A 230,686-nucleotide genomic window follows, 5' to 3' on the forward strand; every position below is an offset into this window, starting at 1 on the left:
ATACAACACTTTAAAGAAATTTATAAAGAGGGCGACATCAAAACAGGGAAAAACCTGATTATATTCGAAATTGCCAAACGGTATATCTCTAATTTTTTAGACCTAGAAATAAAAGATTTAGAAGCAGGAAATAGGATTAAAATCTTGGCTATAGAAGCTAAAAACGAGATTTATTTGGACATACCCGAACTTGATTTTCCTGTGAAAATTACTGGAATGGTCGATAGAGTAGACGACTACAATGGCATAACCCGAATTATTGATTACAAAACCGGTAAAGTAGAACAGAGTGATGTTGAAGTTGTAAATTGGGAGGATATTTCTACAGACTATAAAAAATACAGCAAAAGTTTCCAAGTGCTTTGTTACGCTTTAATGATGAGCCAATCCAATACCCTTAAAATGCCTGTAGAAGCTGGAATTATCTCGTTCAAAAACCTTAGTAAAGGGTTTTTGAAGTTTGCAAAGAAAGAAAAAGCAGGTGCTTGGGGTAAAAAAGACAGTATTATCACTGAAGAGACAATCGGTAATTTTAGTACCGAGTTAAAAACATTGATTTTAGAAATTTGTAATCCCAACATACCTTTTACCGAGAAAGAAATATGAGTACACAAAAAGACATTTTCACCATTGAAGGCAAACATGGCAAACCCATTTTAATTGATGTAACAACAAGTAAAATTAGTACAAATACGCCCATTATTATTTTTTGCCATGGGTATAAAGGTTTTAAGGATTGGGGAGCATGGAACCTTATGGCAGATGCACTTGCACTTGCCGGGTTTTGCTTTATAAAATTTAACTTCTCCCACAATGGCGGTACTTTAGAGCAGCCCATAGACTTTCCAGATTTAGAGGCTTTTGGACAAAATAATTACACTAAAGAGTTAGCCGATTTAAAAGCTGTAATGGATTGGTGTTTTGAAAACGAGACCATCAAAACGCTAGGCAACATAAATAACCTAACGCTAATAGGACATAGCCGAGGGGGCGGAATTGTTTCCATCACCGCTAGTGAAGACCCAAGAGTTAAACAAGTGATTAGTTTGGCAGGAGTATCAGATTTCTTAAAACGGTCTGTTATAACTTCTGAAACCGAAACCTGGAAAAATACAGGTGTGAAATACGTTACCAATGGCCGCACCAAACAACAAATGCCCCATTACTATCAGTTTTACCTAGACACTATAAAAAACCGAGACCGCTTAAGCATACAAAATGCTGTTTCTAATTTAAACATCCCCCACCTTATAGTTCATGGCGATGTTGATACGAGTGTTTTTATTAAAGAGGCCGAAAACCTTCATCGCTGGAACCCAAAAAGTAAATTGTTGATTATTAACAATGCCGACCATGTGTTTCAAGCATGCCACCCCTGGCATAAAGAAACGCTTCCTCTACCTTTAAAAGAAACTGTAAACCAAGTGATTGATTTTATAAATGAATTTAAAACATAAAAAAGGCTTCCTGAATTAGAAAGCCTTAATGTTTTGTGGAGAAGAGCGGACTCGAACCGCCGACCTCTTGACTGCCAGTCAAGCGCTCTAGCCAGCTGAGCTACATCCCCGTAGCTGTAATTATAGTACTTACAAGCCTTTTGATACTTTTAAGCAAAAGCGCATTTGCCTGTAAAACTTGGCAAATATATACATTTAAGGGCAAAAACCCACCACGAAAACTCAGCATCGTTTTAATTTTTACTTCAAAGTCACTTCAAAATAATTATGACAATAGAATTGTAGGACTTATCTTTAAAACTTGCAAATGAATGCGCCTTAATAAATACAGTGGATATAAACACAATTGTTCTTATACAACTGTTATGTTCTAGCTGCAATACCCTAAATTCACGAATGACAATAATATACATACTACTTTTCGGAATAATTAACCTATTGATATTTTCTCAACTGACTAAGAAAATTGAGATTCCAACGAAATATAAAATCGTATTAATTTCCATTGCTATCATGCTAGGATTAATTCATATTTTTGAACCTTTTACCAATACACTTCCGAATGATATATTTCTCATTCTACTTGGATCTAGTTTAGCAAATATTGCAGTATATTTTGCTAGTAGAATTGAGATTTGGTTTGCTATCCAGACAACAAACAAAAAAAGAGATGAACAAATTTTTAAAATGTTTGACTTTTTGACTCTTTATCTAGTCTATATTATGAGTTTTGTCGTTCAAATTGGGACAATCATAAATAATTAAAAATGCCAATATACAACGACGGTTATAATTCATTACTGCTGAATTCCTAATCGGAATTCATTGCAATTTCCTATCTTTCGGTTAGGGAGGGAAATCAACTATGTTTTTCTACAACAAACCATATACCAACCGTTCTAACACATTAGGCAAATGAAATATAAATTAGTTTATAAAATTTTAGTTCTGTTACTAATTTGCTTAACATCTTGTGACCGTCCCAATTGTAAAAATAAAAATCCAATATTAGAAACTAATGCGCCGAATTCAAAAAAATATAAAGATGAATTAGTTAATCAACTTAACAAAGTTGACCAATCTAAACTTACTTATTGGCTTCAAAAGTATGATGTATAAAATGGAAAAGAAACCTTATACTTTAATATACAAGGAGATGGATTGTGCGCAATTCTACATTTAACAATTCAAGATTGGAACAAACTAGAAGACGTTAGAAAAAGAAAAGGTATTGGCCGCAGAGGTGCAGAATTTACAAACTTAAAATTTCAGATTCATCAAGACACTTTATCTACAGAATTTATATATGTAACATACGATAGATTAATAGATTAAAAACTTAATATACATAACCGCAATTTACTCACTATTTACTATTTTCAACTTTAGTGTTCGTCAGTCACTTCGCTCTGGTCGGCGGATTTGACTAGCCCTCTACAGCACTAAGGATAAACTGAATCCGCTCGGGATAACTAAGGTTTGTAAGAGAGGATATAAAACTAATAAAATGAAAAAGAGAACTTTAGGAAACAACGGATTTGAAACCAGTGAAATTGGACTAGGCTGTTGGCAATTGGGCGCAGATTGGGGCGATAAAATCAATGAAGAAAAAGCCATTGAAATACTTGACAAAGCCGTTAGTAACGGCATTAATTTATTTGATACTGCCGATGTCTATGGCGACGGACGAAGTGAAACACTAATTGGGAAATTTATTGAAGAGACTAGGACAGATATAAAAGTGGCGACAAAATTTGGTCGTAATGCCAATGTTTTTCCGAATAACTACAGAGAGCAAGCGCTTAGAAAATCTATAGATCATTCCAGAAAACGTCTTAACAAAGACTGTATAGATTTATTACAGTTGCACTGCATACCAACAGAGGAATTAAAAAAAGGTGTCATTTTCGATTGGCTAAGAACCTTAAAAAACGAAGGTAAAATAGCTCACTTTGGTGCAAGTGTTGAGAGTGTTGAACAGGGTTTAATTTGCTTGGAGCAAGAAGAGCTTCAATCGCTTCAGGTTATTTACAATATTTTTAGACAAAAACTGACAGACGAATTACTACCAAAAGCTCATAAAAAAGGGGTAGGCATTATTGTTCGATTACCGCTAGCAAGTGGTTTGCTATCTGGTAAATTTACAACCCAAACCAAGTTTCCTGAAAACGACCACAGAAACTTTAACCGTAATGGAGAAGCCTTTAATGTTGGAGAAACCTTTGCTGGTATTCCATTTGAAACCGGTGTAAAACTAGCGGATGAACTAAAAACACTTTGTCCAGAAAATTTATCTATTGTAGAAATGGCTTTACGCTGGATATTGGACCATAAAGAGGTAACAACCATCATTCCTGGAGCAAGCTCAACAAAACAAGTTATAGAGAATGCTAGAGTAAGTGATTTACAGTCGCTTTCTGAACAACTAATACGTGAATTGAAAGTCTTTTATAATAACAAGATTCATAGTCACATAAGAGGGGTTTACTAATGGTTTAAATAACCTATATTTTACACTTAATCGCTAATCCATAAAAATATATTATGCTCACAATCTCTGCTAAGGAAATGAAAGATGTGCTTTACGAACTATTTAAAAAGTATGAGTTTACAGAAAGTAAGGCTAATCTCTTGGCCGAGGTTTTTACACAGAATACACTTTACGGGGTAAATTCTCATGGTATTAATCGTGTACCCTATTTCATTGAAACCGTAAAAAAAGGAATTGTAAAAGTAAATGAAGAGGCAAAAAAGATAGAAGCCTTCGGAAATATAGAAAGATGGGACGGCAATCAAGGCCCCGGAATTATTAATGCCGTAACGTGTACTAACAGGGCTATAGCACTTGCAAAAAAAGATGGTATGGGACTCGTAGCGCTTCGTAATACCAATCACTGGATGAGAGGCGGTTATTACGGCTGGCAGGCGGCCAAAGAGAACTGCATTGCCATTCTTTTTACTAACACACAACCTAATATGCCTGCTTGGGGCGGAAAGGAAAGCCGTATTGGAAACAATCCTTTTGTAGTATCAATACCCAGAAAAGAAGGGCATATTGTGCTGGATATGGCGCTTTCCCAATTTTCTTTCGGTAAAATAAATAACTATAAATTAAAGGGAGAACAACTACCTTACCATGGCGGTTGGGATGAGGACCACAAGCTATCAAAAAATCCCGAGAATATTCTTAAAACCGAACAAGGTCTTCCCATTGGTTATTGGAAAGGGTCTGCTTTTTCTATAGTGCTAGATATGTTAGCAACGCTATTGTCTGCAGGAAACTCCACTTACAAAATCGGTCTTAAAGAACATGAAACAGCGATTTCTCAAGTCTATCTTTGTATCTATCCTGAAATATTTCATGATCAAGACTTGCAGCATACGCTCATAAATGAAATAATCAATTATACACACGATGTTACGCCTAGCGAAAAAGGAGAGAGAACCTACTATCCTGGAGAACGAGCAGCCAATGCAGAAAAACACAATAGCAAAAATGGTATGAAAGTCAATAAAGAAATTTGGCAAAAGGTACTGTCTTTATTATAAGTTCGGTATCTACAAAACCATAAAATAAAATGTTTGGAATGCCCACGCTATATACTGTAATATCTTATGGCACTTTAACAAGCGTTTTGATGAACTTAATAATTGTGTGAGCAAAAATTTATAGCTTAAAATACAATAAATTTGCATTGACCATGACTTTTAAACCGTGGTATTGATTTGGGAAAATCCATTAGCTTAAAACAGATAAATAAACTTGCCGTTCCTGCTTTAATTTCGGGTATTTCAGAACCGATATTATCTATAACAGATACGGCAATTATAGGCAATATTCCAATAAATGCCATTGAGTCTCTAGCAGCGGTAGGTATTGTTGGTACGTTTATGTCTATGCTTATATGGGTGTTAGGGCAAACGCGTAGTGCCATTTCGGCTATCGTATCGCAATATGTGGGTGCCAAGAACCTAATTGCTGTAAAGAATCTTCCGGCTCAAGCCATATTTATTGTAACATCGATAAGTATACTAATAATCGTAACTACGTTTCCCTTTGCCAAAGCAATATTCAAACTTTACAACGCTTCAGATTTAATTTTAGATTATAGCGTTACCTATTATCAAATTAGAGTGTTCGGTTTTCCGTTCACCTTATTTACAATGGCTGTATTTGGGACTTTTCGCGGACTTCAAAACACGTTTTATCCCATGATTATTGCCATGATCGGTGCACTATCCAATATTATTCTAGATTATATTTTGGTTTATGGAATTAACGGTATTGTAAAACCCATGCATATAGAGGGTGCCGCTTATGCTAGTGTTATAGCACAAGTACTAATGGCCATTTTCTCTGCATATTATTTACTTAAAAAGACATCCATTCCTTTAGTATTCTCCCTCCCTTTTAATAAAGAAATGAAACGGTTTGCCGCAATGGTAATAAACTTATTTGTTAGAACGCTTGCCTTAAATATTACACTTTATTTTGCCACTAGATTCGCCACAGGCTATGGAAGTGCTTACATAGCGGCATATACTATTGCTATTAACCTATGGTTCTTAAGCGCCTTTATAATTGATGGTTATTCAAGTGCAGGCAATATTCTATCTGGAAAACTCTTTGGAGCCAAAGACTATAAAACCCTCGTTTCTCTTAATAAAAAACTAATTAAAATAGGCATACTCGTAGGTATTACACTAGGCTTAGTTGGTACGCTCATTTATAAACCAGTAGGATTATTGTTCACTAAGGAACCTGAAGTTTTAAATGAGTTTTACGCCGTATTTTGGATTGTACTTTTAATGCAGCCCATTTGTGCTATTGCCTTTATTTTTGATGGTGTTTTTAAAGGTTTAGGTAAAATGGAACTTCTAAGAAATGTATTACTGCTGTCTACGTTTATCATTTTTCTGCCAATACTTTATGGTCTGGACTACTTTAATTTTAAGTTAAACGGTATTTTTATTGCGCTAACGTTTTGGATGATTGCCAGAGCGCTTCCGTTATTAATTAAATTTAAAAAACAATTTATTCCTCTTAGCAAAAACTATTAACTTTGCACCGCATAATACTAAATGATGATATTTTCATTAGTTACCCTATACCAACAGGTAAACATTGAAGAAAAAATAAAAAACGCATCAGACAAAGGTTACGAAATTGGCGTGTTTATTGGTGGTATGTTGCCTATGGTTATTTTGGTTTTAATAGCGTATGCTATTTACCGCTATAACAAAAAAAGAATGGATAGAGAATAACAAAAAAATGGATGTATTAAATTTTTTAACAGGCAACGGTCTTTTCTTAATACTGGCCATAGTTTTAATAGTAGTTTACATAATTAATAGAAATCGAGGAAGACGCAGATAATGGGAAATATTATTAGAATCACTAAGCAATTCTCTTTTGAAACTGGTCATGCCCTTTACGGTTATGATGGAAAGTGTAAAAATTTACACGGACACAGTTATCAATTACATGTTACCGTAATAGGCAAACCAATTATGGATAGCAACCATAATAAAAATGGTATGGTGATCGACTTTGGTGACCTTAAAAAAATTGTAAATAAACATATCGTAGATATTTTTGATCATGCGATGGTTTTCAACAGAAACTCACCGCATAAAGAACTAGCCGAAGTATTAGAAGCTCAAGGTCACAATATTATTCTTGTAGACTATCAGCCAACCAGCGAAATGATGGTTATTGATTTTGCTGAAACTATCAAGGCTAATATCCCAGAGCATTTAAAGCTGCATTCTTTAAGGTTATATGAAACTGCAACCAGTTACGCCGAGTGGTTTGCCAGCGATCAGGAGTAGTATTTTGGGCGCTTGCCTACTAGCGGTATCGCAGCAGGTTACCTCAAAGGCTTTCACGAAAAGTTTATCCTGAGCGAAACCAAAGGGGTATCTGAGAGCGCCTCAAACATCCCTTTAAATTCTTAACACATTACAATTATCAGTTGCAGTTTTCAATTCTCAATTAGATACTTCTAGCTTCAGTCTTCTGTCTTCAGGCTAAAAAACCTATATTTACACATGCAAATTCCAAAAGGAAAGAAAATATACTTTGCTTCAGACAATCACCTAGGAGCACCAACAAAAGAAGCCTCTTTTCCTCGAGAGAAAAAGTTTGTAGCTTGGTTAGATGACATTAAAGAAGATGCGGCGGCTATTTTCCTGTTGGGTGATCTTTTCGATTTTTGGATAGACTACAAAAAAGTAGTTCCGAGAGGCTTTACAAGAACTTTAGGCAAATTGGCCGAAATAAGTGATTCTGGAATTCCTATCCACTATTTTGTAGGTAATCACGACCTTTGGATGAATGGCTATTTTGAAGAAGAACTTAATATTCCGGTTTACCACAAACCCAAAGAATTTACCTTTAACAATAAAACTTTTTTTTTAGGTCATGGCGACGGATTAGGCCCTGGTGATAAAGGTTTTAAACGCATGAAAAAAGTGTTTACTAACGGGCTTTGCAAATGGCTATTTCGTTGGTTACATCCAGATATTGGTGTTTCAATAGCCCAATATTTATCGGTGAAAAATAAAATTATTTCGGGTGATGATGATGCCAAATTTTTGGGAGAAGACAACGAATGGCTTTTACTGTATTGCAAACGTAAGTTAGAACAGAAACATCGTGACTTTTTTATATTCGGTCACCGCCACTTACCTCTAAATATTGATATTGATAATACGTCTAAGTATGTTAATCTTGGTGATTGGATTAGGTATTATACTTATGCTGTTTTTGATGGAGAAACTCTAGAACTAAAAGAGTATTAATCCTCTTTTTCATGCATCTCAATATCTTTTCGTAAATCCAAATTTCTCAAAGATGGATTTTTAAAACCAATCGTTAATACCGTAATTAAGGTCGCGCAACCTCCTAAAATAACAGCAAGTGGCGCTCCAAAAATCTTAGCAGCTATACCACTTTCTAGAGCGCCTAGCTCATTAGATGAACCCACAAACATTGAGTTTACAGCACCAACCCTACCACGCATTTCGTCTGGTGTTTTAAGCTGAAGAATAGTTTGTCTTGTAACCATGGAAATCCCATCGAATACACCTGCAACAAAAAGGGCTATTATACTAAGCCAAAATAATTTTGATGCCCCAAAAACAATCATGGCCAGTCCAAAACCAAAGACTGCAATTAGTAATTTTTTACCCGTATTTTTTGTTATGGGAAGATATGTTGTTGCCAACATGGTAAGAATGCTACCAAGTGATAGCGATGCATTTAAAACACCAAAACCTTCAGAACCAACGTCTAATATATCTTTAGCAAACACAGCAAAAATAGCTACTGCGCCTCCAAATAAAACAGCAATCATATCTAAGGTTAAAGCTCCTAAAATTACTTTATCATTAAAAACAAACTCAAGTCCTACCTTTAAACTTTCTTTTACAGATTCGTTTGTTTTGGTATTTAAAATAGGTTTCTTCTTAATTAAAAACACAAGGATTAAAGCCACAACCACCAAAGAGAAGATAATTCCTAGCGTTAAATGAACCCCAATCCAAGCGATTAAAAAACCTCCTACCAAAGCACCAGTAACCGAAGCGCCTTTCCATGTGCTACTGCTCCAAGTAGCAGCATTAGGATAAATACTCTTTGGCACTAATAAGGCAATTAAAGAAAATATAGTAGGGCCAAAAAACGCCCTTAAGATACCACCAAAAAAGACAAGACCGTATATTGCCAACACGATATTATTGGTAGTCCACGAGGCTTCAATATGTTCTGAAGTCAACCAAAATAATCCGAAACTAATGAGAGAGAATAATGCAATAATCAATGCAAATAGATTTCGTTTTTCTTTTCTATCTACGATGTGTCCGGCAAACGGCGCCATGAAAAAAGCTGGGATAAATTCACAGGCGCCAATAATCCCGAGGCTCAACTCATCTTTGGTTAGAGAATATACTTGCCATTCTATGACTACAAATTGCATAGACCACCCAAAAACCAGAGCAAACCGAAGCAATAAAAAAATATTGAATTCTTTTATTCGGAGCGCGGCATATGGGTCGTTTTTAGTCATACTTTATGCCTTAATATCCCTTAATTTGAGTTGCAGTGACACATTACCTTGCCATTCATTTTCATCAATGGAATAAACGGCACTAAAAGGTTTTCCATTAGAAATGATTTCATATTTATCGCCCATACCAAAACCAATACAAACTATGTTGTTGGCATTGGGTTGGGTTGCTGTTAGTCTTAAATGTGTTTTATCGGCCCCCACACATTTACCATAGCCGGTATCGGTTAGCCCTTCGGTCATAAATGTTGGTGTCATATTGTTAGGCCCATAAGGCGCAAATTGTTTTAATATTCTGTAAAACTTGGGGGTGATATCACCCAAGTTAATGTTGGCATCTATTTTAATTTCAGGAATAAGCAGATTTTTTTGAATGGTTTTAGCAACCTGATGTTCAAAAGCCTCTTTAAAGGCTTCGTAGTTTTCCTCCTTAAGGGTCAATCCAGCCGCGTATTTGTGCCCACCAAATTGTTCTATATGTTCACTACAGGCCTCGAGTGCATTGTAAACATCAAAATCGCGAACCGAACGGGCAGATGCAGCCAATACATTTCCGCTTTTAGTAAACACCAATGTAGGTCTGTAATAGGTTTCTGTTAATCTAGAAGCCACAATACCAATAACACCTTTATGCCAAGTTTCATGGTAAACAACAGTAGTAAAACGTTGCTGTTCGTTTTGTTCTTCAATTTGTTTAAGAGCTTCTTCCGTTACTTGCTTATCGGTTTCTCTTCTATCATAATTATAAGTTTCTATATCTATGGCGTGCTTTTCAGCCATTTCATATTCCTCCTCAGCTAATAAGGCAACGGCAAAATTACCATGTTTCATACGCCCAGCGGCATTTATTCTTGGCGCAACGGTAAATACGACATCGGTAATAGTAAGTTCGGTTTTATCAACCTGAGCCAATAAGGCCTTTATGCCTGGTCTTGGATTTGTGTTTATAACCATTAAGCCAAAATAAGCCAACACTCTATTTTCACCATCAATTGGAACAATATCGGCTCCAATAGCTGTAGCTACCAAATCTAAATAAGGCATTAAATCATCAACAGTCTCGCCATCTTTTTCAGCAAGTGCCTGAATTAATTTAAAACCAACACCGCAACCACACAACTCTTTGTACGGATAGTTACAATCTTCGCGTTTAGGGTCTAAAACTGCTGCTGCATCGGGGATTTCTCCAGCTGGCCTGTGATGGTCACAGATTACGAAATCAATTCCTAATGTTTTAGCGTATGCCACTTTTTCTACTGCTTTTACACCACAGTCTAAAGCAATAATTAGGTTAAAGTCATTCTCTAAGGCAAAATTGATGCCTTTGTAAGACACACCATAACCTTCATCGTATCTGTTGGGTACATAAGTGTATACTAAACCATGTTTCGTCTTAAGATAGGTAGACATTAAAGCTACAGAAGTGGTACCGTCTACATCATAATCGCCATAAACCAAAATGTTTTCATTATTGGCAATGGCTTTTTCTATACGCGCCACAGCCTTATCCATACCCTTCATCAAATACGGATCATGCAAATGATCTAAACTAGGTCTGAAAAAATCTTTAGCCTCCTCGAAAGTCTCAATGCCGCGTTGAACCAAAAGCGTAGCAATTGTTTCACTTACCTGTAAGGCCTCTTGTAAGTGTGCTACTTTAGATGGTTCTGGTTTGGGCTTAAGCGTCCAACGCATTTAATAAGTTTTAAGTTAGAAGTACTTAAAGTGCGCTAAAGTAAAACTTTAAATACTCTAGGCACTTATAACTTTAGGCACTCTTGTTATGAAAATAGGTTTCAACAGATACCTCTGCAAACTGACGGAACATTTCCATCACGCCACAGTATTTTTCCACCGAAAGATCAACAGCTCGTTGCAGTTTCTTTTCGTTTAGATTATCTCCATAGAAATGAAAAGCCATAGTGACCTTATCGTAGAATTTAGGATGTTCTTCGGTTAAATTAGCATCAATTTTTATGCTAAAATCGGCAACATCCAATTTCATCTTTTTAATTAATCCGGCAACATCGATACCAGAACACCCAGCTAAACCTGAAAGCATTAACGCTTTGGGCCTGTAGCCTTCTCCTTTACCTCCGTTTTCTTCTCCGGCATCAATAAATAAATTATGTCCAGAAGGATTTGTACTCTCAAATCGTATATCACCCAACCATTTTGTAGAAACCTTTACCCCCATATTTTTTATTTTTTTTGTTTCTTTAAGTTGTCAAAAATACCACATAAATTTAAAACATGCCTTTAGTTACTCCTTTATCTTCAGACCACGACTTAGAAACCAAAGCATTAGCAGAATTCTTTAATGAAACCTTGGGGTTTTGCCCCAATTCTGTGCTCACTATGCAACGCAGACCTGCCATTAGCAAAGCTTTTATTAACTTAAATAAAGCCGTAATGGCCAACGAAGGCCGAGTGACCTCAGCGCTAAAACGTATGATTGCCTGGGTAAGCAGTAATGCAACAGGCTGTAGATATTGCCAAGCGCATGCCATAAGGGCTGCCGAACGTTACGGTGCAGAACAAGAACAACTTGACAATATTTGGGAATACAGAACACATCCGGCTTTTAGTGAAGCCGAACGAGCTGCTTTAGATTTTAGTTTAGCCGCCTCGCAGATTCCGAATGCCGTTGATGATAACATAAAAAAACGTCTCTACGAGCATTGGGACGAAGGCGAAATAGTAGAAATGCTAGGAGTTATTTCTTTGTTTGGCTACTTAAACCGTTGGAACGACTCCATGGGAACCAGTATTGAAAATGGCGCTGTAGAAAGTGGTGAGCAATACTTAGGAAAACATGGTTGGAATAAAGGAAAGCACCTATAATTTTAATGAAAACTAAAACCAATGATAAAAACTTTTAAATCCTTAGGCAAACTATTTGTTTTGAGTTGTATTCTATGCTTCTCAAGCTGCAAAAACACTAATGAAAATAAAGACATGAGCTTTACCTTAAAGGGAAGAAACTCATATTTTGTAGATAGCCATAATGGCATTTCTGTTTACAGGGATAACGATACCCGCAAACCCCTAAATGGATACTATGTTATAGCAAATGAATCTACAAAGTGGGAGGAATTCGACGTAGACAATGGTGTTCTTAATGGGGATTACATCATCTACCATAATAATGGTAATAAATTTTCTGAAGCCAAATATGTTAAAGGGAAATTACATGTTGAAGAAAAAACGTATTCTTTAACGGGAGCTTTATCTAAAGTTAGTAATTACAGTCATGGTGTGCTTTATGGGAGACCATAAGTTATTACGATAATGGAAATATTCAATCTAAATCTAAAATAGAAGATGAAAAAACCATAGAATCTGTTTCATTTGATTTGATAGGAAACATCCAATCGCAAATGTTTATCAAGGATGGAAGAACTATTACCCAAACCATAAGGGGAGGTAAAGTGCTTATGGAACAAATATCCTCTAACTACGATAGTTTTGAAGCTATGAAATTATACAATGAGGATGGCTCGTTAAAAGTCTACCCAAGAATGATTGAAGACGAGGAAGATGGTAGCTATTTGATTGAGCTCGATGAAAATGAAAACGAAATAAAGCGAATAGATGTTAAAGCAAACCCTCAGGAAGCCATGAAATATTTTCAATACCTTCAAGCATTTCAGTAAAAAAAGACACCACAGCATCTTAAGACCTCTCCAGAAATGGGGAGGTTTTTTTATTTCACACTACTATTTTATCACTTTACTAACTAAAAACACAATTTCCCTCATTGGTCATTTTATGTTTAGCTATAGTACCATAAGTTTGAATGTATTAAAACCAGCATTATGAAACTTCAACTAACCAAAACCTTCTGTAATCTTTTTTTCATATGCTTTGTTTCTATTGTATGCGCTCAAGAAGGTGTTGTTTCGGGAGTGTTAACAGGTAATGACGGCGTACCAATTCCGGGAGTAAGTATTTTGGTAAAAGGAACTACACATGGTGTAACCTCTAATTTTGATGGCGAATACAAAATAACATGTAAAATTGGAGATATTCTAGTCTTTTCATTTATAGGTATGCTTCCAAAAGAGGTAGAAGTTACCTCTAATATGTTTGGAGAGTCTTCAACCACCATAGTAACGAAACAAAAACCCGTTGAGCAGATAAAAAATGACGCTTTCCAAAAGGCGGTTTCGCAATTTAAAAAAGCATCGGTTATGTTCCCTAGCTTAGAGCATACCTCGAGAACTTATAACAAAACAGGCTATTTTCAATATAACCGTATTAAGGATATTGAAATCGAAGACGACCAAGTAAAACTCACCTATTTTAAACCTAATTTTTATTTCGAAGTTAGATACAATACCATAAAAGGTATTCAATATGTAAAAAATAGCAACCTGCCCCAAACTCAAAACATCTTTAGTCAAGGCCTTTTCCAAAATGGTGAGCTTCGTTTTAGCGGACCCGAAACTAATAATATATTTTCCTATGGTCCTAGATTAAATACATTGGAATTCGATGGTTCTAATTACGCTTACGATATAAACGGAAGACTTGTACCAATCAATAATGGCAACGGCACCCCCGCAAGTACTTATGATAATTCTATTTTCGAGCCAAGTATAAAATCTGTTGACAATGTCTCCTTTAATGTATCTTCGGATTATTCCCTTTTCGGATTTGAATTTACTTCCAAAAACCAAAAAGACCTCTATAACAGAGAGACTAATAAAACAAACAACTTATTAATACAATTTAAAAATTACATCAGGCGTCAAAAAAAATTAGCTTGGGATGCATTTGTTAAATACGATACCCAGACCAATAATCAACCTAATATTAACGGGTTTCAAAACAACCTACTGCTTAATAGTTTGGCAACCCCTGTTAGTTTTGACAATAAACAGGGCATCACATTACCAGATAATTCGCAAAGAAGTTTTGGTAGTAATACATTCAATAATCCCGAATGGTTATTAAACTTTAACCAAAACGCAGAAAAAAACACCCTCTATATTGCCAGCTTAAAAAATGAATTAAAGATTAATGACGACCTCTCTGTAAATACTAAAATTAATTACAGTGATAACACCAACGAACAACGTTTTGGACTCTTTAAAAATACTGTAGGGTTTGAAAACGGTTACTCGAGCAATAGAACTGTAGATAGAAAAAATATAAACACAGCACTTCATTTAAAATATAACACACACTTTTACAACGCAACACTTAAAGCCTCTAGTGAAGCCGATTTTCTATACGAAGACCTTAATTATAGCTTATCACAGGGCATAGGCTTCAGTGATTTTAATTTAATAAATCCTAATGATTTCACACAAAAACAAAGATCGCTTCATAGGGGCATACTGCGTCTTTCACAAAAGGTAGCTTATGTTCACGACCATACTTTATTTCTTACGCTTAGTAACAACTCTTATTTCTCTTCCATTCAAAATAACAAAGGGTTTTTACCAACCGTTCAATTCAAAGTAGATTTAGATAACCTGTTAGAAATGTATACGTTTCACCCGCTATCGCTCTCTGCTAGCTACTCATCAGATGTTAATGATGCTGCACTTCTTTATGGAAACCAAAGCCACAATAGCCTTTTAATTCGCCCCGAAGAAAGCCAAAGCTACTTGGCTATTAATGATTTATTCATAGATGAATCTTTAAGGCTAGAAGAAAAAAAGAGTTATGATTTTAATTTGAAAGTAGGTTTCGATAACTTCAACTTGAGACTAACGCATTTTATTTCTGAAACCAAGAATGCTGTATTTCCTGTGCTGGAAAACAATCAGTTTCAATTACAAAATATTGCACATTCAAAAAATAAAGGTTTTGAAATAGCGTTTGATGGTTTTATTAGGTTTTCTTACGAAGCTAACTATAGTCCCAGCTTAACCTTTTCAACTTATAGACCTGAAATCACTGCCTTAACAAACAATGCTTCTCGAGTACCTGTTGCGGGATTTTCATCGGTATCTAAGAATTTAATCGTGGGCGCTCCAGCTGGTGTCATTGTAGGATCTGCCTACGCCAGAGACATCAACAACAATATTATAATAGACGATAACGGGTTTCCATTGGTTGATAACATTCCCAGGATTATTGGCAACCCAATCCCAAAGTTTAATCTAGGGTTTAGCAATCATTTGGAATGGAAACAGTTCACTCTAGATTTTGTTTTAGATTTCCAAAAAGGCGGAGATATATGGAATGGGACTCAAAATGTATTGAATTATTTAGGAACCTCACAACAATCGGCAAAGGAAAGAGACATTAATAACTTTGTTTTTAACGGAGTTACGACCCAAGGCAACGTTAACACAACTCCTGTAGATTTTTATAATCCAGACAATAATATTACCGAAAACAGGTTTGTTCGCTACGGATTTGAAGGTGTAGCCGAAGATGCCATCGAGGATGGTAGCTATTTAAACCTTAAAACTATAGATTTAACTTTTTCTGCAGTAAAGCGTAAAAAGAAGTCATTTTTTAGAACATTCGATATAGGCATTTACGCAAACAACCTAATCACATGGACCAAATTTAGAGGTGTAACGCCTTATAATTCGTTATTTAATTACAGTGCTTCCCAAGGTTTAAATTTCTTCAATACACCTTTAACCAGCGAAGTTGGCCTAAAAATGAACCTAAAAATTTAAAGCAATGACGTTTTCTAAACTTCCTAAAATATATACACTTCTCCTTTTAGTCTGTGCTTTGGTATCGTTCAGCACATTCAAAACTGATGTAGCATCCGTGGAAAAAATCTACACTCAAACCGATAGACCTTTTTATTTCCCTGGAGAAACCATTTGGTTTAAATCTTACATAACAGATACAGACCATAGTATCTCTACATTAAGCGATATTATGAATGCCGAATTAATTTCACCAAAGGGCGTCATTTTAAGAAAAATAAGACTATATGTTGAAAACGGTTATGCTTACGGCGATTTTGACATTCAAAACAACTGGGTTGGCGGGATTTATACCTTAAAAATGTATACCAATTGGATGCGCAATTACGGGGAAGCCTCATTTTTTTCGAAAAAAATAACGGTTCAAAAAATAGTAAAGCCCAATGTGCTTCTAAAGCTAAAATTTGAAAAAGAAGGCTATGGTAAGGGCAGCACCGTTATAGCTAATTTCGAAGCCAAAGATTTAAAAAACCAGCCTCTTAAGAATAAAACCTTAACATTTGAAGTTGCTGTAAAAGGTAAAAACATCATATCTGAAACCATTGTTACGAATACACTCGGCAAAGCTTTTCCAAAATTTATATTGCCCAAAGATTTAGAAACCTCTGATGTTACCTTAAACGTTTTGGTACCCCACAAAGGCACTACCGAATCGATTTCGAGAGCAGTACCTGTAGTATTAGATCATATAGACTTACAATTCTTCCCAGAAAGTGGAAAAATCATTGCAGGAACCGAAAACAAAATCGCTTTTAAAGCCTTAAACGAATTTGGTAAACCAGTTGATATTTCCGGAGATATTTATGATAACAACGACAATGTAGTTAGTCCTTTTAAAAGTTTTCATGATGGGATGGGTGCTTTTGATTTAAACGTAAATTCCAATGCTTCCTATTACGCCAAAATCACTTCACCTTTTAAATCGGAAAAAAACATTGAACTTCCAAAAGTCTATAGTAATGGCACACGCTTTTCGGTAAAAGTCGATAGTCTCAATACGGTAATACAACTATTCTCAACCGAAAAGGAACAACTCTTTTTAGAAATACGCAATGCTTCTAAAACCTTGTTAAAAAAGCCGATTTCAAATAATAAAATGTTCATTTTAAATACAAAGGACTATCCCATCGGCATTTCTAAATTCACCATTTTAAATGCTAAAAACAATATCCTTGCTGAACGATTAGTCTTTTTAAACCCACACAAAAAACTAAATATAGATATCACTTTAAATAAAGAAATCTATAACACCCGAGAAAAAGTAAAAGCAACCATAACCACTACCGATTTCAACAATAATCCCATACCATCGAACCTTTCATTAAGTATCGCAGACAACAAATTGCTAACGGTTGCCGATGACAAACAAGACCATATTTTATCTGGTTTATTACTATCCTCTGAACTTAAAGGTAAAATTCACAAGCCAGCATTCTATTTCAACCCTAAAGAAGCAAAATCTTTTCGAGCCTTAGACTATATTATGTTAACCCACGGATGGCGTGATTACATAAATACTTCAGAACTCACTTATGAAAATGCAGAGTATAAACCTGAGCAAAACGATATGCATTATGGAACCGTAGTCACCAAAAAGGGGAAACCTGTTGAAGCTACCCTTCTGCTATTTGACAATAAAGGCAATAAGGTATTAGTCTTTAAGACCAATAAAAATGGTGAATTCCATTTTAAATCTAAACAGAATACTACATCTACGTTACTGGCTTATACCGATGACGGACAAAAACTAGAAATTAAAAAAGGGTATATTAAATATAGACCGAAGCCTAATACTCTAGAAAGTGAAAACACCCCTTTTAAAGAAAATCCTCGTTTAATTAATAAAACACCACAACAAAAACCCATAAAAAAGAAGGTTAATGCCAATGTTGCTCTAGATGATGATACAGATGCTTTAGACGAAGTTGTGGTTGTTGGCTATGGCACTTCAAATAAAGCCAGCGTAGTTGGTGCAATAAGCTATATTAAGACCAAAGATATCCTTTCTTCCCAAAACGATATTGCACAAGTTTTACAAGGACAAGTGCCAGGAGTTACCGTAACACAAAACTCGACGGTTCCAGGAAGTGCATCAAATATTAGAATACGTGGAAACGCCACCATCTCCGGAAATAGTACACCGCTATATGTGGTAGATGGTGTACCGCAAGAGGAAATAAATATCTCTAACATTCATCCTTCTCAAATACGTAATATTACGGTGTTAAAAGACGCTTCGGCTACCGCCGTTTATGGTTGTAGAGGTGCTAACGGTGTAATTGTTATTACAACTACAGCTGATGGAGGACTAAGTAATTGGGGCAAAAAAAAGCTAAAAAAAGCGAACTTCAACAATTATGCTATTGCGAATTACTATACTTATGGACCTAGAAATACCAACTACAAAAGGTCGTTTTACATGCCACAATATGAAAGTAACGTTTTACCCGAAGAACGTACCGACTTTAGACAAACCATATATTGGAATCCCATAATTGAAACTGACGAGAAAGGAAAAGCAGAATTCGAATTTTATAACTCCGATGCCATAACCTCGTTTAAGATTACTGCCGAAGGCATTGGTTACAATGGTCTTATTGGAAGAAAAGAAAAAACTTTTGCTACCAACAAAACACTAAATGTAGATTTTAAAACCCCTAACTATATGGTATTAAATGATACCGTAGTGCTTCCCGTTTCAATTACAAACGAATCTAAAAAGGAGGTGACCTCTGTTATAAATTTAAAACTCCCCAAAGAACTAAAACTTGCGGCATCTTACAATTCAGAATTTACGATTGGGCCCGACAGTACCATAACAAAACATATTCGGGTAATACCAATAGAAAAAACCAAAGACGCTAGTATTCAAATAGAATTTGTTACTCAAGAAAATGTAGATATCATTAAACGAAAAACAACTGTTTTAAGCCCTTATTTTCCAACGGAAGTTTCAGCATCTGGATATAATTCGGCATCATATACATTCAACATCAACCACCTAGTAAAAAACAGTTTAAAAGCAGAATTTAATATATACACCAATGCCATTGCCAGCGCTATGGATGGTGTTGAAGAAACCATGCGTAGACCTTATGGTTGTTTTGAACAAACATCGTCTGCGACTTACCCAAACATCATGATTCTTAAATACCTAAAAGCCTCTGGAAAGAGTAACAAAAAAATAGAGCGAAAGGCATTAAGGTATATTAAAGATGGTTACCAAAAACTTATAAGTTTTGAAACCAAAGAAGGCGGATTTGAATGGTTTGGTAGAACACCTCCCCATGAAACTTTAACAGCATTTGGTATACTGGAATTTACCGAAATGCAGGATGTGTTTGATGGGGTAGACCAAAAAATGATTGATCGCACCGTAAAGTGGTTACTTAGACAAAAAGATGGTAACGGCGGATTTAACAAAAGTAAAAAAGGGTACGATACCTTTGCCAGTTCTCCAATTGATGTTGCCAACGCTTACATTGTTTATGCGCTAAGCGAAGCTCAAGTTAAGGCCGACATTAGTTTAGAATACAACACAGCTTATAAAGATGCCTTAGAAAGCAAGGACACCTATAAAATGGCACTTTTGGCATTAGCTAGTTTTAACCTAAACAAACCAGAAAAAGCCAAAATTATAATCTCCAAAATAGTCGAGAATATTAAAGCATTCGATTATGTAGAACTTCCTGTTAAAAACACCATTACACGTTCTTGGGGAAGCTCTAAAAACATTGAAACTGTCGCTTTTTCAATGCTTGCCCTTATGAAAGACAACCAAAATAAAAAGCATGATGAACTTATCGCTTTGGGTATTCAACATATGGTAGGTAATCGCAAATACGGCAGATTTGGCTCAACGCAATCAACCGCTATGGCTTTAAAAGCCTTGATTGAATACACCAAAATGCAAAATAAGAAACTCGTAAATGAAAACGATGCTTTAGAATTGACCATTAATGGAACCATTATAAGAGAAAAACTACACTTAGATGAGGATGGCAAAATAACCATACCCAATCTTAATCAATATATTAAAGAAGGTACACACACTTTAAAAGTGAACTTTACAAATCCCGAAATAACCTTTCCTTACGAGCTAAAGGTAAGCTACGATAGTTACTTACCAGACTCTGCTAACCAATGCCCTGTAGATTTAGAAACAACCATTCTTGATACTAATTATAACGTTGGCGATAATGTGAGCATGACCATAAATGTAACAAACAAAAAAGATGAAAATTTGGGTATGGTCACCGCCATTGTTGGAGTGCCTTCAGGAACCACCCCTCAACCTTGGCAATTAAAAGAGATTTTAGAACAAAACAAGGCTGCCTTTTATGAGATTTATGGCAACTATCTCGTGTTTTATTGGCGTGCATTTAGTGCCAATGAAACCAAAACTATACGATTAGACCTTAAAGCAGATATAGCCGGGTATTACACAGCGCCAGCAAGCTCGGCTTATTTATATTACGGTGATGAATTTAAAACTTGGGTTAAAGGAAATACCCTAAAAATTGGGGATTAAAGTTTTGCCCCAAACCTGGTTGTTTTTTGCAGAAAGCCTCTCCAGAAATGGGGAGGTTTTACTAGTACTTTAATATTTCAATGTACTTGGTCTCCATGGAATTTAAACACTTTACTTTAAATCTAATATGATTGGAAATATTATATGTGTCTTCTAAAATCAAATTTTCAAAAGACAAGAGTAAAGACTCTTTTTTCCTTAAATCAAAAATATGGATGTCCGAAGTTCCATAATCAAAGGCATAACTGTAAACAAAATCATCATTTATAAAATAGGGCTTTCCAGGAGTACTAATACTTTTATTTGTTTCTGTATCTATTATTATAACCTGGCCACCTTCATACAAGTCTACTTTTACAAAAATGTACTTATTATATTTTCCTTTGAAAGTATATTTTGAATACGCTTTGGAATCAACAATGTTATTTTTGATCTTAATATTTCCTCCTTGATATGATTCTAAATTATATCCATTATCAACTTTTTTAAAAATATTTGGATATTTCTTTATTAAAAAATCTTCTATTGAATCACTGTTCGAAAAAAATGTAAACTCCTGAATATTTTTTTTCTTACGAGAATTATACTCTACTTCGGAAATCTCTCTTGCATAAAATTCTAGAGATGAACTTGTCCTAACCCTAGGCAACAAATCACATAAAACCTCTTGTTTTTTTGAATCAATATTTGTTTTAGACTTTTCATCTACTTGAGCTTTGCATAAGTAGCTAGCCAACATGGCAAGAAATAGTATTTTATTCATTTTACATTAAATTTAGGGCTCTCCTCCGCAACTCCGGCAACACCTCAACCTCAAACCAAGGGTTTTTAGTGAGCCAAAATCGATTTCTTGGCGAAGGATGTGGTAATGGTAAATACTTTGGTAAGTATTCATTATAATTTCTAACCGTTTCGGTTAGGGTTTTCTTAGCCTCTTTTCCCAAATAATACTTCTGGGCATACATACCAACAAGAATCACTAACTCCACATTTATTAATTCATCAAATAATGGTTTATGCCATTGTGGAGCGCATTCTGGTCTAGGCGGCAAATCACCTGTTTTTCCTTTTCCGGGATAACAAAACCCCATGGGGATGATGGCGAATTTGGTTGCATCATAAAAATCTTCATCAGAAACGTCTAACCACTTTCTTAACTGTTTGCCACTGGCATCGTCCCAAGGCACCCCGGAAGCATGAACTTTAGTTCCCGGCGCTTGTCCGATAATAACAATTCTAGAATCTGGATGCGCCGATACCACAGGTCTTGGCCCCAGTGGTAAATGGTCTTTGCAAATGCTGCATTGTTTTATGTCTTGGAGGAGTTGATGCATCGTTTTGTTCTGTCATTGTGAGGAGCGCAGCGACGTAACAATCTCTTAATTTATACACAAACCAAAAAAGTTGGTAAATTCATCCAACAGATTCTTACGCTCGTACCTCGCTCAGAATGACACAGATTACTTTTTCTTTAAAGGCTCGGTTTCAAAAGACAAACCTTCAAATCCTGTTTTCATAAAATTCCTGATGTTTTGATGGCCTTCACCATTAGGGTCTTTTAAAACATCATCAAAATAGAATTGACCAAAACAAGCCAAAGTTTCTTCTTGTGTAAGAGCTTCAGCTTTTGCAAAAGCAAATAATTTGCAGGAACCAGAGTTTTGACCCTCGGCATTTTCTAAACTACCATTTTTAAATGCAGTAGGAGTGAAATTATAATTCGACTCTATAGCTTCCATAGTTTCTGAAAATTCTATTCCTGTTGGATTTGCTTTGAGTTTATTTTTAAATTCTTGTATGTTCATTTTATGTTTTTAGATGCTTCACTTTATTTTTTTCCACTAACTACAATAACAATCTCTCCTTTAGGCGGTTTCTTTGTGTAATGCTCTAACACTTCTTTAGCCGTTCCTCGAACCGTTTCTTCGTATAATTTGGTGAGCTCTCGTGATACTGATAGTAGTCTATCCTCGCCAAAATATTCGCAGAAATGCCCTAGGGTCTTTACCAATTTATGCGGACTCTCATAAAAAATCATGGTTCGGGTTTCTTCAGCCAGCAGTAAAAGTCGGGTTTGTCTGCCTTTCTTAACAGGTAAAAAGCCTTCGAATACAAACTTGTCATTAGGCAGACCAGAGTTTACCAATGCCGGTACAAAAGCCGTGGCTCCAGGTAAACACTCAACAGCAATATCGTTTTCAATACAAGCTCTAGACAGTAAAAATCCTGGGTCTGAAATCGCAGGCGTTCCCGCATCGCTCACCAGAGCAATTGTTATTCCAGATTTTAACTTTTGCACAACGCTATCAACCATTTTATGCTCATTATGCATGTGGTGCGATTGCATAGGTGTCGCAATTTCAAAATGCTTAAGAAGTTTACCCGAAGTACGTGTGTCTTCAGCAAGGATTAAGTCTGCTTTTTTTAAAACTTCAACGGCTCTAAAAGTGATGTCTTTTAAATTGCCAATAGGAGTTGGGACTATGTAGAGTTTACTCATGTAATTTTAGTCAGGATAAGATATTTTGCTCACAGTTAGATTCCCGCATTCGGGAAAATGACAGTTTTAGAAGGAATCTCGAGAAGTACGTTTTCAATTAAACTTGGCTTCAATAATTTCTAAAAAGCGTTCTTCAAACTCCTCTTTACCAACCCAATCTTGATAGTCTGGTTTAACTATTCCGCTTATAAAGCGTTTCGCATCATCTAGAGATGCCGAGGTGTTTATTTGAGAAATAACACGGTCGTAATCCTCTGGCTTACCATCAAATAAGTGTTTTATGAAAGCCAACTTATCATTAAGGCCAATATTTAGTCCACCACTTTTTAGTTTTTCGTTTAAGGATTTTTTTTCCGACTGCCCATTCGCTTTAGACACAGGTTCAAAAACGGGCATTTCTTTAAAATCAGCAGTAAGTTCGTCTAAATCTTGCTTTTTAGAAATGCGTTCTGGTATCGCTTCTTCGAATACAGCATCTACCTGCTGTGCTTCATGAGGCATTTGAGCCACCATATCTTTTATGGTTTCCATAAGCGGTTCGGAGATGGCCTCTTCTTCAGAATCATCTAAGTTTATATAGATTTTGTCTTCAACCTCAATATTATCGCTCACTTTATTATTGAAAGCCGTATCTAACATATCAAAAAATGAAGAATCACTACCAATTGTTGGAATGGCATCTTCAAAATTCTCATGAGCAAATTTTAATACCGATAGTTTTTCATAGAGCAAGGTAACCTCGGCATGCATTTTTACAACATCTTCTTTACCCTTAAGTTTTAATATTCTATGGGCAATGCTAATTAACTCAGACTCCAACTTCTTCTTCATCCGTTCAAAATTTTAAAATATAATCTAATTAAGGCTTTTGATTTTTAATAAATTTACGCCACCTTTATACAAACGAAAAAAAGCTTGTATTAGTGCTAAAATTACGAAATGTTTCTCGAAAATACTGTAAATCATAAAGAACAATTTGGTTGGATTGAAGTTATTTGCGGATCGATGTTTTCGGGCAAAACCGAAGAATTGATTCGCCGATTAAAGCGTGCCCAAATTGCTAGGCAGAAAGTTGAGATTTTTAAACCTGCTATAGATGTACGCTATAACGAGGACATGGTCGTTTCGCACGATGAGAATCAAATTCGTTCTACACCAGTTCCGGCTGCTGCTAATATTCCCATTTTAGCAGATAATTGCGATGTTGTTGGTATTGATGAAGCCCAATTTTTTGATGATGAAATTGTTCGGGTTTGTAACGATTTAGCCAACAAAGGGATTCGTGTTATCGTTGCTGGTTTGGATATGGATTTTAAAGGCAATCCGTTCGGACCTATGCCCAATCTTATGGCCACCGCCGAATATGTAACCAAGGTGCATGCGGTTTGTACACGAACGGGGAATTTAGCCCAATACAGTTATAGGAAGGCCAAGAATGATAATTTAGTTATGCTAGGAGAGGTTGATGAGTATGAGCCGTTAAGCAGAGCAGCATTTTATAAAGCTATGACGCGAGATAAGGTAAGAAAAATGAAAGTGAACGACCCTGAAGAAGTGACCGCTAAACCTAAAGATAAAGATGCCTAAAGCGCAAGAAACTGTATTAGAAATTGATTTAAAAGCACTTAAGCAGAATTTTGAGCATTTAAAATCAAAACTCAACAAGTCTACCAAGTTTTTAGCGGTTGTAAAAGCCTTTGGGTATGGCAGCGATGCTGTAGAAATAGCCAATTATCTTCAAAAATTAGGAGCAGATTACTTTGCTGTGGCTTATGCCAACGAGGGTGTGGAATTACGTAAAGCGGGTATAACAAGCCCTATTTTAGTGCTGCATCCTATTCCTGCAAACTTCAAGACAATTATTGAATACTGTTTAGAACCCAACCTATACAATGCCAAAGTTTTAAAAGAGTTTATAGCATCTGCAACCCAAGAAAAACTTAATGATTATCCTGTTCATATAAAATTCAATACAGGTTTAAATCGCTTGGGTTTTGGAGAAAATGACTTAAATTTTATTGTTTCAGAATTAAAGCAAACCAATGCCATAACTGTAACGTCTTTATTTTCTCATCTGGCTGCCAGTGAAGATTTAAACGAAAAGGAATTTACCAAAAATCAAATTGAATCTTTTAAAGCCATTGCCAAAACGTTTATTAATGCTCTGGGTTATAAGCCCATGCTTCATATATGCAATACCTCGGGAATTTTAAATTATCCCGAAGCTCATTTCGATATGGTGAGAAGCGGTATTGGTATGTATGGCTTTGGAAACTCCGACAAAGAGAATAAACATTTAGTACCCATTGCTTCATTAAAAACCATCATTTCGCAAATTCATACCATTGAAAAAGGGGAATCTGTAGGGTATAATAGAGCGTTTGTTAGTGATGGCAGCTATAAAACCGCAACTTTACCTATTGGGCATGCCGATGGTATTGGACGGCAATACGGCAATGGAAAGGGATTTGTAATTATAAATGAAACTCGTGCGCCAATTATGGGCAATGTCTGTATGGATATGATTATGGTGAACATTACCAATATTGATTGCAAAGAGGGCGACGAGGTTATCATCTTCAATTCTGGCCTAACTGCAGAGCATTTAGCGCAATCTGCCAATACTATTTCTTACGAGCTCATTACTGGAATATCACAACGCGTTAAACGTATCTTTTTACAATAGTAGCTTAACAAATGTGACTTTTTATTATTTTAGTGTCTCACTAACTATAAAATTACAATTATGTTAAAAGAGTTTAAAGAATTTGCAATGAAGGGCAACCTTGTAGACATTGCAGTAGGTTTTGTTATGGGTGCTGCTTTTAAGCAAGTGGTAACCTCATTTACCGGAGGTATTGTATCTCCATTAATTGGATTGATTTTCAATGCAGATTTCAAAGCATTAAAATACAAACTCAAAGATGGTACAGTGAACGACGCAGGTGAAACCGTAGGAGAAGTTTTCTTAGAGTATGGAACATTTTTAACTCATGTTATCGATTTTATCATTGTGGCTTTTGTTATGTTCCTAATGGTGAAAGGCATCAATAAAATGAAGAAGAAAGAAGAGCCGGCTCCAGAACCAGCTCCTGCAGGACCAACTCAAGAAGAATTGCTTTCTGAGATTAGAGATTTATTGAAAAAATAACTAAATGTTAAATAAATAACAACCTGTTATTTGTTGTTAAAAAGACCTTGTTTTAGAAAATTCAAGGTCTTTTTTTTAGTTTAAAACAACAATTAATACTTAGTTTTGCCCCATAATTTTTAAAACATAAAGAAATGAAAGTAGCTGTAGTTGGAGCCACTGGAATGGTAGGCGAAGTTATGCTAAAAGTTCTTGCAGAACGCAATTTTCCAATAACTGAATTAATCCCGGTAGCCTCAGAGCGGTCGGTTGGTAAAACATTAACCTATAAGGGGAATGATTATACCGTTGTTGGTTTAGAAACAGCTGTTTCAATGAAACCAGATATCGCTTTATTCTCTGCAGGTGGAGGCACGTCTTTAGAATGGGCTCCTAAATTCGCAGAGGCAGGTACAACTGTAGTCGATAACTCTTCGGCATGGAGAATGGACCCAACAAAAAAATTGGTAGTTCCAGAAATCAACGCCAATGTTTTAACAAAAGAAGATAAAATTATTGCTAACCCTAACTGCTCAACTATTCAGTTGGTAATGGCTTTAAATCCGCTTCATAAAAAATACAACATGAAACGTGTGGTGGTTTCTACATACCAATCTGTTTCAGGAACTGGTGTTAAAGCTGTACAACAATTAGAAAACGAAATTGCTGGTATAGATGGCGAAATGGCATATCCTTACCCCATTGGTAGAAATGCATTACCGCATTGTGATGTGTTTTTAGAAAATGGGTACACCAAAGAAGAAATGAAACTAGCTAGGGAGCCTCAAAAGATTATGGACGACAAAACATTTTCTGTTTCGGCAACTGCAGTTAGAATCCCTACTGCAGGTGGACATTCTGAGTCTGTAAATGTTGAGTTTGAAAATGATTTTGATTTAGCTGAAGTGCGTCAATTATTAAGCGAAACACCTGGTATAGTAGTTCAAGACGATTTAGAAAACAACTCATACCCAATGCCTATTTACGCGCACGATAAAGACGAGGTTTTTGTTGGACGTATAAGAAGAGATGAAACACAACCAAACACGTTGAACATGTGGATTGTTGCCGATAACCTTCGTAAAGGTGCTGCGACCAACACCATTCAAATTGCAGAGTATTTAGTTGAAAATAATTTAGTCTAAATTACTTTTCTATAAAAGATTGTTAAAGGCCTCTGTTAACTGCAGGGGCCTTTTTATTTTTGACAAAAAAGCAATAGCGATTGGTCTTTTTGTCTTTGGGAGTTTGATAAGTTGTCAACCACTCCAAACAAAACAAAAAAATATTACCGTGAATTATCCAAAAACCAAAACTGTAGATATCGTAGACACCTATTTTGGTGTCGAAGTAAAAGACCCCTATCGTTGGCTAGAAGACGATATGAGCGAAGAAACCGCCAACTGGGTTAAGTCTCAAAACCAAGCTACTTTTGGATATTTAGACAATATTCCCTTTAGGGAGGCATTTAAAGAGCGTCTTTCTTCATTGTGGAATTATGAAAAAGTTGGTGCGCCCTTTAAAGAAGGGAAACACACCTATTACTTTAAAAACAACGGACTTCAAAATCAATATATACTTTATAGAAAAAATGAAGATGGTGAAGATGAGGTCTTCCTTGACCCAAACGCGTTTTCTGAAGACGGTACTGTTTCTTTAGGTCAAATTAGTTTTTCAAAAGATGGCAGTATTCTAGCTTACTCCATTTCTGAAGGCGGAAGTGATTGGCGAAAAATTATTGTCATGGACGTCGAAACTAAAGCAATATTAGAAGACAGCATATTAGATGTGAAATTCAGTGGCATATCATGGTTCAAAAGCGAAGGTTTCTATTATTCTAGTTATGACAAACCCGAAGGAAGTGAGCTATCTGCTAAAACAGACCAACATAAATTATATTATCATAAATTGGGTACATCACAAAAAGATGATACCGTGATTTTTGGGGCAACACAGGCTCAAAAACACCGTTACGTTAGAGGATCTGTAACCGAAGATAATTCTTATTTATTGATAGATGCTAGTATATCTACCTCTGGAAACAAACTGTTTTTAAAAGACTTAAGCAAACCTGACAGCGAGCTCATAACCATTTTAAATGATGAAAAAAGCGACACTTATATTATTGACAATGATAACAATACACTATTTTTAGTAACCAACCTAGATGCACCGAATAAACGTATTGTAAAGACCGATATCGAAAATCCCACACCAGAAAATTGGGTAGATGTAATTCCAGAAACCGAACACGTTTTATTGCCTTCAACCTCTGGAAAATATTTTATAGCAGAATATATGGTTGATGCTATTTCTAAGGTTATACAATATGACTATAATGGAAAATTAATAAGAGAGATTACACTCCCCGGTATTGGAAATGCAAGTGGTTTTGGAAGCAAAAAAGAGGAAACTATTGACTATTTCAACTTTACCAATTATTATACCTCATCTAGTACCTATACGTTTAACTTAGAAACCGGAGAGACAAAATTATATAGAAAATCTGCCATAGCATTTAATAGCGATGACTACGAAAGCCGTCAAGTGTTTTACACATCAAAAGATGGAACTAAAGTGCCTATGATAATTACCCACAAAAAGGGCCTTGAATTAAATGGTAAAAACCCCACTATGCTTTATGGTTATGGGGGATTCAACATTAGTTTAAATCCTTCGTTTAACATTGGGATGGCTGTTTGGATGGAGCAGGGTGGCATTTATGCGGTTCCAAATATTCGTGGCGGTGGAGAATACGGTAAAAAATGGCACAATGCAGGTACTAAAACCCAAAAACAAAATGTGTTTGATGACTTTATTGCTGCAGCCGAATATCTCATTGAAAATAACTATACTTCCCCTCAATATCTTGCACTTAGAGGAGGTTCAAATGGTGGTTTATTAGTTGGTGCTGTTATGACCCAAAGACCAGATTTAGCAAAGGTCGCTTTACCCGCCGTTGGAGTTCTGGATATGTTAAGGTATCACACCTTTACTGCTGGCGCAGGATGGGCGTACGATTACGGAACTGCCGAAGACAGCAAAGCTATGTTCGAATATCTAAAAGGGTATTCCCCGTTACACAATATAAACCAAGGTGTTGAATACCCTGCAACTTTGATAACCACAGGTGACCATGACGACCGTGTTGTGCCAGCTCATAGTTTTAAATTTGCTGCCGAGTTGCAAAGTAAACAGACTGGCAATAACCCCGCTCTTATAAGAATTGAAACCGATGCCGGTCACGGTGCGGGAACTCCTGTTAGTAAAATCATTGAACAGTACGCCGATATTTTCAGTTTTACTTTATATAATATGGGCTATAAGGTGTTGCCATATAAAACCAAGGAAAAAATTAAAGGATAAGAACTCAAGTGTTTTCAATTTAAAGACCTTACCTAAATAGAACCAAGACTTGTCATTCTGAGAACCTGAAACGAGTTCAGGTTGACAAAAATTCCACTTTTTAGCCATCGCCATTTTTTGTGTTATTTTTACAACTTTAAAAAAAGATGCTGGAAGTAAAAAACATATCATTCAGTTATTTAGAAGAGCCTACTTTAAAGAACATATCTTTTAAGGTAAAGAGCGGAGAACACTTGGCGGTTATTGGTGAAAGTGGTTCAGGAAAAAGTACACTTTTGAAGCTCCTCTATGGGGAATATGATTTAACTGAAGGTTCTATCTATTGGAACGAAAATCAAATTTTAGGCCCAGCTTACAACCTGGTTATCGGCTACGATTTCATGAAATATGTGGCTCAAGAATTCGACTTAATGCCCTTTACAACCGTTGCCGAAAACATTGGGGAATTCCTATCTAACTTCTATCCGGAGGAAAAACAGCAACGTATAAGCGAATTGTTAGAAGTAGTTGAGTTGGCACCTTTGGCAAATACAAAAGTTAAATTGTTGAGTGGTGGACAAAAACAACGTGTTGCCCTAGCCAGAGCTCTTGCCAAGCAACCCGAAATTATTTTATTAGATGAACCCTTTAGCCATATCGATAATTTTAAAAAGCAGTCTTTACGCAGAAAACTTTTTAATTTTCTAAAAGAGAAAAACATTACTTGTGTGGTGGCTACGCACGATAAAAATGATGTTATTTCTTATGCCGATAATATAATTGTTTTGGATAACAACAAAATCATTGACAATGGTACTCCAAATTACCTTTTTAACAATCCTAAAACACCGTTGATTGCCTCATTCTTTGGAGAATTTAATGTTATAGAACCCCACGGAATAGTTTATGCACACCAAATTAAAGTTGTTGAGAAATCGGCTTTAAAAGCTATAGTAAAACAATTTTATTACAACGGAACTTACTATTTAATTGAAGCCGATTTGGGTGGGGAAATTATATTATTTCAACACCAAGATTTGATTGATAAACACAAAGAAATACATCTAGAAATTCAAAAATAGTTAGAAAATTTCCTCTATTGTAAATTCTTGATTTCTGAAACTAATTTTATCTCCTGTTACTTTACCTAATAACAATTGCCCAATGGGTGTACTCGCTGAAATGGCATAAAACACATCATTGCCTACCTTTAATTCTCCAGCACTAATACTTACAAAATAATTTAAATGGGATGTGTAAATCACGCTTCCTAAACTAATAACTTCAGATCTTTTTACTACATCTATTTTAGAAAGAATTTCTTTGGTCTTTAAGACTTCTGCCAATTGGTTTCCTGCTTTTTCACGTTCCAGTTGCAGCATCGCTCTTCCGGTTTCGTGCTTATCTCCTGCGGTACTTTTTGTTTCAGTAGTAAGTGATTCTTGGATTTCGGCAATGGTTTTTTCAATAGCCAGAAGTCTGGTTCCTAAAAATGCTTCACATTTATTAAAAAGGGACGCTTTAATATCCATAAAACTAAAATAATTCTTTTATATAAGCACACTAAAAACAGATCATAAAAAAACTCCGAAATAAATTTCGGAGTTTCTATCTTTAGTCTTGAGCTATCTGCCTTATTTTAAAGTCTTCCATGAATTTAGTGGTATAGTTCCCCGCTAAATAATCTGGATGTTCCATAAGTTGTCTGTGGAAAGGAATGGTTGTTTTAATCCCTTCTATAACAAACTCGTCTAAGGCACGCTTCATTTTGTTTATAGCTTCTTCTCTAGTCTGTGCCGTTGTAATTAATTTGGCAATCATAGAGTCGTAATTTGGTGGAATGGAATACCCCGCATATACATGAGTATCTAATCTAACACCGTGTCCTCCTGGAGCATGTAAAACAGTTATTTTACCTGGTGAAGGCCTAAAGTCGTTATACGGGTCTTCAGCATTAATTCTACATTCTATAGAGTGTAATTTTGGTTCATAATGCTTACCAGAAATTGGCACACCAGCGGCAACTAATATTTGTTCACGAATTAAATCGAAATCAATCACCTGTTCTGTAATTGGGTGCTCTACCTGTATACGTGTATTCATTTCCATGAAGTAGAAATTCCTATGCTTGTCTACCAAGAATTCTACCGTTCCTGCACCTTCATATTTAATATATTCTGCGGCACGCACAGCAGCTAACCCCATTTTTTCACGAAGTTCATCAGTCATAAATGGAGAAGGCACTTCTTCTGTTAACTTTTGATGACGACGCTGAACCGAACAATCTCTTTCCGATAAGTGACAGGCCTTACCTGTCGAATCTCCAACAACTTGAATTTCGATATGCCTTGGTTCTTCAATAAGTTTTTCCATGTACATATCGTCGTTACCAAAGGCCGCTTTACTTTCTTGTCTGGCAGAGTCCCAAGCATCTTTCAAATCTTCTTTTTTGAAAACACCGCGCATACCTTTTCCTCCACCACCGGCAGACGCTTTTAGCATCACGGGATAGCCTACTTCCTCGGCTAGTTTTTCACATTCTTCATAAGATTCTATAATGCCTTCACTTCCTGGAACACATGGCACACCCGCAGCTTTCATGGTCGCTTTGGCATTGGCCTTGTCTCCCATTTTATCAATCATTTCGGCCGAAGCCCCAATGAATTTTATACCATGTTCAGTACAAATTTTTGAAAACTTAGCATTCTCTGAAAGGAACCCATATCCTGGGTGTATGGCATCGGCATTGGTAATTTCTGCCGCAGCGATGATATTCGACATTTTTAAATAAGACTCGCTACTGGGAGCTGGCCCTATACAAACAGCTTCGTCGGCAAACTTAACATGTAAGCTTTCCTCATCGGCTTTAGAGTAAACCGCAACTGTTTTAATGCCCATTTCTTTACAGGTTCTAATAACACGAAGTGCTATTTCACCTCTATTGGCTACTAATATTTTTTTAAACATAAATCTTCAAATTTTCAAAATTCAAAAAACAAATTCCAAAATTATTTGGAGCTTGGAATTTGAAAATTGGGATTTTACATTAAGATGGGTCTACTAAAAATAAAGGCTGATCGAACTCTACAGGAGAAGAATCATCAACTAAAATCTTTACTACTTTTCCAGAAACTTCAGATTCTATTTCGTTGAATAGTTTCATAGCTTCGATAATACAAAGCACATCACCTTCTGCAATAGTTTGTCCTACCTCTACAAATAAAGGTTTGTCTGGTGATGGTTTTCTGTAGAATGTACCAATAATAGGCGATTTGATTGTAATATATTTAGAATCATCGTTAGCTGGAGTCTCTGCAGCAGGTACGGCAGGTGCAGCAGGAGCAGCTGCTTCAACTACTGGAGCAGGAACAGCAACTGGTTGAGCTATCTGAGGCGCAGGAACTTGTTGTACGATGGTTGTTTCGGTATCTGATCCTGTTTTAATGGTGATTTTTACATCATCCATCTCCAATTTAACCTCGCTTGCGCCAGACTTGGCGACAAACCTGATTAAGTTTTGAATCTCTTTAATATCCATAGTTTTACTAATTAGTTAATGGTTAGTTATCTGAATTATAAGCCCATTTTAAATAAATGGCTCCCCAATTAAATCCGCCACCAAAAGCAGCGAATATTATATTATCACCCTTTTTAAGTTGTGATTCGTAGTCGTATATTAATAACGGTAAGGTTGCAGAAGTCGTATTGCCATACTTTTGAATGTTCATCATCACCTTTTCAGATTCCAATCCCATTCTGTCTGCAGTGGCATCAATAATACGTTTATTGGCTTGATGTGCTGCTAACCAAGCAACATCGTCTTTGGTTAAATTATTCTTTTCCATGACCTTGGTAGTGGCGTCGGCCATATTAAATACGGCATTTTTAAACACTGTTCTACCTTCTTGAAAAGCAAAATGACCCCCTGCGTCTATCGCCTCATGTGTGACTGGGTGAGACGATCCACCATAAGTAGCTTGCAAAAATTCCCTTCCTGTACCATCACTTCTTAAGTATTCGTCTTGTAAGCCTAAGCCATCATTGTTTGGCTCGAACAAAACAGCTCCGGCCCCATCTCCAAATATGATACAGGTTGCTCTATCTTTATAATTTATTAAAGACGACATTTTATCGGCTCCAATTAAAAGGACTTTTTTGTATCTACCCGATTCGATAAACCCTGAAGCAACTGACATGCCATAGAGAAAACTAGAACAAGCAGCATCCATATCGAATGAGAAAGCATTGGTAGCTCCGATTTCAGATGCTGTAAAAGCAGCAGTAGATGCCGCTTTCATATCTGGTGTAGCTGTGGCTACAATAACCAAATCGATTTCTTTAGGATTAAGTCCTGTTTTATTTAATAAATCTTGGGCAGCCTTTATGGCCAAATAGGAAGTTCCTTTACCTTCTTCCTTAAGAATTCTTCTTTCTTTAATTCCTGTTCGGGTTGTAATCCATTCATCGTTTGTATCAACCATAGTCTCAAGTATTTGATTGGTTAATACATACTCTGGAACATACGCACCTACAGCCGTAATTGCCGCTGAAATTTTACTCATAAACAGATAGTTAAATTGACTGAAAATTCATTAAAATTTAACAAAAACACGCAAAATAGGGTGAAAACTACTAAATTTTAATGGAAAAACACACAATTTGTTTGTTTTTGTCTTTAGAAAAGGTGTGTCATAAAAAAAACGCTCACAAGTGAGCGTTTTGTTCTATGCGCGCATAAAAATTATGCTACGTTTTCTTCTTCAGAATTATCTACTAATACCTGACCTCTGTAATATAATTTTCCTTCATGCCAGTGAGCTCTGTGATATAAGTGAGCTTCTCCTGTTGTTGGGCAAGTAGCAATCTGTGGCACAGATGCTTTGTAATGAGTTCTTCTCTTATCTCTTCTCGTTTTAGAGATTTTTCTCTTAGGATGTGCCATTTTCTATATTATTTATTATCCGTTAGTAATTTCTTTAATGTATTCCACCGAGGATCAATATCCTCTTCTTTCTTGTCTTTATTTTCTTTGAACTTTGGGCTTAATTCTTCTAATTTTTCTAGTATTTCAGAATTTAAGGTGCCGTCTTCAATGCCAGGGTGTACTCTTTTAATTGGTACTGCCAATACAATTAACTCGTATATATATTGCTGAACATTGATTTCATAAGTACCATGCGGTACTATTAAAATATCTTCATATTCGTCATTGTATTCATCTCCAAACTTAACCACTAAATCAAACTCATTTTCAATAGTTTGGTTATATGGTTCATTGGTTAAATCGCAATTAATATTTACGATTCCAGATGCCTTAAAATGTAACTCCAATAATGTTGATTTTTTTTCTAACTGAATATCAACATCAACTTTTACATCGTTAAACTCTTCATACTCAAAAAAATCAAAGAACGCTTGCTCAATACTATGCTCAAAATGATGCTTCCCTATTTTTAATCCCACAAACTGGATTATAAACTCTTTCAATGCCTTCATTATCACATCTATTTTGAGCCTGCAAATATATGAATTTTTATATTACGCAACATTACTTATAAACATTTTTTTGTTTATATCTATTTACGCATCTTTTTTAACGGATTTGCCGTAAGTTGCTCATAATCAATTCTATTTTTATAAATCTGAATAGCCGCATATACTGCCTCCTTGAAAGACCCTGAATCTGCAGTTCCTTTTCCTGCAATTTCAAAGGCAGTTCCATGATCAGGAGACGTTCTAATTTTATCTAAACCAGCAGTATAATTTACCCCTTGGCCAAATGAAAGCGTTTTAAAAGGAATTAAACCTTGATCATGGTATGTAGCCACTATAGCATCGAAATTCTTGTAATTGCTGGAACCAAAAAAGCTATCGGCCGCATATGGTCCAAACACCAACTTACCGTCTTCCTTAATTTTTTTAAGTGTGGGACGCAAAATGTCGTCGTCTTCTCTTCCAATAACACCGTTATCTCCAGTATGCGGATTAATGCCCAAAACAGCTATTTTAGGTTTATTTATCCTAAAATCTTTTTTGAGTGAATTATGAATAGTATTAATCTTTTTTACAATGAGTTCCTCCGAAATATGAGTGACAACGTCTTTTACAGGCACATGATCGGTTAATAACCCCACCCTTAAATCGCCAGTAACCATAAACATGAGGCTTTCGCCTTTAAGTTCTTGTGCTAAATAATCGGTATGACCAGGAAATTTAAACGCATCTGACTGAATGTTATATTTGTTTATTGGTGCTGTGACCAATACATGAATTTCATCACGCTTTAAAGCCTCAACAGCGGCTTTCAAAGACTTAATGGCGTAACTACCAATCTTAATATCTTCCTTACCAAATTCTATCTTAACCGGTTCATTCCAACAATTTAGCACATTTACTTTTCCTTGTGCTAATTGATTCATACCATTAATATTGTGAAAATTTATACCCGATTTAAAATGGCCTTTATAAAAATTCATGGATTTTGCCGAGGCAAATATTACAGGAGTACAAAAGTCTAAAACCCTACTATCTTCAAAGGTTTTTAAGATAATTTCTCCTCCAATTCCATTTAAATCGCCTATGGATATTCCAACTATTATATTTTCTGCTTTCTTCATTAAATATGACTACTTTTGTCAATAGTTTTAATCCTGCAAATTTAACCAAATAAACAGATAATACTATGTTTACCGGAATTATTGAGGATATGGGTGTTATATCGAATTTAAGAGAGGAAAACACCAATCTTCACATAACAGTTAAAAGCAACATTACCTCAGAATTGAAAATAGACCAGAGTGTGGCACACAATGGCGTTTGTTTAACTGTAATTGATATAAATAATGACGAATATACCGTTACCGCAATAAAAGAAACTCTTGATAAAACTAATTTAAGCTCCCTTAAACTTAACGATAAAGTAAACCTTGAGCGCGCTATGAAATTGGGTGACCGTTTAGATGGCCATATTGTACAAGGGCATGTCGACCAAACTGGAATCTGCACTCATGTTAAAGCTGAAAACGGTAGTTGGTTTTTTTCTTTTGAATACGATGCGTCGCTGAATAATTTAACTATTGAAAAAGGGTCTATTACAATAAATGGAACGAGTTTAACCGTAGTAAACTCTGGGCACAATACTTTTAGTGTAGCCATCATCCCATATACTTACGAGCACACGAACTTTAACACTTTTAAAGAAGGAACGGTCGTTAATTTAGAATTTGATGTGTTGGGCAAATATGTTGCGAAATTAGCAACTTTAAAAGACGCCTAACTTTTTCTGGAGAGGTTCTTTTTTATCCCGTAAAACAAGGCAACCAGTACACCTAAAAACACACCTCCATCAATAGGAAATCCAGGCGGCGGCGGCGGCGGTGTGCCAGGCGGTGGCGGCGGTGGCGGCCCCAAATCTTGGCTGAGGCATACAAAACTTATTAATACAAATAAGATTGAGGCAAATATTCTTCTATTTTGTATAGTCATTTGTTAACAAATGTATAAAAAAATGTGAGTTTCAAAAACAATTAAACCCGTTTTTCAATCATAAACATCCTTAAAAAGCATTAAATCACCGATTAAATGCGTTATTTTGGGTTGTTTTCCTTACACAGAGTAACGTTAAGTTTTCAAAAAAATTATAGCAATTCATGAAAGTAATATCTTCCAAAACTTTCTTTCTGTGACAAATATATATATTATTTAAATTGAAAAAACTTTGGCTATATAATTTGATAATGAGTTTATTAACAATTGTAAATTGAGTAGGTTATCATAAACTTATTTGAGAGCAGCTTTGAGTATACTAACAGGATGCTTGGATTTCCTCTTTGTCCCATCCCAAATTTGATGCCTGCAACTTGTGCCTGCAGCAGCTATTAAAACTGAATTTTCTGTGTTTCTAATTTTAGGGAACAACGTATCTTCCCCTATTTGCATGCTTAATTTATAATGCGCCTTTTCGTAACCAAATGAGCCTGCCATACCACAGCAACCAGAATTAATAATACTCACACTGTAATTTTTGGGGAGATTTAACATTAAAAACGTGGATTCGGTACCGCTCAATGCCTTCTGATGGCAATGGCCATGAATCTTCACAATCTTTTTTTTAGTAGTAAATTGGTCTGCAGAAATATTACCGTTCGAAATTTCGTTTTTAATAAACTCTTCAATTGTATAGGTGTTTTTCGAAATTTTTAAGGCTTCCGTTTTATTTTTTGCCAATCTTAAGTATTCATCTCTAAACGATAATATTGCTGAAGGCTCAATACCAACCAATGGCACATTTGCTGAAATTAGACCAGAAAAAATAGCTGTATTTTTGTTTGCAATAGTCCTGGCTTCATCTAAAAACCCTTTGGAGATGAGACTTCGGCCGCTCTCTTCGTGGTCAACAATATTCACTTTATAGCCCAGTTTAGAAAGTAGTTCAAAGGTATCTATACCGACCTCAACATCGTAATAATTGGTAAACTCATCTACAAACAAATACAGTTCCCCTTTTTTGTATACTTTTTTTTTGGATTGGCTCTTATTTTTACTGTACCACTTTCTAAATGTTTTTGAAGCCAACTTGGGGATACTTCTTTTGCTTGCAATTCCTAGAAGGTTCTTGGATAACATTGTATTTAAAACGGCATTGGTAAGTCCCTGAAAAGTACTGCCAATTTTATTATACTTTACATTGTTTGCCATTATTCGTGTTCCTAACGAAGGTGAATTCTCTTTATAATACTGATACAAAAACTCAGCCTTAAAACTGGCCACATCTACATTACTTGGACATTCGCTAGCACAAGCCTTACAACTTAAACATAAATCGAAAACCTGTTTTAGCTCCTCATGGTTAAAAGGATTTTCTTTATTAGAATTGGTTAAAAACTCTCGTAACGCATTGGCTCTAGCTCTTGTAGTATCCTTTTCATTTTTTGTAGCTCTATAACTAGGACACATGGTGCCTCCAGCCGCAACCGACTTTCTACAATCTCCAGAACCGTTACACTTTTCAGCTGCTTTTAAAAGCCCTTCAGAATCTGAAAAATCAAGTATCGTTTTAATTTCTGGCTCTTTTCTATCCGCCTCATAACGCAAGGATTCATCCATTGGAAAAGCATCAACAATCTTTCCTTTATTGAATAGATTATTAGAATCGAAAACTTGTTTGATTCGTTTTAGCAATTGGTAATTTTTGTCACCAATCATTAAGGGTAAGAATTCGGCACGTACAATACCATCGCCATGTTCACCACTGAACGATCCTTTATATTTTTTAACCAGTTTGGCTGTGTTGGTAGTTATCTCTCTAAAAAGCCTTACGTCTTTCGGTTTTTTTAAATTTAAAATAGGGCGCAAATGTATTTCACCAGCACCAGCATGGGCGTAGTAAACTGCTTTTTGATTATAGCCATCCATCATCTTGGTGAATTCAGCAATATAATTTGGTAAATCCTGTAAATCTACAGCAGTATCTTCTATACATGCCACGGCTTTAGAGTCTCCAACAATATTTCCCAATAACCCTAAACCAGCCTTTCTTAGCTCTAAGGCTTTCGCTATATCTTCACCGTATAGTTCGGCAAAAGCATATCCAAAATTGGCCTTTTTTAAATCCTGAATTAGTTTTTGGGCTTGACTTTTAACCAATTCTTTTGAATCTGCTCGTACCTCTAACATCAAAATCGCTTCAGGGTCACCATCAATAAAGAATCTATTCTTTAATTGTTCACGATTATTCTTTGTACAGTCTAAAATGGTTTTATCCAAAAGTTCGCAAGCATACAAATTGTGTGTCATGGCAATGACTGTGGCCTCTAAACTTTCCTGAACGGTCTTAAAGTGAGGCACAATTAACACCTCTTCTTTAGGCGGTAAATCGTCTAACTGCAATGTAATAGCCGTAGAAAAAGCTAAGGTGCCTTCGCTACCACAAAGTAACTTTGCAATATTGATTTGTTGAACTATGCCATCTTTAGATGTATCATCTAAAAGCGCATCAACCGCATACCCTGTATTTCTTCTATGTATGGTTTTATCAGGGAATTCTTTTCGAATCTCCAATTGTGTTTCTGGCTTAGATAGTTCTTTTACAAGAGATTTATATATTGAACCTTCTAATGTTTCTAATTTAAGTTTCTCTTGAAGCGCTTCTCTAGTTAAGGTTTTAAAAACGACTTCGGAACCATCTGACAGTATAGTTTCAATTTCTAAAACCTTGTCTCTAGTAACCCCGTATTTAATAGAAGTTGAACCCGATGAGTTGTTGCCAACCATACCGCCAATCATACACCTGTTACTGGTAGATGTATTTGGCGCAAAAAACAATCCGTAGGGTTTAAGAAATAAATTGAGCTCATCTCTTATAATACCTGGCTCTACCGTTACGGTCTTTTCTTTTTCGTTAACATTTAAAATACGGGTAAAGTGTTTGGAAACATCCACTATAATACCATCGCCAACACATTGTCCTGCAAGGGAAGTCCCTGCAGTTCTTGGAATTAGAGTGGTATTATTATCATGGGCAAAGGCAATGAGCTTTTTTATATCGCGCTTGTCTTTTGGGAAAGCTACAGCTAATGGTATTTTTCGATACACCGAAGCATCAGTTGCATAAATACTTTTATGCAAGTCATCAAAAAACAACTCACCGCTTAATTGAGACGATAGTTTTTTAAGGTTATTTTCAAGGCTTACCTCCAACATGAATTGTTTTAGGCGAATATAATTCTTTAAATAAAGAAAGCCTAGACCATACTTTATTTAGATTAACCTGTTTTATTTCTTTATAGTGGGAACAACGACCTTTTTATTAATCCAACAGGAAAATTTTATCTCTTTTCCAGAACACGCACATAAAAATATCATTTCTTTACTTGGAGCCAAAGCTTCATATCTTTTGATAGCTCTTTCGGCGTGTTGCTTTATGGTTGGGTCTACTATTAATGCTTTTCTGGCTTCATTTGCTGCGAGCCAATAGACCGCTCTTTTTTCAAACTCATCTTTACCACAATTATTGGCGCTCATTGCATACATAGACGCTATGGCTAAATGTGGCCTGCCGTTAGACGGATTAAGCTTTAAGGCTCTTCTGTAATAAATTCGAGCACGGGAATAGTCTGCTTTTCTCATTAGTGTAAAACCAATTCTGTTGGCTAATTTTGATTTTTTAAAAGTATCTGTTTCTAATTCGTAAGCCTTGGCCAAGTAATTCATTGCTTCTTCAGTTTTTCCCTTTTTCACAAGGATAATAGCCACAAAAAATTTGGTGTCTGCAGAAGGTGCTACCTCATCATAGGCTATGGCTAACTTTTCATATAAAGGATCTTCAGTACATTCTTTATGGTACATTCTACTTACAGCACGTTTTAGCCAAATAGAATCTTTTTTATGTGCCTCAAAATCTTTTGTATATAATTGGATTAGATTTGAACAATCAGCTATTGTTGCAATCATTTTATTGATGTTTTCCGAAACTAAACTGTAATTTTTTAGATAGTTCTTATACGACGATTTTGCTTTAATTTCTGTTTTGTTTAGCGGTATCTTTTTGTTCTGTTTTTCAACAAGTTTATTCAGTTTAAGGGAATAATTCTTCACCTCATTTTCTATTTTATCATTAATGTCATCGTATTTGTCAAAAACTTCTTTTAGACTTTTTTTACCAGCTTCATTAAGCTCCATAATCAAAGAAAAATAAGTGTAAAGGGCTTTTGGGTGATTGAAGGTCTTTTTATCCATTTGAAACGCATTATCAAAACCATGATACAGTTCTTCGGTAGATTTTTCAAGAACATCCCTATTATCATACTTAAGCTGAAATGATTTGGCGCTGTATTGTCCTTTCGGCGTTTTATTTGGAAAATAGTTAAGCCTACTTTCCCAAACCCCTAATAGTTCATTCAAAAGTCGTTTACGCGCTTCACCTTTTGTCCTCTCAATCTTATGCTTCAATATTTTTTCGCCATCGCTATAAATGGCAATATTTAATTCCGGACAACTGTCCTTAACAAATTTCCAATTATCGTAGGCTATATCGAAGTTTTTTACTGTTACATCTTGATGAAAAAGAGACAATTTTGTTTTGCATTCTATGTCCTTTTGAGCAAAAATTAAACTTACGTTTATCAAAAAGCAAACAAAGAATAATGTAAACTTGAATTTCATAATAGGTGTTTTTAGTTAGTACTTGATGAAAAATACCACAAAACATGTACCAAAACTCCAAATATTGTTAGACGCAACGTTCTTTCATATTGCATTTAAATAGGTATTCTTTCAAAAGTATTCAACGAAATAGCTAAATTTACCTACACTAATTCGTGAAACGAGCTAATCTATGTCGCTTTTTGAGTCCGATTTAAACGACGAACAATTATTAGGAAAGTACCTTGATAAAATCTATGAAGAAATCAACATCCCAATTGAAAGAACACATGATACCGAACTTCAATTTAGAGGAGTTGATATTATTTATAAGAGCTCAAAAGGACCTGTTTACATCGACGAGAAATCGCAACTACACTATATAAACAAAGATTTACCAACTTTTACTTTTGAGCTGTCTTTTCTGAAAAACGGAAAAGAAAAAAGGGGTTGGTTCTTGGATAAAGAAAAAATTACCGACTACTATTTTCTAGTGACCGGCATTTATGTAAATAAGGACAAACAATTAAACTCTGGACTTAAATCCTGCAAAATAACCTCGGTAAACCGATTAAAATTAATAGAGTTACTAAAAGACAAAGGACTTAGTCCTTTAAAACTGAACACCTATTCTGAAACAATTAGGTCAGATGAAAACGCTGCATTTAAAACTGAAATCCCCGAATTAAAGCCGAAAACCGAAGGTTGTTTGGTGTATTCTAATCAATTGGACGAAAAACCAATTAACCTCATGCTACGACTTAATTTTCTGATTCAGAAAGGTGTTGCAAAGCAGATTTATCCTGCGACTCTTTAATGCACTTGGAAAGCACCACACCTATGCGCTCTACAATACCAACTACTAAAGCATTTCCCATAAAGAAAGCCCGTTTAGCATCGGTAACACGCTCATGTTTGGTATGATTATCAGGGAACATATTTAGCCGTTCTAACTCCAAAGGTGTTAATCTTCTATACAAAACATCTTTCTCCAATTCAACGAGATGTTTAAATCTTGAAGCGCCCGAACCTCCCTCGGAAGTGATAATGGTTCTGGATGGTAAGTTAATATCATCTGATAAGCTCAAAGGACCTTCTGTGTAATAAAAAGCACCTTTTGAAGACACCCTTTTTTCTGCCTTTCGGCCTTTAAGGTATTTCCATTTATCTAATTCCGTAAGTAAAACGGCCTCATCCCTGGAATTCATTTGAAGGTAGGAAAGCGATATACTAGGTTTTTGTTCTTTAATTATCGGAGTTTTTAGAACTTTTTTGCTGTCAACAAAAAATTCGTCACCAACTTTGCCATGGTCTATCAATACATCTTTTAGACTACCAAAATCACTGTAGTTAATGTTGTTATCTGGCTTAGGCGTATAATCGAAAGTTAAAATATTTCGCCCAACCATAGAACCGCAATTGTAGAATTTACCGTGTACAAAATCGTTGGAGATTTCAACAGCACTCCCCTTAAGTTCGAATGCTTTTCTATCACCTTTTATTTGCGAGGGAAAGGATTTACCAAGCACGCTATTTTGTGAAATCCAATCAACACCCTCTTCTATGGTTAAACCACTTGCTTTGTGAGCACCAAAAATAAAGACACGTCTTCGCCGTTGTGGCATACCGTAATCGGCTGCATTGATAACTTTCCACTCCACATCATAACCCAAATCGCTTAAAGTAGCCAAAAGTATCGCAAAATCGCGACCTCTTTTATTTACTGGAGATTTTAGCAACCTGTCTACATTTTCAAGCAAGATGAATTTTGGCCTTTTTACTTCTAAAATTCTATGAATGTTCCACCAAAGCACACCTTTTTTACCTTCAATGCCGTTGGTGTTTACACCGGCTACCGAATAATCCTGACATGGAAATCCACCTACCAGCAAATCGTGGTCTGGGATATTCGAATCGACTTTTGTGTCTGAAACTTCATTACTGGCAATGGTATCGATATCATCTCCGCAATGATTTGCCCCTTGCCATTTATCTTTATAGACCAAATTAGCATGTTGAATACTGGTTGATGGTTCCCATTGATTAGACCAAACCACTTCGTAATTAGATTTTAAATCCTTGGTATAATTGGAAGAAGCCGATTTCCCGTTCCAACCCTCTAGACCAAGTCTAAAACCGCCTACGCCAGCAAATAATTCAACAACTTTAATACTCATATAAGTACAGGTTTATGTCTTTCAAAAATAGGATTATTTATAAGGTGTTCTTTGGGGAAGAAGCGCTTTCCTTTCAATTTTTATTAACAGTGTGCAAAAGGATGATTCATTGAATAAAAAAAGCCCAAACTACATTTGTAATTTAGGTCTTTTCTGGTTTAGCTAGGCTTGAACCATGGAAGTTAGAATAACACACATTGATTTGCATGCTTTCATTTTAAATAGTTGATTTTTAGATTTCCATTATTTTAAAGTTATAGCTTTTAATAAAAATCTGATTTTCAATTTTTGAAGTTTCTCCAGCCTCCTAACTAGTTAATCCTAATTCATTTAAACATGTTTTAAATATTCTTTTTACTTGTATTTAGTTCAATAATGGCAGCTTCAAGCATCTTATTTTCATAAGAATACTTGAAACCGCCTTGATCAAATAAAACTAAAACAAACTAACTTTTATTGACTGTCGTCTATTACAGTTAACGGTGGTACGTTTTGCTCTGCACCAGGAAATCCTTTATTTTGATTAATAACTCCTTTTGAGTTATTCGTTATCGTAACAGCAGGAATTGGCCACAAAACAAAGCGTGGTTCAATGGTCGCCTGAACACCTCTAATAGTGCTACCTACTTTATAAAATATGTTTTTATCGATAACATGGTCGTAATAAAAACTTTTCTCTGATAGATTATCTATTGAATATCCATTAAGATTATTGTCGGCCATAATTAAGGAAATACGTGTTAATTCTACCTTTCTAGGTTCTTCTAGATATAATTCTTTAGCACGTTCTTCTAAAATCTTCACTATAGTTACATCACCACCACTTATATCGCTTGCATTAGCTCTATTTCTAACTTCATTAATGTCATCTGCCGCTGCACCTGTATTCCCTAACCAGTAATGGGCTTCTGCACGAAGTAAATAGGTTTCCGCCAAACGGTAAATATAACCATTACCGAACCCGCCATCGGGTCTTGAATCATCTGATTCGTCATGTGCAATAAATGTTTTGTAATGAGGGAAAGCATAGTAAAATTGCAAAGAGTCTTGGGCTGGATCTCCAAAATTATTTGGATTAACCGGCTGTAAGTAATCTGCCGAACTTGGATTGTTATAAACTAACTCATCCTTATCCACCCAGTTACCATCGCTACGTCTCAAATCATTAGCATCATCCCACATTTCATAAATGTAATAAGGAGTCGCTCTTGACCATGCATTACCTCTTCCAATAGTGTCAATCATTGTTGTCCATACACCGCTTATCCTGTCAATACTTCCTCTCGCGCCGTTACTATCTCTAACTGCACCATTCCACCACGCAGGAACAAAATCTCTGTGGGTTGCACGACCTGAACCTCCGCTGTTAGCGCTTTGTGGTGCTTCAAATCGATCTACAAAGCCTAATATCGTTTCGGTATTTGCTCCATTGAATACATTCTCTGGTCTTGCCAAATCCCATATGTAATCTCTATCAGGATTATTGGCATCTACACCAAATCTATTCTCTACCAAGCTAAAAGGACCGTCAATAATTTCTGTTGCCGATTGTACTGCCCCAGAAAAATTACTGTTAGCTAATTGAATTTTAGTAAGTAAATGATAACCCGCCCATTTAGTTTCTGCACCTTCAACATTCGATTCTGGAAGCCATTGTACAGCAAATTCCATGTCGCTTTCTATTTTATCTAAAATAGTTTTTCTGGCGTGGGTGAAATAATCTAATTTGGGTCCTGTAATTACTTGTCCAACAAACGGTACATCGCCATAAAGATGTACCAATTGGTAATACCAATACGACCTATGGAAATAAGCTGCTGCTGTAATGCTATTTCTCTCTTCTTCCGATTCTAAATCTGCTCTATCTGCATAGAAAAGAAGTAAATTGGCAGTACTTATAGGGATTGAATAGGCTCTGTTAAAATAGTCTAGCATCTTGTAACCTCCATCACTATTGGGTGTAAACTGTAATGCCAGGTTACGAGGCACACGGTTATTTCTTGCTGGTGCAAAACCTATATCTGTGGTGATTGACTGTGAGCAAATGCCACTACGTTCGCCATCATATTGCCATCTCAATTCTTTTCTCAAAGTAATTAATAATGCGTCAAAACCTGATGTATCAACTAACGTATTATCTGGTGATAAAAATGATAACGGTTCGGGCTCTAAAAATTCTTCATCACAAGAGACGGTCACTGTGAGGGCTAAAATTGATAATATAAAATATTTAAACTTACTTTTCATAATTTCATGTTTTTTTATTAAAGGCTAAATCTAAATCCAATGGAAAAAATACGTGGTAAAGGCGAGTTGTTAGACTCAGGATCTAAACCTTCCCATTTAGTAAAAGTGTATAGATTTCTTACTGAAGCATACATACTTGCGCTATCGAATTTTACTTTATCTAATATTGTTTTTGGAAGATTGTAAGATAAAGTAACATCCTGTATTCTTAAATAAGAGCGGTCTCTAAAAACATCAAGACCTGTTTCAAATGCTTGATCATTTTGTAATAAGCTACCGTACTCATTAGATGGATTTTCTGCAGTCCAATACGGTAAATTATAAGTGTTTATACGATCATATAGATTCGTTTGAGGATGTGTGAGTTGGTTTAAATTACCCTTATGCCCAAACTCTCCTCTTAAAAATGTAGATAGATTGAAATTTTTCAGGAATGTAAAATCGTTTCTTAAACCCAATCGCCAACGCGGTGTAGTATAACCAATAAACTGTTTATCTTCAAGTTGTGTAAATTGGTCGTCTCCATTAATATCCTCTGCTTTGTAATCTCCCGGAACTTGACCAAATACGGCTGCCTCTGCTTCTTCTCCTTGCTGCCATACTCCTGTAATATTATACTCCCAAATCACATCGATGTCTTGACCAACAAACCAACCATTTTGGACATCGTTAACAGGTCGGGTAACTTCTTCACCATTTATGGTAACAGTTTCTGTGTCATTAAAAAGGTCGACAATTTCGTTGCGGTTTAATGAGAATACTACCCCAGAATTCCATCTAAAATTAGGTTTGTTTATATTAACAGAGTTTATAGTTACCTCAACACCTTTGTTCTGTACTTCGCCTATATTAGTGTTAACATTTGTAAAACCAGAAATTGCAGGCAACCCTCTATTTACTAAAAGGTCTCTAGTATTCGCTTTATATACTTCTACGGTACCATTAATCCTGTTGCTTAATAAGCCAAAGTCAAGCCCAAGGTTAAAAGCTTCTGTCTGCTCCCAACGCAAATTAGGATTAGCCAAAGTACCACCAAAAATAACGCCTTGTGCTACACCACTTTCAGTTAAATATTGGTTACTGTTAAGACGTGACAGAGCGGCATAATTACCTATAGACCTGTTACCGTTTTTACCCCAAGAAAACCTAAGTTTAAGGTTGTTTACAAAATCTCCTTTAGGGAAAAAAGATTCTTTAGAGATTACCCAACCTAATGCTGCTGCTGGAAATGTGGCTCTGGGATTTCTTTCTCCAAAGGCAGAAAATCCATCTCTCCTAACTGATGCAGTTAGCAAATACTTATCCTTAAACTTGTAGTTTACCCTTCCCATAAGAGCATCTCCTCGTCTTGTTTGATCATTATTATCTATAACACGAAATTCAGGGTTTCCTAATTGAAGCCCATTAAATCCTAAGTTTTCATTAGGTGCAAAATCTGAAGCTTGCTGAAAAGACCTTCTACTCGACAATTCTTCAACATTCCATAAGAAAGTTGCGTCGAAAGTATGATTACCAAACTCTTTTTTCCAACTTAAAATATTATCTACCATCCACTCATGCTGATGAAAGTCCACTCTACTACCAAGACCTACACCTTGGGTTCTAGTACTTGATGGGAAAAACTGATAATTTCTATCGAAGTCAAAACGATTTTGATAAGATACTCTAAAATTAAACCCATATGGAAGTTTAATATTTGCGTAAAGCACTCCAAACAGTCCATTTCTTATATCTTCTTCCTGTTTGGCATAGTGGTTGGCTAATGGGTTTTGAGCTGGCTGATAACCATGGGGTATAAGTACAAAATCTCCATTCTCATCAATGTCGGTTCCATACGGGCTTTGTCTAAATACGCTTCTACTTCGGTTAGCAAAATCGAAACCGGCAGGAACAGCACTAAAATCTTGACTAGAAAATTGTGTATTTACACCAAAACTAAACCAGTCATTTATTGCCGTATCTATATTTACACGGGTACGGTATGCTTTAAATTCATCACCTACTATTACCCCTTCATTATCTGTATATCCAAAGGATAAGAAAAAGGAAGTTTTATTCTTTTTTCCTGACACATTTATATCTGCTGATTGGCGAATGCCGCTTTGAGTGACTTTATCGTACCAGTTGGTAGTTCTACCGTTTACGAAATTGTCAATTTCAATATCAAAGAAATTTAATCTGTTCAACCATTCAAGCGTATCATCAGCATTTGAGTTATTGTTATAATTCCTCCATTGGTCCAAAGTTACCCCAGACGGTAAATCATTTGGATTGTTATAAAAACCCTCTCCTGCTCCTGGATCTACTAAAACGGAATGATCTCTTCTAAAATCTAAGTATTCTTCTGCACTGAAAGGTCTTATATGATTCCCTATTGTAGACACCCCAGTTTCTAAAGCTATGTTGACTTTAATTTTATCGGTACCCTTTTTAGTGGTTAATATTACAACACCATTAGCACCTTGCGCTCCATAAACAGCAACAGAACTTGCATCTTTTAATACATCTACAGATGCTAAATCGTTAGGGTTTATATCAGATAGTGCGCCTCGGTAGATTACTCCATCTAAAACAATTAAAGGTGTTGTGGTTGCTGTTAGGGAATTAGCACCTCTTATTTCTAACGAACCTCCACCTGCAGCAGTTGCTCCTTGTGTTGAATTAAAACCAGCTACTGTACCATTAAGAAGCTCTACAACGTTGGTAGCCGACTGGCTTTCATATTTAGCAGCGTCTAATCGTGTTACCGCTCCTGTTAAATCACTTTTTTTAGCAGTACCATATCCAATAACGATAACTTCATCTAAGTTTGCAGCGTCTTCCTTTAAAATTACAGTAATTTTACTTTGCGAATTGAGTTGGATTTCTTGAGTTAAAAACCCAAGATAAGAAACTACTAAAACAGTATTTTCATCGTTAACTTCTAATTTGAAATTTCCATCAAAATCAGTTTGTGCACCATTTGAAGTTCCTTTTTCTAATATATTGGCTCCTGGCAAAGGTTGGCCATTTTCGTCATTTACCGTACCTGTTACCTTGAACTTTTCTTGCTTTACTGGTTTTAGCGTATTCGATTCTGAACTATTGGACGGGCTTATAATAATTGATTTGTTATCGGAAAGTCTAAAAGCAACATTACTGCCAGAAAGAATATTATCCAATAATACTTCTAATTCAATAAATCCCTTTTTAAGTTCTACTTTCGGTGCATTTTTAAATAAATCTTCAGGATAAATGAAACTGAATCCTGACTCCTTTGTAATTGTCTTAAAAGCTTGATATACCGTTACACTTTTATCTTTCTTGATTTCTATTTGCTCTTGCGAAAAACCATTTGAAGTGTTAAAGCCAAATACGGCTACACTCAAAAAAAAGATAAATGTTCTCATAACAATAATTAGTAATCGTTTTCGCAACTGAAAACGACAATGAATAAATTTAATTTCCATAAATTTGATTGTGTTAGTTTAGTTAAACATTAAATTAATACTACAGTAATTGGGATAAAGTGAAACCGCCAAATTTCGTATACTTTATCCCTTTTCTATTTTATGATAATGGTTCTATCATCTATTTTATAATCTTTGATTTTATTAAAATTCTTAATAGCATCTAATATTTCTTCTATTTTTAAGTTACGTTTCAAAGAACCATTAAACCTATTTCCTTTGACTTTTTCACTTTCAAAAACAAAATCAATATCATACCATCGAGATAATACTTTAACGATATCGCTTAACGGCATCTTTTCAAAAGTGAATATGCCTTCTTTCCAAGATATTTCATTATAAACATCTACTAATTTAACATCAATATTATTGGTGTTAACATCTAGTATTGATTGTTCTGATGGTTTTAAAACTTGATTTGTTCCCTCTACGTTAACAGTAACTTTACCTTCTACTAAAGTGGTAAATACCATAACCTCGTCTTTGTAGGCTCTTACATTAAATTCTGTACCCAAAACTTCGATATGTTGAGATGCATTTATAACTTTAAACTTATCGCCATTATGATTTGAGCTAGGGGAAATATCAAAATAGGCTTCTCCATATACAAGCTCTACTTCGCGTGTTTGTCCTTTTATAAAGTTTTTAGGGTATTTTAATTGCGTCTCGGAATTTAACCACACCTGTGTACCATCAGAAAGTAGCACACGAAACTGCCCGCCTCTTGGAATAGTTAAATAATTATAAGCTAACTTGGCTTTATTTTCATCAATGGTATCATATATAATCTCTTCTCCATTACTGTTCACATCTTTAGTTTTGAACTCCTCACCTTTAACCAACTTTACTTGAGATCCATCCTCTAGTGTGAGCACTGCCTTATTTGTACCATGATAGATTTTTGAATCTACAACAACTGGGGTAAGTTGCTGTGATTTATCTTTCGTGTCTCTGCCAATAAAAAAGTATGCTGTTGAAATGAAAAGTATAACTGCCGCAGCATATTTCATTACATTACGTCTTAATGACAATCGCTTATCCTTCTTAATCTTTATTAATAGGTTGTTCTTGGTTCGTTCGGTGTTGAATTCTTTCATAAAATCATCAACTAAATAGTTAATTTCTATATAATCATTCAGTAATTGATCATACTCACTTTTATCATACCATAAATTCAACTCATCCCATTCTTTTTTATTAATAGATTGGTTTAAAAACTTTATGATAAGTTCCTCTATATTTTTTGGTATCATTTTTAAAGTTTTATATATATTACATTGCTCTTTTGTAAGACCCCCAATATTTCATGTCTTTTTTTGATTTTATATTAAATTATTTGACATATTTAGGGCATATTAATATTTTTAGATAAAATATCTAGTGTTTGGCTATTCATACATTTTTTATGGGACCAATATTTGACGACAAACCAGAATTCATTTTCAGACTAAAAAAGGGAGATGAAGAAGCGTATGAAAATCTTGTAGATAAATATAATAGTAAGTTATGTCTATATGCTAATAGCCTACTTAATGACATCCCCCTATCTGAAGATATTGTTCAAAATTTATTCATTAAGATTTGGGAAAAAAGAGATAATCTTAGAGAAGATTTATCACTTAAAAGCTACCTATACAAATCTGTATATAACGCCTGTATCAATCAATACAAAAAAAACCAAGCATTAACAGCTCTAGAGAAGAAATATGTCGAAGGCTTAAACCATATCGTCGAAAAAAAAGACGATGATACTCTAGACAAATTAAAACTAAAAGTTAAACAAGCCATTGATAACTTACCGCCTAAGTGTAGAGAAGTTTTCGTTCTTAGTAAAAAAGATGGTTTAACGAATATAGAGATTTCTGAATATCTTAATGTTTCAGTTAGTACTATAGAGAGACATATAACCATCGCTTTCACTAAAATTAGAGCTGAAGTAGGCAGTAAAACCGAGTTGATATTATACCTGTTGTTTGCTAAAAAAATTCAAATATTTAATAGCTCTTCATAAGTTTTTAGGCAAAATTCCTGTAGAGTAAACCTATTAGTTTTGTTATTCGATAGTATTTCAAAATAAACGAGAAGTATTTGAGTTTTTTATAGAAATGATTTTTGGATTTTAATTTATACAGATAAACCAAAAAACCTATTATACCTGAGAGCACAAAAAAAGCCCAAACTACATCTGTAATTTAGGCTTTTTGGTGGTCCCACCTGTTCTACTGTATTATATATCAATATAGAGTAATGTGCAGTATTATTGAGTTTTTACTTTACTTGCTTTTAGGTGAAATTACCATATAGAGTATTATAATTGTACAAAGGTTTGAGCATCATTTTTAAATTCTAAGTTCACTAAAAATTAATCTTCCTTTGGCAAGGAGGCTTTACATTTGTTAAAATCTTAGTTTTACTTCACCCACGAAGTAAACATCCAGTTACGCTTTTCTAAATGCCTCATAAAGTCAGTAATGATTTGTTCCGTAACATTGTCTCCGATGTCTAAAGAGGCTGTAACGACATCCAGCATGCTATCGTGTAGTATATGGTAATCCATTAGTAACTCTTCCACCATTTCTATAGAAGTCTTTTCTGTATTGGTTTCTTGTACTTTAGACCTTTCTAATATAGCTGCCATATTCATGCTAGGCTTCAATCCAAAAGACCTGATTCGTTCTGCTAGTATATCAATGTGCTCATTTGTAATGTTATATTCGTTTTCAAATTCTTGGTGCAATTCAAAAAAATCACTTCCCACAACGTCCCAATGAAAATTTCTCATCTTCAAATAGAAAATTGTGTAATCTGCCATTAGTTGACGAATTTTAACTACAATTTCGGTAGTTTCTAAAAATGTAAATCCTAATTTTTTAAAAGGCTTTAGTCGTTTCTTTTTATTTATTGTTTCCATAATTTCTAATTTTTTTATAATTAAACGTTCATTTTCATCTGAATGAGCTGCTGTTAATCTGCACTCATAGTTATTGCTTCATTGAGATGTTCCATTTTTTCGTTATTCCCAAATTTTAAAGTCCTAATAGGAAAAGGAATATTAATATTATCTTTTTCAAATGCTTTTCTTATTACCTTGATGGCTTTACTCTTTGACCTTAGCTTTTCTAATGCGCTTTCGGCATCTATCCAAAATCGGCATAAGAAATTAATGGAACTATCTCCAAAAGAAGTATAATAAAACTCAACATCGTCTGCATCAAGGACTTGTTCGAAAGCATTGGCAATAGAATTTTTTGTCACATTTTCTACGAGTTCCAAATCAGATTCATACCCTACTCCACATTCAACCATTACACGCATTTTGGTTGTAAGAGAATAGTTCTTTAAAGGGCTTTCCAAGATAGTTTTATTGGGTATGATTACTATGTTGTTATCAGCTTCTTTTAACGTAAACTCTCTTAAATTCAAATCAATTACTTCACCTGCGAAACTATTGGTCTCAACCCAGTCTCCCAAACGAATCTTTTTCCTAAACGATAATATTATACCTGCAATGGTGTTTGACAGCGTGCCCTGAAGAGCCATACCAATTATAATACCCGCAATACCTGCACCTGTAAGTAATGACTTTAGGGTTTCATTTAAATTTAGTGCTCCAAGTGCCAAGAAGAGGCCCAGTATTACAACTACTGTTGAAGCTATCTTTGCTATAACAGTTGCAACAGACTTTTTTGACACCCTATTTTTTAAAAGTTTTATAATCATCTTACTAAAAAACTTAGATAAGTAATAGGATGTTAAAAGAACAGCAAGTGCCATTACAATATTAGGGATACTATCTATTAAAACATTTAACCAATGGTTTAATTTATCGGCTATTGTGCTTGATATCTCAGATATGTTACTTTGCATTATCTTTGCTTTTTAGTATTTATACAAAGATATTTAGGAAGGAGTGTGTAGGTTTGCTCAAATCATCAAGATATTAATCCATTTCTAATTTTGAGAAAACTTTAACAGTGTAATATTAATAAAATAGAACTATTGCTGCTTTTTCAAGTTAAGTTCTCATTACCTGTTTTTTTAAATAGTCACTAGGTCTTATACCGTATTTACGCTTAAAAATTTTTGAAAAATAACTTCTACTACTAAAACCTATGGCGTATACAATTTGTGTAATATTTAAATCGGTAGTATCCATTAAATCTCTTGCTTCTTCAAGTCTTACATGCCTAATATATTCTGTTACCGTTCTAGAAAACAAATGCTTAAACCCCTCTTGAAGCTTAGTATGGTTTAAACCACATTTTAAGGCTAAATTATCAACATTTTGGTCTTTAGAAACATCCTTAAGAATATACTTGGAAATGCGTCTTACTGCCAAAAGTTCCCGTTTTGTGAGATTCGTATTTCTCTTTGACTTTTGCATGTCCTTGCTATGGTGCTCTAGATGTAAGGCTAAAATCTGATAGACAATACCCTCTATTAAAAGAATACGCATCATTCCTGATTGTTTTATATCACTCAAAGATTTAACCAATTGAGCCAATTTTAAATTATATGAGCCAAAATAGGAAAATACGTGCTCGTGATGCTCATCGTGAAATACACGATACAAGTTTTGGTTGAGTACAGAGGCATCATTAAGGCGTTTTTTTAAAAATTTAATTCTACTGACCTGTACCAAGGTAATATGTAATTTTTCATCCTTAGGAAAATACCCATAATTGTAACCGCCATCTTTACTTGTTATAATTATAGGTCGTAGAGCTTCAAGCTTTCGATTAGCGTCTTCTTTTTCAAACCTATGATAACAATAGCCATTTGATATGTATGTAAAGTGAATGGGGTTAAATTCTGAAGTATCCATGACTAACATTATTTCATTAAAGAAAGTAATATTATATTCCAATAGGCTTCCTCCCCATTCAAAAGTTAAAAATCTAATGCTTCCTTTTGCCATTTGGCTGGAAACATTTAAGACATACTCACCCCAACGACCAGAGATAGTACCCCCAATAACCTCCTGGATTTGCCTTACCGTGCCCGCTGTATCTTGTGCCGTAATATTTATAGTTGTCATTTTATAGATAGCTTAATATATGTAAAAATACAGCTTTGAACTAAAAGTACATTGTAAATTCTTATCATGCCATGTTTTGAAATGAACTCCAATTTCAATATCTTTTGAATATAGAATTTATCAAAAAAAGAGAAGCACTAATTAACTTATGAAATTATTTAAACCACTGAGGCAATTATTAAAAAGTGATAAATCTGTTATCTTATTTCTAATTGGCGGTTATTTTTTCTTGTCGCTTCTATGCTTCCTTATTTTAATGTTGCCTTTTTGCAGAAATAACAACATTTCAATAATAGATCACATATTCTTTTCAGTGTCTTTGGTTAGTACAACAGGTTTGGCACCGTTAAATTTTGCAGAAAGTTATTCAATGGCCGGACAAATCATAAGTTTATTTTTTATTCAACTAGGGGGAGTTGGCTATATGGCATTGAGCTCGTTTGTAATTTTAAAACGCCACAACAAAGTACCTCTAATTTCGGCAAAATTACTACGATTGGAATTCAATTTACCGCAAAAATACCCGCTACTGGCTTTTATTCATAGTGTTTTTATTTTCACTTTTCTCATAGAGTTTATAGGTGCCATTTTTCTTTATATCGGTTTTAAACAGGAGGCCGTTTCTCAACCACTTTGGCAAGCCATTTTTCATAGTATTTCTGCTTTTTGCACCGCTGGTTTTAGCCTTTTTGAAAATTCTATGACACCATTTTCCAATAACGGCTACATTACTAATACTATTATGGTATTATCGCTTTTAGGTTCTATTGGTTTTATAGTATTACTAGATATTTGGTTTAAACTAAGGCAGAAAAAAGCAAAAATCACACTGACATCAAAAATTATATTACTAGCTACTTTTGTTTTTATTGTCCTTCCTACATGTTTAATTTACAGTTCAGATTCAAATTTACAAAGATTAGGCTGGGAAGGTTTTAGGCTTGCGTTTTTTCAGACAGTATCTGCCCACACCACAGTAGGATTTAACAATCATGATCTAGGAACATTAGGTATCCCAGCAATTTTCGTTTTTATAATTGTTATGGTAGTGGGTGCTTCACCAGCAGGAACCGGAGGTGGTATAAAAACCACATCTGTAACTGCGCTCTATGCAGTGTTGACAGCAATATTAAAACGCCGCAAACGTATTACTTTTTTATCTAAGCTGATTCCATCATCAAAAATATATCTTGCCATAGCGTCAGGGATTTTTTACGCCTTAATTCTTATAATCGGAATTTGGACAGTGCTGATAATTGATGGCAATAACTTTTCATTGTCCGAAATTGCTTTTGAATGCAGTTCAGCTTTGAGCACGGTAGGACTGTCAACGGGAATTACGGGCACCCTTTCTAATACAAGTAAAACTATTGTGGCATTATTAATGTTTATTGGTAGGCTTGGTGTTCTCACTTTTGGTTTTGCATTAATTACCAAATCGCCCTTGCTTGATGACAATATTGAAACCGAAGATATTGCTATTTAATATTCCTGTCATTAAAAAATGATATTTATTCAATCTACTTTCTAAGGTTCTATTCAAATGAAACTTGATTATAAAACCCTTTTTTATTTTATGATTTGTATGTTTTGCCATTCCTACTCTAAAAATTAGAAAAAAGATAAACATTGCAAGGATAGGTATTGTAAGCTGAATTTTGCCTTTTTTGTGATACTATACCAGACTAAAAAAAGCCCAAACTACATTTGTAATTTAGGCTTTTTGGTGGTCCCACCTGGGCTCGAACTTTTCTACATAAACACCTATAAAATAATTATTTATGTTTTTACTTGTCATATTCATTCCTTTTTTACCCCCTTAAATTAAAAAGCAGAGAAAGAATCAAGCTTTTACTATCTCATAGTCAGAATAAAAAATTTTATATGATTTTTCTTTCGCTATAATTAATAAATTTATTAGCTTTATCACCTCTCCTATTTTATTGCTTTTTAGCATAGAATCCACAATTTATTTGTGGAAACGAATAGTAACATTTTTATTAAAATTTGTACTAATACAACACAATATAACTTTAAATGAGTGAAATTAACAGAAAACTAGAAGCTTTAACCTTTACTTTTAAAAACAAAGAAAATAAGGCTGATACATCGATAAATCTATTAGATGAATTGTTTACAAAGTTTCCAAACTTCATAGATCTTCTACCAAATGACGAATCAAATAAAAGAAGTGTAAAAATTGAGAAGAAAAAAGATAGTGATGGAGAAACAGTTTCTACATTTAAAAAGTATGAATCTGGAAGGTTTATATGTGGTAAAATTTCTTCAACAAACTATGGAAAAATAATTAAAATAATTAACCCAAATGATAAAGATGCTGAGCCAGTGTACAAGAGTAAACCTGAGCATGGTGTTGAAAAGGTCTTTTTCTTTTTTATTCATATCCCTAAAGACAACCACAAAGGGTTTATTCTTCTAGAGCGTAGTGGTGTTTTTGGAATTAGAACCGTCTTCTGCTCTGTTTTAAAAAGCTTTATGAAAGAAACCTACCCAGAAAATAAAATATCCTTCAATGAATTTATTGATAAGGATATCGCTAAACGTTTTGTCACCAATGGAACTACTAAGTCTGTAACACTCACTACAGATAAAATACCTAAAGAGTTGAGTGATAAATTAAACTTTCTAGAAGAAGAATACAAAGATTATAGTATCTCTTTAACAATAAAAAAGAAAAGAGGTTACTTTGGTTCTAGCACAAAAAAGGTTTTGGACAAACTTTATTCCTCTAAAGATAAAAGTTACTTATTAACAGAAAAATTAAAAGTAGTTGGATTTGGTGAGAATAGTGAGATAACCACTCGCGTAAAACTTAATGGCAAAGAAAAAAATATTGATTTTAATGAATCTTTCAAGCTTAAAAGCATTTATGACATTAATGTTGAATTGGACGAGTTTGGAGAGTCTAAAATTGATGAAATTACAAATTCAGCGATAACCTTATTTAAAGACATTAATCCTTTCTAATATGTTCTCGTTCATAAACATTATAGAAGTCATAAAAAACCATTATAGAACGTTAAAAACGGATAAATACGGAAATATATTCCTATTTGTTCTTTTGCCTATTTTGTTTGGAATGTTAGCAATATTTATAAAATCCGTTAGTTCAGGATTGGATTCTATACTTTCTACAGCTTTATCAATATTTATTGGTTTATTTATAAATTTACTTGTCCTAATTGTTTCACTCACAAGAACTCCCACAAAAGAAAAGAAAGAAATAAGGAAACAAGTAGTTGAGGAAACTTTTTACAACATTACCTATGTAATACTCATTTCAATAATTGCCTTGGGTTTAATTATGATTAAGAATATAAATTTTGGATTGACCCATATTTACTTATGTATATTCAAAAAAACAATAATTTTTTTGTTTACTTTCTTTTTTACTCAAATACTACTCACTATTTTACTGATTTTAAAAAGAATTTTTAACCTATTCAAATTTGATATAAACAACTTTAACAAATCCAAATAATTTTTTATTATTTGAAAAGCTATTACCACCTCCAGACCTAAAAAAAGGACACCTTTTATGATGCCCTTTTACTGTTATCACTCTATTAAAAGGATATCTCATACTGCTTTAAATCTATGCTGCAAATGTGTCTAGAGTTGAATGTTAACAAACTCTTATCCTCGCTTATATTCATCTTGATAAATTCGTCTAATGCCTTCTTATTGATTTTAATTGACCCATTAAAAACATCGTCTAAAAAAACATTAGTTAAGGTGTTCAAATACCCCATTTCACCATGAATATGCTTAGTAGTTAAAGAATAAAAAGCTTTGGTAGCGTACTTATAATCCATAAGTTTCGCTGCAACTTCTTGTGTAAATAAATTAAACGCCTCTTCAGGGACAACGAAATTGAAGTATTCTTCACCGCAATCTTTCAATTGATCTTTATATTTAACAAGGAACTCCTTATAATTTTCATATTCAGATGACCCAAGCATGAGTAATCCATTTGAAAAATTATTGATAGCTCTTTCAAAATTTTTATTTCTTTTCATAATTACCTCTTATCTTAATTAGTTGTTTATTTATATTCCCACCTATAACCTTCAGGAGGTTTTCGTTCTCCTCTACAAAACCTTGCTATACAGGATTTAGAAACTCCCGTTCTTCTGGACGCTTCTGATACAGATTCAAATTCCAACTCTTCACCATCAACAAGATTATAATATAACACTACCTTCTTTCGAGAATCTTTATCAGGTCTAAAGGGTTCTTTAAACTCATAACTCCAATAATAACCTCCGTACATATTATTTACGCTTAAACAAGCTCTGCCAATATGCTGTTTGCTTGAATTAATTGATTTAGCGGCTTCATCCAAACCAGAAAATTTTTCTATAAGTGCCCCATCTGAAATATCATATTTATAAACTGTTCTTTTAATGCCCGAACCACCACTATCACCATTATAACCATCTTCTTTTGAATTATAATCTAAAATGTATTCTTTCTCTTTTTGAGCTAATTCATGAGTACTTGTCGTGGTATAAATCTGTTCCCAAGAAAAGGCATCTTTGCCATAAGTACTAATAGCCTCATAGAACTTTCCTTTTTCACCTCTGTTCACCCTCTCTAAGTGGTCAAGCTTTCGCTGATTTAAAGAATGAGTAGTTGCCCCTATATAAAACTCGCCAGTAACTTCATTCTTAACGGAATAGATAATTCCAGCAGTTTTTTTATTTTTCTTCATCATTTACTTTCTTAATTCGTACAATAAAATAATATTTACTTCCTGTAGACTTAGTTTCATACTCACCTCCATACTTATGAGCATAGTCATTTAACCAAATACCAAACATTTTAGAGCTCACTTTTTCAATATCTGGATACATATCTTCAAAAAGTTCCTGATAAAACCTTTTGTCAATCCATTTATTATATTCCAAATTTTCATCCATAAAGTCAATAAACTCATCGGAACTTTTATCAGCCATTCGTACTTTATTAAAATTAATCGGGGCAGCCTTAACCAACCCTTTTTCTAAATAGTCCTGAATACAAGTCATCATGAAGTAGAAAAATTTGTTCCATTCATCTTTTGACCATAAGTCATCAAAAAACCTATTTTTAAATTCATGTTCAGGACGAAACCAATCATTATAGTAGTTAGCTAGTTCAAATTCATACTTCCTTCTTCTAGTAGAAGAACCTTTAGGACCCTTAATCAAATAATTGCTGGTAAACATTATTTTTGGCATCATTTTTCTAGAAATATAAAATGCTTGTTTCATTTTCTTTTCAACTTCCATCCCTCCTGTAATCATGTCAAAGAAAGGCTCTAAAGAAACTGATTTAGCAAAATCTTCAAAAACTATAATATCAGTTGTGTAGTCAACGCGTTGATAAGCAAAATTACTACCCATTTTTAGTTGTTTGCCTCCAATTTCAACTCTATCTCTACAATGATTCAATGCCGTGCTAAGAAGAGTTTTGCCAGTACCTCCTTCAGCTCTGGAGCCTCCCATATTCTCATCATACAAAATAACTGCGACATCTTCCCCTCTCTCAGTATTACGATGAAGTAAGTAACCGAGCATTGTTTTAAATGCTAAAAACCTTTCTTCATCTTTCTTACAAATGTTAAAACAAAAGGTTTCAAATTGACCGCGAGAGTTGTTAGACGGAAATACAAATTCTTTATTTATAATTCTATTTTCCCAAATAACAGTGTCCAGTTCTTTGTATGGTTTTATTTGAAAATCCTCATCTGAAATATCAATGAAACAATTGTGAAAATAAAACCTAGAGGAATTTCTTTGGTCCCTATCATTAATTATTTCAATTGATTTTAACAAATTTAATTTCATCCTAGACAAGTATGACCCTACTCCTTTGGCAAACACTTCATAGATATCATCAAGTGCTTTTCTTTCTAAATGCTCTTTTACTAATTGTACAGCCATTTCTACTGTAGATTTTTTAATACGATTATTAAGCTCTTGAACTAATCCAATATTCCTATTATTTTGAGTAATATTGACAAAGCCATTTCTGCCTAAAAATTTCATTAATTTACCTTGTAATAATTTTGGGTTACCTTTCTCATCGTAAGTCCAAAAGTCAAGGACATTTTCACCATTAAATAATATTTCTATTTCTGGATCTGAATTTTCTTCTACTTCTTTGTTTAAGTCTTTTTTCATAATTTTATTCACCAATTAAAAATAACCTTCGCAACGAGGTGAGTTTACATTGCATTGCAAAATTCAAAATGAGCAATGCAGCCAGTTTGCAGTTGAAAAAATGAATCATAAAGAAGCTGATTTACGATATAGAATAATTGACGAAAGCATTCGTAATAAGCAAATAAACTGCACTATGGAAGTTCTTATTAGAAGATGCTCCTATCATCTGACAGAACTTAGAGGTAAACCTTCTAGTATTTCAGAACGGACTATTTCGTACGATCTTAAAGCACTAAGAGAAGGGATAAAGGGTAAATCTGCTCCAATAAAGTGCTCTAATGGTACTTATTATTATGAAGATGAAGACTTTGAGTTGTTTCCAGACTCCAATAAGATAATAAATGAGGTTAGTGAAACATTGAAGTCTTTAGAAAGGCTTAATGGTGAAATGCATCAAACCCGAGAATATTTATTGCTATTAAATAAAATGTCTCAAATTTCAGATTTAATATTACCTCCTAATATTAAGGCGGACATAGATAAGATATTTAAAACACCCGTTCCCAATATCAAAAAAAACCATGAGCTTCAAGAAGAGTATATTAATAATCTAATTTCTATTAATGAATCAATTAAATCACGTAGTAAATGGTATAAAAAGCTAGAAATACTTCAAAAGGCAATCATGGAAGATTTTAACTCAATGTGAATGCCAAAAAAAAGTATTTAATTTTTGGAGTTACCTTGTCAACTTGTCAAGTTTTTTCTTACAAATATAGGTGGCCCTATTAAATTAATAAAGCCGCCTATATTACAATTGCAAATCCATTTTCAGTGGTTTTTTGATAAAGCTGAAACCGTCTCAAAAGCTTGGTTATCCAAAATGCAGCATAACAGCTAATTTTCATCTATTATAATATCAAAATAATTATAGTAATATAATTGCCCACTAATCTCATAAACAGTCTTTAGTTCTATAGTAACCTTAACAGCTTCAACTTCCAATCTTTCACCTTTCTTCAAGGCTCCTATCTCATGCAATACAACCACTTCAAAAGGACAAAAAAGCAGCTCTAAGACATTGTTCCAGGCCACAACATAAAGTTCCTTAGGATTGCTGTATTTAAGCAATTCAGCCAGTTCTTCTTCATTCATTTTATCTTATTCTTTTTTAGATGGAATCTTTCAGTTTTAGCTATATTATTAGTGATGCACAAACCAATTCCATTCGTTGTTTTGGATAGAATTACTAAGGTTTTGTGTTAACTCGTATGCATTTACGTTCCGCTCCAAATTAGAATCTATATAGCTGCTCTTATTGGCTTCGGTAAGCAAATTGTACAAATTCCATAAGCTAATAGAGCCGTCTTCATTCCTTTTAAAATTTGGACAGCTGTAATAGTCTTTTACAACATGGTTAATCTGTGAATCACTCAGTCCTATCGGGAATATATTCTTCCGTTCAGGTTTACTTAAATGTCCGTACATCCTAACTTTACCCATAAAATGGGCAAACTGTTCTTCCGTAAGCCCATAGTCTTCCATGGACTCCATGACTTCTAGATGTTGCTCAATGCAATAACCCTTGAACAAAGATTCCGCCTTAGCCTCCAGTTCTGATATCGAACCAATCCTAATTTCATTTGAGAATCCATCTGTACTGATACATAGGTTGGTACAGACCTTATTCTGAAACCCAATGAAAAGCTTGAACTTCTCCAAGCTCTTTTTACTGTAGAGGTTTTCTTGATTGTAAGCCCTAACCCCTCCAACACACAACTTTAGTTCATTTCCATTGATGTTCTGTCTTACAGAAGGCATCTCCATAACAAAAGCACATCTTTCATAGTACAATGTTTTCTCATGTTCCAAAAGCTCTTTAGCAGGTTTGCCTATTGCACTTGGCACCCTACCCTTTATGATATGGCTAACCCTAATATCAGGAGTTTCAATCTCTGCCGCAGGGAACAATTGTTTTGCTATTTCATAGGTGCTGTCAATGAATTCGTAGTGACTGATTGTAGTTTCGTTGTCACGTGCAAAGACTGGTATGATACAATCCTTTTTTAGATGCTCCAAACTTACCTGCTTAGTATTGGCTTCAATGAATGCGCCATTGGGTCTTTTTATAATTTCTGATTCAGGTATGACCTGAGAATTTATATCACTGTTTACTGTTGTCAATTCCATTGTCTTGGTTTTTGGTTTGATTAATTATTGAGTTTTTAGAAACTAACTGACCTTGGATATTTTCAAGTTGTTGTTTCCTTTTTAATACCGTCTCTTTAAGTTGCTGTCGCAGTTCGGGGTGTTTTGAATACACATGCCTTAGCTGTTCCATTGTCTGACAGTTTTCTATTTCACTTATTATCTTGTCAATATCACGGGTATTCCCTTGATTGCACCACTCAAGTATCTTTTTGCCTGTAGCGGCATTAATCAAGAACTCAGGTTTTCCAGAAAATAGATTAGTCCTATCCTTACTGGATACGGCATTATGCTTTATATCCAAATCAAAAACTATGGTGAATTCGTAATCAAGGTCATTCCGTTGGATAGCCTTTAGACCAACTTTTTCAGGAACATATTTGCCGTCCTTTTGGTTGAGCACATAGTCCTGTTTAACCCTCATAGTAGCAATGACATGGGCATTTGATTGGAGTATCTTATTGACAAATGAATTCTGCCTTGGCGTGATTTTAGCCCAATTTGAAAAGCTATTGCCTGGCATCTTACTGTGGGCGTCTAATAGGTAATCCCAACAGTGACTCAAGCTGTCTATAATGATAACTTCCATTTTAGCTTTTAGACAGATATCTATTGCCTCAATGTAACGTTCTGGTGAAAAAGGTCCTTCCATGGAAATGACATTATAATCACCCAAATAGGCATATAAATCAGCACTCCTGTTCTCCGTGTCTATTACAGCTACTTTTGATAGATTGTTAGCTGTCAATCCTTTTGCAATCAATAATGAAGACATTGTCTTTCCACTGCCAGCACTTCCTTGCAATGCCATCTTAATCTTGGCTTTTTTTCTTTCTGATTTTCTTAGTTCCATAATTGGATTTGTTATGTTGTATAATTTTTTTGATTATTTGATGTAAAAAAGAGCTCCTGTTTAAGAAGCTCCTAATTATCCTCTTGTCGCCTAGACAACGGCTTCTTCATCAACAAGATGGTCTTTAAGTTTACTTTCAGAAGATGGTTCCAGTATGGACGGTTTTTCCAGATTCTTACCAATTAGTCTTGCAAGGTCTACTGAAGAACCAGGCAAACTTGCAACTGCACGACCAGCATAATCTCCTTCAGCCTGAATGATAATGCTAATTCTTTCTCCTGCCCTAAATACATCGGGATGGGCTTCAATACTTTTGCTGTAAAACCGTGTTAACACTTCTCCTTCTCCACCGTCTGGATACCGTATTTTAGTTGTTCCCAACCTATAAGGGGTTTCCTTATGGTTTTTAAGTTTTAAAACTTCTTGTCTGATTTCTGCAACGACTGCTGGAATTTGTATTTCCAACAACCCTGTCTCTAAATTTCTTCTTTCTACCATTGTAAAAATGTTTTATCGTTAATAAATGATTTTAAGGCTAAAACCCAGGGGGATTAGCAGAAATGGGAAAGAGTAGCGGGGTGATTTTTTAGATTAACTCACGCTCACGATAGTAATAAAAAAAAGAAGGGGGGGGTACTTGAAAAGTTACAGGAATTTTAAATTTTGAAAATGGATTTGAATTTTTGTCAAAAAAAAATTTTTTCAATCCCAAATTATACCTCCTGAAAAGAACCGCAATTTAGGCTCATTGCACTTTGGGCATAGATGGAATCCATCTGTCAACACATTATCAAAACTTCGTTCAACAATTTTGTTTCCGTTATCAGTTATAAGTTTCTCGTTATTATAGGGGGTTACATTCTTAGAGTTACAATCAGGGCAGGTCAATACCTTAGATTTTAAATTCCCGTCTACCATATTATTGCAATTAGAACATAGGCATGGGAATAATTCTGTGGTCTTATAGTTTTGCCTACTTCCCCCAATTAAAGCGTCCTTTTTGAACCCACATTTGCATATAGCTCTTACTGTTGCTCCCATTGTTTTTATTTTTAAAATGGCATGTTATTTTCTCCATCTGGAATTTGCTTGTTCCTACATTCTTCAACCCTGAATTCATCTTCATCTTCTTGGTGTATCAAATATCTAATAATGAACTCATCAGTTTCTTTATGATGGAAGCTATAAACTTTAGCTTTGGGATAACAGTATTTACATTCAGATGGTTTTACTACTAGGGAATCCATACCTCTTAATTTTAGATTTTCGAATAAATTTTGTAGTTCTGAAATGAGTTCATACTTTGTTTTATATGAATAGTATCCATCATTAAGAGAATCTAGACAACTTGTATCTAATCTCTCAAAAGCACTTATTAGTGAATTTAATAATTCCTGAAGTTTCATAAATGATTAAGACCTTAATTCATCAGATATCAGAATAACAGTAAAATCAATATCACCGTCATAACCACTTTTGAAATTGTCTTTTACAAGTTGGTTGTAAGTTTTCTGAATTAGATTATATAAGGTTTTAAGGTTTGTTAATGCATTAGGGATTATATCGTCCTGTACATCCACCAAATACATCATTAAAATAAACAATGGAATATCCCCTTTGCAATTATCCAACAGCAAATTCAATTTTTTATTATTTATGAATTTAGTATCAGGCAAATGTGTATTATATGTGTCTACAAGATATTTAAGGTCATAAATTACTAAATCAAAATCCTCATAGCTAACAGGTACACTATGCCCAATGTTTTTATGAGTATTTAACAATTGATTTGTGAAAAGGATTGGATTATTTTCAAGATTTATAAAGTATGTTAATATATCTGTATTCATTTTTATAAGTTTTAAATTAATGGATAGATTTAGCATCTATCAAATATAATTAAAATGTAGTATTTTAAGGTTACAACATTTAACCTCGTTAATTGGAATTTTATTGCATGGTGCAATTGTCTGATAAGAGGCTTAATGAGTTAAAAGATTCCATTCCAAAAATTATTGGAACTAGAATCAAGAATTTAAGAAAAGAGAAAGGTCTTACTCAAACAGAATTAGCTGAACTAGTTGGAAAGGACAGACAATATCTATACAAAATAGAGAAAGGCAAGGTTACTCCAAACATTGTCACAATATCAGCTCTTGCAATTGCCTTAGAAATTTCACTAAAGAATTTTTTTGATTTTTAGACCTCTGGAATTTTGATGAAAAATGTTGACAAGTTGACCGTCAAGTTTGACAGATTATTTTAAATCAATATGATTAGTATACTTATCTAAGTGTATTCCTAATTTAAAGCTTCCTATTTTTGAATATATCAAATAAAAAACCCTCTCTATAAAGAATGGGTTTGTGATTTTATGAAGATTTAGTTATAAGATTTAAAATGCAGGTGGAGGAGTATCTCCATCACAATCGGTTAAGTCGGCTTCAAAATACATTGCCCAACTATTACCCCCAAAATCTTCCCCCTCTGCCCAAGCAGTTTCCTCAGATGGACCATCTACTTCTGCATGTGCTGCAAAACATAACTCACCAGTAATCTCTCCTATATTAACTGTGTAAATAACTTGTGTAGTACCATCTTCATGTTCACTAGCATACTCAAAATGTCCAATTTTAGGGTTATTTGCACCTGTTAGAGGAAAGTCATCTTCCTCGCAATTGGTAATATGTAAATGTGTAGCATTTAATACCCAATCTCCATCGGTTGTATATGTTACTGTTAAAATATCTCCTTCAACATCAATAGTAACCGTTCCAATTTCGTAATGCTGCCCTGCAATCAAATTAATAGTATGGCAATGCTCTTCTGAAGTATCATCAGTAGAAATATCACTTGCCGTTACTTCAAAACTTTCTTTCTTTTTAGAAGATTTCTTTTCGGTTAATAATTGAGAATCTTTTTCTTCTAGGCTTTCTAAGTTACATCCCAATAAAAGAAGTCCCAAACTCAAAAGAGAGGCTTTTGCTATATTTTTCATAACATATCATTAAGTAGGTTAATATCTCAAATATAGTCAACAATAGATTATTGGTAAAATATTTTCGCTGAATTACATAATTTTCAATAAAATGAAAGTTTAGTATTACTTTATGTTGTGAAATTCCACTAAAAAACCCATTCTAAAATATAGAACGGGTCTTTCTTATTAATATAATTAAGTGTTCTCTAATTATCCAATTCAAGCGTAATTGTTCCAACTGCTTCTACATTACCAACTTCAACAGTAATTTCATCTGATACATAATTTACATATCCTTCTTTGGCAATCTTTACAATATAGGTTCCTTCTTCAAGTCCTTGAACCATAAAATGTCCATTATCATCTGTCAAGGTATCTTTAACCAATATATCATCTATTGTATAAACTTCTACAATTTGATTAGCTATTGGTGTTTCTACTTCTTCTATAAGTTCAATCACCTTACCATTTATTGAACCTGAACTGATTTCTGCATCAACCTTTATAACGGGTTTTAGTATGTACTTTCCAGAATTACCAGCTTTAACAATAGATTCTTGAACACTCCAATCTAAAATAAATGTATATACAAACCCTGCTTCTAATTCTTCATCTAAATTAAGCTTCAATCCAGATTGTTCTGCACTTGGAGTATCTAAAGGGATTAATTCATCTTCTCTTTCTATCTTTAATGTATTGTTATCACTTAAAATCAGTCTTACCTGTTTTAATATACCAACTGGTACTACTTCATCTGTTAATAATAAACTATTTCCAGCTATAAGTTCTGTGATGTCAACGTTTATTGGATAGCCCCCTTCTGGTGTAAAGCTTTCCCAACCTTCCTCATCATCTTCATTAGATTGATATTGAATGTCTATTATTTCAATATTTACTTCTTCATAATCCCCTGGTTCATCTACTAACTTTAATTGAACTCTTGCTGTCTCAGTTTTGTTATTACTGTCACTATCATCACAATTAACCATTAATAGTAAAGCCATAATGGTCATTACAGTTCCCAATCCCGATTTTAAATACTTCATATTCATAACTTTATTTTTAAGAGATATTTACAAAAATACGATCCACTTATAATAGTTGGTTTATTTATCCTTGCTACTTTTAAGATTTAGCCGCCAATTTTCGTTGAAATGCATCTTTATAAAAATTTAAGAAAGAAAAAGGAGGCAATTAAGCCTCCTCATATATTCTCAATAAAGATTCTAACAATAATCATTTGTTAAGGGTAGCTATCAATCCATCTCTACGAGAATTAAGATAATCTTGGTTGTATTTTAAAATTATAAGTTTTAAATGTAATTTCCAAAAAATCAGGCAATATTCATTAAAATAAAAAAAGATGGATAAAGCTATCCACCTTTTTGCCCCAAATCTACCATGAACTTAACCTACTTATGTTTATGGTATTCCAAACATAGCTAAGTCAATTGATATAATCCATAGTATTCTACCAACCACTCAAATAATTGTTCAAATGGACTTATTTTTAATTTGTTGTAGTCCTTTTATCCATTTTTTTATATTTTCCTATCCACATGTTGAAAACTGTATTTCATATATCCAAAATGGATTGTCCTTCTGAAGAAAATTTAATCCGTATGAAATTAAATGATTTTACTACGATTAAAAACTTAGATTTTGACTTATCAAAAAGGGAACTAACTGTCTATCATACCGAAAATTCAGTTCAAATAGAACAGTCCATTAATGATTTGGGTTTAGGAGCAAAAAAAATAGGCACATATCAGACTACCCAAACCTCTTTTAAAGAACAAACCAACCAAAAAAAATTACTGTGGACTGTACTATTAATTAATTTCATCTTCTTTTTAATAGAGATTACGACAGGGTTATTTTCTAAATCCATGGGACTTGTTTCAGACAGTTTGGACATGTTAGCAGATAGCTTTGTTTATGGTATTAGTCTATTTGCTATTAGCGGAACTGTTACCAGAAAAAAAAGAGTTGCCAAAACTGCTGGTTATTTTCAAATAACACTTGCCATTATTGGATTATTAGAAGTCATTAGAAGATTTGCAACCTCTGAAACTATACCTCACTTTTCCACTATGATAATTGTTTCAATCTTTGCCTTAATAGGAAATATTACATGTCTCTACTTATTACAAAAATCTAGAAGCAAAGAAGCTCATATGCAAGCTAGTATGATATTTACCTCCAATGACATTGTTATTAATAGTGGTGTAATCATTGCTGGAATTTTAGTTAATTGGCTGAATTCAGTTTACCCTGATTTGATAATTGGAACCATTGTTTTTATAATAGTAATTCAAGGTGCTATAAGGATATTAAAACTAGGGTAAAATCATCATGACAAGATTAATTACAGTCTTTTAACCTATTAATCTCCATACTAATTCTCTTCTCTACCACCTTACCATAACTATCCTGAGTTATCTTTATACTACTATGCCCTAACAACTCACTAACTATTTCCAGAGGAACATCATTGTATAGCAGCACCGTTGAAGCAAATGTTCTCCTTGCCATATGTGTTGTAAACTTTTTATCTATTCCTGTAATAGCTCCAATCTCCTTTAAATATGAATTATACTTTTGATTAGTAATTCTTGGAAACACATAACCATCTTGATTATAATGTTCAAGAATTTTTAAAGCCCTAGGTAATAATGGAATTGATAATAGTTTAGATGTTTTCTTTCTGTCCATCTTTATCCACTTATTACCATCAAATCCAACTATGATGTGCCTTTGCTTTAAATCCATTAACTCTCTATATGGCAATCCAGTATAACAACAGAAAATAAAAAGGGCTTGTACAAACTTTAATCTAGATTGTGAGAACTCATGTTTTTCAAGTTTTTTTAGCTCTTCTGGAGAAAGAAATACAATATTATTTTTAGTCCTTTTTGCTTTGTACAGCATAAACGGGTCTTTATCCAAATAACCTTCTGCAACAGCAATTCTAACAGGCTTTCTAAAGCGTTGTATCATCTTATTTATTGTTGCTTGACCTAATCCTTTCTCTGTCTTTAAATAGTATTCAAAATCAGCTAAAAACTGTAGTTTCAACTTATTTAATGGATAATCGTTACGCTTATATTTATGTTTAATAAAATCCTTTACATGCTTATATGAATAGTCAAACTTTATCCAGGTAGCTCTTTGAATATCAATCCCTATTAGCTTTTTTAGAGATTCTAAATAACGTTTAAAAGCTTCAAGTGTTCCTTGTTCTTTTTGAGTTTTTTCTCCTTTATATTGAAGATAGATATCTTCTACGGTAAAGCTTTCTTCTTTAACTTGAAGCATTAAAAAAGCCCTATTAATTTTAGTTTTAATAAGGCTTAATTGTGTGTTGATGAGTTTTTCGTCAGGTTCAGATGGCTTGACCAGTTGTTGCTTGGGATTCCAGTTTTTAGGATTAATAAATTGCCCTGTAGCGAATTCTTTTCTCTTCTTATTTAATGTAATTCTACAAGCAATTGAACATTTCTGTTTTGAATTAGTTTTTGATTTATTCTTTAATATAAAGAGTATATTGATTTTCATTTCTGTTGATTTAAAATTAATTTAGTGTTCGCTTGATTTCACATTAACTTAGAGCAATGCAAACGAAGATTCTAAAGATTGTTGGACACAGTATTTACTACACTCAAAGTGATTATATTAGTTTTGAGAAAAGTAATTTTCCTGACCTGAGTGAATTTAAATTTAGGACTCACGTTGGTGTTTTATGGGAAGTGGAAATAGAAAAATATAATCCTCAGAATAAAACTTTAACAGTAAGAATTATTGACTATCACAGTGACAAAATAGATGAATTTGAATTGCAGTCTAAAAGGAATAGTGGTTTGGTAAATATTTGCTTTGTAGACTTAAATTGGAAGAGGCTACAAACCCAATTCTTGTCTTTTAGAAAATCCTCCTTCAAAAAAATCATTAACAACGAATCATTTAATGATACAAACAATGATGTTCCTTTAGAAACCCCACCTCAAGGCTTTACAGGTCTCAAGACATCTAGCTTTAAACAAGCTCATAGTGTTCCCCAAAAAACAACTGAAGAGTTTTATGCGACAGTTCGTTTTAAAGATGCTAAATTTCTAGACGGCAGTGTAAAATTCTGTTGTGGAATAAAAGAGTTGTCAGAAAAAGTGGAGCTTGAAATACTTAATCCCCAATTAAAAAAGGAGTTTGATTATATAAAATATCATTTTCATAAAGTATTTAAAAGAAAATCATTTGAGGTCATTGGCTCTAAAATTATAATTGATTACGATATAGAATTTGAGAATATATCCTCTCCACAAATTTCCCAAATCAATTATACTTTAATTGAAGAACTAAAAAATATAGAGTACTCTAGTATAACAAAATTAACACCTAAAGAAAACTCTAAGAAACTGCTTGACCTAAATGAGGTTTTTGATGAGCTAAGCATTGATTTAAATAGTGGATTGTTTAACGAAAGTGAAGAAGATTTAATTAACTTCTTTTTAAAGGATAGTAACATAAGAAATAAGCAACAACTAGTATACCTGTCTGGATTAAAACAAAGTAAACTAAATAATATTAGGTTTTCTCTCAGACCAAATTTTGGGTTTTTGTTTACTATTAAGGGTAAATTGAAAACTCATTATTGTTGGGAACTTCTAGATTCCCATGCTACGTACCTATGGAGTATTAATAACGATATAAATAATAAAATTGATATCATTGAACAGATAATAAGCTTAATAGGTAGAATAGGCAGACGCAAGTATAAAGAAAATCTGGAGCTACCTCCTTCTGTAGAATTTAACCTAATCCGACATTTAAATAAGAGTAATGGATTTAAAGACTGGAAAAGTAAATTAAATGAACTTTCTCAATGAAAATTTTTAGGCACCTTTTTAAATCATAAGCGCACCTAATAGTGCACCTTTTTCTATAAAAAACTTGGCAACTATCATTTTAGAAGGGAAAATGCAATTAATGCATACAATGCAGTTATGTCAAAGTATAAGACACAAAAAAAGCCCAAACTACATTTGTAATTTAGGCCTTTTTGTGGTCCCACCTGGGCTCGAACCAGGGACTTTCTGATTATGAGTCAGATACTCTAACCAACTGAGTTATAGGACCTTTTATATTTTTCTTTTATCCATTGTTTTCCATATCCAGACTTTAAATACTTTTCTCGCTTTCTAGCTTCTTCTCTATTATCTAGACTTTCAAAGAAAAACAATTTCCAAGGACGATATCCTTTGGTGCTTTTCGTTCTTCCAGCATTATGTTCAGCTAACCTCTTTTCAACATTAGAAGTCATACCTACATAAAACCTTCCATCTTTTTCACTTATAAGAACGTAAACAAACATCTTATCTATTTCGTCAGATACTCCCTGCCTGCTTGACCGCAGGTAGGCAGGTAACCAACTGAGTTATAGGACCTATTGCAAACAAGCTGCTATCCTCTTTAAATAAGAGTGTGCAATATTACTACATATTTTAAAATCCTACAAGATATTTTAATTAAAAAGAAACCCTCGGAAAACAAGGTAACTAGGCTTTCTTGAGTAGGATTACTCGTCAGATTCTGTGATTTTAATCTCCTGACAAAGCTCAATTAAAACCCCATTAGAACTTTTTGGGTGTAAGAAAGTCACCAACTTATTATCGGCGCCTTTTTTTGGGATTTCATTTAATACTACAAACCCCTCGTTTTTTAAACGTTTTATTTCTGCTTCAATATCATCAACATCAAAGGCGATATGGTGAATACCCTCACCCTTTTTTTCAATAAACTTGGCAATAGGACTATCTGGCTTAGTGGCCTCTAATAATTCAATTTTATTGGTTCCAACATTAAAAAAAGAGGTTTTTACACCTTCGCTTTCAACCGTTTCAATTTTGTAATGCAGTTGACCAAATAATTTGGAAAAGAGACCATTGGATTCTTCTAAATCTTTCACAGCTATGCCAATATGCTCAATTTTGTTCATCGTGTTGGTTTTAAAACAAGGTACGAAATTGTAGATTAAAAAAGATGATAATCATTAAAATATCCTTTACTTTTGCACTATTCAAGCCCGTTATTGGGATTTAAAATTAAGAGGCGTTTTGGAACAGAGTCAGAGACAGAAAAAAATAGGATCCGTTTTACAAAGTGATTTAGTAGATGTGCTTCAACGCGCGGCTAAAGATGGTGGTTTGCATGGTGTGTTAATTTCGGTTACTAAAGTAAATGTTACTGTAGATCTTTCTATTGCCAAAGTATACTTAAGCATTTTTCCTAATAACAAAGCTGCTGAGCTTTTAGAAGGTATAAAAGCCAATACCGCGTCCATAAGGCACGAATTGGCACAGCGAACCAGAAACCAGCTTAGAAGAATGCCCGAACTATCTTTTTATATTGATGATTCTTTAGAATATATCGATGGTATTGAGCGTTCTTTAAAAGGATTGGACAACCCTATTGAAGACCCCGATTTACTGGACAAAAGAAAAAAATCTTAGTTGAATGTAGCCCTTTATATAGCAAAACGTTACCTGCGCTCTAAGAGCTCAAACAACGCTATAAATTTTATAACCTATATTGCCATTATTGGGGTTGTTCTAGGCTCGGCTTCATTATTCGTTGTACTTTCTGGTTTTGCTGGGTTAAGAGATTTTACTTTAGAATTCTCCAATATTGTAGACCCTGATTTAAAGGCCGAATCTACCAAAGGGAAATCATTTACACTTACCGATTCCGAAATCTCAAAACTGAATGATTTAGAGGGAATTGCCGTTTTTTCTAAAATTGTAGAAGAGCGGGTTTTAATGACTTCGGAAGAAAAAAAGAGCATTGTGTTCCTTAAGGGCGTTGATGGGAATTTCCAAAAGGTTGTTGATATAGAATCGCAAATAGAACATGGTGGCTGGTTAGACCAAAAATCGAATCAAATTGTTACCGGTTGGGGTGTCGCCAATAATTTATCTATTGGTGTTTTGGATTATACAAGGCCCATAAATATTTATGTACCCAAACCCGGCATAAAGCAAATCACCTCTACCAACGATGCTTTTAGAGCTGTAAAGGCTGCTAATGTAGGCTTGTTTTACATTAATGAAAAACTAAACGATAATTATGTTTATGCGCCCATAGCTTTAACCAAAGAGTTGTTGAATTATAGCCCCAATCAAATTACCGCTTTAGAATTTAAGTTAAATAAAGGGGCTGATGAAGCGGTTATTAAACAAAAAATACAATCGGTGTTAGGCGACAAGGTTTTGTTAAAAAACAAAGCGCAATTAAATGATGCGCTATATAAAATGTTAAACACCGAATACCTAGCGGTTTACCTTATTTTCACACTAGTATTGATCATTGCCTTTTTCAATATTATAGGGTCTTTAATTATGATGATGCTAGATAAGAAACAAAGCCTAAACACCTTGTTCAACCTTGGCATAAACCTAAAAGATATTCGTAAAATCTTCTTTCTTCAAGGCAGTTTAATGAGTATTGTTGGTGGTTTTATTGGTATTCTTCTGGGGCTGTTACTCATTACCAATCAAATTTACGGCCCGGATGTATTAAAAGTATACATCACACCGGACTTACCATATCCAAGCAAAATCAAATTAATTAATCTCGTATTGGTCTTTGCAACTATTTCGGTTTTGGGAATTGTTGCTTCAAAAATTGCTTCGGTAAGGATTACCAAAGCTTTGGTGAAGACTAATTAATCATTTTAATTAGTTAAACGTCTTAACCTCTACTTGTTCTTAATTGAAAAAATATCCCAAACTTAGTTGAATTACAGTATTGGTTACATCATGAGTGTTGTTTTTGGACCCACTAACCTCCAATACAGGTTGTATGCCTTGATAAGCATTGGCCTCAATAAAAAAGTTGCCAAAATCATAACCAATACCAAAGTTAACACCATAATCTAAACTTGATTTTACATCGCCCAAATCATTAGTTCCTTTTTTTGTATTAATAAGAACCCCAACTTGAGGTCCAGTTATTATATAAGGTTTAGAAAAAAATTTAAAATTGAGAGGAATATTTAAATAACTTAATTTATAATCAACATCATCTGGAGAAGCAGCTCCTCCTCTTCCTTCTTTCCTATCGCCTTGTAATGAAAAAACTAATTTAGGTCTAAACGAAATATTTTTGGTCAATTCGTGTTCATAAACACCGCCTAAATGAAAACCAAATGTCTTATCTACATAAACTTCCTTGAGAAATCCATTAGTAAGTGCCGAATTACTCGCTCCAGCAAAAAACCCTAAGCTGTTTTGGGAAGACAATGTCATGGTAATTGCAAAGACGAAAACGAAGAAAATATTTTTCATTATTCTGTATTTTTCCTAAAAATAGGAAAAATCCGAAAAAACACTAATGCGTAAACTGATAATCGCCAAACTTCTCCAGCACCTCATCAAAGGCAGCAAATACATCTTCCGGCTTATCGCTGGTTACCATTTTGGTTCGGTATTCCTTAAAGTGCGGAATACCTTTAAAGTAGTTGGTATAGTGTCTTCGGGTTTCAAAAACACCTAAAACTGGACCTTTCCAGTCCATAGACATTTGTAAATGCCTGCGTGCAGCCTCTACACGTTCTTCTATAGAAATAGGTGCCAAATGTTCTCCTGTTTCAAAATAATGTTTCACTTGTTTAAAAAACCAAGGATTCCCAATACTGGCACGACCAATCATAGCGCCATCCAAGCCGTAGCTGTCTCGCATTTCGGCCGCCTTTTCAGGAGAATCAACATCACCGTTTCCAAAAACAGGAATATGCATTCTTGAGTTGTTTTTTACGGCAGCAATAGGTTTCCAATCGGCACTACCTTTATACATTTGGGCTCGTGTACGCCCATGAATGGAAATGGCCTTACACCCCACATCTTGCAATCTTTCGGCCACCTCTACTATTTTTATAGACTCATGGTCCCAACCTAATCTGGTCTTAACCGTAATGGGCAAACTGGAACGCTTTACCATTTCTTCGGTGAGTTTGACCATTAAATCAATGTCCTTTAAAATTCCTGCACCAGCACCTTTGCTCACTACCTTTTTTACGGGACAACCAAAATTGATATCGATAATATCGGGCTTAGACCGCTCTACAATATCAATGGTCTGTAACATACTGTCTAAATTGGCACCAAAAATCTGAATCCCCACCGGGCGTTCCTTTTCATAGATATCCAACTTCATCACGCTTTTGGAAGCATTTCGAATAAGACCTTCACTAGATACAAACTCGGTATAAACAACATCGGCACCTTGTTCCTTGCACAAAGCACGAAATGGCGGATCACTTACATCTTCCATAGGTGCTAAAAGCAGAGGAAAATCGGGAAGTTCTATGTTGTCTATTTTTACCACAGTTGTATTTTTCAGCAAAACTAGTACTTTTCTCTATATTTATAAAAAATTCAACTGTTGCAAATTCCTTTTGAACCTCAATTATTCGGTTATAACATAAACATTCACTTAGTCTTATGTCACGTCCTGAAATATGGCTACAGGTTAATAATTGATTTTACGCTGCATTTGTATATACCATTTCAGGTGTTTTAAAATCTAAAGATAAATGTAATCTTATAGAGTTGTATAAGTTGATAGCATTTTTTGCTGCACGCTTAGCGTGTTTCAGGCTGTCAAAGGTCTGGTCGAGATAGAACTCGTCTTTAAGGATGCCGTTTACACGTTCTGCAAGTGCGTTTTCGTAGCAATGATTGTCTTCGGTCATACTGATTTTGATGTTTTTATTTCTTAGAATGTTAGTGTAAAGGTTACTGCAATATTGGATTCCACGGTCAGAGTGGTGTACTTGAGGCGTACGCTTACCAGACTGTTTCAGGGCTTTTTGAAGAGCCCTTACACAGCCTGCCAGCTCAAGGCTGTCACTAAGGTCATATCCTACTATCTTACGGCTGTACATATCTGTAATGAGGGCAAGGTAGGAGAAGCCATTGATAGTTCTGATGTAGGTTATATCGCTTACCCAAACTTGGTTTGGTTCCTTTATTTCCAAATCCTTGATGATGTTCTTGTACTTGTAGAACCTGTGGAATGAGTTTGTGGTTTTATGATGTGCTTTCTTTCTGTGAATCAGCATATTGTGTTTTCTTAAGATGTTAAACAAGGTGTCTCTACCGACATTTAAGCCAGCTTGCTTAAAGTTGTTATCTAGAGACTTAATAAGCTTTCTGGTGCCTTCTCTAGGCAGGGATTTACGTCTCTGCTTGACTATCTGAATGGTTTTCTGTTCAATCTGTAATCGCTTGTCTGCTCTACGTTTATACTTGTAGTATGCATCGCGTTTAAGACCGAAGAAGCTGCAAACAGTAGCTAAAGAAGCAAATCCCCTAGACTTTTCCCTGGCCTTTATCAGGGCTTGATATTTAGCTTTTTTTTTAGCTCGAGGACAGATTTGTAGCCTAACTGTTCTGCGGCTACTTCAAGATAGGATTCATCTACAAGCGCATCCATATCCTTTTTCAATAAGAGTTTCTTGAGCTGTTCAATCTCTTTTTGAAGCTGTTTGATACGTGTTATCTCGTCTTTTGTTTTCACGGTTACTCGTGTGTTCATTAAGTCCTTACGGTTGTACTTCTTGATCCATTCGTTAATGGTAGAAGAGTTGATGCCGTAAGCCTTGCCTAATTGATACTTGTTTAGTTTTCCGGTGGTAAGTTCGTCTAAAATTTTGAGTTTAAAAGATTCTGAATACCGTCTAATTACTTTGTCATTTTTGTACATAATTGTTTAAGATTATGTAGCCTTTATTCAGGACGGGTCATTAGAGTATTTAGCGTTCTTTTTTGCATATAGATATTATGTGGTTTTGCGACGAAAAAACAAAGATTCTATTTCGTCCAATAATCGTCTATCCATAATTCTTGGTGCTGCTCTAGGCGCTTTAATTGGTTCTCGCGTTGTTGGAGTTTTAGAAAACCCCGTTTTTGAGTTATCACAACAAAACATCATTCAGTTACTAAATACCAAAACCATTATGGGTGGTTTGTTTGGTGGCCTTCTAGGTGTGGAACTAACCAAAAAGATTATTGGCGAAACCCAATCTTCTGGCGATTTATTTGTGTTTCCAATTATCCTAGGGATTTTTATTGGGCGCATTGGTTGTTTTTTATCTGGCATCAATGAATTTACTTATGGAAAGGAAACCTCTTTTTTTACTGGAATGGATTTGGGTGACGGCCTGTTTCGTCATCCCACGTCGTTGTATGAATTGGTGTTTTTGGTTATACTTTTTTTAAGTCTGAAATGGCTGCAAAAATATCGCGAATTACAAAATGGCGATCTTTTTAAATGGTTTATGATTTTATACTTCGGATTTCGGTTTTGCATTGAATTTATAAAACCAAACGTGTTTTTTGTTTTTGGACTCAGTACGATTCAAATTTTATGTGTAGTTTGTTGGTTTTATTATATTAAATTCATCACTATAAACTTAAAAAATGCCCATTAGAAAATATACTTACTACGACTACACCCAAAGCCTATGCCCTGAATGTTTACGCCGTGTAGATGCAAAAATTGTATTTGAAAATGGTAAGGTTTATATGTTAAAGCGTTGCCCTGAACACGGAAATTCTAAGGTGTTGATTGCAGACGATATTGAGTACTATAAAAACATTAGAAATTACAATAAACCGAGTGAAACACCGTATTTGTTTAACACGAAAACACACTATGGATGCCCCTATGATTGTGGATTGTGTCCAGACCATGAGCAGCACTCCTGCCTTACGGTGGTTGAGGTGACCGACCGCTGTAATTTAACCTGCCCAACTTGTTATGCGGGGTCTTCTCCAAGCTATGGAAGGCATCGCACTTTGGAAGAAGTTAAAGAGATGTTAGACACCATTGTGAAGAATGAAAAGGAACCTGATGTGGTGCAAATTTCGGGTGGAGAACCAACAATTCACCCACAATTTTGGGGCATTTTGGATTATGCAAAGTCGTTGCATATAAGGCATTTGATGTTGAATACCAACGGTATAAAAATTGCTAAGGATTTTGAGTTTGCAAAACGTTTAAAAACCTATGCTCCTGATTTTGAAATCTATTTACAATTTGATTCTTTTGAAAATTCTGTATTGCAAGAATTACGCGGCGCCGACTTATGGGATATTCGCAAACAGGCCTTAGAAAATTTGAATGCGCTTAATTTATCCACAACTTTAGTAGTAACGCTTCAAAAAGACTTAAATGATCATGAGATTGGGAAAATAATCGACTTTGCTCTACAACAAAAATGCGTGCGTGGTGTTACGTTTCAGCCTACGCAAATTGCGGGAAGATTAGATAATTTTAACCCCGAAACCGATAGAATGACACTAACTGAAGTGCGCCGAAATATTATGGAACAGACTGATATTTTTACCTCGGACGATTTATTGCCCGTACCTTGTAATCCTGATGCTTTAGTGATGGGGTATGCTTTAAAATTAGATGGTGAAGTGTTTCCGTTAACCCGATACATTAACCCTAACGATTTACTAGATAATAGCAAAAACACCATTATTTACGAGCAAGATGAGCAACTGCACGGGAAAATGATTGAACTGTTCAGCACAGGAAATTCTGTGGAAGTTGCCGAAGAAAATCTAAAAAGCATTATGTGTTGCTTGCCTAATATTAATGCACCAAATCTGGGTTACGACAATTTATTTCGTATTATTATCATGCAATTTATTGATGCTTACAACTTTGATGTGCGCGCCATAAAGAAATCTTGTGTGCATATTGTGGATAAGGACAATAAGATTATTCCGTTTGAAACCATGAATTTATTTTATCGGGATGATAAAAAGGAACGTTTAGAAGAATTAAGAAATGAAATTAATTGATTCTATATTTTTAAACCTTGACGGATTAGGAACAATATTGGCGATATGGGCATTTTTCGCTTTTGGTGTACCTTTAATCCTATTAATTTCGGGAGTTGCTCTTCGAAATAAGAACAAGAAAAAGTCCAAAAACTATTTAATTGCTGCCGTTGTTTATGTAATTATCGGGCTTGGGATTTGCGGTAGTATGATGATTTAATATTTCAATATGGTTTCGCTTTTAAGCCCAAATATGGATTTTACAGGTCTATTTATTATCATTTTATTGATAATGTTTGGGCCTTCTGTTCTATTAACGATTATTGGATTTAGTATCCGAGGAAAAAATAATAAAGCGGCAAAAGTATTATTTATCATTGCTTCTGTTTACCTAATCATTAGTTTAGGTGTTTGCGGTGCGATGATAGCCGGTTTTTAAAACCCAAAAACCATAAAAACCTAAAACAAACTCTCCAGCGGTTCCAAAAATATAAACAAGCGTAGGGGTACCATCTAGAACCAAACTTATAAGTCTACCAAACCCCAAACCCAACATAAAAACCATATTACTCATCAATGCTATCTTCAGAAATTTGGTGTTACAAACTCCTAATATCCAAAGTACAGCAAATCCTAAATACAAGCCCATAATAGCTTTAAATGCATTGAGTTCATCAATTGTTTGAAGCTGAATGTTGAAGTTTTCACTTGGATTGAAGCCATATAATAATGCAACAGGAATAACAATAACAATCGAAATTATAAGATGGATTTTGTTTAGAATATCTGATTTTTTAAGTACCATTGAAATAACCTGTTCTTACACAAAGGTAAAGATTATCATTTTAGAGTGAGACCAGACAGGTTTCAAAAACCTGTCTGGTCTGAACATTTAATATAGCCTAAGCATCAATCCAATCCTTAATTACAGCATTATAACTCCTTCCCGAAGTAACACTAGATTGTTTAGAGTTGTTTAAAGTAATGGTGTACCTGCTATTAAAGTATTTTTGAATGTCTTTTACAAAATCTTTATTGATGATAATACCTCTGTGAATACGTAAAAAGTTATCGGGTAGTTTTTGTTCTAAAGCTGAAATCGTTTCGCTACTCAAGTGTTTTTGTGTCCCACAATGAATGGTTGTGTAATTATCACTAGCCTCGAAATACGCAACCTCATCTAGCTTTACAAAAATTAACTTATTGTTTTTTTTGACCGTTATGGAGGTCATTTTCTTGTCTTGCTTTAACGCTGAAATTTCTCGTAATACACTTAAAATATCTTGGGAATACACAGGTTCATTAAAGGTCTTCAGTTTTTCCACTGTTTTTTTAAGTCGGGACTCCTTAACGGGTTTAACCAAATAATCGACACTATTGGTTTCAAAGGCTTTCAGGGCATATTCGTCGTAAGCCGTACAAAACACCACCATGGGTATTATTTGTAATTGAGCCAATAAATCAAAACCGGTTTGCCCAGGCATTTCTATATCTAAAAAGATAATATCGGGTTTAAGGTGCTCTATCTTTTCTTTGGCTGTTGTAACATTCTCTGCGGTATCAATAACTTGAAAGGTTTCAGGAAATGCCTTTAACAAATTTTCCAAGCCCAATCTAGCAGGCGCTTCGTCATCAACAATTATAGTAGTATATGGCGTCTTCATATTACAGGGTTTCGGGTAAGGTTATGGTAATTGCTTTTTCTGGGGTATTGGTCCAATTTAAGGAAGCCCTATCGCCATAGCTTAACCTTAGCAAATCATAAACGGTTTGTAGGCCATGACCACTGACTAAACCTTCAGGAAAATCAGGACCATTATCACCAACTGAGATTAACAATTGATTATCCGTTCTTTTAATACTCAAATTAATTTTCCCTTCGCCTTCGTTTTGAGAAACACCATGTTTTACGGCATTTTCTACCAATGGCTGAATTAAAAATAATGGGATTTCATGATGTTCTAATCCTTTATCCACTTCAATTTTAAAATTTAGTCGGTCACCAAACCTAATTTTTTCAATATCCAAATACGAGGTCACCATATCTATTTCATCCTTTACCGTACTCATCTTTTTACCCTTTCGGTTTATGGAATAATTAAACAAATCTGATAAAGCATATACCATTTTTTGGGTTTTATTTGCATCTACTGGCGCTAAACTCGCTATGGAATTTAATGAATTATATAAAAAATGCGGATTGATTTGCGATTGCAACAATTTGGTCTCGGCTTGGGCGTGCAGTTGCTTTAATTTGCTGAGTTCAACCTCCTTTTCATTTACTAGCGACTGCGAATAATGGTTTAGATAGATTAGAATTCCGCGACCGATTGATAAAAACCCATATAATAAAAATCCCGACCAATGATATGTAAGTATTGAAACAGTCCTACCCTCAATCACATATGCTAAAAAAGGTAAATTGAAAACTAAAAACGTAAATAATACTTTGAACAATAAGTTAACACTTAATCCCCAAGATTTTTTAATTACACGTTTCTCAAAAAACCAAAGTAGTAATGCTCCCAATGAAGAAAAAATAATAGATGGTAAAATATCTTCAATCATGTAATCCATCCATGTCATACTTGAGTTGAATGAGGTAAAATGCTTGTAAATCCTACCTAAAGAACTAGCGCAAATTGTAACTAATAAAATTGGGGGAAAATAATTTAGATACTCATATTTGAACTTCTTGTAATGAAAAACACTGAATAGTAGAATAAAAAACAGAAGGCCTATGCCACATATAATCAACCATACTTTTTTTAAATAGTTGTCCTTATCCAAAAAATGATTAGCATACCTCCAGCCATAAACGCCGTTCATGTATTCTTTTAATTCTTGTTCAAAATTTGGGCTATAAAATTTTTGTAGAACGAGTTCATCGGATTCACTGATATTTTGATTTACATAATCATCCGAGATATGAAAGCTCTTTGCAGATAATATTTTAAACATAACATTTTTAAACAACTTCGCTCTTTCAGAGGAATTAATAATATTAGAAAAGAAATTAAACCTCGTAAGAGAATTAATATACCCAGCCATTCTTTTTTGATTGGAAGACATAGAGAACGATTGAAAATGAACAAAAGTTTCATCATCAATAACATCATACCAGGGGTTCTCACCAAAAGAAACAGTACCACTGTTATTGATTTCAAATTTGATAGCAAAAGAATTTAAATGCTTAATGGGATATCCGTTTACCATACTATCTTTAGAAATCTCATGCCTGGAGATATAATTTGAAAAATAATCTATTTCTAAATGGGGCAATAAGCCTTTAAAATATTGTAAAGTATTGTCGAAGGCTAAACTATCTTTATCTACTGCACCACTAAGTTTAAATAGCACAGGACCTTTATACTTTAAAAGTGTTTTTGATTTTGATATACCTCTACCATAAACCTGTGTTATTATGCGTTCCCAAGTAGGGTCTTTTTGTTCATTTAATTCATTATTAAAAATCTTTTCATTGATAGATTCAGAATTAGAAGAAACCATTGTAACATCAATGACTACTAAAACAAGAATTAAAAAAAATAGGTTTTTCATCACAGTAAATTTAAAATTTTATACCCCAAAAGAACTAGTAAGTCTTAAATTCTAAAACCTATTTTTTGCAAACTGCATATATGTAGTAGTGAACTGCATGAATTTGATTATTTTAGTTACTTTATACACGAACATATTTAACTATCTTTGCGCCTCCATTGTAGCAAGACAAAGAAATGAAGCACATTAGAAACTTTTGTATTATAGCCCATATTGATCATGGTAAAAGCACCTTGGCAGACCGTTTGTTAGATTATACTGGTTCTGTTACTGCAAGAGAAAAGCAAGACCAGCTTCTTGACAATATGGATTTAGAACGTGAACGCGGTATTACCATTAAAAGTCACGCCATTCAAATGGATTATGAGTACAAAGGTGAAAAGTTTGTTTTAAACCTTATTGATACACCTGGCCACGTAGATTTTAGTTACGAAGTTTCCCGTTCTATAGCCGCTTGTGAAGGCGCCCTACTTATTGTTGATGCGGCGCAGAGTATCCAAGCACAGACCATTTCCAATCTGTATTTGGCCTTGGAGAATGACTTGGAAATTATTCCAGTACTTAATAAAGTAGACTTACCAAGTGCCAACCCAGAAGAAGTTACCGATGATATTGTAGACCTCCTAGGTTGTGACCCAGAAGAAGTGATTCATGCCAGCGGAAAAACAGGCTTTGGCGTAGATAATATTTTGGCCGCTATTATTGATAGAATTCCGGCCCCGCAAGGTAATCCTGATGCACCTCTACAAGCGCTTATTTTTGATTCTGTTTACAATACTTTTAGAGGTATTGAAACCTATTTTAGGGTTTTTAATGGTGAAATTAAAAAAGGGCAACACATTAAATTTGTTGCAACAAATAAAGATTATTATGCCGATGAAGTAGGCACTTTAATGCTTAACCAAGTGGCAAAACAAAGTGTGAAAACGGGAGATGTTGGTTACTTAATTACAGGTATAAAAACGGCAAAAGAAGTAAAGGTAGGAGATACTATTACTGATTTTGCGAAACCTACAACCAACATAGTTGAAGGGTTTGAAGATGTAAAACCTATGGTTTTTGCTGGTATTTACCCTGTAGACACAGAAGATTACGAAGAATTAAGGGCTTCTATGGAAAAACTACAGCTTAATGATGCTTCTTTGGTCTTTCAGCCAGAAAGTTCAGCAGCGCTTGGTTTTGGTTTCCGTTGTGGGTTCTTGGGGATGCTTCATATGGAAATTATCCAGGAACGTTTAGAGCGTGAATTTGATATGACGGTTATCACTACGGTACCCAATGTGTCTTATCATGCTTATACCAATAAAGAGCCAGACGAGGTTATTATTGTAAATAACCCCTCAGACCTACCAGAACCTTCTACTATAAATCGAGTTGAAGAGCCATTTATTAAAGCGACTATTATAACCAAAGCCGATTTTGTTGGTAATGTCATGAGCTTATGTATTGAAAAAAGAGGCATTATCACCAACCAAACGTATTTAACTACAGAACGCGTAGAATTAACTTTTGAAATGCCTTTAGCCGAAATTGTTTTTGATTTTTACGACAGGTTAAAAACAGTATCTAAAGGTTATGCTTCTTTTGATTACCATCCTATAGGGATGAAGGTTTCTAAGTTGGTACGTTTAGATATTTTACTAAATTCACAACCAGTCGATGCGCTTTCTGCATTAATCCATGCAGATAACGCACAGACTATAGGTAGAAAAATGTGCGAGAAGTTAAGAGAGCTTATTCCGCGACAACAATTCGATATTCCAATTCAAGCAGCGATTGGTGCCAAAATCGTTTCTAGGGAAACCATTAAAGCCTTGCGTAAAGATGTTACTGCTAAGTGTTACGGTGGTGATATTTCCCGTAAACGTAAACTTCTTGAAAAACAGAAAAAAGGTAAAAAACGGATGCGCCAAGTGGGGAATGTAGAGATTCCACAGCAAGCGTTTATGGCGGTTTTAAAGCTGAATGATTAACCCTAACCCGCTGTTTATCAAATAGTAAATTTGTAATACATACAGATTTATTGTATCTTTTCACATCTTCAAATTGAACATGATATTTATTTCTGCTTAGTTAAGGTATTAACTAATCCATTAAATATTATGAAAACAAAACTATTTTTCTACACTTGTTTTGCCCTTTCATTGTTGGTTTTTAACAACAATTTGTACTCTCAAAATTTTTATGAATCGTCTACCGAAATTACCTCGTTTGGTAATACTTTGGACATTGATCATGAATTTACGCTAAATAGCGATGAAAAATCTTTTAATTTCATTGAAATCGCAAACAGTGTAGATGACACACTCACTCTTGATGAAGAAGAACAGGATCCAGAACAATTAATTCGTTTTGCTAGGACCATGCTGGCATTAGGAGCTGGTATAGCCTTTGGCGATAGTGATACCCTTTATTGTTTGCATGCCGCTTATTACTTGCGCTTAGCCATGTATACAAATGCAGCTTTGTTTGGTTCGCTGGGAGTTGCCTTTGATGGGCTAAGCGGTGATAATTTTACAAGAAATTTAATCGATTTACAATTCAGGCTTTTAATGTTCCACGCCATAACTAAATACAAGCAAGTTCACTTTATCTACGGTATGATGTTGGCATACGCCTTTGGCTCTGAAAAATTTGATGGTGGTTCTAAATACGACCTCACAAGATTAACCGCAGCACTAGTGCTCGGTTTCAATATTATTTTAACCACTCAATTTTCAATTATGCTACAAACCAATATTTTTGCACATCAAAGATGGACCCAAAAACTAAACGGTTCTGAAATTGAAAACAACACTACTTGGGGATACATTAACAAAGGGAATTTGCTCACACTTTCCTTAGTATGGAATTTGGCCAATTCCAGAGCACGATAACAAGTAACTAATCATCATTGACCCCTACTTCACAATTTGTGGTAGGGGTTTTTGTTTTTAGTTATTTTGTAATGTAATTATGCACTTAATGTTATATCACATTTCCCAAAAACCCGAACACACCCAACCAGAACTTATTGTTAAATTTTATAGAAAATAAACACTAAAATTCGGCTTTTGTTGAATTTCTTTTATGAAAATTTCAATAATCCTCAATAATGCTTTTTTTTTCTCAAAAATGAGATTTCAACAAAGTTATTAACAATATTTTTGTATGTTTATGTACCAACCTCCTTCTCATTTTTGGGTTTTGAGGCTAACACAAAAACAAAATCATTTATTACCAAACCTATTGAGAAATCGTTTATGAAAGCTCTTTTTTTTACTAGAGAATTTCCACCTTATGTTTATGGTGGCGCCGGAGTTCATGTTGAATATTTAGCTGCTGAATTAGCAAAGCTTATGGAAATTGATGTACGTTGCTTTGGTGATCAAGATGAAAAAAACGACAACTTTACCGTAAAGGGCTTTCCTTATGACAATGCCCTTTTTAGCGATTCTAATAGTAAGCTTAAATCTGTTTTTCAAACATTAAGCACGGGGATTCATATGAATGCCGAAGAAATAGATGCCGATATCGTACACTGTCATACTTGGTACTCGCACTTTGCAGGGATTGTTGCTAAACTGTGTTACGGTACACCATTGGTTATTACGGGACATTCATTAGAACCTTTAAGGCCCTGGAAACGTGAGCAATTGGGCAGAGGTTACGATGCATCTTCATGGGTAGAAAAAACAGCTCTTGAAATGGCCGATGCTGTTATTGCCGTATCTAAAGAAACCAAAGAAGATATCTTAACCCATTTTAATGTCGACGAGGAAAAAGTCCATGTTATCTATAATGGTATTAATCTGCAGCAGTATCAGGTAACTTCTGCAACAGACACATTAGATACTTACGGTGTTGACAAAAACAAACCCTATGTTTTATTTGTGGGTAGAATTACGCGCCAGAAAGGTATTATTCATTTAGTGAATGCCATAAAATATATTGAACCCGACACACAGATTGTACTTTGTGCCGGTGCTCCAGACACCCCCGAAATTGGAAAGGAAATGGAAGATGCCGTAAACGAAGTAAAGAAAACGAGAGACAATGTTATTTGGATAGATAAAATGGTAACCAAAGAAGAAATCATTCAATTGTATTCTCATGCCGATGTATTCTGTTGTCCTTCTATCTACGAACCTTTTGGTATTATAAATATTGAAGCTATGGCTTGTAATACCGCAGTTGTTGCCAGTGCCGTAGGCGGTATTAAAGAGGTTGTTGTAGATGGGGAAACCGGTATTTTAGTGCCTTTGGAACAACTAAACGAAGCGCCTTTTGAACCTGTTGACCCTGATAAATTTTCAAGAGATTTAGCAGAAGGAGTCAACAAAGTTATTGGGGACAAAGCCCTAAGAGAGTCTATGGCGATTAAAGGTAGAAAACGTGTTGAAGACTACTTCGATTGGATAGCCATAGCCAAACAAACCGAAACACTATACAAATCCCTAATACAAAACAACTAATCACTAAAAAAAGTAACTATTATGATAAATAACAAAGTTTTATCGATTATCCTGGGTGGCGGACAAGGATCTAGACTTTATCCTCTAACCCAAGAACGATCAAAACCGGCTGTGCCTATTGCAGGTAAATACAGGTTGGTAGATATTCCTATTTCTAACTGTATAAATGCAGATATAAAACGGATTTACGTTTTAACTCAGTTTAATTCTGCAGGTTTAAACAAACACATAAAGAACACCTATCATTTTAGTTTTTTTAGCAGTGCATTTGTAGACGTTCTTGCTGCCGAACAAACACCACAAAGTAAAACCTGGTTTCAAGGAACCGCAGATGCTGTAAGACAGAGCATGCACCACTTTTTAGGTAATGATTTTGAATATGCACTAATTTTATCTGGCGACCAATTATACCAAATGGATTATGATAAAATGATAGAAGCTCATGAAGAAAGTGGTGCAGAAATTTCTATAGCAACAATTCCTGTAAATGCAAAAGATGCCACAGGGTTCGGTATCTTAAAGGCAAACGAAGAAAATATCATTACCTCTTTTATTGAAAAACCCGATGCCGATTTATTACCCGATTGGACCTCTGAAGTAAGCGATGAAATGAAGGCTCAAGGTAGAAATTATCTAGCCTCGATGGGGATTTATATTTTCAATAGAGACCTACTGGTTGAACTCATGGAAAATCCGGATACTAACGATTTTGGTAAGGAAATTATTCCACAATCCATAGATTCTCACAAAACATTAAGTTATCAATACGAAGGGTATTGGACAGATATAGGAACTGTAGAGTCCTTTTTTGAAGCCAACCTTGGATTAACAGACGATATTCCTAAATTCGATTTATACGATAGAGACAAGCGTATATACACCCACGCAAGAATGCTTCCCACAACAAAAATCTCGGATACGGTCTTAGATAAAACCGTAATTTCAGAAGGATGTATTATTAGCGCTTCGAGGATAGAGCGATCAGTTATTGGTATTCGCTCTAGAATTGGAAAAGAGTCTACCATTATTAACACTTACATGATGGGAAATGACTACTACGAAACCTTAGAGGAAATAGATAACAACAAAATTGAAATCTTATTAGGAATTGGTGAACGCTGCTTCATTAAAAACTGCATTATAGACAAAAACTGTAGAATTGGCGATGATGTTAAAATCAATGGAGGACCACATTTAGAGGATACAGAAACAGATACGTATTGTATCAAAGACGGTATTGTAGTTCTCAAAAAAGACGCTGTAATTCCAAAAAATACAATTATTCAATAATAATTTTATTCTTTAACCATTTAATAACATTAAGTTTTTAATAATCAATCGTTTTCGTAAGGTTAGCTGCCCTATTGGTAATTAATGGTATATCTTAATTTACTAATTTTGCGCACTTAAAACCAACATTGTGCTATGTTAAATCAAAAAAGAGTTGTAATAGATTATGTTTCGCCAAATGTAAATAGAGGCGAATTTTATATTAAGCGTGTCGTAAATGAACTAATTAATATTGAAGCCCACATCTTGGCAGATGGTCATGATGTTCTGGGTGCTTCGGTACTTTATAAACATGAAGACGAAAAACTTTGGGCAGAAGCACGTTTAGGATTAGCAGTAAATAATGAATGGCACGGAACCTTTGCAGTTACAAAACAAGGGTTTTATTCCTATAAAGTTCAAGCTTGGGTAGACTATGCGCTTAACTGGCAACACGGTATAGAGCGTAAAATTGATGATGGACAATACGTTAAATCTGAACTTTTAGAAGGTATTGAATACCTCAAGGCCATTAAAGATGAGGTTGAACAAGACGATTCATTTTACTTTGACCACCTCATCAATATTTTTGCAAACGAAAACAATTACGACGAAGCAATTGCAGAAGCTAGATCTGAGCGTTTACACTATATCTTTCTAAAACACCCTAAAAAAATACTTGCTAACGAAAGCAAAACATATAAAGCCTACGTAGATCGTAAAAAAGCGCGTTTTAGCACTTGGTACGAATTTTTTCCGCGTTCGGCTTCAGAACATGATGGTGTTCATGGCACCCTGAAAGATTGTGAAAGATTATTGCCAAGAGTTAAAAATATGGGGTTTGACACCTTATATCTGCCTCCAATTCATCCCATAGGTGAAGTAAACCGAAAAGGAAAAAACAATACTACAGAAGCTTTTGAAGGTGATGTAGGCTCTACTTGGGGTATTGGTTCTAGGCTTGGCGGACATAAAGATGTACACCCAGATTTAGGTAATATCGATGATTTGAAAAACTTAGTTCAAAAAGCTAAAGAACAAGGTATTGAAATTGCCATGGATTATGCCTTACAAGCTGCTCCAGACCACCCGTGGGTAAACCAACACCCAGAATGGTTTAAATGGCGACCAGATGGAACCGTTCAGTACGCTGAAAACCCTCCAAAAAAATACCAAGATATCCTACCTATTTATTGGGAAAGTGAAGACTACGAAAACCTATGGAAAGAGTGTTTGGACATTCTCTTGCATTGGATAGATTGTGGTGTAAATGTGTTTAGGGTAGATAACCCGCACACAAAACCTTTTTACTTCTGGAATTGGATCATCGCTCAAGTAAAGGCGAAACACCCAGATGTTATATTTCTGGCCGAGGCCTTTACCGCGCCTAAAGTCATGCAACAATTGGCTAAACAAGGCTATACACAATCTTACACTTATTTTACTTGGCGTAATACCAAGCAAGAATTAATTGAATATGTGGAAGAGCTTACCAAAACAGAATCTCGTGAATATATGCAACCCAACTTCTGGCCTAATACACCAGACATTAACCCGTTTCATTTACAGGGAGCTAATGAAGCTAAGCATATAATCAGGTACAGTCTGGCGGCTACTTTAAGTTCTAGCATTGGTATTTATGGACCTGTTTTCGAATATATGCTAAGTGATCCTTTGTTGGGTAGAGAAGAATACAACAACTCAGAAAAATTTCAATTCACACATTACGATTGGAATATCCAAAACAAATTAATTACGGTTATTACAAAACTAAATAACCTTAGGCATCAAAACGAAGCACTACAGCAAACCAATAACATAAAATTTTGCCATATAGAAAACGAAAACCTTATGGCGTTTTACAAGTGGAACGATTCTAAAACTAATGAGCTATTAATCATTATTAGTTTAGATGCTCACAATATGCAGCAAGGAACAGTTCAGTTACCGTTGGCAGAAATGGGAGTTGACGCTGGTCATCATATTGAAATGCATGATTTAATTACCGATAATCGTTATAACTGGCAAAACGAGTGGAACTTTGTAGAGTTACATCCTACTTTACCGTTCCATATTTTCCAAATGAATAAATAATACCATATGACCAAAACAACAACTCGTTCTCAAACAGATGCTGTGTTCGTTATCAATGAACATTGGGAACAGTTGTTGAATAATAAAGCTTTTACGAGCGCTTTTTTAAGTGATGTTTTAGAAAATTATATCGTAAAACAGCGGTGGTATGGCGGTAAGGCAAGCCGTATAAAATACATTGAATTATCAGAATATTTTAGACTACAGCATAAAGGCGAAGTATATTACGGGTTAATTCTAGAAGTAAATTACCATGAGGCCTTTTATCATCATTATTTTCTGCCCATTGCCTTCGTTACCGACGAGGCTTACGTAGAGGACAGTGCTATTCTGCCCATAGAACTATCGGGGATTGGCGGCCATATTATAGATGCCACTTACCTTGAGGCTTTTAGAAGAGTAATTTTCAACAGACTAGTTACAGCAGAACCGAACGATAAAACTCCCGTTCGATATCACAAAAACAAACGTCTTGATGGTATTGAATACGAAACTTCTAGGTTTATGGGCTTGGAACAAAGCAATACCTCTATAGTTTACAACAATAAGTACGTTTTAAAATTCTTTAGGCGCATATATGCCGATAAAAATCCAGATTATGAAATGTCTCGATTTCTTTCTGAGAAAAAAGAATTTAAAAACACACCTGCTTATCTAGGAAGTATCAATATTGAAGACTCCGATAGCGATATTATCACCATAGCTCTAATGCAAGAAATGATTCCTAATGAAGGGGATGCTTGGGATTATATGCTAAAAGAACTTCATAAGCTCTTCATGCATCTCAAGGAAACGCAAATAGATGTTGCTACTTTATCAAATGCCCCTTTATTTTCCAGATTGAACTTAGAGGATATTTCTCCTGAAATTCTTAACTGGATAGGCCTTTCTTTTTTCAAAAAAATACAAACTTTGGCAAAAAGAACAGCAGAAATGCATATTGCCCTTGGCGCTGAATTTGAAGAAACAGCTTTCGACCCAGCAAGATTTAATAGCGATTACGAGGTTTGGCTAAAAAACAGATTGCTTTATCAATTCCAAAATAGACTCAATACCGTTGAAAACAACCTTCATAAGTTAGAAGGCCTTACACTCAAATTGGCCCAAGAATTTCTTGATAGAAAAAACGACATAAGGAAGCGTTTTGTAAAATTCGATTGGACCAAACTGAAAGGCGAACGCATAAGGGTTCATGGTGATTATCACTTAGGGCAAATATTGGTTCATAAAGACGACTTCTATATTTTAGATTTCGAAGGCGAGCCAGAAAGTACCATTCGAGATCGTAAAGTAAAGCAACCCCCATTAAAAGATGTTTCGGGCTTATTTCGAAGTTTTCACTATGCTATTTATAGTTGTATCCTCAATCATGGAGCAACATATGGTATACCTCGAAAGCAGTTGTTTAAAGCAGCCGATGTTTTATTCAACCATATCACTGGTGTGTTTTTAGACACCTATGTCGCACTAGTACGGGAAGCTAACTTAAACATTGGCTACGAAAAAGAACGCAATTTTATTTTAAAATATACAATGCTCGAAAAAGCCGTTTATGAAATCGGATACGAGCTAAACTCACGTCCACAATGGGCGGTAATCCCTTTAAAGGGAATCTCTAACATTATTAACAACTAACTATTCATGGCACATGTAAAATCTTATAGCTTATTCACAGATTTCGATATCGACTTGTTCAAATCAGGCAAACACTATCGCCTTTACGAGAAATTTGGTTCGCACCTTGTTACTGTAGATGGTATAGAAGGCACCTATTTTGCAGTTTGGGCACCTAGCGCCAAACAAGTATCGGTGGTTGGGGATTTTAATTATTGGATGGAAGGCGAGCATCAGCTTAATGTACGATGGGATTCTAGTGGTATCTGGGAAGGTTTTATTCCTATGGTAAGTAAAGGGAGTATCTACAAATACAAAATTCAAAGTCATCACAATGATATAAAAACAGAAAAAGCCGACCCCTACGCAAGACGCTGCGAACACCCACCAAGTACGGCCTCTATAGTTTGGGACGACAACTATACCTGGAAAGATAAATCTTGGATGAAAAACAGAAAGAAACACAATGCTATAGATGCACCTTATTCTGTTTACGAAGTACACTTAGGATCCTGGAAGCGTAATGTCGAAGAAGACCGTTTTATGTCTTATTACGAATTGGCCGATGATTTAGTACAGTACGTGAAAGAAATGAATTTTACCCATGTAGAGCTTATGCCTATTATGGAATATCCTTTCGATCCTTCGTGGGGTTACCAGCTTACAGGGTATTTTGCACCAACCTCAAGATTCGGGTATCCCGAAGAGTTTAAATACCTAGTAGATCAACTGCACCAAAATGGCATTGGTATTATTTTAGATTGGGTACCTTCTCACTTCCCAGAAGATGCTCACGGATTGGGATTCTTTGATGGATCACATCTATATGAACACCCTGATCGCCGTAAGGGCTATCACCCAGACTGGAAAAGTTTAATCTTTAATTATGAACGAAACGAAGTTCGTTCATTCCTTATAAGTAATGCAGTATTTTGGTTAGATCAATATCACGCCGACGGGCTACGTGTAGACGCAGTAGCTTCTATGTTGTTCCTAGATTACTCTAGAGAAGACGGTGAGTGGGAACCTAATATCTATGGCGGAAGAGAAAATCTTGCGGTTATAGATTTCCTTAAACAATTGAATGAAGAAGTATACAAATCCTTCCCAGATGTTCAAACTATTGCTGAAGAATCGACCGCATTCCCAATGGTATCCAAACCTACCTTTTTGGGCGGATTAGGCTTTGGCATGAAATGGATGATGGGCTGGATGCACGATACCTTAGAATATTTTGCTAAAGACCCAGTGTATCGAAAATACCATCAAAATGAAATTACCTTCAGTTTAGCCTATGCTTTTACAGAAAATTTCATGCTACCCTTGTCACACGATGAGGTTGTTTATGGTAAAAATTCCATTTTAGGAAGAATGCCTGGAGACGAATGGCAACGTTTTGCAAACCTAAGATTGCTTTACGGTTATATGTTCACACATCCCGGAACTAAACTTTTGTTTATGGGTGGTGAATTTGGGCAATACAACGAATGGAATTTTCAAGAAAGTTTGGATTGGAATTTATTGGATTTTAAGCCTCATAAAGACACACAAAACTACTTTAAAGCTTTAAATAAACTTTACAAAAGCACACCGGCACTTTACGAAAAAGCCTTTACTAGCGAAGGATTTGAATGGATAAGCCACGACGATCACGACAATTGTGTAATATCTTATATACGAAAAGGGTACGATGAGGCCAATAATGTAGTGGTAGTTTGTAACCTCACACCAACCATTCGTGAAAACTATAAAATAGGTGTCCCTTTTGAAGGAAAATTAAAAGAAATCTTTAACTCAGACCTTAAAAAGTTTGGAGGAAGCGGTATAAGTAATCGAAAGGGTATTGCCATTCAAAAAGAGTCATGGAATGGAAAAGATTTTTCTGCTGAAATTACCTTGCCACCTCTTGGTGTTGTAGTATTTAACTTCCAATAAAAGATATGCTTACATAATACGTAAAATAGGCTTTAATTATTTAACGGTTAGATAATAAAAACGTGGTTTTTTTAAAAAAAAACCACGTTTTAAAATATATTCTTTTAGTATTTTCGTCAATTCATAACTAACTGATTTTATTTATGATACTGAATACTGAATTAGAATATAAAGGCGATTTGTTTCCTTCGCAGGTTGTGGGTTACGAGAAGGATGTTGATATATTAAATTTCGCCACTTCAAATAATGTAATATTACAACTTACTGTACTCAGAGATAGTGTACTTCGCTTTAGATATACCACCGTTGGAAAGTTCGATAATGATTTTTCATATGCCATTGACGAAAAAGCAAGTCGTGGATTCAATCACCTTGAAATAACCGACGATGAGGAAAAGTACATCGTTACGACTGCTAAACTAATTTGCCACATATACAAGAGCGACTTAAGAACCTCAATTCTAGATGCTAATGATAATTCTATCATCTGTCAAGACGAGCTTGGTTTTCATTGGGAAGAGAGCTATGAATTAGGTGGAGATATTGTGAAAATGAGTAAAGCAGCTCAAAATGGTGAAAGCTATTATGGTCTTGGAGATAAACCAGAGCATATAAATTTGAAGGGGCGTCGTTTTGAAAACTGGGCTACAGATTCTTATGCCTATGGTAAAAACACCGACCCGATTTACAAAGCTATTCCGTTTTATACTGGGTTACACGAAGGGAAATCTTATGGTATTTTCTTTGACAACAGTTTTAGAACTTACTTCGATTTTTGTCAAGAAAGACGTAATGTAACCAGCTTTTGGGCTCTAGGAGGAGAAATGAATTACTATTTCTTCTACGGTCCTAAAATGGAAGATGTTGTGGTAAGCTACACCGATTTAACGGGTACTCCAGAATTACCCCCATTATGGGCTTTGGGTTACCACCAATGTAAATGGAGTTACTATCCTGAGTCTAAGGTTAAAGAGATTACCGATAAGTTTAGAGAACTCAAAATACCATGTGATGCTATCTACTTAGATATTGATTATATGGAAGGCTTCCGTTGTTTTACATGGAGCAAAGAATATTTCCCTGAGCCAAAACGTATGGTTAAGGAGCTGGCTGACGACGGATTTAAAACCGTTGTAATCATTGATCCGGGAATTAAAATAGATATGGAATACGATGTATTCCGTGAAGGTTTAGAAAAAGATTATTTCTGTAAACGAGCCGATGGCCCCTACATGAAAGGTAAAGTATGGCCTGGAGAATGTTATTTCCCAGATTTTACAAGACCCGAAGTACGCGAATGGTGGGCCGGTTTGTTTAAAGAACTCATAGAAGATATTGGTGTTAAAGGGGTTTGGAACGATATGAACGAACCTGCTGTAATGGATGTTCCAGGAAAATCGTTCCCTCCAGATGTGAGACACGATTACGATGGTAACCCTTGCTCCCACCAAAAAGCGCATAACATTTACGGTATGCAGATGGCAAGAGCTACTTACCATGGTTTAAAACGCTTTAATTATCCAAAACGCCCATTTGTAATTACCCGTTCTGCTTATTCGGGTACACAACGTTACACCTCAACATGGATGGGAGACAACGTAGCTACTTGGGAACACTTACAAATTGCCAATATCCAAGCGCAACGCTTGGCTTTATCTGGTTTCTCTTTTGCGGGATCTGATATTGGTGGTTTTGCGGAGCAACCTAATGGCGAGCTGTATGCCCGTTGGATTCAATTAGGTGTTTTCCACCCATTCTGTAGAACCCACTCTTCTGGAGATCACGGTGATCAAGAACCTTGGGCTTTCGATGAAGAAATTACAGATATTGTTAGAAAATTCATTGAAATAAGATATGAGCTTCTACCATACTTGTACACCACGTTTTATAAATATCACCACGATAACATTCCAATGTTAAAATCGTTGGTTTTATTCGATCAGGAAGATACACAAACACATTATAGAACCGACGAATTTGTTGTTGGTAACCATCTTCTGGTTTGTCCAATAAACGAACCGAATTCTAAAGGAAGGCGCATGTATATTCCTAGAGGAGAATGGTATAACTATTGGACAGATGAGGTTGTTGTTGGAGGAAAAGAAACATGGGTTGATGCTGATTTAGACAGTATGCCAATATTCGTAAAAGCCGGTGCTATTATTCCAAAATATCCAATACAGCAATACGTTGGTGAAAAAGAAATCGATCAATTAACCTTAGACGTTTATTACAAAAACGGCAAAGAAGATTCGGAAATTTACGAAGATGCCAACGATGGTTACGATTATACCAAAGGAAGATATAGTTTAAAGAAGTTTAACTTAGCAGGTAATGGTGATAAGCTAATCATAAGAATTCATAAAAGAGGTGCCTACATTGCGCCTTATGAAACCTTCAAGATTAATTTCCACGGACTACCGTTTAAAGTTAAATCGATTAAGGTAGATAACGAGTATGTAGACTTAAAAGATGTTAAGTTCAAGAATAACTCATTGGTTGTTACAAAGCTGTTTACAAACCTACAGCTAAAAGCAGACTAAGTACTATCTATCATATAAACAAAAAGAGAAAGGCTATCGTAACAGATAGCCTTTTTTTATTCAATAGCTTTTCCTAAATATACCAGCTTATACCCTTTTTCAATTTTCATAGATTTACTACTGTAAGTTGAAATAATTTCGAAAACACCTCGCTTATCTTTTATTAATATAGGTGTTCTGTTTTCATCCTTACTTACTTTTTCAATAAGTTCATCGTAGTGCTTTCTACTTTCAATTTCAATCTCTTGAATGGAAGGGTATTTCAAGGCTATTTCGGTAAGCGCATTAAAATCGTCTGTTTGAGAAAATAGCCCTTCTTTAGGAATACTGTCTGGGTCGCTCATTTCCTCGGCAGAAATCAATCTGAAGGTACCGTTTTCACCAAACTGGTCACTAAATTTATTAATGGCATAATCGTTAATAGCAGCACTACCGGTAAGCGCCATTAAAAACCCAACATCGTTTAGCTCAATATTATCCTCCAATTTAACCGAATAGATATCGGTATTTATAGCCTCAAGCCCCATTTCCTTGGCTGCTTTTATGTTATTTTGATTACTATCTATAAACACAACATGCCTATTATTATCTACCAAATATTTACCTATTAAACGCGATACCGGCGATGCGCCAACTATTAAAACACCATAAGAGTTCTTTAAAAATACCCCTATAATTTTTGCAAAATATCGAGCTGTCGTAGCGTTCAAAAGGACCGTTCCAAGAACAATCATAAACACCAAAGGCGTAATGTACTCTGCACCTTCAACACCTTGTCGCATTAATTTACTCCCAAATAAAGACGCGATACCCGCTGCTACTATACCTCGAGGGCCTACCCAACTAATAAAAAGTTTATCATTCGTTTTTAGTGAAGAGTTGGCGGTACATATAAAAACAGCTATTGGTCGGACTATAAATACAACAGCTCCAAAAAGAATGGCAGCATTCCAGTTGTATAGCAACCTCATGTCCTCAATATTGATATTGGCTGCGAGCAAAATAAACAGAATAGATATGAGTAACACACTAAGCGACTCCTTAAAATATAGTAGCTCTTTGATGTTTTCGAGTTTTCCATTACCTAAAACCATTCCCATGACTACAACAGCTAATAATCCCGATTCGTGAGCAAAAATCTCAGATTCTACAAACACCAACAATACCGTAGAAAGGGACACCACATTAAGAAGATAATGTGGTATAAGTTTTTTATTTATTACAAAGGCCAAAGCGTGTGCGAAGGTAAATCCAAAGGTTGTTCCAAAGAGTAAAATTTTACCAAATTCGATTAACGCCGTCTTGGTAAACCCTACTTCGCCTTCAACACTAATAAATTCAAAAACCAATACAGCAACTAAAGCACCTATGGGATCTATTAAAATACCTTCCCATTTTAATACTGTGGATATGTCTTTCTTAAGCGGAATGTTACGTAGAATGGGTGTTATTACTGTGGGCCCAGTTACAATAATCAATGCCGAAAAAAGAAATGATAATTCCCAACTCAAGTTAAAAACGAAATGAGCTAATATACCAGCACCAAAAAAAGTAACAGCAGATCCAAGCGTAATTAGCTTTGTAATGACAGGTCCCAAACTTTGAATTTCAGAACGCTTTAGGGTTAATCCCCCTTCAAAAAGAATAATGCTTATGGCCAACGACACAAAATAGTAAAGTCCTTCACCAGGAAATAGGCCTTTTTCTCCGTTCCAAATGGGTTCTATCCACTTCGTGCCATCTTCACTTAAATATTCAGCGGCAATAGGGCCAACCAAAAGACCAATTAAAATTAAGGGTAAAATGGCAGGAATCTTGAGTTTCCATGCAAACCACTGGGCTAAAATTCCTAGGATAATAATTCCTGCAAGTTCTAACATACACAAGTTATTTTTGTGAGAACACTAATATAAATAAAACGATTGATTTCTTTTTTAAAATACTCCATTCGGATAATAAAATTCGATATTAAAATTTATCAATCTGTATAAACGTAATTTCTATTGTATTTAATCTTAATATATTCTTAACGAATCTTAAATTTCCTTGCTATTTTTTTAATTTTACATGTTATGAAATTATACCCGATTAATGCTGGAAATTTTAAGTTAGATGGTGGTGCCATGTTCGGTGTAGTACCCAAATCTCTATGGCAAAGAACCAATCCGGCAGACCAAAATAACATGATAGATATCGCGTCGCGTTGCTTGCTCATTGAAGATGGCAACAAGTTGATTTTAATCGACACTGGTATGGGCGATAAGCAATCTGATAAATTTTTTGGGTATTATAATTTGTGGGGTGATGACTCTTTAGATGTGTCTCTTAATAAACACGGATTCCATAGGGATGACATAACAGACGTGTTTTTAACGCACCTCCATTTTGATCATTGCGGCGGTTGTATTCAATGGAATAAGGCTAAAACTGGTTATGAACCAGCTTTTAAAAACGCGCATTTTTGGAGTAATAAAGATCACTGGAAATGGGCAACCGAACCCAACAGAAGGGAAAGAGCCTCGTTCTTAAAGGAAAATATTCTTCCAATAGAAGCGAGTGGCCAACTAAAATTTACTGCAATTACTAAAGACAACGCCTTGGCTAACTCAGAATTAGGCTTCGATATTCTTTTTGTTGATGGACATACCGACAAACAAATGCTCCCTATCATTACTTACCAAGAGAAAAGCATTGTCTTTATGGCAGATTTATTACCAACTGCTGGCCATTTGCCCCTACCCTACATTATGAGCTATGATACAAGACCGCTTCTAACCCTTAATGAAAAAGAACGATTTTTAAACCTTGCTGCCGAAAACAATTATCATTTGTTTTTAGAACACGATGCCCACAACGAAATTATTACCGTTAAAAAAACAGATAAAGGTGTAAGGTTGAATGAAAGTCTTTCTATTAAAGACATTTTTTAATTAATTAAAACAGCTATGAGAATATTAAAAATTATCATTATTCCTGCTTTTTTTGCTACAATCTTTTTTAGTTGTAGTTCTGCAAGCATCATTTCCACACCTGTTGAAAATATTGATAAAACCCCATTAAAAGTTGCTGAGTTAACAAAGGCCGAAAAAGAAAAATGGGGCCATTTAGATTTAGTCAAAGATACCATTCCAGGTATGAGTGTTGAAAAAGCTTATACTGAAATTCTAAAAAAAAGAAAAGGAAAACAAGTTATTGTAGCAGTTTTAGACTCTGGAATTGATATTGACCATGAAGATTTAGATGATGTTATTTGGGTCAACGCGGATGAGAAACCAAATAATGGTATTGACGATGATAAAAACGGTTATATTGATGACATAAACGGTTGGAATTTCGTTGGAGATGGGTATTACGAACAATTAGAGTTAGTAAGACTTTTAGCTTCAGGAGATACTAATAATCCAAGGTATGAGGAAGCGAAAAGCGAACTGAATTCCCTAAGAGATAAATACTCTAAATTAAAGGCTAATAATGAAGAATTTCTTATTCAGGTAAACAGTGCCGATGAAACCATCTCCAATCATTTAGGTAAAAAAGATTATACTAAAAACGATGTTAAGTCAATAAAAACCCAAGACAGAGGGTTACAGCAATCTGTAGCTATAATAAATTATGTTTACAGTCTTGAATTTACTTCCGTTTCAGAATTTAAAGAAGTTCTTGAGAATAGTTTAAAATCAGCAAACGACTTTCTAAATTATTTTTTAAACATTAATCACAAAGGAAGGGTAACTGGAGATAATCCCGACGACTTGAGTGACAAGCCTTATGGAAATAATGATGTTAAACCCAGAAAAAAAAGTGAATCTCATGGCACACATGTTTCTGGGATTATAGCTGCCGAAAGAAACAACGGTAAAGGGATTAATGGTGTTGCTAACAACGTAAGAATTATGGCCATTCGTTCAACACCCAGAGGAGATGAATACGATAAAGATGTTGCTTTAGCTATAAGATACGCCGTAGATAATGGTGCTTCTATAATTAACTGTAGTTTTGGAAAAAGTTATTCCCCTCATAGCGATTGGGTAAGAGATGCCATTGTATATGCGAGTAAAAACGACGTGCTGATTGTTCATGCTGCAGGAAACGATTCTAAAAACATAGATAAAAAACCAAATTTTCCAGACGATAATGTAAATGGCGAGGAGGTTTCTAGTAATTACCTAAGAGTTGGGGCTTTAGACCCAAAATATGGGTCTAGTATTGTAGCCAGTTATTCAAACTATGGTAAAAATAACGTAGATGTTTTTGCTCCAGGAACAGATATATATTCTACAGTTCCCGAAAATGAATATAAATTTGAACAAGGCACCTCTATGGCCGCACCTGCCGTAACAGGCGTTGCAGCATTAATTCGCTCTTATTATCCAAATTTAAGTGCAGCACAGGTTAAGAGAATAATTATGGATTCTGGCTTACCAATAAAATCAAAAATAATTGTTGGTGGCAACACCAGTGATATTAAAAACTTCAGTGAAATTGCAAAATCTGGTAAAATAGTGAATGCCTACAATGCACTTATTATGGCTTCTAAGATAGCCTCTATTAATTAAACCTAACATATGAATCGTATTCTCCCTTCTCTTTTTGGTCTCCTCCTAATATGTTCTTGCGCTGGAACCAAGGAATCTGCTACGGTTACTCCTATAGCAACACCCACGCCTGTACCTTATGTAAGTTCAATGCCTACATATTGGCAACAGCATGTAGATTATAAAATGGAAATTGATATGGATGTAAACACCTATCAATACAAAGGGAAACAAACACTAGTCTACACAAACAACTCTCCAGATGTGTTAAATAAGGTATTCTATCATTTATACTTCAATGCCTTTCAGCCTGGTAGCGAAATGGACGTACGCTCCAGAACCATTGCAGACCCAGACCCAAGAGTTGGTGACCGCATAAGCAAACTAAAGCCTAATGAAATTGGTTATATAAAAGTACAATCGTTAAAACAAAATGGAACCATTCTTAAACATGAAACTGTAGGTACAGTATTAGAAGTTGACCTCTCAAAACCAATACAACCTGGCGAAAAAGTAACTTTTAGTATGGTCTTTGATGCTCAAGTACCTCTACAAATACGCCGCTCTGGAAGAAACAACAATGAAGGGGTTGCCTTATCGATGACACAATGGTACCCAAAATTAGCAGAATACGATTTTGAAGGCTGGCATGCCGACCCATATATTGGACGTGAATTTCATGGTGTATGGGGAGATTTTGATGTAAAACTAACTATTGATAAAGACTATGTAGTTGGAGGCTCTGGATATCTTCAAAACCCTAACGAGGTTGGTCATGGATACGAAACTAAAACTGTAACGCCTACCAACTCCAAAAAGGTTACTTGGCATTTTATAGCGCCTAATGTTCATGACTTTACATGGGCTGCAGACCCCGATTATATTCATGATACTATGCAAGTTCCCGATGGTCCTTTGTTACACTTTCTTTATAAAAATTCACTAGATAGCAAGACTAAAAATAGTTGGAAAAAACTACAACCTAAAACTGTAGAGCTCATGCAATACTTTAGTGAGCACGTAGGAACCTATCCTTACAAACAATACTCGGTTATTCAGGGTGGTGATGGTGGTATGGAATATGCTATGTGTACCCTTATTACAGGAAAGCGTAGCTTTGGTAGTTTGGTTGGTGTTACGGCACATGAACTGGCACATACTTGGTTTCAGTTTTTATTGGCTACCAATGAGGCAAAACACGAATGGGTCGATGAAGGTTTTACCTGCTACATTAGCGATGCGGCAATGAATACTATTATGAAACAGGGTAAAGAAAACCCGTTTGCCAGTGCGTATGGTGGTTATTTATACCTAGCAAATTCGGGTAAAGAACAGCCGCTCTCTACTCATGCCGACAGGTATCATTACAATCAGGTCTATGGTATTTCAGCATATAATAAAGGGGAGGTGTTTTTAGCCCAATTAGGTTATGTAATAGGTGAAGAAAACTTAAACAAAACCATTAAAAGCTTCTTTTCAGAATGGGCTTTTAAGCACCCAACACCAAACAGTTTTATCCGCTCTGCCGAAAAAGTGTCTGGTTTAGAACTGGACTGGTACTTAATGGATTTTGCGCAAACAACAAATACAATAGATTATGGCGTAAAATCTATAGATGGTAATTCTGTAACCCTTGAACGTATCGGTTTAATGCCTATGCCCATAGATTTAACCGTTACTTACACCGATGGTTCTAAAGAAGATTTTTATATCCCGTTACAAATGATGCGTGGTGAAAAACCAACCTCAGCAACAGTCATAAAAGATTGGGCTTGGGCCTACCCAACCTATACTTTTAAAACATCTAAAGCCATACAGCATGTTGAAATAGACCCTAAAAATCTTATGGCAGATGTTGATAAGAAAAATAACAAACTTTAGTTAGCATAAAAAAGTTAAAACATTAGCGTTTCTAATTTTAGAAGCGCTTTTTTTATGTTCATTTAATAAAATTTTGCTACTTTAAAAAAAGAAAATGAAAACAACACCTGAACACAACAAACGTATTGCAGAAATGAAATTCTCATCGGTGCTCCCACATTACGTTAGTAAAATTGAAAAAAAGGGAAGAACCAAAGCAGAACTTTTTACGGTAATTGAGTGGTTGACCGGTTTTAACGAAAACGACCTGAATACACTTATTAAAGGCCAAGTAACCTTTAAAACGTTTTTTGAAAAAGCCCAATTAAACCCTAATGCCCAACTAATAAAAGGAGTCATCTGTGGTTATCGCGTTGAGGACATCGATAATCCTTTAACTCAAAAAGTTAGGTATCTAGATAAAGTTATCGATGAATTGGCTCGAGGTAAAAAGCTAGAAAGTATTTTACGAAAACCTAAATGATGTTATAAAGAATATTTAAATGGTACTCTTGCCCCTATACCACCTTTCATTTTTATACATATAGGTCTTAGCTACACGTTCTCGGTTATTTAATCTCAAATACGTTTTATTGGTATGCCGATTTCTATAGCCTAACAAATGAAAAACAGCTTTTGCATAAAATCTGGCCACCTTTAAATCAACTTTTAGGGTACCCTTATTTTTATTTAACCAAGAAATTCCAGGAAGTATAATTAGAAGTCCATCGATTCTAATTCGCCTTAAAAACGCAGACAATTTTAAAAAAAACGGCTTGATTGAACTAACTATAAAAAAGCCTTCTGATCCTTGTTTTTGATATAAAGGCATAAATATCAACCCTTTACGAATAGAATATATGTTTTCTCCATTACTAACAGCTAAGGGAACACCTTTTTTTACCGTTTGGAAACTCTTAAAACCATTCAACATAACAAACTGTTCTTCGTTCTTTATTCTGTGTAAATAAACAACTTCCAAAAAGCCTGTGGTTTTCTTGGCTTGAGATTTTAAATGTTTATAGTGGTTTTTAAAATCGATAGCCTCTGTAGTGTTTAAAATTCCTGAATACTTCAAAGCCAAGTACAAAAAAGATTCACTATTGTATACAGCCATTGCTTGGTCGTGTTGTCCCGATTCGAAACCTAAAGATACATACCCCAATTCATTAATATAACTCAAAAGAGGGCCTTCTAAATACTCCTCTATTCCTAAAACTATGGGAACAGGAAAATATTCTGAAAACTTCCTGTTTATCAAAGCATCGTTTATGGTTATAAAGGGCAGTGTTTTGCTTGATGTTGTGTGAAGGTCTATAAAATAATAAGGAGGGGAATCTGTTTTTAATATTTTATAGACTAAATCCAATAAAATCAATAATTCGCCTTCCTCAACAGAAATTTTAGATTTGTTCTTTATGGATGCAATATTATCACTAGTCCACAATCTATTAAGATCTTGATCTACGTATCTTTGCTGTTTTTTTAAAGCCTCAAGATTACCACTTATAACATAAATTGTACCCTTAACCTCTTCTGGGTTTAGATTGTCCAGAACTTTTTTTGAAGCAAATACACCAGCTGTTTCATTACCATGAATACCAGCAAAAACCACTAAAGTGGGTCCTGAACTATTTCCAGTAACCTTTCCTATAAACCTTTCAATTTTAATAGTTTTATTAAGTGCTTTGCTTTGTACATTAACCATACATTAAATGTCATTGTTTGTAATTAATCCAATTAATTTTGTCTGATTAACAACTGGTAAACAACTTAAATTGCTTTGTTTCATGAGAGATATTGCATCATGAACTGGCATATACTCGTCCACTGTTAAAAGATTAGTTTTCATAATACTTTTAACGCTTTTATTTAGATTATCTGGTTCGTTCAAAAATGATTTTACATCATCCCAATATAATAACCCAATCAATTCAACATCATCGTTTATAACTGGCATATGATGAATATTTTTCCAAAGCATCATATTCAAAACAAGTTCTACACTATCATTCTGGCGAACAGAAAAAATATCAGAATTCATAATGTGTTTTACCACCTTATTTTCCCCATTACCTTTTCCTAAATTTGTGTTTAACAACCCCCAAGTAGAAACAGGATATCCCTTTTCTTGTTTTTCGTGAATATTGGCCGTTAAAATTTGCATGGCCTGATAAGGTTTATATGCTTTAAGGAGATTTCTATAGTTTGTAACGAGCCATTCAGACCCACTTGTTGTATGTACTCTGTTTTTTATGATTTTTAAATAATACTCTGCATCTAGTGGTGAAATACCGTATTTATATAGACCCTTATAAGCCATTGGCAAGAGCTCATTAACAATTAAATCGTAACTTGAAATATATTTCCCGTTCCACTTAAATAAGGTGGCTTTTCCGTATCTAGCTGCATTGAAAAAGTTACTTTTCACATCTTTAAAATCCCATTTTTCATGAATATTTTCTAATTCTTTGGGCTTACCAAGCATAATACCTACCCAAAACATGAAATTGGCTATTTCATCTTTTGTTGTGGGGCCAGAAGGTATATATCTATTCTCAATTCTTAAACTTGGTTTCCCTTCAAGAACACCATAGCAAACGCGGTTCCACGGATAAATGGTACCATTATGTAAGCCAAGTGCTCTAAGCCTTGGAATCTCTCCATTGTCGAGCATTTCCACACTATTCTTAGTAAAACCAGTAGTTAAAAAGCTTCTGAACCTTGAAATATTATCTTTGAAAATATCTGCAATGGATCCTGTTTGCCAGTTGTTTCCAAAACTAACCCTAGATTGTTTTTCATTGAGTAAATAGGAATTTGCTCTAGTATCTATGCTCTGGGTGAAAAGCGCTATTCTTGTTTCGCTCCAAAGCTCCTTGCCAAAAAGTAAGGGCGAATTAGTACACGCACTTAAAACAGGACCCGCTATAGCTTGGGCCCAATTGTAATTATCAACAAAATCTTTAGTTCCCAATTGTAAATGCATTTGGAAACTGGTATTACACCCCTCTAGCATAACCGAATCATGCATTAAATTAAGTTCATCCACACCTTTAATATGAATGTCGAAATTTTGGCGTCTTGAATTTTTTATTGCCTCATTTATTAGGGCATAACGCTCAACCTCCGTCATATTTTGTTCATCAGAGTTTTTAACTGTTAATGACGGTAAAATACCGGTTAGTATAATTTTTATACCTTTTTCAGAAGCAGCAAGTCTAGCCTTATCTAGCAAGGCTTCTAAATGTTTGTATAATTCAGAAAAGCAGGTATTACCTAGTTGATAAGTATCGGAATTTATTTCTAAATTATAATTACTTATTTCGGTAGTAAAATGGTCATCATTAATAGCTTTTAGTAACTCTAAAGATTTATTTTCAGGCAGAAAGTTATTGTTTACAAGACAAAACTCTTGCTCCGCCCCAATTCTCAAAATATCATTTTCTATAATGCCCCTTTCAATCATTAATTCAAGAGCCTTTATATCATTTAATAAATGATTTATATAATTGGCTCTATCTTTTTTGGTTTTAAGTTTAGCAACTTTTAAATCTCCCATAACCCTATGTTTAATAATAACTTAACTTTATAAAGTTACCTTTGAAATAGTGATTAAACTATGATTTTCGTCAGGTGAGAATAATGGTTGCTTTTGTAGAAATTTTCGGTTATTTTCGTATAACGACGCATATCTTAATAAGTTGGCAATAATATCCAGAAAATGAACAAGGAAATTGAGGCTTTGAATAAGAAAAAAAAAGAGTATAGTCTCAAACTAATCAAAGATTACCTCTCGCCTCCAATATTCATTACCATATTAGCCTTGTTTATCCATCTTGTCTTTGATGTTTCTCTTTCTACTAACTATGGAGTCATTATTGGAATTTGGGTTGGAACTATCCTCAGGATTTTCCTTTTCGATTTCCGACCATCATATGTCTATAGCATTGAGTATTTAAATGGAAATCTATCCTTGTATTTAGTCAATCCGATTGGAAAAAGTAAAGTATTAGAATACTCTAAAATGGAATTAGATTCTTTTTTTGTCAAAAGGAAGTCGTTTTGGAAGGCTTATGGTAAGATATATGTTCAGAAAAATGGACTCGTTAGAAACTATAATATTGTGGACTCCCAACTAACTAATCAGTACTTAAAAATTCAAAAAGAAATTTAATAATATTACTATTTCCCAACAGCGTCAATAATTCAGCGTTATTTCACGTTAGACAAATACCTTATAACCAACTCTCAATCTAACATCCTTTAATTTTCCTACCTTTAGCCTTTAAAAATACCCCCATTGAGTTTCACTTACGGCAAAAAAGAAAAACTAAAGAGTAAAAAGCTAATAGATCAATTGTTTACTGAAGGACAATCGGTTTCGGCATACCCTTTGCGTTTAGTTTACCTAAAAACAGAATTTGAAGACGCGGTTACTGCCAAAACAGGAGTTTCAGTAAGTAAGCGATATTTTAAAAATGCGGTAGACCGAAATCGTATAAAACGCTTGTTAAGAGAATCTTATAGGTTAAATAAACATCGATATTTTAACAACTTTACAACGCAATATGCGTTCATGATTTTGTACATTGGAAAAGAAAAACTAACCTTTTCTGAAGTAGAAACCAAGATGAATAAGCTGTTTGATAAGTTTTTAAATAAAATTTCCCATGAAAAAAATAGTGAAAAATAAATTTGTTCTCGTTGCTTTAGCGACGACTCTTTTTTTAAGCACTACAGCTTTTAAAAACGATTTTTTTGAAATTGCCAAACAAATAGAAATTTTTACAACACTCTTTAAAGAACTCAACATGAATTATGTTGACGAAACCAATCCAGGCGACCTAATGGATACCGCCATTAAGAGCATGTTGGCAGATTTAGACCCGTACACCAATTTTATGAACGAGCAGGATGTAGAATCTGCCAGAATAAACAATACCGGAGACTACACGGGTATTGGAGCAAAAGTAAAAACATTAAAAGACAAGTTAATTATCATGGAACCCTATAAGGGGTATCCAGCAGATGAAGCCGGACTAAAAGCGGGTGACGAGATTATTAAAGTGGGTAATACGTTAATAGCAAATTATAAGGACACCAGTGGCGATTTGCTGAAAGGTACAGCTGGCTCTACTGTCGAGGTAACCTATAACCGACAAGGAAAAACAGCCACAGCCACTATTAAAAGAGCTGAGGTTGAAATTAAGGCCGTACCTCACTTTTCGTTGATAAATGATAAAACTGGGTATATCGTGCTGAGTAAATTTAACAGAAAAGCTCATGCCGAAACCAATTATGCACTTCGCGATTTGAAGGCTCAAGGTGCAGAACGTATTGTTTTGGATTTACGTGGTAACCCTGGTGGGCTTCTAAATGAAGCCATTAAAATTGTCAACCTATTTGTGCCTAAAGGGCAATTGGTGGTTACTACAAAATCTAAGGTTAAAAAATACAATCGTACGTATTATACGCAAAGTGAACCTATAGATACCGAAATCCCATTAGTTGTTCTAATCGATGGTAATAGTGCTTCAGCCAGTGAAATTGTTTCAGGGTCATTACAAGATTTGGATCGTGCTGTTATCGTAGGTTCCCGAAGTTTTGGTAAAGGTTTGGTACAAAGACCTAAACCCTTAACCTATGGCACACAAGTTAAAATTACCATTTCGAGATATTACACGCCTTCCGGAAGATGCATTCAATCTTTAGACTATTGGAACAGAAACGAAAAAGGAGAAGCTGTTCGAGTAAAACAGGAAAATTATAATGTATTTAAGACTAAAAACGGACGTAAGGTTTTCGATGGTGGCGGAGTGCTCCCAGATGTTGTTTTTAACGCCTCTAAAAATACAACCATTACCAATGCTATTTTAAACGATAACTTGGTTTTTGATTTTGCCACAGATTACTATTATAAGAACAACATAGAAAATATTAACCACGTAACGTTGGGTGAGGCCGATTTCTCCGATTTTAAAGACTACCTAAAGTCTAATAACTTTTCGTTTAAAACCAAAACAGAAAAAGCCCTTTACAAAGCTTTTGAAACGTCTACCGAAGAAGAATTAAACGATAATATTGAAAAAGATTTTAACAATCTAATAGCTAATCTAGAACATTCAAAGGACCTTGTTATAGACGAAAACAAAACCTTTCTACTAGAACTGTTAACCGAAGAAATCGTAAAACGATATGTGTATAGGGAAGGTTTGTACGAGTACTATAAAATTCACGATCCAAAGATTAAAAAGGCAACAGAAATACTAAGCAGTTCATCTAAATATTTGGCATATTTGCACTAAACACCTGTTTTTCAACCTTTAGTATTTGTAATTAAACGCAAAAAACAGGCTATTCCAGAGGTAATTGTTTAAAAATATTATATTTATATCCCAGATTATTACGGCCTACAATGCATAAGTTTTTTGTATTTATACCAACCTTTTTTCTTTTTTGTGTATTATCCCATTCACAAAAACTAACCCATGAAGTTTACTTCGATACCGATAAATACGACGTGCCTTCTACAGAACAAAGCCGTTTACTTCTGTTTATTTCTTCGCTAAGCGATATTGATATCGAATCTATTTCCATTTATGGTTTTTGTGATGATCGAGGTGCAGATTCTTATAATTTAGTATTATCACAACAACGTGCCAATGCTATAAAAGCATTATTTTCTGAAAATGAAATAAGCGAAGACCTCATCACTAATGTAGACGGTAAAGGCGAAGTTTTACTAAAAATAGTAGACGAAAAAAATGTACTCAAAATTAGAGGTTTAAATAGAAAAGTTGAAATTATAGTAAAACCAAAACCTGAAAAACCTAAAGAAGAAGACAAAGTAGTTCCTGTTGTTGTTAAAAAAACCGTATCAGAAAAAATTAGAGGCGATGTTAAGGTTGGAGATAAAATAATTTTTGAAAATATTCTTTTTAAAACAGGTTATGCAAGAATAAATCCAGAATCTAAAAAAACCTTAGATAATATCGCAAAGGCATTGATTGAAAGGGAAAACATATATTTTACCATTCAAGGTCATGTGTGCTGTACCAAATACACTAGAGATGCCATAGATAAAAAAACCAAAAAAAGAAACCTTTCTGAGGCCAGAGCTAAGTACGTTTATGAATACTTTGCTAAAAAAGGAATTAACAAAAGGCGTATGCGCTATATGGGTATGCGAAGAAAATTTCCGCTTGGTGGTGACCCTAAATTCGACAGACGTGTAGAAATACTAATAACTTATGTTGGTAAGGAGAATTAGTAAAAATGTTTAATCGAGCTCATTTCCTAGTTTTATTATTGCTTTTAAGCTACTACGCATTTAGCCAAAATACATTTGTTCCCGATGATAATTTTGAACAAGCCCTCATTGATTTAGGTTACGATACACCCCCTCTTGATGATTTTGTACCAACAGTTAACATAAGCAATGTAACCAATTTGGATGTTTCAAATAAAAACATAACCGACCTAACCGGTATTGAAGATTTTGTCATTTTATCAATTCTTAATTGTTCTGAAAATCAAATTATTAATCTGGATATTTCTAAAAATCTTGGTTTAACACAATTGTTTTGCGACAAAAATAAATTAACTTCCCTTAATGTTATAAACAATCCTCTTTTACAAATTTTATGGTGTGATGACAACCAGATATCTTCATTAGATATGTCTGAAAACCCAGATTTAATATCTTTAATTTGTTCTGAAAATTTACTCACTCAATTAAATATCTCAATCAATACAGAGCTGAGAATACTGCATTGTAACCAAAATAAACTTACTTCAATTGATATTACAAAATGTGTGTTTTTAACACAACTGGTTTGTGATGATAATTTTTTAAGTAGCATTGATACTTCTAAAAATATTGAATTACAATTATTTTTAACCGCAGATAATTTAATTACCTCATTTAATTTATCAAATAATATTAAACTTGAACGCTTTAGATGTGTAAGAAATCAATTAAGTGAATTAGATGTTTCCAAAAATATAAATCTAGAATTTCTTTATTGTGGAATAAACTCGATTAATGAATTAGATATAACCAATAACGTTAAACTTAAAACTGTTCATGCCGTTGGAAATAACATATCTATTTTAGATACTTCTAATAATCCAGAATTAGAACTTCTTCACGTATCAGTTAATAATTTAACATCATTAGACTTAAGTAATAATCCTAATCTATCTTTTTTATCTTGTGTGGATAATTCACTTTGTTTTATCAATATTCAAAACGGTAATAACTCTATAATTTCAACTTTTAAAACTACTTCAAACCCTTTTTTAACATGTATCTTTGTAGATAATGTCATCTATAGTGATAATAATTGGACGGATATAGATACTGTAAGTAACTTTGTAAATTCCCAAGAAGAATGCAATAGTCAGGGAAATGGTTTACCCAAGGTTGACGTTCTAGATGATTTCATAGGTACTTCTTATGTGTTACCTCCATTAGAAAACGGTTCTTATTACACCCAAACTAATGCTGGAGGTGTACAACTTATGTCTGGTGAAGTTATTACAACCTCTCAAACAATCTACATAAATAATAACACTCCGTGTTATTCAAATGAATCAAGTTTCAATATAATAATCTCAGGTTCTAATTATTTAATTCCTAAATATTTTACGCCCAATAATGATAATACTAATGATACATGGAAAGTAGTTGATAATTCTAACACCTTCACTTCTATAAATATTTATAATAGATATGGTAAACTACTAAAATCTTTGAGTCCAAATAATTTTGAATGGGACGGCACGTTTAATGGCAAACTCATGGAAACTAACGATTATTGGTATGTTATTAATAGAGATTTAGAAAAACCTATAACGGGACATTTTACTTTAAAAAGGTAAATTATTTTTCTTTTATCATGGCAATATGCGGTATATTGTCTTCCAGATACTCCTCACCTACGGGTTTGAATCCTAATTTTTTATAAAACTCTTGAATATAAACTTGAGAAGAAATCCTTATTCGTTTTTGATTAAAATTTTCTTCTAAAGCATTTATAGAGGCCTGCATTATTAGTTGACCATAATTAAAAGATCTTTCATTTTTTCCTACTACTACCCTACCTATACTAGCATCTTCAAAATAATCTCCAGGTTTAAAAATTCTCGTGTAAGCGACTAATACTCCCTTTTTAAAACCTAAAACATGTAATGCTTTTTGATCTTTTCCATCCATGTCTTGGTAAACACAGTCTTGTTCTACAACAAATACTTCGGTTCGTAGTTGGAGTATATCATAAAGTTCTTGGATATTAAGTGCTTTAAAGGACTTTAATTTTATTTCTAACATAGTAAAATGAGATACTGAAACAAGTTCAAGATTGACAAACAAGTTTGTCAATCTTGAACTATTAAATCTTTTGGGTCTTCTTTACCAAATTCTGGTTGTATGTTTACATGGTTTATGTGATACTTTGTTAATAAAATACGCTCTATTTCCTGTAAAATAACATCGAATTGTGATAGAGTAATATCATGTTTAAAATCCACATGGGCTTCTAAATGTGTTTCTTCTTCATTTAGTTGCCATATATGAACATGATGTACATTTTTAATTGATTCTAAAGTATTCAATTCTGAGACAATTTCTTTAACCGAAATATTATCTGGTGTAAACAACATTAATACTTTTGTTGATATTTTAAGTAAGTCATAACCCATCCAAATCAAATATATGGCTATTAAAAAAGTAAGTACACTATCTACCCAAAAGACTTCAAAAAACTTCATAAGCAAACCTCCAATTAAAACTGCAAAACTTGCCATCATATCTGTAAATAGGTGTAAGTAGGCACTTTTCATATTCATATTAGCTTTAGAATCTTCTCTTAATAACAACACACTAAAACCATTACCTAAAATAGCCACTACAGATAACCAAATAACCAATGATGAAGCTATCTCTTGAGGATTTAAAAAACGTTCTATTGCTTCTATAATCAATAAAATAGCTACAACTATAAGTGAAGCCGCATTAATAAAGGCAGCTAAAATCTCGGCACGTTTATATCCAAAAGTTTTATGTAAAGACGCTTTTTTCTTAGCTATTTTATTGGCAACATAACTTATTATAAGCGAAATAACGTCGCTAAAATTATGTAGCGCATCACTTAAAAGCGATAAACTACCAGATAATAAACCACCAACCACTTGGGCAATGGTAATAATAATATTTAGGAAAATAGAAATACCAAGATTTCTACCTTTTAAATTAGTATGTGAATGTGAGTGATTATGGGTATGTGAACTACCCATTTAGCAGGATATAGGAATTTTATCTATTCTATTTTGATGTCTACCGCCTTCAAAAGCTGTATTTAAAAATGTTTCAACCATAACAATAGCTTGAGGTATGGCCGTAAATCTTGCAGGTATACAAAGAATATTTGCATTGTTATGTTGTCTAATAAGCTCAACTATTTCTTTATTCCAACATAAACCAGCACGTATATCTTGATGTTTATTAGCAGTCATAGCTACACCATTGGCACTACCACAAATTAAAATACCATAAGTAGATTTTTTACTTTCAACATCTTTAGCTACGGGATGAACAAAATCGGCATAATCTACACTATCACTACTATCTGTACCATGATTTTCAACGGTAATACCTTTAGATTCTAAGTATTCTACAATAGCGAATTTATACTCTGTTCCAGCGTGGTCGTTTCCTATAGAAATAGTCATAATTCAATTTGAGTTTTAATACTTTTACAAATGTACTAATATTAAGTATTGTGAACGGTGTTATTAATTACTTGTTAATAAGTGTTCATTACTTTCTAAAAAAAGTTATTGCAAAATTCAGGGATTTTTACAATCCATAACATTTAGTTAACCTCCAAATAAGTTAATGTAAATTTTTTGTTAAGTTATGAGCACCAAAAAGTACATTAATAACTAATGTTAAGTAATTAACTTATTAAAAATATCATGTTTATTTATGTTGTGAACAATTGTTAATAGCAAATTAGAAAAGCTTTAAATCTAAAGAGTTAAGAATATAATATGTTGTTAATTTCATATCAATAAAAACACATAAGATACTTTTCAAAATAAACTTCAAAAAAGTTATCACGGTTATTAACACACTATAATAACCATCATTTATTTTTAAAATTTTAAAAGAAGATATATGAATATTATATAAAATGTTTAAAACTGTTTTTTTCACTATTTTAGCTGTAATATTTTTAGCTCTTTTTCTATGAAACCTATTTTTACCTTATCCCTTTTTATTTTCTGTTGTTTTTTAAGTGCTCAAAACCAAATAGGAGCGAATATTGATGGTGAAATCGATTTTGATGAATTTGGTACTAGTGTTAGTTTGTCTAGCGATGGAAGTATTGTTGCTATAGGATCGCCTTTTCATGATGGTAAAGGTTATGTTAGGGTATTCGAGAACCAATCAGGAACCTGGACTCAAATAGGAGCAGATATAGAAGGAGAGGCGGCTAATGACAATTTTGGTATTAGTGTTAGTTTATCTGCAGATGGTACTATTGTCGCTGTAGGAGCTGATGGAAATGATGCTGTTTCAGGTAATAACAATGGCCATGTAAGGGTTTATGAGAATCAATCTGGTACTTGGACTAAAATAGGTGATGATATTGATGGAGAAGCTGAAAATGATGGCTCTGGTTACAAAGTAAGTTTGTCTGCCGATGGTACTATTGTTGCTATAAGTGCTAAAGCTAATGATGGTAATGGTAATTTATCTGGTCATGTAAGGGTTTATGAAAATCAGTCAGGTACTTGGACTAAACTTGGTAATGATATAGATGGAGAGAATGCCGGTGATCAATTTGGAGAAAGTTTAGATATATCCTCAAATGGTACTATTGTAGCTGTTGGTTCTGTTTTTAATGGAAGCTTTGCTGGGCATGTTCAAGTTTTTCAGTACAACGGTGTGGATACCTGGAACCAAATAGGAACCGATATTGATGGAGCTACCACAGGAGAACAGTCCGGTACCAGTGTAAGTTTATCTGCAGATGGAAATATAGTAGCTATAGGTGCGCCTTTACAACCTAATTTTAGCAGAGGTACAGTAAGAGTTTATGAGAATCAATCAGGAACCTGGACTCAAATAGGTTCTGATATTATTGGCGATAATTTTTTTGGTTTAGGCGATAGTGTAAGTTTATCAGATAACGGAAGAATTGTTGTTATTGGTGGTACACCTCAAAATGGTAGAGTGGTTGTTTATACCAATGTGCTAGGATCTTGGTCTAAAGTAGGTAATACTCTAGATGGTGACTCTTCTGGCGATTTGTTTGGTGGTGCAGTAGACGTATCATCTGATGGTCTTACGGTTGTATCTGGAGCCAAAAGAGATGATAATAGTGGAAACAATACAGGATCGGTGAGTGTTTACGATTTTAGTGTTGTTTTATCCAATACCGATTACAGTATCGTTGAAAATTCTGTTATAATTCCGAATCCGGTGCACACTAATTTTTCTATCATACTTCAGAATAATCAGGAATTATTGAATGTTGAACTTTATAATAATTTAGGTAAAAAAGTAAAAACATTTAAAAGTGTAGATATCAATATTTCTTCTGTTTCAAGTGGTATCTACTTTCTACATGTTCAAACCAATAAAGGTAAAATCATTAAAAAGCTAGTTATTGAGTAAGAATTTTTAACCAAAAACAGCTAAGATTTTCTAAACTTAAAAGCGTCTTTTTTAGGTTTGTTAATTAAAAAATTAGATTTAATCACAGTTTTAAATAAAACTTAGATACCTTTAACCAGAACATATACAGCACGTTAAAAATACATGGCTAAAAAGAAAAAGAGAAAACCTAGAAAAGGCATTCCTAACTTAACCAATACCATTTTAACCTTATTAAGAAAAGAACGAAACAAGTCGTTCAATTATAAACAGATTGCTGCAAAGCTTGGTGTTAACGATGCCAGTAGTAGAAATCAAATAATAAAAACCCTTGCAAAACTAGCCGCTAAAGAAGAAATTAAACAAGTAGATAGAGGTAAATTTAAAGCCATTGTAAATACGACGTATCACACCGGTATACTCGAAGCAACAAGTAGAGGAGCAGGTTATATTATCTGTGAGGATTTCGAAGAAGATATTTATATAGCTTCGAATAATATCAACAAAGCACTCGATGGCGATGAAGTTGAATTTTATCTCTATAAGAGACGAAAGCGAGGAAGATTAGAGGGTGAGATTACTCAAATTTTAAAACGTTCTAGAACAGAGTATGTAGGCGTTATAGAAATTCCCGAAAAGAAAAGATTTGCTTTTGTAATCCCCGATAGTTCTAGTATGTACAAAGATATTTTTGTACCTATTAACAAAACATTTAAAGCAGAAGATGGCGATAAAGTCTTAGTAAAAATCGAAGATTGGCCAGACGATGCCGATTCTCCTTTTGGTAAAGTTGTGAAAGTACTTGGAAAACCAGGAGAACACAATACCGAAATTCACGCTATTCTTTCAGAATATGGTCTTCCTTATGAATTTCCCCATGAAGTGGAAGATTATGCCAATACATTAGATACTTCAATTACTGAAAAGGAAATATCTAAGCGTAGGGATATGCGAAACGATTTAACCTTTACCATAGATCCAAAAGATGCAAAAGATTTTGATGATGCCCTGTCGTTTACGGTTTTAGACAACGGACTTTATGAAATAGGTATCCATATCGCAGATGTATCGCATTACGTTAAAGAAGGCACCATTTTAGATGAAGAAGCTTTTAACAGAGCAACATCGGTTTATTTAGTGGATAGGGTAGTGCCAATGCTTCCTGAAGTTTTATCAAATAATGCTTGTTCTTTAAGGCCACACGAAGAAAAATATACCTTTTCGGCAGTTTTTAAGATAAACGATAAAGCCGAGATTAAGAATCAATGGTTTGGTAGAACGGTAACGTATAGTGATGCACGTTTTGCTTATGAAGAAGCCCAGGCTATTATAGAAAACAATCCGAACATCGCACTAAGTGAAGTTGAAGCATCTCAATTAAACACCACAATTCCGCAAAAAGTATCTTTAACTGGAAAGCAGTATGAAACCCAACCCGAAATAGCTCAGGCTGTTTTAGTACTCGATAAATTAGCAAAAATCATGCGAAAAAAAAGAATGAGCAATGGGGCTATTTCATTCGATAAAGTTGAGGTTAAATTTCATTTAGATGAAAATAAAAATCCAGAAGGCGTATTTTTTAAAATAAGTAAAGATGCCAACAAACTTATAGAAGAGTTTATGCTCTTGGCCAATAAAAAGGTTTCAGAATTTATAGGAAAACAAAATCCAAAGAAAACCTTTGTGTATCGTGTTCATGATGAACCAGATGATAGTAAACTAGCAGCTTTACAAAATGTAGTGGGTAGGTTTGGCTACAAATTAAATTTCCAGGATAGAAAAAGTGTTACTGCTTCTTTAAATAATCTTTTAAAAGAGGTTGTTGGGAAAAAGGAACAAAATCTTGTAGATACCCTAGCGATTAGGAGTATGAGTAAAGCTGAGTATACGACTCAGAATATAGGTCATTACGGCTTGGCTTTCGATTATTATTCGCATTTTACATCTCCTATACGACGGTATCCAGATGTTATAGCACACCGTTTACTACAACATTATTTAGATGGCGGGAAATCGGTTAATGAAGATGCTTACGAAGATAAATGTCAGCACTCCAGTAACATGGAATATCTAGCTACCAAAGCAGAACGGGATTCTATAAAATACATGCAAATTCGTTTTATGGAAGACCATAAAGACGAGGAATTCTTAGGTGTTATTTCTGGAGTTACCGATTGGGGAATTTATGTTGAGATAATTAACAATAAATGTGAAGGCATGGTTAGTGTTCGAGACATGACAGACGATCAATATGCTTTCGATGAGAGTCAATACGCCCTTGTTGGTAGACATTCTAAAAATATGTACCAATTAGGCGATGAAGTCGTTGTAAAAGTCAAGAATACCGATTTGGTTAAAAAGCACTTAGATTTTCATTTGGTTGGAAAAAAAGAAGATGTATTGTAACATTTTTAAAAGTAAATCATCTATATAGAAAACAGTGCTATGATATTAACCACAACACATTCTATAGAAGGTCATAAAATAGAAGATTATTTAGGTATAGTAACAGGCGTATCAACTAATCTTAAAAAGAAATATTCTTTAAAGACCACTAAGAATTTAGATATAATAACAGACCTCATTAACGAAGCAAAAGAAGAGGCTTTTCAGGATTTAAAAACCAACGCCTTAAAACTTCAAGCTAATGCTGTTGTTGGTATAAACATAGATATTGAAACCTCTTCGGCTATGTATTTTTTTGTTTCCATTACCGGAACAGCAGTTAAGGTGAAAATTTAATTTTAAATATTTCTTAAAGTAAAATTGGAATGGAATAATTCTTGATAATTTTACGTTTTAAAAGAATAAACAAATAAAAAGTCAATCAATGAAACACGCATTCATACTAATTCTTATGCTTACTTGCTCTTTTAGTTTTTCACAAGAATCTATAGAAAAACAAATTGGAGAGTTCAGCGAATTAAAAGTTTACGATTTAATAGAAGTAGAATTAATTAAATCTAAAGAAAACAAAGTTGTTATATCTGGAGAGAATAAAAGTGATGTTATTATCAATAACAAAAATGGAACACTTAAAATTAAAATGAACCTCAAGGAAATTTTTGATGGCAGTGAAACCAAGGTAAAATTATACTATTCTAAAGTAGATATTATCGATGTAAATGAAGGCGCCAAAGTACATTCTGAAGATAAAATTAAACAGTTTGAAATCGATTTAAAATCTCAAGAAGGTGGTAAGATTGATGTAAAAGTAGATGTTACCTATGCCAACATAAAATCTGTAACGGGAGGCGTTATAAAAGTTACCGGTAAAGCTAAAAGCCAAGATGTGTCTTTACAAACAGGAGGTGTTTATAAAGGTGCCGAATTAAAAACCGATAAAACCGAAGTCGCTATTAGAGCTGCAGGAGAAGCCTATGTAAATGCAAAAGATTTAGTAGATGTGAAGATTAGAGCTGGAGGTGATGTGTTTATTTACGGTGACCCAGATACCGTAAACGAGAGTAAAGTTTTAGGCGGAAGAGTGAAACGCATGTAAATTAAAGCTATAAGAATAAGACCTTTTATGGTCTTATTTTATTCTGATAATTAAACCTCCAACTTTGGAGGTTTTCTTTTTGATATCACTCTTGTAAGAATCAGAAAAATCATAAAATATTTCTTTACTTTGTATAGTGATGTTTGATGATATTCTTACGGCTATTCCTTTCGGAATTATTTTGGCCTTTACAATAGGTCCGGTTTTTTTTGTGCTTCTAGAAACCGCTGCCACAAAAGGCTTTAGGCGTGCTTTAATTTTCGATTTAGGCGTTATTTTAGCCGATATCATTTTTATAGTTGTTGCTTTTTTTAGTACCAATAAATTATTGGATCGGGTAAAAGACGACCCTAACTTTATAATTTTTGGAGGTGTATTATTAATAGCTTATGGTATCATTTCTTTTATTAAAACGTCCAAGTCGTTTAGAGATATTGTTAGGGAATATCATACCGTAGAATTAAAAAAGGGCTACGGAAAACTGTTTTTAAAAGGTTTTCTGCTAAATTTTATCAACATTGGTGTGTTATTAGGCTGGGTTGTTTTTATTGCCTTAGCAAACACCTTAAGTACTTCAGAGCATGGTGTCTTTGTTTTTTTAGGAACTATTCTAGCTACCTATTTATTGGTTGATATCGCAAAAATATTAGTAGCCAAAAGAATTAAGAATAAACTAACACCCAAGTTGATTTTCAAAACAAAAAAGATAGTGGCTTTGGTCGTGTTAGGGTTTGGTGTACTTTTATTAGTGCAAGGCTTATTCCCTGAAACTTACGAAAAGAACAAAGAAAAGCTAGAACAAATGAACCCCATTTCTGGGATGGATGATGTTTAGGGGGTGTTTAAAGGTCTTGGCTATGGTTTCGTTACGGAATGGTACGCGAGTATCATTCTGCCGTAACAATAAATTTAGCAAAAAAGCTTGAAATTCTTAATCGGAATTTCAGCTGTAATGAACTATAGCCGTCTTAAGTGTACAGTTTTTATATTCTATTATTTCTATTTTTTACAACGTCAAAAACTTGGATGCCATTTGCAATAGCATAGTCAGAAAGACTTGAGTCAGAAGTAATAAGAAGTTCACATTCTTTAGATAGTTCTAACAAAAGTGAGTCGGTAAGTCCAAGGTCAAAAAAACTAATACTTTTTGTTGCAATTTTGGATTCAAGAAATTTTTCAGTTGTTGTTTTTATTGTATTTGAAATTTCTTCCACGTATCGTTCTTTGTGACCACGATTAAAATCGTTCAATAAATTATCAACTTCAGTCCAAACGTTTGGAAGTACAACTAATTTTTTAAAATCACCTATAAAAGCTAATAAATCATTAAAATCCTGTTCTTCGTAAATTGATGTTCGCTTATGTTTATTAATTAATTTCGGGTCAATAAGTCCGAGTAATAGTATAATTAAAGAATTCGTATCGATTAATTTCATTACTTCTCGTATATGAAAAATCCAGTTACTTTTTTGTCATTGTCTATTTTAAGTTGCTTGTAAATCCGATGATATTTAAAATCCGATGTTATCGCTGATAAAGGTGAATTTCTTGGATTAGTATTTTCCACAAGGTACGATACCACAATATCCCAAATATTCTCATCTTGTTTATATTCAGCCTGTTCTAATCGAAAGTCGGGATTGTCTAAAGAAGACATTTCCTTTAATTCCGATTTTGCTATGTTTAATAATTCTCGTAATGTCATATAGATTTTATTCAATTTTATTTAGCTCTCTTAATAGATTTTCAAGTATTGGTTTTGTATACTTCTCAATTGGATCAGTATTTGGATGGTCAGTCGGTCTGATATATTCTCCAGCGTCAAAAGCCTCGTAACAAATCCATGAGACTTCTCCGAAACCAAAATTCTTAACAAAATGTTCATTCGTAACCCAAAATGTTTGAAGATTGTTCATAATCATATCACCATCTTCAAAGTCTATTTCCCCATTCCAAAAATCAACAGCTGTTTTGACGGACAAGTTTTCAACTAATTCATTCGGAAAATCAGATGGATTTCCGAAGATTTCGCCTATTTCAGTTCCACTTAAGGATTCTTTCGATAATTTTTCTAAAATTTCAGTCATTCCAAGATTATACACAACTTGTGGATATGCGACGTTTCAATATCTGATACCCAACGTTACTGAAACAAGTTCAGCACAAGTAAACGAAGGTAGCTGAATTTTTTTACAAAGTCAATTTAGAACATAAAAAAAGAGACACTTAAAAAGTATCTCTTTTGTTGAGGCGTCGAGCGGATTCGAACCGCTGTAGCAGGTTTTGCAGACCTGTGCCTAAGCCCCTCGGCCACGACGCCCTTTTCCTGCGAAAGCAGAAATCTGCTTCATTAGAGCACAAAAGTAAAAAAATTTATTACTTTTTTTAAGTTAAAATTATTTTTTACGCCTATCTGTCATTTTTATGGTTACAGCCTCTACATCACCGCCTATTGGTGGGTTAATTTTACTTACCCAAACCGTTGCTTTTTTAACCATATTGTCTTCAGAAAAGATGCGATCTAATATCCGTTTGGCAACAGTTTCCAGTAGTTTAGAGGCTATGGCCATTTCTTCTTTAATGATTTTGTTTAAGAACACATAATCTACCGTATCCATTAAATCATCAGATTTGGCAGAGGTCAGTAAATCTGCTTTTACTTCTAAATCTACACGATAGTCACTACCTGTTTTTGTTTCTTCTTTTAAACAGCCGTGGTAAGCGTACACCCTAATATTTTCAACTCTAATTGTTCCCATGCCGCAAATATAGCTAAGTCGTTATAAATCCTCTATCCATTTATAAGTTGATTTATATCACAGTTCAAGGTCAAAACCTTGAAAGTCTTTTCCATTCACTTTTAATAAACTTTTTTTAATCGATTTGTCATTCCGCACTTGATGCGGAATCTAGTTTTTCTCTTGGATTCCTGCATTCACAGTAATGACAATCTAGCGTTTAAATAAAACATTATACTTTTTAAAAAACATGCATTTAAAACCCATATAGGTTTATTTATACCATTATTATTTAATTTGTAAACAAATCGAATATGTTGCTAATGGCACTGGTTTTGGCTTTATAGAATTCGGTATAGGTACAGTTATCGCAGGTAACAGAAGTAAATTTTTCGGTTTGTACATCGAATATTTTTGATAGTGTTCCACCTGTGGCGCGCATTTGTCCAACGGTATAAGAATGATAATGGCATTTCGGGCATTCGTAGTTTTTATGTTGCATAATTTTGGTTTTACTAAATAAGTGTGTTGAACGCGGCAAGTGTTACACATTAAAGCAAATTATAAGCGAAAAATCTGTTGATGATTTTAAGCAAACTCTATTTTTTCATTTAATAAATCGTAAAACCAAATGAAAAAATTCACGTATTTTTGGGGCTTGTTTAGTTGAAATACATCAGAAAATGTCTGAAGAGAAAAAACCACTCAATTTTATTGAGCAAATAATAGAGGAAGATATCGCAAACGGTTTGTCGGTAGACAAATTACGTTTTAGATTTCCACCAGAACCCAATGGCTATTTACACATTGGCCATACTAAAGCCATAGGTATTAGTTTTGGGTTGGGCGAGAAGTACAACGCTCCTGTAAATCTTAGATTTGATGATACCAACCCCGCTAAAGAAGAGCAGGAATATGTAGATGCCATTAAGCGCGATGTGGCTTGGTTGGGTTACCAATGGGATAAGGAACTATACTCTTCAGATTATTTTCAGCAATTATACGATTGGGCCTTATTAATGATTAAAGACGGTAAGGCTTACGTAGATTCACAAACCAGTGAAGCTATGGCCGAACAAAAGGGAACCCCTACTCAGGTTGGAACCAATAGTCCGTTTAGAGACAGGAGTATTGATGAAAACCTAGATTTATTTACGCGTATGAAAAACGGGGAGTTCGAAGCTGGAACTCATGTTCTACGCGCCAAAATAGACATGGAAGACCCCAATATGCTCATGCGAGATCCTATTATGTATCGTATCATGTATGCGCATCACCACAGAACGGGAGACGATTGGTGTATTTACCCTATGTACGATTGGACGCATGGCGAAAGCGACTATATAGAGCAAATTTCACATTCATTGTGTTCTTTGGAATTTAAACCACACAGAAAACTCTATGATTGGTTCAAGGATATTGTACATGGTTACAGCGCAGATAGGTTGCCCTTACCACCAAAGCAGCGTGAGTTTGCACGTTTAAACCTAAGTTATACTATTATGAGCAAGCGTAAGTTGCTCCAATTAGTAAACGAGGGCGTGGTGAATGGATGGGATGACCCGAGAATGCCAACCATTTCTGGTTTACGCCGAAGAGGATACACACCTAATGCCCTTAGAAAGTTTGTAGAAACCGCTGGTGTAGCCAAGCGCGATAATGTAATCGATGTATCGCTTTTAGAGTTTTGTATCCGTGAGGATTTAAATAAAACGGCACCAAGGGTTATGGGGGTTTTGGATCCTATAAAATTGGTTATTACCAATTACCCCGAGGATAAGGTAGAATGGTTTGATGCCGAAAATAATCCAGAAGACGCATCGGCTGGTTCTAGAAAAGTGCCGTTTTCAAAAGCACTTTACATTGAAAAAGAAGATTTTAAAGAGGAAGCTGGTAATAAGTTTTTCAGATTAAAATTAGGAGGCGAGGTGCGTTTAAAGAATGCCTATATTATCAAAGCCGAAAGCGTTGTGAAAGATGCTGAAGGTAATATTACCGAAATTCATTGTACCTATTCCGAAGATACTTCAAGACGTGTTAAAGGAACTCTTCATTGGGTATCAATTGAACATGCTGTTAAAGCTGAGGTTAGAGAATACGATAGATTGTTTATGGACGAAGCTCCAGACGGGCATCAGGATAAAGACTTTATGGATTTTATTAATCCGAATTCCTTAAAAACTATTGAAGCTTTTGTTGAGCCTAGTTTAAAAGAAGCGAAGGTGGGAGACAGGTTCCAGTTCCAACGTTTGGGATATTTCAATGTGGATGATGATGCAACAGCCGAAAGCCTTATTTTCAATAAAACTGTTGGTTTACGTGATACTTGGGCAAAGAAAAAACCACAAGCGAACAATCAGAATCAACCAAAACCTAAACAACAACAATCGCAACGAAAGCCTATTGATGTGATTAAACAGCTAGGAAAAAAGTACACCAATTTACCAGAAGAAAAACAGCAAAAAGCCAAAGAAGACATTCTTCAACTAGCAGAAAACGTTTGTTACGAAGATTTAGAGCCGCTTTTTGCAACTGCAGTTAAAAAAGTAGGGACGCGTATTGCCACAGTAATTGCTTTAGGTGTTTTGCTTAAAAATGGTTTAGAAAAAAATGAAGCTATCAATAGTTTTATAGCTAAAGCTCTTGAGGATAAAAACGCGCTTTTAGTCGCTGAAGCAGAACAGCTTTAAGCCCATCTTTTGAGGGAATAAACTTTCCGTATTATATTTTTAGTTATATTTAAATACTAACTATAAATTAAATTATTATGGAATTTAACTTTATTGCAATTCTTGTTGCAGCATTAGTACCAATGATACTCGGTTTTATTTGGTATGGCCCCATGTTATTTCAAAAAGCCTGGATGAAAGAATCGGGGGTCACCGAAGAAAAAATGAAAAGTGGCAATATGCCGGTCATTTTTGGTATATCCTTATTATTGTCGGTTGTTTTATCCTTCTTTACTCAATTTTTGGTCGTTCATGAAATGGGCGTTATGGGAATGACAGAGGGACAATTAGAAGGAGAAACAGTGAAAGCATTCCTAGCAGAATGGGCTGGAAAATATAGAAGTTTTGGACATGGAGCAATACATGGAGCATTTGCCGGTATTATGTTTGTTTTTCCTGTAATGGCAACCAACGGTTTGTTTGAGCGTAAGAGCTGGAAACTTACATTTATTAACGCAGGGTATTGGACAGTAGCTTTGGCTATTATGGGTTCTATAATTAGCGGTTGGGTATAGCCCACTAAAATAATTAATACAAAAAAAAGACTGAGGTATGTAACTTCGGTCTTTTTTTTACTACTTATACCCTTAAACTTAGATTATTGATTGCTCATAAAATATACAGCGCTACTCACGAAATTCCTTCAGATTGGGATAGGTTACCTAGCAACGATGTGTTTTTGAAAACCCCCTTTTTAAAAGGACTGGAAGCATCTACTCCTAGTAATATTTCTTCATACTATGTTGGTGTTTTTAAGGCAGATAAGCTCGTTGGTATAGCCATTATTCAGCGCGTGCAAATGTATTTAGATGATGTATTTCGTCGAAACACCAATAGCTTTATTAAACAAACAGGCAAACAATTGGTGTCTAGTTTTGTGAGGGGAAATGCGCTTGTTGCTGGTAATTTAATGCATACGGGGCAACATGGTATGTACTATGATGCCGCTGAAATTACCCAAAATGAATTTTTGAACAGCATTCAAAAAGCGATAAAGGATATTACTCTCGAAATTAAAGAAAAGTTTAACAAGAAGATTCGAATCATTGTTTTCAAGGACTATTTTCAGGATGATGCCATTCACGATTGCACTACTTTCTTTAAGGAGCAAAACCTTTATAAAATTCAAGTACAACCCAATATGATTTTTGAGATTTCCAACACTTGGAAAAGTCAAGAAGATTATATCTCATCTTTCAATAAAAAATATAAAAGACGTTACAGGACTGCCCGAAAGAAAAGTAAAGATTTAGTTTGTAAAGAATTAGATGAAAATTACATAGAAAAGCACTCTAAAGACCTTTTTAGGCTCTACGAGACGGTTTCAGATAATGCCGGGATAAACTCTTTTAAACTTTCTGAAAACCATTTCTTGAGCTTAAAAAAAAGCCTAAAGGATGAGTTTAAAGTCTTCGGGTATTTTTTAAATGAAGCGTTGATCGGTTTTTACACACTTATCTTAAATAACGATAGACTAGAAACTTATTTTTTAGGCTATAACAAAGCACTTCAACATAAATACCAAATGTATTTAAACATGCTATTTAACATGGCCTGTTTTGGTATAGAAAACCATTTTAAAACAGTTGTTTTTGCAAGAACAGCAATGGAAATTAAGAGCTCTATTGGAGCCAAACCTCATACTATGGATGTGTATTTAACCCATACCAATAACTTTATTGCCAATACGGTTATGAAGTGTGTGGTAAAGTATATGAACCCTATAAGACAATGGGAAGAAAGACACCCGTTTAAAACAGTTTAAGGTTAGTTCTCTAAGTTTTTACGACTGAAATGTAGAATTAATACTATGCTACATATGAAAACTATATTGTATTTCTTTTTACTGGTTCCTTTTTTCGTTTTTTCACAACAGATGACAAATGATAAACTTGATGATATCTATACCTCGTTAAGCGATTCCATTCAAGGAGAAAACGGTAGGTGGCAATTTTACATTAAGGACGTACCGCTTATCAGTCTTACAGATGTTAATAACAATAGGATGCGAATAATATCGCCTATTGCAGATTCTAATAGTTTAAATGATGACCTTATAAAAGCCTGTTTGGTAGCAAATTTCCATACGGCTCTAGATGTAAAGTATGCGGTATCAGATGGTGTGCTATGGTCGGTATTTATTCACCCGCTCAAAGAACTTTCAGAAAGTCAAGTTAAGGATGCGGTACTTCAAGTTTTTAATGCTAATATAAATTTTGGCACAACATTCTCGAGTTCAGAATTAACGTTCCCAGGTAGGGTTTCAGAAAAAGAGGAGGAGCCAAAAAAATTAAATAAACAGAATTTTAGAAAGCTATAAAAAAAGCCCATTTTAAAATGGGCTTTCTAATTTATAATTGTTCTGTGGTCATTTCATCATCTGGAATTTCTAGACTTGTGGTAAAGTCTGGGAGCACTAAATCTGCCATGGCTGGGTTCTTGAGTTGCTTGGCTTCTATAAATTGCCATATTTCGTCTTCAGAGTTATAAATCCCTAGACTGTAGCTTTTTGTTTTAATGCGCATATTCGGCATTTTCATTTGAATAAAGCTTTCAATGTAACAGCGGTATTCGTCGTTTTCAAAAACAACATCAGAAGCTGAGATAATTTCAGCACTTTCGAATTCAAAACCTTCACTTTTCATTTTATCGAATGTAGACTCCAACATTTGTGCTGCGGCCTCTTTGCCTCCCATCATTTCAATTACAGAGGGGTAGGTGTATGTAAAAATGGTTCTAAAATCATATTTAAGCGTGGCCTCGGTTATCAATTTGGCGTCCCTTAATGCCGCTTCTTTTAATTGTTCATTGGATTGGGCAAAAGACATCCCACTAATTAGAAGTAGGATTAAAAAGGTTTTAAATTTATTCATTATCATTGTTTTTGTTTTTATCTGCGTTTTTCATAGCCTCTCCTATTTGATTGCTTGCCGTAAAGCTAGCGACCATATCGTTTAACATATTGCTACCTGCTTGAGGTGCGTTAGGTAAAAGAATCAAGTTGCTATTGGTTTCTTCTCCTAAAGACTGGAGGGTATCATAATGTTGGGTAACAACAATTAAAGCCGAAGCTTCTTGACTGTTGATACCTACTCTGTTAAGAACCTCTACAGACTCTTCTAAACCGCGAGCAATTTCTCTACGCTGATCGGCAATACCTTGTCCTTGCAAGCGCTTACTCTCTGCTTCTGCCTTGGCTTTTTCAACAATTAAAATACGTTGTGCATCTCCTTCGAACTGAGCCGCAATTTTTTCACGTTCTGAAGCGTTAATTCTATTCATGGCCTCTTTTACTTGAGCATCTGGGTCGATATCGGTAACGAGTGTTTTAATAATATCATAACCGTACTCAGACATATATTCTTGTAGTTCGCGTTTTACGGCAATGGCAATATCATCTTTTTTAACGAATACGTCATCCAGTTTCATTTTTGGTACTTCGGCACGAACCACATCAAAAACAAAAGAGGTGATTTGATCATGCGGATATTCTAACTTATAAAAGGCGTCATAAACTTTTTCTTTGATAACTAAATATTGAACTGATACTTTTAGCTTAACAAACACATCATCTAGAGTTTTTGTTTCCACAATAACATCTAACTGTTGAATTTTTAAACTTAGTTTGCCTGCAATTCGATCTACTAAAGGAATTTTAAATCTTAAGCCAGCATGTCGAATACTTTGAAATTTACCAAAGCGTTCAATAACGGCAGCGGTTTGTTGTTTTACAATAAAGAATGCGGAGATTAAAATGATTAATCCGAAAAAAATGATAGGATAAATTAAATAAGAGCCCATAATTATATGTTAAATGGTTAAAATTATCTGTTACTAAATTAAGTTATATTTCTTCTGTATAGAATAAATTTTGGTTAAAATATACACAAAACTTAGCTTTACACTTAGGGTAGTGCGTTAACGAGTTTCGCTGCACCAGTTCTCAAATATTTGTTTTTCTTAAGCAGTGTTGAAACCCTAGAAAGAAAAAATATTTACTTTTGGGTCTTAACCCTAAAATACCATGAAAAAAAATATAACTACTTTATTAGTATGCTTTTCTTTAGTTTTTGTTACAAGTGGTTTTGCGCAACGTGGAAATTACAGAATCACCAATGGATTTTCTGTTGCAGGAGGTATCAGTCAATTTAACATTGCTACAGATAATTTTATCACAGACCAAGGCAGCGGATTTGCTGGCGGTTTTCTATCTACTGTAGATATTCCTCATAAGTGGTATAACATTAGTTTTGGGATTCAGTTTTCTGAAAATTCTATAGGCATTTCTGCCAGGCCATCTCAATCAGCTCCAAGTACCCCTAATGAATTTATAGATTATAAACTGTTTGCAGCACAATTTGCGTTTTTGGTAAATGCCAAGGTGATAGAAGACCACTTTACTATAGATTTTGGCCCCATGCTTCAGTACAACAGTAGGTTAGAGTTGAAAGACAACACCCAGGAAAACTATGTTATAAACAACTACACAAATTTAACGGCTACAGATATCGCCGATATTTCTAGGTTTAATATTAATGGTGCCATTGGAGCTTCATTGGGTATTAAGCATTTTAAATTAAGAGCTCAATATGTTTATGGTTTTACCAATATATTTAATAAACTGGAAAGCTCTAATTTAGATACTTCGGGTGGCGATGCACGATTAAAGGGAAATACGAATATGTTGGTTTTAGGCGTTATTGCTTCGTTTTGATGCAATCCTTTAGTTCAGAATAATCTAAAGTTATTACTTGATTATCAGTTGAATAGTTTTCTGTTTTCTTATTACAATTATTAAATGTAATATTATTTTGCTCTAATTCATCGCTTTTCAAATATCCTAATAATTGGGCCCAGCAATAAATAGGTTTACATTTTTTTTGTTCTTCTTTGGTTAAGTTTAGATATTCCTTTATGCCAATTGATTTTAAGTAGGGTAGAGCTATTCTTCCAAGATTTATAAGTTTACCATTAAACTCCATATTTATTATTTTAACTTTTAAATCTAGATTACTGATTATTATGTCTCCCTTTCTTATATTTTTAGGAATTATAAGTTTGAAGTTGCCATCAAAATCGGAATGAGTAAAAATTTTATTATTATCTAAATAAACACTTACTCCAGGAACTCCTAAATTTTCAAAATCGTAATGATCAGAGGTGGTTCCCATTATTATGGTTTGTCCACTTAGATAATAGTTTATTCCAAAGACCAAAAGTATTATGAGAAATTTTTGCATAAATCTATTTTTAGTTTTATGAAAATAATCTCGTTTTAATAAATAGAAAAACTAGAATTAGGGAACTAAACAAATTAGTTAGTTATCTTGACTTTTTCCAACCAATTTAGAGGAGTTTCTAAATCTTGATTATTAAATTCTAGATGAATTACACGCCTTCTTTTGTTGTTGGTTGTTCTATTTGAAGAGTGTAATGTTAAGGGTTTCATGAGCATAACCCCGCCTTTATTAACATTACAGGTGTGTTCGTTTTCTAAACCCCAACCTTTGGAATCATGTCTAATAATACCCTTAGAATGCGATTTAGGAATTACTTTTAGTGCACCATTATTGGCACCTGTATCATCTAAATGTATCCTGATGGTGTTGGTATCCTCTAATATTTTCGCAGGAGGTTGAACACCATATTGCCCTTTTTTAAACGTCCAATTAATATAATTTTCTACTTCTACTTTTTTATTGACCGAAATACTTAAATCTTGGTGATAAGAAACAAACCAATTTGATTTTGGAGGTTTGTCAAAGTATATGGCTTTTGTTAAAAAGTAATGGGAATCAAAAAGGGTGTTTAATAATTGTATGAGGTTCTTATTAAATAGTACTTTAGAAAGCTCTGGAACCTGGTTTATGAGTTGCCTAATAGCGAATACATCCTTGTTATCTTGGGTTTTATCACTATTAGGTTTTGACTTTTCTAAACATTTAAAAATTTCGGAAACTTCATTTTCAGAATAAATATTGGCTAAAATGGAATATCCAAGTTCTTGGAGTTCTGTTTTAGCTTTTTCAAACTCCATTTTGGTTAAAGCGTATTAATTACCGCCTCAATTCTTTTTGCTGTTTCATCCTTCCCAATCATGTACATAATATCAAAAACATCAGGACCTTGTAAAGCACCAACCAATGCTAAACGTAAAGGCATCATCACTTTTCCAAAACCAATCTTGTTAGAGGTAATCCAACCTTTAATGTTAGTTTGAAGGTTTTCAACTGTAAAGTATTCGGTGTTGTTTACCAATTCTAAAACAGTAGAAAGAATCTCTTTAGTACCTTCCTTGAATGCTTTTTTAGAGGCTTTTTCATCATAACTTTCGGGAGCGACAAAGAAGAAATGACTCAAGTCCCAAAGCTCATTTACAAACGAGGCACGCTCTTTAACAGAAGCCACTACCATTTCAATATAGTTCACGTCAATATCAGCCAATTCAGCTCTAGAAGCTTTAAAACTTTCAGCAATACTTAAGTTATCCTGTTCTTGCATGTAATGGTGATTGAACCATTTAATTTTATCGGGATCGAATCTTGCGCCGGCTTTATTTACTTTGGCTAAATCGAAAGCCTCAATAAGTTGCTCAAGACTAAAAATTTCTTGTTCTGTTCCTGGATTCCAACCCAGAAATGCCAAAAAGTTAACAACCGATTCTGAGAAGTATCCATCTTCTTTGTAACCTCTGGAAACTTCGTTTGTTTTTGGATCCTTCCATTCCAAAGGAAAAACAGGAAAGCCTAATTTATCGCCATCACGTTTACTTAGTTTTCCTTTTCCTGTGGGTTTTAGAATTAATGGTAAATGTGCAAATTCTGGAGCTTCCCATCCAAAAGCCTGGTATAATTGATAATGTAATGCCAAAGAGGGCAGCCACTCTTCACCTCTAATTACATGTGTAATTTCCATTAAGTGGTCATCCACAATATTGGCTAGGTGATAGGTAGGCATACCGTCACTCTTAAACAACACCTTGTCGTCAAGAATATTGGTGTCTATTTTTATATTCCCTCGAATGATATCTTTTAAGTGTAACGTTTCATCTTGAGGTGATTTAAATCGGATTACATAATCTTCACCAGCATCAATTTTTGTTTTCACTTCGTCGTCAGAAAGCGCAAGAGAGTTATTTAGCTTTAATCGGTTATGCCAATTGTAGATAAAAGTTTTGCCCTTTGCCTCGTGGTCTTTTCTATGAAAATCTAGTTCTTCAGCAGTATCAAAAGCATAATAAGCATTACCGCTTTCAATAAGTTGTTCGGCGTATGTTTTATAAAGCGCTTTGCGTTCGCTCTGTCTGTATGGACCAAATTTTTCTCTTTTATTTGGGCCTTCATCAAACGGAATACCGCACCAATTTAAGGAGTCGATAATATATTGTTCGGCGCCTTCAACGTAGCGGTTTTGATCGGTGTCTTCTATTCGTAAAATAAATTCGCCACCGTGTTTTTTAGCAAACAAATAGTTAAAAAGGGCAGTTCTTACGCCACCAATATGTAATGGTCCTGTTGGGCTTGGTGCAAAACGCACACGAACGTTTTTGGTCATGTAATCAATATTAATTTAGTTTGTCATTTTGAAAACAAAGAACAATCTATTTGATTTCACAGAGATATTTCGACTGTGCTCAATATGATATTTTAAGCCTTAAAGTATCGCTGTATTCGAAATCATCACATCGTGAATTTGTTCTCAGAATGTGACAGCAAAGATACAATTAACACATAATTATAAATGATGTAGTAAATAAAATTGTAGTTTAGTATTATGCAAAGTTTTGAAGTGATTAAGGGCAAGCTGGAAGGCTTTATTAGGCGATACTACACCAATGAATTGCTTAAAGGTGCCATTTTATTTTTTGCTATTGGGCTGCTTTATTTTTTAATCACCCTTTTTGTGGAACATGTGCTTTGGTTAAACACTAAAGCGCGTACAGTTTTGTTCTGGTTATTTGTGGCGGTTGAATTAGGTTTGCTGGTCAAATTTATCTTTTTGCCATTGGCCAAATTATTAAAGTTGAAAGACGGGATTAATTATGAAGATGCCTCCCGAATTATTGGCAACCATTTTCCTGAGGTAAGCGATAAACTTTTAAACGTACTTCAGCTGAAAGGTAGTTCAAATCAATCGGATTTATTGCTGGCAAGTATTGAACAAAAATCTATTGAGTTAAAACCAATTCCTTTTAAACTAGCTGTTAATTTTAAACAGAATGTTAAGTATCTAAAGTATGCAGCCATCCCGATTTTAATAATTCTGGTAACCTTAATAACCGATAATTTAAATTGGTTTAGTAATAGTTACGATAGGGTAGTGCATTACAAAACAGCTTACGAACCTCCTGCGCCTTTTCAGTTTTTTGTAGTAAACGAAAATCTTGAGACTGTAGAGAACAAAGACTTCAAATTAAAGGTTAAAACACAGGGAGAGCTTATTCCAGAAACCGTACAAATTGAGTATAATAACGAAACTTATTTTTTACACCACACAGGAGTAGGTGAGTTTGAATACGTGTTTACCCAACCTAAGTCTGAAATAGAATTTAATTTAACGGCTAACGAGGTCACATCTAAAACCTATGCTTTAAGCATTATTGATGCGCCCACATTGTTGGGCTTCGATATGGTTTTAGATTATCCCAACTACACAAAAAAACGTAACGAAACATTAAAGAGTACAGGTAATGCATTAGTTCCAGAAGGTACTCGGGTGACATGGAAACTCAACACAAAAGCTACCGATTTTGTAACTATCTATTCTCAAGACACTGTAAAGTTAAGCACTAAAGATAATGGGGTGTTTTCTAGCTCCAAAAGAATTCTAAGACCGTTTAACTATAGCTTTAGCACTAGCAATAATAACCTTCAGGATTATGAAAACTTATCGTTTAGGATAGACGTTGTAAAGGACCAATATCCAGAACTGAATGTTAAAATGCAGATAGATAGTTTAGACCAACAAACGCTTTACTTTTTTGGTCAGGCCAGCGACGATTATGGTTTCAATAAATTGCAGTTGGTGTATTACCCTGCGAACAATGAAGCAGACAAGCAATATAAGCGTCTTGAGATTTCTAATTCCAACATCATGGAATTTATTAGCGCTTTTCCAAATAATTTAAGCATCAAGGAAGGTGTGCAATACAATTTATATTTTCAAGTATTTGATAATGATGTAGTTAACTCCTATAAAGGCGTAAAGAGTAACACCTTTTTTTACAGAAAACGTACAAAAGAGGAAGAAGTTAATAAACAGTTACAAGAACAGAGTAAAACCATCAATAACTTGAATAAATCATTAAAGAAGTTTGATGAACAAAACAAGAGTTTAGAAGAAATTACCAAAACGCAAAAGGAAAAGCCAAGTCTTAGTTTTAATGATAAGAAGAAGTTAGAATCATTTCTAAAGCGCCAGAAGCAACAAGATGAGATGATGAAAAACTTCAATAAAAAACTAATGGATAACCTTGAGAATCTAGATCAGGAAAATACTCGAGATGATGAATTTAAAAAAGACCTGAAAAAACGTTTAAAAGAGAACGAAGCACAGTTACAGAAAGATGAAAAGCTCTTAGAAGAACTAGAGAAGCTCAAGGAAAAAATAAGTAAAGAAGATTTAGTAAACAAGTTAGAAGAACTGGCCAAACAAAACAAAAATAAGAAACGCAGCTTACAACAATTACTTGAATTAACGAAGCGCTACTATGTAGAGCAGAAGCTAAATAAGTTGGCAGATGACTTGAAAAATATAGCTGACGACCAGGAGCAACTTTCCAAAGAGTCTAATGATAAAAACACCAAAGAAAAACAAGAGGAGCTGAATGAAGATTTTAACAATTTTACCAAAGAACTTGAAGACTTAAAAAAGGATAGTGATGCGCTTAAAAAACCCATAGATATCCCACAGGATAAATTAGAAGAGAATGAAATAAAAAGGGAACAGCAAAAAGCTTCCGAAGAATTACAGAAGGAAGCCGGAAAACAAGAAAATAGTGAAGGGAATCAGGATGGTCAAAACGAGAATCAGAACTCTCAAAATGCCAAATCCAGCCAAAAGAAATCCGCAAAGAAAATGAAACAAATGGCTGCTAAAATGCAACAGACTATGCAGGCCAATGGCGGAGAGCAAATGCAAGAAGATATGGAAATGCTGAGACAGGTTTTAGATAATTTGGTATTGTTTTCTTTTGATGAAGAGGCACTTATGAACAACTTTAAGTCTATAGATGTAGATCATAGCAAGTACGCTTCCTATTTACGTAAGCAGCATACCCTTAAAGAGCATTTTGAGCATGTAGATGATAGTTTGTTCGCCTTGTCGCTTCGTCAACCAAAACTATCCGAAAAAGTAAATAAAGAAATCACCGAAGTTTATTTCAACGTAGATAAGGCTATCGATTTATTGGCAGAGAATCAAATATATCAAGGTGTTTCCAACCAGCAATTCGCAATTACAGCAGCCAATAATTTGGCAGATTTCTTAAGCGACATTCTCGACAATATGCAAGAAAGTATGAGTATGTCTGCCGGCCAAGGTCAAGGAGACATGCAGTTACCAGATATTATAATGAGCCAAGAAGAACTGAACAAGATGATGCAAAAGGGTATGAAGCAATCCCAAGAGGAAAAACAAGGCGATGGTGAGAACAAAAAGGGGGAAGGAAAAAAAGAACAGGGAGAAGGCCAAGACAAAAAAGGTAAAGACGGGCAACAAAAAGAAGGCGAAGGTGAAGGAAACAGTGAAGAGTTAAATGGCATGTTATTTGAGATTTATCAAAGGCAACAAGAATTAAAACAAGCGCTCCAAGATAAAATAGCTAAGGAAGGATTAGGCTATAAAGGTGATAAGTTGGTAAGGGATATGGAAGACATAGAATTAGAATTATTAAACAAAGGATTCACCAATAGAGTGCTTCAAAAAATGATGGAGTTAAAACATCAATTACTTAAATTAGAAAACGCGTCACAAGAACAAGGAGAGGATGATAAAAGAGAGTCCAAAACCAATACTGATAATTTCAATAACAACCCGAACAATCAAATACCAACGGCTAAATCGTATTTCAATACTATTGAAATATTAGACAAACAAGCCCTACCTTTGCACCAAATTTACAGGAAGAAAGTTCAAGAGTATTTCAAACAGATTAATGATTAATTTCAATTACGAAACAGTGTTTAGTTTAACCGATGAAAAGGTTATCTCAAACTGGATTTTATCGACTATTAAAGCTGAAGGATTCAAAATAGAGGAGGTAAATTATGTATTCTGTGATGACGAGTATCTACACAAATTGAACGTGGAATTCCTTAACCACGACACCCTCACAGATATTATTAGTTTCGACTACACCGTTGGTAAAATTATACAGGGAGACATCTTTATTTCTATTGAAAGGGTTGCCGATAATGCTAAAGATTTTGGTGTAACTTTTCAAGAGGAACTGACCAGGGTTATCATTCACGGCATACTACATTATTGTGGTTACAAAGACAAGACTGAAGATGATGCTAAAGCCATGAGAAACAAAGAAAACTACTATTTAAATCAACTTAGCTAGAGTCAAGATTTCGGCTTATATTTGCAACCTATTAGAAACGTGTTCCACGTGGAACATCTTAATAAGAAGTAGGTATGTTTAACGAAGTTTATGATGTAATTGTTGTTGGAGGCGGTCACGCCGGTAGCGAAGCCGCTGCTGCTGCTGCAAACATGGGAAGCAAGACTTTGTTGGTTACAATGAATCTTCAAAACATTGCCCAAATGTCGTGCAACCCTGCTATGGGAGGTATTGCTAAAGGGCAAATTGTACGCGAAATAGATGCTTTAGGTGGTTATAGCGGTATTGTTTCTGACACCTCTGCTATTCAGTTTAAAATGCTAAATAAATCTAAGGGACCTGCCATGTGGAGCCCCAGGGTACAGAGCGATAGAATGCGTTTCGCTGAAGACTGGAGAATGCTTTTGGAACAAACAGAAAACTTAGATTTCTACCAAGAAATGGTTTCAGGTTTGTTGATTGAAGGCAATAAAATTGTAGGCGTTAAAACATCATTGGGTGTTGAGGTAAAAGCGAAATCGGTCGTTTTGACCAATGGAACTTTCTTAAACGGATTAATACATATTGGTGATAAGAATTTTGGAGGCGGAAGAGCAGGAGAGAAACCGGCAACGGGTATCACTGAACAACTCGTTGATTTAGGTTTTGATTCCGGAAGAATGAAAACAGGGACGCCGCCAAGGGTTGACGGAAGATCGTTGGATTTTTCTAAAATGATTGAACAACCGGGTGATGAAAACCCAGAAAAGTTTTCTTATTTAGACATTACAAAACCGTTGCAAAAACAACGCGCTTGTCACATGTCTTATACAAGCACATTAGTCCATGATTTGCTTCGCGAAGGCTTCGATAGGTCGCCTATGTTTAATGGTAGAATTAAAAGTTTGGGACCAAGATATTGTCCTTCTATAGAAGATAAAATTAATCGTTTTGCAGATAAGGACAGACATCAATTGTTCGTTGAGCCAGAGGGCTGGAGTACCGTAGAATATTATATAAACGGCTTCTCTACTTCGTTACCAGAAGACGTTCAGTTTAAAGCGTTGCGTTCTGTTGTAGGTTTTGAAAACGTGAAATTCTTCAGACCAGGTTATGCTATAGAGTATGATTATTTCCCGCCAACGCAATTAAAACACACCTTAGAAACCAAAATCATAGAGGGTCTTTATTTTGCCGGACAGATTAATGGTACCACAGGCTATGAAGAAGCTGCATCTCAAGGTCTAATGGCGGGTATAAATGCCAGTTTAAAAGTTCAAGAGAAAGAGGCTTTTACTCTTAAAAGAGACGAGGCTTATATTGGTGTTTTAATCGATGACTTAATCACTAAAGGCACAGAAGAGCCATATAGGATGTTTACGTCACGAGCAGAGTATAGAACATTGTTAAGACAAGATAATGCCGATTTAAGGTTAACGCCAAAAGGATATGATTTAGGTTTAGCTTCCGAAAAACGTTTAAGACGTATGGAAGAAAAGCACGAAGCAGCAAAAGAATTTGTGTCCTTTTTTCAAACCACAAGTGTTAAACCCGAAGAAATAAACCCCATATTAGAATCTAAAAACTCTTCTCCTGTAAAACAATCTGGAAAGTTATTTAAGGTGTTTGCAAGACCTAATATCGAAATGGAAGATATTAGAAAAGTTGAAAGTGTGGAGTCTTACATTCAAGATAATAATTTGGATAGGGAAGTGGTAGAGCAAACCTATATTCAGGTAAAATATGCAGGTTATATTGCTAAGGAAAAGAATAATGCCGACAAATTAAATAGATTGGAGTATGTGAAAATCCCTGAAAATTTTGACTATTCTAAAATTAAATCTATGAGTTTTGAAGCAAGGGAAAAACTTAAAAAAATACAGCCTACAACCGTGTCTCAAGCATCAAGAATTAGCGGAGTTTCACCAAATGATATTTCTGTTTTGTTAGTTTACATGGGGCGATAAATTTTAGTGTTCCACGTGGAACACTAAATCATATTAATAGATGAGAAATAAAAACACCCTGCCAATTAATCAAAAAACAAAACCTTTCATTTGTTTTAATTCTACCATCCAAAGTTTAATAGTATTCGTTTTATTGAGTCTTTCGGTGTTTTTTGGTTTTGCTCAACATCATCATAATCACGATGGTCTTCACCATTGGGAAATTCCGAGTAAAGACCCAGATCGAATCATGCTAACATTTTATGGTGATGCTTCTACAACTAGAGCTGTTACTTGGCGCACAGATGTGAGCATAACTAAAGCAGTTGCTCAAATTGCTGAGGCAACCGTCAATTCCAAGTTTACCAAGAACGCTATTAATGTAGATGCAGTTACCGAACCTTTTAATTTAGGATTGTATAAAGGCAATAATTCTCTTATTGTCAATTACCATAGTGTTGTATTTAAAGGTCTTAAACCAGATAAAATTTATGCTTACAGAGTGGGTGATGGCAAATCGCATTGGTCTGAGTGGATTCAGTTTCGCACAGCAAAAGTAGGTTATGCACCCACACAATTTGTATATTTTGGTGATGCTCAAAATGATGTTTTGGCACATTGGTCACGTGTGATTCGTAAAGCATATCAAACAGCTCCCAACGCCTCATTTGTCATTCATGCAGGAGATCTAATTAATAAAGCGCATAGAGATTTTGAGTGGGCACAATGGTATAAAGCAGGAGGTTTCATTCATAGTCAGTGGACGGCCATTCCTGTTGTTGGAAATCATGAGTTTTTATCCTTAAAAAAAGGTGAGCCTAGAAAACTTTCCATACAGTGGCGTCCTCAGTTTACGCTTCCGGTTGAAAAAGATTTAAACGCCGATTTACACGAAACAGTTTATACGGTAGATTACCAAGATGTTCGAATTATAGTTTTGAACTCTAACAATAAATTGGAAGCCCAAACCAAATACATTGAAAAGCAATTACAGAATTGTACGGCTAAATGGAAAATAATTACCTGCCATCATTCTGTTTTCTCTCCAGCAAAGGGACGTGATTTTAAATTCGCACGTGAGCATTGGAAACCTTTACTTGATAAATATAATGTAGACTTGGTGTTAAACGGACATGATCATACTTATGCTAGAGGTCATGTACCAATCAGAACCACTTCAGGAAAACAAACCAATAGTCTAGGGACTATCTATGTCACTTCTGTAAGCGGACCAAAACAATATGAAGTGGATCCCAAACAATTGAAAACTTATGCCGCTGAGGGTTACCAAATGGATATTACTGCGGAGCAAACGCAATTCTATCAGGTGATAACAATTGAAGACAATAAGCTAAGCTATGTGGCTTATACCGCTTTGGGTGAAGTTTACGATAGTGCTGTTATTTCTAAAAATTTCAAAGCAGGTAAGAAGAAACTTTTAAAACGAGGTAAAAAGTAATTTTTCCAAGTATTATTAAACAAGTGTTTTAAATGAATAACGATGATGTTATTTTAACAGTTAAGGATTACTCGGTTTCGGGTGAGTCATTTCAATTGGTAGAAAATCCAGAATACGGTTTTTTAGAAACCAAACCTCAACCTTCTAAGGATAAATTACCAGCGTATTATCAAAGTGAAGATTATATTTCCCATACAGACGCCAAACGTAATCTGTTTGAAAAGATTTACCACAGTGTCCGCGTATTTGCCCTTGAAAAGAAATTGGGTCTCATTAATTCTTTTAATTCTGAAAATAAAAATCTTTTGGACGTTGGATGTGGGACAGGAGATTTTTTAATGGCGGCTAAAGAAAATGGATGGACAGTTTCTGGGATTGAACCAAATGAACAAGCTAGGGAAATTGCAAATAAAAAAACTAACAACTCCGTTTTTGAGACCAATGCTCTTTTAAAATTTGAAGTATCCAGTTTTGATGTCATAACCCTTTGGCATGTTTTAGAACATTTAACTGATTTAGAAGAACAAATTGAAATTTTTAGAAAAATTTTAAAACCTAATGGTATTATTGTAGTTGCTGTTCCAAATTATTATAGTTTTGATGCAAAGCACTATAAAAAGTTTTGGGCGGCTTATGATGTACCAAGACATTTATGGCATTTTAATAAAACGTCGATTAAAAAACTGTTTTCTAAATTTTCGTTGGATTTAATTAAAATCAAACCCATGTGGTTCGATGCATTTTATGTTAGCCTACTTTCGGAAAAGTATAAAACAGGAACAATGAATCCCGTTAAAGGATTTTGGTTTGGTTTGCTTTCAAACTTAAAATCTTTAAGAACAAAAGAGGCTTCTTCATTAATTTATATCCTAAAAAACACAAAAAATTAAAAACAAGGCGGTTTCATTTAGCTTTAGCATAGATTTTGTACAAATACACATGCGGTTTTCAAAAACCTCTTAAAACGCTTTATTTAAACCACAAACTAATAATTTAAAACAATACTTATTTTTATTTCTATAAATTTTGTTTATATTAAAAAAATAGGAATATTTTAAATCTCTATGGGCTTGGTAAATTTACAAAAGAAAAAAATTCATGTACATTTGTCCGAATTCAAAAATTGAAGAATTTATTATATCGATTTAAGAATTCAGATTTTTAAAATTTCAGAATTAAAAACTTTAAAAACAGATGAAACATATTTTTTACATCATTGTCTTAGTACTAACTTTTACATCTTGTCAAGAACAAGCAAAAATTGGCTATGTAGATAATTCTACACTTATTAATGAAATCCAGGAAAAAAAGGATTTAGAAACCAAGATAAAAGGTAAGCAAGACACATTTAATAAAAAGCGCGATAGTATTTCGCAAGCATACAGTTTAGATGCTCAGGCTACAGAATTAAAGTTGAGTAAATTATCTAGGCAAAAGCAACAAGAGGGTAGTGTGGAGTTTCAAAAGAAGTGGGGATTGGTAAATCAACAAATGCAATTCGAAGAGCAACAGTTAACCCAACTGTATCAATCTGAAATCGATTCTTTAATTAACAAGGTTAAAGGCTTTGTTAAAGACTACGGAAAAACTAATGGTTATACCTATATTTTAGGTACAAGTGACGGTGCTTCGTCTGTACTTTATGGAACCGATGAGAATAATTTAACTCAAATTATTTTAGAAGCTATAGATGCCGAATACAAAAAATAAAACAATATAAAATACTTGTAATCAGTAATTTAAACCCTGTTAATATAATATTAACAGGGTTTTTTGGTTGAAATAATTTGGTTAATAAAACTTATTTTTTTGATCCAATGCAACCCTTCGTTTTTTTGTTTGTCAATAAAAGTGATAATCAAAAAAACGAACAGTATGAAATATACTTTATTAGGTTTAGGCCTATTATTCTCATCTTTAATATGTGCTCAAAATTACACAATAAGAGGCAAGGTTAAAGACGCCAAAAACGGCGAAACCCTCATGGGTGCCACAGTATTTTTAAAAGGAACAAGTAGTGGTGCTGTTACTAATAATTACGGGTTTTATTCACTTACGGCAAGCCATGGAAATTACACCCTAATTGTGTCCTACATGGGCTATCAGGACATTACTAAAGAGGTTAACCTTAACGAAAATCTAGAACTTAATTTTGAATTACAAGAGCTTTCTCAAACACTAGAGGAAGTTATAATAACAGCAGAAGAACCTGAGCAAATTAGTGTAAAAAAACCACAGATGAGTGTGTCTAAGCTCAACGCTTCTACTATCAAGCAAATGCCAGCCGTACTTGGTGAGGTAGATGTTATTAAATCTATTCAAATGCTGCCTGGTGTTACCAATAATGGCGAAGGCGCTCCAGGATTTAATGTTAGAGGAGGAGCTGTAGACCAAAACTTAGTTTTATTGGACGAGGCTATTATTTACAATACCTCGCATTTCTTTGGGTTCTTTTCGGTGTTTAACAACGATGCTATTAAAGATGTTAAGCTCTACAAAGGTGACATTCCTGCTAATTTTGGAGGCAGGGTGTCTTCTGTTTTAGACGTGCATCAAAAAGATGGTAACAGTAAAGAATTCGAATTGAGTGGAGGTATAGGTTTGATTTCAAGTAGGTTAACGGCAGAGGCACCATTATTTAAAGACAAAGGTTCCTTTTTAATTGCTGGTCGATCGTCTTACGCACATCTTTTAATGAAAAGTATTGAAGAGGTAAAAGATGATAAAATTTCTTTTTACGACCTTAACCTTAAAACGAATTACAACATAAATAAAAATAACAAGATTTACCTATCGGGTTATTTTGGACGCGATGTTTTCGACATTAATAGTTTTATAAGAACCAACTACGGAAATGCTTCAGGAAACTTACGTTGGAATCACATTTTTAACGATAAGTTGTTTTCTAATTTATCATTGATTTATAGCAAATATGATTACCAAATTATATTAGATTTTGTGAAATTAGATTGGGATGCCGATATCACAAATTACAATCTTAAATATGACTTTAAGTACTACTTGAACAATAATTTAAAACTGGATTTTGGCTTTAGTAGTATCCTCTATAACCTTAATCCGGGTGAAGTAAAACCGACCTCAGCTTCTTCACCAATAAATTTTTTAAAGCTGGATGAAAAAAGAGCATTGGAAAGCGGCATTTATGTGAGTGCCGAACATAAAATCACCGATAAATTTACCGCGCAATACGGGCTTAGATTGAGTAGATTTAACCGTTTGGGCGGTGTAAATATCACGAATTATCAAGATAATAAACCTGTAGTTTACAATAGCGCTTTAGGTATTTATGAAACAGGTACAGCGATTGGTGAAACTGCTTTTAAAAAGAATGAAAGTATTAAAACCTTCAATAATTTAGAGCCTAGATTGGGGCTATCATATCAGTTAAACGAATCGTCATCGTTAAAGGCGAGTTATACAAGGTCGGCGCAATATTTGCACTTGCTTTCAAATACCACTTCGGTGACTCCTTTAGATGTTTGGACTCCCAGTGGAGCGTTTATAGAGCCGCAGTTATCTAACCAATATGCCATAGGCTATTACAGGAACTTTAAGAATAAAAAGTATTCTCTGGAATTAGAAGCCTATTATAAGAATGTTGATAATAGAATTGATTATATAGATGGTTCAGATTTAATAGGGAATAACAATATAGAAACCGAGATACTAAATGGGGAATCTAGAGCCTACGGACTTGAATTTCTATTAAGAAAGAACAAAGGAAAATTAACCGGTTGGTTGGCCTATACCTTATCTAAATCCGAACAAAGAACTCCCGGCGGCATTGCCGGAGGGTCTGGGATAAATAATGGTGACTGGTACAATACACCTTACGATAGAACACACGATGTGTCTCTAACGGGTATCTACAAGCTAAACAACAAGTGGAGTTTTAGTGCCAATGCGGTTTTCCAAACAGGTAGACCAGTTACGTATCCTGATAGCCAATATGAATATGAAGGCCTATCAATAGCTAGTTTTAGCGACCGTAATGCGAGCCGTCTCCCTGCTTATCACAGGTTAGATTTATCAGCAACATACAAGCCCAAAAAGAATTTAAACCGAAAACTTCAAGGGGAATGGGTATTTGGTATTTATAACGTTTATAACCGAAGAAATGCCGCTTCAATTTCCTTCCTTCAAAATCAAGATACAGGTTTAAATGAGGCCACTAGATTATCCGTTTTTGGAGCCATTCCGTCAATTACTTACAACTTTAAATTTTAAACAGATGAAAACCTATATAAAATCAATTGCACTTTTACTGTTAGTCATTACCACGGCTTGCGAAGATGTTATAGATGTTACCGTTCCAACGGCTTCACCAAGACTTGTTGTTCAAGCGTCTTTAGACTGGCAAAAAGGGACCGATGGAAGCAATCAAGAAATCAAATTAAGCACATCAACGCCTTATTTTGATACTAATAGAACAAGTCCAGTGAATACTGCCATAGTAACCGTTACAAATAAAGATAACGGCGTAGTTTATAATTTCGCGAACCAGAATGATGGCACGTATGCCGTCACTAATTTTGAACCTGTTATTGGCCATACTTACGAACTAGAAATACTCTATAATAACGAGCGTTATTCGGCAACTGAAACCTTTATTTCGGTTTCACCCATAAACCGTGTGGAACAATCTGTTGAAGGTGGTTTCGACGAAGAACTTTTAGATGTTTCCATCTTCTGGAATGACCCTGTAGGTATAGAGAACTACTATCTTATTAGGTTTATTGAATCAGGCGACGTAGTACCTATTTATGAAGATTATCCCGATGAATTCGTAGATGGCAATGAGCTGGACACCTTTTTTGAAAAAGAGGATGACGACGACGATTCTTCTGCGGAATTTAACCCCGGCGATGTTGTAGAAATTAGCCTTTACGGGATTTCAAAACAGTACGATAATTATATAAGTCTACTCATTGAGCAGTACGATAGTGCCGGCGACCCATTTAGTACTATTCCAGGGCAATTAAGGGGCAATTGTATTAATATAGACAACTCAGATAACTATGCTTTTGGTTACTTCAGGTTATCGGAATATGATACCGTAACCTATACCTTTCAATAATTGAACACATTTTTGGTTCAAAACAAAAATCAAAATGGATCCATTAAATAAAAACATTATGAAAACAATACACGTTATTTATATGGTTTTTGCTTTCACAATCTTGCTTAGCTCGTGTTCTGTGGAAAGCATTAAAGCATCGAATACCATAATTACAGAAGAACGAACCTTAACGAACTTTAGCGAAGTACAAATATCCAATGATATCGAAGTTGTAATTAAAAAAGGTACAGAGCATTCGGTTAAAATAACAACTAGCGATAATATAATAGAACAAGTACGCACTAGGGTGGAAAACGGTAGGTTAATCGCAAGCCTTTCTGGAAATATAAGGAGGTTACATGAGCTTAAGTTAGACATTGTGATGCCCAATCTTACCAGCTTAGAACTATTGGCAGATAGTTATGGTGTATGTTCTGGTTTTGAGAACTTAGAAACATTACAGGTAAAGGTATCCAGTGATGCATTCATAAGGTTAACGGGGTCTGCAAATAGCGTTAATATTGATGCCAGTAGCGACGCAAAAATTGAAGGTTTTAATTTTATCGCTAATACCTGTAATGTTAATTGTTCATCAGATGCATCGGTGGCAATTCATTGTTTAGAAGAATTACAAGGCAATGTATCGAGCGATGCTGTGGTGTTTTATAAAGGCAACCCCATAGTTAATGTTTCCACAAGTAGCGATGGGGCTGTAATTAACACGAATTAAACGTTCTTGTTTTATAATAATTGTAACTTTCGTGCAACCCTTTTAATTTTCTATTGTCTATAAAAATAGAAACATAAAGCATAACCGATTCCACAATATAGTGTAGTGACTAACCAAGTAGTATTCACACATAAAGATTTTGTCGAAAAAAGCAAATTAGGCGACCGACAAGCGCAATACAAACTGTATTCACTTTACGTGAATGGTATGTTTAATGTGTGTATTAGAATGGTGAAATCTAAAGAGGATGCCGAAGATATTTTGCAAGATAGTTTTATAGAGGCTTTTAAAAATCTAAATAGTTTTCGTTACGAGAGCACTTTTGGGTCTTGGCTAAAGCGTATAGTTATTAATAAAAGTATTAATCATTTAAAGTTAAAGCGCATTCCTCTGGTTGCTGTAGACGATTTTCAGAATAATACCCCAGAGCCAGAGGAAGATACAGACATTACCGATGAGCATCTTAACGTAGATGCGATTATCGCAGCCATAAAACAACTGCCTGCAGGGTACCAGACCATTATCAATTTATATTTAATTGAAGGTTACGATCATGTTGAGATCGGAGAAATTTTAGGAATTAGTAGTTCTACTTCAAAATCTCAATATCATAGAGCAAAAAAGAAATTAATAGCATTGATGAATTGATTGCATGGATAAATTAAAAAAATATACACAGGAGAACAACACACAGTTTGATACACATCATTTAGATGAAGTGGACAAACTAAGGCTATGGGGAGATATTGTAGCAGAATTACCCGAAGCTCCCGTAAAGGTTATTCCGTTGTGGAGAAGATCAGCTTTTAGAATAGCTGCCAGTATTGTTGTCTTACTTGGATTTTCCTTGTTCTTTCTACAATTAGATAACACACAAGAGGATATACAAATAGTTAATGAAGAGCTAAACGAAATAGACGGCCATTATCAACTTTTGGTAAATAATCAAGTAGCATTAATAAAGCAGAGCTTACATATCTCTAAAGAAGATCAAGACGATTTTCTATCGCTAATAGACGATTTAGATGAAGAATATAAAACACTAAAAAGCGAACTTAAATTGGGCATCAATAACGAAAAAATTATTGAAGCCATAATTAACAATTATAGAAAGAAGATAAAACTTATGGAAGATTTGCTAGAGCGATCGTATCCTATAAAAACAGATTTTGAAGATGAGGCATATACATTATAAACTGTTGGTTTTTACGATTACAGCATTGTTTTCGAGCATTGTTTTTGCTCAGGACAAGCTTAGTAAAGACATAAAAAAGACATTTCCTCTTAAGAGTGAAGGCGCACTTTATCTAGAGAATAAATATGGGAATGTATTTATAAATGGTTGGGACAAAGCATCGATTCAATTAGAAGTTTCGGTAGAAGTAAAAGGAAAGAACCTAGACAAGGCCAAGGATCTTTTAAAAAGAATCAATCCCACATTTATTAATACCAATTCACAATTAATAGTTAAAACCGAAATAGAGGAAAAAAATGCCTCGGTTTTCAATAAATATTTTAAAAAAATAGGCCCTTTAAATAGTGAAAAAACAAATAGCGATATAAACTATATCATATATCTTCCTAAGAATGCTGCCGTAGAGATTACCAATAAATATGGCGATGTTATTATCTCAGATTGGTATGGAAAATTGAATGCCAATTTAGAGCACGGCGATTTAAGAATAACCAATGATTTAGACGACTCCAAAATAGCTATAAAATATGGTAATTTAAGAGCCAATGTACTTAAAAATAGTCGTATTGAATCTAAGAATGCGACGGTATCTTTTGATGAATCTGAAGTTTTAAAACTAGAATCCGATGGATCAATAATGACCATAGAAACTGTTGGAAATTTAGATATTAACTCCAACAAAGATGATATAGAAATTAATACTGTAGACCATATCCATGGCACTTTAAAATATTCCCAAATGACTTTAAACCATGTTGGTTCTAAGGTGAATTTAAATCTAAATCTTGCAGAACTTAGATTAAAGAAACTCGATGCAAAGGCACCAGTTATAAATCTAAATCAAAAGTCTTCGGAGGTTTATGTAAATATTTCTGAAACCAGTTTTAATTTTAGTGCAGAATTAGAACAAGGTCTTTTAAGATTACCTAAATCCATGCATAGCATAAACAGCAAGGTGATAGATGAAAAGAATAAAATTAGGCAAATTAGAGCAGCTTATGGAAACAAAAACCAAGGTATTATTGACATAACAGGATATAAAGGCATAATTATATTTAAGGAACTTTAAAATCAATCAAAACATGAAAAAAGTAGTAGTGCTTCTACTGTTAATCACAGTTAATTCGTTAGTATTTGCACAGAAAGAACAAGATCAAGACTATGTGGAATTCGATGATAGAAAAAACGTTGTTCACGGTGTTTATCTGGCTTTCAATTTGCATTACGGGAAATTAGATAATAGAGATACTGGGTTTGGAAACTTTAAGTTTGCCTATGTAGCTAACAGAAAGATGGAGGTGGGCTTTGGTGGTACCGTTTTCTTTAATGAAAGGCCCAATGACAGACCAGATTTATTTAATGGCGATAAAATTGGAATGTTTGGTGCCTATGGCGGGTTACATTTAGAACCTATTTTGTTTGGTAAACGCTTTGTTAGTGTGTCTTTTCCTGTGTTAGTAGGAGGTGGTGCGGTTGGTTTTTTTGGCAATAACTTTTCTAATAATTACGAAGACCTCGACGACGATTTTGAAACCGATGACTATGATAAATTCTTCATCGTGGAGCCAGGAATTAACATACTCTATAACTTTTCTCGATATACCCAGTTAGAAACTGGCTTAAGATATAGGTTTACCAGCGACTACGAACAGCCATATAAAACAGGAGATTTAAATGGGTTTTCTGTAGGTATAGGTTTAAAGGTCGGTATCTTTAATATGGGAAGAAAAAAGAAAGTAAAGGATAATTTTTAACCGGCTTTTTTGTGTAACAAACGCGTTAGTTTTATCGATAAATCGGTTAAAATAATTTTTGAGTTGCCATTACGTTCTATATGGTAAATAGCATCCTGAAGTTCGTTGCTAATTTCCAGAATATTGCCACCGTGTACAAAAGGGGCAAAGTTCTCCAGTTTAAATTTTTCGGTTTTGGGTTCAAAAAAAACCAAATCTGTGGCATTGTAATTTAGGAGAAGGGCTTGCCTAAAAAAGTCGATACAGAAATTAAGAAACTGCTTTTGGGTTTCACGACCAGTCTTGGCAATGTTTTCGCTCCAAGAAATTAAGTCGTGAATAGCAGCTTTGTTCCCTTTGGCTTTAAACGCACTGCGTACCCAGAAGATAAACCATTCTTCAAATTGAATATCTTCAGAGTCGTGATAAACCAAGTCGCAGGCTTTGTTGTAATTGCCATTAGATTGGTGAGCAATTTTTGTAGCGATACCTTCATCAATTTGGTAGTTTTTTAAAAGCGCTTCTTTAATAACATCTTCGGCCAAAGGCGGAAAATGTAACAATTGGCAACGCGACCTAATGGTGTTTATAATTTGTTCCTCGTCTTCGGCAATTAAAATAAAAATGGTCTTGTTTGGTGGCTCTTCAATGAGTTTAAGGAGCTTGTTGGCACAAGCTATATTCATTTTTTCGGCCATCCAGATGAGCATCACCTTATAACCACCTTCGTATGATTTTAATGATAAGGCCTTTACGATATCCTGAGCTTCATCAACCCCAATTTGTCCCTGTTTATTATCAACCCCTAAGAGTTTGTACCAATCAAAAAGGTTGCCGTAAGGTTGTTCCTTGATTAGTTGCCGCCATTCCTCCAAGTAATGATTTGAGACAGGGTGACTCTTGGCTTTATCGCTGGTAGTTACCGGAAAAGCAAAATGCAAATCGGGATGGGAGATATTATTAAACTTAAGGTTGCAAGCTTCGTTCCCAGAATTATTTTCACCATTACTGTTTTTACACAATAAGTATTGCGCATAAGCTATGGCCATAGGTAATGTGCCAGAACCCTCTGGGCCTACAAAAAGTTGTGCATGCGGAATTCTACCATGGTCTGCACTTGTGGTAAGGTGACTTTTTATATGTTCTTGACCTAAAATATCAGAGAAAAGCATCGCAAACAAAAGTACATGAATTTTTTTCTTTTGGAAATTGAAACCATCAAAGAAAACAAATTCATATCTCCAAAAATAGCATCGATATTTTTTTATTGGAATTATTAAGTAGGCAGGAATATCAAGCTTTTACATTTATCATTTAGTTACAGCATCTTTTGATTCCATTACCTCGCATCGTGTACCGTCCAGGTCGTGTATATTAAAAACCCAACGATTGTTTCTGGCAATTATGGGCTTGTACCGTTCAAGATCAGGCAAGGTATTAGATAACATATCGCTATGCGCCTTTCTTATATCGTCTGTTAGAAGGCACATATGATGCATTGTTCCCTTTTGCTTCCGAGTCAACTTCATATCGTTTACAAGAATATATTCAACGTAGTCACCCCTTTTTCCCGGCATCTGCATATTTACCCAAGCATCTGGGCCTCCATCCTCACGTGAGCCTCTCCAAATCTCTTGAAAACCTAAAGCGTCTTGATACAATTTGTTGGCGGCCTCTTCGTCTGTAATAGTGAGGCCCACATGAAGCAAACGATCAGAAACCCGTCTTGCTCCTAAATGCTTACCTCTTGCCAGCGTTTGCTTAGAACCGGGAGTGTATTCAACAAAAACAAGGTTATGTCCGTTAGGGTCTATTACAACGCTTGCTAAAGTGCCATCGGGTCTTTTTTCCACAGGTGATGGGTTGAGCCCTCTCTCCTGAAGCATAGCGATGGTAGTTTCGATATCCGAAACCTGAAATGCGACTTCTACTAACCTATTATCATCTGTTCCATCGGGCTTTGAAACTAACTTCAGGAACTGGTCGTCGTTAATTTTTAAATACCAAGCCTCTTGGTATTCGTAATCTGCAAAGGCAAATTCAAATCCATAAAACCCCGAATAGAAAGCTTGCGATTCCTCTAAACTTGATATTTGAAATGCCACATGTGCTATTCCTAAGATGGGAAGTTCTTTTTCTACTTTCTTTCCCATAGAAAGACAAGATAACACTAGGGTAATAAGGAGTATTCTCTTCATATGTTTTCCGTTTACATGGAAATTGAAAATTTCCATAACCAAGTTAAGATACTAAAATATTATTAGATGTTTAGTCAAGATGAGAAGGAGGTAAAAAGTAAAGAGGTTGTATTACATTGGGTTATCAGGAGCGGAAATCACTAATAATCTTACAATTTAAGATATTTCAAAATTCAATATTTTGAATAAAACCCATATGCAAACCCCTGTTTTTAAGGAAGACAGTCATTTTTTTAAAATTCTTTACCACTTCAAACGTTTTCGTAAAAAAGTCATTTTTTTAAGCTATTTAATTGGTTACATTTGTGTTCTAATTGATATAATTCCATAAAAATGAAGACGCTTAACGATTTCAATTTCGAAAATAAAAAGGCACTTATCCGTGTCGATTTTAATGTACCATTAAACGAAAACTTTGAAGTAACCGATGCTACAAGAATCATTTCTGCTAAACCAACTATTATTAAAATTTTAGAAGATGGCGGTAGCTGTATTTTGATGTCGCATTTAGGGCGCCCTAAAGGATTTCAAGATGAGTTTTCGTTAAAGCATATCGTTGAAAAAGTTCAAGATGTTTTAGGAGTTGAGGTTAAGTTCGTTCCCGACTGTATTGGAGCAGATGTTGAAGCTGCAGCGGCGAGCTTAGAACCAGGCCAAATTTTATTGTTGGAAAACTTACGCTATTACAAAGAGGAAACTGCTGGTGACGAAGGCTTTGCTGAAAAGCTTTCTAAATTAGGAGACATCTACGTAAATGATGCTTTTGGAACAGCACATAGAGCACATGCTTCTACGACTATTGTGGCGCAGTTCTTCCCAGAAGATAAATGTTTTGGTAGCTTACTAGCTCAGGAAATTGATAGTATAAAGAAAGTTATGGAAACTGGTGAAAAACCTGTTTTAGCAATACTTGGTGGTGCTAAGGTATCCTCTAAAATTACAATTATAGAAAATATATTAGATAAGGTAGACCACTTAATTATTGGTGGTGGTATGGCCTTTACTTTTGTAAAAGCGCAAGGCGGAAGCATTGGTAACTCTATTTGTGAAGATGATAAACAAGAACTGGCTTTAGAGATTTTAAAGCAAGCCAAAGAAAAAAATGTACAGATTCATATTCCGGTAGATACTATTGCTGCAGACGATTTTAGTAACGATGCCAATACACAAATTTGTGATATCAATGCCATTCCTGATGGATGGGAAGGAGTTGATGCCGGACCAAAATCTAGAGCACAGTTTGATGCCGTGGTAAAACAATCTAAAACCATTCTTTGGAATGGGCCATTAGGCGTTTTTGAAATGGAAAGTTTTGCGGGTGGAACCATCGAACTTGGAAATTCTATTGCCGAAGCTACTAAAAACGGTGCGTTCTCACTTGTTGGTGGCGGCGATTCTGTTGCTGCGGTAAAACAATTTGGTTTCCAAGATAAAGTAAGTTACGTAAGTACTGGTGGTGGGGCCATGTTAGAGAGCTTAGAAGGTAAAACGCTTCCTGGAATTGCTGCTATATTGGAATAATTTGAATTAAGTTTTCAAATTGGAAAACTGCTCTACAAGGCTTGCCTTGTGGTTTCTATTGAAGTTGTCATTCTCGTGAAAACGGGAATCTGAAATAAAAGATTTCTTAAGTTGAGAAATGAAATTTTTTATTTCACTTAAAAAACACGATTTTAGCCATACTATCGTTCACTTGGAATAGATATTATGGCTTTTCGTTTTTATATACTCACACTCTTTTTTAGTCTTTCATTTTGTTTGTTACATGCTCAGAATGAAGTCGATTCGTTGTCGGTGGCTGTCAAAGACACATTGGTTGATGGCAAACCAAACATTGAACCTATTAAAGCCGTTACAGACAGTACAGATATTAAAAAACTGGAAGACCATGAATTGGCGGCAAGTATAGACGAAAAATGGCTTCAGGAATTGTACAGTAACAACCTGTTTGACACTGTTTATAAATCGGTTTCGGATTTAGATTTTAAATCGGTTGAATATCCAGAATTACCAACAGACACACTAAAAGCTAGACTAGCAGAACTAAATGCTAGAACGCCTTTTAATGTGGAGTATAATCCGTCTTTAGAGAGTGTAATCAAATCTTATTTAAAACATAGAAGAAACCTTATTCAAAGACTGCTTACTTTAAGTGAATTCTATTTCCCCATGTTTGAACGGGAACTAGATAATGCCAATATTCCTCTAGAGATAAAATATTTGGCCATTGTAGAATCAGCTTTAAAGCCTAGGGCAAAATCTAGAGTAGGCGCTACAGGGTTGTGGCAGTTTATGTTCAGCACTGGAAAAATGTATGGGTTAGATGTTAGTAGCTATGTAGACGAACGTAGCGACCCTATAAAATCTACTAAAGCGGCTACTAAATATTTGGCAAAATTATATGAGATTTTTGGGGATTGGGATTTGGCCTTGGCGTCCTATAATTCTGGTCCAGGAAATGTAACGAAAGCGATTCGTCGCTCTGGAGGTTACAAAAACTATTGGAATATTAGGCAAAATCTACCAAGGGAAACAGCCGGCTATTTACCTGCTTTTTTAGCTAATATGTACATTTTTGAATATGCTGAAGCCCACGGTTTTAAGAAGACAAAACCAGAGTTTGCTCTTAAAGAAACAGATACGGTGCTTGTAAAACAGATGATTACTTTAGACCAAGTTGCCGAAGTAACAGGAACACCAATAGAACAGCTTCAGTTTTTAAATCCTTCGTATAAATTAGATATCATTCCCGTAATAAAAGGCGAGAATTATTATCTAAGATTACCAAGAGAGGTTGTGGGGACTTTTGTAAATAATGAAGAAAAAATATATGCTTTTGTAAAAGAGGAATTTGCCAAAAGAGAAAAGCCATTACCTCAGTTTTTTAATGCCACAGATAGGATACGTTATAAAGTACGCTCTGGCGATTACTTAGGTAAAATTGCTAGGCGTTATGGAGTAAGAGTAAACCAAATTAAACGGTGGAACGGAATGAGAAGTAATGATTTGCAAATTGGCCAAAGGCTTACTATTTATCCGCGTAAACCGTATACACCTTCGGTAGCATCATCTTCATCAATAGTTAAAAAGAAAACCATAACCAAACCACTTTCGGGCGATGTTGTTATCTACACCGTGAAGAGTGGCGATTCGTTATGGAGCATTTCCCAAAAATTTTCTGGAGTTTCTATTCAAAATATTCGAGATTGGAACGGTATTAGTGGTAGTAATTTAAAACCGGGAATGAAGCTAAAAATATCCAAAGGGTAATTCCTTGTAAAAATTAAGAACTTATGAAACATATTCTTCTATCAACCTTATTTTTATTGGTTGTAATGTCTTGTAAAGAGAAAAAAGGTAGCTCCGAGAGATTTATTCAAGATTCTTCTGGAAATATAAACCATGTGTCTGTGGTTTTAGAGAATGATGTTTGGGACGGCAGGGTTGGTGATGCCATTAGGGATGTTTTAACACAACCAATTTATGGTTTGCCACAAGATGAACCCATGTTTACCTTAAGCCAGATTCCGCCAAAAGTGTTTTCTGGTTTTGTAACCAAAAACCGTACGATTCTTAAAGTTGAAATGGGCAAAGAACCAGGTATTCACTTTAAGGATGATGCTTTTGCCAAGCCTCAAAAAGTTATTGTTTTAACAGGAAAAACAAAAGAAGATATTATTGAAATTGTTACCCAAAACTCCGAGAAAATTGTCGAGACCTTTAGAGCTATGGAAATCGCCGAGAGACAACGCCAAATGTCTAAATCGCAGCACAAGTACACCGCAATAAAAGAGAATTTAGGTTTGACCATTCAATTTCCATCCATATACGAGGTAGCCAAAGTGCGCGAAAATTTCTTCTGGTTCAGAAAAAATATAACAACAGGCCACGCCCATATTATGATTTACGAGATTCCTTATGAGGCTATTACCCGAAATGATAGTACGATAAATCAAATCATTAAGATTAGGGATTCTTTGGGGCAACAATATTTTAAAGGCCGTTTAGATGAAACTGTAGGGGCAGATGGCAATAAAATTAGTTCTTACATGGTTACCGAAGATGCTTATACACCCTTTCATGGAGAAACGATTGTAGATAACAAGCCTGCATTCGAAACTAAAGGAGTATGGGAATTGACAAACGATTTTATGGGAGGTCCTTTTATAAACTTTACCATAGAAGATAAAGTGAATAAGCGTTGGGTAGGCGTAGAAGGGTTTGTTTTTGCACCATCTGTAGAAAAACGCAACTATATGTTGGAGCTTGAATCTATTATGCAATCTGTAAAGATTGAATAAAACCTAAAATAATAAAATCAAAAAAGCCGATGCAGTATTACATCGGCTTTTTTGATATAGAAAAACAATGATTATTCTTTTTCCTTAATGTCTCCGTTTTCCTCTTTACTGGCATCTTTAAACTCTTTAATACCACTTCCTAAACCACGCATTAATTCTGGAATTTTCTTCCCACCAAACAATAACAACACAACAACAACAATTAATGCTATTTGCCATGGTCCAATAGCTAAAGGCAACATATATAAACTCATAATAATTTATTTAAAGCACAAAGTTAATAATTAAAGTTTAATAATATCGTTTAAAGCATAACTTTAGTATTATATGATAAAGTTGTGTCATTCCTACGGAGGTAGGAATCCAGTAATTAATATGTTGTTTTTAGCCACCTAAATCAATTGGATTGAGAAACTATGTTTATTGAAGTCGTTTTAGACACAATAGGTTTTAGTAAATTCTTTATTTTTGCTTTGCATGAATAAAAAAAAGAAGCCTAAAAAGATAAAGAAGAAACTGTTAGACAGGTATAAATTGGTTATACTTAACGAGCTAACTTTCGAAGAGCGTTTGTCTCTTAAATTAACTAGGCTTAATGTTTTCGTTCTGGGATCTTTATCTGCTATTTTCTTAATTACACTAACCTATTTGATTATTGCTTTTACACCACTAAGAGAGTACGTTCCAGGTTATGCATCTGCCAAACTTAAAAAGGATGCCATCGATTTGGCTTTAAGGGTAGATTCATTACAAACAGAATTAGCCGTTAGGAAAGCCTATTACAGTTCAATTCGAAAAGTATTAACCGGAGATGTAAGTTCTGTGGATTTTAATAGAGATTCTATTATCGAAGCTGTAAAGCTGGAGGCAAGTGAAGTTGATTTTACACCAACTGCAGAAGATTCTTTACTTAGAGAAAAAGTAGATAAGGAAGATAAATATAACTTATTCGAATCTGCAACTACCGCTACCAATTTTGTGCTTTTCCCGCCTGTTAGCGGAACTATTAGCGACCATTATAATTTAGAAGAGAAACATTATGCGGTTGATATAGTTGTACCAAAAGACACGCCTGTTAAGGCGACTGCAGACGGTATTGTTATTTTTGCAGAGTGGACTGTCGAGACCGGTTATGTAATTATTATGGAACATAGCTATGGACTTATTTCGGTTTATAAGCACAATGCTAAACTTACCAAATCTCAAGGCGATTTGGTTAAAGCTGGTGAGGTTATCGCAACTGCTGGAAATACCGGCGAGCTTTCTACAGGACCACATTTACATTTTGAACTTTGGAACGATGGGTATCCCATTAATCCAACAAATTTTATAGATTTTAAGTAATGTTATCAATAAAATCTGTCTTAGCCAAGCCATTTTCAAAACGCGTTCATAAAAAGATTCAAAAATGGGCTAAAGACCCTATTAAGACTCAAGAAAACGTTTTCCAAGATTTAATAGCCACGGCTACAAAAACACAATTCGGACAAGACCATGACTTTGTAAGCATTAATACTCATGAAGATTTTGTAAGGCGTGTCCCTATAAGAGATTATGAGGCTTTAAGACCTTATGTAGATAAGGTCGTTGAGGGAGAAGAAGATGTCTTATGGATAGGCAAGCCACTATATTTTGCTAAAACTTCGGGTACAACTTCTGGCGCTAAATACATTCCCTTGACTAAAGAAAGTATGCCGTCTCATATCGAGGCAGCAAGGAATGCTATTTTAATGTACATTCACGAAACGGGCAATGCGAAATTCGTAAATGGTAAGATGATTTTTCTTCAAGGAAGCCCTATTTTGAAAGAACAAAATGGCGTTAAACTAGGCAGGCTTTCTGGAATCGTGGCGCATTACGTTCCAAAATACCTTCAGAAAAATAGATTACCTTCTTGGGAAACGAATTGTATTGATGATTGGGAGACAAAGGTCGATGCTATTGTCGAGGAAACCTTACCAGAGAATATGACTGTTATATCTGGAATCCCATCGTGGGTTCAAATGTATTTTGAAAAACTCATTCAAAAAACAAATAAACCCGTTGGCAAGGTTTTTAAAAACTTCAAACTGTTCATTTTTGGAGGCGTAAATTACGAACCCTATCGCGCAAAATTTGAAAGTTTAATAGGTAGAAAGGTCGATAGTATAGAGTTATATCCGGCCAGTGAAGGGTTTTTTGCTTTCCAAGATAAACAGAATAAAAAAGGTATGTTGCTCCAGTTAAATTCCGGGATTTTCTATGAATTTATAAAAGCGGATGAATTTTTTAATGAAAACCCTAAGCGACTAACGATTAAAGATGTTGAGGTAGGTGTAAATTACGTTATGATAATCTCTACAAATGCAGGTTTATGGGCGTATAATATTGGAGATACGGTAGAGTTTACTTCAACCAGTCCGTATAGAGTAATTGTTTCAGGAAGGATAAAACACTTCATTTCAGCTTTTGGAGAACATGTTATTGGTAAAGAGGTGGAGCAAGCTATGCAGGAGGCAATTGCAGAAACAGATATTAGTATTACAGAGTTTACGGTTGCTCCTCAAATTAATCCAAAAGAAGGGTTACCATATCACGAATGGTTTATTGAATTTGAGAAAGAGCCCGAAGATATTTCGAGTTTAGCAAACAAAATAGATAAGTCTTTACAGAAACAAAATGTTTATTATTTCGATTTAATAGAAGGTAAGGTTTTGCAAACGTTAAAGATTACCAGAGTAAAGAAAGATGGCTTTAAGAATTATATGAAATCTGTAGGGAAGTTAGGTGGGCAAAATAAAATCCCCAGGCTTTCTAACGACCGTAAAATAGTTGAGGAATTACCAGACACTTATTAAGTCAAATAATACTATCTTTGGATCTGAAAAAATATGCTAATGGGTAATTTAAAACATCATGAAAGAACACGTGCTCAAGAGAGCTCTAGTGCTATTGAGAGGATGTATATTACCATGCGGCATTTATTTATTCGGGGTTTCTACAAACCTATGGGGGTTTCTGGTGAAATGCTTCGTAATTCATTACTTCTTTTAAGGCCAGAAATCTATGGGTCTATAGGTGATGAAAAAGCCGAACTAGAAGGCCTTCTTTACGTTATAGACAGACTTCCAGAAGGCATAGAAGAATGTACTTTCATAAATCTAACAAGTGACGAGGGTTATTCAAATTCTCATTTTAAACCCATAATCCCTGAAAAAAGGCGTAGAAACTGTTACCGGATTGATGCAGAACAGATGAATATTGAGATAACCAGAGGGCGCTCTGAAATCTATGATATTTTAACGCATCTTACTTTTCTTTTTGTAGAGTCTCATAAAATAAGCAAACGTGTTTTAATTGATGACGAGCAAGGTACAACGACTAGAGATTGGGAAAAACTAGAAAAAGCCGTTTTATCCAAAAAGAAACTTACTAAAGAAGAACGTGAGATTGCTATAACCCATACAGCAAATATTCTAGGTAGAACTTTTGATGAGCTCAGGTGTATATATGATGATTTTGCTTCAGATAAACAACCAGAAAGGTTCTTACACATTATCTATTGGTTAGGGAAATTAGCTATTGAAGAAGAAGTTAAAAATAATAAAAGGACTGTTACTTTTAGTCCAGTCTTAAGAGAACGAATCGGCCATCATATTCATGGTGAAATATGGGCCGATAATATTAAAGGGGTCTTATATAAAAATTCACTTCTTCAACGTCCAATTCATATTATAAGTGCAAATATGCACAGTGTTATGAATGGTATTTTTGCACCTTCAGCACTTAAAACACTAGCTTCTAAAAAAGATATTTTTGAAGTCTATGAAACATTAAGTAAAAGCGAAAATGAAGATTTACGTAAAAAGGTAAGTAACGAAGCTTTAAGACATGGTATGCTCTATGTGAAAGATACTTCTGGAACTAATATCGATGTCCAAATTTTTGACACAAGCAAGATAGATTTATCCCGAATAGATTTAAAAGTGAACAATAATCAGTTAAAAGAGGAAAAACCTATTATTTTAGTGATGGATTATGCGTTTGGAGAGCAGGCCTACGAAACCATAGACGAGTTGCTAAAGCCCTACAAAAAGAACGAAGAGGATATTTACATGAATATTGAATCGATTTCCATAATGGGTAAAGCAGGCATTTTAGAAGGCGAAAAGGGCGATATTATGATTCCTTCTGCGCATATTTTTGAAGGGACAGCCGATAACTATCCTTTTGAAAATGAACTAAAAAAACAAGATTTAGAAGGCCAAGGCATTGATGTTTATGAAGGGGCTATGATAACGGTTTTAGGAACCTCTTTACAGAATAAAGATATTTTAAAGTTTTTTTACAATTCAACATGGAAAGTTATTGGGTTAGAAATGGAAGGAGCGCATTATCACAAGGCCATACAATCTGCCTCTAAGGTTCGAGGTAGTATAAAATCTGATGTAAAAGTAAGATACGCCTATTATGCTAGTGACAACCCTTTAAAGACAGGAGCAACATTAGCTTCAGGAGGCTTGGGAACAACAGGGGTTAAGCCTACATATTTAATAACAAGAACAATTTTAGAACAAATATTAAATTAAATACTATGAGTAAAGATTCTCAGCAAACATCACAATCTGAAGAAGTGGATTTAGGACAGCTGTTTAAAATGATAGGGAATGCTTTTAACAATTTTATTAAGTTTTTTGTTAGCTTTTTTAAAGGTCTATATGGGCTTGTTTTGATAGTTTTAATTCACTTTCACAAAAGAAGAGTTTGGTATGCTTTATCTCTCTTAGTTGGGTTATCAATTGGATATGTAATGGACTCAAAATCAGATAAACTATATGGAGCCAATATGTTTATTGAAACTAATTTTAATTCTGCAAGACAAGTCTATGAAAATATAAACAATTTACATGAGTTGACAGAAACTGATAATGACTCTATCAAATTGGCTGATATTCTGGGTATTAGTGTTTCAGAAGCGGCAAGTTTAAAAGGCTTTTATATTGAACCTGATTTAGACGAAAATGATATTGTAGAAATGTATTCTAGTTTTTACACTAAACTCGATTCAATTTCTAGATTAGAAATGAATTACGATAGATATAAAAAATCCCTTACACCATATAATTACTCTATTCATAAAATAGGAGTTGCATCTACAAATAAAGATATTTACAAAAAAATTGAAAAGAGATTTGCTCTACAGCTTGCCAATAATCAATACTTGTCAGATTTATTAGAGGCTAACACAGAAAATTTAGATGAAAGAGAAAAAAGTTTATCAAAACAGGTTATCAAAACAGATTCATTAGTTAATGAGTATTTGAAAATAAGAATTAATGAATCGGAAAAAGAACCTATTCCTGGGGCTGGAACAAATTTGTATATGGGAGGCTCTCAGTCAGAAAGTGTTTTAGTAGATGAATCTAAGGTTATTGATAAGATACTTGTTTTAGAAAATCAAAAAAGATCAATTAACACAGAAAGGGCTCTGAAGAAAAATGTAGTTAATGTTTTGGCTATGTTTCCTGAAACAGGTTATGATATTAAAACATGGTCTGACAAGTATAGGTATTTATTACCTATTGCTCTATTTTCTTTAACACTAATGGCATTTTTCTTACTAGGTCTAAGCAAATATTTAGAGGCGGAGAGTAAGAAATTATAAAAGCATTAAGTAAAAACTGTTATCTCAGCTCTATATAAATTAATAAAAAGTTTTTGACAACAAGTTATTTTTCACAAAGGAGCATTAATATTAGATTTTACGAATCAAGAAAGGGTATGTTTAACTGAGTCTTTGCTTAAAAATTGTGATAATACTTATAGTGGTTTTATTATGATTTTTCACATGACAATTCTTTATAAGAATTGATACAAAACTAATTTAGCTAGCTTAACTTAATTATACTTTAATAAATCGATTACTATCAAAACATGAGAAGATTAAGAATTTTATTTTTTTGGATAACAGGCACTAAGAACAATGTTGGGTTTATGGAGCTTGTAAGTTTTTTGTTAAAACCTACCTTAGCAAAAATAGCTAGTAAATACATTGATAAAATTGAAAAAAAGACTTCTTACGAAGTTTCATTCAAAACAATCCCCAATAAACTTTTTTGGCCAATCGAGTTTGATAAAGAAGGTATACATCAAGTAGTTTCTGAAACATTCGATACTTCAGATTGGCATTATTACAGAAAAAAGTATACGGAAGTAGAAGCTGGAGAGATTTTATTGGATATAGGTGCAGCCGAAGGACTCTTCTCTTTAGTTGTCGCAGACCAATGTGATAAAATATTTTTAGTTGAACCCAATAGACTGTTTAACAAATGTTTAGAAAAAACCTTTGAATCATTTGAAAAAAAAGTGACTATCCATAAAGTAGCCGTTGGTGATGAAGACGGAATGATAAACTTCAATGAAGCATCATTAAGTGGTATGGTTGAAAAAAATAAGTCTGAAACGGATTCTTCAATTCCCGTTAAAAAAATAGATTCGATTATTCCACCTAATCAGAAAATAACATATTTGAAAGCAGATATAGAAGGTTTTGAATATAATATGTTAAAAGGTGCTGAAATAACTATAAAAAATAATAAACCAAAAATAGCCATAACAACTTATCATACAGAGAATAATCCTGAAGAAATTATTAACTTAATACTTAGTTATGTCCCAGAGTATCAGTATTATGTAAAGGGTATTTTTGAGCAGGGGCCTAAACCTGTAATGATTCATTTCTGGATAAATTAGCCAATAAAAATTTAGAATTTTACATATGCAAAAAAGAGTATTTTGTGTCTTGCCAGTTTATAATGATTGGGAAAGTCTCGAAATTTTACTGGAAAATTTAGAAAAAAGCCAAGAAGCTTATTCGAATGAATATTTGTTTTCAGCTGTAATTGTCAATGATGGGTCAACTGAAGAAATGACCATTCTAAAAACAAATATTGAACATAGAATCCTTAATTTAAAAACAAATGTTGGGCATCAAAGAGCAATTGCCATAGGTTTACAGTACGTTTTCAATGAAACAGAAAAGATTGAATGTGTTGTAGTTATGGATAGCGATGGAGAGGATAAGCCAGAGCATATTATTCACCTTTTAGAAAAAGCCAAAACAGAAGATTTCAATAAGATTATTTTTGCTCAAAGAAAGAAAAGACAAGAATCGTCGTTGTTTAAAACTGGCTACTTTTTTTATAAAAAATTATTCAATTTTTTGACGGGTCAAAAGATTAGCTTTGGGAATTTTTGTGTTATCCCAAAAGATTTGTTGACTAGTGTAGTGTACCTTGATAATATATGGAACCATTTTTCAGGGGGAATTATACAATCCAAAATCCCCTTTGATAAAGTACTCTTAGATAGGGGAAAGAGGTATAAAGGGAGCTCTAAAATGAATTTTTATAGTTTAACTTTACATGGCTTAAGCTCTATTGCCGTATATTTTGACTATTTATCTTTAAAAATATTAAAGTATTCTTTTTACGGAATAATTGCCAGTATAATATCTATATGCTATATATTGCTTAAGAAGTTTTTTACTGATACAGCCATCCCTGGCTGGGCTTCAAGTTTAATATTGATTATTTCCGGAATAATTTTACAACTTTTTTCTGTTACATTAATTGTGTTGCTTCTTCAATTGAGTTATAGAAAAAACATTAACAAGCCAACATCAAAGGTCTACCTAAATTTCATAAGAGATGTTCAAAAATTTAATTAAGAATAAATATTTATTAATTAGTTTACTGACTTTGGTTGGTTTTCATTTTGTTTATGGTCTTCAAATAATTATTCCAAATAATATAAATTGGTTGATGTCTGCTTACCACGATTGGGGTCAACATTATTTAGGATGGGCTTTTTTCAGGAATGAGGAATGGCATTTCCCTATAGGTTATATTGAAAATTTCAATTATCCTGCGGGAACAAATGTAGGTTTTACAGATTCTATTCCTGTTTTGGCAATTATTTTTAAAACTTTCTCTTCGGTTATTCCAGAAAATTTTCAATATTTTGGTTTATGGCTTTTATCAAATCATTTATTAACTGCTTTTTTTAGTATTAAAATTCTAAGTAGGTTTAAGGTAAGTACAATTCAGATTCTGCTTTTTGCAATCTTGATAACTTACAATCCGGTTTTAGTTTACAGATGTATGCACCCGGCTTTATGTGCTCATTGGTTGATACTAGCCTCAACCTATTATTATTTATCTTTTAGTGAGATAGGTGTTTTTAAAGCATTAAACAGACAATTGGTTTTAACCGTATTTAGCGCTCTGGTTAACCCATATTTGTTTTTTATTGTAGTTGGATTTGGTTTTATTCTTCCAATAAAGGCTTATTACATCCATAACAAAATTTCTTTAAAATTATTCCTGTTTTATCTGTTTGTTCCGATAGTATTGGTTTTGTTATCTTGGTATACAATTGGGATGATCTCTTTTAATTCTAATGTAGACATGGAGGTCTCCAATAGTTATGGGCTGTACAGCTTTAATTTGAATTCTTTTTGGAATCCAGATGGCTTTTCAAAGTTCTTACCTGGTCTCAAAAAAGTAACAAATCATCAATACGAAGGTTTTGGTTATCTAGGTTTAGGATTTATAGTTCTGATTGTCTCCACAGTTATTATTTACTTTACCAAGTTAAATACTGTGGTCTTAAAGAAAAAAGAGTTACTCCCATTATATTTACTATGCTTTGGATATTTTTTGTTTTCGATTACAAATAGTGTATCATATGGAGAACAAGTATTATTTGAATACTATTTGCCTAGTTATGTAAGTCGATTAGGTAGTGTTTTCAGGGCTAGTGGTCGATTTGTATGGGTATTATATTATTTAATGTTATTTTATTCAATAGTCGTTTTAACAAAATCTAAAATAAATTTAAAAATAAAAACAATTATAGTTGTATGTGTTTTTATAGTTCAGATTGTTGATACCAATCGGCTTTTATTCTCGAGAACTTTACCTTTTGGAGAGTATAAAATCACTAAATTTTCTGAAGAGATTTGGATCAAATTGACCTCTGGATTTGATAAAATAATTACATACAAGCCTTTTAACAATCATTTAGGATACAAGATGTCCTATCAAGATTTGTGTCTTATAGCTTTAAAAAACAATTTACCAATAACATGTGGTTATGTTGCCAGAGAGACTCGAAACGAAAACAAAAAATACCTTGAAAGTATAGATTTAGATATAAGTAAAGGACGTTTTAATGAAGAAGCTATATATATTGTTTCTCCCGAGGAAATATCTAATTTTTATTATGTCTTGGAAAGAAATGAAATGGAAGTTAGGTTTTTGGATAATTTTTATTTTATTCACAGCCTTAAAAAAAAGAATGATTTCCAAATAGCCAAATCGAGAGCAGAATTAAGTCAACTAGACAAGCTAAAAAAAGATATAAAACACACTAATTTTAAAAAGAAATTAGATACTCCCCCCATAATAACAGAACGCGATAATATAAAAAATGGCTTAGGAAGAAGAATTGATAATGATGAGGTTATTCAATTAAGAGGGTGGGCTTTTTTAGAAAATAGTCCAGATAATGTCTCTGATTCTATTTATCTTTTTTTACAAGGTAAAAACAATACTTATTTATACAAAACCAAAATAAGAGAGAGACCCGATGTTGTAGAAGTTTTTAATGATAAAGGTTTGATAAATTGTGGTTACTCTGTAACAATTTTCAAGGAGGATTTAAAGATAGATAACTATAGGCTAGGGATAGGTGTAAAAACAAAAGATAACAAATGGGCTTTTAACTTTCTAAATACAGGTGGTTTCTCTAACTTATCAACAAGCACACCACCAAAAAAAGTTAAAAACATACCGGAATTAATAGGAAGCATAATAAAGAATGTTGAAAGGGTAGATGTAAATTCTAAAGATATATTAATCCAAGGTTGGGCGGCTGTAAAAAATAGAAATGCATCTGGTTCCGAAATTAAAATTCTTTTAACAGGAAACAATATGAACTACCTTATCGATACGGAAAAGATTTCGAGAGAAGATGTGAGTATATACTTTAAAAATCAAGGAGGTTTTAATTATGATAATTCAGGTTTTAGATGTAGCGTAAAAAAAGTATATTTAGAAAAAGGGATTTATAGTTTGGGTGTTTTAATCAATCATAATGACAAAGAGTATTTTAATTTAACCGACAAGAAGATTGAAATTAAATAATCACACATATCACTTTGCTCAATAATGAAGAGGATATTCGGAAATGTTGGTAAAGAAAAAAAGATAGTTTTAAAGAATGCTTTTTCTTTAACTGTAATGCAGGCAACAAATTACTTGTTGCCTCTTATTGTTTTACCCCATTTAACAAGAGTTTTAGGTCCAGAAAAATTCGGAATTGTTTTTTTTGCACAAGTATTTATCAATTATTTTATGATATTGTCAGATTATGGCTTTAATTTTATTGGTGTTAGACAAGTAGCTCAAAATAGAGATAATAAAACAAAGCTAAACAGCATAGTATCTTCTATATACAGCCTTCGTTTGATTTTAGGAATACTAGGCTTTCTAATTCTTTTAATTGTTGTTTTTAGCTTTAACAGGTTTGAGGAAGATAAAGAAATTTATTTCTACACCTATGGTATGGTGATAGGTAACATACTTCTACCAACTTGGTTTTTTCAAGGTATGGAAGAAATGAAATACATTACTATTCTCAACTTTTTTGCAAAATTCACATTTACGTTATCAATATTTTTTGTCGTTAATTCTCAAGAAGACTTTATTGTGGTCCCTCTTTTGAATTCTATTGGTTATATCCTGGCTGGTACCATTGGGTTTTTTCTAATAAAATCTAAATATGGAGTATCAATTACTCTTGTTCTTTGGAAAGAAATAAAAGACCAATTAAAAAATGGATTTAATATTTTTGTGTCGAATTTGAGCATTACCACATATACTAGCACTAATGCGTTTATTTTAGGTAATATAGTTAGTGACAGTATTATGGGATATTATGGTAGTGTTGAAAAACTGATACAACCTATTAAGTTTTTATTTTCGCCTGTTTTTAATGCTACATACCCCTATTTTGCACAATTAACAGTAAAACATAAATCGAAGGCACTAAAAGAAATGAAGCTAGGTATTTTTGGCTCACTTATTTTTGGGTTAATTCTTTTTTGTTTAATTGTTTTTTTTGCGCAGGATATTATTACTTTAATTTTAGGTAAAGAATATTTAAAAGGTATCGACATATTTTATATTTTCTCTGTTTTAATATTAATTACACCAGTGACTTATTTTATTTTTAATGTGGTTTATTTGTCGTTATCTCTAGAGAGATACACCATGAGAATTTATTTATTTGGCGGATTATTCAATTTTGTTGCTCTTTTTACTTTGTTATTAATAATGGAATCAGCTGCTATTGCAGCTGCTTTATCTAATGTAATAACCCAGGTGTTAAATTTAACTTTTGCTTCAATAGTTTTAATTAGGTATTTAAAAAGAAACAACGATTAATATAGAATGAAGTTAGGTAATATCTATGTATTACATGAAAGAGGTGCGAAATCTCACTTTATTGCTCTTGAGTACTATGGTGAAAGATTTGGTAAAACTATTATTTACAGGGAGTTTTCCATTATTCGTTTCATGTTGAAAAGCATTTTAAGACTCGATATTTCGCTTTTTTATAAACAGGTTATAAATAGTTGTTTTATCGTTAACCTTATATTTTCAAAAGATAAGACAATTATCTTAGGAATTGCACCTCTTGATTGGAGATTGCTTGTCTTTAATTTTTTATTAAAAAAACATAAAGTTTTGTATTTCACCTCCTGGACCTGTTGGGATGGAACCTTTTTCCCAAAAAAAAAGTTTGAGAATACTCCTTTGATAAGAAATGTATGGAAATTGTTTTTAGAAGAAACCATAGATGGACTGTTTTGTGTAACCAGTACAGGTCTACAAAATTTAAAAAACAATTATAATATAAACTGTCCTTATAACGTTGTAGGGCATTCCGTTGAAAAGTTCGAATTGAATGAAGACAAAGAAACTGAAAAAGTAAGTGTAATAAAGTTAATTTATGTTGGTAGACTTGTAAAGGAAAAAGGAATCTTCGAAATGTTTGAATTATTAAAAAAAATAAATCCAGAAAAATTTTCTTTAACAATTGTTGGTGATGGTAAATTGGCACATTTAGCGAAGTCTTACTCTGAAAGGTATACTAATATTTACTATAAAGGATTTGTATCTTCCAAGAAGGACCTTTTTGACTTATATAAGGGGCATGATATTCAACTTCTTTTTTCTCGTAAGTCGATGTATTGGGAAGAACTCTTTGGTATGGTTATAACTGAGGCTATGTCTCAAGGAGTAATAACCATTTCTACACAGCATTCTGGCCCTGAAGAAATAATAGAAGATTCGATTAATGGCTTTCTTATTCCTGATGATAAAAATTTGGTTGATAATGCCAGACACATTCTTATGAATAAATTAGGGAACCTACCTGCTCTAAAAAAGAATGCGAAAAATGAATCTAACAAGTATTTTCCAGAAAATTTATATGTAAAATGGAAGGAGCTTTTAAATGAATGAAGTTAAAGTCAATATAATTTTAGTAAACTTTAATACTACAGAAGATACTATAGAGTGTATGGAAAGTATTATTAAGCAAGAATACTTAAATTTTCAAATTTTCTTAGTAGATAACTCTACAGAACTTGGTACTGTTGAAAAAATAAAGACATGGGCTAAGGGAAAAATAAAAGAGAAGATTACTTCCCACTATCCTGAATATGTTTACCCACTAAATACAAAACCCTTATCTTTCGCATTTTTAGAAGAAAAGTATTTAAACGAACCCGGTTTCAGAGATGAAAAAGTTGTTCTTATTAAAGCTAAAAAGAACAAAGGTTTTGCATCAGCAAATAACATCATTTTAAATTACCTTAGGGATAAAAAAGAAGAAGCCATATATTGGTTACTTAATACAGATACTGTCATTAGCCCAGATTCCATAAATAAAATTGTTCGTTTTTATTCTAGTAATAAAAAGGCAGGAATCATAGGAACCTCTTTAATGGAGTATTATGACCGAAGTAAAATTCAAGTTATAGGAGGCCTATACAACCCCTTAACAACAAAACTAATTGCCACTACCAGATGGAAAGAATTTGAACAATCTAAATTAATAAAATACCCCAATGGGGCATCTATGGTTATTTCTAGGGAATTTCTTGAAAAAGTAGGGGAGATGGAGGAAAAATATTTTCTTTATTTTGAAGAATTAGATTGGGTTATGAGAGGAATAAAAAGTGGGTTTACTCCCGCCTTTTTAATTGATAATATAGTATATCACAAAGGAGGAGCTTCAACAGGTAAAAACAGTAAGTTAGCAGATTACTATTATTTAAGAGGAAAATTTTTGGTTACTAATAAATTTTTTGAAAAATATAAATGGTTTGTTTTTCCATTATTATTTCTTGGTTTTCCTTTAAATAGGATTTTGCGAGGTCAATTTTCTCGAATTATCATATTGTTTAAGGTAATAAAGTCCAGTATTACCAGAAATAACTGATTAACTCAAAAACGGATATGAATTTTAATCAAAAAAGTTAAATTTGATTAATGAATAAAAACTAATTAATAAAAGTAGTGAATCTCACCGTAGATGATTATTAGTCTTCAAAAAGTTTATGTTTATTTCATTGTGTTTTTAATATTAGCACTTTATTTTGTTAACAGGATAGAGATTAATATTTGTGTTTTTTTTCTGGGACTAATTATCTTCAGTCAAAGAAAAAATACTGGTTTTATTATAAACCTAACCAGCTCTTTATTTTTGGTTTTTTGTATTGGTTTTTTGATGTCATTAACTTCAGGAAATTCGATTTATGACATATTTAAGGATGTAGTTTATTTCTTAAAACCAATTTTTGCTATAACATTTGGTTTCTTACTTTTTTCTTCTTTAGAGCCCAGGAATATATATAGAACTATTATAATTTTGGGAGTTATTTTTGCTGTTTTTCATTTATTTTCTGTCCTTTCAGTTTCTAATTTATTTTCTCAATCAATTCATACTATTAGGGCTCAAGCTGGGTTAAATAATTTTATCGAGATGTTATCAATCTTGATTTTTTTGGTTTTGAGGAAAAACAATATTCAAATCTTTTCGAGAGTTAGGACCAGGTTTTTTTTTGTTATTCTATTTGTCTCTTTTGCGATGTACTTTTCCAGAACCATGCTATTATCTCTCGGGGTAATGTATTTATTTGCAATGGGTTATCATAGGTTGAGTAAAAAAGGAATATACATAGTTGTTTCAATTTTTGTTTTTGTAATTCTTTTTTATTGGTACTTGTTTTCAATTGAATTAAGTATAGGAGCTACTGGAGTTGAAGGGTTTTTGTATAAAATTAGAATGGCCCCATCAGAAATATTCTATAATGGTAATATAGACGTCAAGAATATTGCCTTTAAAGACTTAAGATATCTTTATGATCACTGGAGAGGTTTCGAGGCTTCAAGGGCAATAGAACAATTAAATGGAATAAATTTCTTTTTTGGAAATGGTTTTGGAGCATTAGTGGATTTAGGTTTTGAAATGGATTTTCATGGGGATAAACTTCAATATATTCCAGTTTTACACAATGGTTATGTTTATGTTTTGTTTAAGACAGGAATTTTTGGCCTAATATTGTATTTGTTTTTTTTCTATGGATTATATAAAAATCTTAACAGAAGAGACTATATAGATAGGGACCATAAAATATGTTCATCTTTAGCTTTAGCTTTAGCTTCATTTTATTTTTTAACTTCATTCGTAATTACAGGCATCTACAATCAAGGCGATTTAACAACATTAATTTTTGGTGCCATTTTAAGTATATGTGGAAGAAAGGTTTATCAGTTAAAAGCAGAATTTAAATGAAAATATTAGTTGACGCTCATGTATTCGATGGAAAATACCAAGGCACACGAACTTATATAAAAGGTCTATATAATGAATTAATATTAAAAAATAAATCATGGACCTTTTATTTCATATCTAATGATAAAAACAACCTAAGTAATCAATTCATTAATAGTGACAACGTAAATTTCTTAGAATATAAATATAGTAATCGAGCTTTTCAATTAATTTTTGAGTTTCCACTCTTAAATCGAAAGTTAAATATAGATTATAGCCATTTTCAGTACATTTCACCCTTATTTAAATTTGGAAAACATATAGTAACTAATCATGATATATTATTTGAGGAAACAAGATTTAAACATTTTTTCCCATTTTTATACAGATATATAAAAGGGCCATTGTTTAGGCTCTCGGCAAAGAGGGCAGACGTATTACTAACCGTTTCTGAGTATTCTAAGGGTAAGTTAAATGAAATATACAACATTCCAATTAATCGTATAGGGGTTACTCACAATGCAATTGAATTCAACACTCTTAATACTAAAGAAAAGACAGGAAAAAATATTAAAGAAATCATTAAAAGTAATTATCTGCTCTACGTAAGCCGAATAGAACCAAGAAAAAATCATATTTCCATTTTAAGAGCTTATAAAAACTTAAAACTTAAAGAGAACTTTTTTAAAATTATTTTTGTTGGAAGTCAAGATATTACTTCTTCAAAACTTAATAAATATATTCAAGATAATGAGGAGTATCTAAAAAATGATTTTTTTATTTTTAACAAGGTAAATGATTCGGAACTTTATGAATTATATAAACATGCAGATTTAGTTTTATATCCTTCTATAGCTGAAGGTTTTGGTATACCACCATTAGAGGCTGGTGTTTTAAAAAAGAAAGTGGTTTGTTCAAATTTAACCGCAATGTCTAGTTTTAATTTTTTCCCCTATCATGTCAACCCTCTTAATCAAATTGAGTTTGAAAAAGCTATCACTGAAGCGTTAAATGATAATAACTATCCTTACAATTATATCAATAAAACTATTCTTGAGAGGTATTCTTGGGAAAAATCGGCGATAGAATTTAAAAAGATGCTAAACTAATCAACAAAGTATGCGTATAGGAATAATAGGAACCAGAGGGATTCCAAATTATCATGGTGGTTTTGAGCAATTTGCAGAATTTTTTTCTGTTTTTTTAGCTGAGCGTGGGCATGATGTCTATGTTTATAATTCAAGCAACCACCCTTATAAAGATAGATATTTTAAGGGGGTAAATATAATAACTTGTTCAGATCCAGAAAATAGAATAGGTACAGCCGGACAGTTTGTTTATGATTTTAACTGTATTTTAGACTCAAGAAAAAGAAATTTTGATATTATCCTACAGTTAGGATACACAAGTAGTTCTGTTTGGAGTAGGCTTTTTCCTAAGAGTTCTGTTGTCATTACTAATATGGATGGTCTTGAGTGGAGACGTTCCAAATACTCAGAAAAGGTAAGGCGTTTTTTAAAATATGCTGAAAAGCTGGCCGTAAAGTTTAGTGACTTTTTAGTAGCAGATTCAATCGGAATTCAAAACTATATAAAAAGAACTTACAATTTAGATTCCAAGTTTATTGCCTACGGTGCAAATGTCTTTCTGAATCCTAATATGGATATTTTAGAGAAGTATAATGTTAAAGCATTTAGTTACAATTTACTAATTGCAAGGTTTGAACCTGAGAATAATTTAGAAACAATCTTAGATGGCGTGGCTGGTGCAAGTAAGGCAGAAACATTTTTGGTTATAGGTAAGCATGATACCAATGATTTTGGAAGATATTTAAAAGAAAAATTTAAGAACCTTAGAAATATAAGATTTATTGGAGGCGTTTATAACTTGGAACATTTGAATAATTTAAGATATTTTTCAAATTTATATTTTCATGGGCATTCTGTGGGTGGAACAAATCCGTCTTTATTAGAAGCAATGGCTTCTAATACTTTGATAGTAGCTCATGATAATGAGTTCAATAAATCGGTTATAGGAAGTGATGGTTTTTTCTTTAATAATAGTGAGGAAATAAAAAAAATATTAAATGAAGTTAGAAAAGAGAATCATCATAAAAAAGTAGAGAATGCTCTGGAAACAATCAACAACAATTACAATTGGGAATTGATAAACAAATCATATCTGGACTTTTTCAATGAATGCCTTTACTAATATATTTTTCAAAAATAAACTAAAAAGAGAGAATTACTTACCGATATTATTAGGTTGTATATTATCTTCTTTAATGTTGGGTTATGCTTTGAGCAGTATATTAGTTGGCGCTCTAGTGGTTTCTTCCATATTTCGTCTTTTCTTTAATCCCTCGAGTTTTAAATTCAATTACAGACTTACCTTACCAATTTTATTATATGTATTATTTGTAGTTTCAATGTTTTGGTCAGTAAACAAAGAACTAACGTTGAAGGGAATTGGGAGAACGGTAACTTTGTTTGTTATTCCTTTGAGCTTTATGTGTTTACCTAGCTTAAATAGTAAAGACATAACTAAAATATTTAAGATTTTTACTGTTTCAAACCTTATTTTCTGCAAGTTTTTCTTGTTTTATGCTATATATCGTTTCATTTCTACATCTAATTTAGCTGTTTTTAGTTATCACGAGTTGGTTTCAATATTAGATTTAAATGCTATTTACGTATCGGTTTATTTTGCTTTGAATCTAATTTATATCATCCAAAAAAGTAAAAAAAGTAGGTTTGACATATGGGTAGCAATAGTTTTTTTAGGGTTTATTATTTTACTTTCATCAAAGACTATAATTGCTTGTTTACTTATATTATTAATTATCTATTCTTTTTTAAGGTCAGGTTTTAAAAAGCTTTTTAAAAAAAACATAATAGTTTTTATCATATCCTCACTAATCTTTTTGTTGATATCTCAACATGTAGTTAGTAGATTTATTTCTGAAGGTAATTCTAATATTGAAGAAGTTCTTGCCATGAAAGATACCAATCATACTTACCCATGGACCGGAACAACAATAAGGTTGTTGCAATTGAGATTTTTACATAATCAAATTCAGGAAGATAATATTTTTATTACCGGTTTTGGTTTATTTGCTTCAAGAGAGAATTTATCGAATAGGCACAAGAGTTTTGGTACTTATCCTGGTTATCATAGTTACAATTATCATAATATGTATGCCCAAATACTTTCTGAAACTGGGGTTTTAGGTTTTTCCATTTTATTTGGTATTTTGTTACTAAATATAGTTTTATCAATTCAAAGAAAATCATACCTGTTTTTAAGTTTTTCCATCATCATGACTGTTTGGTTTTTAACCGAATCCGTTCTTTGGGTTCAAAGAGGGTTATTTTTCTTTATCATTATTCACTGTATTTTCAATAAATTGCAAAACTATAATTCGGATTGGAAAACCGAAAACTAGATTAAATAAGAAGTTTAAACAAAAAAGCGACATTTGACCAAATTTAAAAAAGGTAGATATTCGGGTTTCATTAAACCTATATCGTGTTTATTCGATTTATTAGTTTTAAACTATATGGTTTATTTATTTCAAATAAATCTTATACACCCCTATCCATTTCATATTTATGTATCGTTATTTTGGTTAATCTTATCCTTCCATAACAAGTTTTATGAAGTCTACAGATTTACTAGGATAATTCAAATAATATCGCTTCTAATCAAGCAGATAATTCTATTCTCCATAATAATTTACGCTTATATAGGCTTTTTTAAGCAACCTCATTTAAGCAGGCTTAATTTAGGTAACTATTTGATTTATGTTTTCTTTGTATTGTCTTTTTTTAAATTTTTAATTTACTTTTTACTCAATAAATACAGGAGTGCTTTTGGTGGTAATTTCAGGAATGTAGTTGTTATTGGAGAAAATGAAAAAACAAGACAACTAATTAATACGTTTAATGTTAGATCTGATTTTGGATATAAATTTAAAAAACAATTTGATTCTAAAAATGATAATTTTTCTTTAGAGGATTGTTTTAATTATGTTATTGAGAATGATATACATGAGATTTATTTCTCAATAGCAGAATTAAATAACCAGCAGATTAATCATTTAATAGATTTTGCAGACAACAACCTAAGAGAGCTAAAGTTTATTCCAGACAATAAGGAAATTTTTTCAAAAAAAATTAAATATGAATATTATGATTATATTCCAATTTTATCTTTGAGAAATATTTCGCTTCAAGAGCCAATTAATAAGTTCTTAAAAAGGTTATTCGATATATTATTATCATCTATTATAATTTTTTTTGTTTTATCCTGGTTAACACCAATTCTTGCCATCATAATAAAGTTAGAGTCTAAAGGACCTGTGTTTTTTAAACAATCTCGTAATGGTTTTAACTACGAAGAGTTTCACTGTTATAAATTTAGATCAATGACTCCTAACAAAGATGCACATCTAAATCAGGCCACTAAAGGAGACAATAGAATTACAAAAGTGGGAGCTTTCATAAGAAAAACAAGTATAGACGAACTACCACAGTTTTTCAATGTTCTTTTTGGAGATATGTCTGTAGTAGGTCCAAGACCTCATATGGTAAGCCATACCAACATGTACGCACAAAGAGTAGATAAATTTATGGTGCGTCATTTTGTGAAACCTGGTATAACAGGTTTAGCGCAAACAAGTGGTTATCGAGGGGAAATAGAGCAAGATAAAGATATCGTCAATCGGGTTAAATACGATATTTTTTATGTTGAGAATTGGTCTCTGTTGTTAGATTTAAAGATAATTGTGCAAACCTTTGTAAACGCACTAAAAGGTGAAGAAAAGGCATATTAATATGAAAGTGTCAATCATTACCGCTACTTATAATTCAGAAAATTTTATTGAGAGTACTATTAAAAGTGTTATTTCTCAATCACATAATAATTGGGAATTAATCATTATAGATGATGCTTCAGGCGATGATACTGTAAATATCGTTGAAGGCTTAGTTTCGCTTTATCCAGATAAAATTTCCATTTTAAAGAATAAAACAAACCGAGGTGCTGCTGTAACTAGAAATCGAGGAGTAGAATCTGCCACTGGAGATTTTATTGCATTTTTAGACGGTGATGATATATGGAAACCCCATAAGCTAGAAAAGCAAGTTAAGTTCATGTTAAAGCATAATGCAGACATTTGCTTTAGTAGTTACGACTTAATGAATGAAGCAGGAATTAGTTTAAATAAAACAATCCAAGCATTACCCGTGCTCTCTTATAAGAAATTCTTAAAATGTAATTATATAGGCAATTTAACAGGTGTTTATAATGCAAAGACACTTGGCAAGATATACGCACCTAACCTCAGGAAAAGACAAGACTGGTTAATGTGGTTAGAAGCGGTAAAGCGAAGTAAAAGTCCAGCTATGGGTATGAAAGAATCTTTAGCAATTTATAGAGTTAGGGAAAACTCCATATCCTCGAATAAATTTGATTTGTTGAAATATAATTATTGGATATATAATAAAGGCTTAGGATTTTCCGCAGCTAAATCGGTTTACAGGATGACGATATTCTTTTTTGAGTACTTTTTTGTAAAGCCGAAGCAAACTATCGATTCACTAAAGACGTAAATTGTTTTAATTTGCCCGCTTTGGTTCTTTTTATCGCCTCTTTTCGTTCAAAAAGTACTTTAAGACCTGGTTCAAGATATTTGTTCAAAGCATCTTTAATGGCTTCTATTTTAGCTTCAGAAAGTATTTCTGCGCTGGTATAAATAATCTTGAAAGTATCTATTTTTAATTGCTCAACGACAAACTCTTTAACATTAGCGTTATCTTCAATTACCGTTTTGGTTATATAATAAAAAGTTAAGCCTGCTGCCTTTTTTCCGCTGGGCAATAGGGCAAAGTCGTTGGTTCTACCAACTAATGTTTTGAGAATAGTTTTTTTTGCTGAGCTATTTTTAGATAAAGCGCCATAATCTCCCAGTTCATATCTAATAAAAGGATGTGCTTTATTGTGGAGTGATGTCACTACTATTTTACCTTCTTCTCCAAGCTGGAGGGGTTCATTGTTTTCTCCTAAAACTTCAATGAATAAGTCTTCATTGTTTACAACCCAATCTCCTTCATTATTATTAAAGGCGATGAGTCCAACTTCAGCACAACCGTATTCGTTAATAATTGGAACACCAAGTTGCTTTTCTAATAGTTCCTTATCGTTTTCGAATAAAATTTCAGCAGTAACGATACAGGCATTCAGGGTTGGGCAAATATCTTTAAGAACAACATTGTTCTTTTTTAGGAATTTTGCGAACTGAACAATTGCACTGGCATAACCATTAATGTAATCAAATTTAGTTCTACTGAATTTTTTCAAATTATTTTCAAGTGCTTTGTCGCTCATGTCGAAAACCGAAAATCTAAATCTATTCCCGAGAAAATCTTTTAATCGTTCTTTATAGTATCCTATTTTATCTAATGGGATGCCATAAAATCTAGCTTGTTTGGAGGTGTTAACATCTATATTGAACCAATTATACCTATCCATAAAGTTGGCCCAAGTTAGAGCATGGCAAAATTTATCCTTTGCAAAAATCAATGGTGTACCAGAAGATCCAGACGTTTTATTTACATAGGTGTTTTTTAATGAGAAACCGTTAGATAGTTTGTCACCTAAGGGCTTTTGTAAATCTAATTTAGTAATTACAGGTACAGAGTTCCAATCCTCAAGATTAACATTTTTGGCAAAGGTTTTATAAAACGTGTTGTGTTTTAAGTGGTAAGCAACAATATCTTTTTTTTGTTGTTCGATATATGCCGAATACTCATTTTCATTAATTTTCTGAATATCAATTAATCGTTTTTTAGCTTTTTCCAGTGGAAAGCCTTTAAGTTTTAATGATAAATTAAATAAATTCACGAGTCGACAAATATTTGTAAAGTAACTAAAAAATATTCGTGTATTCGTGGCATTAATTCTATTTTTGCAATTGAAAAAATGCTTTTTGAAGTTTATATTGAAACAACAATAATCTATCATTCCCACATAAACGTGGAATAAAAAGTAACACCATGAATATCTTAGTTTTAGGCTCTGGAGGAAGAGAACATACATTTGCTTGGAAAATAGCTCAAAGTCCGTTATGCAATGCGTTGTACGTAGCACCTGGTAACTCAGGTACGGCAGAAGTGGCCACGAATGTTAATATTGGTGTTACCGATTTTGAGTCCATAAAAGAACTTGTGTTGGACAAGCAGATTGATTTGGTCGTTGTAGGACCAGAAGATCCTTTAGTGCAAGGTGTTCACGATTTCTTTTTGAAGGATGATACCATCAAACATATTCCGGTAATAGGACCACAAAAAGCAGCAGCAGAGTTAGAGGGTAGTAAAGAATTTGCCAAAGAATTCATGTATCGTCATAAAATTCCAACGGCAGCTTACGAAAGTTTCACAAAAGAAACTGTAGAAGCTGGCTACGAATTTTTAGAATCTCTAAATCCGCCCTATGTTTTAAAAGCAGATGGATTGGCAGCAGGAAAGGGTGTGGTAATTTTAAATGATATAGACGAGGCTAAGGCTGAGTTAAAGAGCATGTTGGTCGATGCCAAATTTGGTAGCGCAAGCACCAAAGTAGTTATCGAGGAGTTTTTAGATGGTATTGAGTTAAGCTGTTTTGTACTTACCGATGGCAAGAATTACAAAATTCTTCCAACAGCAAAAGATTATAAACGTATTGGAGAAGGCGATACGGGCTTAAATACGGGAGGTATGGGCGCTGTATCGCCAGTACCTTTCGCTACAGATGAATTTTTAAATAAAATTGAAGAGCGTATCGTTAAACCTACTATTGAAGGTTTTAAAAAAGATAGACTACCATATGTTGGTTTCGTCTTCATTGGGTTAATTAAAGTAGGAGATGACCCTAAAGTGATTGAGTACAATGTAAGAATGGGCGACCCAGAAACCGAAGTTGTTTTCCCTAGACTTAAAAACGATTTGGTAGAGGTGCTTCAAGCTATGGCTAGCGGCACTTTAGATACCATAGATTTGGATATTGATCACCGTGCAGCAACAACCATTATGGTGGTGTCTGGAGGTTATCCTGAGGCTTATGAAAAAGGAAAAGAAATTACAGGAATAGCCAATATCAAAGATTCCATTCCTTTTCATGCGGGCGCACAATTGCAAGATGGTAAAGTGGTAACGTCTGGTGGTCGTGTAATTTCAATTACATCTTACGGAGAGACCTATCAAGAGGCCATAAAAAAATCTTACCAAAGTATAGATAAACTAAACTTTGATAAGATGTATTATAGAAAGGATATAGGCTTCGACCTATAAGAAAGAGTGCGAAGAAATACTCTTATCCTCTTCGTTGTTGTCGTTGAATATCTTTAGTTGCTTCATCCAGTAAACAATAGCAACCATACAAATAATCATAAAAATCCAAGATATAGCGTTGGCTAGCCACCAATTGTCTAGTTCTAAAGCTCTTAATGCATCATACGGAGCAAAAAGAACGTTAACAAACAAATCTTGTATTGCGTAGAAGAAATCTTTCATGTGTTTTCTAATAGTTTTCTAACCGTTTTAGAGTTAGTATATTTACAGAGCAAAAATACAAAAACAGTTAATGATAACAAGTATTTTTAGTAAATCAAAGCCAATAAATTTCGTGATTGTTTTCTTTGTGATGCTTTTGGCTTTTTTTATGGCTAGTTTCGAAGCCTCAATAGCATCTAGTATATGGGCTTTTGTTTCGAAGAAATTTATGTCGGTTTTTGTCTGTTATGCTTCAATTTTACTTTTAAACTTCATTGTTAGTAAAAACAGCTTAACCAAACGTAACAACTACGAGATACTGTTTTTTAGCCTATTTTTATTATTGATACCTTCTGCAACCTTAGACGCCGAAATTATCTTTTCTAATTTTTTCATTTTACTGGCTATGAGGCGGATTGTGAGCCTTAGAACCCAGAGGAGTGAAAAAAAGAAACTTTTTGAAGCTGCCATCTGGATTTCTATTGCATCTTTGTTTTACTTTTGGGCTATTTTATTCTTTGCACTAATACCAATTACTTTAGCCTTATACTCCAACAATAATGTTAGGCATTGGATTATACCCTTTGTAGGTGTCACTACAGTTTTTGTTATATCTGTTGCGGTTTCTATTATTTTAAACGATTCTTTTTTCGGTGTTTTTAAAACTTTTCCAGGGTTTAATTACGATTTTAGTAGTTACAATTCGTTAAGGTTTATTGTTGCGATGACATTGATTTTATCCTTCGGAACTTGGTCTTCGATTTTCTATTTACAGAATATAAAGAAACAGAAACGCGCCTACAGGGCATCATTTAAAGTGGTAATACTTGCGTTGGTGATCGCAGCTGTTATTGTGTTTCAAGCGCCACAAAAAAACGGAAGTGAATTTTTGTTTCTGTTTGCTCCTTTGTGTATAATTATTGCTAACTATGTTCAAACCATAAAAGAAAAACTGTTTAGGGAAATATTTTTGTCGACTTTAGTTGTTGTTCCTTTGGTTTTGTTAGTGTTGCAACTTTTCTCCAAAGGCTAAATCGCCTGCATCACCTAACCCAGGAATAATGTAACCTTTATCGTTTAGTTGGTCATCGATAGCGGCTATCCAAAGGTGAGTGTTTTCATCAAAATTTTGACTTACAAACTCAACCCCTTTTTTAGCTCCAATAACACTCACTAAATGAATGGCTTTAGGTACGCCAAAGGGTTTTAAGGCCTCAAAAGTGGCAATCATAGATTGTCCAGTGGCTAGCATAGGGTCTGCAAGTATAAGCGTTTTGCCTTCAAGATTAGGGCAAGCCAAATATTCTACAACAATTTCGAAACTTTCAGGATTATCTTTATGGTGCCTGTAAGCAGAAATAAAAGCATTTTCGGCCATGTCGAAGTAGTTTAAAAGTCCATTATGTAAAGGAACTCCAGCTCTTAATATAGAGCATAGCACAACATCATTATTTGGTAAATTGGTATGGGTTTCTCCTAAAGGGGTTTCAATAGTAAATGGTTTATACGATAATGATTTACTAAGCTCATATCCAAGGATTTCACCTATACGTTCAATATTTCTTCTAAAGCGCATTCGGTCTTTTTGAGTAGAGATATGTCTTATTTCCGAAAGGAAAACATTAAGTATAGAATTCTGCTTAGATATGTTATGAATTTGCATAAAAGTCGGGGTTAGTTCCTAAGTAAAGTTATTAAATTAAAGTATATTTGCCCATTAAATTTTTTATCATGTTTACCACAAAGGCCAATAAAATTTTTCAGCAGGTTATTGAAGATTATCATAAAATCGATTCGGTTGATCAACCTTTCGAAAATCCTTATGGAAAGGATAATTTAATAGAACATTTGTTATACAGAAAATGCTGGATAGACACTGTGCAGTGGCATTATGAGGACATTATTAGAGACCCACAAATAGATCCAGTGGCTGCCTTGACATTGAAACGTCAAATAGATGCTTCAAATCAAGATAGAACCGATATGGTAGAGTACATCGATAGTTACTTTTTAGAGAAGTACAAGGACGTAAGCGTTAAAGATGGCGCAACTATTAACACTGAAAGTCCGGCTTGGGGTGTCGATAGATTGTCGATATTGGCTCTAAAGGTTTACCATATGAATGAAGAAGCTACTAGAAACGATGCTTCTGAAGAGCACAAACAGGCCTGTAAAAGTAAATTGGATGTTTTACTAGAGCAAAGAGTTGATTTGTCTACTGCCATTGATACGTTGCTTAGTGATATTGAAAACGGGGATAAATACATGAAGGTGTACAAGCAAATGAAGATGTACAACGACGATGAATTAAACCCTGTATTGCGTTCGCAGAAATAAATTATAGCTAATCTTCTCACCTTAAGTTGAGATGCCAAAATTGCCTAAACATATTTTAGTAATACGTCTTTCTGCCATGGGAGATGTGGCAATGGCAATTCCAATTCTTAATGCGTTTACCAGACAATATCCCGATGTAAGGATTACAGTTCTTACCAAAGCGTTTTTTAAACCGTTTTTTAGAAGTTTGAATAATGTAAATGTGTTATCTGCTCAGGTTAAAGATAAGCACAAGGGTGTTTTTGGCCTGTACAGATTGTCTAAAGAAATTAAGGGTTTAAATATCGATGCGGTAGCCGATTTGCACAACGTACTTAGAAGTAAAATCTTAAAGTTTTTTTTAATTGGTTATCCGTTTTTTCAAATAGATAAGGGCAGAAAAGAAAAACAAGATTTGATTTCTGGTAAACGTTTTGAACCTCTAAAAACAACACCCCAGCGCTATGTTGAGGTTTTTGAGAAACTAGGTTTTAAAATAGACTTAAATCATTTAGAATTTCCTGAAAAAGCAGTTTTAAATAGCGAAACAGAAACGCTTTTAAAAACAAAGCTTAAGTCTAGAATAGGTATTGCACCATTCGCAGCACATGAGGGTAAAATGTATCCTTTAAACCTAATGAAAGACGTTATTGAGGTGCTTTCTAAAGAACATCAGGTTATTTTATTTGGAGGAGGAGATAAAGAGGTGGCACTATTGAACGGTATAGCCTCTTCATTTAAAAATGCAGTTAGTGTTGCAGGTAAATTATCTTTAGACCAAGAACTCGATGTTATTTCTAATTTGGACCTCATGATTGCCATGGACTCTGGTAACGGGCATATTGCCGCGTCATTAGGCGTTAAAGTGTTAACTATTTGGGGGGTGACACACCCTTATTCTGGTTTTAAACCTTTTAATCAGCCTGATGATCATGATTTATTGCCGGAGAGGGCAAAATTCCCAAAAATTCCAACGTCGGTTTATGGCAATAAATATCCTGATAGCTATAAAAATGCAGCTGGTAGTATTACCCCGAATACAATAATAAATAAGGTGAAATCTATTATTTAAGTTGTTTTTCGCAGCGCCTTATACATCATCATAGTCAACAACTATTTTAGGCGTTGTTGGCTTGGCTTGGCAAGTAAGTATTAAACCTTCGGCGACTTCATTATCGGTAAGAATATTGTTCTGTATCATGGTTGCTTCGCCTTCAGTAATTCTGGCTATACAACTGCTACAGATTCCGCCTTGGCAAGAGTAAGGAGCATCTAAATCTTTATCGAGTGCCGCTTCTAGTATGGTTTGTTTTTGGGACATTTCAAAAGAAGTTTCTTCATCGTCCACCACCACAGTAATATTTGTTTGTCCGTTATTGGCTGTGGGCTCATTTTTTATTTCTGCAGGTTTAGCCGCTTTGAAAAGTTCAAAATGAATACGTTCCTCGTTAATACCGTTTTCAGTAAGCACATCTTTTACAGTATGAATCATGGCTTCGGGACCGCATAGGTAAAACGCATCTACTTCAACGTGTTTGTGCTTATTCTTCATGACGTAGTTTACCGTACTTTTTTCAATTCGGCCAAAGAGAGCATGGTCTTCATCTTTTTGGCTAAAAACAAATTGAATTGAAAAACGGTCTTTATATTTGTGTTGAAGTTCAAGAAGTTCGTTTAAGAACATAGTGTCTTGAGTTGTTTTATTTCCATAAACCAAAATAACCTTACTGTGAACTTCTTCCTCTAAGGCGCATTTTATAATACTAAGAACAGGTGTGATACCACTACCAGCAGCAAAAAGCGCTATATTTTTTGTTTTTTTATCGTTGGGCTCAAAAATAAAACGGCCTTTGGGTGGCGCAACCTCTAGGGTGTCTCCCGCTTGTAATTTAGTGTTGGCATAAGATGAAAATGTACCATCTACCACTTCTTTAACCGCCACCTTGAGTTCATCACTTTTTGGAGAAACACACAACGAATAATCACGTCGCACTTCATTACCGTTAATGGTCGTTTTTAGCGTAATATATTGTCCGGCTTTAAAACTAAACTCATCTTTTAAATTTTCTGGTAAGTTGAAACTAATGCTGACCGATTTATTAGTTTCTCTATGGATGTTTTTAATACTAAGATTATGAAATGATGCCATGCGATTGTTTTTGGCAAAAATAAGGAAGACTTAAGATATATAACCCATATTTACAGGTTAAATACATGCATAAGATTTATATGCATAACTATTTTATGTATATTTGTAAACATGAGTAATCAGAAATTATACAAGGGCAGTTTAGCGACTATCATCTTAAAACTTTTAAATGAGCATGATAGGATGTATGGCTACGAAATTACACAAAGAGTAAAAGAAATCACTAAAAACGAACTAAAAATAACCGAGGGTGCGCTTTATCCTTCGTTACACAAATTAAAGGCCGAAGGCTTACTAGATGTGGAGATTGTTAAAATAGGCAATAGGCTCAGAAAATATTACAGGCTTACCGAAAAAGGCACCAAAGAAACAGTTAACAAGCTGGCAGAGCTTGAGAACTACATTAAAAATATGCGCGCTTTAGTTAACCCTAAATTTAGATTTGAGTAAAATGAAGAAGTTAAACAATTCTCAAGTTAACAGTCTTTACCAATTTACTCAAAGCCACTTTGTGGAACACTATGATGTGCAAACGGAACTTGTGAATCACTTGGCTAATGATATAGAAGAAGTTTGGCTAAAAGAACCGGATTTACCCTTTGAAAAAGCCAAACAAAGAAGTTTTGAGAAATTTGGGGTTTTTGGTTTTATGGATATTGTTGAGCAACGAAAAAAGGCCATGAATAAACTGTATATTAAACATTTACTATGATACACAAAAGAATGGTTTCAGTTACCTAAAATTCTCTTTTCAATAAGTTTGTTTTTAGTTGTGTACATGTTTTTGCAGATGCCTCATGGTCTAACTATTCTTCTAAGTTTATCTTTTGCTTTATTAGTTACTGGGAGCATTTTGGCTTTAAAATTGAAAAGAAAATATAAACAAAGGTTTCTAGAAAATGGAAAAAATGGATGCTTGAGGAAATGGTTTTATCAATCACAACTTGGAATACAGCACTTATAGCCATTAAGTTGTTTAATGTTTTTAATCTTATTCGTGAGGACAGTTTCCTTCCGCTAGGTGCGTCAATAATGTCATTTATATTCACATTGTTCATTTTGTTTTCCTACGTTTCGCTAAAAATATTACCAGAAAAAGTAGATGAACTTCTTAAAGAAACATATCCAGAATATAAATTTCTTTAGAATAAATGTAACTTTATCGAGAGTATAAATACCAATATCCATAAATAACCAAACCATCTTAATATGATAAAGCATTTTATTAGCCTTGAATGGAAATCTTTCTTTAGATCTGCCACGTTAGGGAAAAGTATAGCTATTAAAATATTCATGGGCTTTTTTGCTTTGTATTTTGCGCTTATTTTTGCGGGTTCTGGATTTGCAATAATTATGTATCTAGAAAAAAAACAACCAGATACCGATCCCTTTTTATTTTTTAACAGTTTTATTTTCTTTTGGTTTTTGGGTGATTTAATCTTTCGGTTTTTCTTTCAGAAACTACCGGTAATGACTGTAAGACCTTTATTGATATTGCCTGTAGATAGAAGTCAGATAGTGAATTACGTGCTACGCAAATCGATGATTTCGTTCATTAACTTTTTACCGCTATTGTCTATAATCCCTTTTGGAATACTCTTAATGGTTAAAGGGCATACAAGTGCATCTATTGTAATTGCTTGGTGGGTAGTGTTGATTCTACTGATACTCATTAATAATTTTCTTAATTTCATAATTGAAAGTCTTTCAGCGGAAAAGGAATTATCCTTTCTTCCTGTAATATTAATAACAGGTGCTCTTTACGGGCTCAATCATTTTGGTGTTCTTGACCTTGCCGACTTAATGTCTAAAGCGATAGTGGGAATATCTGAAAACCCATATTATATTATTACTCCTATTGCTATTTTAGGAGCGCTTTACTCCATAAATTTCAATATTCTACTCAAAAAACTGTATTTAGATAGCGGACTGAAAGAAAAAGTTAAAGAGGTAAATGCCTCAAATATGGAATGGACCAAAAGTTTTGGGGATATTGCACCGTTTCTTCAATTGGATTTAAAGATGATATGGAGAAACAAACGAACAAAATCTTCAGTTTGGATTTTGTTAATGGGGCTACTCTATGGGCTGTTTTTTTATCCGCAGCCAACATACCAAAATATGCCATGGTTTTTTATGCTAATCGGGATTTTTTCCACCGGAATCTTCCTAATCAGTTTTGGTCAATTCATTCCAGCCTGGGATAGTGGCTATTATAAGCTGTTAATGAGCCAAAACATAAAATACGAGCAATATCTTAAATCTAAATTCACTTTAATGGCCGTTAGTGTGGTGGGGCTTTTTGTACTTGGTATTCCTTACGTTTATTTCGGATGGAAAGTCTTATTGGCCCATTTCATCGCGGCGATTTATAATATTGGTGTGAACACCCATGTTATAATGTGGGGAGGCTCGTTTAATAGAAAAAAAATAAACCTCGACCAAAAGGCCGCCTTTAATTATCAAGGCACAGGAGCTGTACAGTGGCTTATAGGTATTCCTTTAATGTTGGTGCCAATGGGCTTGTTTGCCTTGTTTTACTTTCTGTTCAGTTTTGAAATCGCCTGTGCGGTTTTAGGGTCAATGGGCGTTATTGGTCTCGTTTTCCACCAAAAACTTATGAAAGGTATCACGGCCAAGTACCTAAAATCTAAATACATAATGATCGATGCTTTCGATCAAGATAACTAAAAAAATATACCATGATAACAACATCAAATCTTTCAAAAAAATATAAAAGCAAAGAAGTTTTAAAGATAGAAACCTTAGACATTCCAAAGGGTCAAAGTTTTGGGCTTGTTGGAAATAATGGTGCAGGTAAAACCACTTATTTTAGTTTACTGCTAGATTTAATACAGCCAACTACTGGCAATATTGTAAACAACGATATAAAAGTTAATGAAAGTGAGGATTGGAAACCCTTTACTTCGGCATTTATCGACGAAAGTTTTTTAATAGGCTATCTTACCCCAGAAGAATACTTCTATTTTATTGGCGAACTGCGTGGCCAAAACAAAGCCGATGTAGATAAGCTAGTATCTCAATTTGAGGATTTTTTCCACGGTGAAATTTTAAATCAGAAGAAATACCTGAGAGACCTAAGTAAGGGAAATCAGAAAAAGGCAGGTATCGTAGCCGCTTTAATAGGAAATCCTGAAGTTATTATTTTAGACGAACCTTTTGCTAATCTAGATCCAACCACCCAAATAAGGTTAAAAGGCATTATAAAGGATTTGGCCGAAACCAAAGGTGTAACGGTGCTAATTTCCAGCCATGATTTAATGCACGTAACAGATGTTTGCGAGCGTATTGTGGTTCTTGAAAAAGGGGAGGTTGTAAAGGATTTGGTAACTAGTAAGGCTACATTAAAAGAGCTAGAGGCTCATTTTGCCGGATAGATCTTATTAGGTTTATTAGAAAAGATGTTTATTTTTACGGTTGTATATAATATTAGCTGAATGTAATCAGTTATGTATTAGACTAAAAACACCAACAGTGCGCACATCTTTTAGAGTTATTCTTGTTGTTCTTTTCTCGACCTTTTTAATTGTTAGTTGTTCAAGAAAAAAAGACAATTTTGTAAGTAGAAATTTTCATGCTGTAACAGCAGAGTTTAACCCACTTTACAATGGTTATAATGCACTAGAGCAAGGCAGGGAAAATCTTAACCAGAGTTATTTCGACGATTACTGGAATGTGTTGCCCATAGAGCGTATGCAGATTTCAGATGAAATTGTGCTGCCAGGACAATCGAAAAACGAAAACTTTACACGTGCCGAGGAAAAGGCCGTAAAAGCTATTCAAAAGCACAGCATGAACATTAAGGGGAAAGAAAAGAACCCTCAAATGGACGAGGCTTATTTACTTCTAGGAAAGGCCAGATATTTTGACCAACGTTTTATTCCTGCATTAGAAGCTTTCAACTACATTCTTTATAAATATCCAGCAAGCGATAAAATCAATCAAGCTAAGATATGGAAAGAGAAAACCAATATCCGTTTAGATAATAACGAGTTGGCTATTAAGAACCTAAAACGTTTGCTGTTTAGAGAGAACTTGGTAAATCAAGATTTGGCAGATGCCTCTTCAATGTTGGCACAGGCGTACATTAACACAAAATCTATAGATAGTGCCATTACGCAGTTAAAGATTGCAGAAACCGCTACCAGAAGTAATGACGAGCGAGGGCGTTATGGGTTTATTCTGGGGCAATTATATAATGAATTAGGGTTTAAAGACAGCGCTAATATGGCTTTCGATAGGGTTATTGATCTTAACAGGAAAACGCCAAGAATTTATATGATTACCGCGCATCTCGAAAAAGTGAAGAACTTCGATTATGATAATGGTGATAAGTGGGCGGTTTTAGAATTACTTTCAGATTTAGAGAAAAACAGAGAAAACAGACCGTTTTTAGACAAGATTTATCATGAAATAGGAGGGTTTCATTTAAAGAATAAATCAGATTCCCTAGCGACCCTGTATTTTAATAAGTCTCTACGAGAAAAGTCTTTAGACAAAACCCTTAATGCTAGAAATTACGAAATTCTGGGCGATATGAATTTCGATAAATCTGTTTATCGTGAAGCTGGTTTATATTACGATAGTACCATGACCAGTTTAGTACTGAACTCTAAACCGTATCGTATTATTAAGCGGAAAAGAGACAATCTAGAGGATGTTATTTACTATGAAGGCGTTGCTCAAGTAAATGACAGTATTTTGCATTTGGTGAATATGCCAGATGAACAGAGAATCACCCATTTTGAAGCATTTATAGAAAAACTAAAAGCAAAAGCAGAGGTCGAAAAGAAAGAACAGAAGCGTCAGGAAGCCCTAAAGCGCAATAGCGGTTTAGTAACCGTAAATAATAACCTATGGAGACCAAATACCCCGGGAGGACTACCCGGTCAGGCAGCTGTGTTTTATTTTTATAATCCAACAACAGTTGCCTTTGGTAAAAATGAATTTGTGAAAATATGGGGCGATAGACCTTTGGAAGAGAATTGGCGATGGTCTAGTAGAAGTGCTTCCTCAGGAACAAATATTAGTGCGGGTTCTGATGTTTTAGCAACAGCTACAGATGATGAATTGTACGACCCTCAATTTTACATATCCAAGATTCCTTCAGAAGAAAAGGAAATCGATAGTATTTCTAAAGAAAGAAACTACGCCTATTATCAACTCGGGCTTATTTATAAGGAGAAATTCAAGGAGTTTGTCTTGGCTAAGGATAAGTTTCAGGATTTATTAAAAAGTAATCCTGAAGAGCGACTGGTATTGCCAACAAAATACAACCTTTATAAAATCTATGAGGCATTGGGGCAAAATGGTGAAGCTGCAATTGCCAAAGAAGGAATTATTAAAGACTATCCAGAATCGAGATACGCAACAATTCTTAGCAATCCAGAGTTAGCTTCGGCTAAAGATGAAAATAGCCCGGAAAGTTTATACGAAGGACTTTATGCAAAGCATGAAAATCAGGAATATGCAGAAGTGATTGCAAAGTGCGAAGAATATATTAAGTTATATGATGGCGAACCCATGGTGCCTAAGTTCGAGCTTTTAAAAGCTACTGCAACAGGAAGGTTATATGGCTATGAAGCTTACAAAGAAGCCATTAATTACATAGCGGTTACTTATGCCAATACAGACGAGGGGCTTCAAGCTCAAAATATCGAAACTAAAGTATTGCCAAAGTTGGCTAATTCAGATTTTATAGACGAAACGGCAAATATTACTGCACATTATAAGGTCATTTTTAAGTTTGATAGTTCTAAAACAGAAAAGATACAGTCGTTTAGAAAAACTTTAGATGAGGTTCTGAGTACCATAGGATACTATGAGTTACATTCGTCGGTGGATGTGTATAATGAGAATATATCTTTTGTTATAGTGCATGGTTTAAAAAATGGCCAAGTCGCCAAGACCTTTGAACAGTTACTGACTAAAGAGAATAAAAAGAAAATCAGGGAACCGTATTTTGCCATGGCTTCGGCAAATTATCAAATTATTCAAATTCATAAGAACCTAGATGCTTTTTTAAGCGTATATAACAATTAATAGCACATTATGTTTTCCGAAAATAAAAAAAATAAAATGGTAGAAAACACATCGAGTCAAAATATTATTGCTCAAGGCACTACTATCGTTGGGGACTTCTCTAGTCAAGGTGATTTTAGAATAGATGGTACAATAGAAGGTAATGTAAAAACCAGTGGCAAAGTAGTCGTTGGTAAATCGGGTTTAATTAAAGGTACCCTAGAAGGAACTGATGCTTATTTTGAAGGCGCTTTTTCTGGGAAGTTATCATTATCCGGAACATTAACTCTAAAGTCTTCTGCACAAATAGATGGCGATGTTGAAGTTGGTAAACTTGCCGTAGAACCCGGAGCAACTTTTAATGTAACTTGCGTTATGAAAGGAACTGTTAAAGAAATAAATAACAGTGGGCAAACAAGAAGACAACAAACCGAAAAAACAGCTTAACCCTTACCTTAGGTTTACATCTGTAGCTTTTCAAATGGGTATAACCATTTATTTGGGCAACCTGTTGGGTAAATGGCTAGACTCTAAATACGACAAAACCTTTTGGGAGTCTACGGTAACCTTGTTTGCTGTTTTTTTGGCCATGTACCAAGTAATTTCTCAAGTATTAAAAATATCTAAAGACAAATGAGCAAAACATTATTAATCTACTTAATAGTGTTTGTAACACTTTTTTTTTCAGCTAATTACCTTCATCAATATATATTGGACGGGAGTTCATCTGTAATCAGGTTTGACTTAAAGCCCGTTTATATCTTTTTTTCACTGTTTTCGTTATTTATATGTGTCGTTTTTCAGTTTTTAAGACTGGTAAAAAAGGCTAAAGACCAATTAGGGTTCATTTATTTAGGAACTTTGGTTTTGAAGATGATTTTTTTCTCAATTGTTTTTAAAAAAGAGGTGCTTGATTTACCCGATTTAACAAAGATTGAAAGCATAAATTTGTTAATCCCTCTATTTATTTTTCTGTTTGTTGAAGTGTATTTTATTGCTAAAATTTTACAACAGAAAAAGTAGATTGCATTAAAGCAAAAAAAATAGTTGTTTTTTCATTTATTTACGTACTTTTGCGCAGAATTTAGAAAGCGTAATTTTACAATGAAGATTGCTTATAAATCTAATCTAATCGCTACAATTGTACTTGTAGCCCTATTTACAGTTAATTGTTTTGCTCTAGGAGAAGACAAAAAACACGATTCTCAAGACGATGGAGGTCAGGTAGACACCAAAGAAGAAGTAGAAGCCTACATTCTTCATCACCTCAAAGACTCCCATGATTTTCACTTGTTTTCATACACAGATTCACATGGCGAAAGAAAGCATGTTGGTTTTCCTTTACCGGTAATCCTATGGACAAGCAATGGATTAACGTCTTTTATGTCTTCAGAGTTTCATCACAATGATGATGGTCATGTTCTTGTTGAAAAGAATGGTGTGAAATTGGCTAAGATTCACGGTAAAATATTTGAGCTTGATAACGGCGCATCTGCATTAAGTTTTGATGACCACCATCACGCTACTAACGCACATAAAGTTTTTGACTTATCAATCACTAAAAGTGTAGTTGGTATTTTACTAATAGGTTTATTAATGTTCTTAGGGTTCTCTTCTTTGGCTAGACAGTACAAATCAAAAAAGATTCCTACTGGTTTTGGTCGTGTTTTAGAGCCATTAGTAATTTATGTAAGAGACGAAATTGCCAAACCAAATATTGGTGAAAAAAAATATAGAGCATTTACAGGGTACTTATTAACTGTATTCTTCTTCATATGGATATTAAACCTTATGGGTTTAACACCACTTGGGTTTAATGTTACTGGACAGTTAGCTGTAACAGCTTGCTTGGCCATCTTTACATTGATCATATATACATTTAAAGGTAACAAAGAATATTGGGGTCACGTATTATGGATGCCAGGTGTTCCATTATTTGTTAAGCCGGTTTTGGCTTTAATAGAATTAGCGGGACACTTTTTAATTAAGCCTTTCTCATTATTAGTGCGTTTGTTTGCAAACATTTCTGCAGGACATATCGTTGTAATGAGTTTAATTGCTATCATGTTCACATTAAAAAGTGAATTGACAGTTGGAGGAGCTACTGCTCTTTCGTTAGTGTTGTCGTTTTTTATAACGTTAATTGAGGTGTTAGTGGCCTTCTTACAAGCCTATATCTTCACAATGCTATCGGCATTGTTTATTGGTATGGCTGTAGCAGAGCACGATCATCATTAATATAAAGAGTTTGTTTAATTTTAAATTTAATTTGTAATGACAGTTCCAAATTTAGTAGGTGCCGGTTTAATCGTAATCGGAGCTGGTATTGGTTTAGGTAAAATTGGTGGATCAGCAATGGAAGGTATTGCTCGTCAGCCTGAGGCTACTGGTAAAATCCAAACAGCAATGATTATTATCGCTGCACTTTTAGAAGGTTTAGCATTCGGTGCATTATTCTTAGGAAAATAATCCGAATCAAAAACAAAGAACATGATCCTGCAACGGTTGGTTGCAGGGCATGTTTTTAAATTAAACAATATTTTAAAGGAAATAAATTAGTTACATAAAATGGAAACATTATTAAACGATTTTTCACCAGGATTATTTGCAGTTCAAACAATCTTATTGTTAGGGTTAATCTTTTTAATGGTAAAATTTGCTTGGAAACCAATTCTTAACTCTTTAAATGATAGAGAAGAAGGTATCCAAAATGCATTAGATGCAGCAGAGAATGCCAAAAAGGAAATGGAAAACCTTCAGGCGGATAATCAAAAGTTGCTAAATGAAGCCAGAGCAGAGCGTGAGGAGATGCTTAAAGAAGCTAGAGAGATGAAGAACAAAATGATTGAGGATGCTAAGGAAGAAGCAAATGAAGCAGCTTCTAAATTAATGGCTCAAGCTCAAGCAACTATTGAAACTGAAAAGAAAGCGGCTATTTCTGAGTTAAAATCCCAAGTGGCAAATTTATCAATAGAAATTGCTGAAAAAGTAGTACGTGAAGAATTATCTAACAAAGACAAACAAGTAAAATTGGTTGAGTCTATGTTAGGTGAAGCAACTTTAAACTAATTTATAATGGCAGGAACTAGAGCAGCAATACGTTACGCAAAGGCGGCACTTAGTTTAGCTAGCGATCAAAAAGCAGCCGAGGCTGTGAATAAAGATATGGTTGCTATTGCAAAGACCATTTCTGAAAATGATGAATTAGACCAAGTTTTTAAGAGCTCTGTCATCAAATCAGATGTAAAGAGTGCGGCATTAGCTAAGATTTTCCCAAAGCTTAATAAAATCAGTTTAGGATTATTTGATGTTTTAGTATCAAATAAAAGAATTGACCTTATAGGAAGTGTTGCTGAAAAATATACCGTATTATTTGATGAGCTTAACGGTAAAGAAGTGGCTCAGGTTACTACTGCGGTTCCTATGACCAAAGATCTTGAAATTAAGGTTTTAGCTAAAATTAAGGAACTTACAAGTAAAGCCGTAGAGCTAGAAAACATCGTAGACGAAAGCATTATTGGAGGCTTCGTTCTACGTATAGGAGACAAGCAGTATAATGCTAGTGTCCAAAACAAATTAAACAAGTTAAAAAGAGAATTTTCATTAAACTAAGATAGTTTTATCTAAATAAGTAAAAAGATGGCAGAAGTAAAACCAGCTGAAGTATCAGCAATCTTAAAGCAACAACTAGCAGGATTTGAGGCGACTGCTTCGTTAGAAGAAGTAGGAACTGTGTTAACTGTTGGTGATGGTATTGTACGTGCATACGGATTATCTAACGCACAGTATGGTGAGTTAGTGGAGTTTGAAGGCGGACTAGAAGGTATTGTACTTAACCTTGAAGAAGATAATGTTGGTATCGTATTATTAGGTGCTTCAACAGGAGTAAAGGAAGGGTCTACTGTGAAACGTACTGATAAAATTGCTTCCATAGATGTTGGAGAAGGCATTGTTGGTCGTGTAGTTGATACATTAGGAAATCCTATCGATGGTAAAGGAGCCATTGTTGGTGATACTTATCAAATGCCACTAGAGCGTAAAGCTCCTGGGGTTATTTACAGAGAACCAGTAACAGAACCATTACAAACTGGTATCAAATCTATTGATGCTATGATTCCTGTAGGTCGTGGTCAACGTGAGCTTGTAATTGGTGACCGTCAAACTGGTAAAACAACAGTTTGTATTGATACTATCTTAAATCAAAAAGAGTTTTACGATGCAGGTGAGCCTGTATATTGTATATATGTTGCTGTAGGTCAAAAAGCATCTACTGTAGCAAGTATAGCTAAAGTATTAGAAGAAAGAGGTGCTTTGGCTTATACAACTATTGTTGCAGCAAATGCATCAGATCCTGCGCCAATGCAGGTATATGCTCCTATGGCAGGTGCCGCTATTGGTGAGTATTTTAGAGATACTGGTCGACCAGCATTGATTATTTATGATGATTTATCTAAACAAGCAGTAGCATATCGTGAGGTATCTTTATTATTACGTCGTCCACCGGGACGTGAGGCGTATCCTGGAGACGTTTTCTACTTACACTCTAGATTATTAGAGCGTTCTGCAAAAGTTATCAATGATGATAATATTGCTAAAGAGATGAACGATTTACCAGACTCTTTGAAACCAATGGTAAAAGGAGGAGGTTCTTTAACGGCTCTACCAATTATTGAAACACAAGCAGGTGATGTATCAGCATATATTCCAACAAACGTAATTTCTATTACAGACGGGCAGATATTCTTAGATGGTGATTTATTTAACTCTGGTGTACGTCCAGCTATTAACGTAGGTATTTCTGTATCTCGTGTTGGTGGTAATGCTCAGATTAAATCAATGAAGAAAGTATCTGGTACTTTAAAATTAGATCAAGCGCAGTTCCGTGAGTTAGAAGCTTTTGCTAAGTTTGGATCAGATTTAGATGCTGTGACTTTAAATGTAATAGAAAAAGGTAAACGAAATGTTGAAATCTTAAAGCAAGCTCAAAACGACCCGTTTACTGTTGAGGATCAAGTTGCAATTATCTATGCAGGTTCTAAAAACTTATTAAAAGATGTACCTGTAGATAAAGTAAAAGAATTTGAAAGAGATTTCATAGAGTTCTTAAATGCTAAGCATAGAGGTGTTTTAGACACTTTAAAAGCAGGAAAATTAACTGATGAGGTTACAGATACCTTAACCAGTGTTTGTAAGGACTTAGCAGGTAAGTACAAAGCGTAATCAAAGATGTGTCTTCCTGAACTCGTTTCAGGATTTCATAATTTATTCAATATAGATTCTGAAATAAATTCAGAATGACAAATAGAGAATATGGCGAATTTAAAAGAAATACGTAACAGAATATCATCGGTGTCTTCAACCATGCAGATAACCAGTGCCATGAAAATGGTATCTGCTGCAAAGTTAAAGAAAGCACAAGATGCTATTACTGCTATGCGTCCTTATTCAGATAAATTAACAGAGCTTTTACAAAGTTTAAGCGCAAGTTTAGATGCTGATTCAGGAAGTATGTTTTCTGAGCAACGTGAAGTAAAGAAAGTGCTTATAGTAGCTATTACTTCTAATAGAGGTTTATGTGGTGCTTTTAACTCTAACATTATTAAAGAAGTAACTAGGTTAGCTAATGAAACTTATGCTAATCAAGAGGTTTCTTATTTGGCCGTTGGTAAAAAATCTAACGATGCGTTTAAGAAAACAGGTCAAATTATTGCAAATCATAGTGATGTTTTCGATGATTTAACGTTTGATAATGTTGCTGACATTGCTCAAGATTTAATGAATAAGTTTGTTGAAGGTGAGTTCGATAAAATCGAATTGGTTTATAACAGATTTAAAAATGCGGCCACGCAATTAGTAACAACCGAGCAGTTCTTGCCGATTGTACCTGTAGAAGGCGAATCGAGTGTTAGCGGAGATTATATCTTCGAACCTTCTAAAGTAGAGATTGTAGAACAGTTGATTCCAAAGTCTTTAAAAACGCAAATGTACAAAGCTGTAAGAGATTCGTTTGCTAGTGAACACGGTGCTCGTATGACAGCTATGCACAAAGCAACCGATAACGCAACCGAGTTAAGAGACCAGTTGAAATTAACTTACAACAAAGCACGTCAGGCTGCAATTACCAACGAAATTTTAGAGATTGTTGGTGGTGCGGAAGCATTAAACAATTAAATATTATGCTGAACTTGTTTCAGTATTTCGAAATATTAAGCCTTACCATATTGGTAAGGCTTTTTTTATGGCATCCATTTTGTTATTGTTATATTTAAAAAACAGAATTGAATATTATGAAGTTAATTAAACAGATTACTTTTTTCACTTTATTATCTTTAGTTATGATGAGTTTTTCCCAATGTGCAAGTACAAAAAAGCTAGAAAGTGAAACGACATTAGATATTAAGGAAGTGTTTTATAAGGAATGGTCAAATCCAGCAAGATACACAGGTTCTGGAATGAATTTATATGTAATTGTACCTTCAGACTTTAATCAGGAAATCACTTTAGACAGTGTTTATTTCAGGAATAAGCAAGTAAAATTGGAATATGCCAAGGAGAATGTTTACGTGGGTAAATTTGAAACGGAAAAGAATAAACCTCAGGACATTGTGATGAGTTCAGACCCTAAGGCTGAGTATGGCAATGCTTTCCCGAAAATTAATAAGTTGTTTCCTTTCGAATTAAAAGAAGATGAATGTGTTATAAGTTACAAAGAAGGTAAAAAAACAAAATACGTTAAGTTACCAAACATAAAAAAGCGACAAGCAAAGTCTACATTAGACCATCGTATGTAGAGGCACAGTTTATCTTTGGTTTACGTTAACTAAAAACGTATTTTTAGCCCTATAAGAGTCAATCGTTGAGCGCACTTAAAACATTATTCAAACAAACGTTTATATATGGTTTAGCCACTGTGCTTCCTAGAATGTTGAGTTTTTTATTGGTGCCACTATATACAACCAATGGCGTTTTATCTTCGGTATCCGAATATGGTGAAGTTTCAGTGATTTTTTCCTATTTTGTTTTGTTCAATGTTGTACTTGCTTATGGTATGGAAACCGCTTTTTTTAGGTTTTTTAATAAGGAAGATGATAAAAACAGTGTTATTGGTACTTCGGCGATTTCTTTGATTATTTCTTCAATAGGGTTTTTCATAATTGCTTTATTGTGTCAAGAAGAAATAGCTTCATTAATACATATATCTGCAAAATACATTAATCTAGTCATTTGGATTTTGTTGTTAGATGCTTTGGTTATTATTCCATTTGCTTGGTTAAGAGCAACGCAAAGACCAATGAGGTATGCGGTTATCAAAATATTGAATGTTGTCATTAATTTGGGTTTAAATCTATTCTTCCTTTTAGCTTTAAAAGACTTGGCAACTCCAGAATCTATCTTTAAAGGTATTTATAGACCTAACTTCGAAATCAATTACATCTTTATTGCGAATTTAGTTGCTAGTGCTGTTACGTTATTATTAATGTTACCGTTTTACGTGAAAGTGAACTACGAGTTTAATTCAGAATTGTGGAAACGAATGATGAAATATGCTTTACCTGTCCTAATTGCAGGTATAGCGTTTTCGATTAACGAAACTTTCGATAGAATCCTTTTGGACTATTTACTTCCAAAAGACATTGCAAAAACACAAATAGGGATGTATTCGGCATGTTATAAGCTGGCATTATTCATGACCCTTTTTGCTACAGCTTATAGATTGGGTATAGAACCCTTTTTCTTTAGCCACGCAAAAACTGAAAATCCGCAAAAAAACTACGCAAGGATATTAGAGTTCTTTGTAGCTCTAGGTGCTGTAATTTTATTGGGAGTTGTTGTTTTTGCAGATATTTTAAAACCCATTATTGTTAGAAGTGAGGATTATTGGGAAGCCATGTGGGTTGTACCAATTATCTTATTAGCTAATTTTTGTTTAGGCATTTATCATAATCTATCCGTTTGGTATAAAATTACAGATAGAACCAAATTTGGAGCTTATATTTCCATTATTGGAGCTGTAGTAACCCTTGTAATTAATTTAGGGTTCATAAAGTCTTACGGATACAAGGCTTCAGCCATTGCAACTTTGGTTGCATATGGAATTATGATGCTGTTGTCATACCTATTAGGGCGAAAATATTACCCTATTCCATATAATTTAAAAAAGATAGGATTATATCTGGTTTTATCGATTCTTTTTTCAGGACTTTCATTCTACCAATTTAGAGCCAATTATATAGTTGGTATTTCTATGTTAATTGTATTTTTGGGTGTTATCTCGTTTTCAGAAAGAAATCAGATTAAACAATTGATAAAAAGATAAATTAAGTCGTGCTGAAATAGTCTGCACCAAGAGCAGAATAAGTGAAGCATCTCAACATATACTTATGAAAATTAAAATAATAAATAAATCGAGTCACGATTTACCTCATTACGAAACCATTGCCTCGGCAGGAATGGATTTACGAGCAAATATTGAAGATGCTATTACGTTAAAACCTTTAGATAGAACAATTGTTAAGACAGGGCTGTTTATTGAATTACCAATTGGATATGAGGCTCAGGTGCGTCCCAGAAGTGGTTTAGCAGCCAAAAAAGGAATTACCGTACTCAATGCGCCCGGAACTGTAGATGCTGATTATAGAGGCGAAATAGGCGTTATTTTGGTAAACCTTTCTAATGATGACTTTACCATTGAAAATGGAGAGCGCATTGCGCAGTTGGTCATTGCTAAACACGAGCGTGCAGAATGGGAAGAAGTTGATGTACTGTCTTCTACAGATAGAGGAGCAGGTGGTTTTGGTAGTACAGGAGTGAAGTAAACCAATTCCTGCGAAAGCAGGAATCTCATAATAAATAAACGTTTGACATTGGGGTGCCCGTATCTAAGCAAATAAACGTAGATGGATTTTATCAAATTTGGAAAAGAAGTACAACCTAAAAAAAGAGCTACCTGCTTTCGTAGTCATTAGAGTATGAAATACTGGTATGTCTATATCATGACAAATAAACCAAACGGTGTTTTATACATTGGAGTTACCGATAATATTGATGAACGTGTTAAAGAACATAAATTAAAAATATATCCAAAAGCATTTACAGTAAGATATAATTGTAATAAGTTGGTTTATTTTGAAGAGTTTGAAAACGGAAATGAAGCTGAAGTAAGGGAACGACAATTCAAAAAGTGGAAAAGAAATTGGAAGATAGAACTAATTGAAGAAATGAATCCTAATTGGATAGATTTATCCGAAAATTGGAATCTGAACTTTAATAGACTGAGAATATAAATATTAACCCAAAAGATACCTGCTTTCGCAGGCATGTGTTATGAAAATAATAGTACCTATGGCGGGCAGAGGTTCCCGATTAAGACCTCATAGTTTAACCGTACCAAAACCATTAATTCCAGTTGCGGGTCAACCTATTGTACATCGTTTAGTAAAAGACATCGCTAAAGTTCTAAAGCAACCCATAGAGGAGGTTGCTTTTGTATTAGGAGACCCTGCTTGGTTTGGAGACGATGTTGTTGATAGTTTAAAAGAACTAGCTGAAGGTTTAGGTGCCAAAGCATCTATTTACAGACAGGATAAACCTCTTGGAACAGGTCATGCTATCATGTGTGCTAAACCATCTTTATCGGGATCTGCAGTAATTGCTTATGCAGATACTTTAATTCGTGCTGAATTTGATTTGGATTCTAAAGCCGATAGTGTTATCTGGACCAAACAAGTTGATAACCCCGAGGCCTATGGTGTTGTAAAACTTAATGATGATAATGAAATAGTCGAATTGGTCGAAAAACCAGAGACTTTTGTTAGTGATCAAGCAGTAATAGGGATCTATTATTTTAAAGATGTTGCGGTACTCAAGAATAAACTACAGGAAGTACTCGACGAAAATATTATGAATGGTGGTGAGTACCAAATAAACGATGGCATTAAGCGCATGATGGCGGCCGGTAAAATATTCAAAACAGGAACAGTTGATGAATGGATGGACTGTGGAAACAAGGCCATTACAGTAGAAACCAACGGACGAATGTTAGACTTTTTGAAAGCCGATGGTGAAGAACAGCTAGTAGCCTCTTCTGCCACTATAGAAAATGCTCAAATCATAGAGCCCTGCTTTATAGGTGAAGGTGTGGTACTTAAAAACACCACTGTCGGGCCCCATGTTTCGGTTGGGAATGGCACTATTATTGAAGATTCAACTGTTAAAAACAGTTTAATCCAAACCAATACGTTAATTAAAAATGCTAATTTAGATAATGCCATGATTGGCAATAATGTAAAGTACGATGGTAACTTTACAAGTATTAGTATTGGCGATTATTCTGTTTTGGAATAGCATGAAAATATAGTTGTCATTGCGAGGAGAGAAGCGACGAGGCAATCTCTTTTGGAAATAAATGAAGCATAGCATTTATATATTAGTTTTCTTTTTTGGAATAGTTTTTATTCCCTGGTCGACTATTGCCCAAGTAGATTTTAATAAAACACCCGATGATGATTTAGGCGATGTTGAAGATAAATTTCAGGAGCATTTCTATGAGGCCATGAAACAAAAAGGGATTGAAAACTTCGATAGAGCCATAGAGTCCCTTTTAAAATGTGTTGAATTAAATAAAGATGTCCCTGTTTTATATTTCGAATTGGGTAAAAGCTATGTTAAACTAAAAAATTTTGGTGCTGCTGAAGATGCCTTGAAAAAGGCGGTAAGCAAAGACCCCGATAATGAGTGGTTTTTAGATGAGTTATACGGGTATTACATGTCACAAAATGAGTATGACCAAGCGGTTAAAACTATAAAACAACTTGTAGAGTATCACCCAGATTATAAAGAAGATTTGGCTTCTCTTTATTTCAGAATGAAAAAGTACAATGAGGCCTTAAGTCTCTTAGATGAATTGGATGAGAAACATGGTATTTCAGTATCGAGAGACTTACTAAGAAATAAGATTTATGAAGTCACCGGACGCAAAAAAGACCAGATTGAAAATCTAGAACAACGTGTTGACAGTAACCCAGAGAAAGAATCTAATTACTTGGCGCTTATTTATCGATACAGTGAGAATAACCAAAAAGAAAAAGCGTTCGAAACTGCTAAGGAGCTTTTAAAAATAAACCCAAGTTCCCATAAAGTACATTTAGCTTTATATAAGTTTTATTTGGAAGATAATGAAACAGAGAAAGCTATAGAATCTATGAAGATTGTGGTGAAGAGTAGTGAGATACACCCAGAAGCAAAACTTAAAGTGCTAACAGATTTTGTGTCCTTTGTTGGTGAAAATCCCCAGTATGAAGCCGATTTAGTAGAAGCTACCACCTTAGTAGAAAAGGTTAACAACAGCAAGACTCTTATTGAGTTGGGACAATACTATCTCACCAAGGATAATAAGCCTAAAGCTTTAAGTAATTTCGAATCGGCTTTAAAAATTGAACCTAATAATTTTGCTGTTTTAAAAAATGTCTTGCTCTTGTATATAGACTTAAATAAATTTGATTTAGCTAATAAAAAAAGTGAATTGGCTATAGAAAATTACCCATCGCAACCACTATTGTACTTAGTTAATGGCATTTCGTTTAATCAACTAAATAAACCGCAAAAGGCTGTAGATACTTTAGAAATAGGACTGGATTATATAATAGACGATGCGAAATTAGAATCTGAATTTTACAACCAAATAAGCAAAGCCTATCTGCTTTTAAACAATACAGAAAAAGCTAAAACGTTTAGTGATAAAGCAAAACAATTACAAAACACAAATTAATGCAATTACGAACCCAAATCTTACTAGTAATTAGCGCCGTTTTACTTTTTAATTGTAAATCGGCTAAAACCGTGGCGGGAGGTGATGCTAATTTTAATTTGTCCTCTAGGCAATTAATAAAAGAGAATTCCAAAAGAAGCCCAGTTTACCAAACATTAAAATCTACTGTTAAGATTACTTACGATGATGGTAAAAAAGTACATTCCCATTCCGTTAGTTTTAGGGGAAAAAGAGATGAAGTACTTTGGATGAGTGCTGCCTTTTCTGTTGTAAAAGCACTTATTACACCAAAAAAAGTGTGTTTCTACAACAAACTCGATAAAACCTATTTTGAAGGTGATTACGATTATTTAAGTAACCTTCTAGGAACGCAATTAGACTTTCAAAAAGTTCAGAATTTATTAATGGGCGAGACCATTTTCAATCTAAAAGATGACCATTATAAAGTCTCGGTAGACAGTGGTTCTTATATTCTTCAACCAAAAAAGCAACGGGAGCTTTTTGAGATATTTTTTCTCTTAGACCCTTCTATTTTTAAGGTAAAATCGCAGCAAATAACACAGCCTAAAGAATTAAGGCATTTACAGATAGATTATTTGTCTCACCAAGAGGTGAGCAATCAAATTCTTCCCGAAAAGGTTAAAGTAATTGCTGTTGAAAACAACGAAGAACTCATTATCGGTCTAGAATTTAAGAACGTATCTTTAAATGAGGAATTACGTTTCCCTTTTAAGATTCCGTCTGGTTACAAAGAGATTAAACTTTAATGGCAAGACCACTTAATTCATATAAAACATTTCTGTTTCTAATAGTTCTATTAACGGGTTGCTTAACTTTTGCCCAAAATGGTAACAAACGAAAGGAGCTAGAAACAAGGCGACTGGAACTTCGCAGAGAGATTAAAAAGATTACAGAACTTAGAGCTCAGAATAGGTCTAAAGAAAAATCTGAGTTATCTCAAATTGAAGAATACAATTATAAAATTAGTGTTTTAGATAACCTCATTAAGGTTACCAATCAACAGGCTAACTATATTAATCGTGAAATTAATTCTAACCAAAAGAAAATAACCGATTTAAGAAGCGAATTAAAACAGCTTAAGGAAGATTATGCCGCAATGGTAGTAAAGTCATACAAAAGCAAGAATCAGCACAGTAGAATCATGTTTTTGCTGTCTTCTGAAGACTTTAAACAAGCCTATAAGCGACTTGAGTATATTAAGCAGTATGCAAACCATCAAAAACAGCAAGGCGAAGCCATAAAAGCCAAAACTTTAGAATTACAGGAACTAAATAAAAATCTTTTAAAACAACAAGAAGAAAAAAAGGAACTCATTGCCGAAAACAGAGTAACACAGAAATCGTTACAAGAAGAGCGTAAGTTGCATGAAAATCTAATGAAATCCATTAGGAGCAATTTATCTAAATACACCAATCAAATAAGAGATAAGCAACGAGAAGCTGCGCGAATAGACAGAGAAATAGATAGAATTATAAAAGCGGCGATTGCCAGTTCCAATAAAGCTGCTGGAAAATCGGCCACATCAACAAGTTTTGCTTTAACACCAGCTGAAAAAGTTTTAGCCTCTAATTTTGTAGCAAACAAAGGCAGATTACCTTGGCCTGTTGAACGAGGCAGAGTAAGTAGGAGATATGGAAGTCAGCCATCTCAAATAGATAGAACTCTAACGATTAATAGTAGTGGCGTTGGTATATCTACTAATAAAGGTGCTCAGGTATTTTCGGTGTTTAACGGGGAAGTGAGCAGTATTATCAAAGTTAAAAATTCTAGGCCTATGGTGGCAATTCGTCATGGAAATTACCTCACCATTTACCAAAACCTTTCTAAGATTTTCGTTAAAAAAGGCGATAAAGTAAAAACTCGTCAAGCTATTGGTGAGGTTTATACCAATCCATCAGATGGAGAAACCGTTTTAACTTTTGTGATTTCAAAAGGATTGAACAGAGAAAATCCCGCTAACTGGATTGATAAAATGTGATACAAAGTATCGTCCTGAGCTTGTTTCAGAATCTCCTTTGTCTCTATTTCTAATCTGTTCTAAACTCTTACCAAAACGTATCCTCGTCTCGTTTTTTGATAATGTTTACCGTTCCAAAAGTAGTAGCGTTTTCCGTTTAGGGTAACAATTTTGTATTGTCTTGGAGCTTTTTTTATTACAGTAACTTTAGTAGCAGCTCTGGGAGTTACATGCGTAGCACAAGATGATAAGTTCAATAATAAAATAGCTGAAATTAAAATAACAAAAGTTTTCATAGCAATATAAATTGGGGTTTATATGCTACTAAGACTTTAATAAACTGTAAAAGTTTAATTTTTGTCATTCAGAGCGCAGCGAAGAATCTCCAAAATAGTATTATTAGGTTCTTATCACCTAGACTAGATTTCGTGAGAATATAGTATTGATTTTTTATGGAATACTTGTCATTCCGCCCTCCGAGGGAATAACAGGTGGGCTTATTTATCAAACAAGGCTTTGAGCTCTGTAGCCTCACTAGGTTTTATTTTTCCAGCCAACAATAAGCTTAATTGTTTTCTTCGTAAAGCGGCATCAAAGCGTTCTTTTTCAAGATCTGTTTCTGGGATGATTTCTGGGATGGTTATAGGGCGCCCCGTAGCATCTACGGCTACAAAAGTATAAATAGCTTCATTGGCTTTAGACTTTTCACCAGATTCGCGATCTTCCATCCAAACATCAATAAAAACCTCCATAGAAGTCTTGAAAGCTCTAGAAACTTTAGCTTCTACAGTAACAACACTCCCAAGAGGAACTGCTCTACTAAAAGCCACATGATTAACAGAGGCTGTAACTACAATACGTCTGCTATGTCGCCTAGCCGAAATACTGGCGGCACGGTCCATTCTTGCTAGAAGCTCACCGCCAAATAAATTATTTAATGGATTGGTTTCACCAGGTAAAACCATATCTGTAAGTACTGTTTTAGACTCTTCGGGCGTTTTAGCTTTCATTACTGCACGTTTAATTACGGTAAATGTAATACGCTTTTAATTAATTAAGAAAGAAACCTAGGGAAAATGTCTTAAGACTTAGTTCTCGACCTTTACAACACCAATCTTCCCTTTAAATTTAGCATTCTTACTAGAAGAAAGAACGGCTTTAGCAGAGTCTAAATCTTGGAATTTCTCGTTGTAGATTAAATAGTTTTGAGATTTTTTATCGAAGAAAAAACCAATGTTTTTATATCCAGCTTTGGTAAGTTTGAAAATGTATTCGTCTCTTTTCAAAACATCAGGAAAAACACCTATAACAGTATAAAAACCAGGGCTAACATTCTCTACTTCTTTAATGATAGGTGTTATACTTGGGTTGTTATTAAAAACGAAATGGCCTTTCTCTGTAATTGATTTTTCATCAATGTTTGAAGAAAGACTGACAGGTGGGCCAATACGTTTTGCAGGATTTTGTGGCACTTCCGTATTGGTTGTACTCACAGACGGGTTTGAAGAAACCTTGTTATCTATAATCTGCTTTTTTAACCAAGCATCTTTGTTGTGGTTTTTTCTAATGTCGTAGAGCGCATTGGTTGCTTCGCTCCTTGTTTCATAACTACCATAAACCACTTCATGTAAACCATATTTGTTTACACCTAGCTTTCTGGCTTTATACCCTTTGGCCTTTAATTGCTCTACTTTTTTCTTGCAGTTCTCTTCTACTCTAAACGCACCTGCAACAATATGGTAGTTACCAGTTTGCTTAGCAATATTTAAAGTTACGGTAGGGAATGGATTAAGGTTAAAAGTAGCTTGTTGGATTTGAGAATCTAGTTTTTCATAGGCTTCTCTTTCAGCCAATTGGTTATGAGATTCAATTTTATCTACATAAAACTTAGAAGCGCCAAAGCCTCCTAAAGTCAATGCGATTAATGCAACTGCTGCGTATTTAAAATAAGATTTTGTTTTGCGTTTTTCAGTAGAGATTACAATTGGGGTGGTGTTTTCAATATTTTCAACGGCCTTTTTGTAAGTTTCTCTGTTTATGCTTGGAGAGGCAAATTGGGATAACCCGAAAGCATCTGTTAAATAATTTAGTTTGTACGAGGGCTCAAACAACATTTTTCCTTCAGAGCTCAAAACGATTTCCCCAATATTTTTAAAAAGTAGAGTTTCCCCTTGTTTTAAACTGGAGTTTAAAACATTAACGCGTTTGGCAATTTTTTTGCTGGCAGCCTCGAAAGGAATCTTTTCAACATCAGCGATATAACGTGCCAATAGCCCATCATTTGAGTTAATTTGTTCGTTGAACGATAAGCTTTTACTGGGTGCAAAAAACGTGTCTGTAGTAGCATCAATTGAAGCAGATACCCTTTGTGTTAAAAAAGCACCAAAGTTAGGTATTGTAACGCACTCGTATCGGTAAAGTAAATCGCTTATATAGGTCTCAAGTTGCATGAAAACAAAGTTAAAAAAATAACCTGCCGGAAGAAATTTCGACTTAACTATTTATTAACATAGTAAAAATTCTTTTCTTGCACCTTAAAAACCAAATATATAGAATGACAGAAACGGATTTGCTTTATGCTTTAGCGCTTCAACATGTGCCCAAAATAGGTGATATAACAGCTAAAAAACTCATTTCGTTCTGTGGTTCTCCAGAGCGCGTAATTAAAGAAAAAAAGCAGAACCTTTTAAAGATAGATGGTATTGGTCAAAATGTTTTACAGGATATTCACAACCCCAAACATTTAAAAGCAGCCGAGCAGGAAATTCAATTTATAAGAGATAATAATGTAAAGGTTTCGTACTTCACCGATAAAGATTATCCCGAAAAGTTAAAGCATTGTATAGACGGTCCTATTTTACTTTTTCAAGCAGGAAATATTAATTTAGAGAATCAAAGGTTAATTAGTATTGTGGGCACAAGAAAAATCACTACAAGTGGTATAGCCTTTTGCGAGGCACTCATTGAAAAATTAGTGCCTTACAATCCGGTTATCATTTCTGGATTTGCCTACGGTACCGATATAACTGCACACAAAGCTGCTATAAAAAATGAATTGCAAACCATAGGTTGTTTGGCTCATGGTTTTAACCAAATTTACCCAAAGGTTCATAAAAAGTATATGGTAGATGTTGAAAAAAACGGTGGGTTTTTAACCGATTTTTGGAGTTCGGATGCTTTCGATAGGAACAACTTCTTAAAGCGAAATAGAATTATTGCAGGTTTAAGTGAAGCCACAATAGTCGTAGAATCTGCCGAAAAAGGCGGAAGTCTAGTTACTGCAGATATTGCTAACTCTTACGATAGAGAAGTTTTTGCAGTTCCAGGAAGGGTTACAGATTCTCAAAGTATAGGTTGCAATAATTTAATTAAGCACCAAAAGGCTTTGATGTTGAGCGATCCTATGGACGTTCCTTATATCTTGAACTGGCAATTTGAGGCCGAACAGAAACCTGCTATTCAAAAACAGTTATTTGTTGCGTTAGATGACACAGAAAAGTTGATTTATAACTTTTTAAAAGAAAAAGAAAAGCAACAATTAGATGCTATTGCAATTCATTGTAATCTGCCCATATTTAAAGTGTCTAGTACGCTTTTAAATATGGAATTAAAAGGTGTATTAAGACCTCTTCCTGGGAAAATGTTCGAAGTTATTTAATAACCTACCTTGGTTCTTACCCTACTCAATACGTCGTCTGCAACTGTCTTAGCTTTTTCTGCACCAATAGCCAGCGCTTTATCTAACTCATCAAGGTTATTCATGTAATAGTTGTACTTTTCGCGGGCAGTCGCAAATTTTTCAACGATTAACTCAAATAAAGCCTGTTTGGCATGTCCGTAACCGTAACCACCTTTTTCGTAGTTAGCTTTCATGGTTTCTATCTGTGCTTCGTCAGCTAAAATGCTGTAAATCGCAAAGCAATTACAGGTACTCCAGTCTTTAGGGTCTTCTAAAGGTGTACTATTGGTCTGAATACTCATGATTTGCTTGCGCAGCTTCTTATCATTTAAAAATATATTGATGGTATTGTTTCTACTCTTACTCATTTTTTCACCATCGGTACCGGGAATAAGTTTGGTTTGCTCCTGTATTTTTCCTTTGGGTAAAACAAACACATTACCTACTTTACTATGAAATCTAGAGGCAACATCTCTGGTCATTTCAATATGTTGTAACTGATCTTTACCAACCGGAATTATTTCGGCATCATATAATAAAATATCAGCAGCCATAAGCATTGGGTAAGTAAACAATCCAGAGTTTACATCTTCTAACCTATCGGCTTTATCTTTAAAACTATGTGCTAATGTTAAGCGTTGGTATGGAAAAAAGCAGCTTAAATACCATGATAATTCTGTTACTTGTGGTATGTCGCTTTGTCTGTAAAATACCGTTTTTTCAATATCTAAACCAAAGGCTAGCCAAGTAGCTGCAACAGAGTAGGTGTTAGTGCGTAATGTTTCGGCATCTTTAATTTGTGTTAAAGTATGCAAGTTTGCAATAAATAAAAACGAATCGTTTTCAGGTTTTTGTGCCATTTCTATTGCTGGCAGTATAGCGCCTAAAATATTTCCTAAATGTGGTGTTCCAGTACTTTGTATGCCCGTAAGTATTCTTGCCATTGTAAGTTTTATGAGGTGGCAAAGGTAATTTTTTTAATAGAATTGCTCAATACAATTATGTACTTTTACCCCTAATGATTGTTTTTAAATACATTTTTTGGTTACTGTATCGTATTTGGTTTTACATTCTTGTTGCATTTCCAATTATAATTTTGTTTCCTGTTCTTTTAATATCAATTTCTAAAGAATCATGGTATCCTTTTTTTTTTAAGTTGGCTCGTTTTTGGGCTAAATTCATTTTAATAGGAATGGGTTTTCGATACGTTTTAAAAAGAGATGAAGTGCCTAAAAAAGGCAAGAGTTACATGTTTATTGCAAACCACACTTCTATGGCCGATATTATGCTCATGCTGGTATCTGTAAAAAATCCATTTGTATTTGTGGGGAAGAAGGAATTGGCCAAAATTCCGTTATTTGGATTTTTCTATAAGCGTACCTGCATTTTAGTTGACAGAAGTTCAGCCAAGAGCAGACAGGCCGTTTTTTTAAGGGCGCAAAGGCGGTTACAATCTGGACTTAGTATCTGCATTTTCCCAGAAGGTGGCGTGCCTGAGGAACATATAGAATTAGATGACTTTAAAGATGGTGCTTTTCGATTAGCCATTAATCATCAAATACCAATTGTTCCTATTACTTTTGCAGACAATAAAAAACGATTCTCTTATACTTTTTTTAGTGGCGGTCCAGGAAAAATGCGCGTTAGAATCCATAAATTCATTTCTACTAAAAGTTTAACAATAGATGATACTAAGAGTTTGAATGAGAAATCCAGAACTTTAATTTTAAATCAATTACTGGAATTTAACAAATAAAAAAACTGCTCCGGGGAGGAAGCAGTTTTTTTTGATAATGGTTTTGAGCTTACTAAAACCAATTATCTAGATCTAACCAAAAACCTAGAATTTTATAGCGAATCCGGAATACACCCCAATAAAGAAAGGCGTGAAATTACCGGAAGTATTATTAAATGCATTAAACTGATATTTGAACATAGGTTCTAAATTCAAATCTAATCTTTTGGAAATGTGATAGTTGAAACCTAGGCCAAAATTAGCACTATAGCTTACTTTGTTTAAGTTACTAGCTTCTCCTAAAAACAATCTATTGCCGTTTTTAGATTCTGAAAATATTTCATTGTTATTTAAAAACAAAGAACTAAAACCACCGATAACATGTACACCAAGTTTTTTATTGGATAGTGCATATTGAATTTCTAGAGGGACTTCTATATATCCAAACGCTTGATTAAGTGTTGAATTAGTGGAGTTGAAAGCTAAAGGAACGTCATTAAAGTTTGCTTCACTGGCAACCGAAAGGTTATTTGATGAAGCTACACTTCTTGGGCCACTTTCTCTGATATTTCGTAATGAACTCTGAGATGAGACACCAGCGGTTTGTAATATTACAACGTTGTTTGTGTTGTACCCCAAACTTACTCTGTGAATACCCGAACGAATACTAAATTTATCATTTAATGCGTAGCTGGCAGAAATACCATAACTCATATTAACTTCGCCACTCTTAGAATTATTGTTAAATTGAGGGTCTATGGAAGACCCTTGACCTAGCGTATTAAAATACACCGGGGCTGCATTTGGCACTACTGCCCATCTGTTGGTTTTTTTAGTTATTTCAGAGTTGTCTTTATTTTCTTTTAAGGCTTCCTCTATGGTAAGCGTTTTTTCTTCTTTTTCGTTTAGGGCTAGGGCCTGATTGTTATTGTTATTTGAATCGGATTTGCTTTTTGCGATTGCATGATTAGAATTGGTTTGCAAAATTTTATTTTGATCACTGCTAGCAGGAGTATCGTTTTTTTCTGAATTCACAGAAGCAATATTTTGATTGTTTGCATTCTGTTCATGGGTGTTTTTTACAGCCCTGTTATCAGCAACTACAGGATTATTTTGAGTTTGATTAGAAAGTACATTTTGTGTTTTTTCTACTTTAATTTCCTCGTTAGTTTTGTGTGGTGACGATTTAGCAACCGATGGTTCTCGTTGTTTTGAAGTATTTTTATTGGTGAAATGAGAACTGTTGGATTTACCTTCATCTATTTCTTTTTCATCAGGGTAAGAAACAATGGTGTTGTTAGCTGGTGGATTATTGTTGGAATTGTCGGTTTCCACAACTTTATTTGGATTCTCTATATTATCATCCTTGAAAAACGTGCTGCCAAGGGCGAAAAACAATAAAAGTAATGCTGCAACACCTGCGTAGCGCCACCAAATAGGTATTACTCGTCTTTTCTTTTTCTTATTTAGGTTAGCTTCAATTTGTTTCCAAACAGCATCGCTCGGTTTCGCTTCAAAATCTTTGAAACTTTCTTGAAATAACCTGTCTATGTGTTTTTTTTCACTCATTTATAATGATTGCACACTCTGTGCTGACTTATAATCTAATATATTTTGTTTTAAAATCTGTCTAGCTCTTGCCAAATTAGATTTTGATGTTCCTACGTTTATGCTCAGCATTTCAGCGATATCTTTATGCGAATAACCGTCTAGGACATAGAGGTTAAAAACCAATCTGTACCTATCGGGTAGTTCTTGGATAACCTGTAATAGAAAATCTATCGAGAGCGTTTCTTCTTCAATTTCTACTTCACTATCCTCAACACTATTTTCATTTATTATATCAAATACTTTTTCATTTCTATAGCGCTGTAAAACGGTGTTTACAGTAATGCGTTTTAACCACCCCTCGAAAGAACCTTTATGTTTGTATTGTTCTATCTTATTGAAAATTGTAAGAAACGCATCTTGCAGGTTGTCTTCTGCTTCAGCATAGTTTCTCGAGTACTTTAAGCAAACAGAGAATAGCTTACTAGAAAACAGTTTGTACAGTTCTCCTTGTGCTTTAGTATCATTGTTTTTACAATTTTCTATGAGTTGATCTAAACTCAAATTAAAACATGTATTAGTTAAAACTCCTATTTTTTAGTTGGTAACGGGAACTTCAATAGTTAAAAATTGACTTTCCCCATCATTGTCTTCACCTTGCCAGAACTTGAAAATATAAGACCCCGTGTTTGTAACCATAAAATTAAGAGTTTCTTCAACAAGTTCATTTTCTAAAATTTCACAGTCGTTTCGGTTAAAAACAACATTAATAGGGGCTACGGTTCGCTCGTTCAAGTCTTTTAGATAATAAAAATCATTAAAAGCGTAACAAGTCGAGGGTCTAAAATATGAAATAGTAATAGGATACACTTCTCCTAGTGTAAACTCGTCAGGTATATCGACACTTTCAACAGGTAATATCTCATAGCTAAAGTTTGAACCATCATCATCTATGTTACATGAAGCAAATAATATTAGTGTCAAACAAAATAAAAAAATTCTTTTCATAGCAATTCTTTAATTGGGGTAACTAATACACGTTTTTATACTTAGATGCTATGAGGAGTAAAAGGTTGCGTTTGGGCATAAAAAAATCCCGATAAAATCGGGATTTTTAATGTTTTATTCGGTCACAATGGCTCGAACCTTAGCTTCGAGTTCGTCCATGAGTTCAGGATTATCTTTTATGAGTGTTTTCACAGCGTCTCTTCCTTGCCCTAATTTGGTGTCTTCGTAACTAAACCAAGAACCACTTTTCTTAATGATTTCGTTATCTACAGCTATATCTAAGATTTCACCAACCTTAGAAACGCCTTCACCATACATGATATCGAACTCGGCCATTTTAAAAGGTGGCGCTACCTTGTTCTTTACAACTTTAACTCTGGTTTTGTTACCGGCAACACTACCGTCTGTATTCTTTATTTGTGTTGAACGTCTTATGTCTAACCTAACCGAAGCATAGAATTTTAAAGCATTACCACCAGTTGTAGTTTCTGGGTTACCAAACATAACACCAATTTTTTCACGCAACTGGTTAATGAATATAACAGTACAATTAGTTTTGCTAATAGAGGCTGTTAGCTTTCTTAAGGCTTGGGACATTAAACGTGCATGGAGCCCCATTTTAGAATCTCCCATTTCGCCTTCAATCTCACTTTTTGGCGTTAAAGCGGCAACAGAATCGATTACAACAATATCAATAGCACCAGAACGAATTAAGTTATCGGCTATTTCAAGAGCCTGCTCACCATTGTCTGGTTGGGAAATTATTAAGTTGTCTATATCTACATTAAGTTTTTCGGCATAAAATCTATCAAAAGCATGTTCTGCATCAATAAAGGCAGCTATGCCGCCAGATTTTTGAGCTTCAGCAATAGCGTGTAAAGTTAATGTGGTTTTACCTGATGATTCTGGTCCATAAATTTCAATAATTCTACCTCTAGGATAACCACCTACGCCTAAGGCAATATCTAGTCCAAGCGATCCCGAGGAAATGGCATCGACATCTTCTACGGCTGCATCGCTCATCTTCATTACGGTACCTTTTCCGTAGGCTTTATCTAGTTTGTCTAATGTTAACTTTAATGCTTTTAGTTTAGCTTCTTTTTCTTTACTCATCTGTCTTTTTTCTGAAGTTATGCTTGCTAAAATACTATAACTTTTATCACAATACAATTTTCTTACGCAACCTTTTTCCACAATTTGCATCTACTTAAAAAGTAGTAAAGATATGCTGTGAAAATCACCTACTTTATTACAACTAAAACTAACTCAATTCTAACGGAAAAGCACTTTGCGGTCGCAAAGTGCTTTTTTAATTCTCATTTATAGTATTAGTTCTAAATAACTTACCTTTGCCCTTTCAAAATAAAACCTCTAACTCCGCATTGTGCGGCTTTAACCTTAAAAATTAGTATAGCATGCAACTGTACAATAAATTAAGTGCTAAAGAAAGAGCAGCGTTAATTGAGCAAGCGGGAAAAGACCGCTTAACGCTTTCTTTCTATCAATACGCCAAAATTGGTAATCCACAAGAATTTCGTGATCAGCTTTTTATAGTTTGGGATAAACTGGATGTTTTAGGCAGGATTTATGTCGCTTCCGAAGGTATTAATGGGCAATTATCTCTTCCTGCTGATAGGTTCAATGCGTTTAAAGAACATCTAGATACCATCGACTTTTTAAAAGATATTAGACTGAATGTTGCGGTAGAGCAAGATAATATGTCCTTTTTAAAATTGAAGGTAAAAGTTCGCAACAAAATAGTAGCCGATGGTTTAAATGATGATACGTTTGATGTTACGAACAAAGGTGTACATGTTGGGGCCGAAAAATTCAATGAATTAATCGAAGATGAAAAAACGGTTCTGGTTGATATGCGTAATCACTACGAAAGTGAGATTGGACATTTTAAGAATGCTGTAACACCAGATGTTGATACGTTTAGGGAATCTTTAGATATCATAGAAGACGATTTAAAAGAACACAAAGAAGATAAGAACCTGGTAATGTATTGCACCGGTGGAATCCGATGCGAAAAAGCCAGTGCCTATTTTAAGCACAAAGGGTTTAAAAATGTATTTCAATTAGAAGGAGGAATTATTGAGTACACACGCCAAGTAAACGAGCAAGAGTTGGAAAATAAATTCATTGGTAAAAACTTTGTTTTTGATGATAGGCGTGCAGAGAAGATAAGTGACGATGTTATTGCGCAATGTCACCAATGCGGTAAACCGGCCGATGTGCATACAAACTGCGCCAACGATGCGTGTCATTTGTTATTCATTCAATGTGATGATTGTAAGAAAGAAATGGATAACTGTTGTTCTACCACCTGTCAAGAAATAAATGCGTTGCCTTACGAAGAGCAAAAAGCTCTCCGAAAAGGACAAGGTAATAGTAATGATATTTTTAAGAAAGGGCGTGCAGATCATTTACCCTTTAAAAAGGACCTTAGAAATATTTACGAAAATCTTAAGGTTGATAAAAAATAGTGCTATGCAACAAATAGAATTAATGGCTCCGGCCGGAAATTTTGAATCACTTCAGGCGGCATTGGATAATGGTGCTGATTCGGTATATTTTGGGGTTGAGCAATTAAATATGAGAGCGAGGGCCTCTATTAACTTCACTTTAGATGACCTTGAAGAGATTTCAGCAAGGTGTAAAGCTAAAAATGTCCGTACTTATCTTACGCTCAATACGATTATTTACGATCACGATTTATCCATAGTAAAAACCTTGATTAAAAGAGCAAAAGAAGCCGATATTACCGCCGTAATTGCAATGGATCAGGCTGTAATTGGCATGGCTCGTGAGCAGCAGATGGAGGTGCATATTTCTACCCAAATCAATATCACAAATATTGAAACGGTTAGGTTCTATGCGATGTTCGCAGACACTATGGTGTTGAGTAGGGAATTGAGTTTGCGTCAGGTAAAGAAGATAACCGAGCAAATTGAAAAGGAACAAATAAAAGGCCCTTCAGGAAGGTTGGTTGAGATTGAGATTTTTGGTCATGGAGCCCTTTGTATGGCGGTTTCTGGGAAGTGTTATATGAGTTTGCATTCGCATAATTCCTCTGCAAATAGAGGGGCTTGTAAGCAGAATTGTAGAAAGAAATATACGGTTATAGATCAAGAAACCGGTTTTGAGATGGAACTTGATAATGAATATATCATGTCACCAAAAGACTTGTGTACCATTGATTTTCTGGATCAAGTTGTAGATGCAGGAATCAAAGTATTAAAAATTGAAGGACGAGGCAGAGCGCCAGAATATGTTGCAAAGGTGATAAAATGTTATCGCGAAGCTATTGATAGTATTGCCAACGGAACTTATAATAAGGACGAAGTGATTTCTTGGATGCAAACTTTAGAGACGGTTTACAATAGAGGGTTTTGGAGCGGTTATTATTTAGGTCAGAAATTAGGTGAGTGGAGTAAAGGTTCGGGTTCACATGCTACCCAAAAGAAAGTTTATATTGGTAAGGGCATGCACTATTTCCCAAAGCCAGAAATTGGTGAGTTTAAAATTGAAGCGTTCGATTTGAGTATTGGTGATACCATCCTCATTACTGGGCCAACTACAGGAGTAAAAGAATTAGCTGTCGAAGACATGTTAGTTAATGATGAAAAACTATCTTCAGCTTCAAAAGGAGATTCTGTAACTATTCCGTTAGGTTTTAGGATTAGGCCTTCAGATAAACTTTATAAAATTGTAGAAAATAAAGTAGAGGCTTAATGGTAGTAGTTACGTTGCAACGCGATAAATGTATTGGCTGTAATTACTGTGTAGAATTAGCGCCTATGCAATTTCAAATGTCAAAAAAAGACGGGAAAAGTGTGCTTTTGCACGCCAAAGAAAAGAAAGGGTTTTATACGGTAAAGTCGCCCGACGAGTTTATTTTTGAGGATTGCGATAAAGCTGCAAAAGCCTGTCCAGTTAAAATAATTAGTGTAAAGAACGTTTAAGACGCTATTTTAACTTGGCTAATTTTTAGGTAAGTATAATAATCTTATCTTTACGTCGATAAGATTCTTTTTTGAAATTTCATTTCAAAAAAACCATTAAATTGTCATTCTCGCGAAGGCGGGAAACTAAATTAATTATAAATCTCCATTCGCAATAACTTAATTATTAGCGAATTCAATATATAAAACATATGGCTTGCCAAAGCTGCGCAACTAAAGATGGCCAACCAAAAGGCTGTAAAAACAATGGTACTTGTGGTACAGACAGTTGTAATAAATTAACTGTTTTCGATTGGTTATCTAACATGTCACTTCCAAGTGGTGAAAAACCATTTAATTGGGTTGAGGTTCGTTATAAAAACGGACGAAAAGAATACTACCACAATCCTGAAAATTTAACACTTAGTATTGGCGATATTGTAGCCACACAAGCAAAAGCAGGTCATGACATTGGTATGGTTACGCTTACTGGCGAATTGGTTCGCGTACAAATGAAGCGCAAGAATATTCCAGATAATATTGAAGAAGGGCTAAAAATTTATAGAAAAGCCTCTCAAAAAGATATAGATATTTGGCAGAAAGCCCGTGATAGGGAAGAGCCCATGAAGGTAAAGGCAAGACAGTTTGCGATTGACCTTAAACTATCCATGAAAATTTCTGATATCGAATTTCAAGGTGATGCCAGTAAAGCCACATTTTATTATACCGCCGAAGAACGTGTGGATTTTAGAGAACTCATTAAAGTTTTTGCGCGCGAGTTTAGAACCCGTATTGAGATGAAACAGGTTGGGTTTAGACAAGAGGCGTCAAGATTAGGAGGTATAGGTTCTTGTGGGCGCGAGTTATGTTGTTCTACTTGGTTAACCGATTTCCGTTCGGTAAGTACATCGGCGGCACGTTATCAGCAATTATCACTAAATCCGCAGAAGTTAGCTGGACAGTGTGGTAAGTTAAAGTGTTGTTTGAATTACGAGTTAGATACTTATTTAGATGCCTTAAAAGATTTTCCAAAAACTGATACAAAACTCTACACAGAAAAGGGGACGGCTGTTTGCCAAAAAACCGATATTTTCAAAAGGCACATGTGGTATGCTTATGAAGGTGAGTGGGCCAATTGGCATAAATTAACTACCGATCAAGTACTGGAGATTATAGATTTAAATAAAAATAAAATAAAAGTAACTAGCCTTGAAGAATATGCATCAGATACAGCAGAAGATACTAAGGCAGAGTTTGAAAACGTTGTAGGTCAAGATAGTTTAACACGCTTTGATAATCCAAAGTCCAATAAACGACGTAAAAATAATAGGAACAGAAAGAATAACAGAAATAGAAACAAAAACAGAAGAAAACCTCAAAACGCTAAAAATGCAGCAAAATAAAATTTGGCTATTTTTTTTAATTGTTTCTTTTGTATTGGTTTCCTGTGATTCAAATCGTGTGTTCGATACATATAAATCTATTCCCAATACTTGGCATAAAGATTCTGTTGTTAGCTTTAATATTGCGCCTCCAGATTCTACAAATGCCTATAATTTATTTGTTAATCTAAGAAATACCAATGCCTATAAATACAACAATTTGTTTTTAATTGTTGAAATGGTTTTCCCCAATGGAAAGACGATTAAAGATACTTTAGAGTACAGGATGGCAGATCCCACGGGTAAGTTGTTAGGCACAGGATTTACCGATATTAAAGAGAACAAACTTTGGTATAAGGAACATGTGGTTTTTCAAGAAGCTGGCACTTATACTGTTAACATTCAGCAAGCTATGCGAGAGCAGGGAAAAGTTCATGGTGTTATTGAGTTAGAAGGTATTACAGATGTTGGTTTTAGAATAGAAAAGCCCGAAACAAAATAATTGTCACTTCGAGTGATTTCGCTTAGGCGGAATTGTATCGAGAAGTATTTAACAGTAAAGCATTAAATGGCAAAAAAAGAAAAAAATACAACTCCTGATTTTTCGAAATTTATTCGCTGGTTTTGGATCCTTTTTTCAGGAGGCATATTATCTGTAGTTTTTATTTTCTTAGCAGCTTCTTGGGGCTGGTTGGGCGAAATGCCAGATCATACGCAGTTAGAAAATTTAAAAACTAATTTAGCTACCGAGATTATCTCTTCAGATGGACAGACTTTAGGTAAGTTTTACCTAAACGATAATAGAACTCCAGTAAATTATGAAGAACTCCCAAAACATCTGGTTGAGGCATTAATCGCTACCGAAGATGTTCGTTTTCATAAACATTCAGGCATTGATTTTCGAGGCACTTTACGAGCTATTGCCATGATGGGAAAAGGAGGTGGAGCCAGTACGATTTCTCAGCAATTGGCAAAACAACTTTTTACAAAGCAAGTTTCTAGCAGTAAAATAGAGCGGGCGTTTCAAAAAGTTAAAGAATGGATTATTGCTATCCGTCTAGAACGTCAATACACCAAAGAGGAAATTATTGCACAATACTTCAATATTTATGATTTTCTAAATAACGCAGATGGTATAAGAAGTGCTTCTTCAATTTATTTCGATAAAGAACTAAACGAACTCTCAATAAAGGAATCTGCTATGTTAGTAGGCATGTTTAAGAACGCTGCTTATTTCAACCCAAGAAGAAATCCCGTTAAAGTAAAAGATAGACGAAATGTGGTATTGGCTCAGATGAACAAATATGAGTTTCTTGATAAAAGCACCACAGATTCTCTTCAAAAGACCGATTTGGATGTTAAATACACGCCGCAGTCTCACCGAGATGGCATTGCAACATATTTTAGGGGTTATTTAAATGATTTCATGAAAGATTGGATTAAGGCAAATCCCAAACCTGATGGTTCAAAATGGAATCTGTACAATGATGGTTTAAAAATCTACACAACCATAGACTCGCGTATGCAAAAGTATGCCGAGGATGCTGTACAGCAACATATGCCCAGATTACAGGCCGAGTTTTTCCATCAAAATACACCAATGCGAAATCCTACGGCACCGTTTTTAGATTTAACCAGAGGGGCCATAGACACCCTAATGCGATTATCCATGCGCCGTTCTGAGCGTTGGAGACATATGCGTTATGATCTTAAGAAATCTGTAGAAGAAATTAAAGCATCTTTTCACAAGCCTATAAAAATGACCGTTTTTCAATGGAAAGATGGTAAAGCAAGTGAAGTAGATACCATTATGAAACCTATAGATTCCATGCGTTATTACAAATCGTTTTTGCGAACCGGTATGATGTCTATGGATCCTCATACGGGTCATGTAAAAGCTTGGGTAGGTGGAATGAACTACAGGCATTTTCAGTACGATATGGTAAAGCAAGGTAAACGCCAAATAGGATCTACGTTTAAGCCTTTTGTATACGCTACCGCTATCGATCAATTACATTATTCACCATGCAAGGAGTTTCCGGACACGCCTTATTGTATTGAAAAAATGAAACATGGGAACATGGAAGAGTGGTGCCCTAGAAACTCGGGTGGTGAAAATGATTATGGAGGAAACAGAACTTTACAAGATGCTTTAGCTAATTCTGTGAATACCATTACTGCTAGATTAATCGATCAAGTTGGGCCACAACCTGTGGTTGATTTAGCAAGGAAATTAGGTGTTGAATCTGATATACTTCCTGTACCGTCTATTGCTCTGGGAACACCCGATTTAAGTGTTTATGAAATGGTGGGGGCGTATTCTACATTTGCCAATAAAGGCGTTTATACTAAACCGGTGATGGTAACCACCATTGAAGATAAAAATGGAACTGTACTCTATCAGTTTAAACCAGAAACTCGTGATGTTTTAAGTGAAGAGACAGCTTATGTAGCCGTAAAACTTATGGAAGGGGTTACCAAATATGGTTCTGGAGCTAGATTGAGAGGTAAAGGCAGAGAAAAAACGAGAGTTGATTTTAGGGAAATAATAACAGGTTATCCTTATGAATTTGAAAACCCAATAGCGGGGAAAACGGGAACGACCCAAAACCAAAGTGATGGTTGGTTCATGGGCATGGTGCCTAATTTAGTTACAGGTGTTTGGGTTGGTGCCGAAGATAGAGCGGCTCATTTTGCTAGTATAACATATGGACAAGGGGCAGCTATGGCATTACCAATTTGGGGAATTTATATGAAAAGCTGTTATGCCGACGAAACTTTAAACATATCTAAAGAAGAATTTGAAGAACCCGAAGCGTTATCTATTGTAGTGGATTGTTCTAAATTGACAGAAAAGGACATGCTAACAGATGATGATTTAGATAATGAAATCCCGGATGATTTAGAAGGGTTTTAAAACTTTAGATAGTTTCTGCAAAATCGACATAAAATTTCACCGATTCTGGGTTACGCATAGCGTCTATATTTATAGACTTTTCAATAGGCATTTTAAGTAATATTTTCTTGATAGGAGCTTCCATTTTTTTTCCACTAATGGTATAAGGAATATCGGGAGCTTCGATAATAACATCTGGAACATGGCGTGGTGAATAATCACTTTTTAATTGATGGTTTATGGCTTTTTTAATAGCCTCGGTTAGTACAATACCTGGTTTTAGTTTTACAAAAAGGGGCATATAGTGTTTGCCACCTTCTAATTCTAAATTTATTATAAGAGAATCTTCAACAGTATTAATTTTATTTACAGCGCTGTATATTTCGCTGGTTCCAATTCTTATACCATGTCGGTTTAAAGTAGCATCAGAGCGTCCGTAAATGACAAGTCCTTTGGTCTTGGAATTTATTTTTATAAAATCGCCGTGACGCCATTTCCCAGGATAGTCTTCAAAATAGCTTGAGAGGTATCTAGCATTATCTTTATCGTTCCAGAAATAAATAGGCATGGATGGCATGGGTTTATCTATTACCATTTCTCCTAAATCATTTTCAATGGGGTTTCCAAGCTCATCTAAAGCAAATAGCGACACTCCTAAGGCTCTACATTGTATTTCACCAGAATATACATTATTAAATGGAGAGCCACCAACAAAGGCGGTACAAACATCGGTTCCTCCAGCCATAGAACATAACCAAACATCATTTTTAATGTTATCGTAAACATAATTGAAGGCTTCGGCAGGCAAGGGTGCTCCTGTTGAACTTATGGATCTTATTGAAGATAGATTGTGTTTACTTTTTATATCAACATGTTTTTTCATATTGGCAACAAGAAACGGTGCGCTTGTTCCAAAATGTTGAATATTAAAATCGTCTGAAAACTTCCAAAGGGAATCAAAATTCGGGTGTGTAGGACTGCCGTCATATAAAACAATAGAAGCGCCCATTAATAAGGCAGATTGTAAAAAGTTCCACATCATCCAGCCTGTGGTAGTGAACCAAAAATAACACTCACCGGCATGTACATCATTATGAAATGCCATGTACTTGTAGTGTTCTAATAAAATGCCGCCATGCGAATGCACAATAGCTTTAGGAAGTCCAGTAGTCCCCGAGGAATACAAGACCCAAATAGGATGATTAAAATCAACAGGTTGAAATTCTAAAGTACCTTTATAATTGTTAAAAATGGTTTCAATATTTTCATACGTATCAGGGAAACTTTCTAGGGCATTTTTATCTAAATAGGGCAGTACAATAACCTTTTCTAAAGTTGGTAAAGCGGCTACTATATCGTTGACCGTTTCGGTTTTACTATAGGGTTTTTCGTTATAGCTATAACCGTCTACAGCAAAAAGCACTTTAGGTTCGATTTGAGCAAATCGGTTAACTACGCTTTCTGTTCCAAAATCGGGAGATGTACTGGACCAAATCGCACCTAAGGCGTTAACTGCTAAAAATGCTATGGTCGTTTCGGGAACATTTGGCATAAATGCAACTACACGGTCTCCTTTTTTTATGCCTAGCAATTTTAGATAGCTTATCATTGAGGCCACTTTAGTCTCTAAAACTTGCCAAGATAGTTCTTGCCTATTACCTAATTCACTATTGAAAAAAATAGCTGTTTCGTTGGGTTTGGATTGCTTGAATATATGTTCTGCATAATTAAGAGTAGCGCCTTCAAACCATTTGCAGTTTGGCATAACTTGAGAGGACAAAATATTGCTATACGATGAATAAGATGTAATCTTAAAATAGTCCCATATGCTTTCCCAAAAGGTCTCGACATTAGCTACAGACCATTGCCATAATTCATGATAGGAGTAGAATGACAAATCCAGATTACTTTGTAGCCAATTGCAATACGACTGTAATTGGCTATTATCTTTAAATTGATCGGTTGGTTCCCAAAGCTTATTCATAAAAATATAATATCGACTTACTCAAAGATAAATATTTTAAATGGGGTATTTAATTAAGTCCAAAATTTAAGTTTTAGATAAAATGAAGTTTAAAACCTACAAAACAAAAAAATATTGTGCATTTCATCGAAAAAAAATGTTTTTTGACTTGTTTTTTGAAATAAAATTAGATATTAGCTATCCCAAATCAACCAAACCAAAATAGTTTTTTTGTTCCAAATCAACCATGAACTTAACCTACAAAATTATGGAACCAAATCTACCTGAACTGCCTACAGTTGAGACAAGCTCAATTGAAAAGGCTTCGTTTAAGGAAAGTAAGTTTCGGGAAACTTTAGATGAAAATTTACAGTTTTTTAGAGGCTTATTTTACTTGACAAAAAAAATATTCATGCTATAGCCCTTTGGGTATAGCATGAATTAATTTTTTTGTGTATTCTTTTTGCGGGTTATTATAGATAACATCTGCATCATCCAATTCTTCAATTTTACCTTGATTCATAACTAGTAATTGATCAGACATATATTTTACTACGGCCAAATCGTGGGAAATAAAAATATAAGTGAATCCAAAATCTTCTTTTAGTTCGTTCAATAGATTGAGTACCTGAGCTTGAACGGAAATGTCTAATGCCGAAACAGATTCATCGCAAACAATTAGTTTAGGTTGTAAAGCAATGGTTCGCGCAATACCAATGCGTTGTCTTTGTCCGCCGGAAAACTCATGTGGATACCGATTAAAATAATCTTCAGTTAATCCAACGCGGTTAAGTATTTCAATGACTTTTTCCTTTCGTTCTCTTTCCGAATTGAAAAGATCATGAACACGCATGGGTTCTAAAATAGCCTCCCCAACAGGAATTCTTGGATTTAATGACGAGTATGGGTCTTGAAAAATGATTTGAATATCCTTCCGTAATTTTTTAATCGCGGACTTGGAGAGTTTGGTAATATCAACCCCGTTGTAAATAATTGATCCAGCCGTGGCTTTATCAAGTTGTAAAATGGCGTTTCCAAGGGTAGATTTTCCACAACCAGACTCACCAACTAATCCCAAGGTTTCACCTTCATAGAGTTTAAAACTCACGTTGTTTACTGCATTGAATTCTTTCGGTTTTGAAAACCATCCCGATTTACTAAAGTATGTTTTTTCAACATTAATGACCTCAAGTAGTGGAGTTTTTCCATAAATTTTTTCATGCTGATTTTTTCGTTGTTCAGCAGTTATTATTTCATCTGAAATAGCATCTTCTAAATAATCCTGAATAGTTGGTAATACTTTCAGTCTTGTATCTAATGATGGACGTGAATTAATAAGTGCTTTAGTGTAATTATGTTGAGGATTATTGAAAATATCCGCAGCATGACCTTCTTCAACAATATTACCTTTGTACATAACCAATACCCTATCGGCTATTTCAGAAATGAGTGCTAGATCATGGGTGATGAAAATCACGCTCATTTTAGTTTCCTCTTGAAGTGTTTTAAGTAATTTAATAATCTCTTTCTGAACAGTAACGTCTAGTGCTGTGGTAGGCTCGTCCGCAATTAAAATATCGGGTTTACAGGCAATAGCCATGGCAATCATAACCCGTTGTTTTTGTCCGCCGGAAATTTCGTGAGGGTAAGATTTAAACACCCGATTAGGTTCAGGGAGTTTTACTTTTTCAAATAGCGAAATAACTTCTGTTTTGCTTTCGGCTTTAGATAAGTTTGTGTGCTGAAAAAGTATTTCTTGAACTTGCTTTCCGCAGGTCATTGAAGGGTTCAAAGAACTCATAGGTTCCTGAAAAATCATAGCTATTTTGTTACCCCGAATACTTTGAAATGCTTTAGGAGATAGTTGAGTTAAATCCTCCTGATTATAAAAGATACTACCAGAAGTGATTTTAGAAATGTTTTTAGGGAGTAACCCTAAAACAGATAATGACGATACCGATTTACCAGAACCAGATTCACCAACAATACCTAAAATTTCGTTTTCAAAAAGATTATAGGAAATATTATGAATCACTTCGTTATTTCCAAACGAAATGGCAAGGTCTTTAATTGATAGTATGGGTTCTTTTTGCATTGATAGTTTTAATTAGGGTGGTTCTTGTCAGGTCGAGCGGAGTCGAGACCTTTATTTTTGTAGTGCGAATCATTTTTACACTCCGAGAGTGTGGGTAACAAGTCAAAATCACCCTTAATTAGAGCTTTCTTTTTGGCTTTACTCCATTTCTTTATTTTTTTCTCAAAAACTATGGCCTGATTTGGGTCAAAAAAATCTTGATTCCAAACTAATTTTATTGGTCTTCTTTTGAAGGTATAAGAATTGGGGTCAAATCCAGCTTTATGTTGAACTAAGCGTTTTTCTAAATTTGATGTAATACCTGTATAAAAGGTATTATCGTTACATTTTAGTATATACACGTAATATTTTTTCAATATAATTTTTTGGTTCTCGACTCCGCTCGAACTGACATTCATAGTTATATATGAATAATTTCATCGTCATTTAATATTTCCTCCCCTTGAAATCTTAAGAAGATTTGAGCTACGGCAATCGTATCTTTTTCACAATACTGGATAATTCTGTCAATATTGTTTTCTTTGTAAAACACACCATAAACTTCGCTGCCGTCAATATCATCTTTAGGAGAAGGAATTCCCAGAACATTGGTTAATAGTTTCAAGGATGTATAGGTTTTATAATCACCAAATTTCCATAATTCTAAAGTATCCAAATGTGGCACTTCCCATGGTTTTTTGCCAAAAAGGTTTAGCTTGTAAGGTAACTCAATGTTGTTAATAATCATGCGGCGTGCAATGTATGGAAAGTCGAATTCTTTTCCGTTATGAGCACAAAGTAAATGTTTATTCTGGCTAAAGTGTGTTATCAAGAGATTTTTGAAATCTTTTAAAATAGTTACCTCGTCTCCATAAAAGGAGGTTACCCTGAACTTTCTTAAATCACCTTGCATATTAAAATACCCTACCGAAATACAAACTATTTTACCAAATTCGGCCCAAATGCCAGCACGTTGGTAAAACTCTTCGGCGGTATAATCCTCTTTCCTTTGGTATTTAGATTTACTTTCCCAGAGGGCCTGCTTGTCTTCATCTAAATCAGAGAAATATTGATGTTCTGGAACGGTTTCAATATCTAAGAATAGTATGTTTTCAAGGTTTATTTTAGAAATCATTCACCAAGCATTTTATAGGCTTCAAAAATATAAGTATCAATATCTGAAGTGTAGTGTCCTACTTTAGTATTATCTCCTTTAGAGTGCCCTAAGCGTACAATAATCACATTATCGTTAGGCTCCACAATCACGTATTGCCCTAAATGTCCTCGCATCATAAAGAAGTTTTTGTCTTCAATAGATTTTAGCCACCACCCGTAGCCATAAACATCGCCATCTGGATATACGGGCTTTAATGACTTAGCAACAAAAGCAGAATCTAGAATTTGCTTACCATTCCATTTACCGTGGTCTTTATAAAGTTTTCCAAAACGGGCAAAATCTTTGGCGTTACTGGCAATACAGCAATAGGCTTTTACCAAATCATGTGCTTCACTATCTACTTGCCAGAGAGTTGGGTTTTCGCAGCCCAGTGGTTTCCAGAAGCTCTCTGTTAGATAATCATAGAGTTTTTTTCCTGTAGCTTTTTCAATAACCATAGCTAACATTTGTGTATCGCCACTGGAGTACTTGAAACTTTTTCCGGGTTCTTTTTCCATTTTTAAGCCCAACATCACTTTCTCTAGGTCATCGTCAAAATAGGCTCTGGTAACGATAGATAAAGGTGAATAGTAACGCTCGTCCCAAGTGGTTCCGGAGGCCATACTAGATAAATGACCAATGGTCATTTTAGCTGCTAAACCTTCATTAAATGTTGGAAGAAAATCGCCCACAGGTTGATCTAAACTTTTAATGTAGCCTTCTTCAATAGCTTTGCCCATAAGTCCTGAAACATAACTTTTGGCCATAGAGAAGGAGTTAGACTGTGAATCTTCATTAAAACCATCATAGTAATTCTCGAACCAAATACTATCGTTTTTTATAATAACGTATGCAATGGTGCCATTGGCTTCATTTATAGCTTTTAGGCCTTTAGTTTCTTCAACAGTATTATAATCTTTGTGGTTGGGCCAAGGTTGTGGTGTCCCATTTTCTATGGCTTGACTGTCGAATTTTTTATAATCCTCTAAATACGCTGTAGTATGGCCTGTTAGATAAATGGTTCTAACTGCTTTTAGGAGATAATCGGTATCTGTTATGTAAAGTACCAAAACCAATACCCCAAAAAGAATAGCAATCCATTTTATAATTTTTTTCAAGAATTTCATAGACTAGGTTTTGTGTGGAAACTAAAGATAAGAAAATTCTATACTATTGAAAACACTAAAAAAGAGACATTTGTTTAAACGGACTTTCGTGATTAAGAAGCCATTGTTTTCGGTGTAATCCACCGGCATAGCCAGTTAGGCTGCCGTCTGAACCTATAATTCTGTGGCAGGGTATAACAATCCATATCGGGTTTTTCCCGTTGGCATTTGCCACGGCCCTTATGGCCTTGGAATCTCCCAGCGCTTTTGAAAGTTCTAAATACGAACATGTTTTGCCGTAAGGGATTTGTTCAAGATATTCCCAAACTTTTTTTTGAAAATCGGTTCCTTGAGGATTTAGTTTTAAGCTGAATTGTTTTCGGGAACCGTCAAAATATTCCTTGAGTTGAATCGCACAGTCTTCAAGAACTTCAGGAATTATATCGGTGACTTTTTCTTCGGTATTTAAAATGGATATAGAAGTGATACCATCAACATCGCCAACAATTTTAGCATATCCCAAAGGCGTGTAGATGATACAAGTTTCCATTAGTCCTAGTCTTCAAGAATTCCTAATTTTTTAGCTCTAGCTTCCCAATTTTTACGTGCTTGTACTTGCAGATCCGATACATTATCACTTTCATCCATAATTTCCAGGCCTAGAAGGGTTTCAATAACGTCTTCCATGGTAACAAGACCGCTAACAGAACCATATTCATCAACCACAAGAGCCATGTGATTTCTGCTTTCAACAAGTTTTTCAAACAGCGTAGGTATAGGCAAATTTCTACTTACAACAATAATATCGCGTTTTAAATCTGCTAGTTTTTTTGTTCCTTTTTTCAAAGCCATTTCCTTGAAAATTTCATCTTTAAGTACAAGGCCTGATATATTGTCGGCGTTTTCGGAGTATACAGGGATTCGTGAAAACCGTAAGTTTAGGTTTTTTTTAAAGAACTCTTCTACGGTAGAGGTTTCATTTTCCGTTTTCATGACCGTTCTTGGTGTCATAACGTCTTTTGCCTTCACTTCTTTAAACGTTAGGAGGTTTTTAATAACCTTACTTTCAGATTCTTGAAACACACCTTCCTCTTGGGCTATATCTGTCATGGCCATGAATCCCTCTCTACTTAGAACACTGCCGTGTCCTTTACCTCCAACAAGTTTTGTGGTTAATTGCAGTAACCAAAGCATACCTGTCCATTTTAAAGGAAAAATAAGCACATTTAAGGCTTTTGCTGTAAAGTTTGAGAGTCCTTTCCAGTAAGTAGCTCCAATGGTTTTTGGGATAATTTCGGAGGCAATTAAAATTAAAATGGTCATGATTGTAGACACTACGCCCACCATCACATCTTCGGTATACTTTATCCCAAGAATGGTTTTCGTTTCAGAACCATACATTTCTGCGTAAGCTACTTTTGCTTGCACTCCCACTAAAATGGCACCAACTGTATGCGCAATTGTGTTTAAGGTTAGAATTGCAATTAAAGGTCGGTCTACATCTTTTTTAAGAGCCTCGAGTTCTAAGGCATAGGCTTTACCTTCCTTCTTTTTTACATTAATAAAGGTTGGGGTTACACTCAATAAAACGGCTTCGAGAATGGAACATAAAAATGAAAAGAATATGGAAATAATGCCGTAGAATATAAGTAAGGCCATGGATAAGTTTTAGTTTCGGGCTAATTTACAAAAGTTAATTAATACTAAATATTTCTAAAGGAGGTAGATTTTCTTTATTTTTAAAGAAAGAAAACACGTATAAGAATGAAGAGATTTGTTGTCTGTTATTGTATCAAAATCTTTTTTCTATTCGTTTATGTTTATGGATTTGCTCAAACTAACGAGCCAATAGATAGCCTTAGAAAAGGTGTTTTCGCAGAAAAGATATACCTACAGTTAAGCAGTACTATATTTACCAACAATGAGACGGTATGGTTAAAAGCTATCGTAACCAATTCTTTAGAACATAAACCCTCTAAACTAAGTCGTATCCTGTATGTGGAGTTAATTGATTTCGATGAGCAGGTTATAGACAAAAAGATGTTAAAACTTGATGATGGCATTGCACATACTTCAATTCAATTAGAAGAAGATTATCCACCAGGGCGATACTTGGTTCGGGCATATACCGAATGGAATAAAAACTTTGGGCAAAATTTCATAACCAATCGCTACATCGATGTTTTTGCATTTAATCAGGTTGGAGTAAAGAAAGAAGCTATAAGGAATATAACATTATCTGAAATTGAAAAAGACAGGTTTGAACTATCAGCCCAGGTTTTCCCCAAAACTATAAATCCAGAATATAAAGGGAGGATACGTTTAGGATTGGACATGGGTCTTGAGAAAGACACTATTATTTTAAACAAAAATGAATCTGGTTTATACCAATTTAACTATGTATTACCTGCTAATGTTGTTAAGGCTAAACTAGAACTTAAACTAGATTCGGCTAAAGTCAAAAATTTTGGCCGAGAGTTTTTGAATACTCAAAGTCAAACCGTAATTGTCGATGAAGACTATTTGGATTTTCAGTGCTTCCCAGAAGGGGGAAGTCTCGTATCTGGGTTAACGTCTAAAGTTGGTTTTAAAGCATTGAATGCTCACAACAAAGGAAAAGCGGTAAAAGGCTATATAGTAGATAATTTGGATAACAAGATAGTGCCTTTTGTAAGTAATAATTTGGGTATGGGCTCCTTTAGATTGCTTCCAGAAAAAGATAAATTATACTTTGCCCAGATAAAAGGAGATAATGGTGAGGTGTACAAGTATCCAATGCCCGATGTGAAAAAAGTTGGAAGTGTACTCTCTTTAAAAACCTATGAAAAGTATGTCCATCTAAAGGTTAAAACCAATCACGCTTTTCAAGATAGTCTAAAAATTAAGCTAACCTCTAGGGGTAAGACCTATCATGAATTAAGTTTAAAGTTTAAACCAGACAAGACTAATGTTATTTTTGAAAAAGAAATGTTACCTCAAGGTATTGTAATAATAACAGTTTACAATATGAGGAACCAGCCTATTTTGGAACGGTTATATTTTAACCATAAGGAAGACAACTTACTTGATATTAGTGCAGAAACCAATTTAGAATCTTATAGTAAAAGAGATAAAGCAACTATTAATTTGAAAATAAAAGATTACCCTTTCCAAAACAAACCTTCAAATTTATCGGTATTAGTTTTTGATAAAGAAACTCTAGGTGAGTTGCCTCAATATAGGCCCAACATTTATTCGTATTTTTTTCTGACTTCCGAACTAAAGGGAAAAATTGAAAATGCAGCAAGCTATTTTAATCCGAACAACGATTCAAGATATAGAAATATGGATGCGTTAATGCTTACGCAAGGGTGGCGAAATTATAAATATAAACTTCTAGATTCTTTTGTGGTGAAGCATCAGCCAGAAAAGGAAATGCATATTTCTGGAAAACTTCGTGGGTATATAAATATAGACAAGAAACCACGAAAGCCTGTTGACTTAACACTTGTTGCTAAGGGAAAACCTTCAAGAATTTTTCAACAAAAGATTGATACCACGGGAAACTTTAGTTTTCCTCTAGGCGATATTTATGGCGACCCAATAGAGTTGTTGGTACAAACTACTAGCAGTAAAAACGGTAGGTTAAAGGATTTTACCTTTGTTCTTAATGAGAAAAAAGCCCCATTGATTAGTTTTAAAAGAGAAGAGAAAATTCAATTCCCAGACAGTATAAACTTTTATGTTGAGAAAAGTTTAGAGAGAAGAGAAACAGAAGACGATTTTAAAATCTCAAGCAATACGATTGCTTTGGATGTTGTGAATATTAGCGGTTATAAAATGACGCCAGAACGCGAAGAAATGATAAAATTACAAGGTCCGCCGGATATTGTAATCGAAAATGACGAACTACAACAGAAAGTTGAAAAGTGGGATTTTGGGTTATATAGTGTTCTTTTGTATAAATTTCCGGATGATATTAGGATACGAGAAGGGGGAGACGGGGTTTTATATGCGATTTCACATAATGCAGATTTTACATTTGTAATAGTTGATGGTGTACCTGTTAAAATTCAAGATTATAGGTTTTTAGAGACATTACCAACCAAGCAAATAAAAAGTATTGAAATAGTAAAGAGGCCTAAAAATGACAGACAGTATGAGATAGAAGTTTTCGGTAGATTATATGCACTCAAGCCTGATACAATAATTTCTTTCATAAATATTTATACCTATGCAGGCGAGGGACTTTTTTCTGTACAGCATGATACAGGTATAACGAGAACAAGAATACCTGGGTTTACCCCAATAAGGGAGTTTTATGCACCTAAATATGATGATTTGAAAGATGAAGATTGGGATATACCAGATCTACGTTCGGTTATTCATTGGGAGCCTTCTATAACAACTAACGAAAGGGGTGAGGCTCAAATTAATTTTTATAATGCAGATAACACAGGCGATATGCTGGTAGTAGTAGAGAGTATATCACCAGATGGAAGCATTGGCTATTTTGAAACATCTTATACCGTAGAAGAAAACCATGAGAAGTAATAAAATGAAATCCTCCTATTTTACACTGGTGGCATGTGTTTGCCTATTCCTTTTTTTTGGGCCATTAACCGGAGCTCAAGAAGCTAAGAGTACAACAAAAGCTTCTAAATCATCATTTTCCGAGAAGATATACCTTCAGCTTAGTAATACTATTTTCGCTACCGGAGAAACCATTTGGTTTAAGGCTATTGTTACCAATGCTTTAAATGCTCCGTCGAAATTAAGTGGTATTTTGCATGTAGAGCTTATCGATTTCGATGAGAACGTTGTAACCACAAAAAAGCTCAAGTTAGAAAATGGACTGGCCGATAGTTTTTTCGACTTAGGCGATAACCTTTCTCCGGGCCGTTATTTGTTAAGGGCCTATACGAGATGGAACAGTAATTTTGAGTCGGATTTTGTTTTTAAACAATATATCGATGTATTCAAGTTAAATCTTAAAAGAAAGCAAGACGTTGTTTCAGATGTAGCGT

214 protein-coding genes and 3 tRNA genes (2 of these 217 running past the window's edge) are annotated in these 230,686 nt (G+C 34.3%); 130 read left to right on the plus strand and 87 right to left on the minus strand.

The window, feature by feature from the left end; translation table 11 throughout:
* On the plus strand, positions 1 to 606 hold the 3' portion of the coding sequence (locus tag M0214_RS05465; RefSeq protein ID WP_248724462.1) for a PD-(D/E)XK nuclease family protein. It extends 2,145 nt beyond the left edge of the window; the window shows 606 of its 2,751 coding nt (coding positions 2,146-2,751); its start codon lies off the left edge, out of view; the stop codon is at positions 604 to 606.
* On the plus strand, positions 603 to 1,457 hold the full coding sequence (locus M0214_RS05470; RefSeq protein WP_248724463.1) for a S9 family peptidase: 855 nt from the start codon (positions 603 to 605) through the stop codon (positions 1,455 to 1,457). Before M0214_RS05465 ends, M0214_RS05470 begins: the two co-directional genes overlap by 4 nt.
* Before the next feature lie 36 nt (positions 1,458 to 1,493).
* On the opposite strand, the gene M0214_RS05475 is transcribed toward M0214_RS05470, so the two are convergent.
* Positions 1,494 to 1,567 (minus strand) — tRNA-Ala (locus tag M0214_RS05475).
* A 1,051-nt stretch (positions 1,568 to 2,618) separates the two neighbouring features.
* On the opposite strand from M0214_RS05475, the gene M0214_RS05480 reads away from it, so the two are divergent.
* The 7 genes from M0214_RS05480 (at position 2,619) to M0214_RS05510 (ending at position 8,261) form a co-directional block, all read left to right on the plus strand.
* On the plus strand, positions 2,619 to 2,792 hold the full coding sequence (locus tag M0214_RS05480; protein ID WP_248724464.1) for a hypothetical protein: 174 nt from the start codon (positions 2,619 to 2,621) through the stop codon (positions 2,790 to 2,792).
* Between the two features lie 172 nt (positions 2,793 to 2,964).
* Positions 2,965 to 3,948 carry an aldo/keto reductase gene (locus tag M0214_RS05485; RefSeq protein WP_248724465.1) on the plus strand — a complete coding sequence of 328 codons (984 nt, stop codon included), beginning with the start codon at positions 2,965 to 2,967 and terminating at the stop codon, positions 3,946 to 3,948.
* A 53-nt stretch (positions 3,949 to 4,001) separates the two neighbouring features.
* The gene (gene yiaK, locus M0214_RS05490; RefSeq protein ID WP_248724466.1) at positions 4,002 to 5,006 is read left to right on the plus strand and encodes a 3-dehydro-L-gulonate 2-dehydrogenase; all 1,005 of its coding nucleotides are present in this window, start codon (positions 4,002 to 4,004) and stop codon (positions 5,004 to 5,006) included.
* Positions 5,007 to 5,183: 177 nt separating this feature from the next.
* A complete protein-coding gene (locus tag M0214_RS05495) occupies positions 5,184 to 6,518 on the plus strand; it encodes an MATE family efflux transporter (RefSeq protein ID WP_248724467.1) in 1,335 nt (444 codons plus the stop codon).
* A gap of 21 nt (positions 6,519 to 6,539) precedes the next feature.
* Entirely contained in the window at positions 6,540 to 6,722 is a 183-nt protein-coding gene (locus M0214_RS05500; RefSeq protein WP_248724983.1) for a hypothetical protein, read from the plus strand.
* A 111-nt stretch (positions 6,723 to 6,833) separates the two neighbouring features.
* Positions 6,834 to 7,289 (plus strand): 6-carboxytetrahydropterin synthase, encoded by a 456-nt coding sequence (locus M0214_RS05505; RefSeq protein WP_248724468.1) that lies wholly within the window; start codon positions 6,834 to 6,836, stop codon positions 7,287 to 7,289.
* 219 nt (positions 7,290 to 7,508) lie between these two features.
* Positions 7,509 to 8,261, plus strand: a complete 753-nt coding sequence (locus tag M0214_RS05510) for a UDP-2,3-diacylglucosamine diphosphatase (RefSeq protein WP_248724469.1) — start codon at positions 7,509 to 7,511, stop codon at positions 8,259 to 8,261.
* Here the strand turns inward: M0214_RS05510 and M0214_RS05515 are convergent.
* The 3 genes from M0214_RS05515 to M0214_RS05525 all read right to left on the minus strand — a co-directional run bounded on the left by M0214_RS05515 (position 8,258) and on the right by M0214_RS05525 (position 11,723).
* On the minus strand, positions 8,258 to 9,526 hold the full coding sequence (locus tag M0214_RS05515) for an MFS transporter (RefSeq protein WP_248724470.1): 1,269 nt from the start codon (positions 9,524 to 9,526) through the stop codon (positions 8,258 to 8,260). The two genes, M0214_RS05510 and M0214_RS05515, sit on opposite strands and share 4 nt — an antisense overlap.
* A gap of 3 nt (positions 9,527 to 9,529) precedes the next feature.
* Positions 9,530 to 11,221, minus strand: a complete 1,692-nt coding sequence (recJ, locus tag M0214_RS05520; RefSeq protein ID WP_248724471.1) for a single-stranded-DNA-specific exonuclease RecJ — start codon at positions 11,219 to 11,221, stop codon at positions 9,530 to 9,532.
* A gap of 73 nt (positions 11,222 to 11,294) precedes the next feature.
* Entirely contained in the window at positions 11,295 to 11,723 is a 429-nt protein-coding gene (locus M0214_RS05525) for an OsmC family protein (RefSeq protein ID WP_248724472.1), read from the minus strand.
* A gap of 56 nt (positions 11,724 to 11,779) precedes the next feature.
* On the opposite strand from M0214_RS05525, the gene M0214_RS05530 reads away from it, so the two are divergent.
* The 5 genes from M0214_RS05530 (at position 11,780) to M0214_RS05550 (ending at position 20,743) form a co-directional block, all read left to right on the plus strand.
* On the plus strand, positions 11,780 to 12,370 hold the full coding sequence (locus tag M0214_RS05530) for a carboxymuconolactone decarboxylase family protein (protein WP_248724473.1): 591 nt from the start codon (positions 11,780 to 11,782) through the stop codon (positions 12,368 to 12,370).
* A gap of 21 nt (positions 12,371 to 12,391) precedes the next feature.
* Positions 12,392 to 12,805, plus strand: a complete 414-nt coding sequence (locus M0214_RS05535) for a hypothetical protein (protein WP_248724474.1) — start codon at positions 12,392 to 12,394, stop codon at positions 12,803 to 12,805.
* Between the two features lie 101 nt (positions 12,806 to 12,906).
* On the plus strand, positions 12,907 to 13,182 hold the full coding sequence (locus tag M0214_RS05540) for a hypothetical protein (RefSeq protein WP_248724475.1): 276 nt from the start codon (positions 12,907 to 12,909) through the stop codon (positions 13,180 to 13,182).
* 162 nt (positions 13,183 to 13,344) lie between these two features.
* A complete protein-coding gene (locus M0214_RS05545; protein WP_248724476.1) occupies positions 13,345 to 16,173 on the plus strand; it encodes a carboxypeptidase-like regulatory domain-containing protein in 2,829 nt (942 codons plus the stop codon).
* A gap of 4 nt (positions 16,174 to 16,177) precedes the next feature.
* Positions 16,178 to 20,743 carry a TonB-dependent receptor plug domain-containing protein gene (locus M0214_RS05550; RefSeq protein ID WP_248724477.1) on the plus strand — a complete coding sequence of 1,522 codons (4,566 nt, stop codon included), beginning with the start codon at positions 16,178 to 16,180 and terminating at the stop codon, positions 20,741 to 20,743.
* A 61-nt stretch (positions 20,744 to 20,804) separates the two neighbouring features.
* Here M0214_RS05550 and M0214_RS05555 read toward each other — a convergent pair whose 3' ends face one another.
* The 5 genes from M0214_RS05555 to M0214_RS05575 form a co-directional block, all read right to left on the minus strand.
* The gene (locus tag M0214_RS05555) at positions 20,805 to 21,506 is read right to left on the minus strand and encodes a hypothetical protein (protein WP_248724478.1); all 702 of its coding nucleotides are present in this window, start codon (positions 21,504 to 21,506) and stop codon (positions 20,805 to 20,807) included.
* Position 21,507: 1 nt separating this feature from the next.
* Positions 21,508 to 22,077, minus strand: coding sequence for a uracil-DNA glycosylase family protein (locus tag M0214_RS05560; protein WP_248724479.1), 570 nt, complete (start codon positions 22,075 to 22,077; stop codon positions 21,508 to 21,510).
* A 126-nt stretch (positions 22,078 to 22,203) separates the two neighbouring features.
* A complete protein-coding gene (locus tag M0214_RS05565) occupies positions 22,204 to 22,548 on the minus strand; it encodes a HopJ type III effector protein (RefSeq protein WP_248724480.1) in 345 nt (114 codons plus the stop codon).
* Between the two features lie 23 nt (positions 22,549 to 22,571).
* The gene (gene rsmI, locus M0214_RS05570) at positions 22,572 to 23,243 is read right to left on the minus strand and encodes a 16S rRNA (cytidine(1402)-2'-O)-methyltransferase (protein ID WP_248724481.1); all 672 of its coding nucleotides are present in this window, start codon (positions 23,241 to 23,243) and stop codon (positions 22,572 to 22,574) included.
* Positions 23,244 to 23,336: 93 nt separating this feature from the next.
* Positions 23,337 to 24,074 (minus strand): hypothetical protein, encoded by a 738-nt coding sequence (locus tag M0214_RS05575; protein ID WP_248724482.1) that lies wholly within the window; start codon positions 24,072 to 24,074, stop codon positions 23,337 to 23,339.
* Positions 24,075 to 24,182: 108 nt separating this feature from the next.
* On the opposite strand from M0214_RS05575, the gene M0214_RS05580 reads away from it, so the two are divergent.
* The 6 genes from M0214_RS05580 (at position 24,183) to M0214_RS05605 (ending at position 30,800) form a co-directional block, all read left to right on the plus strand.
* Positions 24,183 to 24,830: a thymidine kinase gene (locus M0214_RS05580; RefSeq protein WP_248724483.1), complete on the plus strand. Its 648-nt coding sequence runs from the start codon at positions 24,183 to 24,185 to the stop codon at positions 24,828 to 24,830.
* Positions 24,823 to 25,929 (plus strand): alanine racemase, encoded by a 1,107-nt coding sequence (alr, locus tag M0214_RS05585; protein WP_248724484.1) that lies wholly within the window; start codon positions 24,823 to 24,825, stop codon positions 25,927 to 25,929. The genes M0214_RS05580 and alr overlap by 8 nt, the downstream gene beginning before the upstream one ends.
* A gap of 60 nt (positions 25,930 to 25,989) precedes the next feature.
* A complete protein-coding gene (gene mscL / locus M0214_RS05590) occupies positions 25,990 to 26,394 on the plus strand; it encodes a large-conductance mechanosensitive channel protein MscL (protein WP_248724485.1) in 405 nt (134 codons plus the stop codon).
* 134 nt (positions 26,395 to 26,528) lie between these two features.
* Entirely contained in the window at positions 26,529 to 27,518 is a 990-nt protein-coding gene (locus M0214_RS05595; protein WP_248724486.1) for an aspartate-semialdehyde dehydrogenase, read from the plus strand.
* Positions 27,519 to 27,597: 79 nt separating this feature from the next.
* Positions 27,598 to 29,739 carry a prolyl oligopeptidase family protein gene (locus tag M0214_RS05600; RefSeq protein ID WP_371873554.1) on the plus strand — a complete coding sequence of 714 codons (2,142 nt, stop codon included), beginning with the start codon at positions 27,598 to 27,600 and terminating at the stop codon, positions 29,737 to 29,739.
* 146 nt (positions 29,740 to 29,885) lie between these two features.
* Complete coding sequence (locus M0214_RS05605) at positions 29,886 to 30,800, plus strand: ABC transporter ATP-binding protein (protein ID WP_248724488.1); 915 nt, start codon at positions 29,886 to 29,888, stop codon at positions 30,798 to 30,800.
* Here the strand turns inward: M0214_RS05605 and M0214_RS05610 are convergent, their stop codons facing one another.
* From M0214_RS05610 to pdxA, 7 genes are all read right to left on the minus strand, one after another.
* A complete protein-coding gene (locus M0214_RS05610) occupies positions 30,801 to 31,250 on the minus strand; it encodes a 3-oxoacyl-ACP synthase (protein ID WP_248724489.1) in 450 nt (149 codons plus the stop codon).
* 82 nt (positions 31,251 to 31,332) lie between these two features.
* Positions 31,333 to 32,685, minus strand: a complete 1,353-nt coding sequence (gene accC / locus M0214_RS05615) for an acetyl-CoA carboxylase biotin carboxylase subunit (protein ID WP_248724490.1) — start codon at positions 32,683 to 32,685, stop codon at positions 31,333 to 31,335.
* A gap of 79 nt (positions 32,686 to 32,764) precedes the next feature.
* Positions 32,765 to 33,256, minus strand: coding sequence for an acetyl-CoA carboxylase biotin carboxyl carrier protein (gene accB, locus M0214_RS05620; RefSeq protein WP_248724491.1), 492 nt, complete (start codon positions 33,254 to 33,256; stop codon positions 32,765 to 32,767).
* Positions 33,257 to 33,278: 22 nt separating this feature from the next.
* Positions 33,279 to 34,280 carry a beta-ketoacyl-ACP synthase III gene (locus tag M0214_RS05625; RefSeq protein WP_248724492.1) on the minus strand — a complete coding sequence of 334 codons (1,002 nt, stop codon included), beginning with the start codon at positions 34,278 to 34,280 and terminating at the stop codon, positions 33,279 to 33,281.
* A gap of 179 nt (positions 34,281 to 34,459) precedes the next feature.
* The gene (rpmF, locus tag M0214_RS05630) at positions 34,460 to 34,660 is read right to left on the minus strand and encodes a 50S ribosomal protein L32 (RefSeq protein WP_116039612.1); all 201 of its coding nucleotides are present in this window, start codon (positions 34,658 to 34,660) and stop codon (positions 34,460 to 34,462) included.
* A gap of 8 nt (positions 34,661 to 34,668) precedes the next feature.
* Complete coding sequence (locus M0214_RS05635; RefSeq protein WP_248724493.1) at positions 34,669 to 35,214, minus strand: DUF177 domain-containing protein; 546 nt, start codon at positions 35,212 to 35,214, stop codon at positions 34,669 to 34,671.
* Between the two features lie 80 nt (positions 35,215 to 35,294).
* Positions 35,295 to 36,335: a 4-hydroxythreonine-4-phosphate dehydrogenase PdxA gene (gene pdxA / locus M0214_RS05640; protein ID WP_248724494.1), complete on the minus strand. Its 1,041-nt coding sequence runs from the start codon at positions 36,333 to 36,335 to the stop codon at positions 35,295 to 35,297.
* 65 nt (positions 36,336 to 36,400) lie between these two features.
* On the opposite strand from pdxA, the gene M0214_RS05645 reads away from it, so the two are divergent.
* Positions 36,401 to 36,994, plus strand: a complete 594-nt coding sequence (locus M0214_RS05645) for a riboflavin synthase (protein ID WP_248724495.1) — start codon at positions 36,401 to 36,403, stop codon at positions 36,992 to 36,994.
* A gap of 503 nt (positions 36,995 to 37,497) precedes the next feature.
* Here M0214_RS05645 and M0214_RS05650 read toward each other — a convergent pair.
* Positions 37,498 to 40,419, minus strand: coding sequence for an FAD-binding and (Fe-S)-binding domain-containing protein (locus M0214_RS05650; protein WP_248724496.1), 2,922 nt, complete (start codon positions 40,417 to 40,419; stop codon positions 37,498 to 37,500).
* Positions 40,420 to 40,491: 72 nt separating this feature from the next.
* Positions 40,492 to 41,880, minus strand: coding sequence for a tetratricopeptide repeat protein (locus M0214_RS05655; protein ID WP_248724497.1), 1,389 nt, complete (start codon positions 41,878 to 41,880; stop codon positions 40,492 to 40,494).
* A gap of 172 nt (positions 41,881 to 42,052) precedes the next feature.
* On the opposite strand from M0214_RS05655, the gene M0214_RS05660 reads away from it, so the two are divergent.
* Positions 42,053 to 42,676 (plus strand): hypothetical protein, encoded by a 624-nt coding sequence (locus M0214_RS05660; RefSeq protein WP_248724498.1) that lies wholly within the window; start codon positions 42,053 to 42,055, stop codon positions 42,674 to 42,676.
* On the opposite strand, the gene dcm is transcribed toward M0214_RS05660, so the two are convergent.
* The 4 genes from dcm to M0214_RS05680 all read right to left on the minus strand — a co-directional run bounded on the left by dcm (position 42,621) and on the right by M0214_RS05680 (position 50,985).
* On the minus strand, positions 42,621 to 44,036 hold the full coding sequence (dcm, locus tag M0214_RS05665; protein ID WP_248724499.1) for a DNA (cytosine-5-)-methyltransferase: 1,416 nt from the start codon (positions 44,034 to 44,036) through the stop codon (positions 42,621 to 42,623). The genes M0214_RS05660 and dcm overlap by 56 nt on opposite strands.
* A 453-nt stretch (positions 44,037 to 44,489) precedes the next feature.
* Positions 44,490 to 46,283, minus strand: a complete 1,794-nt coding sequence (locus tag M0214_RS05670) for a RagB/SusD family nutrient uptake outer membrane protein (RefSeq protein WP_248724500.1) — start codon at positions 46,281 to 46,283, stop codon at positions 44,490 to 44,492.
* A 17-nt stretch (positions 46,284 to 46,300) separates the two neighbouring features.
* On the minus strand, positions 46,301 to 49,672 hold the full coding sequence (locus tag M0214_RS05675) for a TonB-dependent receptor (RefSeq protein WP_248724501.1): 3,372 nt from the start codon (positions 49,670 to 49,672) through the stop codon (positions 46,301 to 46,303).
* Between the two features lie 155 nt (positions 49,673 to 49,827).
* Positions 49,828 to 50,985, minus strand: coding sequence for a FecR family protein (locus M0214_RS05680; RefSeq protein WP_248724502.1), 1,158 nt, complete (start codon positions 50,983 to 50,985; stop codon positions 49,828 to 49,830).
* A 152-nt stretch (positions 50,986 to 51,137) separates the two neighbouring features.
* Here M0214_RS05680 and M0214_RS05685 point away from each other — a divergent pair, with 152 nt between their 5' ends.
* Positions 51,138 to 51,743 carry an RNA polymerase sigma factor gene (locus M0214_RS05685; protein ID WP_248724503.1) on the plus strand — a complete coding sequence of 202 codons (606 nt, stop codon included), beginning with the start codon at positions 51,138 to 51,140 and terminating at the stop codon, positions 51,741 to 51,743.
* A gap of 399 nt (positions 51,744 to 52,142) precedes the next feature.
* Here the strand turns inward: M0214_RS05685 and M0214_RS05690 are convergent, their stop codons facing one another.
* From M0214_RS05690 to M0214_RS05700, 3 genes are all read right to left on the minus strand, one after another.
* Entirely contained in the window at positions 52,143 to 52,643 is a 501-nt protein-coding gene (locus tag M0214_RS05690) for a Dps family protein (RefSeq protein WP_248724504.1), read from the minus strand.
* A 53-nt stretch (positions 52,644 to 52,696) separates the two neighbouring features.
* A complete protein-coding gene (locus M0214_RS05695; RefSeq protein WP_248724505.1) occupies positions 52,697 to 53,599 on the minus strand; it encodes a mechanosensitive ion channel family protein in 903 nt (300 codons plus the stop codon).
* Positions 53,600 to 53,747: 148 nt separating this feature from the next.
* Entirely contained in the window at positions 53,748 to 54,770 is a 1,023-nt protein-coding gene (locus M0214_RS05700; RefSeq protein WP_248724506.1) for an AraC family transcriptional regulator, read from the minus strand.
* 256 nt (positions 54,771 to 55,026) lie between these two features.
* On the opposite strand from M0214_RS05700, the gene M0214_RS05705 reads away from it, so the two are divergent.
* Together M0214_RS05705 and M0214_RS05710 are read left to right on the plus strand one after the other, a co-directional pair.
* Entirely contained in the window at positions 55,027 to 56,256 is a 1,230-nt protein-coding gene (locus tag M0214_RS05705; protein ID WP_248724935.1) for a TrkH family potassium uptake protein, read from the plus strand.
* 551 nt (positions 56,257 to 56,807) lie between these two features.
* Complete coding sequence (locus tag M0214_RS05710; RefSeq protein ID WP_248724507.1) at positions 56,808 to 57,758, plus strand: hypothetical protein; 951 nt, start codon at positions 56,808 to 56,810, stop codon at positions 57,756 to 57,758.
* A 599-nt stretch (positions 57,759 to 58,357) separates the two neighbouring features.
* Here the strand turns inward: M0214_RS05710 and M0214_RS05715 are convergent.
* The 3 genes from M0214_RS05715 to M0214_RS05725 are packed head-to-tail and all read right to left on the minus strand — an operon-like array spanning position 58,358 to position 60,958.
* Positions 58,358 to 58,810 (minus strand): hypothetical protein, encoded by a 453-nt coding sequence (locus tag M0214_RS05715; RefSeq protein ID WP_248724508.1) that lies wholly within the window; start codon positions 58,808 to 58,810, stop codon positions 58,358 to 58,360.
* A 26-nt stretch (positions 58,811 to 58,836) separates the two neighbouring features.
* Positions 58,837 to 59,508, minus strand: coding sequence for an NUMOD1 domain-containing DNA-binding protein (locus tag M0214_RS05720; RefSeq protein ID WP_248724509.1), 672 nt, complete (start codon positions 59,506 to 59,508; stop codon positions 58,837 to 58,839).
* On the minus strand, positions 59,492 to 60,958 hold the full coding sequence (locus tag M0214_RS05725; protein WP_248724510.1) for a hypothetical protein: 1,467 nt from the start codon (positions 60,956 to 60,958) through the stop codon (positions 59,492 to 59,494). Before M0214_RS05725 ends, M0214_RS05720 begins: the two co-directional genes overlap by 17 nt.
* A 100-nt stretch (positions 60,959 to 61,058) precedes the next feature.
* On the opposite strand from M0214_RS05725, the gene M0214_RS05730 reads away from it, so the two are divergent.
* A complete protein-coding gene (locus M0214_RS05730; protein WP_248724511.1) occupies positions 61,059 to 61,649 on the plus strand; it encodes a hypothetical protein in 591 nt (196 codons plus the stop codon).
* 188 nt (positions 61,650 to 61,837) lie between these two features.
* Here M0214_RS05730 and M0214_RS05735 read toward each other — a convergent pair whose 3' ends face one another.
* The 7 genes from M0214_RS05735 to M0214_RS05765 form a co-directional block, all read right to left on the minus strand.
* Entirely contained in the window at positions 61,838 to 62,095 is a 258-nt protein-coding gene (locus M0214_RS05735) for a hypothetical protein (RefSeq protein ID WP_248724512.1), read from the minus strand.
* Between the two features lie 48 nt (positions 62,096 to 62,143).
* A complete protein-coding gene (locus M0214_RS05740; protein ID WP_248724513.1) occupies positions 62,144 to 63,130 on the minus strand; it encodes a DUF3871 family protein in 987 nt (328 codons plus the stop codon).
* On the minus strand, positions 63,105 to 64,001 hold the full coding sequence (locus M0214_RS05745) for an AAA family ATPase (protein ID WP_248724514.1): 897 nt from the start codon (positions 63,999 to 64,001) through the stop codon (positions 63,105 to 63,107). The genes M0214_RS05740 and M0214_RS05745 overlap by 26 nt, the downstream gene beginning before the upstream one ends.
* Before the next feature lie 90 nt (positions 64,002 to 64,091).
* Positions 64,092 to 64,499, minus strand: a complete 408-nt coding sequence (locus M0214_RS05750) for a hypothetical protein (RefSeq protein WP_248724515.1) — start codon at positions 64,497 to 64,499, stop codon at positions 64,092 to 64,094.
* 204 nt (positions 64,500 to 64,703) lie between these two features.
* The gene (locus M0214_RS05755; RefSeq protein ID WP_248724516.1) at positions 64,704 to 65,042 is read right to left on the minus strand and encodes a hypothetical protein; all 339 of its coding nucleotides are present in this window, start codon (positions 65,040 to 65,042) and stop codon (positions 64,704 to 64,706) included.
* Between the two features lie 11 nt (positions 65,043 to 65,053).
* A complete protein-coding gene (locus M0214_RS05760) occupies positions 65,054 to 65,248 on the minus strand; it encodes a hypothetical protein (protein WP_248724517.1) in 195 nt (64 codons plus the stop codon).
* A gap of 165 nt (positions 65,249 to 65,413) precedes the next feature.
* Complete coding sequence (locus tag M0214_RS05765) at positions 65,414 to 65,851, minus strand: hypothetical protein (RefSeq protein WP_248724518.1); 438 nt, start codon at positions 65,849 to 65,851, stop codon at positions 65,414 to 65,416.
* Positions 65,852 to 65,967: 116 nt separating this feature from the next.
* Between M0214_RS05765 and M0214_RS05770 the strand changes: the two genes are divergently transcribed.
* On the plus strand, positions 65,968 to 66,204 hold the full coding sequence (locus M0214_RS05770) for a helix-turn-helix domain-containing protein (protein ID WP_248724519.1): 237 nt from the start codon (positions 65,968 to 65,970) through the stop codon (positions 66,202 to 66,204).
* A 192-nt stretch (positions 66,205 to 66,396) separates the two neighbouring features.
* Here the strand turns inward: M0214_RS05770 and M0214_RS05775 are convergent, their stop codons facing one another.
* Both M0214_RS05775 and M0214_RS05780 read right to left on the minus strand, forming a co-directional pair.
* Entirely contained in the window at positions 66,397 to 66,999 is a 603-nt protein-coding gene (locus tag M0214_RS05775; protein ID WP_248724520.1) for a hypothetical protein, read from the minus strand.
* A gap of 188 nt (positions 67,000 to 67,187) precedes the next feature.
* Positions 67,188 to 68,027: a DUF4382 domain-containing protein gene (locus tag M0214_RS05780; RefSeq protein ID WP_248724521.1), complete on the minus strand. Its 840-nt coding sequence runs from the start codon at positions 68,025 to 68,027 to the stop codon at positions 67,188 to 67,190.
* Positions 68,028 to 68,540: 513 nt separating this feature from the next.
* Here M0214_RS05780 and M0214_RS05785 point away from each other — a divergent pair.
* A complete protein-coding gene (locus M0214_RS05785) occupies positions 68,541 to 69,329 on the plus strand; it encodes a cation transporter (protein ID WP_248724522.1) in 789 nt (262 codons plus the stop codon).
* 16 nt (positions 69,330 to 69,345) lie between these two features.
* On the opposite strand, the gene M0214_RS05790 is transcribed toward M0214_RS05785, so the two are convergent.
* Positions 69,346 to 70,539 carry a site-specific integrase gene (locus M0214_RS05790; RefSeq protein ID WP_248724523.1) on the minus strand — a complete coding sequence of 398 codons (1,194 nt, stop codon included), beginning with the start codon at positions 70,537 to 70,539 and terminating at the stop codon, positions 69,346 to 69,348.
* A gap of 56 nt (positions 70,540 to 70,595) precedes the next feature.
* On the opposite strand from M0214_RS05790, the gene M0214_RS05795 reads away from it, so the two are divergent.
* Entirely contained in the window at positions 70,596 to 71,864 is a 1,269-nt protein-coding gene (locus M0214_RS05795) for a hypothetical protein (protein ID WP_248724524.1), read from the plus strand.
* 176 nt (positions 71,865 to 72,040) lie between these two features.
* On the opposite strand, the gene M0214_RS05800 is transcribed toward M0214_RS05795, so the two are convergent.
* The 3 genes from M0214_RS05800 to mce all read right to left on the minus strand — a co-directional run bounded on the left by M0214_RS05800 (position 72,041) and on the right by mce (position 72,973).
* Positions 72,041 to 72,114 (minus strand) — tRNA-Ile (locus tag M0214_RS05800).
* The gene (locus tag M0214_RS05805; RefSeq protein WP_248724525.1) at positions 72,092 to 72,349 is read right to left on the minus strand and encodes a GIY-YIG nuclease family protein; all 258 of its coding nucleotides are present in this window, start codon (positions 72,347 to 72,349) and stop codon (positions 72,092 to 72,094) included. The genes M0214_RS05800 and M0214_RS05805 overlap by 23 nt, the downstream gene beginning before the upstream one ends.
* A gap of 204 nt (positions 72,350 to 72,553) precedes the next feature.
* Positions 72,554 to 72,973, minus strand: a complete 420-nt coding sequence (gene mce / locus M0214_RS05810) for a methylmalonyl-CoA epimerase (RefSeq protein WP_248724526.1) — start codon at positions 72,971 to 72,973, stop codon at positions 72,554 to 72,556.
* A gap of 118 nt (positions 72,974 to 73,091) precedes the next feature.
* On the opposite strand from mce, the gene rbfA reads away from it, so the two are divergent.
* Together rbfA and M0214_RS05820 are read left to right on the plus strand one after the other, a co-directional pair.
* Positions 73,092 to 73,487, plus strand: coding sequence for a 30S ribosome-binding factor RbfA (gene rbfA, locus M0214_RS05815; protein WP_248724527.1), 396 nt, complete (start codon positions 73,092 to 73,094; stop codon positions 73,485 to 73,487).
* Positions 73,488 to 74,702 carry an ABC transporter permease gene (locus tag M0214_RS05820; protein WP_248724528.1) on the plus strand — a complete coding sequence of 405 codons (1,215 nt, stop codon included), beginning with the start codon at positions 73,488 to 73,490 and terminating at the stop codon, positions 74,700 to 74,702.
* Positions 74,703 to 74,741: 39 nt separating this feature from the next.
* On the opposite strand, the gene M0214_RS05825 is transcribed toward M0214_RS05820, so the two are convergent.
* The 4 genes from M0214_RS05825 to M0214_RS05840 form a co-directional block, all read right to left on the minus strand.
* Positions 74,742 to 75,320, minus strand: a complete 579-nt coding sequence (locus tag M0214_RS05825; protein WP_248724529.1) for an outer membrane beta-barrel protein — start codon at positions 75,318 to 75,320, stop codon at positions 74,742 to 74,744.
* Between the two features lie 43 nt (positions 75,321 to 75,363).
* Positions 75,364 to 76,359 (minus strand): tRNA dihydrouridine synthase DusB, encoded by a 996-nt coding sequence (gene dusB, locus M0214_RS05830; RefSeq protein ID WP_248724936.1) that lies wholly within the window; start codon positions 76,357 to 76,359, stop codon positions 75,364 to 75,366.
* Positions 76,360 to 76,516: 157 nt separating this feature from the next.
* Positions 76,517 to 77,410: an IS3 family transposase gene (locus M0214_RS05835; protein WP_371873555.1), complete on the minus strand. Its 894-nt coding sequence runs from the start codon at positions 77,408 to 77,410 to the stop codon at positions 76,517 to 76,519.
* Positions 77,368 to 77,739, minus strand: a complete 372-nt coding sequence (locus M0214_RS05840) for a transposase (RefSeq protein WP_248722598.1) — start codon at positions 77,737 to 77,739, stop codon at positions 77,368 to 77,370. The genes M0214_RS05835 and M0214_RS05840 overlap by 43 nt, the downstream gene beginning before the upstream one ends.
* Positions 77,740 to 77,764: 25 nt before the next feature.
* Between M0214_RS05840 and M0214_RS05845 the strand changes: the two genes are divergently transcribed.
* Genes M0214_RS05845 through M0214_RS05855 form a run of 3 tightly spaced genes read left to right on the plus strand, consistent with a single transcriptional unit; the run spans position 77,765 to position 80,049 of the window.
* The gene (locus M0214_RS05845; RefSeq protein ID WP_256467962.1) at positions 77,765 to 78,466 is read left to right on the plus strand and encodes a prolipoprotein diacylglyceryl transferase; all 702 of its coding nucleotides are present in this window, start codon (positions 77,765 to 77,767) and stop codon (positions 78,464 to 78,466) included.
* Positions 78,456 to 79,850 carry a radical SAM protein gene (locus tag M0214_RS05850; RefSeq protein ID WP_248724531.1) on the plus strand — a complete coding sequence of 465 codons (1,395 nt, stop codon included), beginning with the start codon at positions 78,456 to 78,458 and terminating at the stop codon, positions 79,848 to 79,850. The genes M0214_RS05845 and M0214_RS05850 overlap by 11 nt, the downstream gene beginning before the upstream one ends.
* On the plus strand, positions 79,837 to 80,049 hold the full coding sequence (locus M0214_RS05855; RefSeq protein WP_248724532.1) for a hypothetical protein: 213 nt from the start codon (positions 79,837 to 79,839) through the stop codon (positions 80,047 to 80,049). The genes M0214_RS05850 and M0214_RS05855 overlap by 14 nt, the downstream gene beginning before the upstream one ends.
* 183 nt (positions 80,050 to 80,232) lie before the next feature.
* Here the strand turns inward: M0214_RS05855 and M0214_RS05860 are convergent, their stop codons facing one another.
* The 3 genes from M0214_RS05860 to M0214_RS05870 all read right to left on the minus strand — a co-directional run bounded on the left by M0214_RS05860 (position 80,233) and on the right by M0214_RS05870 (position 83,390).
* Positions 80,233 to 80,634: a DUF4345 domain-containing protein gene (locus tag M0214_RS05860; protein ID WP_248724533.1), complete on the minus strand. Its 402-nt coding sequence runs from the start codon at positions 80,632 to 80,634 to the stop codon at positions 80,233 to 80,235.
* Between the two features lie 97 nt (positions 80,635 to 80,731).
* Positions 80,732 to 81,493 carry a LytTR family DNA-binding domain-containing protein gene (locus tag M0214_RS05865; protein ID WP_248724534.1) on the minus strand — a complete coding sequence of 254 codons (762 nt, stop codon included), beginning with the start codon at positions 81,491 to 81,493 and terminating at the stop codon, positions 80,732 to 80,734.
* 1 nt (position 81,494) lies between these two features.
* Positions 81,495 to 83,390, minus strand: a complete 1,896-nt coding sequence (locus M0214_RS05870) for a sensor histidine kinase (protein ID WP_248724535.1) — start codon at positions 83,388 to 83,390, stop codon at positions 81,495 to 81,497.
* A 176-nt stretch (positions 83,391 to 83,566) separates the two neighbouring features.
* On the opposite strand from M0214_RS05870, the gene lepA reads away from it, so the two are divergent.
* The 8 genes from lepA to M0214_RS05910 all read left to right on the plus strand — a co-directional run bounded on the left by lepA (position 83,567) and on the right by M0214_RS05910 (position 97,299).
* Positions 83,567 to 85,363, plus strand: coding sequence for a translation elongation factor 4 (gene lepA, locus M0214_RS05875; protein WP_248724536.1), 1,797 nt, complete (start codon positions 83,567 to 83,569; stop codon positions 85,361 to 85,363).
* A gap of 129 nt (positions 85,364 to 85,492) precedes the next feature.
* Entirely contained in the window at positions 85,493 to 86,266 is a 774-nt protein-coding gene (locus M0214_RS05880; RefSeq protein WP_248724537.1) for a hypothetical protein, read from the plus strand.
* Between the two features lie 366 nt (positions 86,267 to 86,632).
* Entirely contained in the window at positions 86,633 to 87,844 is a 1,212-nt protein-coding gene (gene glgA / locus M0214_RS05885; protein WP_248724538.1) for a glycogen synthase, read from the plus strand.
* Positions 87,845 to 87,865: 21 nt separating this feature from the next.
* Positions 87,866 to 89,134, plus strand: a complete 1,269-nt coding sequence (locus tag M0214_RS05890) for a glucose-1-phosphate adenylyltransferase (protein ID WP_248724539.1) — start codon at positions 87,866 to 87,868, stop codon at positions 89,132 to 89,134.
* Positions 89,135 to 89,269: 135 nt separating this feature from the next.
* Positions 89,270 to 91,207: an alpha-1,4-glucan--maltose-1-phosphate maltosyltransferase gene (locus M0214_RS05895; RefSeq protein WP_248724540.1), complete on the plus strand. Its 1,938-nt coding sequence runs from the start codon at positions 89,270 to 89,272 to the stop codon at positions 91,205 to 91,207.
* Between the two features lie 6 nt (positions 91,208 to 91,213).
* Positions 91,214 to 92,842 carry a trehalose synthase gene (locus tag M0214_RS05900; RefSeq protein ID WP_248724541.1) on the plus strand — a complete coding sequence of 543 codons (1,629 nt, stop codon included), beginning with the start codon at positions 91,214 to 91,216 and terminating at the stop codon, positions 92,840 to 92,842.
* Positions 92,843 to 92,848: 6 nt separating this feature from the next.
* Positions 92,849 to 94,756: a 1,4-alpha-glucan branching protein GlgB gene (glgB, locus tag M0214_RS05905; RefSeq protein ID WP_248724542.1), complete on the plus strand. Its 1,908-nt coding sequence runs from the start codon at positions 92,849 to 92,851 to the stop codon at positions 94,754 to 94,756.
* 143 nt (positions 94,757 to 94,899) lie between these two features.
* Entirely contained in the window at positions 94,900 to 97,299 is a 2,400-nt protein-coding gene (locus M0214_RS05910; protein WP_248724543.1) for a glycoside hydrolase family 31 protein, read from the plus strand.
* A gap of 56 nt (positions 97,300 to 97,355) precedes the next feature.
* Here M0214_RS05910 and M0214_RS05915 read toward each other — a convergent pair whose 3' ends face one another.
* Positions 97,356 to 99,179 (minus strand): sodium:proton antiporter, encoded by a 1,824-nt coding sequence (locus M0214_RS05915; protein WP_248724544.1) that lies wholly within the window; start codon positions 99,177 to 99,179, stop codon positions 97,356 to 97,358.
* 192 nt (positions 99,180 to 99,371) lie between these two features.
* On the opposite strand from M0214_RS05915, the gene M0214_RS05920 reads away from it, so the two are divergent.
* The 4 genes from M0214_RS05920 (at position 99,372) to M0214_RS05935 (ending at position 104,178) form a co-directional block, all read left to right on the plus strand.
* Positions 99,372 to 100,229: an MBL fold metallo-hydrolase gene (locus M0214_RS05920; protein WP_248724545.1), complete on the plus strand. Its 858-nt coding sequence runs from the start codon at positions 99,372 to 99,374 to the stop codon at positions 100,227 to 100,229.
* A 15-nt stretch (positions 100,230 to 100,244) separates the two neighbouring features.
* Complete coding sequence (locus M0214_RS05925) at positions 100,245 to 101,855, plus strand: S8 family peptidase (protein WP_248724546.1); 1,611 nt, start codon at positions 100,245 to 100,247, stop codon at positions 101,853 to 101,855.
* Positions 101,856 to 101,864: 9 nt separating this feature from the next.
* A complete protein-coding gene (locus M0214_RS05930; RefSeq protein ID WP_248724547.1) occupies positions 101,865 to 103,715 on the plus strand; it encodes a M1 family metallopeptidase in 1,851 nt (616 codons plus the stop codon).
* Positions 103,716 to 103,809: 94 nt separating this feature from the next.
* Complete coding sequence (locus M0214_RS05935; protein ID WP_248724548.1) at positions 103,810 to 104,178, plus strand: DUF2200 domain-containing protein; 369 nt, start codon at positions 103,810 to 103,812, stop codon at positions 104,176 to 104,178.
* 15 nt (positions 104,179 to 104,193) lie between these two features.
* On the opposite strand, the gene M0214_RS05940 is transcribed toward M0214_RS05935, so the two are convergent.
* Both M0214_RS05940 and M0214_RS05945 read right to left on the minus strand, forming a co-directional pair.
* A complete protein-coding gene (locus M0214_RS05940) occupies positions 104,194 to 105,402 on the minus strand; it encodes a succinylglutamate desuccinylase/aspartoacylase family protein (RefSeq protein ID WP_248724549.1) in 1,209 nt (402 codons plus the stop codon).
* 3 nt (positions 105,403 to 105,405) lie between these two features.
* Positions 105,406 to 107,256, minus strand: coding sequence for a CBS domain-containing protein (locus M0214_RS05945; RefSeq protein WP_248724550.1), 1,851 nt, complete (start codon positions 107,254 to 107,256; stop codon positions 105,406 to 105,408).
* Between the two features lie 162 nt (positions 107,257 to 107,418).
* Here M0214_RS05945 and M0214_RS05950 point away from each other — a divergent pair, with 162 nt between their 5' ends.
* From M0214_RS05950 to M0214_RS05970, 5 genes are all read left to right on the plus strand, one after another.
* The gene (locus M0214_RS05950; RefSeq protein WP_248724551.1) at positions 107,419 to 107,871 is read left to right on the plus strand and encodes a hypothetical protein; all 453 of its coding nucleotides are present in this window, start codon (positions 107,419 to 107,421) and stop codon (positions 107,869 to 107,871) included.
* Positions 107,872 to 107,997: 126 nt separating this feature from the next.
* A complete protein-coding gene (rnpA, locus tag M0214_RS05955) occupies positions 107,998 to 108,390 on the plus strand; it encodes a ribonuclease P protein component (RefSeq protein ID WP_248724552.1) in 393 nt (130 codons plus the stop codon).
* Positions 108,368 to 110,002: a S41 family peptidase gene (locus tag M0214_RS05960; RefSeq protein WP_248724553.1), complete on the plus strand. Its 1,635-nt coding sequence runs from the start codon at positions 108,368 to 108,370 to the stop codon at positions 110,000 to 110,002. Before rnpA ends, M0214_RS05960 begins: the two co-directional genes overlap by 23 nt.
* A 110-nt stretch (positions 110,003 to 110,112) precedes the next feature.
* On the plus strand, positions 110,113 to 110,967 hold the full coding sequence (locus M0214_RS05965) for an OmpA family protein (protein WP_248724554.1): 855 nt from the start codon (positions 110,113 to 110,115) through the stop codon (positions 110,965 to 110,967).
* Positions 110,968 to 110,972: 5 nt separating this feature from the next.
* Positions 110,973 to 112,580 carry a T9SS type B sorting domain-containing protein gene (locus M0214_RS05970; RefSeq protein ID WP_248724555.1) on the plus strand — a complete coding sequence of 536 codons (1,608 nt, stop codon included), beginning with the start codon at positions 110,973 to 110,975 and terminating at the stop codon, positions 112,578 to 112,580.
* Position 112,581: 1 nt separating this feature from the next.
* Here M0214_RS05970 and M0214_RS05975 read toward each other — a convergent pair whose 3' ends face one another.
* Genes M0214_RS05975 through rpiB form a run of 3 tightly spaced genes read right to left on the minus strand, consistent with a single transcriptional unit; the run spans position 112,582 to position 114,428 of the window.
* Positions 112,582 to 113,028, minus strand: a complete 447-nt coding sequence (locus M0214_RS05975; protein WP_248724556.1) for a GNAT family N-acetyltransferase — start codon at positions 113,026 to 113,028, stop codon at positions 112,582 to 112,584.
* A 47-nt stretch (positions 113,029 to 113,075) separates the two neighbouring features.
* The gene (locus M0214_RS05980) at positions 113,076 to 113,993 is read right to left on the minus strand and encodes a cation diffusion facilitator family transporter (protein ID WP_248724557.1); all 918 of its coding nucleotides are present in this window, start codon (positions 113,991 to 113,993) and stop codon (positions 113,076 to 113,078) included.
* Positions 113,994 to 114,428, minus strand: a complete 435-nt coding sequence (gene rpiB / locus M0214_RS05985) for a ribose 5-phosphate isomerase B (protein ID WP_248724558.1) — start codon at positions 114,426 to 114,428, stop codon at positions 113,994 to 113,996.
* Positions 114,429 to 114,948: 520 nt separating this feature from the next.
* Here rpiB and M0214_RS05990 point away from each other — a divergent pair.
* From M0214_RS05990 to M0214_RS06010, 5 genes are all read left to right on the plus strand, one after another.
* Positions 114,949 to 116,382: a T9SS type A sorting domain-containing protein gene (locus tag M0214_RS05990; protein WP_248724559.1), complete on the plus strand. Its 1,434-nt coding sequence runs from the start codon at positions 114,949 to 114,951 to the stop codon at positions 116,380 to 116,382.
* A 144-nt stretch (positions 116,383 to 116,526) separates the two neighbouring features.
* Complete coding sequence (locus tag M0214_RS05995; protein ID WP_248724560.1) at positions 116,527 to 118,767, plus strand: ribonuclease R family protein; 2,241 nt, start codon at positions 116,527 to 116,529, stop codon at positions 118,765 to 118,767.
* Positions 118,768 to 118,806: 39 nt separating this feature from the next.
* On the plus strand, positions 118,807 to 119,103 hold the full coding sequence (locus M0214_RS06000; protein ID WP_248724561.1) for a heavy metal-binding domain-containing protein: 297 nt from the start codon (positions 118,807 to 118,809) through the stop codon (positions 119,101 to 119,103).
* Positions 119,104 to 119,191: 88 nt separating this feature from the next.
* Positions 119,192 to 119,863 (plus strand): head GIN domain-containing protein, encoded by a 672-nt coding sequence (locus tag M0214_RS06005; protein ID WP_248724562.1) that lies wholly within the window; start codon positions 119,192 to 119,194, stop codon positions 119,861 to 119,863.
* A gap of 139 nt (positions 119,864 to 120,002) precedes the next feature.
* Positions 120,003 to 120,698: a LysE family translocator gene (locus M0214_RS06010; protein WP_248724563.1), complete on the plus strand. Its 696-nt coding sequence runs from the start codon at positions 120,003 to 120,005 to the stop codon at positions 120,696 to 120,698.
* A 148-nt stretch (positions 120,699 to 120,846) separates the two neighbouring features.
* Here the strand turns inward: M0214_RS06010 and M0214_RS06015 are convergent, their stop codons facing one another.
* From M0214_RS06015 to M0214_RS06040, 6 genes are all read right to left on the minus strand, one after another.
* Entirely contained in the window at positions 120,847 to 121,299 is a 453-nt protein-coding gene (locus M0214_RS06015; protein WP_248724564.1) for a hypothetical protein, read from the minus strand.
* On the minus strand, positions 121,299 to 121,568 hold the full coding sequence (locus M0214_RS06020) for a hypothetical protein (protein ID WP_248724565.1): 270 nt from the start codon (positions 121,566 to 121,568) through the stop codon (positions 121,299 to 121,301). Before M0214_RS06020 ends, M0214_RS06015 begins: the two co-directional genes overlap by 1 nt.
* Before the next feature lie 7 nt (positions 121,569 to 121,575).
* The gene (locus tag M0214_RS06025; RefSeq protein WP_248724566.1) at positions 121,576 to 121,950 is read right to left on the minus strand and encodes a hypothetical protein; all 375 of its coding nucleotides are present in this window, start codon (positions 121,948 to 121,950) and stop codon (positions 121,576 to 121,578) included.
* Positions 121,951 to 122,111: 161 nt separating this feature from the next.
* A tRNA-Cys gene (locus M0214_RS06030) sits at positions 122,112 to 122,183 on the minus strand.
* Between the two features lie 76 nt (positions 122,184 to 122,259).
* Positions 122,260 to 122,622 carry a dihydroneopterin aldolase gene (gene folB / locus M0214_RS06035; protein ID WP_248724567.1) on the minus strand — a complete coding sequence of 121 codons (363 nt, stop codon included), beginning with the start codon at positions 122,620 to 122,622 and terminating at the stop codon, positions 122,260 to 122,262.
* A gap of 271 nt (positions 122,623 to 122,893) precedes the next feature.
* Positions 122,894 to 123,103: a zinc ribbon domain-containing protein gene (locus M0214_RS06040; RefSeq protein WP_248724568.1), complete on the minus strand. Its 210-nt coding sequence runs from the start codon at positions 123,101 to 123,103 to the stop codon at positions 122,894 to 122,896.
* 181 nt (positions 123,104 to 123,284) lie between these two features.
* On the opposite strand from M0214_RS06040, the gene M0214_RS06045 reads away from it, so the two are divergent.
* From M0214_RS06045 to M0214_RS06060, 4 genes are all read left to right on the plus strand, one after another.
* Complete coding sequence (locus M0214_RS06045) at positions 123,285 to 125,291, plus strand: glutamine--tRNA ligase/YqeY domain fusion protein (RefSeq protein WP_248724569.1); 2,007 nt, start codon at positions 123,285 to 123,287, stop codon at positions 125,289 to 125,291.
* 77 nt (positions 125,292 to 125,368) lie between these two features.
* Complete coding sequence (locus M0214_RS06050; protein WP_248724570.1) at positions 125,369 to 125,845, plus strand: DUF1761 domain-containing protein; 477 nt, start codon at positions 125,369 to 125,371, stop codon at positions 125,843 to 125,845.
* An 86-nt stretch (positions 125,846 to 125,931) separates the two neighbouring features.
* Positions 125,932 to 127,095 (plus strand): GNAT family N-acetyltransferase, encoded by a 1,164-nt coding sequence (locus tag M0214_RS06055; protein ID WP_248724571.1) that lies wholly within the window; start codon positions 125,932 to 125,934, stop codon positions 127,093 to 127,095.
* Between the two features lie 111 nt (positions 127,096 to 127,206).
* Positions 127,207 to 127,650 (plus strand): hypothetical protein, encoded by a 444-nt coding sequence (locus tag M0214_RS06060; protein WP_248724572.1) that lies wholly within the window; start codon positions 127,207 to 127,209, stop codon positions 127,648 to 127,650.
* Positions 127,651 to 127,681: 31 nt separating this feature from the next.
* Here M0214_RS06060 and M0214_RS06065 read toward each other — a convergent pair whose 3' ends face one another.
* Positions 127,682 to 128,203 carry a hypothetical protein gene (locus M0214_RS06065; protein ID WP_248724573.1) on the minus strand — a complete coding sequence of 174 codons (522 nt, stop codon included), beginning with the start codon at positions 128,201 to 128,203 and terminating at the stop codon, positions 127,682 to 127,684.
* Positions 128,196 to 129,131, minus strand: coding sequence for an SPFH domain-containing protein (locus M0214_RS06070; protein ID WP_248724574.1), 936 nt, complete (start codon positions 129,129 to 129,131; stop codon positions 128,196 to 128,198). The genes M0214_RS06065 and M0214_RS06070 overlap by 8 nt, the downstream gene beginning before the upstream one ends.
* Positions 129,132 to 129,354: 223 nt before the next feature.
* Here M0214_RS06070 and M0214_RS06075 point away from each other — a divergent pair, with 223 nt between their 5' ends.
* The gene (locus tag M0214_RS06075; protein WP_248724575.1) at positions 129,355 to 130,044 is read left to right on the plus strand and encodes a hypothetical protein; all 690 of its coding nucleotides are present in this window, start codon (positions 129,355 to 129,357) and stop codon (positions 130,042 to 130,044) included.
* Here M0214_RS06075 and M0214_RS06080 read toward each other — a convergent pair.
* The 3 genes from M0214_RS06080 to gltX all read right to left on the minus strand — a co-directional run bounded on the left by M0214_RS06080 (position 130,028) and on the right by gltX (position 132,884).
* Positions 130,028 to 130,570: a hypothetical protein gene (locus M0214_RS06080; RefSeq protein ID WP_248724576.1), complete on the minus strand. Its 543-nt coding sequence runs from the start codon at positions 130,568 to 130,570 to the stop codon at positions 130,028 to 130,030. The two genes, M0214_RS06075 and M0214_RS06080, sit on opposite strands and share 17 nt — an antisense overlap.
* Positions 130,571 to 130,644: 74 nt before the next feature.
* Positions 130,645 to 131,367, minus strand: a complete 723-nt coding sequence (locus tag M0214_RS06085) for a phytanoyl-CoA dioxygenase family protein (RefSeq protein WP_248724577.1) — start codon at positions 131,365 to 131,367, stop codon at positions 130,645 to 130,647.
* A gap of 5 nt (positions 131,368 to 131,372) precedes the next feature.
* Entirely contained in the window at positions 131,373 to 132,884 is a 1,512-nt protein-coding gene (gene gltX, locus M0214_RS06090) for a glutamate--tRNA ligase (RefSeq protein ID WP_248724578.1), read from the minus strand.
* Between the two features lie 219 nt (positions 132,885 to 133,103).
* On the opposite strand from gltX, the gene M0214_RS06095 reads away from it, so the two are divergent.
* From M0214_RS06095 to M0214_RS06155, 13 genes are all read left to right on the plus strand, one after another.
* Positions 133,104 to 136,493 carry a DUF4175 family protein gene (locus M0214_RS06095; RefSeq protein WP_248724579.1) on the plus strand — a complete coding sequence of 1,130 codons (3,390 nt, stop codon included), beginning with the start codon at positions 133,104 to 133,106 and terminating at the stop codon, positions 136,491 to 136,493.
* Positions 136,486 to 136,896, plus strand: a complete 411-nt coding sequence (gene ybeY, locus M0214_RS06100; RefSeq protein ID WP_248724580.1) for an rRNA maturation RNase YbeY — start codon at positions 136,486 to 136,488, stop codon at positions 136,894 to 136,896. Before M0214_RS06095 ends, ybeY begins: the two co-directional genes overlap by 8 nt.
* 74 nt (positions 136,897 to 136,970) lie before the next feature.
* Positions 136,971 to 138,842, plus strand: a complete 1,872-nt coding sequence (mnmG, locus tag M0214_RS06105; RefSeq protein ID WP_248724581.1) for a tRNA uridine-5-carboxymethylaminomethyl(34) synthesis enzyme MnmG — start codon at positions 136,971 to 136,973, stop codon at positions 138,840 to 138,842.
* A 40-nt stretch (positions 138,843 to 138,882) separates the two neighbouring features.
* Entirely contained in the window at positions 138,883 to 140,280 is a 1,398-nt protein-coding gene (locus M0214_RS06110; RefSeq protein WP_248724582.1) for a metallophosphoesterase family protein, read from the plus strand.
* A 32-nt stretch (positions 140,281 to 140,312) separates the two neighbouring features.
* On the plus strand, positions 140,313 to 141,170 hold the full coding sequence (locus M0214_RS06115; RefSeq protein WP_248724583.1) for a bifunctional 2-polyprenyl-6-hydroxyphenol methylase/3-demethylubiquinol 3-O-methyltransferase UbiG: 858 nt from the start codon (positions 140,313 to 140,315) through the stop codon (positions 141,168 to 141,170).
* A 304-nt stretch (positions 141,171 to 141,474) separates the two neighbouring features.
* Positions 141,475 to 141,990: an OmpH family outer membrane protein gene (locus M0214_RS06120; RefSeq protein ID WP_248724584.1), complete on the plus strand. Its 516-nt coding sequence runs from the start codon at positions 141,475 to 141,477 to the stop codon at positions 141,988 to 141,990.
* Positions 141,991 to 142,155: 165 nt separating this feature from the next.
* Complete coding sequence (locus tag M0214_RS06125) at positions 142,156 to 144,528, plus strand: TonB-dependent receptor (protein WP_248724585.1); 2,373 nt, start codon at positions 142,156 to 142,158, stop codon at positions 144,526 to 144,528.
* Positions 144,529 to 144,532: 4 nt separating this feature from the next.
* A complete protein-coding gene (locus M0214_RS06130; protein ID WP_248724586.1) occupies positions 144,533 to 145,378 on the plus strand; it encodes a DUF4249 domain-containing protein in 846 nt (281 codons plus the stop codon).
* A gap of 58 nt (positions 145,379 to 145,436) precedes the next feature.
* Complete coding sequence (locus M0214_RS06135) at positions 145,437 to 146,090, plus strand: GIN domain-containing protein (RefSeq protein WP_248724587.1); 654 nt, start codon at positions 145,437 to 145,439, stop codon at positions 146,088 to 146,090.
* Positions 146,091 to 146,195: 105 nt separating this feature from the next.
* Positions 146,196 to 146,738: an RNA polymerase sigma factor gene (locus M0214_RS06140; RefSeq protein WP_248724588.1), complete on the plus strand. Its 543-nt coding sequence runs from the start codon at positions 146,196 to 146,198 to the stop codon at positions 146,736 to 146,738.
* Positions 146,739 to 146,742: 4 nt separating this feature from the next.
* Positions 146,743 to 147,285 carry a hypothetical protein gene (locus M0214_RS06145; protein WP_248724589.1) on the plus strand — a complete coding sequence of 181 codons (543 nt, stop codon included), beginning with the start codon at positions 146,743 to 146,745 and terminating at the stop codon, positions 147,283 to 147,285.
* Positions 147,266 to 148,354 carry a hypothetical protein gene (locus tag M0214_RS06150; protein ID WP_248724590.1) on the plus strand — a complete coding sequence of 363 codons (1,089 nt, stop codon included), beginning with the start codon at positions 147,266 to 147,268 and terminating at the stop codon, positions 148,352 to 148,354. Before M0214_RS06145 ends, M0214_RS06150 begins: the two co-directional genes overlap by 20 nt.
* Positions 148,355 to 148,367: 13 nt before the next feature.
* On the plus strand, positions 148,368 to 149,039 hold the full coding sequence (locus M0214_RS06155; RefSeq protein ID WP_248724591.1) for a hypothetical protein: 672 nt from the start codon (positions 148,368 to 148,370) through the stop codon (positions 149,037 to 149,039).
* Here the strand turns inward: M0214_RS06155 and M0214_RS06160 are convergent.
* On the minus strand, positions 149,036 to 150,190 hold the full coding sequence (locus tag M0214_RS06160) for a DNA polymerase III subunit delta' (RefSeq protein ID WP_248724592.1): 1,155 nt from the start codon (positions 150,188 to 150,190) through the stop codon (positions 149,036 to 149,038). The two genes, M0214_RS06155 and M0214_RS06160, sit on opposite strands and share 4 nt — an antisense overlap.
* 138 nt (positions 150,191 to 150,328) lie before the next feature.
* Positions 150,329 to 151,216, minus strand: coding sequence for a VOC family protein (locus M0214_RS06165; RefSeq protein ID WP_248724593.1), 888 nt, complete (start codon positions 151,214 to 151,216; stop codon positions 150,329 to 150,331).
* Positions 151,217 to 151,549: 333 nt separating this feature from the next.
* Here M0214_RS06165 and pgk point away from each other — a divergent pair, with 333 nt between their 5' ends.
* The 3 genes from pgk to M0214_RS06180 all read left to right on the plus strand — a co-directional run bounded on the left by pgk (position 151,550) and on the right by M0214_RS06180 (position 155,517).
* On the plus strand, positions 151,550 to 152,737 hold the full coding sequence (pgk, locus tag M0214_RS06170; RefSeq protein WP_248724594.1) for a phosphoglycerate kinase: 1,188 nt from the start codon (positions 151,550 to 151,552) through the stop codon (positions 152,735 to 152,737).
* A 186-nt stretch (positions 152,738 to 152,923) separates the two neighbouring features.
* Positions 152,924 to 154,486: a LysM peptidoglycan-binding domain-containing protein gene (locus M0214_RS06175; protein WP_248724595.1), complete on the plus strand. Its 1,563-nt coding sequence runs from the start codon at positions 152,924 to 152,926 to the stop codon at positions 154,484 to 154,486.
* Between the two features lie 23 nt (positions 154,487 to 154,509).
* Entirely contained in the window at positions 154,510 to 155,517 is a 1,008-nt protein-coding gene (locus tag M0214_RS06180) for a DUF4837 family protein (RefSeq protein WP_248724596.1), read from the plus strand.
* Positions 155,518 to 155,588: 71 nt separating this feature from the next.
* Here M0214_RS06180 and tatA read toward each other — a convergent pair whose 3' ends face one another.
* Entirely contained in the window at positions 155,589 to 155,771 is a 183-nt protein-coding gene (gene tatA / locus M0214_RS06185) for a twin-arginine translocase TatA/TatE family subunit (protein WP_248724597.1), read from the minus strand.
* A gap of 223 nt (positions 155,772 to 155,994) precedes the next feature.
* Between tatA and M0214_RS06190 the strand changes: the two genes are divergently transcribed.
* The 16 genes from M0214_RS06190 to M0214_RS06265 all read left to right on the plus strand — a co-directional run bounded on the left by M0214_RS06190 (position 155,995) and on the right by M0214_RS06265 (position 176,018).
* Positions 155,995 to 156,861 carry a M23 family metallopeptidase gene (locus tag M0214_RS06190; RefSeq protein WP_248724598.1) on the plus strand — a complete coding sequence of 289 codons (867 nt, stop codon included), beginning with the start codon at positions 155,995 to 155,997 and terminating at the stop codon, positions 156,859 to 156,861.
* Positions 156,861 to 158,354, plus strand: coding sequence for a GH3 auxin-responsive promoter family protein (locus M0214_RS06195; protein ID WP_248724599.1), 1,494 nt, complete (start codon positions 156,861 to 156,863; stop codon positions 158,352 to 158,354). Before M0214_RS06190 ends, M0214_RS06195 begins: the two co-directional genes overlap by 1 nt.
* Before the next feature lie 39 nt (positions 158,355 to 158,393).
* Positions 158,394 to 160,085: a hypothetical protein gene (locus tag M0214_RS06200; RefSeq protein WP_248724600.1), complete on the plus strand. Its 1,692-nt coding sequence runs from the start codon at positions 158,394 to 158,396 to the stop codon at positions 160,083 to 160,085.
* Positions 160,086 to 160,090: 5 nt separating this feature from the next.
* Positions 160,091 to 161,161 (plus strand): hypothetical protein, encoded by a 1,071-nt coding sequence (locus tag M0214_RS06205; RefSeq protein WP_248724601.1) that lies wholly within the window; start codon positions 160,091 to 160,093, stop codon positions 161,159 to 161,161.
* A gap of 269 nt (positions 161,162 to 161,430) precedes the next feature.
* Complete coding sequence (locus M0214_RS06210) at positions 161,431 to 162,249, plus strand: FkbM family methyltransferase (protein WP_248724602.1); 819 nt, start codon at positions 161,431 to 161,433, stop codon at positions 162,247 to 162,249.
* A gap of 25 nt (positions 162,250 to 162,274) precedes the next feature.
* Entirely contained in the window at positions 162,275 to 163,225 is a 951-nt protein-coding gene (locus M0214_RS06215; protein WP_248724603.1) for a glycosyltransferase, read from the plus strand.
* Complete coding sequence (locus M0214_RS06220) at positions 163,206 to 165,704, plus strand: DUF6311 domain-containing protein (RefSeq protein WP_248724604.1); 2,499 nt, start codon at positions 163,206 to 163,208, stop codon at positions 165,702 to 165,704. The genes M0214_RS06215 and M0214_RS06220 overlap by 20 nt, the downstream gene beginning before the upstream one ends.
* 24 nt (positions 165,705 to 165,728) lie before the next feature.
* Positions 165,729 to 167,006, plus strand: a complete 1,278-nt coding sequence (locus M0214_RS06225) for a flippase (protein WP_248724605.1) — start codon at positions 165,729 to 165,731, stop codon at positions 167,004 to 167,006.
* 6 nt (positions 167,007 to 167,012) lie between these two features.
* Positions 167,013 to 168,089, plus strand: coding sequence for a glycosyltransferase (locus M0214_RS06230; RefSeq protein WP_248724606.1), 1,077 nt, complete (start codon positions 167,013 to 167,015; stop codon positions 168,087 to 168,089).
* The gene (locus M0214_RS06235) at positions 168,082 to 169,071 is read left to right on the plus strand and encodes a glycosyltransferase (RefSeq protein ID WP_248724607.1); all 990 of its coding nucleotides are present in this window, start codon (positions 168,082 to 168,084) and stop codon (positions 169,069 to 169,071) included. The genes M0214_RS06230 and M0214_RS06235 overlap by 8 nt, the downstream gene beginning before the upstream one ends.
* A 288-nt stretch (positions 169,072 to 169,359) precedes the next feature.
* Complete coding sequence (locus M0214_RS06240) at positions 169,360 to 170,427, plus strand: hypothetical protein (protein WP_248724608.1); 1,068 nt, start codon at positions 169,360 to 169,362, stop codon at positions 170,425 to 170,427.
* Positions 170,424 to 171,515, plus strand: a complete 1,092-nt coding sequence (locus M0214_RS06245) for a glycosyltransferase family 1 protein (RefSeq protein WP_248724609.1) — start codon at positions 170,424 to 170,426, stop codon at positions 171,513 to 171,515. Before M0214_RS06240 ends, M0214_RS06245 begins: the two co-directional genes overlap by 4 nt.
* A gap of 10 nt (positions 171,516 to 171,525) precedes the next feature.
* Complete coding sequence (locus tag M0214_RS06250) at positions 171,526 to 172,617, plus strand: DUF1972 domain-containing protein (RefSeq protein WP_248724610.1); 1,092 nt, start codon at positions 171,526 to 171,528, stop codon at positions 172,615 to 172,617.
* 298 nt (positions 172,618 to 172,915) lie between these two features.
* Entirely contained in the window at positions 172,916 to 173,851 is a 936-nt protein-coding gene (locus M0214_RS06255; protein WP_248724938.1) for an O-antigen ligase family protein, read from the plus strand.
* A 33-nt stretch (positions 173,852 to 173,884) separates the two neighbouring features.
* Positions 173,885 to 175,240: an undecaprenyl-phosphate glucose phosphotransferase gene (locus M0214_RS06260; RefSeq protein WP_248724611.1), complete on the plus strand. Its 1,356-nt coding sequence runs from the start codon at positions 173,885 to 173,887 to the stop codon at positions 175,238 to 175,240.
* 1 nt (position 175,241) lies between these two features.
* Positions 175,242 to 176,018 carry a glycosyltransferase gene (locus M0214_RS06265; protein ID WP_248724612.1) on the plus strand — a complete coding sequence of 259 codons (777 nt, stop codon included), beginning with the start codon at positions 175,242 to 175,244 and terminating at the stop codon, positions 176,016 to 176,018.
* On the opposite strand, the gene M0214_RS06270 is transcribed toward M0214_RS06265, so the two are convergent.
* On the minus strand, positions 175,996 to 177,309 hold the full coding sequence (locus tag M0214_RS06270; protein ID WP_248724613.1) for a phenylacetate--CoA ligase family protein: 1,314 nt from the start codon (positions 177,307 to 177,309) through the stop codon (positions 175,996 to 175,998). The two genes, M0214_RS06265 and M0214_RS06270, sit on opposite strands and share 23 nt — an antisense overlap.
* A gap of 152 nt (positions 177,310 to 177,461) precedes the next feature.
* Between M0214_RS06270 and purD the strand changes: the two genes are divergently transcribed.
* Positions 177,462 to 178,733 (plus strand): phosphoribosylamine--glycine ligase, encoded by a 1,272-nt coding sequence (purD, locus tag M0214_RS06275; protein WP_248724614.1) that lies wholly within the window; start codon positions 177,462 to 177,464, stop codon positions 178,731 to 178,733.
* Here purD and M0214_RS06280 read toward each other — a convergent pair.
* Positions 178,728 to 178,955 carry a uracil phosphoribosyltransferase gene (locus tag M0214_RS06280; protein ID WP_248724615.1) on the minus strand — a complete coding sequence of 76 codons (228 nt, stop codon included), beginning with the start codon at positions 178,953 to 178,955 and terminating at the stop codon, positions 178,728 to 178,730. The genes purD and M0214_RS06280 overlap by 6 nt on opposite strands.
* 70 nt (positions 178,956 to 179,025) lie before the next feature.
* Here M0214_RS06280 and M0214_RS06285 point away from each other — a divergent pair, with 70 nt between their 5' ends.
* On the plus strand, positions 179,026 to 179,967 hold the full coding sequence (locus M0214_RS06285; RefSeq protein WP_248724616.1) for a DUF6427 family protein: 942 nt from the start codon (positions 179,026 to 179,028) through the stop codon (positions 179,965 to 179,967).
* Here the strand turns inward: M0214_RS06285 and upp are convergent.
* Positions 179,938 to 180,597: a uracil phosphoribosyltransferase gene (gene upp, locus M0214_RS06290; protein WP_248724617.1), complete on the minus strand. Its 660-nt coding sequence runs from the start codon at positions 180,595 to 180,597 to the stop codon at positions 179,938 to 179,940. The two genes, M0214_RS06285 and upp, sit on opposite strands and share 30 nt — an antisense overlap.
* Positions 180,598 to 180,665: 68 nt before the next feature.
* Between upp and M0214_RS06295 the strand changes: the two genes are divergently transcribed.
* Positions 180,666 to 181,271, plus strand: coding sequence for a DUF4254 domain-containing protein (locus tag M0214_RS06295; RefSeq protein WP_248724618.1), 606 nt, complete (start codon positions 180,666 to 180,668; stop codon positions 181,269 to 181,271).
* 31 nt (positions 181,272 to 181,302) lie between these two features.
* A complete protein-coding gene (locus tag M0214_RS06300; protein WP_248724619.1) occupies positions 181,303 to 182,322 on the plus strand; it encodes a glycosyltransferase family 9 protein in 1,020 nt (339 codons plus the stop codon).
* 18 nt (positions 182,323 to 182,340) lie between these two features.
* Here M0214_RS06300 and M0214_RS06305 read toward each other — a convergent pair whose 3' ends face one another.
* Entirely contained in the window at positions 182,341 to 183,399 is a 1,059-nt protein-coding gene (locus tag M0214_RS06305; protein ID WP_248724620.1) for a ferredoxin--NADP reductase, read from the minus strand.
* 111 nt (positions 183,400 to 183,510) lie between these two features.
* Between M0214_RS06305 and M0214_RS06310 the strand changes: the two genes are divergently transcribed.
* From M0214_RS06310 to M0214_RS06415, 23 genes are all read left to right on the plus strand, one after another.
* Complete coding sequence (locus tag M0214_RS06310; RefSeq protein WP_248724621.1) at positions 183,511 to 183,849, plus strand: PadR family transcriptional regulator; 339 nt, start codon at positions 183,511 to 183,513, stop codon at positions 183,847 to 183,849.
* Position 183,850: 1 nt separating this feature from the next.
* On the plus strand, positions 183,851 to 184,111 hold the full coding sequence (locus M0214_RS06315; protein ID WP_248724622.1) for a hypothetical protein: 261 nt from the start codon (positions 183,851 to 183,853) through the stop codon (positions 184,109 to 184,111).
* Positions 184,112 to 184,323: 212 nt separating this feature from the next.
* Positions 184,324 to 184,545 (plus strand): hypothetical protein, encoded by a 222-nt coding sequence (locus tag M0214_RS06320; protein WP_248724623.1) that lies wholly within the window; start codon positions 184,324 to 184,326, stop codon positions 184,543 to 184,545.
* Between the two features lie 63 nt (positions 184,546 to 184,608).
* Positions 184,609 to 186,090: a DUF5687 family protein gene (locus tag M0214_RS06325; RefSeq protein ID WP_248724624.1), complete on the plus strand. Its 1,482-nt coding sequence runs from the start codon at positions 184,609 to 184,611 to the stop codon at positions 186,088 to 186,090.
* Positions 186,091 to 186,101: 11 nt separating this feature from the next.
* Entirely contained in the window at positions 186,102 to 186,797 is a 696-nt protein-coding gene (locus tag M0214_RS06330; RefSeq protein WP_248724625.1) for an ABC transporter ATP-binding protein, read from the plus strand.
* A gap of 97 nt (positions 186,798 to 186,894) precedes the next feature.
* Entirely contained in the window at positions 186,895 to 189,462 is a 2,568-nt protein-coding gene (locus tag M0214_RS06335) for a tetratricopeptide repeat protein (protein WP_248724626.1), read from the plus strand.
* 9 nt (positions 189,463 to 189,471) lie between these two features.
* Positions 189,472 to 189,888, plus strand: coding sequence for a polymer-forming cytoskeletal protein (locus tag M0214_RS06340; protein ID WP_248724627.1), 417 nt, complete (start codon positions 189,472 to 189,474; stop codon positions 189,886 to 189,888).
* Positions 189,848 to 190,078: an AtpZ/AtpI family protein gene (locus M0214_RS06345; RefSeq protein WP_256467956.1), complete on the plus strand. Its 231-nt coding sequence runs from the start codon at positions 189,848 to 189,850 to the stop codon at positions 190,076 to 190,078. The genes M0214_RS06340 and M0214_RS06345 overlap by 41 nt, the downstream gene beginning before the upstream one ends.
* Positions 190,075 to 190,464: a DUF6168 family protein gene (locus tag M0214_RS15330; protein ID WP_371873544.1), complete on the plus strand. Its 390-nt coding sequence runs from the start codon at positions 190,075 to 190,077 to the stop codon at positions 190,462 to 190,464. Before M0214_RS06345 ends, M0214_RS15330 begins: the two co-directional genes overlap by 4 nt.
* Before the next feature lie 81 nt (positions 190,465 to 190,545).
* Entirely contained in the window at positions 190,546 to 191,679 is a 1,134-nt protein-coding gene (gene atpB / locus M0214_RS06350) for a F0F1 ATP synthase subunit A (protein WP_248724629.1), read from the plus strand.
* A 36-nt stretch (positions 191,680 to 191,715) separates the two neighbouring features.
* Positions 191,716 to 191,910: an ATP synthase F0 subunit C gene (atpE, locus tag M0214_RS06355; RefSeq protein ID WP_014032715.1), complete on the plus strand. Its 195-nt coding sequence runs from the start codon at positions 191,716 to 191,718 to the stop codon at positions 191,908 to 191,910.
* 99 nt (positions 191,911 to 192,009) lie between these two features.
* Entirely contained in the window at positions 192,010 to 192,510 is a 501-nt protein-coding gene (locus tag M0214_RS06360; protein ID WP_248724630.1) for a F0F1 ATP synthase subunit B, read from the plus strand.
* Between the two features lie 6 nt (positions 192,511 to 192,516).
* Positions 192,517 to 193,053, plus strand: coding sequence for an ATP synthase F1 subunit delta (gene atpH / locus M0214_RS06365; protein ID WP_248724631.1), 537 nt, complete (start codon positions 192,517 to 192,519; stop codon positions 193,051 to 193,053).
* 27 nt (positions 193,054 to 193,080) lie between these two features.
* On the plus strand, positions 193,081 to 194,661 hold the full coding sequence (gene atpA / locus M0214_RS06370; RefSeq protein WP_248724632.1) for a F0F1 ATP synthase subunit alpha: 1,581 nt from the start codon (positions 193,081 to 193,083) through the stop codon (positions 194,659 to 194,661).
* Between the two features lie 90 nt (positions 194,662 to 194,751).
* The gene (gene atpG, locus M0214_RS06375; RefSeq protein WP_248724633.1) at positions 194,752 to 195,612 is read left to right on the plus strand and encodes an ATP synthase F1 subunit gamma; all 861 of its coding nucleotides are present in this window, start codon (positions 194,752 to 194,754) and stop codon (positions 195,610 to 195,612) included.
* A gap of 116 nt (positions 195,613 to 195,728) precedes the next feature.
* Positions 195,729 to 196,232, plus strand: coding sequence for a hypothetical protein (locus M0214_RS06380; RefSeq protein ID WP_248724634.1), 504 nt, complete (start codon positions 195,729 to 195,731; stop codon positions 196,230 to 196,232).
* 65 nt (positions 196,233 to 196,297) lie between these two features.
* Complete coding sequence (locus M0214_RS06385) at positions 196,298 to 197,758, plus strand: oligosaccharide flippase family protein (protein ID WP_248724635.1); 1,461 nt, start codon at positions 196,298 to 196,300, stop codon at positions 197,756 to 197,758.
* A gap of 64 nt (positions 197,759 to 197,822) precedes the next feature.
* A complete protein-coding gene (gene dut / locus M0214_RS06390; RefSeq protein WP_248724636.1) occupies positions 197,823 to 198,257 on the plus strand; it encodes a dUTP diphosphatase in 435 nt (144 codons plus the stop codon).
* A gap of 153 nt (positions 198,258 to 198,410) precedes the next feature.
* Positions 198,411 to 198,725, plus strand: coding sequence for a GIY-YIG nuclease family protein (locus M0214_RS06395; protein WP_248724637.1), 315 nt, complete (start codon positions 198,411 to 198,413; stop codon positions 198,723 to 198,725).
* A gap of 40 nt (positions 198,726 to 198,765) precedes the next feature.
* Positions 198,766 to 199,785 (plus strand): sugar phosphate nucleotidyltransferase, encoded by a 1,020-nt coding sequence (locus tag M0214_RS06400; protein WP_248724638.1) that lies wholly within the window; start codon positions 198,766 to 198,768, stop codon positions 199,783 to 199,785.
* 61 nt (positions 199,786 to 199,846) lie between these two features.
* Positions 199,847 to 201,208, plus strand: a complete 1,362-nt coding sequence (locus M0214_RS06405) for a lipopolysaccharide assembly protein LapB (protein WP_248724639.1) — start codon at positions 199,847 to 199,849, stop codon at positions 201,206 to 201,208.
* Positions 201,208 to 201,975 (plus strand): DUF4292 domain-containing protein, encoded by a 768-nt coding sequence (locus M0214_RS06410; RefSeq protein ID WP_248724640.1) that lies wholly within the window; start codon positions 201,208 to 201,210, stop codon positions 201,973 to 201,975. Before M0214_RS06405 ends, M0214_RS06410 begins: the two co-directional genes overlap by 1 nt.
* Positions 201,975 to 203,207 (plus strand): murein hydrolase activator EnvC, encoded by a 1,233-nt coding sequence (locus tag M0214_RS06415; protein WP_248724641.1) that lies wholly within the window; start codon positions 201,975 to 201,977, stop codon positions 203,205 to 203,207. The genes M0214_RS06410 and M0214_RS06415 overlap by 1 nt, the downstream gene beginning before the upstream one ends.
* Before the next feature lie 59 nt (positions 203,208 to 203,266).
* On the opposite strand, the gene M0214_RS06420 is transcribed toward M0214_RS06415, so the two are convergent.
* From M0214_RS06420 to M0214_RS06430, 3 genes are all read right to left on the minus strand, one after another.
* A complete protein-coding gene (locus tag M0214_RS06420) occupies positions 203,267 to 203,482 on the minus strand; it encodes a DUF6515 family protein (protein WP_248724642.1) in 216 nt (71 codons plus the stop codon).
* Between the two features lie 201 nt (positions 203,483 to 203,683).
* Positions 203,684 to 204,196: an acyl-CoA thioesterase gene (locus M0214_RS06425; protein WP_248724643.1), complete on the minus strand. Its 513-nt coding sequence runs from the start codon at positions 204,194 to 204,196 to the stop codon at positions 203,684 to 203,686.
* A gap of 78 nt (positions 204,197 to 204,274) precedes the next feature.
* Entirely contained in the window at positions 204,275 to 205,636 is a 1,362-nt protein-coding gene (locus tag M0214_RS06430) for an SPOR domain-containing protein (RefSeq protein ID WP_371873547.1), read from the minus strand.
* Between the two features lie 104 nt (positions 205,637 to 205,740).
* Here M0214_RS06430 and dprA point away from each other — a divergent pair, with 104 nt between their 5' ends.
* Entirely contained in the window at positions 205,741 to 206,844 is a 1,104-nt protein-coding gene (dprA, locus tag M0214_RS06435; protein WP_248724644.1) for a DNA-processing protein DprA, read from the plus strand.
* Here the strand turns inward: dprA and trpS are convergent.
* Complete coding sequence (trpS, locus tag M0214_RS06440) at positions 206,841 to 207,809, minus strand: tryptophan--tRNA ligase (RefSeq protein WP_248724645.1); 969 nt, start codon at positions 207,807 to 207,809, stop codon at positions 206,841 to 206,843. The genes dprA and trpS overlap by 4 nt on opposite strands.
* Before the next feature lie 212 nt (positions 207,810 to 208,021).
* Here trpS and M0214_RS06445 point away from each other — a divergent pair, with 212 nt between their 5' ends.
* Positions 208,022 to 208,621 carry a 1-acyl-sn-glycerol-3-phosphate acyltransferase gene (locus M0214_RS06445; protein WP_248724939.1) on the plus strand — a complete coding sequence of 200 codons (600 nt, stop codon included), beginning with the start codon at positions 208,022 to 208,024 and terminating at the stop codon, positions 208,619 to 208,621.
* 84 nt (positions 208,622 to 208,705) lie between these two features.
* Here the strand turns inward: M0214_RS06445 and M0214_RS06450 are convergent, their stop codons facing one another.
* The 4 genes from M0214_RS06450 to recA form a co-directional block, all read right to left on the minus strand.
* Positions 208,706 to 210,169, minus strand: a complete 1,464-nt coding sequence (locus M0214_RS06450) for an outer membrane beta-barrel protein (protein WP_248724646.1) — start codon at positions 210,167 to 210,169, stop codon at positions 208,706 to 208,708.
* Positions 210,170 to 210,712, minus strand: coding sequence for an RNA polymerase sigma factor (locus tag M0214_RS06455; RefSeq protein ID WP_248724647.1), 543 nt, complete (start codon positions 210,710 to 210,712; stop codon positions 210,170 to 210,172).
* 33 nt (positions 210,713 to 210,745) lie between these two features.
* Entirely contained in the window at positions 210,746 to 211,156 is a 411-nt protein-coding gene (locus M0214_RS06460) for a hypothetical protein (protein WP_248724648.1), read from the minus strand.
* A 114-nt stretch (positions 211,157 to 211,270) separates the two neighbouring features.
* Positions 211,271 to 212,269, minus strand: coding sequence for a recombinase RecA (recA, locus tag M0214_RS06465; RefSeq protein ID WP_248724649.1), 999 nt, complete (start codon positions 212,267 to 212,269; stop codon positions 211,271 to 211,273).
* 302 nt (positions 212,270 to 212,571) lie between these two features.
* On the opposite strand from recA, the gene M0214_RS06470 reads away from it, so the two are divergent.
* The 6 genes from M0214_RS06470 to M0214_RS06495 all read left to right on the plus strand — a co-directional run bounded on the left by M0214_RS06470 (position 212,572) and on the right by M0214_RS06495 (position 219,402).
* Positions 212,572 to 213,645 (plus strand): rhodanese-related sulfurtransferase, encoded by a 1,074-nt coding sequence (locus tag M0214_RS06470; protein WP_248724650.1) that lies wholly within the window; start codon positions 212,572 to 212,574, stop codon positions 213,643 to 213,645.
* Between the two features lie 4 nt (positions 213,646 to 213,649).
* Positions 213,650 to 214,894 (plus strand): peptidase U32 family protein, encoded by a 1,245-nt coding sequence (locus M0214_RS06475; protein WP_248724651.1) that lies wholly within the window; start codon positions 213,650 to 213,652, stop codon positions 214,892 to 214,894.
* Positions 214,894 to 215,124 carry a ferredoxin gene (locus M0214_RS06480; RefSeq protein WP_248724652.1) on the plus strand — a complete coding sequence of 77 codons (231 nt, stop codon included), beginning with the start codon at positions 214,894 to 214,896 and terminating at the stop codon, positions 215,122 to 215,124. The genes M0214_RS06475 and M0214_RS06480 overlap by 1 nt, the downstream gene beginning before the upstream one ends.
* 191 nt (positions 215,125 to 215,315) lie before the next feature.
* Complete coding sequence (locus M0214_RS06485; protein WP_248724653.1) at positions 215,316 to 216,506, plus strand: regulatory iron-sulfur-containing complex subunit RicT; 1,191 nt, start codon at positions 215,316 to 215,318, stop codon at positions 216,504 to 216,506.
* The gene (locus M0214_RS06490; protein ID WP_248724654.1) at positions 216,493 to 216,987 is read left to right on the plus strand and encodes a gliding motility lipoprotein GldH; all 495 of its coding nucleotides are present in this window, start codon (positions 216,493 to 216,495) and stop codon (positions 216,985 to 216,987) included. Before M0214_RS06485 ends, M0214_RS06490 begins: the two co-directional genes overlap by 14 nt.
* A gap of 66 nt (positions 216,988 to 217,053) precedes the next feature.
* On the plus strand, positions 217,054 to 219,402 hold the full coding sequence (locus tag M0214_RS06495; RefSeq protein ID WP_248724655.1) for a penicillin-binding protein 1A: 2,349 nt from the start codon (positions 217,054 to 217,056) through the stop codon (positions 219,400 to 219,402).
* Between the two features lie 4 nt (positions 219,403 to 219,406).
* Here the strand turns inward: M0214_RS06495 and M0214_RS06500 are convergent, their stop codons facing one another.
* The 7 genes from M0214_RS06500 to M0214_RS06530 all read right to left on the minus strand — a co-directional run bounded on the left by M0214_RS06500 (position 219,407) and on the right by M0214_RS06530 (position 227,339).
* Positions 219,407 to 221,365, minus strand: a complete 1,959-nt coding sequence (locus tag M0214_RS06500) for an acetoacetate--CoA ligase (RefSeq protein WP_248724656.1) — start codon at positions 221,363 to 221,365, stop codon at positions 219,407 to 219,409.
* Positions 221,366 to 221,759: 394 nt separating this feature from the next.
* On the minus strand, positions 221,760 to 223,439 hold the full coding sequence (locus M0214_RS06505; protein ID WP_248724657.1) for an ABC transporter ATP-binding protein: 1,680 nt from the start codon (positions 223,437 to 223,439) through the stop codon (positions 221,760 to 221,762).
* An 8-nt stretch (positions 223,440 to 223,447) separates the two neighbouring features.
* Positions 223,448 to 223,795, minus strand: coding sequence for a GIY-YIG nuclease family protein (locus tag M0214_RS06510; RefSeq protein WP_248724658.1), 348 nt, complete (start codon positions 223,793 to 223,795; stop codon positions 223,448 to 223,450).
* A 44-nt stretch (positions 223,796 to 223,839) separates the two neighbouring features.
* Positions 223,840 to 224,553, minus strand: coding sequence for a 3'-5' exonuclease (locus M0214_RS06515; RefSeq protein ID WP_248724659.1), 714 nt, complete (start codon positions 224,551 to 224,553; stop codon positions 223,840 to 223,842).
* A complete protein-coding gene (locus M0214_RS06520; RefSeq protein WP_248724660.1) occupies positions 224,550 to 225,701 on the minus strand; it encodes a serine hydrolase in 1,152 nt (383 codons plus the stop codon). Before M0214_RS06520 ends, M0214_RS06515 begins: the two co-directional genes overlap by 4 nt.
* 55 nt (positions 225,702 to 225,756) lie before the next feature.
* The gene (locus tag M0214_RS06525; RefSeq protein WP_248724661.1) at positions 225,757 to 226,230 is read right to left on the minus strand and encodes a methylated-DNA--[protein]-cysteine S-methyltransferase; all 474 of its coding nucleotides are present in this window, start codon (positions 226,228 to 226,230) and stop codon (positions 225,757 to 225,759) included.
* A 5-nt stretch (positions 226,231 to 226,235) separates the two neighbouring features.
* Positions 226,236 to 227,339 carry a CNNM domain-containing protein gene (locus tag M0214_RS06530; RefSeq protein ID WP_248724662.1) on the minus strand — a complete coding sequence of 368 codons (1,104 nt, stop codon included), beginning with the start codon at positions 227,337 to 227,339 and terminating at the stop codon, positions 226,236 to 226,238.
* 105 nt (positions 227,340 to 227,444) lie between these two features.
* Here M0214_RS06530 and M0214_RS06535 point away from each other — a divergent pair, with 105 nt between their 5' ends.
* Together M0214_RS06535 and M0214_RS06540 are read left to right on the plus strand one after the other, a co-directional pair.
* Complete coding sequence (locus tag M0214_RS06535; protein ID WP_248724663.1) at positions 227,445 to 230,213, plus strand: hypothetical protein; 2,769 nt, start codon at positions 227,445 to 227,447, stop codon at positions 230,211 to 230,213.
* Positions 230,203 to 230,686, plus strand: partial view of a hypothetical protein gene (locus M0214_RS06540; RefSeq protein WP_248724664.1) — the 5' portion only. Its footprint extends 2,384 nt past the window's final position; 484 of the gene's 2,868 nt are visible here — the first part of the coding sequence; its start codon is at positions 230,203 to 230,205; its stop codon lies beyond the right edge, outside the window. Before M0214_RS06535 ends, M0214_RS06540 begins: the two co-directional genes overlap by 11 nt.

It is taken from the genome of Seonamhaeicola sp. ML3 (assembly GCF_023273855.1).
Lineage (GTDB): Bacteria > Bacteroidota > Bacteroidia > Flavobacteriales > Flavobacteriaceae > Seonamhaeicola.

What these genes read in the sequence shown, in the direction of transcription:
- M0214_RS06220 (WP_248724604.1), top strand. Translation starts at nt 163,206, where the DNA reads ATGTTCAAAAATTTAATTAAGAATAAATATTTATTAATTAGTTTACTG.
- M0214_RS05970 (WP_248724555.1), top strand. Translation starts at nt 110,973, where the DNA reads ATGTTTAATCGAGCTCATTTCCTAGTTTTATTATTGCTTTTAAGCTAC.
- M0214_RS05610 (WP_248724489.1), bottom strand. Translation starts at nt 31,250, where the DNA reads ATGGATATTAAAGCGTCCCTTTTTAATAAATGTGAAGCATTTTTAGGA.
- M0214_RS06395 (WP_248724637.1), top strand. Translation starts at nt 198,411, where the DNA reads ATGAAATACTGGTATGTCTATATCATGACAAATAAACCAAACGGTGTT.
- M0214_RS06520 (WP_248724660.1), bottom strand. Translation starts at nt 225,701, where the DNA reads ATGAAATTCTTGAAAAAAATTATAAAATGGATTGCTATTCTTTTTGGG.
- M0214_RS06475 (WP_248724651.1), top strand. Translation starts at nt 213,650, where the DNA reads ATGCAACAAATAGAATTAATGGCTCCGGCCGGAAATTTTGAATCACTT.
- M0214_RS05995 (WP_248724560.1), top strand. Translation starts at nt 116,527, where the DNA reads ATGGCTAAAAAGAAAAAGAGAAAACCTAGAAAAGGCATTCCTAACTTA.
- M0214_RS06285 (WP_248724616.1), top strand. Translation starts at nt 179,026, where the DNA reads ATGATAACAAGTATTTTTAGTAAATCAAAGCCAATAAATTTCGTGATT.
- upp (WP_248724617.1), bottom strand. Translation starts at nt 180,597, where the DNA reads ATGCAAATTCATAACATATCTAAGCAGAATTCTATACTTAATGTTTTC.
- M0214_RS06195 (WP_248724599.1), top strand. Translation starts at nt 156,861, where the DNA reads ATGTTATCAATAAAATCTGTCTTAGCCAAGCCATTTTCAAAACGCGTT.
- M0214_RS05580 (WP_248724483.1), top strand. Translation starts at nt 24,183, where the DNA reads ATGTTTCTCGAAAATACTGTAAATCATAAAGAACAATTTGGTTGGATT.
- M0214_RS06215 (WP_248724603.1), top strand. Translation starts at nt 162,275, where the DNA reads ATGCAAAAAAGAGTATTTTGTGTCTTGCCAGTTTATAATGATTGGGAA.
- M0214_RS05930 (WP_248724547.1), top strand. Translation starts at nt 101,865, where the DNA reads ATGAATCGTATTCTCCCTTCTCTTTTTGGTCTCCTCCTAATATGTTCT.
- M0214_RS06500 (WP_248724656.1), bottom strand. Translation starts at nt 221,365, where the DNA reads ATGAATAAGCTTTGGGAACCAACCGATCAATTTAAAGATAATAGCCAA.
- M0214_RS05550 (WP_248724477.1), top strand. Translation starts at nt 16,178, where the DNA reads ATGACGTTTTCTAAACTTCCTAAAATATATACACTTCTCCTTTTAGTC.
- M0214_RS06230 (WP_248724606.1), top strand. Translation starts at nt 167,013, where the DNA reads ATGAAGTTAGGTAATATCTATGTATTACATGAAAGAGGTGCGAAATCT.
- M0214_RS05940 (WP_248724549.1), bottom strand. Translation starts at nt 105,402, where the DNA reads ATGGTTAATGTACAAAGCAAAGCACTTAATAAAACTATTAAAATTGAA.
- tatA (WP_248724597.1), bottom strand. Translation starts at nt 155,771, where the DNA reads ATGAGTTTATATATGTTGCCTTTAGCTATTGGACCATGGCAAATAGCA.
- gltX (WP_248724578.1), bottom strand. Translation starts at nt 132,884, where the DNA reads ATGACCAAAAACGTTCGTGTGCGTTTTGCACCAAGCCCAACAGGACCA.
- M0214_RS05505 (WP_248724468.1), top strand. Translation starts at nt 6,834, where the DNA reads ATGGGAAATATTATTAGAATCACTAAGCAATTCTCTTTTGAAACTGGT.
- alr (WP_248724484.1), top strand. Translation starts at nt 24,823, where the DNA reads ATGCCTAAAGCGCAAGAAACTGTATTAGAAATTGATTTAAAAGCACTT.
- dprA (WP_248724644.1), top strand. Translation starts at nt 205,741, where the DNA reads ATGACAGAAACGGATTTGCTTTATGCTTTAGCGCTTCAACATGTGCCC.
- M0214_RS06250 (WP_248724610.1), top strand. Translation starts at nt 171,526, where the DNA reads ATGCGTATAGGAATAATAGGAACCAGAGGGATTCCAAATTATCATGGT.
- mnmG (WP_248724581.1), top strand. Translation starts at nt 136,971, where the DNA reads ATGTTTAACGAAGTTTATGATGTAATTGTTGTTGGAGGCGGTCACGCC.
- rsmI (WP_248724481.1), bottom strand. Translation starts at nt 23,243, where the DNA reads ATGAGTAAACTCTACATAGTCCCAACTCCTATTGGCAATTTAAAAGAC.
- M0214_RS05500 (WP_248724983.1), top strand. Translation starts at nt 6,540, where the DNA reads ATGATGATATTTTCATTAGTTACCCTATACCAACAGGTAAACATTGAA.
- M0214_RS06000 (WP_248724561.1), top strand. Translation starts at nt 118,807, where the DNA reads ATGATATTAACCACAACACATTCTATAGAAGGTCATAAAATAGAAGAT.
- M0214_RS05530 (WP_248724473.1), top strand. Translation starts at nt 11,780, where the DNA reads ATGCCTTTAGTTACTCCTTTATCTTCAGACCACGACTTAGAAACCAAA.
- M0214_RS05720 (WP_248724509.1), bottom strand. Translation starts at nt 59,508, where the DNA reads ATGATGAAGAAAAATAAAAAAACTGCTGGAATTATCTATTCCGTTAAG.
- M0214_RS05515 (WP_248724470.1), bottom strand. Translation starts at nt 9,526, where the DNA reads ATGACTAAAAACGACCCATATGCCGCGCTCCGAATAAAAGAATTCAAT.
- M0214_RS05715 (WP_248724508.1), bottom strand. Translation starts at nt 58,810, where the DNA reads ATGAAAAGAAATAAAAATTTTGAAAGAGCTATCAATAATTTTTCAAAT.
- atpG (WP_248724633.1), top strand. Translation starts at nt 194,752, where the DNA reads ATGGCGAATTTAAAAGAAATACGTAACAGAATATCATCGGTGTCTTCA.
- M0214_RS05760 (WP_248724517.1), bottom strand. Translation starts at nt 65,248, where the DNA reads ATGGATTCCCTAGTAGTAAAACCATCTGAATGTAAATACTGTTATCCC.
- M0214_RS05740 (WP_248724513.1), bottom strand. Translation starts at nt 63,130, where the DNA reads ATGGAATTGACAACAGTAAACAGTGATATAAATTCTCAGGTCATACCT.
- ybeY (WP_248724580.1), top strand. Translation starts at nt 136,486, where the DNA reads ATGATTAATTTCAATTACGAAACAGTGTTTAGTTTAACCGATGAAAAG.
- M0214_RS05705 (WP_248724935.1), top strand. Translation starts at nt 55,027, where the DNA reads ATGTTGCCTTTTTGCAGAAATAACAACATTTCAATAATAGATCACATA.
- M0214_RS06360 (WP_248724630.1), top strand. Translation starts at nt 192,010, where the DNA reads ATGGAAACATTATTAAACGATTTTTCACCAGGATTATTTGCAGTTCAA.
- M0214_RS06410 (WP_248724640.1), top strand. Translation starts at nt 201,208, where the DNA reads ATGCAATTACGAACCCAAATCTTACTAGTAATTAGCGCCGTTTTACTT.
- M0214_RS05485 (WP_248724465.1), top strand. Translation starts at nt 2,965, where the DNA reads ATGAAAAAGAGAACTTTAGGAAACAACGGATTTGAAACCAGTGAAATT.
- M0214_RS05670 (WP_248724500.1), bottom strand. Translation starts at nt 46,283, where the DNA reads ATGAAAAGTAAGTTTAAATATTTTATATTATCAATTTTAGCCCTCACA.
- M0214_RS05895 (WP_248724540.1), top strand. Translation starts at nt 89,270, where the DNA reads ATGTTAAATCAAAAAAGAGTTGTAATAGATTATGTTTCGCCAAATGTA.
- M0214_RS05675 (WP_248724501.1), bottom strand. Translation starts at nt 49,672, where the DNA reads ATGAGAACATTTATCTTTTTTTTGAGTGTAGCCGTATTTGGCTTTAAC.
- M0214_RS06080 (WP_248724576.1), bottom strand. Translation starts at nt 130,570, where the DNA reads ATGCAAAAATTTCTCATAATACTTTTGGTCTTTGGAATAAACTATTAT.
- M0214_RS05555 (WP_248724478.1), bottom strand. Translation starts at nt 21,506, where the DNA reads ATGAATAAAATACTATTTCTTGCCATGTTGGCTAGCTACTTATGCAAA.
- M0214_RS06380 (WP_248724634.1), top strand. Translation starts at nt 195,729, where the DNA reads ATGAAGTTAATTAAACAGATTACTTTTTTCACTTTATTATCTTTAGTT.
- M0214_RS06115 (WP_248724583.1), top strand. Translation starts at nt 140,313, where the DNA reads ATGAATAACGATGATGTTATTTTAACAGTTAAGGATTACTCGGTTTCG.
- M0214_RS05795 (WP_248724524.1), top strand. Translation starts at nt 70,596, where the DNA reads ATGCAAACGAAGATTCTAAAGATTGTTGGACACAGTATTTACTACACT.
- M0214_RS06050 (WP_248724570.1), top strand. Translation starts at nt 125,369, where the DNA reads ATGGAATTTAACTTTATTGCAATTCTTGTTGCAGCATTAGTACCAATG.
- M0214_RS05540 (WP_248724475.1), top strand. Translation starts at nt 12,907, where the DNA reads ATGTTTATCAAGGATGGAAGAACTATTACCCAAACCATAAGGGGAGGT.
- M0214_RS06070 (WP_248724574.1), bottom strand. Translation starts at nt 129,131, where the DNA reads ATGGGCTCTTATTTAATTTATCCTATCATTTTTTTCGGATTAATCATT.
- folB (WP_248724567.1), bottom strand. Translation starts at nt 122,622, where the DNA reads ATGGGAACAATTAGAGTTGAAAATATTAGGGTGTACGCTTACCACGGC.
- M0214_RS05645 (WP_248724495.1), top strand. Translation starts at nt 36,401, where the DNA reads ATGTTTACCGGAATTATTGAGGATATGGGTGTTATATCGAATTTAAGA.
- M0214_RS06255 (WP_248724938.1), top strand. Translation starts at nt 172,916, where the DNA reads ATGTGTTTACCTAGCTTAAATAGTAAAGACATAACTAAAATATTTAAG.
- M0214_RS06485 (WP_248724653.1), top strand. Translation starts at nt 215,316, where the DNA reads ATGGCTTGCCAAAGCTGCGCAACTAAAGATGGCCAACCAAAAGGCTGT.
- pgk (WP_248724594.1), top strand. Translation starts at nt 151,550, where the DNA reads ATGAAGACGCTTAACGATTTCAATTTCGAAAATAAAAAGGCACTTATC.
- M0214_RS06120 (WP_248724584.1), top strand. Translation starts at nt 141,475, where the DNA reads ATGAAACATATTTTTTACATCATTGTCTTAGTACTAACTTTTACATCT.
- M0214_RS05915 (WP_248724544.1), bottom strand. Translation starts at nt 99,179, where the DNA reads ATGTTAGAACTTGCAGGAATTATTATCCTAGGAATTTTAGCCCAGTGG.
- M0214_RS06210 (WP_248724602.1), top strand. Translation starts at nt 161,431, where the DNA reads ATGAGAAGATTAAGAATTTTATTTTTTTGGATAACAGGCACTAAGAAC.
- M0214_RS05825 (WP_248724529.1), bottom strand. Translation starts at nt 75,320, where the DNA reads ATGAAAAATATTTTCTTCGTTTTCGTCTTTGCAATTACCATGACATTG.
- M0214_RS06295 (WP_248724618.1), top strand. Translation starts at nt 180,666, where the DNA reads ATGTTTACCACAAAGGCCAATAAAATTTTTCAGCAGGTTATTGAAGAT.
- M0214_RS05470 (WP_248724463.1), top strand. Translation starts at nt 603, where the DNA reads ATGAGTACACAAAAAGACATTTTCACCATTGAAGGCAAACATGGCAAA.
- M0214_RS06135 (WP_248724587.1), top strand. Translation starts at nt 145,437, where the DNA reads ATGAAAACAATACACGTTATTTATATGGTTTTTGCTTTCACAATCTTG.
- M0214_RS06265 (WP_248724612.1), top strand. Translation starts at nt 175,242, where the DNA reads ATGAAAGTGTCAATCATTACCGCTACTTATAATTCAGAAAATTTTATT.
- M0214_RS06040 (WP_248724568.1), bottom strand. Translation starts at nt 123,103, where the DNA reads ATGCAACATAAAAACTACGAATGCCCGAAATGCCATTATCATTCTTAT.
- M0214_RS05890 (WP_248724539.1), top strand. Translation starts at nt 87,866, where the DNA reads ATGATAAATAACAAAGTTTTATCGATTATCCTGGGTGGCGGACAAGGA.
- atpE (WP_014032715.1), top strand. Translation starts at nt 191,716, where the DNA reads ATGACAGTTCCAAATTTAGTAGGTGCCGGTTTAATCGTAATCGGAGCT.
- M0214_RS05525 (WP_248724472.1), bottom strand. Translation starts at nt 11,723, where the DNA reads ATGGGGGTAAAGGTTTCTACAAAATGGTTGGGTGATATACGATTTGAG.
- purD (WP_248724614.1), top strand. Translation starts at nt 177,462, where the DNA reads ATGAATATCTTAGTTTTAGGCTCTGGAGGAAGAGAACATACATTTGCT.
- M0214_RS06065 (WP_248724573.1), bottom strand. Translation starts at nt 128,203, where the DNA reads ATGAATAAATTTAAAACCTTTTTAATCCTACTTCTAATTAGTGGGATG.
- M0214_RS06010 (WP_248724563.1), top strand. Translation starts at nt 120,003, where the DNA reads ATGTTTGATGATATTCTTACGGCTATTCCTTTCGGAATTATTTTGGCC.
- dcm (WP_248724499.1), bottom strand. Translation starts at nt 44,036, where the DNA reads ATGAGTATTAAAGTTGTTGAATTATTTGCTGGCGTAGGCGGTTTTAGA.
- M0214_RS06005 (WP_248724562.1), top strand. Translation starts at nt 119,192, where the DNA reads ATGAAACACGCATTCATACTAATTCTTATGCTTACTTGCTCTTTTAGT.
- M0214_RS05965 (WP_248724554.1), top strand. Translation starts at nt 110,113, where the DNA reads ATGCATAAGTTTTTTGTATTTATACCAACCTTTTTTCTTTTTTGTGTA.
- M0214_RS05870 (WP_248724535.1), bottom strand. Translation starts at nt 83,390, where the DNA reads ATGAAAAACCTATTTTTTTTAATTCTTGTTTTAGTAGTCATTGATGTT.
- M0214_RS06310 (WP_248724621.1), top strand. Translation starts at nt 183,511, where the DNA reads ATGAGTAATCAGAAATTATACAAGGGCAGTTTAGCGACTATCATCTTA.
- M0214_RS06015 (WP_248724564.1), bottom strand. Translation starts at nt 121,299, where the DNA reads ATGAAATTAATCGATACGAATTCTTTAATTATACTATTACTCGGACTT.
- M0214_RS06200 (WP_248724600.1), top strand. Translation starts at nt 158,394, where the DNA reads ATGGGTAATTTAAAACATCATGAAAGAACACGTGCTCAAGAGAGCTCT.
- M0214_RS05980 (WP_248724557.1), bottom strand. Translation starts at nt 113,993, where the DNA reads ATGGGTAGTTCACATACCCATAATCACTCACATTCACATACTAATTTA.
- M0214_RS05975 (WP_248724556.1), bottom strand. Translation starts at nt 113,028, where the DNA reads ATGTTAGAAATAAAATTAAAGTCCTTTAAAGCACTTAATATCCAAGAA.
- M0214_RS06425 (WP_248724643.1), bottom strand. Translation starts at nt 204,196, where the DNA reads ATGAAAGCTAAAACGCCCGAAGAGTCTAAAACAGTACTTACAGATATG.
- M0214_RS05730 (WP_248724511.1), top strand. Translation starts at nt 61,059, where the DNA reads ATGAATCATAAAGAAGCTGATTTACGATATAGAATAATTGACGAAAGC.
- M0214_RS05865 (WP_248724534.1), bottom strand. Translation starts at nt 81,493, where the DNA reads ATGAAGACGCCATATACTACTATAATTGTTGATGACGAAGCGCCTGCT.
- M0214_RS05990 (WP_248724559.1), top strand. Translation starts at nt 114,949, where the DNA reads ATGAAACCTATTTTTACCTTATCCCTTTTTATTTTCTGTTGTTTTTTA.
- M0214_RS05790 (WP_248724523.1), bottom strand. Translation starts at nt 70,539, where the DNA reads ATGAAAATCAATATACTCTTTATATTAAAGAATAAATCAAAAACTAAT.
- M0214_RS06420 (WP_248724642.1), bottom strand. Translation starts at nt 203,482, where the DNA reads ATGAAAACTTTTGTTATTTTAATTTCAGCTATTTTATTATTGAACTTA.
- M0214_RS06490 (WP_248724654.1), top strand. Translation starts at nt 216,493, where the DNA reads ATGCAGCAAAATAAAATTTGGCTATTTTTTTTAATTGTTTCTTTTGTA.
- M0214_RS06085 (WP_248724577.1), bottom strand. Translation starts at nt 131,367, where the DNA reads ATGGAGTTTGAAAAAGCTAAAACAGAACTCCAAGAACTTGGATATTCC.
- M0214_RS05565 (WP_248724480.1), bottom strand. Translation starts at nt 22,548, where the DNA reads ATGAACATACAAGAATTTAAAAATAAACTCAAAGCAAATCCAACAGGA.
- M0214_RS06450 (WP_248724646.1), bottom strand. Translation starts at nt 210,169, where the DNA reads ATGAGTGAAAAAAAACACATAGACAGGTTATTTCAAGAAAGTTTCAAA.
- M0214_RS05960 (WP_248724553.1), top strand. Translation starts at nt 108,368, where the DNA reads ATGAAAAAAATAGTGAAAAATAAATTTGTTCTCGTTGCTTTAGCGACG.
- M0214_RS06530 (WP_248724662.1), bottom strand. Translation starts at nt 227,339, where the DNA reads ATGGCCTTACTTATATTCTACGGCATTATTTCCATATTCTTTTCATTT.
- lepA (WP_248724536.1), top strand. Translation starts at nt 83,567, where the DNA reads ATGAAGCACATTAGAAACTTTTGTATTATAGCCCATATTGATCATGGT.
- M0214_RS06145 (WP_248724589.1), top strand. Translation starts at nt 146,743, where the DNA reads ATGGATAAATTAAAAAAATATACACAGGAGAACAACACACAGTTTGAT.
- M0214_RS05920 (WP_248724545.1), top strand. Translation starts at nt 99,372, where the DNA reads ATGAAATTATACCCGATTAATGCTGGAAATTTTAAGTTAGATGGTGGT.
- M0214_RS05685 (WP_248724503.1), top strand. Translation starts at nt 51,138, where the DNA reads ATGGGACCAATATTTGACGACAAACCAGAATTCATTTTCAGACTAAAA.
- M0214_RS06470 (WP_248724650.1), top strand. Translation starts at nt 212,572, where the DNA reads ATGCAACTGTACAATAAATTAAGTGCTAAAGAAAGAGCAGCGTTAATT.
- M0214_RS05625 (WP_248724492.1), bottom strand. Translation starts at nt 34,280, where the DNA reads ATGAGTAAAATTTCAGCGGCAATTACGGCTGTAGGTGCGTATGTTCCA.
- M0214_RS05840 (WP_248722598.1), bottom strand. Translation starts at nt 77,739, where the DNA reads ATGTACAAAAATGACAAAGTAATTAGACGGTATTCAGAATCTTTTAAA.
- recA (WP_248724649.1), bottom strand. Translation starts at nt 212,269, where the DNA reads ATGAGTAAAGAAAAAGAAGCTAAACTAAAAGCATTAAAGTTAACATTA.
- recJ (WP_248724471.1), bottom strand. Translation starts at nt 11,221, where the DNA reads ATGCGTTGGACGCTTAAGCCCAAACCAGAACCATCTAAAGTAGCACAC.
- M0214_RS05855 (WP_248724532.1), top strand. Translation starts at nt 79,837, where the DNA reads ATGAAATTAATTGATTCTATATTTTTAAACCTTGACGGATTAGGAACA.
- M0214_RS06160 (WP_248724592.1), bottom strand. Translation starts at nt 150,190, where the DNA reads ATGCTTTTCTCTGATATTTTAGGTCAAGAACATATAAAAAGTCACCTT.
- accC (WP_248724490.1), bottom strand. Translation starts at nt 32,685, where the DNA reads ATGTTTAAAAAAATATTAGTAGCCAATAGAGGTGAAATAGCACTTCGT.
- M0214_RS05535 (WP_248724474.1), top strand. Translation starts at nt 12,392, where the DNA reads ATGATAAAAACTTTTAAATCCTTAGGCAAACTATTTGTTTTGAGTTGT.
- M0214_RS05695 (WP_248724505.1), bottom strand. Translation starts at nt 53,599, where the DNA reads ATGCAAAGTAACATATCTGAGATATCAAGCACAATAGCCGATAAATTA.
- rpmF (WP_116039612.1), bottom strand. Translation starts at nt 34,660, where the DNA reads ATGGCACATCCTAAGAGAAAAATCTCTAAAACGAGAAGAGATAAGAGA.
- M0214_RS05780 (WP_248724521.1), bottom strand. Translation starts at nt 68,027, where the DNA reads ATGAAGTATTTAAAATCGGGATTGGGAACTGTAATGACCATTATGGCT.
- M0214_RS05690 (WP_248724504.1), bottom strand. Translation starts at nt 52,643, where the DNA reads ATGGAAACAATAAATAAAAAGAAACGACTAAAGCCTTTTAAAAAATTA.
- M0214_RS05595 (WP_248724486.1), top strand. Translation starts at nt 26,529, where the DNA reads ATGAAAGTAGCTGTAGTTGGAGCCACTGGAATGGTAGGCGAAGTTATG.
- M0214_RS06175 (WP_248724595.1), top strand. Translation starts at nt 152,924, where the DNA reads ATGGCTTTTCGTTTTTATATACTCACACTCTTTTTTAGTCTTTCATTT.
- M0214_RS06025 (WP_248724566.1), bottom strand. Translation starts at nt 121,950, where the DNA reads ATGACTGAAATTTTAGAAAAATTATCGAAAGAATCCTTAAGTGGAACT.
- M0214_RS05765 (WP_248724518.1), bottom strand. Translation starts at nt 65,851, where the DNA reads ATGAATACAGATATATTAACATACTTTATAAATCTTGAAAATAATCCA.
- M0214_RS06405 (WP_248724639.1), top strand. Translation starts at nt 199,847, where the DNA reads ATGAAGCATAGCATTTATATATTAGTTTTCTTTTTTGGAATAGTTTTT.
- M0214_RS05560 (WP_248724479.1), bottom strand. Translation starts at nt 22,077, where the DNA reads ATGCATCAACTCCTCCAAGACATAAAACAATGCAGCATTTGCAAAGAC.
- M0214_RS06430 (WP_371873547.1), bottom strand. Translation starts at nt 205,636, where the DNA reads ATGCAACTTGAGACCTATATAAGCGATTTACTTTACCGATACGAGTGC.
- M0214_RS06095 (WP_248724579.1), top strand. Translation starts at nt 133,104, where the DNA reads ATGCAAAGTTTTGAAGTGATTAAGGGCAAGCTGGAAGGCTTTATTAGG.
- M0214_RS05950 (WP_248724551.1), top strand. Translation starts at nt 107,419, where the DNA reads ATGAACAAGGAAATTGAGGCTTTGAATAAGAAAAAAAAAGAGTATAGT.
- M0214_RS06020 (WP_248724565.1), bottom strand. Translation starts at nt 121,568, where the DNA reads ATGACATTACGAGAATTATTAAACATAGCAAAATCGGAATTAAAGGAA.
- accB (WP_248724491.1), bottom strand. Translation starts at nt 33,256, where the DNA reads ATGGATATTAAAGAGATTCAAAACTTAATCAGGTTTGTCGCCAAGTCT.
- M0214_RS06480 (WP_248724652.1), top strand. Translation starts at nt 214,894, where the DNA reads ATGGTAGTAGTTACGTTGCAACGCGATAAATGTATTGGCTGTAATTAC.
- M0214_RS06330 (WP_248724625.1), top strand. Translation starts at nt 186,102, where the DNA reads ATGATAACAACATCAAATCTTTCAAAAAAATATAAAAGCAAAGAAGTT.
- M0214_RS05735 (WP_248724512.1), bottom strand. Translation starts at nt 62,095, where the DNA reads ATGAATGAAGAAGAACTGGCTGAATTGCTTAAATACAGCAATCCTAAG.
- mce (WP_248724526.1), bottom strand. Translation starts at nt 72,973, where the DNA reads ATGAACAAAATTGAGCATATTGGCATAGCTGTGAAAGATTTAGAAGAA.
- M0214_RS06235 (WP_248724607.1), top strand. Translation starts at nt 168,082, where the DNA reads ATGAATGAAGTTAAAGTCAATATAATTTTAGTAAACTTTAATACTACA.
- M0214_RS05860 (WP_248724533.1), bottom strand. Translation starts at nt 80,634, where the DNA reads ATGGTACTTAAAAAATCAGATATTCTAAACAAAATCCATCTTATAATT.
- M0214_RS06515 (WP_248724659.1), bottom strand. Translation starts at nt 224,553, where the DNA reads ATGATTTCTAAAATAAACCTTGAAAACATACTATTCTTAGATATTGAA.
- M0214_RS06150 (WP_248724590.1), top strand. Translation starts at nt 147,266, where the DNA reads ATGAGGCATATACATTATAAACTGTTGGTTTTTACGATTACAGCATTG.
- M0214_RS05575 (WP_248724482.1), bottom strand. Translation starts at nt 24,074, where the DNA reads ATGAAGAAGAAGTTGGAGTCTGAGTTAATTAGCATTGCCCATAGAATA.
- M0214_RS06155 (WP_248724591.1), top strand. Translation starts at nt 148,368, where the DNA reads ATGAAAAAAGTAGTAGTGCTTCTACTGTTAATCACAGTTAATTCGTTA.
- M0214_RS05900 (WP_248724541.1), top strand. Translation starts at nt 91,214, where the DNA reads ATGACCAAAACAACAACTCGTTCTCAAACAGATGCTGTGTTCGTTATC.
- M0214_RS06130 (WP_248724586.1), top strand. Translation starts at nt 144,533, where the DNA reads ATGAAAACCTATATAAAATCAATTGCACTTTTACTGTTAGTCATTACC.
- M0214_RS06415 (WP_248724641.1), top strand. Translation starts at nt 201,975, where the DNA reads ATGGCAAGACCACTTAATTCATATAAAACATTTCTGTTTCTAATAGTT.
- pdxA (WP_248724494.1), bottom strand. Translation starts at nt 36,335, where the DNA reads ATGAAGAAAGCAGAAAATATAATAGTTGGAATATCCATAGGCGATTTA.
- mscL (WP_248724485.1), top strand. Translation starts at nt 25,990, where the DNA reads ATGTTAAAAGAGTTTAAAGAATTTGCAATGAAGGGCAACCTTGTAGAC.
- M0214_RS05925 (WP_248724546.1), top strand. Translation starts at nt 100,245, where the DNA reads ATGAGAATATTAAAAATTATCATTATTCCTGCTTTTTTTGCTACAATC.
- M0214_RS05775 (WP_248724520.1), bottom strand. Translation starts at nt 66,999, where the DNA reads ATGAAAAATATAGCAAAAGCCTCTCTTTTGAGTTTGGGACTTCTTTTA.
- M0214_RS05710 (WP_248724507.1), top strand. Translation starts at nt 56,808, where the DNA reads ATGAGTGAAATTAACAGAAAACTAGAAGCTTTAACCTTTACTTTTAAA.
- M0214_RS06340 (WP_248724627.1), top strand. Translation starts at nt 189,472, where the DNA reads ATGTTTTCCGAAAATAAAAAAAATAAAATGGTAGAAAACACATCGAGT.
- atpH (WP_248724631.1), top strand. Translation starts at nt 192,517, where the DNA reads ATGGCAGGAACTAGAGCAGCAATACGTTACGCAAAGGCGGCACTTAGT.
- M0214_RS06075 (WP_248724575.1), top strand. Translation starts at nt 129,355, where the DNA reads ATGAAAAAAAATATAACTACTTTATTAGTATGCTTTTCTTTAGTTTTT.
- dut (WP_248724636.1), top strand. Translation starts at nt 197,823, where the DNA reads ATGAAAATTAAAATAATAAATAAATCGAGTCACGATTTACCTCATTAC.
- M0214_RS05935 (WP_248724548.1), top strand. Translation starts at nt 103,810, where the DNA reads ATGAAAACAACACCTGAACACAACAAACGTATTGCAGAAATGAAATTC.
- M0214_RS06535 (WP_248724663.1), top strand. Translation starts at nt 227,445, where the DNA reads ATGAAGAGATTTGTTGTCTGTTATTGTATCAAAATCTTTTTTCTATTC.
- M0214_RS05850 (WP_248724531.1), top strand. Translation starts at nt 78,456, where the DNA reads ATGCCCATTAGAAAATATACTTACTACGACTACACCCAAAGCCTATGC.
- rpiB (WP_248724558.1), bottom strand. Translation starts at nt 114,428, where the DNA reads ATGACTATTTCTATAGGAAACGACCACGCTGGAACAGAGTATAAATTC.
- M0214_RS06240 (WP_248724608.1), top strand. Translation starts at nt 169,360, where the DNA reads ATGTCATTAACTTCAGGAAATTCGATTTATGACATATTTAAGGATGTA.
- M0214_RS06315 (WP_248724622.1), top strand. Translation starts at nt 183,851, where the DNA reads ATGAAGAAGTTAAACAATTCTCAAGTTAACAGTCTTTACCAATTTACT.
- atpB (WP_248724629.1), top strand. Translation starts at nt 190,546, where the DNA reads ATGAAGATTGCTTATAAATCTAATCTAATCGCTACAATTGTACTTGTA.
- M0214_RS05660 (WP_248724498.1), top strand. Translation starts at nt 42,053, where the DNA reads ATGTCGCTTTTTGAGTCCGATTTAAACGACGAACAATTATTAGGAAAG.
- M0214_RS05785 (WP_248724522.1), top strand. Translation starts at nt 68,541, where the DNA reads ATGTTGAAAACTGTATTTCATATATCCAAAATGGATTGTCCTTCTGAA.
- M0214_RS05755 (WP_248724516.1), bottom strand. Translation starts at nt 65,042, where the DNA reads ATGGGAGCAACAGTAAGAGCTATATGCAAATGTGGGTTCAAAAAGGAC.
- glgB (WP_248724542.1), top strand. Translation starts at nt 92,849, where the DNA reads ATGGCACATGTAAAATCTTATAGCTTATTCACAGATTTCGATATCGAC.
- M0214_RS06125 (WP_248724585.1), top strand. Translation starts at nt 142,156, where the DNA reads ATGAAATATACTTTATTAGGTTTAGGCCTATTATTCTCATCTTTAATA.
- M0214_RS06205 (WP_248724601.1), top strand. Translation starts at nt 160,091, where the DNA reads ATGAGTAAAGATTCTCAGCAAACATCACAATCTGAAGAAGTGGATTTA.
- M0214_RS05605 (WP_248724488.1), top strand. Translation starts at nt 29,886, where the DNA reads ATGCTGGAAGTAAAAAACATATCATTCAGTTATTTAGAAGAGCCTACT.
- M0214_RS06525 (WP_248724661.1), bottom strand. Translation starts at nt 226,230, where the DNA reads ATGGAAACTTGTATCATCTACACGCCTTTGGGATATGCTAAAATTGTT.
- M0214_RS06045 (WP_248724569.1), top strand. Translation starts at nt 123,285, where the DNA reads ATGTCTGAAGAGAAAAAACCACTCAATTTTATTGAGCAAATAATAGAG.
- M0214_RS05945 (WP_248724550.1), bottom strand. Translation starts at nt 107,256, where the DNA reads ATGGGAGATTTAAAAGTTGCTAAACTTAAAACCAAAAAAGATAGAGCC.
- M0214_RS06190 (WP_248724598.1), top strand. Translation starts at nt 155,995, where the DNA reads ATGAATAAAAAAAAGAAGCCTAAAAAGATAAAGAAGAAACTGTTAGAC.
- atpA (WP_248724632.1), top strand. Translation starts at nt 193,081, where the DNA reads ATGGCAGAAGTAAAACCAGCTGAAGTATCAGCAATCTTAAAGCAACAA.
- M0214_RS05680 (WP_248724502.1), bottom strand. Translation starts at nt 50,985, where the DNA reads ATGATACCAAAAAATATAGAGGAACTTATCATAAAGTTTTTAAACCAA.
- M0214_RS05545 (WP_248724476.1), top strand. Translation starts at nt 13,345, where the DNA reads ATGAAACTTCAACTAACCAAAACCTTCTGTAATCTTTTTTTCATATGC.
- M0214_RS06225 (WP_248724605.1), top strand. Translation starts at nt 165,729, where the DNA reads ATGAAGAGGATATTCGGAAATGTTGGTAAAGAAAAAAAGATAGTTTTA.
- glgA (WP_248724538.1), top strand. Translation starts at nt 86,633, where the DNA reads ATGAAAGCTCTTTTTTTTACTAGAGAATTTCCACCTTATGTTTATGGT.
- M0214_RS06165 (WP_248724593.1), bottom strand. Translation starts at nt 151,216, where the DNA reads ATGAAGAGAATACTCCTTATTACCCTAGTGTTATCTTGTCTTTCTATG.
- M0214_RS06505 (WP_248724657.1), bottom strand. Translation starts at nt 223,439, where the DNA reads ATGCAAAAAGAACCCATACTATCAATTAAAGACCTTGCCATTTCGTTT.
- M0214_RS06245 (WP_248724609.1), top strand. Translation starts at nt 170,424, where the DNA reads ATGAAAATATTAGTTGACGCTCATGTATTCGATGGAAAATACCAAGGC.
- M0214_RS05635 (WP_248724493.1), bottom strand. Translation starts at nt 35,214, where the DNA reads ATGAAGGCATTGAAAGAGTTTATAATCCAGTTTGTGGGATTAAAAATA.
- M0214_RS05750 (WP_248724515.1), bottom strand. Translation starts at nt 64,499, where the DNA reads ATGGTAGAAAGAAGAAATTTAGAGACAGGGTTGTTGGAAATACAAATT.
- M0214_RS06325 (WP_248724624.1), top strand. Translation starts at nt 184,609, where the DNA reads ATGATAAAGCATTTTATTAGCCTTGAATGGAAATCTTTCTTTAGATCT.
- M0214_RS05700 (WP_248724506.1), bottom strand. Translation starts at nt 54,770, where the DNA reads ATGACAACTATAAATATTACGGCACAAGATACAGCGGGCACGGTAAGG.
- M0214_RS05650 (WP_248724496.1), bottom strand. Translation starts at nt 40,419, where the DNA reads ATGTTGGAGGTAAGCCTTGAAAATAACCTTAAAAAACTATCGTCTCAA.
- trpS (WP_248724645.1), bottom strand. Translation starts at nt 207,809, where the DNA reads ATGGCAAGAATACTTACGGGCATACAAAGTACTGGAACACCACATTTA.
- M0214_RS05725 (WP_248724510.1), bottom strand. Translation starts at nt 60,958, where the DNA reads ATGAAAAAAGACTTAAACAAAGAAGTAGAAGAAAATTCAGATCCAGAA.
- yiaK (WP_248724466.1), top strand. Translation starts at nt 4,002, where the DNA reads ATGCTCACAATCTCTGCTAAGGAAATGAAAGATGTGCTTTACGAACTA.
- M0214_RS05510 (WP_248724469.1), top strand. Translation starts at nt 7,509, where the DNA reads ATGCAAATTCCAAAAGGAAAGAAAATATACTTTGCTTCAGACAATCAC.
- M0214_RS06305 (WP_248724620.1), bottom strand. Translation starts at nt 183,399, where the DNA reads ATGGCATCATTTCATAATCTTAGTATTAAAAACATCCATAGAGAAACT.
- M0214_RS06060 (WP_248724572.1), top strand. Translation starts at nt 127,207, where the DNA reads ATGACAAATGATAAACTTGATGATATCTATACCTCGTTAAGCGATTCC.
- M0214_RS06300 (WP_248724619.1), top strand. Translation starts at nt 181,303, where the DNA reads ATGCCAAAATTGCCTAAACATATTTTAGTAATACGTCTTTCTGCCATG.
- M0214_RS06110 (WP_248724582.1), top strand. Translation starts at nt 138,883, where the DNA reads ATGAGAAATAAAAACACCCTGCCAATTAATCAAAAAACAAAACCTTTC.
- M0214_RS06460 (WP_248724648.1), bottom strand. Translation starts at nt 211,156, where the DNA reads ATGAAAAGAATTTTTTTATTTTGTTTGACACTAATATTATTTGCTTCA.
- M0214_RS06280 (WP_248724615.1), bottom strand. Translation starts at nt 178,955, where the DNA reads ATGAAAGATTTCTTCTACGCAATACAAGATTTGTTTGTTAACGTTCTT.
- M0214_RS06400 (WP_248724638.1), top strand. Translation starts at nt 198,766, where the DNA reads ATGAAAATAATAGTACCTATGGCGGGCAGAGGTTCCCGATTAAGACCT.
- M0214_RS05655 (WP_248724497.1), bottom strand. Translation starts at nt 41,880, where the DNA reads ATGAAATTCAAGTTTACATTATTCTTTGTTTGCTTTTTGATAAACGTA.
- M0214_RS06495 (WP_248724655.1), top strand. Translation starts at nt 217,054, where the DNA reads ATGGCAAAAAAAGAAAAAAATACAACTCCTGATTTTTCGAAATTTATT.
- M0214_RS05805 (WP_248724525.1), bottom strand. Translation starts at nt 72,349, where the DNA reads ATGTTTGTTTACGTTCTTATAAGTGAAAAAGATGGAAGGTTTTATGTA.
- M0214_RS06320 (WP_248724623.1), top strand. Translation starts at nt 184,324, where the DNA reads ATGGTTTTATCAATCACAACTTGGAATACAGCACTTATAGCCATTAAG.
- M0214_RS05745 (WP_248724514.1), bottom strand. Translation starts at nt 64,001, where the DNA reads ATGGAACTAAGAAAATCAGAAAGAAAAAAAGCCAAGATTAAGATGGCA.
- M0214_RS05910 (WP_248724543.1), top strand. Translation starts at nt 94,900, where the DNA reads ATGATACTGAATACTGAATTAGAATATAAAGGCGATTTGTTTCCTTCG.
- M0214_RS05880 (WP_248724537.1), top strand. Translation starts at nt 85,493, where the DNA reads ATGAAAACAAAACTATTTTTCTACACTTGTTTTGCCCTTTCATTGTTG.
- M0214_RS15330 (WP_371873544.1), top strand. Translation starts at nt 190,075, where the DNA reads ATGAGCAAAACATTATTAATCTACTTAATAGTGTTTGTAACACTTTTT.
- M0214_RS06180 (WP_248724596.1), top strand. Translation starts at nt 154,510, where the DNA reads ATGAAACATATTCTTCTATCAACCTTATTTTTATTGGTTGTAATGTCT.